The sequence below is a fragment of the Mesorhizobium sp. KACC 23794 genome (assembly GCF_052180275.1).
Classification (GTDB): domain Bacteria; phylum Pseudomonadota; class Alphaproteobacteria; order Rhizobiales; family Rhizobiaceae; genus Kumtagia.
The window spans coordinates 3,853,477-4,076,510 of sequence record NZ_CP197465.1 but is presented as its reverse complement, the minus strand read 5'-3'; the positions used below and the strand labels follow the sequence as shown (position 1 = coordinate 4,076,510).

218 protein-coding genes, 7 tRNA genes, 3 pseudogenes and 1 other annotated feature (2 of these 229 only partly in view) are annotated in these 223,034 nt (G+C 62.4%); of the genes and pseudogenes, 126 read left to right on the top strand and 102 right to left on the bottom strand.

Annotated elements, in window-relative coordinates:
• The 8 genes from ACSBOB_RS20015 to ACSBOB_RS19980 all read right to left on the bottom strand — a co-directional run.
• Nucleotides 1-26: the 5' end (the start) of a hypothetical protein gene (locus ACSBOB_RS20015; RefSeq protein ID WP_442577834.1), read on the bottom strand. It extends 559 nt beyond the left edge of the window; only the first 26 of its 585 coding nucleotides appear in the window; its start codon is at nt 24-26; its stop codon lies beyond the left edge, outside the window.
• Between the two features lie 100 nt (nt 27-126).
• The gene (locus ACSBOB_RS20010) at nt 127-366 is read right to left on the bottom strand and encodes a Ref family recombination enhancement nuclease (protein WP_442583779.1); all 240 of its coding nucleotides are present in this window, start codon (nt 364-366) and stop codon (nt 127-129) included.
• 53 nt (nt 367-419) lie between these two features.
• Nucleotides 420-1,319: a DUF4238 domain-containing protein gene (locus tag ACSBOB_RS20005; protein WP_442577833.1), complete on the bottom strand. Its 900-nt coding sequence runs from the start codon at nt 1,317-1,319 to the stop codon at nt 420-422.
• 19 nt (nt 1,320-1,338) lie between these two features.
• Nucleotides 1,339-1,869 carry a hypothetical protein gene (locus ACSBOB_RS20000; protein WP_442577832.1) on the bottom strand — a complete coding sequence of 177 codons (531 nt, stop codon included), beginning with the start codon at nt 1,867-1,869 and terminating at the stop codon, nt 1,339-1,341.
• 95 nt (nt 1,870-1,964) lie between these two features.
• Nucleotides 1,965-2,198 (bottom strand): hypothetical protein, encoded by a 234-nt coding sequence (locus ACSBOB_RS19995; RefSeq protein ID WP_442577831.1) that lies wholly within the window; start codon nt 2,196-2,198, stop codon nt 1,965-1,967.
• A 242-nt stretch (nt 2,199-2,440) separates the two neighbouring features.
• On the bottom strand, nt 2,441-3,049 hold the full coding sequence (locus tag ACSBOB_RS19990) for a hypothetical protein (protein ID WP_442577830.1): 609 nt from the start codon (nt 3,047-3,049) through the stop codon (nt 2,441-2,443).
• A gap of 273 nt (nt 3,050-3,322) precedes the next feature.
• A complete protein-coding gene (locus ACSBOB_RS19985; protein WP_442577829.1) occupies nt 3,323-4,300 on the bottom strand; it encodes a hypothetical protein in 978 nt (325 codons plus the stop codon).
• A complete protein-coding gene (locus ACSBOB_RS19980) occupies nt 4,297-5,265 on the bottom strand; it encodes a DNA-methyltransferase (protein ID WP_442577828.1) in 969 nt (322 codons plus the stop codon). The genes ACSBOB_RS19985 and ACSBOB_RS19980 overlap by 4 nt, the downstream gene beginning before the upstream one ends.
• Nucleotides 5,266-5,444: 179 nt before the next feature.
• Here ACSBOB_RS19980 and ACSBOB_RS19975 point away from each other — a divergent pair, with 179 nt between their 5' ends.
• Together ACSBOB_RS19975 and ACSBOB_RS19970 are read left to right on the top strand one after the other, a co-directional pair.
• On the top strand, nt 5,445-6,179 hold the full coding sequence (locus tag ACSBOB_RS19975) for an N-6 DNA methylase (RefSeq protein ID WP_442577827.1): 735 nt from the start codon (nt 5,445-5,447) through the stop codon (nt 6,177-6,179).
• Between the two features lie 115 nt (nt 6,180-6,294).
• The gene (locus ACSBOB_RS19970; protein ID WP_442577826.1) at nt 6,295-6,525 is read left to right on the top strand and encodes a hypothetical protein; all 231 of its coding nucleotides are present in this window, start codon (nt 6,295-6,297) and stop codon (nt 6,523-6,525) included.
• Here the strand turns inward: ACSBOB_RS19970 and ACSBOB_RS19965 are convergent.
• Nucleotides 6,522-6,899: a hypothetical protein gene (locus ACSBOB_RS19965; RefSeq protein WP_442577825.1), complete on the bottom strand. Its 378-nt coding sequence runs from the start codon at nt 6,897-6,899 to the stop codon at nt 6,522-6,524. The genes ACSBOB_RS19970 and ACSBOB_RS19965 overlap by 4 nt on opposite strands.
• Before the next feature lie 152 nt (nt 6,900-7,051).
• Here ACSBOB_RS19965 and ACSBOB_RS19960 point away from each other — a divergent pair, with 152 nt between their 5' ends.
• Nucleotides 7,052-7,423: a hypothetical protein gene (locus ACSBOB_RS19960; protein ID WP_442577824.1), complete on the top strand. Its 372-nt coding sequence runs from the start codon at nt 7,052-7,054 to the stop codon at nt 7,421-7,423.
• Nucleotides 7,424-7,732: 309 nt separating this feature from the next.
• Here the strand turns inward: ACSBOB_RS19960 and ACSBOB_RS19955 are convergent, their stop codons facing one another.
• Both ACSBOB_RS19955 and ACSBOB_RS19950 read right to left on the bottom strand, forming a co-directional pair.
• Nucleotides 7,733-8,353: an HNH endonuclease gene (locus tag ACSBOB_RS19955; protein ID WP_442577823.1), complete on the bottom strand. Its 621-nt coding sequence runs from the start codon at nt 8,351-8,353 to the stop codon at nt 7,733-7,735.
• Nucleotides 8,354-8,674: 321 nt separating this feature from the next.
• Nucleotides 8,675-9,745 carry a hypothetical protein gene (locus tag ACSBOB_RS19950; protein WP_442577822.1) on the bottom strand — a complete coding sequence of 357 codons (1,071 nt, stop codon included), beginning with the start codon at nt 9,743-9,745 and terminating at the stop codon, nt 8,675-8,677.
• Nucleotides 9,746-10,132: 387 nt separating this feature from the next.
• Between ACSBOB_RS19950 and ACSBOB_RS19945 the strand changes: the two genes are divergently transcribed.
• Nucleotides 10,133-11,395: a L,D-transpeptidase family protein gene (locus tag ACSBOB_RS19945; protein ID WP_442577821.1), complete on the top strand. Its 1,263-nt coding sequence runs from the start codon at nt 10,133-10,135 to the stop codon at nt 11,393-11,395.
• A gap of 138 nt (nt 11,396-11,533) precedes the next feature.
• On the opposite strand, the gene hspQ is transcribed toward ACSBOB_RS19945, so the two are convergent.
• Nucleotides 11,534-11,857 (bottom strand): heat shock protein HspQ, encoded by a 324-nt coding sequence (gene hspQ / locus ACSBOB_RS19940; protein WP_442583778.1) that lies wholly within the window; start codon nt 11,855-11,857, stop codon nt 11,534-11,536.
• A gap of 123 nt (nt 11,858-11,980) precedes the next feature.
• On the opposite strand from hspQ, the gene ACSBOB_RS19935 reads away from it, so the two are divergent.
• A complete protein-coding gene (locus ACSBOB_RS19935) occupies nt 11,981-12,949 on the top strand; it encodes an AEC family transporter (protein WP_442577820.1) in 969 nt (322 codons plus the stop codon).
• On the opposite strand, the gene ACSBOB_RS19930 is transcribed toward ACSBOB_RS19935, so the two are convergent.
• The gene (locus ACSBOB_RS19930; protein ID WP_442577819.1) at nt 12,920-14,134 is read right to left on the bottom strand and encodes a UbiH/UbiF family hydroxylase; all 1,215 of its coding nucleotides are present in this window, start codon (nt 14,132-14,134) and stop codon (nt 12,920-12,922) included. The two genes, ACSBOB_RS19935 and ACSBOB_RS19930, sit on opposite strands and share 30 nt — an antisense overlap.
• Nucleotides 14,135-14,219: 85 nt before the next feature.
• Between ACSBOB_RS19930 and ACSBOB_RS19925 the strand changes: the two genes are divergently transcribed.
• The 13 genes from ACSBOB_RS19925 (at nt 14,220) to ACSBOB_RS19865 (ending at nt 27,357) form a co-directional block, all read left to right on the top strand.
• Nucleotides 14,220-15,113, top strand: a complete 894-nt coding sequence (locus tag ACSBOB_RS19925) for a DUF2182 domain-containing protein (protein ID WP_442577818.1) — start codon at nt 14,220-14,222, stop codon at nt 15,111-15,113.
• A 17-nt stretch (nt 15,114-15,130) separates the two neighbouring features.
• Nucleotides 15,131-15,745 (top strand): DUF1326 domain-containing protein, encoded by a 615-nt coding sequence (locus ACSBOB_RS19920; protein ID WP_442577817.1) that lies wholly within the window; start codon nt 15,131-15,133, stop codon nt 15,743-15,745.
• Entirely contained in the window at nt 15,742-16,536 is a 795-nt protein-coding gene (pcsA, locus tag ACSBOB_RS19915) for a phosphatidylcholine synthase (protein ID WP_442577816.1), read from the top strand. Before ACSBOB_RS19920 ends, pcsA begins: the two co-directional genes overlap by 4 nt.
• 102 nt (nt 16,537-16,638) lie before the next feature.
• On the top strand, nt 16,639-17,616 hold the full coding sequence (locus tag ACSBOB_RS19910) for a quinone oxidoreductase family protein (RefSeq protein WP_442577815.1): 978 nt from the start codon (nt 16,639-16,641) through the stop codon (nt 17,614-17,616).
• Between the two features lie 107 nt (nt 17,617-17,723).
• Nucleotides 17,724-19,295, top strand: a complete 1,572-nt coding sequence (locus ACSBOB_RS19905; protein WP_442577814.1) for an ABC transporter ATP-binding protein — start codon at nt 17,724-17,726, stop codon at nt 19,293-19,295.
• On the top strand, nt 19,295-20,410 hold the full coding sequence (locus ACSBOB_RS19900) for an ABC transporter permease (protein WP_442577813.1): 1,116 nt from the start codon (nt 19,295-19,297) through the stop codon (nt 20,408-20,410). Before ACSBOB_RS19905 ends, ACSBOB_RS19900 begins: the two co-directional genes overlap by 1 nt.
• A 2-nt stretch (nt 20,411-20,412) precedes the next feature.
• Nucleotides 20,413-21,333, top strand: coding sequence for an ABC transporter permease (locus ACSBOB_RS19895; RefSeq protein WP_442577812.1), 921 nt, complete (start codon nt 20,413-20,415; stop codon nt 21,331-21,333).
• A 72-nt stretch (nt 21,334-21,405) separates the two neighbouring features.
• Nucleotides 21,406-22,476 (top strand): BMP family ABC transporter substrate-binding protein, encoded by a 1,071-nt coding sequence (locus ACSBOB_RS19890; protein WP_442577811.1) that lies wholly within the window; start codon nt 21,406-21,408, stop codon nt 22,474-22,476.
• Between the two features lie 203 nt (nt 22,477-22,679).
• The gene (locus tag ACSBOB_RS19885) at nt 22,680-23,420 is read left to right on the top strand and encodes an ATP-binding cassette domain-containing protein (RefSeq protein WP_442577810.1); all 741 of its coding nucleotides are present in this window, start codon (nt 22,680-22,682) and stop codon (nt 23,418-23,420) included.
• Between the two features lie 13 nt (nt 23,421-23,433).
• A complete protein-coding gene (locus tag ACSBOB_RS19880; protein WP_442583777.1) occupies nt 23,434-24,513 on the top strand; it encodes an ABC transporter permease in 1,080 nt (359 codons plus the stop codon).
• Nucleotides 24,514-24,573: 60 nt separating this feature from the next.
• Complete coding sequence (locus ACSBOB_RS19875; RefSeq protein ID WP_442577809.1) at nt 24,574-25,578, top strand: substrate-binding domain-containing protein; 1,005 nt, start codon at nt 24,574-24,576, stop codon at nt 25,576-25,578.
• Nucleotides 25,579-25,696: 118 nt separating this feature from the next.
• Nucleotides 25,697-26,701 (top strand): substrate-binding domain-containing protein, encoded by a 1,005-nt coding sequence (locus tag ACSBOB_RS19870; protein WP_442577808.1) that lies wholly within the window; start codon nt 25,697-25,699, stop codon nt 26,699-26,701.
• Between the two features lie 212 nt (nt 26,702-26,913).
• The gene (locus ACSBOB_RS19865) at nt 26,914-27,357 is read left to right on the top strand and encodes a hypothetical protein (protein ID WP_442577807.1); all 444 of its coding nucleotides are present in this window, start codon (nt 26,914-26,916) and stop codon (nt 27,355-27,357) included.
• 104 nt (nt 27,358-27,461) lie between these two features.
• Here ACSBOB_RS19865 and ACSBOB_RS19860 read toward each other — a convergent pair whose 3' ends face one another.
• On the bottom strand, nt 27,462-28,607 hold the full coding sequence (locus ACSBOB_RS19860; protein ID WP_442577806.1) for a Gfo/Idh/MocA family protein: 1,146 nt from the start codon (nt 28,605-28,607) through the stop codon (nt 27,462-27,464).
• Nucleotides 28,608-28,773: 166 nt separating this feature from the next.
• On the opposite strand from ACSBOB_RS19860, the gene ACSBOB_RS19855 reads away from it, so the two are divergent.
• The gene (locus ACSBOB_RS19855) at nt 28,774-29,406 is read left to right on the top strand and encodes a glutathione S-transferase family protein (RefSeq protein ID WP_442577805.1); all 633 of its coding nucleotides are present in this window, start codon (nt 28,774-28,776) and stop codon (nt 29,404-29,406) included.
• A 12-nt stretch (nt 29,407-29,418) separates the two neighbouring features.
• On the opposite strand, the gene rimO is transcribed toward ACSBOB_RS19855, so the two are convergent.
• The 4 genes from rimO to ACSBOB_RS19835 all read right to left on the bottom strand — a co-directional run bounded on the left by rimO (nt 29,419) and on the right by ACSBOB_RS19835 (nt 33,798).
• Complete coding sequence (gene rimO, locus ACSBOB_RS19850) at nt 29,419-30,735, bottom strand: 30S ribosomal protein S12 methylthiotransferase RimO (RefSeq protein WP_442577804.1); 1,317 nt, start codon at nt 30,733-30,735, stop codon at nt 29,419-29,421.
• Nucleotides 30,736-30,935: 200 nt separating this feature from the next.
• Nucleotides 30,936-31,631 carry a TerC family protein gene (locus ACSBOB_RS19845; RefSeq protein WP_442577803.1) on the bottom strand — a complete coding sequence of 232 codons (696 nt, stop codon included), beginning with the start codon at nt 31,629-31,631 and terminating at the stop codon, nt 30,936-30,938.
• Between the two features lie 277 nt (nt 31,632-31,908).
• Nucleotides 31,909-32,376: a MucR family transcriptional regulator gene (locus ACSBOB_RS19840; protein ID WP_442577802.1), complete on the bottom strand. Its 468-nt coding sequence runs from the start codon at nt 32,374-32,376 to the stop codon at nt 31,909-31,911.
• A 474-nt stretch (nt 32,377-32,850) separates the two neighbouring features.
• Nucleotides 32,851-33,798 carry a phytanoyl-CoA dioxygenase family protein gene (locus ACSBOB_RS19835; protein WP_442577801.1) on the bottom strand — a complete coding sequence of 316 codons (948 nt, stop codon included), beginning with the start codon at nt 33,796-33,798 and terminating at the stop codon, nt 32,851-32,853.
• Nucleotides 33,799-33,929: 131 nt separating this feature from the next.
• Between ACSBOB_RS19835 and ACSBOB_RS19830 the strand changes: the two genes are divergently transcribed.
• A complete protein-coding gene (locus tag ACSBOB_RS19830; protein ID WP_442577800.1) occupies nt 33,930-34,826 on the top strand; it encodes a helix-turn-helix domain-containing protein in 897 nt (298 codons plus the stop codon).
• A 207-nt stretch (nt 34,827-35,033) separates the two neighbouring features.
• On the opposite strand, the gene ACSBOB_RS19825 is transcribed toward ACSBOB_RS19830, so the two are convergent.
• Both ACSBOB_RS19825 and ACSBOB_RS19820 read right to left on the bottom strand, forming a co-directional pair.
• Nucleotides 35,034-35,414: a hypothetical protein gene (locus ACSBOB_RS19825; protein WP_442577799.1), complete on the bottom strand. Its 381-nt coding sequence runs from the start codon at nt 35,412-35,414 to the stop codon at nt 35,034-35,036.
• Nucleotides 35,415-35,699: 285 nt separating this feature from the next.
• Nucleotides 35,700-35,864 carry an AbrB family transcriptional regulator gene (locus ACSBOB_RS19820; RefSeq protein ID WP_442577798.1) on the bottom strand — a complete coding sequence of 55 codons (165 nt, stop codon included), beginning with the start codon at nt 35,862-35,864 and terminating at the stop codon, nt 35,700-35,702.
• Nucleotides 35,865-36,298: 434 nt separating this feature from the next.
• Between ACSBOB_RS19820 and ACSBOB_RS19815 the strand changes: the two genes are divergently transcribed.
• The 3 genes from ACSBOB_RS19815 (at nt 36,299) to istB (ACSBOB_RS19805) (ending at nt 39,268) form a co-directional block, all read left to right on the top strand.
• Nucleotides 36,299-36,388 (top strand) — tRNA-Ser (locus tag ACSBOB_RS19815).
• Nucleotides 36,389-36,936: 548 nt separating this feature from the next.
• Nucleotides 36,937-38,466 (top strand): IS21 family transposase, encoded by a 1,530-nt coding sequence (gene istA, locus ACSBOB_RS19810; RefSeq protein ID WP_442583696.1) that lies wholly within the window; start codon nt 36,937-36,939, stop codon nt 38,464-38,466.
• Entirely contained in the window at nt 38,456-39,268 is an 813-nt protein-coding gene (gene istB / locus ACSBOB_RS19805) for an IS21-like element helper ATPase IstB (protein WP_442577702.1), read from the top strand. Before istA (ACSBOB_RS19810) ends, istB (ACSBOB_RS19805) begins: the two co-directional genes overlap by 11 nt.
• A 567-nt stretch (nt 39,269-39,835) precedes the next feature.
• Here istB (ACSBOB_RS19805) and ACSBOB_RS19800 read toward each other — a convergent pair.
• From ACSBOB_RS19800 to ACSBOB_RS19790, 3 genes are all read right to left on the bottom strand, one after another.
• Nucleotides 39,836-41,067, bottom strand: a protein-coding gene (locus ACSBOB_RS19800; protein ID WP_442577797.1) for an IS3 family transposase whose coding sequence is annotated in 2 segments (ribosomal slippage) — nt 39,836-40,779 and nt 40,779-41,067 — 1,233 coding nt in all. Because the reading frame shifts where the segments join, the coding sequence is not laid out codon by codon here.
• Nucleotides 40,670-40,786, bottom strand: a sequence feature (AL1L pseudoknot). Its footprint overlaps the gene before it by 117 nt.
• A 144-nt stretch (nt 41,068-41,211) precedes the next feature.
• Complete coding sequence (locus tag ACSBOB_RS19795; protein WP_442577796.1) at nt 41,212-41,613, bottom strand: hypothetical protein; 402 nt, start codon at nt 41,611-41,613, stop codon at nt 41,212-41,214.
• A gap of 40 nt (nt 41,614-41,653) precedes the next feature.
• Complete coding sequence (locus ACSBOB_RS19790; RefSeq protein ID WP_442577795.1) at nt 41,654-41,839, bottom strand: helix-turn-helix domain-containing protein; 186 nt, start codon at nt 41,837-41,839, stop codon at nt 41,654-41,656.
• Between the two features lie 208 nt (nt 41,840-42,047).
• Between ACSBOB_RS19790 and tnpA (ACSBOB_RS19785) the strand changes: the two genes are divergently transcribed.
• The 3 genes from tnpA (ACSBOB_RS19785) (at nt 42,048) to tnpC (ending at nt 44,472) form a co-directional block, all read left to right on the top strand.
• The gene (gene tnpA / locus ACSBOB_RS19785; protein ID WP_442577794.1) at nt 42,048-42,449 is read left to right on the top strand and encodes an IS66-like element accessory protein TnpA; all 402 of its coding nucleotides are present in this window, start codon (nt 42,048-42,050) and stop codon (nt 42,447-42,449) included.
• Nucleotides 42,446-42,793: an IS66 family insertion sequence element accessory protein TnpB gene (gene tnpB, locus ACSBOB_RS19780; protein ID WP_442577793.1), complete on the top strand. Its 348-nt coding sequence runs from the start codon at nt 42,446-42,448 to the stop codon at nt 42,791-42,793. Before tnpA (ACSBOB_RS19785) ends, tnpB begins: the two co-directional genes overlap by 4 nt.
• Nucleotides 42,794-42,885: 92 nt before the next feature.
• Entirely contained in the window at nt 42,886-44,472 is a 1,587-nt protein-coding gene (tnpC, locus tag ACSBOB_RS19775) for an IS66 family transposase (protein WP_442583776.1), read from the top strand.
• 9 nt (nt 44,473-44,481) lie between these two features.
• On the opposite strand, the gene ACSBOB_RS19770 is transcribed toward tnpC, so the two are convergent.
• Both ACSBOB_RS19770 and ACSBOB_RS19765 read right to left on the bottom strand, forming a co-directional pair.
• On the bottom strand, nt 44,482-45,219 hold the full coding sequence (locus ACSBOB_RS19770) for a hypothetical protein (RefSeq protein WP_442577792.1): 738 nt from the start codon (nt 45,217-45,219) through the stop codon (nt 44,482-44,484).
• 4 nt (nt 45,220-45,223) lie between these two features.
• Entirely contained in the window at nt 45,224-46,429 is a 1,206-nt protein-coding gene (locus tag ACSBOB_RS19765) for a tyrosine-type recombinase/integrase (protein WP_442577791.1), read from the bottom strand.
• 488 nt (nt 46,430-46,917) lie between these two features.
• On the opposite strand from ACSBOB_RS19765, the gene ACSBOB_RS19760 reads away from it, so the two are divergent.
• Nucleotides 46,918-47,088 carry a hypothetical protein gene (locus ACSBOB_RS19760; RefSeq protein WP_442583952.1) on the top strand — a complete coding sequence of 57 codons (171 nt, stop codon included), beginning with the start codon at nt 46,918-46,920 and terminating at the stop codon, nt 47,086-47,088.
• A 51-nt stretch (nt 47,089-47,139) separates the two neighbouring features.
• On the opposite strand, the gene ACSBOB_RS19755 is transcribed toward ACSBOB_RS19760, so the two are convergent.
• Complete coding sequence (locus tag ACSBOB_RS19755; RefSeq protein WP_442577790.1) at nt 47,140-48,828, bottom strand: arylsulfatase; 1,689 nt, start codon at nt 48,826-48,828, stop codon at nt 47,140-47,142.
• Between the two features lie 228 nt (nt 48,829-49,056).
• Here ACSBOB_RS19755 and ACSBOB_RS19750 point away from each other — a divergent pair, with 228 nt between their 5' ends.
• The 3 genes from ACSBOB_RS19750 to ACSBOB_RS19740 all read left to right on the top strand — a co-directional run bounded on the left by ACSBOB_RS19750 (nt 49,057) and on the right by ACSBOB_RS19740 (nt 52,054).
• The gene (locus tag ACSBOB_RS19750; RefSeq protein ID WP_442577789.1) at nt 49,057-50,940 is read left to right on the top strand and encodes a sensor histidine kinase; all 1,884 of its coding nucleotides are present in this window, start codon (nt 49,057-49,059) and stop codon (nt 50,938-50,940) included.
• 5 nt (nt 50,941-50,945) lie between these two features.
• Nucleotides 50,946-51,617 (top strand): response regulator transcription factor, encoded by a 672-nt coding sequence (locus ACSBOB_RS19745; RefSeq protein WP_442577788.1) that lies wholly within the window; start codon nt 50,946-50,948, stop codon nt 51,615-51,617.
• Nucleotides 51,618-51,727: 110 nt separating this feature from the next.
• Nucleotides 51,728-52,054, top strand: a complete 327-nt coding sequence (locus ACSBOB_RS19740; RefSeq protein WP_442583775.1) for a response regulator transcription factor — start codon at nt 51,728-51,730, stop codon at nt 52,052-52,054.
• A gap of 259 nt (nt 52,055-52,313) precedes the next feature.
• On the opposite strand, the gene ACSBOB_RS19735 is transcribed toward ACSBOB_RS19740, so the two are convergent.
• Nucleotides 52,314-53,168, bottom strand: a complete 855-nt coding sequence (locus ACSBOB_RS19735; protein WP_442577787.1) for a GGDEF domain-containing protein — start codon at nt 53,166-53,168, stop codon at nt 52,314-52,316.
• Nucleotides 53,169-53,219: 51 nt separating this feature from the next.
• On the bottom strand, nt 53,220-53,450 hold the full coding sequence (locus tag ACSBOB_RS19730; RefSeq protein ID WP_442577786.1) for a hypothetical protein: 231 nt from the start codon (nt 53,448-53,450) through the stop codon (nt 53,220-53,222).
• A 154-nt stretch (nt 53,451-53,604) separates the two neighbouring features.
• On the opposite strand from ACSBOB_RS19730, the gene ACSBOB_RS19725 reads away from it, so the two are divergent.
• On the top strand, nt 53,605-55,725 hold the full coding sequence (locus tag ACSBOB_RS19725) for a molybdopterin-containing oxidoreductase family protein (RefSeq protein WP_442577785.1): 2,121 nt from the start codon (nt 53,605-53,607) through the stop codon (nt 55,723-55,725).
• 89 nt (nt 55,726-55,814) lie between these two features.
• Complete coding sequence (locus tag ACSBOB_RS19720) at nt 55,815-56,750, top strand: metallophosphoesterase (protein ID WP_442577784.1); 936 nt, start codon at nt 55,815-55,817, stop codon at nt 56,748-56,750.
• Between the two features lie 45 nt (nt 56,751-56,795).
• Here the strand turns inward: ACSBOB_RS19720 and purN are convergent, their stop codons facing one another.
• Nucleotides 56,796-57,509 carry a phosphoribosylglycinamide formyltransferase gene (gene purN / locus ACSBOB_RS19715; RefSeq protein ID WP_442577783.1) on the bottom strand — a complete coding sequence of 238 codons (714 nt, stop codon included), beginning with the start codon at nt 57,507-57,509 and terminating at the stop codon, nt 56,796-56,798.
• Nucleotides 57,506-58,570 carry a phosphoribosylformylglycinamidine cyclo-ligase gene (gene purM, locus ACSBOB_RS19710; protein ID WP_442577782.1) on the bottom strand — a complete coding sequence of 355 codons (1,065 nt, stop codon included), beginning with the start codon at nt 58,568-58,570 and terminating at the stop codon, nt 57,506-57,508. Before purM ends, purN begins: the two co-directional genes overlap by 4 nt.
• 848 nt (nt 58,571-59,418) lie before the next feature.
• On the opposite strand from purM, the gene ACSBOB_RS19705 reads away from it, so the two are divergent.
• From ACSBOB_RS19705 to ACSBOB_RS19670, 8 genes are all read left to right on the top strand, one after another.
• Nucleotides 59,419-59,976: a CDP-alcohol phosphatidyltransferase family protein gene (locus ACSBOB_RS19705; RefSeq protein ID WP_442583774.1), complete on the top strand. Its 558-nt coding sequence runs from the start codon at nt 59,419-59,421 to the stop codon at nt 59,974-59,976.
• Nucleotides 59,948-61,135, top strand: coding sequence for an AI-2E family transporter (locus ACSBOB_RS19700; protein ID WP_442577781.1), 1,188 nt, complete (start codon nt 59,948-59,950; stop codon nt 61,133-61,135). Before ACSBOB_RS19705 ends, ACSBOB_RS19700 begins: the two co-directional genes overlap by 29 nt.
• Before the next feature lie 60 nt (nt 61,136-61,195).
• Nucleotides 61,196-61,888, top strand: coding sequence for a DnaA regulatory inactivator HdaA (gene hdaA, locus ACSBOB_RS19695; RefSeq protein WP_442577780.1), 693 nt, complete (start codon nt 61,196-61,198; stop codon nt 61,886-61,888).
• Nucleotides 61,889-62,281: 393 nt separating this feature from the next.
• Nucleotides 62,282-63,220 (top strand): substrate-binding domain-containing protein, encoded by a 939-nt coding sequence (locus ACSBOB_RS19690; protein ID WP_442577779.1) that lies wholly within the window; start codon nt 62,282-62,284, stop codon nt 63,218-63,220.
• Nucleotides 63,221-63,323: 103 nt separating this feature from the next.
• Complete coding sequence (locus ACSBOB_RS19685; RefSeq protein ID WP_442577778.1) at nt 63,324-64,856, top strand: sugar ABC transporter ATP-binding protein; 1,533 nt, start codon at nt 63,324-63,326, stop codon at nt 64,854-64,856.
• A 48-nt stretch (nt 64,857-64,904) separates the two neighbouring features.
• Nucleotides 64,905-65,933 carry an ABC transporter permease gene (locus ACSBOB_RS19680; RefSeq protein ID WP_442583773.1) on the top strand — a complete coding sequence of 343 codons (1,029 nt, stop codon included), beginning with the start codon at nt 64,905-64,907 and terminating at the stop codon, nt 65,931-65,933.
• Nucleotides 65,934-66,048: 115 nt separating this feature from the next.
• Nucleotides 66,049-67,038: an inositol 2-dehydrogenase gene (iolG, locus tag ACSBOB_RS19675; RefSeq protein ID WP_442577777.1), complete on the top strand. Its 990-nt coding sequence runs from the start codon at nt 66,049-66,051 to the stop codon at nt 67,036-67,038.
• 88 nt (nt 67,039-67,126) lie between these two features.
• Entirely contained in the window at nt 67,127-67,915 is a 789-nt protein-coding gene (locus ACSBOB_RS19670; RefSeq protein WP_442577776.1) for an SDR family oxidoreductase, read from the top strand.
• Between the two features lie 6 nt (nt 67,916-67,921).
• Here the strand turns inward: ACSBOB_RS19670 and ACSBOB_RS19665 are convergent, their stop codons facing one another.
• A complete protein-coding gene (locus tag ACSBOB_RS19665; RefSeq protein ID WP_442577775.1) occupies nt 67,922-69,031 on the bottom strand; it encodes a Gfo/Idh/MocA family protein in 1,110 nt (369 codons plus the stop codon).
• Nucleotides 69,032-69,169: 138 nt separating this feature from the next.
• On the opposite strand from ACSBOB_RS19665, the gene ACSBOB_RS19660 reads away from it, so the two are divergent.
• The 8 genes from ACSBOB_RS19660 to ACSBOB_RS19625 all read left to right on the top strand — a co-directional run bounded on the left by ACSBOB_RS19660 (nt 69,170) and on the right by ACSBOB_RS19625 (nt 76,617).
• Nucleotides 69,170-70,048: a MurR/RpiR family transcriptional regulator gene (locus ACSBOB_RS19660; RefSeq protein ID WP_442577774.1), complete on the top strand. Its 879-nt coding sequence runs from the start codon at nt 69,170-69,172 to the stop codon at nt 70,046-70,048.
• A 106-nt stretch (nt 70,049-70,154) separates the two neighbouring features.
• Nucleotides 70,155-72,089, top strand: coding sequence for a bifunctional 5-dehydro-2-deoxygluconokinase/5-dehydro-2-deoxyphosphogluconate aldolase (locus ACSBOB_RS19655; protein ID WP_442577773.1), 1,935 nt, complete (start codon nt 70,155-70,157; stop codon nt 72,087-72,089).
• Between the two features lie 35 nt (nt 72,090-72,124).
• A complete protein-coding gene (gene iolD / locus ACSBOB_RS19650) occupies nt 72,125-73,969 on the top strand; it encodes a 3D-(3,5/4)-trihydroxycyclohexane-1,2-dione acylhydrolase (decyclizing) (protein ID WP_442577772.1) in 1,845 nt (614 codons plus the stop codon).
• Nucleotides 73,970-73,978: 9 nt separating this feature from the next.
• Nucleotides 73,979-74,347 carry a hypothetical protein gene (locus ACSBOB_RS19645; RefSeq protein ID WP_442577771.1) on the top strand — a complete coding sequence of 123 codons (369 nt, stop codon included), beginning with the start codon at nt 73,979-73,981 and terminating at the stop codon, nt 74,345-74,347.
• Between the two features lie 52 nt (nt 74,348-74,399).
• Nucleotides 74,400-75,317: a myo-inosose-2 dehydratase gene (gene iolE / locus ACSBOB_RS19640; RefSeq protein ID WP_442577770.1), complete on the top strand. Its 918-nt coding sequence runs from the start codon at nt 74,400-74,402 to the stop codon at nt 75,315-75,317.
• 73 nt (nt 75,318-75,390) lie between these two features.
• Nucleotides 75,391-75,600 carry a DUF3329 domain-containing protein gene (locus tag ACSBOB_RS19635; RefSeq protein WP_442577769.1) on the top strand — a complete coding sequence of 70 codons (210 nt, stop codon included), beginning with the start codon at nt 75,391-75,393 and terminating at the stop codon, nt 75,598-75,600.
• A 5-nt stretch (nt 75,601-75,605) separates the two neighbouring features.
• Nucleotides 75,606-76,403, top strand: a complete 798-nt coding sequence (gene iolB / locus ACSBOB_RS19630; protein ID WP_442577768.1) for a 5-deoxy-glucuronate isomerase — start codon at nt 75,606-75,608, stop codon at nt 76,401-76,403.
• Nucleotides 76,404-76,540: 137 nt separating this feature from the next.
• Nucleotides 76,541-76,617 (top strand) — tRNA-Pro (locus ACSBOB_RS19625).
• Nucleotides 76,618-76,748: 131 nt separating this feature from the next.
• Here ACSBOB_RS19625 and ACSBOB_RS19620 read toward each other — a convergent pair.
• Entirely contained in the window at nt 76,749-77,792 is a 1,044-nt protein-coding gene (locus tag ACSBOB_RS19620) for a DUF4145 domain-containing protein (protein ID WP_442577767.1), read from the bottom strand.
• 366 nt (nt 77,793-78,158) lie between these two features.
• On the opposite strand from ACSBOB_RS19620, the gene ACSBOB_RS19615 reads away from it, so the two are divergent.
• The gene (locus ACSBOB_RS19615) at nt 78,159-79,001 is read left to right on the top strand and encodes a hypothetical protein (protein ID WP_442577766.1); all 843 of its coding nucleotides are present in this window, start codon (nt 78,159-78,161) and stop codon (nt 78,999-79,001) included.
• Nucleotides 79,002-79,031: 30 nt separating this feature from the next.
• Here ACSBOB_RS19615 and ACSBOB_RS19610 read toward each other — a convergent pair whose 3' ends face one another.
• The 13 genes from ACSBOB_RS19610 to ACSBOB_RS19550 form a co-directional block, all read right to left on the bottom strand.
• Nucleotides 79,032-79,388 (bottom strand): hypothetical protein, encoded by a 357-nt coding sequence (locus ACSBOB_RS19610; protein ID WP_442577765.1) that lies wholly within the window; start codon nt 79,386-79,388, stop codon nt 79,032-79,034.
• Nucleotides 79,389-79,390: 2 nt separating this feature from the next.
• A complete protein-coding gene (locus ACSBOB_RS19605) occupies nt 79,391-79,666 on the bottom strand; it encodes a hypothetical protein (RefSeq protein ID WP_442577764.1) in 276 nt (91 codons plus the stop codon).
• Nucleotides 79,667-79,775: 109 nt separating this feature from the next.
• On the bottom strand, nt 79,776-80,429 hold the full coding sequence (locus ACSBOB_RS19600; protein ID WP_442577763.1) for a hypothetical protein: 654 nt from the start codon (nt 80,427-80,429) through the stop codon (nt 79,776-79,778).
• A 3-nt stretch (nt 80,430-80,432) separates the two neighbouring features.
• The gene (locus tag ACSBOB_RS19595) at nt 80,433-80,714 is read right to left on the bottom strand and encodes a hypothetical protein (RefSeq protein ID WP_442577762.1); all 282 of its coding nucleotides are present in this window, start codon (nt 80,712-80,714) and stop codon (nt 80,433-80,435) included.
• Entirely contained in the window at nt 80,711-81,163 is a 453-nt protein-coding gene (locus ACSBOB_RS19590; RefSeq protein WP_442577761.1) for a hypothetical protein, read from the bottom strand. Before ACSBOB_RS19590 ends, ACSBOB_RS19595 begins: the two co-directional genes overlap by 4 nt.
• A gap of 364 nt (nt 81,164-81,527) precedes the next feature.
• Entirely contained in the window at nt 81,528-81,794 is a 267-nt protein-coding gene (locus ACSBOB_RS19585) for a hypothetical protein (RefSeq protein WP_442577760.1), read from the bottom strand.
• Nucleotides 81,791-81,991 carry a hypothetical protein gene (locus ACSBOB_RS19580; RefSeq protein WP_442577759.1) on the bottom strand — a complete coding sequence of 67 codons (201 nt, stop codon included), beginning with the start codon at nt 81,989-81,991 and terminating at the stop codon, nt 81,791-81,793. Before ACSBOB_RS19580 ends, ACSBOB_RS19585 begins: the two co-directional genes overlap by 4 nt.
• A 584-nt stretch (nt 81,992-82,575) precedes the next feature.
• Complete coding sequence (locus ACSBOB_RS19575; RefSeq protein ID WP_442577758.1) at nt 82,576-85,155, bottom strand: hypothetical protein; 2,580 nt, start codon at nt 85,153-85,155, stop codon at nt 82,576-82,578.
• Between the two features lie 665 nt (nt 85,156-85,820).
• Nucleotides 85,821-86,030 (bottom strand): helix-turn-helix domain-containing protein, encoded by a 210-nt coding sequence (locus ACSBOB_RS19570; RefSeq protein ID WP_442577757.1) that lies wholly within the window; start codon nt 86,028-86,030, stop codon nt 85,821-85,823.
• Nucleotides 86,031-86,120: 90 nt separating this feature from the next.
• The gene (locus tag ACSBOB_RS19565) at nt 86,121-86,786 is read right to left on the bottom strand and encodes a hypothetical protein (RefSeq protein WP_442577756.1); all 666 of its coding nucleotides are present in this window, start codon (nt 86,784-86,786) and stop codon (nt 86,121-86,123) included.
• Nucleotides 86,786-88,126 carry a tyrosine-type recombinase/integrase gene (locus ACSBOB_RS19560; RefSeq protein ID WP_442577755.1) on the bottom strand — a complete coding sequence of 447 codons (1,341 nt, stop codon included), beginning with the start codon at nt 88,124-88,126 and terminating at the stop codon, nt 86,786-86,788. Before ACSBOB_RS19560 ends, ACSBOB_RS19565 begins: the two co-directional genes overlap by 1 nt.
• 398 nt (nt 88,127-88,524) lie before the next feature.
• Entirely contained in the window at nt 88,525-89,769 is a 1,245-nt protein-coding gene (locus ACSBOB_RS19555; RefSeq protein ID WP_442577754.1) for a hypothetical protein, read from the bottom strand.
• Nucleotides 89,770-89,782: 13 nt separating this feature from the next.
• Nucleotides 89,783-90,577, bottom strand: a complete 795-nt coding sequence (locus ACSBOB_RS19550) for an ABC transporter permease (protein ID WP_442577753.1) — start codon at nt 90,575-90,577, stop codon at nt 89,783-89,785.
• A gap of 258 nt (nt 90,578-90,835) precedes the next feature.
• Between ACSBOB_RS19550 and ACSBOB_RS19545 the strand changes: the two genes are divergently transcribed.
• Together ACSBOB_RS19545 and ACSBOB_RS19540 are read left to right on the top strand one after the other, a co-directional pair.
• Nucleotides 90,836-91,141 carry an ETC complex I subunit gene (locus ACSBOB_RS19545; RefSeq protein WP_442577752.1) on the top strand — a complete coding sequence of 102 codons (306 nt, stop codon included), beginning with the start codon at nt 90,836-90,838 and terminating at the stop codon, nt 91,139-91,141.
• 59 nt (nt 91,142-91,200) lie between these two features.
• Nucleotides 91,201-91,277: transfer RNA gene (locus ACSBOB_RS19540), tRNA-Arg, on the top strand.
• 331 nt (nt 91,278-91,608) lie between these two features.
• On the opposite strand, the gene ACSBOB_RS19535 is transcribed toward ACSBOB_RS19540, so the two are convergent.
• From ACSBOB_RS19535 to ACSBOB_RS19520, 4 genes are all read right to left on the bottom strand, one after another.
• Nucleotides 91,609-91,824, bottom strand: a complete 216-nt coding sequence (locus ACSBOB_RS19535; RefSeq protein WP_442577751.1) for a hypothetical protein — start codon at nt 91,822-91,824, stop codon at nt 91,609-91,611.
• A gap of 122 nt (nt 91,825-91,946) precedes the next feature.
• Nucleotides 91,947-92,357, bottom strand: coding sequence for a hypothetical protein (locus ACSBOB_RS19530; protein WP_442577750.1), 411 nt, complete (start codon nt 92,355-92,357; stop codon nt 91,947-91,949).
• A gap of 124 nt (nt 92,358-92,481) precedes the next feature.
• Nucleotides 92,482-92,805: a hypothetical protein gene (locus tag ACSBOB_RS19525; protein WP_442577749.1), complete on the bottom strand. Its 324-nt coding sequence runs from the start codon at nt 92,803-92,805 to the stop codon at nt 92,482-92,484.
• A gap of 350 nt (nt 92,806-93,155) precedes the next feature.
• Nucleotides 93,156-93,476: a hypothetical protein gene (locus tag ACSBOB_RS19520; RefSeq protein WP_442577748.1), complete on the bottom strand. Its 321-nt coding sequence runs from the start codon at nt 93,474-93,476 to the stop codon at nt 93,156-93,158.
• 52 nt (nt 93,477-93,528) lie between these two features.
• On the opposite strand from ACSBOB_RS19520, the gene ACSBOB_RS19515 reads away from it, so the two are divergent.
• Nucleotides 93,529-94,572 (top strand): hypothetical protein, encoded by a 1,044-nt coding sequence (locus ACSBOB_RS19515; protein WP_442577747.1) that lies wholly within the window; start codon nt 93,529-93,531, stop codon nt 94,570-94,572.
• Nucleotides 94,573-94,898: 326 nt separating this feature from the next.
• Here the strand turns inward: ACSBOB_RS19515 and ACSBOB_RS19510 are convergent, their stop codons facing one another.
• A complete protein-coding gene (locus tag ACSBOB_RS19510) occupies nt 94,899-96,068 on the bottom strand; it encodes a cystathionine beta-lyase (RefSeq protein WP_442577746.1) in 1,170 nt (389 codons plus the stop codon).
• A gap of 387 nt (nt 96,069-96,455) precedes the next feature.
• Here ACSBOB_RS19510 and ACSBOB_RS19505 point away from each other — a divergent pair, with 387 nt between their 5' ends.
• The 5 genes from ACSBOB_RS19505 (at nt 96,456) to ACSBOB_RS19485 (ending at nt 101,612) form a co-directional block, all read left to right on the top strand.
• Nucleotides 96,456-97,484 carry an amino acid ABC transporter substrate-binding protein gene (locus ACSBOB_RS19505; RefSeq protein WP_442577745.1) on the top strand — a complete coding sequence of 343 codons (1,029 nt, stop codon included), beginning with the start codon at nt 96,456-96,458 and terminating at the stop codon, nt 97,482-97,484.
• 93 nt (nt 97,485-97,577) lie between these two features.
• Entirely contained in the window at nt 97,578-98,837 is a 1,260-nt protein-coding gene (locus tag ACSBOB_RS19500; RefSeq protein ID WP_442577744.1) for an amino acid ABC transporter permease, read from the top strand.
• Between the two features lie 3 nt (nt 98,838-98,840).
• Nucleotides 98,841-100,001: an amino acid ABC transporter permease gene (locus ACSBOB_RS19495; RefSeq protein WP_442577743.1), complete on the top strand. Its 1,161-nt coding sequence runs from the start codon at nt 98,841-98,843 to the stop codon at nt 99,999-100,001.
• Between the two features lie 36 nt (nt 100,002-100,037).
• Nucleotides 100,038-100,841, top strand: a complete 804-nt coding sequence (locus ACSBOB_RS19490; RefSeq protein ID WP_442577742.1) for an amino acid ABC transporter ATP-binding protein — start codon at nt 100,038-100,040, stop codon at nt 100,839-100,841.
• 102 nt (nt 100,842-100,943) lie between these two features.
• Entirely contained in the window at nt 100,944-101,612 is a 669-nt protein-coding gene (locus ACSBOB_RS19485) for a TIGR02117 family protein (protein WP_442577741.1), read from the top strand.
• 7 nt (nt 101,613-101,619) lie between these two features.
• Here ACSBOB_RS19485 and ACSBOB_RS19480 read toward each other — a convergent pair whose 3' ends face one another.
• From ACSBOB_RS19480 to ACSBOB_RS19470, 3 genes are all read right to left on the bottom strand, one after another.
• Nucleotides 101,620-102,828, bottom strand: coding sequence for an FAD-dependent monooxygenase (locus ACSBOB_RS19480; protein ID WP_442577740.1), 1,209 nt, complete (start codon nt 102,826-102,828; stop codon nt 101,620-101,622).
• Nucleotides 102,829-102,870: 42 nt separating this feature from the next.
• A complete protein-coding gene (locus ACSBOB_RS19475) occupies nt 102,871-103,116 on the bottom strand; it encodes a zinc-finger domain-containing protein (RefSeq protein WP_442577739.1) in 246 nt (81 codons plus the stop codon).
• A 108-nt stretch (nt 103,117-103,224) separates the two neighbouring features.
• Nucleotides 103,225-103,815, bottom strand: a complete 591-nt coding sequence (locus ACSBOB_RS19470; protein ID WP_442577738.1) for a hypothetical protein — start codon at nt 103,813-103,815, stop codon at nt 103,225-103,227.
• Between the two features lie 185 nt (nt 103,816-104,000).
• Between ACSBOB_RS19470 and tnpA (ACSBOB_RS19465) the strand changes: the two genes are divergently transcribed.
• The 3 genes from tnpA (ACSBOB_RS19465) (at nt 104,001) to ppx (ending at nt 108,389) form a co-directional block, all read left to right on the top strand.
• A complete protein-coding gene (gene tnpA, locus ACSBOB_RS19465; protein ID WP_442577639.1) occupies nt 104,001-104,429 on the top strand; it encodes an IS200/IS605 family transposase in 429 nt (142 codons plus the stop codon).
• A 227-nt stretch (nt 104,430-104,656) separates the two neighbouring features.
• Nucleotides 104,657-106,864, top strand: a complete 2,208-nt coding sequence (locus ACSBOB_RS19460; RefSeq protein ID WP_442577737.1) for an RNA degradosome polyphosphate kinase — start codon at nt 104,657-104,659, stop codon at nt 106,862-106,864.
• A 7-nt stretch (nt 106,865-106,871) separates the two neighbouring features.
• Complete coding sequence (ppx, locus tag ACSBOB_RS19455; protein ID WP_442577736.1) at nt 106,872-108,389, top strand: exopolyphosphatase; 1,518 nt, start codon at nt 106,872-106,874, stop codon at nt 108,387-108,389.
• A gap of 3 nt (nt 108,390-108,392) precedes the next feature.
• On the opposite strand, the gene ACSBOB_RS19450 is transcribed toward ppx, so the two are convergent.
• From ACSBOB_RS19450 to ACSBOB_RS19435, 4 genes are all read right to left on the bottom strand, one after another.
• On the bottom strand, nt 108,393-108,794 hold the full coding sequence (locus ACSBOB_RS19450) for a DoxX family protein (RefSeq protein ID WP_442577735.1): 402 nt from the start codon (nt 108,792-108,794) through the stop codon (nt 108,393-108,395).
• Nucleotides 108,795-108,999: 205 nt separating this feature from the next.
• A complete protein-coding gene (locus tag ACSBOB_RS19445; RefSeq protein WP_442577734.1) occupies nt 109,000-109,419 on the bottom strand; it encodes a DoxX family protein in 420 nt (139 codons plus the stop codon).
• A 500-nt stretch (nt 109,420-109,919) separates the two neighbouring features.
• Nucleotides 109,920-110,621 carry a retropepsin-like aspartic protease family protein gene (locus ACSBOB_RS19440; RefSeq protein WP_442577733.1) on the bottom strand — a complete coding sequence of 234 codons (702 nt, stop codon included), beginning with the start codon at nt 110,619-110,621 and terminating at the stop codon, nt 109,920-109,922.
• Between the two features lie 3 nt (nt 110,622-110,624).
• Complete coding sequence (locus tag ACSBOB_RS19435; protein ID WP_442577732.1) at nt 110,625-110,885, bottom strand: DUF1289 domain-containing protein; 261 nt, start codon at nt 110,883-110,885, stop codon at nt 110,625-110,627.
• Between the two features lie 95 nt (nt 110,886-110,980).
• Here ACSBOB_RS19435 and ACSBOB_RS19430 point away from each other — a divergent pair, with 95 nt between their 5' ends.
• The gene (locus tag ACSBOB_RS19430; protein ID WP_442577731.1) at nt 110,981-111,991 is read left to right on the top strand and encodes a nicotinate-nucleotide--dimethylbenzimidazole phosphoribosyltransferase; all 1,011 of its coding nucleotides are present in this window, start codon (nt 110,981-110,983) and stop codon (nt 111,989-111,991) included.
• Between the two features lie 3 nt (nt 111,992-111,994).
• Here the strand turns inward: ACSBOB_RS19430 and ACSBOB_RS19425 are convergent, their stop codons facing one another.
• Both ACSBOB_RS19425 and ACSBOB_RS19420 read right to left on the bottom strand, forming a co-directional pair.
• Complete coding sequence (locus ACSBOB_RS19425; protein ID WP_442577730.1) at nt 111,995-112,180, bottom strand: hypothetical protein; 186 nt, start codon at nt 112,178-112,180, stop codon at nt 111,995-111,997.
• A 104-nt stretch (nt 112,181-112,284) separates the two neighbouring features.
• Nucleotides 112,285-113,811 (bottom strand): sensor histidine kinase, encoded by a 1,527-nt coding sequence (locus ACSBOB_RS19420; protein WP_442577729.1) that lies wholly within the window; start codon nt 113,809-113,811, stop codon nt 112,285-112,287.
• A 76-nt stretch (nt 113,812-113,887) separates the two neighbouring features.
• Between ACSBOB_RS19420 and ACSBOB_RS19415 the strand changes: the two genes are divergently transcribed.
• On the top strand, nt 113,888-114,508 hold the full coding sequence (locus tag ACSBOB_RS19415) for a thermonuclease family protein (protein WP_442577728.1): 621 nt from the start codon (nt 113,888-113,890) through the stop codon (nt 114,506-114,508).
• Between the two features lie 154 nt (nt 114,509-114,662).
• On the opposite strand, the pseudogene ACSBOB_RS19410 reads toward ACSBOB_RS19415, so the two are convergent.
• Nucleotides 114,663-115,129, bottom strand: a pseudogene (locus ACSBOB_RS19410) (Lrp/AsnC family transcriptional regulator).
• Nucleotides 115,130-115,250: 121 nt separating this feature from the next.
• On the opposite strand from ACSBOB_RS19410, the gene ACSBOB_RS19405 reads away from it, so the two are divergent.
• From ACSBOB_RS19405 to ACSBOB_RS19390, 4 genes are all read left to right on the top strand, one after another.
• Complete coding sequence (locus ACSBOB_RS19405) at nt 115,251-116,246, top strand: nucleoside recognition domain-containing protein (protein ID WP_442577727.1); 996 nt, start codon at nt 115,251-115,253, stop codon at nt 116,244-116,246.
• 125 nt (nt 116,247-116,371) lie between these two features.
• Nucleotides 116,372-116,983, top strand: a complete 612-nt coding sequence (locus ACSBOB_RS19400; protein WP_442577726.1) for a glutathione S-transferase — start codon at nt 116,372-116,374, stop codon at nt 116,981-116,983.
• Nucleotides 116,970-117,599: a uracil-DNA glycosylase family protein gene (locus ACSBOB_RS19395; RefSeq protein WP_442577725.1), complete on the top strand. Its 630-nt coding sequence runs from the start codon at nt 116,970-116,972 to the stop codon at nt 117,597-117,599. The genes ACSBOB_RS19400 and ACSBOB_RS19395 overlap by 14 nt, the downstream gene beginning before the upstream one ends.
• Before the next feature lie 109 nt (nt 117,600-117,708).
• Nucleotides 117,709-118,200, top strand: coding sequence for an Lrp/AsnC family transcriptional regulator (locus ACSBOB_RS19390; protein WP_442577724.1), 492 nt, complete (start codon nt 117,709-117,711; stop codon nt 118,198-118,200).
• A gap of 28 nt (nt 118,201-118,228) precedes the next feature.
• On the opposite strand, the pseudogene ACSBOB_RS19385 reads toward ACSBOB_RS19390, so the two are convergent.
• The 13 genes and pseudogenes from ACSBOB_RS19385 to moaA all read right to left on the bottom strand — a co-directional run bounded on the left by ACSBOB_RS19385 (nt 118,229) and on the right by moaA (nt 128,818).
• Nucleotides 118,229-118,743: pseudogene (locus ACSBOB_RS19385) on the bottom strand (DUF3299 domain-containing protein).
• 391 nt (nt 118,744-119,134) lie between these two features.
• Nucleotides 119,135-119,763: pseudogene (locus ACSBOB_RS19380) on the bottom strand (DNA alkylation repair protein).
• Between the two features lie 80 nt (nt 119,764-119,843).
• Entirely contained in the window at nt 119,844-120,149 is a 306-nt protein-coding gene (locus ACSBOB_RS19375; RefSeq protein WP_442577723.1) for a hypothetical protein, read from the bottom strand.
• A complete protein-coding gene (locus ACSBOB_RS19370; protein ID WP_442577722.1) occupies nt 120,146-121,015 on the bottom strand; it encodes an NAD(P)-dependent oxidoreductase in 870 nt (289 codons plus the stop codon). Before ACSBOB_RS19370 ends, ACSBOB_RS19375 begins: the two co-directional genes overlap by 4 nt.
• Nucleotides 121,016-121,065: 50 nt before the next feature.
• Complete coding sequence (locus ACSBOB_RS19365) at nt 121,066-121,893, bottom strand: ABC transporter permease (RefSeq protein WP_442577721.1); 828 nt, start codon at nt 121,891-121,893, stop codon at nt 121,066-121,068.
• A complete protein-coding gene (locus ACSBOB_RS19360; protein ID WP_442577720.1) occupies nt 121,890-122,603 on the bottom strand; it encodes an ABC transporter permease in 714 nt (237 codons plus the stop codon). The genes ACSBOB_RS19365 and ACSBOB_RS19360 overlap by 4 nt, the downstream gene beginning before the upstream one ends.
• Nucleotides 122,604-122,683: 80 nt before the next feature.
• Entirely contained in the window at nt 122,684-123,472 is a 789-nt protein-coding gene (locus ACSBOB_RS19355) for an ABC transporter substrate-binding protein (protein WP_442577719.1), read from the bottom strand.
• Between the two features lie 153 nt (nt 123,473-123,625).
• On the bottom strand, nt 123,626-124,138 hold the full coding sequence (mobB, locus tag ACSBOB_RS19350; RefSeq protein ID WP_442577718.1) for a molybdopterin-guanine dinucleotide biosynthesis protein B: 513 nt from the start codon (nt 124,136-124,138) through the stop codon (nt 123,626-123,628).
• Complete coding sequence (gene mobA / locus ACSBOB_RS19345) at nt 124,135-124,770, bottom strand: molybdenum cofactor guanylyltransferase MobA (RefSeq protein WP_442577717.1); 636 nt, start codon at nt 124,768-124,770, stop codon at nt 124,135-124,137. The genes mobB and mobA overlap by 4 nt, the downstream gene beginning before the upstream one ends.
• A gap of 44 nt (nt 124,771-124,814) precedes the next feature.
• Complete coding sequence (locus tag ACSBOB_RS19340; protein WP_442577716.1) at nt 124,815-125,735, bottom strand: DMT family transporter; 921 nt, start codon at nt 125,733-125,735, stop codon at nt 124,815-124,817.
• Nucleotides 125,736-125,876: 141 nt separating this feature from the next.
• Nucleotides 125,877-126,233, bottom strand: coding sequence for a hypothetical protein (locus ACSBOB_RS19335; protein ID WP_442577715.1), 357 nt, complete (start codon nt 126,231-126,233; stop codon nt 125,877-125,879).
• Nucleotides 126,234-126,328: 95 nt separating this feature from the next.
• On the bottom strand, nt 126,329-127,681 hold the full coding sequence (locus tag ACSBOB_RS19330) for an adenylate/guanylate cyclase domain-containing protein (RefSeq protein ID WP_442577714.1): 1,353 nt from the start codon (nt 127,679-127,681) through the stop codon (nt 126,329-126,331).
• A 147-nt stretch (nt 127,682-127,828) separates the two neighbouring features.
• Nucleotides 127,829-128,818, bottom strand: coding sequence for a GTP 3',8-cyclase MoaA (gene moaA, locus ACSBOB_RS19325; RefSeq protein WP_442583772.1), 990 nt, complete (start codon nt 128,816-128,818; stop codon nt 127,829-127,831).
• Nucleotides 128,819-129,062: 244 nt separating this feature from the next.
• On the opposite strand from moaA, the gene ACSBOB_RS19320 reads away from it, so the two are divergent.
• Nucleotides 129,063-129,413, top strand: coding sequence for a gamma-butyrobetaine hydroxylase-like domain-containing protein (locus ACSBOB_RS19320; protein ID WP_442577713.1), 351 nt, complete (start codon nt 129,063-129,065; stop codon nt 129,411-129,413).
• 15 nt (nt 129,414-129,428) lie between these two features.
• A complete protein-coding gene (locus tag ACSBOB_RS19315) occupies nt 129,429-130,040 on the top strand; it encodes a pyridoxamine 5'-phosphate oxidase family protein (RefSeq protein ID WP_442577712.1) in 612 nt (203 codons plus the stop codon).
• Nucleotides 130,041-130,076: 36 nt separating this feature from the next.
• Here ACSBOB_RS19315 and ACSBOB_RS19310 read toward each other — a convergent pair whose 3' ends face one another.
• Nucleotides 130,077-130,529 (bottom strand): MarR family winged helix-turn-helix transcriptional regulator, encoded by a 453-nt coding sequence (locus ACSBOB_RS19310; RefSeq protein WP_442577711.1) that lies wholly within the window; start codon nt 130,527-130,529, stop codon nt 130,077-130,079.
• 47 nt (nt 130,530-130,576) lie between these two features.
• Between ACSBOB_RS19310 and ACSBOB_RS19305 the strand changes: the two genes are divergently transcribed.
• The 3 genes from ACSBOB_RS19305 (at nt 130,577) to ACSBOB_RS19295 (ending at nt 132,956) form a co-directional block, all read left to right on the top strand.
• The gene (locus tag ACSBOB_RS19305) at nt 130,577-131,485 is read left to right on the top strand and encodes an alpha/beta hydrolase (RefSeq protein ID WP_442577710.1); all 909 of its coding nucleotides are present in this window, start codon (nt 130,577-130,579) and stop codon (nt 131,483-131,485) included.
• A 263-nt stretch (nt 131,486-131,748) separates the two neighbouring features.
• Nucleotides 131,749-131,824 (top strand) — tRNA-Val (locus tag ACSBOB_RS19300).
• 100 nt (nt 131,825-131,924) lie between these two features.
• Entirely contained in the window at nt 131,925-132,956 is a 1,032-nt protein-coding gene (locus ACSBOB_RS19295) for an integrase (protein ID WP_442577709.1), read from the top strand.
• A gap of 137 nt (nt 132,957-133,093) precedes the next feature.
• Here ACSBOB_RS19295 and ACSBOB_RS19290 read toward each other — a convergent pair whose 3' ends face one another.
• Entirely contained in the window at nt 133,094-134,575 is a 1,482-nt protein-coding gene (locus tag ACSBOB_RS19290; RefSeq protein WP_442577708.1) for a hypothetical protein, read from the bottom strand.
• A 630-nt stretch (nt 134,576-135,205) separates the two neighbouring features.
• On the opposite strand from ACSBOB_RS19290, the gene ACSBOB_RS19285 reads away from it, so the two are divergent.
• The 5 genes from ACSBOB_RS19285 (at nt 135,206) to ACSBOB_RS19265 (ending at nt 139,215) form a co-directional block, all read left to right on the top strand.
• Nucleotides 135,206-135,556, top strand: a complete 351-nt coding sequence (locus tag ACSBOB_RS19285) for a hypothetical protein (RefSeq protein ID WP_442577707.1) — start codon at nt 135,206-135,208, stop codon at nt 135,554-135,556.
• Between the two features lie 14 nt (nt 135,557-135,570).
• Nucleotides 135,571-135,807, top strand: a complete 237-nt coding sequence (locus ACSBOB_RS19280; protein WP_442577706.1) for a hypothetical protein — start codon at nt 135,571-135,573, stop codon at nt 135,805-135,807.
• A 34-nt stretch (nt 135,808-135,841) separates the two neighbouring features.
• Nucleotides 135,842-136,186: a hypothetical protein gene (locus tag ACSBOB_RS19275; protein ID WP_442577705.1), complete on the top strand. Its 345-nt coding sequence runs from the start codon at nt 135,842-135,844 to the stop codon at nt 136,184-136,186.
• Nucleotides 136,187-136,326: 140 nt separating this feature from the next.
• Nucleotides 136,327-136,794, top strand: a complete 468-nt coding sequence (locus tag ACSBOB_RS19270) for a hypothetical protein (protein WP_442577704.1) — start codon at nt 136,327-136,329, stop codon at nt 136,792-136,794.
• A gap of 198 nt (nt 136,795-136,992) precedes the next feature.
• Nucleotides 136,993-139,215, top strand: coding sequence for a DNA-primase RepB domain-containing protein (locus ACSBOB_RS19265; protein WP_442577703.1), 2,223 nt, complete (start codon nt 136,993-136,995; stop codon nt 139,213-139,215).
• Nucleotides 139,216-139,264: 49 nt separating this feature from the next.
• Here ACSBOB_RS19265 and istB (ACSBOB_RS19260) read toward each other — a convergent pair whose 3' ends face one another.
• On the bottom strand, nt 139,265-140,077 hold the full coding sequence (gene istB, locus ACSBOB_RS19260; protein ID WP_442577702.1) for an IS21-like element helper ATPase IstB: 813 nt from the start codon (nt 140,075-140,077) through the stop codon (nt 139,265-139,267).
• The gene (gene istA / locus ACSBOB_RS19255) at nt 140,067-141,596 is read right to left on the bottom strand and encodes an IS21 family transposase (protein ID WP_442583696.1); all 1,530 of its coding nucleotides are present in this window, start codon (nt 141,594-141,596) and stop codon (nt 140,067-140,069) included. The genes istB (ACSBOB_RS19260) and istA (ACSBOB_RS19255) overlap by 11 nt, the downstream gene beginning before the upstream one ends.
• A gap of 61 nt (nt 141,597-141,657) precedes the next feature.
• Here istA (ACSBOB_RS19255) and ACSBOB_RS19250 point away from each other — a divergent pair, with 61 nt between their 5' ends.
• The gene (locus ACSBOB_RS19250) at nt 141,658-142,311 is read left to right on the top strand and encodes a hypothetical protein (RefSeq protein ID WP_442577701.1); all 654 of its coding nucleotides are present in this window, start codon (nt 141,658-141,660) and stop codon (nt 142,309-142,311) included.
• An 800-nt stretch (nt 142,312-143,111) separates the two neighbouring features.
• On the opposite strand, the gene ACSBOB_RS19245 is transcribed toward ACSBOB_RS19250, so the two are convergent.
• Nucleotides 143,112-143,279, bottom strand: a complete 168-nt coding sequence (locus tag ACSBOB_RS19245) for a hypothetical protein (protein WP_442577700.1) — start codon at nt 143,277-143,279, stop codon at nt 143,112-143,114.
• 235 nt (nt 143,280-143,514) lie between these two features.
• Here ACSBOB_RS19245 and ACSBOB_RS19240 point away from each other — a divergent pair, with 235 nt between their 5' ends.
• On the top strand, nt 143,515-144,015 hold the full coding sequence (locus ACSBOB_RS19240) for a hypothetical protein (protein WP_442577699.1): 501 nt from the start codon (nt 143,515-143,517) through the stop codon (nt 144,013-144,015).
• Between the two features lie 49 nt (nt 144,016-144,064).
• Here the strand turns inward: ACSBOB_RS19240 and ACSBOB_RS19235 are convergent, their stop codons facing one another.
• The 5 genes from ACSBOB_RS19235 to ACSBOB_RS19215 all read right to left on the bottom strand — a co-directional run bounded on the left by ACSBOB_RS19235 (nt 144,065) and on the right by ACSBOB_RS19215 (nt 149,550).
• The gene (locus tag ACSBOB_RS19235; RefSeq protein ID WP_442577698.1) at nt 144,065-145,939 is read right to left on the bottom strand and encodes a L,D-transpeptidase family protein; all 1,875 of its coding nucleotides are present in this window, start codon (nt 145,937-145,939) and stop codon (nt 144,065-144,067) included.
• 307 nt (nt 145,940-146,246) lie between these two features.
• Nucleotides 146,247-146,504, bottom strand: coding sequence for a hypothetical protein (locus ACSBOB_RS19230; RefSeq protein ID WP_442577697.1), 258 nt, complete (start codon nt 146,502-146,504; stop codon nt 146,247-146,249).
• Nucleotides 146,505-147,074: 570 nt separating this feature from the next.
• A tRNA-Asp gene (locus ACSBOB_RS19225) sits at nt 147,075-147,151 on the bottom strand.
• A 176-nt stretch (nt 147,152-147,327) separates the two neighbouring features.
• Entirely contained in the window at nt 147,328-148,584 is a 1,257-nt protein-coding gene (locus tag ACSBOB_RS19220) for a M23 family metallopeptidase (protein ID WP_442577696.1), read from the bottom strand.
• A gap of 486 nt (nt 148,585-149,070) precedes the next feature.
• Nucleotides 149,071-149,550: a peroxiredoxin gene (locus ACSBOB_RS19215; protein ID WP_442577695.1), complete on the bottom strand. Its 480-nt coding sequence runs from the start codon at nt 149,548-149,550 to the stop codon at nt 149,071-149,073.
• A 237-nt stretch (nt 149,551-149,787) separates the two neighbouring features.
• Between ACSBOB_RS19215 and ACSBOB_RS19210 the strand changes: the two genes are divergently transcribed.
• Together ACSBOB_RS19210 and ACSBOB_RS19205 are read left to right on the top strand one after the other, a co-directional pair.
• Nucleotides 149,788-153,069, top strand: coding sequence for a hypothetical protein (locus tag ACSBOB_RS19210; protein WP_442577694.1), 3,282 nt, complete (start codon nt 149,788-149,790; stop codon nt 153,067-153,069).
• A gap of 256 nt (nt 153,070-153,325) precedes the next feature.
• Complete coding sequence (locus ACSBOB_RS19205; RefSeq protein WP_442577693.1) at nt 153,326-153,772, top strand: hypothetical protein; 447 nt, start codon at nt 153,326-153,328, stop codon at nt 153,770-153,772.
• A 297-nt stretch (nt 153,773-154,069) separates the two neighbouring features.
• Here the strand turns inward: ACSBOB_RS19205 and tyrS are convergent, their stop codons facing one another.
• Nucleotides 154,070-155,323 (bottom strand): tyrosine--tRNA ligase, encoded by a 1,254-nt coding sequence (gene tyrS, locus ACSBOB_RS19200; protein ID WP_442577692.1) that lies wholly within the window; start codon nt 155,321-155,323, stop codon nt 154,070-154,072.
• Between the two features lie 99 nt (nt 155,324-155,422).
• Here tyrS and ACSBOB_RS19195 point away from each other — a divergent pair, with 99 nt between their 5' ends.
• A complete protein-coding gene (locus tag ACSBOB_RS19195; protein ID WP_442577691.1) occupies nt 155,423-156,553 on the top strand; it encodes an anhydro-N-acetylmuramic acid kinase in 1,131 nt (376 codons plus the stop codon).
• A gap of 159 nt (nt 156,554-156,712) precedes the next feature.
• A complete protein-coding gene (locus ACSBOB_RS19190; protein WP_442577690.1) occupies nt 156,713-158,077 on the top strand; it encodes an esterase-like activity of phytase family protein in 1,365 nt (454 codons plus the stop codon).
• Nucleotides 158,078-158,465: 388 nt separating this feature from the next.
• On the opposite strand, the gene ACSBOB_RS19185 is transcribed toward ACSBOB_RS19190, so the two are convergent.
• Nucleotides 158,466-159,140 carry an alpha/beta hydrolase gene (locus ACSBOB_RS19185; protein ID WP_442577689.1) on the bottom strand — a complete coding sequence of 225 codons (675 nt, stop codon included), beginning with the start codon at nt 159,138-159,140 and terminating at the stop codon, nt 158,466-158,468.
• 210 nt (nt 159,141-159,350) lie between these two features.
• Here ACSBOB_RS19185 and ACSBOB_RS19180 point away from each other — a divergent pair, with 210 nt between their 5' ends.
• From ACSBOB_RS19180 to rpoC, 22 genes are all read left to right on the top strand, one after another.
• Nucleotides 159,351-160,514, top strand: coding sequence for a cysteine desulfurase family protein (locus ACSBOB_RS19180; RefSeq protein ID WP_442583771.1), 1,164 nt, complete (start codon nt 159,351-159,353; stop codon nt 160,512-160,514).
• Between the two features lie 143 nt (nt 160,515-160,657).
• The gene (gene sufB / locus ACSBOB_RS19175) at nt 160,658-162,184 is read left to right on the top strand and encodes a Fe-S cluster assembly protein SufB (protein WP_442577688.1); all 1,527 of its coding nucleotides are present in this window, start codon (nt 160,658-160,660) and stop codon (nt 162,182-162,184) included.
• The gene (locus ACSBOB_RS19170) at nt 162,184-162,636 is read left to right on the top strand and encodes a nucleotidyltransferase domain-containing protein (RefSeq protein ID WP_442577687.1); all 453 of its coding nucleotides are present in this window, start codon (nt 162,184-162,186) and stop codon (nt 162,634-162,636) included. The genes sufB and ACSBOB_RS19170 overlap by 1 nt, the downstream gene beginning before the upstream one ends.
• The gene (locus ACSBOB_RS19165; RefSeq protein WP_442577686.1) at nt 162,633-163,046 is read left to right on the top strand and encodes a HEPN domain-containing protein; all 414 of its coding nucleotides are present in this window, start codon (nt 162,633-162,635) and stop codon (nt 163,044-163,046) included. The genes ACSBOB_RS19170 and ACSBOB_RS19165 overlap by 4 nt, the downstream gene beginning before the upstream one ends.
• Nucleotides 163,043-163,306, top strand: coding sequence for a hypothetical protein (locus ACSBOB_RS19160; RefSeq protein ID WP_442577685.1), 264 nt, complete (start codon nt 163,043-163,045; stop codon nt 163,304-163,306). Before ACSBOB_RS19165 ends, ACSBOB_RS19160 begins: the two co-directional genes overlap by 4 nt.
• 48 nt (nt 163,307-163,354) lie before the next feature.
• Nucleotides 163,355-163,645 carry a hypothetical protein gene (locus ACSBOB_RS19155; RefSeq protein WP_442577684.1) on the top strand — a complete coding sequence of 97 codons (291 nt, stop codon included), beginning with the start codon at nt 163,355-163,357 and terminating at the stop codon, nt 163,643-163,645.
• A complete protein-coding gene (gene sufC / locus ACSBOB_RS19150) occupies nt 163,638-164,393 on the top strand; it encodes a Fe-S cluster assembly ATPase SufC (protein WP_442577683.1) in 756 nt (251 codons plus the stop codon). Before ACSBOB_RS19155 ends, sufC begins: the two co-directional genes overlap by 8 nt.
• Before the next feature lie 9 nt (nt 164,394-164,402).
• Complete coding sequence (gene sufD / locus ACSBOB_RS19145) at nt 164,403-165,671, top strand: Fe-S cluster assembly protein SufD (protein ID WP_442577682.1); 1,269 nt, start codon at nt 164,403-164,405, stop codon at nt 165,669-165,671.
• Nucleotides 165,664-166,053 (top strand): VOC family protein, encoded by a 390-nt coding sequence (locus ACSBOB_RS19140; protein WP_442577681.1) that lies wholly within the window; start codon nt 165,664-165,666, stop codon nt 166,051-166,053. The genes sufD and ACSBOB_RS19140 overlap by 8 nt, the downstream gene beginning before the upstream one ends.
• The gene (locus tag ACSBOB_RS19135; RefSeq protein WP_442577680.1) at nt 166,046-167,287 is read left to right on the top strand and encodes a cysteine desulfurase; all 1,242 of its coding nucleotides are present in this window, start codon (nt 166,046-166,048) and stop codon (nt 167,285-167,287) included. Before ACSBOB_RS19140 ends, ACSBOB_RS19135 begins: the two co-directional genes overlap by 8 nt.
• Before the next feature lie 5 nt (nt 167,288-167,292).
• On the top strand, nt 167,293-167,697 hold the full coding sequence (locus tag ACSBOB_RS19130) for an SUF system Fe-S cluster assembly protein (RefSeq protein WP_442577679.1): 405 nt from the start codon (nt 167,293-167,295) through the stop codon (nt 167,695-167,697).
• Between the two features lie 312 nt (nt 167,698-168,009).
• Nucleotides 168,010-168,804, top strand: a complete 795-nt coding sequence (locus tag ACSBOB_RS19125; protein WP_442577678.1) for a hypothetical protein — start codon at nt 168,010-168,012, stop codon at nt 168,802-168,804.
• Nucleotides 168,805-168,831: 27 nt separating this feature from the next.
• Nucleotides 168,832-169,620 carry a hypothetical protein gene (locus ACSBOB_RS19120; protein ID WP_442577677.1) on the top strand — a complete coding sequence of 263 codons (789 nt, stop codon included), beginning with the start codon at nt 168,832-168,834 and terminating at the stop codon, nt 169,618-169,620.
• A 164-nt stretch (nt 169,621-169,784) separates the two neighbouring features.
• A tRNA-Trp gene (locus ACSBOB_RS19115) sits at nt 169,785-169,860 on the top strand.
• Between the two features lie 295 nt (nt 169,861-170,155).
• On the top strand, nt 170,156-170,359 hold the full coding sequence (secE, locus tag ACSBOB_RS19110) for a preprotein translocase subunit SecE (protein WP_396647924.1): 204 nt from the start codon (nt 170,156-170,158) through the stop codon (nt 170,357-170,359).
• 25 nt (nt 170,360-170,384) lie between these two features.
• Nucleotides 170,385-170,924, top strand: coding sequence for a transcription termination/antitermination protein NusG (nusG, locus tag ACSBOB_RS19105; RefSeq protein WP_442577676.1), 540 nt, complete (start codon nt 170,385-170,387; stop codon nt 170,922-170,924).
• 153 nt (nt 170,925-171,077) lie between these two features.
• Nucleotides 171,078-171,506 (top strand): 50S ribosomal protein L11, encoded by a 429-nt coding sequence (gene rplK, locus ACSBOB_RS19100; protein ID WP_396647925.1) that lies wholly within the window; start codon nt 171,078-171,080, stop codon nt 171,504-171,506.
• A gap of 4 nt (nt 171,507-171,510) precedes the next feature.
• Nucleotides 171,511-172,209, top strand: coding sequence for a 50S ribosomal protein L1 (gene rplA, locus ACSBOB_RS19095; protein ID WP_442577675.1), 699 nt, complete (start codon nt 171,511-171,513; stop codon nt 172,207-172,209).
• 382 nt (nt 172,210-172,591) lie between these two features.
• Entirely contained in the window at nt 172,592-173,110 is a 519-nt protein-coding gene (gene rplJ / locus ACSBOB_RS19090; RefSeq protein WP_442577674.1) for a 50S ribosomal protein L10, read from the top strand.
• A gap of 57 nt (nt 173,111-173,167) precedes the next feature.
• Nucleotides 173,168-173,545 carry a 50S ribosomal protein L7/L12 gene (rplL, locus tag ACSBOB_RS19085; protein ID WP_442577673.1) on the top strand — a complete coding sequence of 126 codons (378 nt, stop codon included), beginning with the start codon at nt 173,168-173,170 and terminating at the stop codon, nt 173,543-173,545.
• A gap of 201 nt (nt 173,546-173,746) precedes the next feature.
• Entirely contained in the window at nt 173,747-177,886 is a 4,140-nt protein-coding gene (gene rpoB, locus ACSBOB_RS19080; protein WP_442577672.1) for a DNA-directed RNA polymerase subunit beta, read from the top strand.
• 183 nt (nt 177,887-178,069) lie between these two features.
• Nucleotides 178,070-182,266, top strand: a complete 4,197-nt coding sequence (gene rpoC, locus ACSBOB_RS19075) for a DNA-directed RNA polymerase subunit beta' (protein ID WP_442577671.1) — start codon at nt 178,070-178,072, stop codon at nt 182,264-182,266.
• 146 nt (nt 182,267-182,412) lie between these two features.
• On the opposite strand, the gene ACSBOB_RS19070 is transcribed toward rpoC, so the two are convergent.
• The 3 genes from ACSBOB_RS19070 to ACSBOB_RS19060 form a co-directional block, all read right to left on the bottom strand.
• The gene (locus ACSBOB_RS19070; RefSeq protein WP_442577670.1) at nt 182,413-183,924 is read right to left on the bottom strand and encodes a hypothetical protein; all 1,512 of its coding nucleotides are present in this window, start codon (nt 183,922-183,924) and stop codon (nt 182,413-182,415) included.
• A 169-nt stretch (nt 183,925-184,093) separates the two neighbouring features.
• Nucleotides 184,094-185,257 carry a trans-sulfuration enzyme family protein gene (locus ACSBOB_RS19065; RefSeq protein WP_442577669.1) on the bottom strand — a complete coding sequence of 388 codons (1,164 nt, stop codon included), beginning with the start codon at nt 185,255-185,257 and terminating at the stop codon, nt 184,094-184,096.
• On the bottom strand, nt 185,254-186,672 hold the full coding sequence (locus tag ACSBOB_RS19060; RefSeq protein ID WP_442577668.1) for a pyridoxal-phosphate dependent enzyme: 1,419 nt from the start codon (nt 186,670-186,672) through the stop codon (nt 185,254-185,256). The genes ACSBOB_RS19065 and ACSBOB_RS19060 overlap by 4 nt, the downstream gene beginning before the upstream one ends.
• A gap of 405 nt (nt 186,673-187,077) precedes the next feature.
• Between ACSBOB_RS19060 and ACSBOB_RS19055 the strand changes: the two genes are divergently transcribed.
• The 4 genes from ACSBOB_RS19055 (at nt 187,078) to ACSBOB_RS19040 (ending at nt 189,032) form a co-directional block, all read left to right on the top strand.
• Entirely contained in the window at nt 187,078-187,251 is a 174-nt protein-coding gene (locus tag ACSBOB_RS19055) for a hypothetical protein (RefSeq protein ID WP_442577667.1), read from the top strand.
• Nucleotides 187,252-187,363: 112 nt separating this feature from the next.
• Nucleotides 187,364-187,693: a hypothetical protein gene (locus ACSBOB_RS19050; RefSeq protein WP_442577666.1), complete on the top strand. Its 330-nt coding sequence runs from the start codon at nt 187,364-187,366 to the stop codon at nt 187,691-187,693.
• 114 nt (nt 187,694-187,807) lie between these two features.
• Entirely contained in the window at nt 187,808-187,957 is a 150-nt protein-coding gene (locus ACSBOB_RS19045; RefSeq protein ID WP_442577665.1) for a hypothetical protein, read from the top strand.
• 100 nt (nt 187,958-188,057) lie between these two features.
• On the top strand, nt 188,058-189,032 hold the full coding sequence (locus ACSBOB_RS19040) for an LLM class flavin-dependent oxidoreductase (protein ID WP_442577664.1): 975 nt from the start codon (nt 188,058-188,060) through the stop codon (nt 189,030-189,032).
• Nucleotides 189,033-189,306: 274 nt separating this feature from the next.
• Here the strand turns inward: ACSBOB_RS19040 and ACSBOB_RS19035 are convergent, their stop codons facing one another.
• The 6 genes from ACSBOB_RS19035 to ACSBOB_RS19010 all read right to left on the bottom strand — a co-directional run bounded on the left by ACSBOB_RS19035 (nt 189,307) and on the right by ACSBOB_RS19010 (nt 195,926).
• Entirely contained in the window at nt 189,307-190,650 is a 1,344-nt protein-coding gene (locus ACSBOB_RS19035; RefSeq protein ID WP_442577663.1) for an FAD/NAD(P)-binding protein, read from the bottom strand.
• 490 nt (nt 190,651-191,140) lie between these two features.
• Nucleotides 191,141-191,590 carry an RrF2 family transcriptional regulator gene (locus tag ACSBOB_RS19030; RefSeq protein WP_442577662.1) on the bottom strand — a complete coding sequence of 150 codons (450 nt, stop codon included), beginning with the start codon at nt 191,588-191,590 and terminating at the stop codon, nt 191,141-191,143.
• 299 nt (nt 191,591-191,889) lie between these two features.
• A complete protein-coding gene (locus ACSBOB_RS19025; RefSeq protein WP_442577661.1) occupies nt 191,890-192,906 on the bottom strand; it encodes a sulfate/molybdate ABC transporter ATP-binding protein in 1,017 nt (338 codons plus the stop codon).
• Nucleotides 192,903-193,781, bottom strand: a complete 879-nt coding sequence (gene cysW / locus ACSBOB_RS19020) for a sulfate ABC transporter permease subunit CysW (protein WP_442577660.1) — start codon at nt 193,779-193,781, stop codon at nt 192,903-192,905. The genes ACSBOB_RS19025 and cysW overlap by 4 nt, the downstream gene beginning before the upstream one ends.
• A gap of 2 nt (nt 193,782-193,783) precedes the next feature.
• Complete coding sequence (gene cysT, locus ACSBOB_RS19015; protein WP_442577659.1) at nt 193,784-194,608, bottom strand: sulfate ABC transporter permease subunit CysT; 825 nt, start codon at nt 194,606-194,608, stop codon at nt 193,784-193,786.
• Between the two features lie 322 nt (nt 194,609-194,930).
• Nucleotides 194,931-195,926: a sulfate ABC transporter substrate-binding protein gene (locus ACSBOB_RS19010; protein WP_442577658.1), complete on the bottom strand. Its 996-nt coding sequence runs from the start codon at nt 195,924-195,926 to the stop codon at nt 194,931-194,933.
• A gap of 379 nt (nt 195,927-196,305) precedes the next feature.
• Here ACSBOB_RS19010 and ACSBOB_RS19005 point away from each other — a divergent pair, with 379 nt between their 5' ends.
• From ACSBOB_RS19005 to ACSBOB_RS18975, 7 genes are all read left to right on the top strand, one after another.
• On the top strand, nt 196,306-197,259 hold the full coding sequence (locus tag ACSBOB_RS19005) for a sulfonate ABC transporter substrate-binding protein (protein ID WP_442577657.1): 954 nt from the start codon (nt 196,306-196,308) through the stop codon (nt 197,257-197,259).
• A gap of 50 nt (nt 197,260-197,309) precedes the next feature.
• Complete coding sequence (locus tag ACSBOB_RS19000) at nt 197,310-198,272, top strand: aliphatic sulfonate ABC transporter substrate-binding protein (RefSeq protein ID WP_442577656.1); 963 nt, start codon at nt 197,310-197,312, stop codon at nt 198,270-198,272.
• 29 nt (nt 198,273-198,301) lie between these two features.
• The gene (gene ssuD / locus ACSBOB_RS18995; protein WP_442577655.1) at nt 198,302-199,489 is read left to right on the top strand and encodes an FMNH2-dependent alkanesulfonate monooxygenase; all 1,188 of its coding nucleotides are present in this window, start codon (nt 198,302-198,304) and stop codon (nt 199,487-199,489) included.
• Nucleotides 199,486-200,265, top strand: coding sequence for an aliphatic sulfonate ABC transporter permease SsuC (ssuC, locus tag ACSBOB_RS18990; protein ID WP_442577654.1), 780 nt, complete (start codon nt 199,486-199,488; stop codon nt 200,263-200,265). Before ssuD ends, ssuC begins: the two co-directional genes overlap by 4 nt.
• 12 nt (nt 200,266-200,277) lie before the next feature.
• Nucleotides 200,278-201,123 carry an ATP-binding cassette domain-containing protein gene (locus ACSBOB_RS18985; RefSeq protein ID WP_442577653.1) on the top strand — a complete coding sequence of 282 codons (846 nt, stop codon included), beginning with the start codon at nt 200,278-200,280 and terminating at the stop codon, nt 201,121-201,123.
• A gap of 318 nt (nt 201,124-201,441) precedes the next feature.
• Nucleotides 201,442-201,669, top strand: a complete 228-nt coding sequence (locus tag ACSBOB_RS18980; RefSeq protein WP_442577652.1) for a hypothetical protein — start codon at nt 201,442-201,444, stop codon at nt 201,667-201,669.
• 167 nt (nt 201,670-201,836) lie between these two features.
• Entirely contained in the window at nt 201,837-203,096 is a 1,260-nt protein-coding gene (locus ACSBOB_RS18975) for a tetratricopeptide repeat protein (protein WP_442577651.1), read from the top strand.
• Between the two features lie 86 nt (nt 203,097-203,182).
• Here the strand turns inward: ACSBOB_RS18975 and ACSBOB_RS18970 are convergent.
• Nucleotides 203,183-203,267 (bottom strand) — tRNA-Leu (locus tag ACSBOB_RS18970).
• A 364-nt stretch (nt 203,268-203,631) separates the two neighbouring features.
• On the opposite strand from ACSBOB_RS18970, the gene tig reads away from it, so the two are divergent.
• The 4 genes from tig (at nt 203,632) to alaS (ending at nt 209,929) form a co-directional block, all read left to right on the top strand.
• On the top strand, nt 203,632-205,116 hold the full coding sequence (gene tig, locus ACSBOB_RS18965) for a trigger factor (RefSeq protein ID WP_442583770.1): 1,485 nt from the start codon (nt 203,632-203,634) through the stop codon (nt 205,114-205,116).
• 169 nt (nt 205,117-205,285) lie between these two features.
• Nucleotides 205,286-205,804, top strand: a complete 519-nt coding sequence (locus tag ACSBOB_RS18960; RefSeq protein WP_442577650.1) for a hypothetical protein — start codon at nt 205,286-205,288, stop codon at nt 205,802-205,804.
• Between the two features lie 173 nt (nt 205,805-205,977).
• A complete protein-coding gene (recA, locus tag ACSBOB_RS18955) occupies nt 205,978-207,060 on the top strand; it encodes a recombinase RecA (RefSeq protein ID WP_442577649.1) in 1,083 nt (360 codons plus the stop codon).
• Between the two features lie 202 nt (nt 207,061-207,262).
• Nucleotides 207,263-209,929, top strand: coding sequence for an alanine--tRNA ligase (gene alaS, locus ACSBOB_RS18950; RefSeq protein ID WP_442577648.1), 2,667 nt, complete (start codon nt 207,263-207,265; stop codon nt 209,927-209,929).
• A 72-nt stretch (nt 209,930-210,001) separates the two neighbouring features.
• Here the strand turns inward: alaS and ACSBOB_RS18945 are convergent, their stop codons facing one another.
• The 3 genes from ACSBOB_RS18945 to ACSBOB_RS18935 all read right to left on the bottom strand — a co-directional run bounded on the left by ACSBOB_RS18945 (nt 210,002) and on the right by ACSBOB_RS18935 (nt 212,878).
• Nucleotides 210,002-210,370 (bottom strand): PRC-barrel domain-containing protein, encoded by a 369-nt coding sequence (locus ACSBOB_RS18945; protein WP_442577647.1) that lies wholly within the window; start codon nt 210,368-210,370, stop codon nt 210,002-210,004.
• Nucleotides 210,371-210,496: 126 nt separating this feature from the next.
• The gene (locus tag ACSBOB_RS18940) at nt 210,497-211,708 is read right to left on the bottom strand and encodes an NADP-dependent isocitrate dehydrogenase (protein ID WP_442577646.1); all 1,212 of its coding nucleotides are present in this window, start codon (nt 211,706-211,708) and stop codon (nt 210,497-210,499) included.
• A 105-nt stretch (nt 211,709-211,813) separates the two neighbouring features.
• On the bottom strand, nt 211,814-212,878 hold the full coding sequence (locus tag ACSBOB_RS18935) for an FUSC family protein (protein ID WP_442577645.1): 1,065 nt from the start codon (nt 212,876-212,878) through the stop codon (nt 211,814-211,816).
• A 122-nt stretch (nt 212,879-213,000) separates the two neighbouring features.
• On the opposite strand from ACSBOB_RS18935, the gene ACSBOB_RS18930 reads away from it, so the two are divergent.
• Together ACSBOB_RS18930 and murI are read left to right on the top strand one after the other, a co-directional pair.
• A complete protein-coding gene (locus tag ACSBOB_RS18930; RefSeq protein ID WP_442577644.1) occupies nt 213,001-213,867 on the top strand; it encodes an RNA methyltransferase in 867 nt (288 codons plus the stop codon).
• Nucleotides 213,860-214,660 (top strand): glutamate racemase, encoded by an 801-nt coding sequence (gene murI / locus ACSBOB_RS18925; protein WP_442577643.1) that lies wholly within the window; start codon nt 213,860-213,862, stop codon nt 214,658-214,660. The genes ACSBOB_RS18930 and murI overlap by 8 nt, the downstream gene beginning before the upstream one ends.
• On the opposite strand, the gene ACSBOB_RS18920 is transcribed toward murI, so the two are convergent.
• On the bottom strand, nt 214,650-215,474 hold the full coding sequence (locus ACSBOB_RS18920; RefSeq protein ID WP_442577642.1) for an FTR1 family iron permease: 825 nt from the start codon (nt 215,472-215,474) through the stop codon (nt 214,650-214,652). The two genes, murI and ACSBOB_RS18920, sit on opposite strands and share 11 nt — an antisense overlap.
• Nucleotides 215,475-215,479: 5 nt before the next feature.
• Complete coding sequence (locus ACSBOB_RS18915; RefSeq protein WP_442577641.1) at nt 215,480-215,830, bottom strand: cupredoxin domain-containing protein; 351 nt, start codon at nt 215,828-215,830, stop codon at nt 215,480-215,482.
• Between the two features lie 220 nt (nt 215,831-216,050).
• Here ACSBOB_RS18915 and ACSBOB_RS18910 point away from each other — a divergent pair, with 220 nt between their 5' ends.
• Entirely contained in the window at nt 216,051-216,239 is a 189-nt protein-coding gene (locus ACSBOB_RS18910) for a DUF3008 family protein (RefSeq protein WP_442577640.1), read from the top strand.
• A gap of 114 nt (nt 216,240-216,353) precedes the next feature.
• Here the strand turns inward: ACSBOB_RS18910 and tnpA (ACSBOB_RS18905) are convergent, their stop codons facing one another.
• Entirely contained in the window at nt 216,354-216,782 is a 429-nt protein-coding gene (gene tnpA / locus ACSBOB_RS18905) for an IS200/IS605 family transposase (protein ID WP_442577639.1), read from the bottom strand.
• 405 nt (nt 216,783-217,187) lie between these two features.
• Between tnpA (ACSBOB_RS18905) and ACSBOB_RS18900 the strand changes: the two genes are divergently transcribed.
• The 4 genes from ACSBOB_RS18900 to ACSBOB_RS18885 all read left to right on the top strand — a co-directional run bounded on the left by ACSBOB_RS18900 (nt 217,188) and on the right by ACSBOB_RS18885 (nt 221,617).
• Nucleotides 217,188-218,735: an alkaline phosphatase gene (locus ACSBOB_RS18900; RefSeq protein WP_442577638.1), complete on the top strand. Its 1,548-nt coding sequence runs from the start codon at nt 217,188-217,190 to the stop codon at nt 218,733-218,735.
• 353 nt (nt 218,736-219,088) lie between these two features.
• A complete protein-coding gene (rpsD, locus tag ACSBOB_RS18895) occupies nt 219,089-219,706 on the top strand; it encodes a 30S ribosomal protein S4 (RefSeq protein WP_442577637.1) in 618 nt (205 codons plus the stop codon).
• 227 nt (nt 219,707-219,933) lie between these two features.
• Entirely contained in the window at nt 219,934-220,773 is an 840-nt protein-coding gene (ttcA, locus tag ACSBOB_RS18890; protein WP_442583769.1) for a tRNA 2-thiocytidine(32) synthetase TtcA, read from the top strand.
• A gap of 16 nt (nt 220,774-220,789) precedes the next feature.
• Nucleotides 220,790-221,617: an inositol monophosphatase family protein gene (locus tag ACSBOB_RS18885; protein ID WP_442577636.1), complete on the top strand. Its 828-nt coding sequence runs from the start codon at nt 220,790-220,792 to the stop codon at nt 221,615-221,617.
• 176 nt (nt 221,618-221,793) lie between these two features.
• On the opposite strand, the gene ACSBOB_RS18880 is transcribed toward ACSBOB_RS18885, so the two are convergent.
• Nucleotides 221,794-223,034, bottom strand: the 3' portion of a protein-coding gene (locus ACSBOB_RS18880; protein WP_442577635.1) for a multidrug effflux MFS transporter. The gene runs 22 nt beyond the window's last position; 1,241 of the gene's 1,263 nt are visible here — the last part of the coding sequence; its start codon lies beyond the right edge, outside the window; the stop codon is at nt 221,794-221,796.

Here is a 223,034-nt window from a genome sequence, read left to right as displayed (position 1 = left end):
TTGGTGAATTGTGCGCCACCGCTCATTCGCTTCTCCTTTGGCAGCCCACTAGCTGCGTTGAGCGTCAGCCTATCGTGAAAGTGCCAGCATCGAAGGCCAGCAGCAAGGGGCCAGGAGGTCCGAGCTTCAGCCGAGCAACTCTCTAGTCCGCTCCAGCAGCTCCGCCTCAGTCCCGTACCGCACCTCAAACGATTTCTGACCTTTGTGGATGGCGTGACCATAGGGCAGGGGCGATTGAGCGGAGTGATGGGCGAAACACAGCGGAATCGCCTGAGAGTGGTCGGCACGCTGGCCCATGCCTTGACCGGCACGAGGATGATGGATTTCAGCGGGGGAGCAGCACCGTTCGCCGGTATCCGGGAACACCACCACGCAGCCAAGGGCGGCTAAGCGGGAGAGGTGGGCACGGTCGGCAGAATTCACGCTGCAATTTTAGCAGACTTCATTCGTCCTGACACGAACTGCATGTATTCGCGGGTGCCCATCAGCCGGCGAACCTTTGCCAAGTTCCGCCCGTCGACACCGTACACAAACTTGCGCCCTTGACCGATCACGGCATCATTGAACAACCGGATGACCTTCTCAGGCCGTTCTTTCTGGAGGCGATCGGCAAAGCCGGCGAACATAAAGCCTACGAACAACCTCTGGGGGCTAATCGCGATCGCGAAGTGGCCGTCGAACCGGCCTAAGCCATTGGTCATCACCACCGGATGATCAGACGTCATCAGCTTCTTGCGGCTGTCACCTATATCAAGCACACACCATTGAGCGCTCATGAAGAGCTTCGTCACGCTTTCCAACTGCATCATGTCCACCGCCAGGACAAGAGCGCTCCGTTCGAGGTTTGCCGCGCCGAGCGTGGTCATGTATTCCCCCAAAGTCGGCGGCAGGTCGGACCTGCGAAGAGCCTTATATTCGGCTTCCAGGTCAGGATCGGTGGCTAAGAGATTGCTGGTGTAGTGCTCCTTCATCAACCTGATTTCCTCAGGTGTCCGCATGACTACGGACATAAGGAAGCGTGCCCACGCCTGCCGCTCCGGGCCGGTCGGGATAACACCTCGCAGCAGCATGTCGCGAGCATCGGCGGCAGTCTTATCGACGGTGCCCATGAAAATCCGCTCGATGTTCTGCCGCGTCTCCGCTGTCGCGCCGGGTATGCTGTAGAGATCGTCCTCATAGCCGGTCGACTTGGTCCCGCGCCGCCGCGACCGGATTTCCCCGGTCGGCGGCACGTGCCCGTATTCCTCAAGCTTGTGGTCAGCCCCGAGCCAAGGCCGCAGGTAGAACTGCGGAATGTAATGGTGCCTGCGGTGAGACATGATCGCACGGGTGGCCGAACTAGAGGTTGAGGTCTTCCAAGGTCAGATTCAGCTTCGGACCCCGGGTGCGCTTCAGATCAGGGTCTTTCAGCTCTTCCAGCGTCACGAACCTTCCATCACGCTTGACGCACCACTGGCGGATCGAACTCAGCGAAACCACGCCCCCGTTCTTCTTGCTGAAGTGTTTCTTACGATTCTGGACTTTCTCCATCGCCGGCTGAAAAGGGCGACCCTTGCGCGGCGGAACCAGCTTCCCGTCCATGTAGAAACCGTCGGCGCGAATCTCGCCTTCGGCGTCCGGCTTGCCTTCGTTCTTGTCGGCCTCAGCGAGGAACAGGTACAGCTTCTCGCCGACCGGCAGCCGAATTCCCTCCTTGTAGTCGATCAGCTTGGCGCTGGAGGCCGCAGGGGCAGGGGCCTTCTGTAAGGGCGTCAGCGACCGAACTAATATCTGGGATTTAGTGTCGTCGGGGCTCCTTCTCAGTCCTTCGATCAGCCGCACCGCTTCGGCGGTTAGGCCCGCAAACTCAACGTAGCTCTCGGTTGTCATGGGTTTGCTCTCCAGGCGTTGTAATGCCCGACTCATATCAGAGAAAATCTAACATGCAAGTCATAGAACTAATAAAAGTTGTTAGCGCTAGGAGATCAGTGCAATTGGCGTGCGGACAGCTCCTGCCTCTCTTTCCACGCGAACACGATCGGATCGTCATCGCCGTAAATGAAGGCGAGACGGCGAATGTCCTCAGCACGCTCGCGGGCCTCATCGTGACCCTCATCGAATTCCGGCCAGCAATAGACAAAGAAGCCAGCCAACCAATTGGTCAGCGGCCACGCCAAACCGAGGGTCAGAATGTCCAGAAAGGTCGTAAGGAAACGCATCGTCGATAGATGGAGCGGGCTACTTGCCACCGCCAGCGGCAGAACGGGGCATATCGGGCGATTAAGCACGAAACCTTTTGCGGGTGCCGCCGTTGGTAGACGCTATGGGCCGTGTCAATCAGGCACGACGGTTACAGGGTGAACAGTAGGGTTTTCCTGATTTCTCTTACTGGCCAACGAAACGGCAGGCGAGCACATGTCCCGTCCGGCCCATAGCAACTCGCCTCAATCCCGGTACGACATCAGAGGGTGCCACCCTCCAGCAAGCCAGTGAAAAGCTCGTCACACCATTTCCGGCGTTGCTGGATTAGTTCGGCGTATCGCTCACATTTCCACGAGGCCAGGTCCGCGCAAATCTCTTCCAGCGACAAAACGTCATGAAGACCCCTTGCTTTGATGATTTCGCTCCGGGCTTCCGGCGACACGGAGCCCCAAATGAGGATTGCTCCCTCAGTCGCAACGCTTTGTTTTTTAACGAGAACCGTTTGATCAGCAGTTGGACGCGTGGCCTTCAGGAAAGCTTCAAATGCGGGCTTTCGGTGATGATCGAGTTGTGAAGAGTGGCCAAGAACGAAGTATTTAAAGTTATTGTATTCAATCTCGCATTTCATCTCACTTACATAAGTGTTGCCGGTCTTGCGATCTTTAAGAGTGAAATCGAGTGTATAGCTCTCACCATCTGGTGTTTTGATTGTTGGACGGCCGAGGTTTTCATATGGCGACCGCCCGTCGTTGGCCCAGAGTTTGACCACGTCCTCTGAGAAGATGCCGAAGACCCTTGAGAGGAACTTCTCACGCTCTCTGCCCCCTTGGTTCTCCGACTTAAAAATGGCGCGAAGGCGTTGAGGCATGTTTTGCTCTCGGTGGGCTCGGCCTGCCGTGTAGGCAACTATCGCACATTAGATATCCGACCTTCTCCGCAGCCACCAGTCAGACCTTCGAGCCGCCGTCGCCGCGCAAGAACGTTCCCGCCGACCGCCAGCCGCACGTCGCTCAGGAAGTTGCCAAGATCGGCGCCGTCACGAACGCCGCGGCTCCACCACCCCGCCGCCTTCTGGACAGCCCAGATCGGATAGTCCCGGCAGGCGTCCATCCAGACCTTGAGGGTGAGGGCAACTTGCTCCTCACTCGACCGGCTCCGGAACGGCAACTCGACCATCGCCACCTGTATCGCTTCTTTCAGCAGTAGGGGCTGGGAGTTGGCGGGTTTCATCGCCTGATCCAGAAGGCCCAAACACTGCGTCAAGTGCGTCCTCTCTATCTCGGTCAATGACGGTGCGGGGATCGACCGGAGCGGGCGCCCCTCCATGTCCTTCGGTGTCGATTCCAAACAGCTCAGCCACTGCGCGACGGCCAGCGGCAGCCACGACGTCGTAGCGTTTGCCGCCACCTTGTCCGGATGTTCCGCCAGCAGGTTGCGGGCCGCGTCCTTTGAGCCCGGAAACGCGACGGCAGTGGCTCCGCCAGGTCGCAGGCCAGTCGGACTTGAGACCACCACCGGCAGCGTTGCCGCTTGTCCAGTAGTCGCAGAAGTCGTCCCACTCGAACTTGACGCGGGCATCGTCCCATCGGAATTGCGCCTTTGCCCATTCACGCCAGCCGAGGTTGTAGTTTGGATTGTCCGCGAAAAACTGGACAAGGCGGATTCGAGGGTTTGCACGGGAAGGGGCTTTCGTTGGTTTGGACTCCGCTGAGAGAGAGATAGTGGTTGTTGAGTTAGTGTCTGTAATGGTTTGGCTGTTTTGACCAAAGCCTTTGGCTGATTCAGCCGAACCTATTGGTTGTTTCAGCCAAAGGTCCCAGCCGAGGTCGGTGACGCAGTACCACGTGGTGCGGGCGTACATGCCTTCGCTGTAATTGGCAGTTTGCACCAGACCGGCATCGACCAGCTTTTGCAGGGACGAGCGGAGGGTGCCTTCGCCGATGAAGGAGAACTCCTCCAGCCATTCGCGGCGGCTCATGTACATCCACGCCTTGCCGTCGCGCTGCCGGTCTGGCTTGCTTTTATTGTGGTTGCACCAGTAGCCGATCGCCTGAAACAGAATGGCCGGTTCAAGCCCGTACTTGTGGGCAATATCCACGTCGAAGGTCTGGAGGTTCATGCCGCAACGCTCACGTTGGACAGAAGCGTGTTGTCGTTTGCAATTCTTGCCCGCGCCAGCTCCGCGTAGGTCGGATTGAGCTCAATTAGGACGGCATCCCTGCCGAACTTGTCGGCGACCAGGCCAGTTGTCCCGGCGCCGCCGAATGGGTCCAGCACCGTGCCTCCGGCCGGACAGCCTGCGAGAATGCAGGGCTCAATCAGATCTGCTGGAAATGTTGCAAAGTGGGTGCCGCGATAGGGCTTGGACGCCACAGTCCACACATCGCGCTTGTTGGCGCCTGCGATGTTCCCGAGAGGATCGAGGCGAGGTTTCCGCTCTCCACAGGAGCTGCCAAAGTTTTCGGATTTCACCAGTCCAGAGGCATCACCCCTTGGCTTCCGGCTGGCGCCGAAGGTGGTGTGCGTCTTGGCGGCGAGGGGTGTCCGAATGGCGTCGGCGTCATAATGGTAGCGCGGGCTTTTGCTGAACAAGAAGATGTATTCATGGCTCTTGGTTGGCCGGTCCGAGACGCTTTCCGGCATCGGGTTCGGCTTGTTCCAGATAATATCACTACGGAGAATCCAACCGTCCGCCTGCAGGGCGAAGGCAACTCGCCACGGGATGCCGAGGAGATTTTTGTAAGGGAGCCCCGTCGATCGCTTCGCGTGGACCGGCATGTGGTCGTTGCGGCTCTGCTTCGGCCATCTCTCCGGGTCTCGGCTTCCACAACCACCGCCAGCATAGGTATCACCGAGGTTTAGCCAGAGAGTGCCATCGTCGCGTAGTACGCGCTTCACTTCGGCAAAGACCTCCACCATGGCGGCGACGAAGTCTCCCGGATCGCTTTCGAGGCCAACTTGGCCGGGGACCCCGTAGTCGCGCAAGCCAAAGTACGGCGGGCTGGTTACGCAGGTATTGATTGAGTTTGGGGCTAATTCTGAGAGACGTTGCCGGCAATCGCCGACCAAGATTGAAACTGACACATACCGAACTTCCGATTATTTGACGCCGAACCGTTAAATCGTCTGGGCGGCGCGGTTCGGTGCGGACCGCCCATGAATCATTCACGCACACCCCGCTGTATACGTCCAATACTTTCTTATAGTCCGTAAAGCCCCGTTGTAATACTTCGGGAGTTGGTTCGCAGGGCCTATACTGCGGCATGGCCCGGCCCGACCTCATCAAGACCATTACCGACCCGCTCGACCGCATCGCCGGTCGCGGACACGGCTTTTCGAAGGTGTATGACGACTACCTTTCCCTCTGCTGTCACGCGCTGGCAAAGCAGGAGCGGGAGTATATGGAGATCACCAAGCGCTACCCGAACGATCGGAAAGTTGGCGAGCGCGAAGCCGACCTTTTCGCGGAGGCCTTTGCCGCTTGGCAGATGGCGTTGAAGGACGAGTACCGGGACTATCTCGGCGAGATTTATGAGAGCCGGGTGTCGCTTGGTGAAAACGGCCAGTTCTTCACCCAGGAATCATTATGCGAACTGCTGGCGGCGATGACCACAAAAAAGCTCGAAGACGGGCAGCGAGTTTATGACCCAGCCTGCGGGAGCGGTCGCACCCTTCTGGCGGCGACCAGGCGCAACCGGCTCGCATCCTTCCATGGCGTCGACCTCGATCTGCGTTGTGTGAAGATGACCGCCCTTAACATGCTTTGCCGGAATGTGAACGGCGAGGTGGTGTGGGGAAATGCCCTGACCTTAAAGGCTTACGGCGGCTACGAATATCACCGGACGCCCACTGGCGGCGTGCTGGAGTGGTTTGGCGAGAACCGCGCACAGCAGCTTATCGTTCAAGGCCTGACAGAGAAGATCGAGCAGCCAAAGAAGGCGCCAGAACCGGAACCCGAAGCCCCCCAGGAGTCCGAGCAATTTTCGCTCTCGCTGTGATCCAGCCCCTGCAACCCCAAATTCTGAAAAGACATCTTGGGTTCAACCGCAGGCCGATTCACCCCGGAGTCGCCATCTGCCAAGATGGGGATTCATGCCAGTTTGTGGGGACAGGATGGTCATCGAGTTTTACCGAAAGAACGCCACGGCGCCGCAGGACTATGACGTCTACGTCGACGAACTTGGCAGGATCACCGGCCAAATAATTACGAAGAACCGCGTTTTAAGGGTGGTTGTGCATATGATTGGCAACAATTGGAATACGTTTCACGCGGAAGCCATTTTGACGATCCTCCTGCCCTATAAGCTGGCAACCGTGGCGTTTTACGATTTTCCGGACGACTAGCGCTCGATCGCCTTGCGGTAGGGGGTCAGCTTCTCCTTCCGCACGTCCCCGACATCACCCTTGTCGAGAATATCCTCCCAACCAGCCTTTACGCCGCCCTTGCCGGGCCACTCATCACCGGTCTTGGGATGCCTATAGGTAAATCGTGCCACCCTTTTGCGGCCCTCTGACAGACCGGCGGGCAGGCGTGGACCGGACGTGGGGGCACCAAGCTTTGCCAACTCGGCTTCAACCTCTTTCCGCTTTGCGTCCAGTTCCGAGCGCAGCTCCTGCTTGCGGGCTTCGACCTTTTCCGCGCGCAGCTTTGTCGCCTCATCAATGAGGGAGGAAAGGTCGTCGAGCGAATAATCTGACAGGTCGAGTGGTTTTGGCATCGAAGCCTCCAAAAGCGATTTGCGACGTATAGCGGGATTCGCCGCCTTCGCGATAGTGCTGAGCCTTTAGGCAATATCTAAAGTATACGTTAAAATGTATTTACAACTGTAAATAGTAGGAGCAATATACCCCTATAAAGAAAGTCAAACCCATGAAATCCGACCACATTTACACCTGCAAAGGCAAGCAGCGCGCCGTATTCGTTTCTGCCTACGGTGAAACCATCGCCTTTAACGTCGAGCGTGCTCCCGCTGGCACCTTCCTCGAAATGACCGATGACGCCGCCGATGTTGTCCGTTCCGGCAAAGCCCAATGGCACCGCGTCAACACGCTTGGTGGCTTGCTGACTGGGGCGACCGCCATCCGCCTCTCCGTTGGCGAAAGCCCCGATGGCTTTACCCGCCTTGCCATCGCTACCGCGAAAGACCCAATGGACGGCGTCACGGGATCGCTCACGCGCATGAACGCCCAGCTCGACACTGCCAACCGCGACCTGCGCGCCTGCGTGGCGCTGGCGGCTTAAGGGGAGGGGTGACGATGTACGAAACTCCCTACGGCGACAGGTACCAAGTCAAGCACGGCGACCGTTGCGTAACTGTCTTGGCGTTCAGTCGGAAAAACGCACGGCTATCCGGAAGCAGGAAACTCGGCGTGGGTCCGGGACAGGTTTGGGTCTCCGAGAGCCCACAAGCTGAGGCGATACAGAAGTCCGCCGACGAGCATTTTGATCGGCACGAGGACTGACCCATGCAGGCGCAGCTCTCCTTTTGCCGACCTAATCGTCCCGAAGGAGACTGCGCCAGCATGAACGGCTTGCGGGCAGCTAGAACGGTTACCCAGCAGCCAACATCTGCCTATGAATAATGCGATGGCAGTTTGCGCAAACGGCCATCAAGTGGGATGTCTTGCTCCGGTGTCCCGGCTTCATCTTCGCAACGGGAGTATCGGAGTGGTGAACCTCGATACAAGCGTCACCGAACGGTCCCAGTGTTTCAGGATCTAGCCCGCACACCTGACAGATGAGTTTACCGCCGTTCGCGACGCGGAATCGGCTCTTGAAGTCCCTGACTAACGCCGAGCTTCTCTCCTTTTCGAAATGGAGGCGCAGGACCGCCGTGCCCTCTTGAACCGAGTCGTCGTCCGCATCCTCATACCATTCTGCTTTAGGTACGATTCGGTAACCGGCGCGCTGGATGACCTTGAAACAGATTGTCCGACTTCCTCCCTTGAAATACTCGGGGATTGCCGGTTGTCGGATGACCTCCTCAAGCGCTAGCCCAAACACCGCTTTAGGCGGGAGACGTTCTCCAGAGGGCAAAAGTACGTCGTAATCGGTGGAGCGGCCAAACGCGTGCGTCTTGCCGTCACGCAGCGCTGAAACTGCCCGGTGAATCATGTCGGCTTTAACTTGGTACAGCGTGTACGCGGGAAGTCCGCGCTCTTGCCTTGGCATCGTCCCACCCAAAGAAGTGCAAAGGAAAGGATATTACGCGCCCGTGGCTATCGCCACCCCCACCCTCCCACCCTATAGGGTGCGATGTCGGAGCACCGGGGAGCGTGCCAGACCTTTCTGCACCGTCGAGCCACGTGTCTCGCCGACATGCCCCGTTAGCCCGGATACGAGGCCTGCGTGCCCGCAGCGTGCCCACGCATCGGATTAACTAGCGGAAACAAAACTCTAGGCGATCGGGGGAACGATACGATCGCCTATCGGATGTGAAGGGGCGGCCCGGCGTCGAGACTGGGCCACCTAGCACGCCAAGAACGGACTCTCTCAAGGTATATTCACGTCAAGGTCGATGATGGCGCGCGACCCGAAGCGAATCTGCTTTGCCGGGACCTCTTTCGTGACTTCCTTGCTTGTCACGGCGTCATAGGTCTTCCCGTTCGCTTCCACCGTGATCTCGTAGACCTTGTCGGTGCCGACCAACTTGCCACCGCTCGATGGAACGCGATTGCGGTTTGGAAACAGCAATTCCTTCAATCTGCTGTCGTAGGGACGCGGGCGAATGATTCCGGCTGTCGCTGGCAGTGGCGTGGCCGGCTTGTCGACCTCGCTTATGTTAACTTTCGCCATCGCAACCGGCTGCTTGCTGCGCACCAGCACAGCGACCCATGCTTGCGTCTCGTCCAGTTTCGGCGCCTCTACGTCCTCGCGAATCTGACTGCGAAATCCGAGCGCCACGAGGATGCGGTTGACGCCTACACTGCCTCCCGCGAGAATCATCGCAGTTATCGCCGAAGTGAACCAAGTGCTCCGCGATGCCTCGCCGACAGCCTGCGGATTATAAGCGTCGAACAGTTTCGCCATCAGGTCGAGATCAAAGTTGCGCACTACCATCAGCGCTCCAGCGAACATGATCGGCGTACGCCAAGCTTTTCCGACGAAGAATTCCTGAAAAAGCCGCCAGTTAAATAGCAGCGCGAAAGCACTCTCGAGAAGGAGGGCGAGCACGAACGCCGTCACTAGGATGGTGAAGGACTTGTTGAGAGAATCCGGCGGAATTTCCGGCGTGGTGCCAAGCGAAACCAGATACTCCGTGTCCTTGCCGTCCGGACAGCTTTTGTCGGTCGCTACTGCGCCGCCAACCTTGAGCGTTACTTTCGCGGGTGCCATTCCGGCCGGCGCGGTGTAGAGTGCATGAGTGATGCCGTTCGACGCGATAGTCTCTATATTTTTCTTGTCCGTCGGCACAACTACCTGAATGCAACTGCCGGATTCTATGATTGTCGCTTGCCCCGGCTCTACGTAGACATCCTTGGTGGTCTCCTGTGCGTCGACGGCACCGATTCCGATTGAGACGATGGCAAGCGAGAGTATAAGCCGTTTGAAAAAAGAACCCATAGATTTCCTCCTCCAATATAGTTGGCTGAGAATAGCAGTTATTTCTTTCAAGGCGAGGCCGTTTCGCAACCTTTCTGTGAATTTGTCGGCTCTCAGCAGTGGTCGTGTGCGGGTGCGGGGCCTTACCAGCCAATCGCGCTGGCCCGTGTTCCACGGCAAAGCGATCGACGCCCGGTGATGATGCCTCGACCTTGGTCACGTTGCCGCCATATTCGGATGAAATTCCAAAGCTCCGGGTACTGCCGTGAGAGGCAGTCATCACGCGGAATTGCGTCGCGATCACCGGAATTGAGGTGACGCCCGGTCATGGTTGGTCAATTGTTAAGATTGGCCGATTTAGTCTCCGGACGCATGAGGTCCGTGGTCGAAAGCAGGAAATAGTCCGGAATGTCAAACACCCCCAGCCGTCGCTCGTTTCTTACCGGCACTGCAGCCGTTGCAGCATCCCTCTTCGCGGGCAGCGCCTTTGCCGAGGACGCGGACGCTGTTGGCAACGTTCTGAAATCGTCGCGCCGCGGCAACTGGGACGATGAATTCGACGCAAAGGCGACGGCCGGCGCCAAGGTCACGTCGCGCACCCCGATCTTCAGCCAGCAGACGGTTTCCTACATCGAAGCGGCGATCGGCCAGTATCAGGGCATCGTTTCGGCCGGCGGCTGGCCGGTGGTTCCCGCCAACAAGAAGCTCAAGCTCGGCGTTGCCGATTCGGATGTCGAGGTGTTGCGCAAGCGCCTGATGGTGTCGGGCGACCTTTCACCCAATGCCGGCATCTCGCCCTCGTTCGACACCTATGTCGACGCCGCGGTCAAGCGCTTCCAGGCGCGCCACGGCCTGCCGGCGGATGGCGTCATGGGTCAGTACAGCTTCAAGGCGATGAACGTCTCGGCGCAGGTCCGGCTCGGCCAGCTCGAGACCAACCTTGTGCGCCTCCGCTCGATGTCCGGCTTCCTCGGCGACCGCTACGTGATGGTCAATGTTCCGGCCGCGCAGATCGAGGCGGTCGAGGGCGACCGCGTCGTGTCACGCCACACCGCGATCGTCGGCAAGATCGACCGCCAGACGCCGATCCTCAATTCCAAGATCAACGAGATCATCGTCAATCCTTACTGGAACGCGCCGGAATCGATCGTCCGCAAGGACATCATCCCGCTGATGCGCAAGAATCCGAAATATCTGGTCGAGAACCATATCCGCATGTTCGGGCCGAACGGGGAGATCGACCCGACGACCATCGACTGGTCGACGGAGGACGCGGCAAAATTCCGCTTCCGCCAGGATCCGGGCGCGATCAACGCCATGGCCTCGGTGAAGATCAACTTCCCGAGCCCCGAAAACGTCTACATGCACGACACGCCGTCGCAGGGCCTGTTCAACAAGCTGATGCGCTTCGATTCTTCGGGCTGCGTGCGCGTCCAGAACGTGCGCGACCTCGTGGTGTGGATTCTGCGCGACACGCCCGGCTGGACTCGGCAGCATCTCGAGGCGACGATCAAGGCCGGTGAAAACACGCCGGTCCAGGTGGTCAATCCGGTGCCGGTGTATTTCACCTACATCTCCGCCTGGTCGACCGGCGAGGGCGTCGTCCACCTGCGCGACGACATTTATGCGCGCGACGGCGTTGAGGAACTGCAGATCACGTCGGCGCTGTAAGCAGATATTCGGGCAGAAACCAAGGCCGCCTGAAATGGCGGCCTTTTTCGTGTCCGACCGAAGGCAGCTCAGCTATCGAATCGGATGAGTCGAAGATGCTCTTTCGAGCAACTGAAGGTGAACCGCCCCACAGCCCGCTCAGTGTTTCAGGCTGTCCCGCGGATAATAGCGCCCGTCTGCCGATTTCCGGAACATCTCGTGCACCTGCGGATGGCGGACCGGTTCTCCGGACTGGTCTTCGAGCAGGTTCTGCTCGGAGACGTAGGCGATATATTCGGTGTCGGAATTTTCCGCGAGCAGATGGTAGAACGGCTGGTCCTTGCGGGGACGCACCTCCGCGGGAATCGCCTGGTACCACTCTTCGCTGTTGTTGAATTCCGGATCGATGTCGAAGATGACGCCGCGGAATGGGAAATGCCGGTGGCGCACCACCTGGCCGATTCCGAATTTTGCCGCCTTCATATTGATCATGGTAAGCACCTTGCGTCCTTATTTGGCGCAACCGGCCGGCAATTTCAATCCGTCAGCTTGACGCCTTGCCGAACAACGGGTTAGCGCCGCCTCACCGCCAACCGCGCGAGAGTCATGTACGACGTCATCGGCCTCGTCATCCCGTTCTTCGGGCTCATCTTCATCGGGTTCTTCGTCGCACGGCTGACGCGGCAGCCGCTGGAGGCGCTCGGCTGGATGAATATGTTCATCCTCTACGTTGCGCTGCCGGCGCTGTTCTTCCAGCTGCTGGCCAAGACGCCGATCGAGCAACTGACCGCCTGGGGCTTTATCTTTGGGGCCGTCTTCTCGACCTACGTCATCTTCTCCTTGATGTTCGTCGGCTCGATGCTGGCGTCACGTGGCGACATCGGCCAGTCGATGCTGCGCGGCCTCGCTGCCGCCTACGGCAATATCGGCTTCATGGGGCCGGGCATCGCCCTGCTCGCGCTCGGCGAGGAAGCGGCGGTGCCCGTAGCGCTGATCTTCTGCTTCGAGAACATCATGCATTTCGCCGTGGCGCCGATGATGATGGCGTTGGCCGGGGGGAGGGGCGAGCCGCCTATGCGGCTTGCGCTCGGTGTGGTCCGCAAGATCGTGCTGCATCCCTTCATTATTGCGACGGCAGTCGGCGTCGCGGCTGCGGCGTTCGAATTTCGTCCGCCCATGCCGATAGAGCGCCTGCTGGATTATCTGGCGCGCGCCGCAGCACCTTGCGCCTTGTTCGCCATGGGCGTGACGCTGGCGCTGCGCCCGTTGCGGCGGATGCCTATGGAACTTGCGCCGATCGCCATCCTGAAGCTCACGGTGCATCCGGCGCTCTGCTACGTGGTACTGAGTTGGATCGGCGACTATCCGCACGGCTGGATCTACACCGCCGTGCTGCTCGCCTCGCTGCCAACCGCCACCAACGTCTTCGTCATTGCACAGCAATATGGCATCTGGGTCGAGCGCGCCTCGGCAAGCGTGTTGATCACCACCTGCCTGTCGGTGTTTTCGGTGACGGCGCTGCTCTACCTGATCACCACCGGCGCGCTACCGCCGGACCTGTTCCCGAACCGTTGAGAAGAATGACGAAAAGCCGCTGCCCGGCCTCAACCCTTCGCGCATGAACAGAGCGCGCAGCGGAGCGAATGCGCCAAGCGCGCCGAGCCCCGCGCTCCGCGCAAGCTGCGCCGGCAGGAGATCGGACAGCAGCGAGCGATTGAGCAGGCTGACCGCGCCGGTGCGGGCCAGAATGTCGGGCCGGCGTTTTGTATCATAGGCCGCCATGGCTTTGACGTTTCCTGGGTCGTCGCGATTATTTGACGCGATTTCAACAAGTTGATGGATATCTCTCACGCCTAGGTTTAACCCTTGGGCGCCGATCGGCGGAAACATGTGCGCGGCCTCGCCGACAAGCGCGATGCGGTTTTTCGCGAATGCCGCCGGCAGGCTGGCCGACAGCGGATAGATCTGGCAGGTCGAATCGACCGTCACCTTGCCGAGCATGGATTGCATGCGCTTTTCGACAATGCGGGAAAGTTCTTCAACCGGCAGGCTCGCCAGCCGCTCGGCCTCTTTCGGCGGCATGACCCAGACGAGGCTCGACCGGTCGCCCGGAAGCGGAACCTGCGTGAACGGGCCGTTCTCGGTGTGGAATTCGGTGGACGTGAAGGCGTGGCCGCGTGTGTGGGCGAAACTCAGCACCAGCGCCGATTGCGGATAGGTTTTTGTCGAGACTCGGATGCCCGCCGCGGCGCGGGCCGGCGAGTTGCGACCGTCGGCGGCGACAGCGAGCTTCGCGGCAACCGCTGAACCGTCGATGAGCCGCGCGGCAACCTGCGCTTCGTCAATATCCCATCTCTCAACCAGCGATTCGTGCCAGCGGATATCCGGCGACTGCCGCACGGCCGACTCCAGAGCGCGGTTCAGCACCTGGTTCGGGATGTTCAGTCCGAAGTGTGGCTCGCCGATCTCCCCGGCATGGAAGGTGACAACCGGACTGCGCACCAGCCGGCGCGTGCCGTCGACGATCCGCATGATGCGCAGCGGTGCCGCCTGGGGTTCGATCTCGGAGAGCACCCCGACGCTGTCGAGAACGGCCAGCGCCGGCGCCATCAGCGCCGTCGTCCGCCCGTCGGCCCGGTTTGCTGCGGGACCGGCCAATGCCACCGAAAACCCGGTGCGTGAAAAGGCCAGCGCGGCGAGCATGCCCGCCGGCCCGGTTCCCGCCACGATGACATCGGTGCTTTCGCTGTTTGCTGCCATGCGTCCGCTACCCGGTTGCAACCGCCTATTGGTATATGGTCCGGTGCGGTTCGGATCAACGCGGCGGTTTGGCCACAGGCAGGTTATGAGCAGCGACGGTTTTGATTTTCCGGCTCTCGATCGCAGCGGACGCGCGGCGGGACGCCTGTCGGCGAAGCCGGCGCCTGCCGTCTGGATCGTGCTTGCCGTGGCGATCGGGCTGGTGTGGACGGGGCTGGCTACACTCGCCTTGCGCGGGGTCGAGACGCGGCCGCCGGGCGAAAGTCTTGCCGGCGACGGGTTGCTGGGCGGGTTAGCGTCGTTGCCACTGCCGGCGTTCATGGATTATTTCGTTGCCCTTTGCCTCAATCCGGTCACGGCGGCCGGATCGACGCCCGGCCAGTTCCTCCTCGCGACTGCGATGTGGTTCCTGATGGCCGTGGCGATGATGCTGCCCTCGGCGGCGCCGATGGTGAAGACCTATTGCGAGATCGCCGACACGGCCGCCGCGAAAGGCGAGTCTGCGGTTCACCCGCTCGTGCTGGTCGCCGGTTACCTCTCCGTCTGGCTGGCGGCGGCGGTCGGTTTTGCCCTGCTCGACCTGGTGTTTCGCTCGGTGTTTTCCGCCGCGCCATTCGCCTCGGCATCGCCATGGATAGCGGCCGCGCTGCTCACCATCGCCGGCCTCTACCAGTTCAGCGCGCTGAAGGAAGCCTGCCTGAAAAAATGCCGGATGCCTTTCCCGATCCTGTTCTCCCGCTGGAGCACGAGGCCCGCCGCGATCTTCCGGCTTGGCGTCGACGAAGGCGTCTGGTGCTTCGGTTGCTGCTGGGCGCTGATGCTGGTGATGTTTGCCGTTGGCACCATGAACCTGTTCTGGATGGTGCTGCTGGCGCTGTTTGCCGTTGTGGAAAAGCAGATGCCGGGTCGGCTGGTCGGCAGGCTGGCCGGAACGATCCTGCTTGTATGGGCCGGCGCGCTGCTGTTTACTGGCGCGTGAGAATCCAGGGGAGCGAGATGGCGGAGCCGAGCTGGGCGATGAAAGGAGAGTTGGTACTCTCCTGCAATTGCACCGTTTTCTGCCCTTGCGTGCTGTCGCTGGGGTCGCACCCGCCGACGGAAGGCTATTGCCAGACCTGGGCGGGATTCCGTATCGATGCCGGCCATTTCGGCGAGGTCGACCTGTCCGGCCTGAACCTCGGCCTGATCATGGAAATCCCCGGTTATATGAGCCGGGGTAACTGGACCGCCGGCCTGTTCGTCGACAAGCGCGCCTCGATCTACGCGCAGAAGGCATTCGCGAAAATCTTCTCCGGCAAGGCGGGCGGCACCACGTCGCTGCTGTCTATCCTCGTCGGAAAGTTCCTTGGCGTCGAGCAGGCGCCGATCACCTACGAGACGCAGGACCGCACGCGAATCTTCCAAATCCCCAAGATCATCGACGGTGTGGTTACGCCGGTGCCGGGCAAAGAGCGCGGCAAGGATACGGTCATCACCAATTCAGAATACTGGATCGCGCCGGAGATCATCGTCGCCAAGGCGGAAAAAAGCCGGATGCGCGCTTTCGGCCGCAACTGGAATTTTGCCGGACGCTCTGCCGAGATCTGCAAGCTGGATTGGCACGGACCGTGACCGGCAAACCGCTTTCCCAGCGCATTCCCAAGCCGAAGAAGAAGGTGACGTGGCCGCAGGCGCGGGCGTTTTCCGTTCATCTGCTGACCGCGTCCGGCTCGTTCCTGGCTTTCCTGTCGCTGGTCGCCGCCAGCGAGGAACGCTGGACGGCGATGTTCTGGTGGCTGGGGCTGGCGCTGTTCGTCGACGGCATAGACGGGCCGATCGCGCGCAAGCTGGAGGTCAAGGAAATCCTGCCGACCTGGTCGGGCGAACTGCTCGACAACATCATCGACTACGTGACCTACGTGCTTATCCCGGCCTTCGCGCTTTACCAGCGCGGGCTGATGGGTGAGGGGCTTTCGTTCCTGTCGGCCGCCATCATCGTGGTGTCGAGCGCGATCTACTACGCCGACACCGGCATGAAGACGAAAGAGAATTTCTTCAAGGGTTTTCCGGTCGTCTGGAACATGGTTGTGTTCACGCTTTTCGTCATCGAGCCCGGCGAGTGGATTTCCTTCGCCGTGGTGGTAGTCGCCGGCATCACCACCTTCGTGCCGGTCTATTTCATCCACCCTGTGCGCGTGGTTCGGCTGCGGCCGATCAATCTCGGCGTGACGCTTTTGTGGTGCGCCTTCGGCGCGCTGGCGCTTGCAGAGGCCGCGCTTGCCGCCTGGTACAACAAGATCGGGTTGCTGACGGAAAATGTCAGCTTCTTCACCAAGGTCGGCATATCGGTCAGCGGCATCTATCTTTTCTGCATCGGCATCGTCATGCAGTTCTTTCCCAACCTCGGGGCGAAGAAGGGATAAGGCAGGGGACAGTTTACTTTTTGCCCCTCGCAACTATCTTGAATGGCGATGCCCCTGGGGGCAAAAAGTAAACTGTCCCCGGCACTTACCTCCGGAGTTCCGATGTCCAAAGCAGTCCGCATACACGCCCATGGCGGCCCCGAAGTCCTGACTTATGAGGATGCCGATCCCGGCAAGCCCGGTCCGGGGCAGGTGATTGTCGCCCATAAGGCAATCGGACTGAATTTCATCGACGTCTATTATCGCACCGGCCTCTATCCGCCGCCCAACGGCCTTCCACTCACGCCCGGCGGCGAGGCGGCGGGCGTAGTCAAGGAGATCGGCGAGGGTGTCCAAGGATTGAAGGTCGGCGATCGCGTCGCCTACACCACGCCTCTCGGCGCCTACGCCGAAGAGCGCGTGATCGCCGCCGACCGGTTGGTGAAAGTGCCGGAAGGCGTCAGTGACGAGCAGGCGGCAGCGGCGATGCTGAAGGGCCTGACGGCAGAATATCTTCTGCGCCGGACCTTTGCGGTGAAGCCGGGCGACACGATCCTGTTCCATGCGGCGGCCGGCGGCGTCGGCCTGATCGCCGGCCAGTGGGCAAAACATCTCGGCGCGACCGTCATCGGCACGGCGGGCTCCGCCGACAAGGTGGCGCTGGCGAAAAAGCACGGCTACGACCACGTGATCGACTATCGCGACAGCGACTTTGTCGCGGCGGTGAAGGACATCACCGGCGGAAAACTCTGTGACGTGGTCTATGACTCGGTCGGCAAGGATACGTTTCCCGGCTCGCTCGATTGCCTGAAGCCGCGCGGCATGTTCGTCAGTTTTGGCCAGTCCTCCGGCCCGATCCCGCCGTTCGCCATGAGCATCCTGTCGCAGAAAGGCTCGCTCTACGCGACACGGCCGACGCTGTTCACCTACATCGCCAAGCGCGAAGAGCTGGAAGCGGCGGCTGCGGCGCTGTTCGGCGTTATTGCGGACGGCACGGTCGAGATCGTCGTCAATCAGCGCCACAAGCTTGCCGACGCCGCGCGCGCCCATGCCGATCTGGAGGCCCGCAAGACCACCGGCACGACCGTGCTGATCCCCTGATTTTCTTGAAGCACTTTCAAGAGCCGTACGCTTTGCGTTCGCGCCGCGTCCGTCCTACGATGGTCTCGGGAACATAAAACACAGCTGGCAAACAGACTGGGGGCACCGTGAGTGCACAAAACGGCGGGCAAGCCGCGCCTCTGCTTGAGGTGCGTGGCCTCACAAAGATATTCGGCGCGCTGAAAGCGTGCGACCATGTGGACCTGACGGTCGGCAAGGGCGAGATCCATTCGCTGCTCGGCGAAAACGGCGCGGGCAAATCGACCCTGGTGAAAATGCTGTTCGGCTCGCTGGAGCCCAATGCCGGCGAAATCCGCTGGCAGGGCCAGCCGGTGCGCATCGCCAGCCCGAGCGCCGCAAGAAAACTCGGCATCGGCATGGTATTCCAGCATTTTTCACTGTTCGACGCGCTGACCGCGGCCGAGAATATTGCGCTGTCGCTCGAAGGCGACACGCCGATCTCGACCATTGCGGCGAAGGCGCAAGCGCTGTCGCATGCCTACGGCCTGCCGCTCGATCCGTATTCGCTGGTCGGCGATCTTTCGGTCGGCGAGCGCCAGCGCATCGAGATCATCCGCTGCCTGTTGCAGACGCCGCAACTGATCATCCTCGACGAGCCGACCTCGGTGCTGACGCCGCAGGAGGCCGACAAGCTGTTCGAGACGCTCGACCGGCTGCGCGCCGAGGGAAAATCGATCCTCTACATCTCGCATCGCCTCGAAGAGGTGAAGCGTATGTGCGACGCGGCGACCGTGCTGCGGCACGGCAAGGTGGTCGGCCATTGTGATCCACGCAAGGAGACCGCATCGTCACTGGCTCGCATGATGGTCGGCAACGAGGTGCAGGCTGTCGTGCGTCAGCCGGTGGCAGGGATGGACAAGGCCGCGGCGCTTCTGGAGATTCGGAACCTGGCTCGTACGCCGGCAACGCCGTTCTCGATCCCGCTGCGCGGCATCAGCCTGAGCGTGCGCGCCGGCGAGGTGATCGGCATCGCCGGTGTTGCCGGCAACGGGCAGGGCGAGTTCTTCGAAGCGGTCTCCGGCGAGGCGATGCAGGCGGATGCCGGCACGATCCGCATTCGCGGCAAGGATGCCGGGCGCCTGTCGATCACCGGCCGTCGCCTGCTCGGCGCAGCCTTCGTGCCGGAGGAACGGCTCGGACATGGCGCGGCGCCGCGCATGAAGCTTTCCGAAAACCTGCTGTTGTCGCGTTACGCGACCGACCATAAGGCCTTCGTCGGGGCTGGCGGCATGGTCAAGACATCAGCGGTCGATGCGGCCGCGCAGCGCATCATCGAGGTCATGGACGTGCGCAAGAGCGCCCGCGACCCCGAGGCCGCAGCACTTTCGGGCGGCAATCTGCAGAAATTCATCATTGGCCGCGAGTTGGACCGCCGGCCCTCGGTAATGGTCGTCAACCAGCCGACCTGGGGCGTCGATGCGGGCGCGGCGGCAAAGATCCGTCAGTCGCTGATCGAACTGGCGCGCTCCGGTTCGGCCGTGCTGGTGATCAGCCAGGATCTCGACGAGTTGTTCGAGATTTCCGATGCCATCGCGGTGATGCACAATGGCGCATTGTCGAGGCCGCTGCCGATCGCCGAAGCGACGTTCGAGAAGATCGGCCTGCTGATGGGCGGGGCCGAACCCGGCCATGCCGCCGTTGGGATGGAGACAGCCTGATGCGCGTCGAACTCGTCAAAAGGCCGCAGCAGTCGGCGCTGTTTTCGGCGCTGTCGCCCTTCATCGCGCTGGCGCTGACGCTGATCTTCGGCGCGATCCTGTTTTCGCTGCTCGGCAAGAACCCGATCGACGCGCTCTATTATTATTTTGTCGACCCGCTGCGCGAGACATGGTCGCTGGAGGCGCTGACGGTGAAGGCCGCGCCGCTGATCCTCATCGCCGTCGGACTGTCGATCTGCTACCTCTCCAACAACTGGAACATCGGCGCCGAGGGCCAGTTCGTCATCGGCGGCATCGTCGGCTCGATCCTGCCGGTCATGGTGCCGGAGTTCCAGGGGCCACTGCTTTTGCCGCTGATGCTGATCATGGGCATGATCGGCGGCGCGCTATACGGGGCGATACCGGCGCTGCTGAAGACGCGCTTCAACACCAACGAAATTCTGACCAGCCTGATGCTGGTCTACATCGCCCAGCTTTTCCTCGACTGGCTGGTGCGGGGCTGGTGGCGTGATCCAAAGGGCAACAATTTTCCGCGCTCCATTACCTTCAGCGACGACGCCGTTCTGCCAAAACTGTTGCCGAACGGCGACTCGGCCAATCTCGGCATCGTCTTCGCGCTGGTCGCGGCGGTGCTTGCCTGGATACTGGTTACTCGCACGTTGAAGGGTTTTGAGATCCGCGTACTCGGCGGCAGCCCGCGGGCAGGGCGCTACGCGGGTTTCAGTTCCTCGAAGATGGTGTTCTTCGCCTTCATGGTTTCCGGAGCGCTGGCGGGACTGGCCGGCATCTCGGAGGTCTCCGGCGCGATCGGCTATCTGCAGCCGACCATCTCGCCCGGTTATGGATTCACCGCCATCATCGTCGCCTTCCTCGGCCGGCTTAATCCGCTTGGCATCATCGCTTCCGGCCTGATCCTCGGCCTCACCTATCTCGGCGGCGAGGCGGCGCAGATCTCGCTCGGCCTCTCCGACAAGGTGGTCCGCGTCTTCCAGGGCATGCTGCTGTTCTTCGTGCTCGGCTGCGACACGCTCATCCATTATCGCGTGCGTTTTGTCGGCTTCGCAGCGCCGAAGCCGGTCGAGACGCCTGCTCTCAAAGCGGTCGAAGGAGCCTGACCATGGGCATCGCTGAAAGCATCCTTCTCACCATCGCCACGGCCGCCACGCCGCTGCTGATCGCCGCACTCGGCGAACTGGTGGTCGAGCGCTCTGGCGTGCTCAATCTCGGCGTCGAGGGCATGATGGTGATGGGCGCGGCCTGCGGTTTCGTCGCCGCCGCGCTGACTGGCTCGCCATGGATCGGCGTGCTCGGCGGCATAGCGGCCGGCGCGGTTTTCTCGCTGCTGTTCGCCTTCCTGACGCTCTCCATCGCCACCAACCAGGTGGCGACGGGCCTGTCGCTGACGCTGCTCGGCCTCGGCCTGTCCGGCATGATCGGCGAGAATTTCGTCGGTTCGGCCGGAGAGCGGCTGCCCAGCCTCTACATCCCGGTCCTGTCCGACATTCCGCTGATCGGGAAGCTGGTGTTCGGGCAGGATCCGATCTTCTACATGTCGATCGCGCTGACGGCGGGCGTCATCTGGTTCCTGTTCCGGACGCGCACCGGGCTGACGCTGCGCTCCATCGGTGACAACCATGGTTCGGCGCACGCGCTCGGCATCCCGGTCATCCGCTACCGCTACCTCGCGGTGATCTTCGGCGGCGCCTGTGCGGGGCTCGCCGGTGCGCATCTGTCGCTGGTCTATACGCCGCAATGGGTGGAGAACATGACGGCCGGCCGCGGCTGGATCGCGCTGGCGCTGGTCGTGTTCGCGTCGTGGCGGCCGCTGCGCGTGCTGGCCGGCGCCTACCTGTTCGGCGCGGTGACGATCGGCCAGTTGCATGCGCAGGCGCTGGGCCTCGGCATACCTTCTCAACTGCTTTCTGCGCTGCCCTATCTGGCAACGGTCATCGTTCTCGTACTAATTTCGCGCAATCGACGGCTTACGATGATGAACACGCCGGCTTCGCTTGGCCGCGCCTTCGTGCCTGACAGATAGGGTAGGGAATTGTAGAAGAACCATAAGGGCAGAAGCCCGCCATTGCTCCAAACCACAGAGGATCGGACGGAAATGAAAAAGATCGTATTCGGACTGGCTGCGGCGCTGGCGCTCAGCGTCGCCATGCCGGCCATGGCGCAGGACAAGATCAAGGCCTGCTTCCTTTATGTCGGCTCCAAGACCGATGGCGGCTGGACGCAGGCGCACGAGTTGGGCCGCCAGTTGGTCGAGAAGGAACTCGGCGACAAGGTCGAGACCGCCTTCCTCGAAAACGTGCCGGAAGGCCCGGACGCCGAGCGCGCCATCGAGCGTTTCGCCCGCTCCAAATGCGCCATCATCTTCACCACCTCCTTCGGTTTCATGGACCAGACGGTGGCGGTGGCTGAGAAATTCCCGGACGTGAAGTTCGAGCATGCGACCGGCTACAAGACCGCGCCGAACCTCACCACCTACAATTCGCGCTTCTATGAGGGCCGCTACATCATCGGCCAGATCGCCGCGAAGATGTCGAAGACCGGCACCGCCGGCTACATCGCCTCGTTCCCGATCCCCGAGGTCGTGCAGGGCATCAATTCCTTCATCCTCGGCGCGCAGTCGGTCAATCCGGACTTCAAGCTGAAGGTGGTGTGGGTCAACTCCTGGTTCGACGCCGGCAAGGAAGCCGACGCCGCCAAGGCGCTGATCGACCAGGGCGTCGACATCATCACGCAGCACACCGACTCGACCGGCCCGATGCAGGTCGCTGAAGAGCGTGGCATCCATGCCTTCGGCCAGGCCTTCGACCAGATCAAGGCCGGCCCCAAGTCGCAGCTCACCGCGATCGAGGACACCTGGGGTCCCTATTACGTGAAGCAGATCAAGGCGGTTCTGGACGGCACGTGGAAGGGCGGCCAGTCGAGCTGGGACGGCCTGAAGGACGGCATCCTGACCATGGCGCCCTACACCAACATGCCTGACGACGTGAAGAAGATGGCCGAGGAGACCCAGGCCAAGATCGAATCCGGCGAGTTGAAGCCGTTCACCGGCCCGATCACCAAGCAGGACGGCACCGAGTGGCTGAAGGCCGGCGAGAGCGCCGACGACGGCACGCTGCTCGGCCTGAATTTCTACGTGAAGGGCGTCGACGACAAGCTGCCGCAATAAGCGGGCCGACGCCACGAAATGCGAGGGGCGTCCGGGCAACCGGGCGCCCCTTTCTTATCTCCAAAGGCCTGCAACGCGCGGGCAAACACATTTATGCGCGCGACAAGAATCCCCGTGGTGACGCGGGAAAATATCTCTGCTAGCCTGCTCTGGTCCGACCAGTGATAACTTAGAAAAAGACTGGAGGACGGGAGGAGACGTGAATGTCGCTGCTCGAAATTCGCGGCGTGGGCAAGAGCTTTGGGGCCATCCGTGCCCTGTCGGATGTCAGCCTGTCGGTGGAAGAAGGCGAAGTGGTCGGCCTGATGGGCGACAACGGCGCCGGAAAATCCACCATGGTCAAGTTGATCGCCGGGAATTTCCCGCCCAGCGAAGGCGAGATCGTCGTCGGCGGCAAGGTCTGTCATTTCCACAAGCCGATCGAGGCCCGCTCCGAAGGCATCGAAGTGGTCTACCAGGACCTTGCGCTGGCCGACAATCTGACGGCCGCGCAGAACGTCTTCCTGGGACGCGAGGTCAAGAAGGGGGTCTGGCCGTTCCGCATCCTCGACAAGCAGGCGATGGTGGATCGCGCGGGGCAACTGTTCGCGGAACTGAAATCCGAAACCCGCCCGCGCGACCTCGTCAAGAAGATGTCCGGCGGCCAGCGGCAGGCAGTGGCCATCGCCCGGACCCGACTCTCCAACGCAAAGCTCGTGCTGATGGACGAGCCGACGGCCGCCATCTCGGTGCGGCAGGTGGCGGAAGTCCTCGAACTCATCCGCCGCCAGAAGGCGCGTGGCGTCTCGGTCATGCTGATCAGCCACCGCATGCCGGACGTGTTCGAGGTCTGCGACCGCATCATCGTGCTCAGGCGCGGAACCAAGGTCGCCGACAAGAAGACCGCCGATACTTCGCCCGAAGAGATCACCGGCCTCATCACGGGAGCGATTCGTGACGCCTAGCCAGAGCGAAGCCATGGGGCAGGGCCATGCCTCGATCGCCGACGTCGTCGGCATCCGGGAGCGGACGCTTTACCAGAGCCTGATGGCCAGCCAGGCGTTCTGGGTCGCGGTCGCGCTGTTCGTGCTCTTCGTGTTCATGACGTGGCTGGAGCCCAGCTTCGGAACGTCGGAGAACATCACCAACATCACCCGCAATTTTTCGCCGATCGCCATTATGGGGCTCGGCATGACCGTCGTGCTGATCACCGGCGGCATCGATCTTTCGGTCGGTTCGGTGATGGGGCTGGTGGCGATCGTCGCCGGCGTCCTGCTGTCGTGGGAACAGAGCTGGTACGTCGCCTTCGCCGGCGGACTGCTGGCGGGCCTTGCCTGCGGCGCCTTCAACGGCTTCTTCGTCGCCTATGTCGGCATGCCATCCTTCGTGGTGACGCTGGGGATGCTGTCGATCGCGCGGTCGCTGGCCGTGGTGCTGTCCGGCAACCAGATGATCTACAAGTTCGGGCCGGATGCACCGATCGTCAAGGCGATCGGCCAGGCCAAATGGCCGTTGCGGGCGCCGGCCGGCTGGGCGCCGCACTGGATGCCGGAGTTCTCCTCGCATTTCTGGGTGATGGTGGTTCTTGCGCTGGTCGTCGGCTTCGTCTTTATCTTCACGGCCTGGGCGCGGCATCTGTTCGCCATTGGCGGCAACGAGAACGCGGCGCGCATGACCGGCGTTCCGGTCGACCGCATCAAGTTCCAGGCCTACGTCTTCTGCGCTTTCACCGCCTCGATCGCGTCGCTGCTGCTGCTCGGCTACAGCGGCTCCGCCATCAACGCGATGGGCACCGGCTACGAACTGCGCGTCATCGCCGGCACCGTGATCGGCGGCGCCAGCCTGATGGGCGGCTACGGCACGGCGTTCGGCGCGGTGATCGGGGCGGCGTTCCTGGAGGTCATCCGCAACGCGCTGCTGATGGCCGGTATCGATTCCAACTGGCAGGGCGCTTTCGTCGGCGCCTTCATCATTCTCGCGGTGCTTCTTGGCATGCAGACGTCCGGAAGGTCGCTGCGCACCATGCTGGAGGGCATGGCCGTCTGGAAGCGCCGTTAGAATCCGGCGGCCGCAAGCCGCCGGAGGATAATGGACGTCAAAAACAAAGTGGAGGAACTCGTGAAAAGATACATTTTGACGGCCGCCGTGGCGTTTTCCGCGCTGATGGCGAGCCAGAGCTATGCCCAGCAGAAATATACTTTCGCGCTCGTGCCCAAGAACATGAACAATCCATTCTTCGACCAGGCGCTCGCCGGCTGCAAGAAGGCGGAAGCTGAAGCCAACGGCGCGTTCGAATGCCTGTACATCGGCCCCGGTGAGCATGGCGGCGGTGAGGAGCAGGTGCAGATCGTGCAGGATCTGGTCGCCAAGAAGGTCGACGGCATCGCCGTGTCGCCGTCCAACGCAGCGGCCATGGCAGTCGCGCTGCAGGCAGCCAAGGAAGCCGGCATTCCGGTGCTGACGTGGGATTCCGACCTGCTCCCTGAGAACAAGGACCTGCGCGCCGCCTATGTCGGCACGCATAATTACGAGATCGGCGTCAACATCGCCAAGATCGTGCAGACGATCAAGCCGAAGGGCGGCACGATCTGCATCCAGTCGGGTGGTGCGGCGGCGGCCAACCACAATGAGCGCATGCAGGGCATTCGCGACACGCTTGCCGGCAAGGAATCGGCGGCTTCGCCCGGCGATCCCCTGACCGGCCAGAACGGCTGGACGGAAGCCGAGGGCTGCCCGCTCTACACCAATGACGACTTCCCGCTCGCCGTGCAGCAGTTCCAGGACTACATGGCCAAGAACCCGAGCGTCGACGCGTTCACGCCGACCGGCGGCTTCCCGCAATTCGTTCCGGACGCTAACCGCGCGGCGGTCGAACCCTTCAAGGACAAGATCGCCAAGAAGGAACTGGCGTTGGTCGTCGCCGATACGCTGCCGATCCAGATGGACCAGATGAAGGAAGGCCTGTCGCTGGGCCAGGTCGGCCAGCGGCCGTTCGAAATGGGCTACAAGTCCATGCTGTTCCTGAAGGACATGAAGGACGGCAAGCCGGCTCCGGCCGATCCGACCTATACCGGCCTCGACGTCTGCACGCCGGAGACTGCCGACACCTGCATCGCCAAGTAAGCGCATGATTATCCGGGGCGGGCGAGGGGAGATCCTTCGCCCGTTTCCGCGAGAGATTCCGCCGGGGCTGACACGGCGGGGGGTATCGATCCGTCAGTAGTCTCGGGAGGAGTTTGAAGTGAAGAAGTACATCGTGACGGCCGCCGTGGCGCTTTCGGCGCTGATGGCGGGGCAGGCGTTTGCCCAGGAGAAATTCGTGTTCGCGCTGGTGCCGAAGAACATGAACAACCCGTTCTACGACCAGGCGCTGGCCGGCTGCAAGAAAGCGGAGGAGGAATCCAAGGGCGCGTTCGAGTGCCTGTATATCGGTCCCGGCGAGCACGGCGGCGGCGAGGAGCAGACGCAAATCGTGCAGGATCTCGTCGCCAAGAAGGTCGACGCCATCGGCGTGTCGCCGTCCAACGCAGCGGCGATCACCGTAGCCCTGCAAGCGGCGAAAGACGCCGGCATTCCGGTCATCACCTGGGATTCCGACGTGCTTCCCGAGAACAAGGATCTGCGGGTCGCCTATATCGGCACGCACAATTACGAGATCGGCACCAACCTGGCCAAGATCATCCAGACGATCAAGCCCAAGGGCGGCACGATCTGCATCCAGTCCGGCGGCGCCGCGGCGGCCAACCACAATGAGCGCATGAAGGGTATTCGCGACGTGCTGCGCGGCAAGGAAGCAGCCGAGTCGCCCGGAGAGGCGCTGGCAGGCGAGAACGGCTGGACGGAAGCCGCGGGCTGTCCGCTCTATACCAATGACGACTTCCCGCTGTCGGTCCAGCAGTTCCAGGACATGATGGGCAAGATGCCCGATCTCGACGCCTTCACCGCGACCGGCGGCTTCCCGCAATTCGTGCCGGACGCCAACCGCGCCGCCGTTGCTCCGTTCAAGGACAAGATCGCCTCGAAGTCGCTTGCGCTGGTGATCGCCGATACCTTGCCGGTGCAGATCGACCAGATGAAGGAAGGCCTGTCGCTCGGCCAGGTCGGCCAGCGGCCGTTCGAGATGGGCTACAAGGTGATGATGGCGTTCAAGGACATGAAGGACGGCAAGCCGGCCCCGGCCGACCCGACCTATACCGGCCTCGATGTCTGCACGCCGGAGAACGTCGATACCTGCATCGCCAAGTAAGCGAGTTCGGCAGAAATTGGGCCGGGCGAGGGCAACCTCGCCCGGCTTTTTCTTGGGCAATATCAATTGGCGTCTGATTTTGACCGCCGCTTTGATCGGACGTCGCCGGCACTTCTACTCTGGTCTGCGATGCCGGCGGAGAATTGAATAGGAAATAATTCCTTGATTCCCCTCCGCCGCTTTGCTATCATACGCGCCCAACGGAGGCTGGAATGGATCGCGCCGAATATGGGAATGCGCAGGAGACGCTGAGGGGCATCGTTGCGATGCTGCTCGGGCTGGCTTTTCTGGCCGAGCGCCTCTGCGTTGTGCCGTTTCCGGTTCGCGCCTTCGTCCTGTCGCTGCTGCGGCCAGCCGGGGCTGTCGCGCGGGCGTTTGTCATCGAACAGGTCGCCGGCGCACATGTCGTGTCAATGGCGGCGGTCGGCGGGTGGGATGACGACGGTTGCGCCGAGGCTTTGCGGCTCGCCCGCTGCTTCCGCGCGCTGGCGTCCATCTTCGGCCGCCTGCAGCGTTCTGCCGGGCGGAGGCTGTTTCGCGGCGTACCGAACGGTCGCTGTACGCAACGCGCGCCGGCAGTGGCGCGGCGGGGCCATTTTATAAAGACGCGGCGCAGAATGGCTTTCGGCGGAGCGGAACAGATCGATACGTCATGATCGCCGGACCGGCGACGCGCTCCAGGCTCCAGCTTGTTGAGAATTAGAACGCCAACCGCCAGGTGCGCTTGGCGGCGCGGGCGTTCGTGTAAGCCGGCAACAGCCTACCCAGGCACTGGCTCCCATTGCCGGGTCTCCGCTGACCGCAGTACCGCATCGACAACCGCATCCGTCTTCAGCGCCGCCGCGAAGTCCGGCACCAGCGTCTCGCCCGTTTCCACGCCTTTCAGGAAATCCGCGACCTGGTGGATGAAGGTGTGTTCGTAGCCAATCTGCAGGCCGGGCACCCACCATGCCTTCATGTAGGGATGGTCGCCGTCGGTGACGTGGATGGAGCGCCAGCCCCGCAGCGCACCCTTGTCGCCATGGTCGAAAAGCTGCAGCCGATGCAGGTCATGCAGATCCCAGGCGATGGAGCCGTGCTCGCCATTGATCTCCAGCGTGAACAGCGCCTTGTGCCCGCGCGCATAGCGGGTGGCTTCGAATGTCGCGAGCGAGCCGTTGTCGAAGCGCGCCAGGAAGGCGCTGGCGTCATCGATGGTCACCGGTTCCGATTTTCCGGTTGCCGTATGGGCGCGCTGCTTGATGAAGGTCTCTGTTATGCCGCTGACCTCGGCAATCGACCCGTTCAGCCACTGGGCCGCGTCGATGCAATGCGCCAACAGGTCGCCGGTGACGCCGCTGCCGGCGATCGCCTTGTCCAGCCGCCACGTTCCCGCGCCGCCTTGCGGCACGTCCTGCGAGATCGTCCAGTCCTGCAGGAATTTCGAGCGGTAGTGGAAGACGCGGCCGAGAAACCCCTCGTCGATCAACTGCTTGGCAAGCGCAATCGCCGGCACGCGCCGGTAATTGTACCACACCATGTTGGCGACGCCGGCGCGCCGGACGGCGTCCGCCATCAGTCGCGATTCAGCGATGGTACGACCGAGCGGCTTTTCGCAAGCCACCATCTTGCCGGCCTCGGCGGCCGCGATCGCGATCTCGGCATGCGTGTCGTTGGGGGTGGCGATGTCGATCACGTCGATGTCGTCGCGGGCAACGAGCTTGCGCCAGTCGGTCTCATAGGACGCAAAGCCCCATTGTTGGGCGAAGCGCCTGGCTTTGCCGGCATGGCGGGAACAGACCGCGGCCAGCTCGATGCCTATGGAATTGTCGAAGAACTTCGCCACCTGCCCGAAAGCATTGGCATGCGTGCGCCCCATGAAGCCGGTGCCCACCAGCCCGATACGCAATCTACGACCCTTGTTCATGCAGACCCTCCTCCCGTGGTGCGCAACCTAGCATGCGCCGTTCCACACGGAAGGCCTTGGGTGGGGAACGATCGTCAAGTCATGCCGTTGCGCGCGCATGCTGACACCCAGGTGTCAGGAGAGGGTCGATAGGATGCTGGGGTCAGATCAAGGATCGGAGAGAGAGATGTTGAAATTCTATCATGCGCCGTGGTCGCGCGCGTCGGGCGTTTTGTGGCTGCTGGAGGAGCTTGGTGCCGACTACGAACTTGTCCATATCGACATCCGTGCCGAGGGCGGTGTGCCGGAGGAATACCGGAAAATCCAGCCGAACAAGAAGGTTCCGGCGATTGAGCATGACGGCACGGTAATCACCGAGCGCGCCGCGATCACCACCTACCTTGCGGATGCGTTTCCGGACGCAGGACTGGCCCCGCCGATCGGCGACCCGATGCGCGGGCCTTACCTGACCACACTGGTCTACTGCGACGCCGTCTTCGACCCGTGCATCGCGGGCAGGGCGCATGGCCTGTCCTACCAGAGCAACGATTATTCGTTCGGCCTGTTCGACGACATGGTCGCCTATGTGGAGCGGCGCCTGATCGAACACGACTTCGCCGCCGGCGGCCGCTTCACCGCTGCCGACATCCAGCTGGCATCCGGTATCGGTTACACGATGGATCAGCTGAAGAAGTTGCCGGAAAAGCCGGCCTTCAGGGCTTATCTTGACCGTGCCAAGGACCGGCCGGCCTATCGGCGAGCGCAAGCCAGGGACTATGAGTTGGCGAAGACCGTGCCTGCCTGGGAAGGCAAAGTATGAACCGGACGGAATTCAGACGGCCTGCCCATAGAGGTCATAGGCGTCGGCGCGGTCGATCTTGACGGTGACGATGTCACCGGGACGCAGCGGGCGCCGTGACGAAACATGCACGGCGCCGTCTATCTCCGGCGCATCGTATTTCGTCCGGCCCTTGCCTGCGGTGCCGTTGGCCTCGTCGATCAGGACGGGCAGGCGCTTGCCGACCTTCTTCTGGAGTTGGGTTGCGGAAATCTTCTGCTGGCGCTGCATGAAGCGGTGCCAGCGGCTTTCCTTGACCTCCTGCGGCACCTGCTCGAGCCCGAGATCGTTGGAGCGCGCGCCGTTGACCGGCTCGTATTTGAAGCAGCCGGCGCGGTCGATCTTCGCTTCGTCCAGCCAGTCGAGCAGAATCTCGAAATCCTCCTCGGTCTCGCCGGGAAAGCCGACGATGAAGGTCGAGCGGATCGACAGATCGGGGCAGACATCGCGCCAGCCGCGGATGCGCTCCAGCGTCTTCTCGCCATGGGCGGGCCGGCGCATGTTCTTCAGCACCGCGGGTGAGGCGTGCTGGAATGGAATGTCGAGATAGGGAAGAATCTTTCCATCCGCCATCAGCGGGATGACGTCGGCGACATGCGGATAGGGATAGACGTAGTGCATGCGGATCCACATGCCGAGATCGCCGAGTTCGTTGGCGAGATCGTAGAATTTCGCGCGCACATCGCGGTCCTGGAAGCGGCTCGATTCGTATTTCACGTCGACGCCATAGGCGCTGGTGTCCTGTGAGATCACCATCACTTCCTTGACGCCGGCCTTGGCCAGTTTTTCGGCCTCGCGCAGAACGTCCGCTGCCGGGCGCGAGACAAGGTCGCCGCGCAGCGCCGGGATGATGCAGAAGGTGCAGCGATTGTTGCAGCCTTCGGAAATCTTCAGATAGGCGTAGTGGCGAGGCGTCAGCTTGATGCCTTGCGGCGGCAGCAGGTCGAACAGCGGGTCGTGCTGCGGCGGCGCAGCTTCGTGGACAGCTGCCATCACGCTTTCGTAGGCCTGTGGGCCGGTGATCGCTAGCACGTTCGGGTGTTTTTCCCGGATCAGTTCGGGCGTGGCGCCCATGCAGCCGGTGACAATGACCTTGCCGTTTTCCTTCATCGCCGTGCCGATCGCGCTCAGCGACTCATCGCGAGCGGAATCGAGGAAACCGCAGGTGTTGACGACTACGAGGTCGGCGCCGTCGTGCTTGCGGGATATCTCGTAGCCCTCGGCGCGCAGCCGCGTAAGAATGCGCTCGGAATCGACGAGCGCCTTCGGGCAGCCGAGGCTGACAAAACTCACACGGAGTGCGGTGGACATTTTTTCTTCCGGTCTTCTCGAAAGGCGGCGACCTATCACACTGCGGACAGAAATGTAACTGCCTCGCTGCGAAGGCGAAATGGCGCAGCCTTTGCGTCGGGGCGCCGTGATCCCGTGCCGAAGCCCGCCTGAGCCTGTCTTCCGTTCGGATCGGACGCTTCAGCTAGCGATGCTGGGCCGGTTCGGAACCGAAAACCGCGTCAGTGAGCGACGTCGCCGTGCGATCCGAACCATTCGCTCAGGAACCCGAACTGCTCCGGAAACTGGTCCACGGCGCCATCCAGCAGCATCTTGACGGCCACGTAGAGAATGATGATCAGGCCGATATAGGCGATCCACCGATAGCGGTGCAGCAGCCGCGCCACGAAGCTGGCGGCGAAACCCATGAGGGCGATCGACAGCGCCAGCCCGATGACGAGCACCGTCGGATGCTCCATCGCTGCGCCGGCGACGGCCAGCACGTTGTCGAGCGACATGGAGACGTCGGCGATGACGATCTGCCAGGCCGCCTGCGCAAAGGTCTTGCGCGGGCCGTTGCCCCCGATCGAACCGTCCTTGTTGTAGTCCGAATTGGCGAGCGCTTCGGTCGCTTCGTGCTCTTCCTGGTGACTGACGCGCAGTTCGCGCCACATCTTCCAGCACACCCACAGCAGCAGCAGGCCACCTGCGATCAGCAGCATTGGCCCGATCGCCAGCAACCATTGCGTGATGAGGGCGAAGCCGATGCGCAGCACGGTGGCCGCGCCTATGCCGACGAGGATGGCCTTCTTGCGCTGGTCGGCGGGCAGGCCGGCGGCGGCAAGCCCGATCACGATGGCATTGTCTCCCGCGAGCACCAGGTCGATCGCGATGACCTGCAACAGTGCTGTGAAACCCGCCGCGGTGAAAATTTCCATGGGAAAAGGCGCCCTTCAGAATGCTTCGTCGCCGTGTCCGCCTATCGGCCACACGCGGTTGCGTCAAGCACGGACAAGCGCCGGGGCATCGAAATCGGCGCATAGCAAATCGTTACCCGAGATAGCCGACCGAGGCCGGCTATCGGGTATCGCAGGCGTTCTTCCACCCGTCGGTTGGCCGGCGGATCCCGGCGTTAGCCGACCTCCCAACGGAGTCTGAGACGCAGTCGATCCGGGTTTTCCGTGGCCACGCCTCGGCTTGCGTCAAGGCCTCGGTTCAGGCCTTGTCCTTGGTCGTTCGCTTGCGGCGCGGTGTTTCCGGCTCGACCGGCGGGGCCGCTTCTTCTTCCTGCCCTTTTCGGCCAAGCCCCATGGTCTTTGCCAATGCCGACCGCGTGGCGGCATAGTTGGGGGCAACCATCGGATAATCTGCCGGCAGATTCCACTTGGCGCGATATTGTTCCGGCGAGATGCCGTACTGCGTGCTCAGGTGCCGCTTGAGCGACTTGAATTTGCGGCCATCCTCCAGCGAGATGATATAGTCCGGCGTAATCGATTTCTTCACGGGCACGGCGGGGACAAGAGGTGCGGCCTCCACGGGGGGCTTGCCTTCCAGTCTTTCCAGCGAGGCGTGTACGTTCTTGACGAGATCGGCAAGGTTTGCCATCGGCACGCTGTTTTTCGATACATAGGCCGACACGATTGACGCGGTCAGCTCCAGTCTTGAGGTTGGATCGTCGCTCATGTTCTTTCTCCTATTGCCCGAGTGTCTTTGTCACAAAATTCAAGAGAATCAAGTCTATTTCAATGACAAATTAGCATAGATGCCTTTTCAAGGCGATAAAGCCGGGTCGTGAACGATGATTGGCCATTGAAGTTCCATGAAACGGGCAATCATGGAAAAATATGGGCCTCATACATTCTTGTTCTTTGGTTCGGTGGAAACTGGAGTGCGCGTGCGAAAACTGGCGGTTTAGGTGTTCGCCGCGGTGCTTTCTGGTCTATGCGCGCTCCTTGCTGTTTCATTTCCGTCAAATGACTGGCGCGCCGACCGGGAATGGACTGGGTCGCGTGCCAACAGGCCTACGCTGCGATGGAGACAAGGCGTCGCCAGTCTTCAACCCCGAGAGGCGATTTTCGTCCATCTTGGAAATGCCGATCGGGTTGTCGGAGAGCGCGGCCCGACAATCCAGCCGGGCGCTTGCCGTAGGCTGGCCCTTCAGCGGTTCCAGCTCTCGAGACCGAGCAGCCTCTTCCCGAGATCGGTCAGAACCGCCGTGCTGGCGTTGTTCTTCTCCCAGTCGCGGGGATCGCCAGGATAGGAAGCGCGCCTGGGTGCCTCCAGTTCACGCCACGAATGGATGCGGGCTTCGCGTTCGACCAAGTCTTCCTCGTCGGCGGGGAACATGGAGATGTATTGCGCCATGCGAACCCGGTCCTTCGAATGGTTCGGGCGGACGCCATGCGCCAGCAGCGTGTTGAAGATCAGCAGGTCGCCGGGATTCATCTCGATGTTGGTGATCTTCAGCCCGGCGAGATCCGGATGGTGCGGATCGCGATCCTCCGGCTGGGTCTTCACCCAGGCTTCGAAATCGTGGAACAGTTCCGGAATGCACTGGAATCCGCCGATGTCGCCGTCCTGGCGCACCAGCGACAGCACGCCCTGCACGCCGATCGGCAGCGGACGCTTCGAGGTGTCGCTGTCCCAGTGAATGAAACCGTTCGGATTGCCGGGATTCTTCTTCGGCGGGTTGAGATTGGCGCGGTCGATGGCCACCCACAGGTCCTCGCGGTCCCATATGTCGACGAAGGCGTCATAGACGCGCTGCATCTGCCGGTTGTCCCAGAGGTACTGGTGATTGTATATCTCCACCATGCCGGCGCCGTTCAGCTCCTTCATGATGTGGTCGCGCCTCTGCGGCGCATACCAGGTCGACGGGTCTTTCGGATCCTTCTCGTCGAATTCCCAGAGAAGGTCGACCAGGCGCTGCACATTCTCCCGCGGCACCGCGTTGCGGACGATCACATAACCCCTGGTGATCCAGTGCTGCCAGTCGTCCTGGCTGAGCACCCGCAGCGGAAGATGCTTGTCGATATCCTTGAGCTGCGTCGTCAGCTTCCGGGATGTCGGATGATTGTCCAGCTTCAGATTGGTTGCATGGGCCATTTCTCTCTCCCCGACCTCTCGGCGCATCACCGGTGAATTTGGGATGAGACTAACGCTCCTCAGCCGGCCATGTTGTAGGAAGAAGGCATTTTCTGATACTATCCTGGCGTCAGTGTCCCGTTTCTTGCGTCATGAAACCCTTTCTTGAACGTCTCCGTCCCGAACCGGGAGCGTCCTGGGCGATGCTCGACCGAAGGCTGGATGCCGGGATTCCGTTCCAGTGGCACCATCATCCGGAATACGAACTGACACTGACCTTGAACTCGCGGGGCGAACGTTTCATCGGCGATCATATCGGGTCCTACGGCGACGGCGACCTCGTGCTGGTGGGGCCGAACCTGCCGCATACTTGGCGTTCCGGTTCCAGGCTCGACGAGGCGAAGCCGCACAGGGCACTGGTGATGTGGTTCCTGCCCGGCTGGGCCGAAGTGCTGAGCGCGTCCTTTGTCGAACTTCACGGCATCCGGGGAATGCTCGAGCGCGGGGCAGGCGGGCTCGCCTTCTCGCCGGCGGCGGCACAGTCGGCCCGCCCGCTGATAGAGGCCTTGTTCGCAGCACCCGGCGACGAGAGGCTGCTTGCGCTCTTTCGCGTGCTCAACATGCTGTCCAGGGATAATACGGCCGCACCGCTCGCCAGTCGCGCTCTGGTGCCTTCGGCCGATCCCGACAGGGGACGCATCGATCGGGTGCTCGACCATATCCATTTGAACTACGCCGGCGACTTGTCGGTCGACGTGCTCGCCGATGTCGCCGCGCTCAGTCCGTCCGGTCTGCACCGCCTGTTCCGGCGCCACATGGGCATGGCCGTTTCCGACTATCTGATCCGGATGCGGATCGGCGAGGCCTGCGCCCTGCTGACGGCGACGCAAAAGCCGATCGCCCACATCGCCGGCGAGGTCGGATATCGCACGCTCGCCAATTTCAACCGGCAGTTCCTGTCGCTGAAGACGCTCACCCCGCGCGCCTACCGGACCCGTTTCGGCGCGCAGGCGCGGACGGATCGGTCGGGAACGGCCGCCGGCTATTGAACGGGCGGGAACGACAGGCCTTGGCGCAGGCTCAGGCAACAAAAAAGGCCGGGGAACCCGACCTTCTCTGGACATCCACTTGCCTGCCGGTACATCCATGGTCAGGCCGCGAACAATTCGTGTATAGGTTTGCCGCATGACAAGCGGATGAACGCCGCCGGCTAAAAGCCGTTAAAATCCGGCGGGAAATCAGCCGCGATCCCTTTGTCAGAGACAGACGACCCGTATCCTGCCATCGGTCGCCGCCTCGTTGCGGCAATGGACGTTTCGCGGAAGCTCCGCTGGAAGCCGGGGTATCAACCCGCCTGGCTTTCGACGCGGCGCGGCGCGGACCACCGGTGCGGGTTTCTCGGTTTCCGGCGGCGGCGGGGCTGGCGGAAACTCCATCAGCCTGCTGGGCGGCAGCACATCCGTCTTGCGGTATTCGATGCGCGGCACCATCCCGCCCGGAACCATCTCGGAGGTGTATTCGGGCACGATCGACCCATCATACATGCGTGCACACCCCGACACTGCCAAAAAAGCGGCAAATGACAGGGTGATGCGGGGGGCAACCTTCAGAATATTCAATGAGACGGGATAGTCCAAGCCTGTTCTTCCGATCGAAACCGCATTCCATCTACAGCTTAGGGCAAAGCACGTTCGGACGAAACCATCCACATACCTTTGCGGCACGTCTGGTGAACAAAGAATAAGCCACGCCGCAAAAACTTGTGAACGGCCAGGCGAGGATGGGTGCGGCGCCCTTGGCCGAAGGGGTGAGCGACGGGGCTTGGTCACGGGAATGGCCGACCGCTAAAGCTTTTTCTTCCCGGCGGCAAGCGAGATTGTCGGTGAGGCAGGGGAAAGCGGCCTGAAGGCGTTTTTTGCGCGCTATTTGGCGGCTACGAAGCGCCGGAAGGCGAGGGCGGCGCCGACCACCACCATGAGAATCCGCGCCACGTGGTGGCAGACCATGAAGGCGGTCTCGATCTGCAGGACCAGTGCGATCAGGCTCATTTCGGCAAGGCCGCCGGGCGCCCGGCCGGCTTCAGCCACGCGCCATATTCTGGCGACGTCACCGTGGCGGTGTAGGTTTCGTGGAGTTTCTTGAAAGCTTCGGGACCGCAGGACCGGTTCGCGGATTGATTGCGGGCTTATCGAGGGGGCGCCACCATGAGATCGCGTCATGAGCCAAGATCCCGGCGGCGATGAGGTCGAGGTCGTCCGGGTGCAGGCTGCGGCTACGCCTTTGGGTCCGCAGCGCTGCGATGCCACTTGGGTGGCCAGGGGTGCCAAGCCAGGAAGCAAAGATCTTCGCCCGTCCAGCGTGGCCCATCGGAAGGAAGGGTGGTAGCCACGGTTGACTTGGTGCTGGACGTGGCTTTACAGGAAAACAAGCGACAACCGGTCTGAATTCCCTCGGCGCCGTTTCGGCGTCAAGAGCAGGCAAGTCCGGTTCGACAAGGCTCCTGTGTGATTGAAATCACCATGGAGGGATGGCCGAGCGGTTTAAGGCACCGGTCTTGAAAACCGGCGTGGGCGCAAGTTCACCGTGGGTTCGAATCCCACTCCCTCCGCCATGACTGTTTATTAGCATATTGGAATTACTTGATATTTATGATGCAAAGGCTCGCTTCGCCCCAGCGCCAGCCCCAGCGGACTGAAACTGTTGTCGATTTTTTCCAATGAGGATCGATTTCGGTAGGCTCGGTGAAAATAGTGGCTTGGTTTCGGGTTCGAGTCCCTCGTGGCCCACCATCCAGTCTGCAGTTTTGGGGCAGTTTTCCGGCGTCTCAGAATATCGTCGACATTTCCGTGGGTTAGCGTTGGTCTTCCGCAAACGTTTGGAAGAGAGACGCCGATTTCGCCTACAACCGGCGCAATTCGCGGTAAGCGTCTCTGTCGGGGCGTTTTCACTTCCAAACGTTTGGATTTGTGATGGTGGGTGCATCATACCGATGCGGGCGCGTTGCACGTCAGAATTGGAGGAGAGCTTCCTGCTCGCGCCAAGAGATGGGCATGTTGATTGCCTTTGAGAACTGACCCGGCAGCGCAGGATATTTCCATCGAGAATTGACCCATGTTTGAACCACCCCTGCATGACAGTGGGGGCATTGGAGTGATCGACATGGCGTTATTGAGCGTAATCCGACGCTGGCATTTTCGAGAGAATCTATCGATCCGTGAGATTGGCCGTAGGACTGGCCTGTCGCGGAACACCATCCGCAAATATCTACGCTCTGATGGCGTGGAGCCTCAGTTCAAGGTTCCGGAGCGGCCGAGCAAGCTTGACCCGTTTGCCGACCGTTTGTCGGCCTGGCTGAGGGCGGAAGCAAAGAAGAACCGCAAACAGAAGCGGACCGTCAAGCAGTTCCATTCCGATCTGGTGAGCCTTGGCTATGAGGGGTCTTACGGTCGTGTTGCTGCTTTCGCCCGGGAGTGGAAGGCAAATCTTCAGAGGGAATTGCAGACGACAGGACGAGGGACATTCGTGCCGCTGGCGTTCGAGCCTGGAGAGGCGTTCCAGTTCGATTGGTCCGAGGATTGGGCCATCATCGGCAACGAGCGCACCAAGCTGCAGGTGGCGCATACGAAGCTCAGCTACTCCAGGGCCTTCATCGTTCGAGCCTATCTGCTGCAGACGCACGAGATGCTGTTCGACGCCCACAATCATGCCTTCCGTGTCTTTGGCGGCGTTCCCCGGCGCGGCATCTACGACAACATGCGCACGGCGATCGACAAGGTCGGGCGCGGCAAGGAGCGCGACGTCAACGTCCGCTTCATGGCGATGGCCAGCCACTACCTGTTCGAACCCGAGTTCTGCAATCCAGCGTCAGGCTGGGAGAAGGGGCAGGTCGAGAAGAACGTCCAGGATGCGCGTCATCGCCTGTGGCAACCCATTCCGCGCTTTGCCTCGCTCGAAGCCCTGAACGACTGGCTGGAGCTTCGATGCAAGGAGTTTTGGCAGAAGACCCCGCATGGAAAGATGCGCGGCACCATTGCCGATATCTGGGCAGAGGAATCCCAGGCCCTCATGCCGACATCACGTCTCTTCGACGGGTTTGTCGAATACACCAAACGGGTCTCCCCGACCTGTCTCGTGCATTTAGAGCGCAACCGCTACAGCGTTCCGGCATCCTTTGCCAATCGGCCTGTCAGCGTTCGGATCTATCCGGATCGCATCGTTGTTGCCGCGGAGGGTTTGATCCTCTGTGAGCATCGCCGCATCATCGATCGCTCGCATGATCGGCCGGGTCAGACGATCTATGACTGGCGCCACTATCTGGCTGTTGTTCAGCGCAAACCAGGCGCGCTGCGCAACGGAGCACCGTTTGCTGAACTCCCCGATGCGTTCAGGAATTTGCAACAACACTTGCTCAAGAAGCCAGGCGGCGATCGCGAGATGGTCGACATCCTGGCGCTCGTCTTGCAACACGACGAGCAGGCCGTGCTATGTGCCGTGGAGATGGCGTTGGAAGCCGGCGTTCCAACCAAAACCCATGTGCTGAATCTGCTCCATCGTCTGATCGACGGCAAATCGCTCACACCCCCGACCATCAGTGCTCCTCAGGCCCTAACGCTCACCAATGAGCCGAAGGCAAACGTCGAGCGCTACGATGCCTTGAGGAAGGCCGCAGAGGTGCGCCATGCGTCATAACCCTGCCAGCGGCGCAATAGTCATCATGCTTCGAAGCCTGAAGATGCACGGCATGGCGCAAGCTGTCGGCGAACTCACCGAACAGGGGGCGCCCGCATTTGAAGCCGCCATTCCGATCCTGTCGCAACTGCTGAAGGCCGAAACGGCGGAACGGGAGGTCAGGTCCACAGCCTATCAGCTCAAGACGGCGCGCTTTCCAGCCTATCGCGATCTCAATGGCTTTGACTTCGCCAGCAGTGAGATAAACGAGGCCCTGGTGCGTCAGCTTCATCGTGGCGAGTTCATCGATGACGCCAACAATGTTGTCCTCGTCGGCGGCCCAGGCACAGGCAAAACCCATATTGCGACCGCGCTTGGCGTGCAGGCCATCGAGCATCATCACAAACGGGTTCGCTTCTTCTCGACTGTCGAGTTGGTCAATGCGCTCGAACAGGAAAAGGCACAGGGACGATCAGGCCAGATCGCCAATCGCCTCGTGCATTCCGATCTCGTTATCCTGGATGAGCTCGGCTATCTGCCGTTCAGCGCATCAGGTGGCGCATTGCTCTTCCATCTGCTGAGCAAGCTCTACGAACGCACCAGCGTGATCATCACCACAAACCTCAGCTTCAGCGAGTGGGCGACCGTTTTTGGCGATGCCAAGATGACAACCGCGCTTCTCGACCGGCTGACCCATCACTGCCACATCCTGGAGACCGGGAACGACAGCTTCCGGTTCAAGAACAGCTCTGCCCAAGAGCCGAAAAGAGCAAAGGAGAAAGCTAGAACCTTGACCGTCCCCGCAGAACCAAAACATACATGAAGGGCGGGTCACTTCTCGGTGAAAATGCCGGGTCAGTTCTCAGTGAAAATCAACAAACTTGTCAGGGACCATCACACTTCATGGGGCCCGCCGAACCCATCGGCGGAGAATGGGCAGGCAGTTGCGCTGGAAAGACCCTCAAGCAGTTGAGGGCTGACGGTCAGGCGTTCGACCTCCACTAATCTGGGTAAGTAGCGACTTCCTATGCAGCCGACCGACTAGCCTCGCAGGTACCCAGCTTCGGGCTCGAGGCGGCAAGAAATCGGACCATTTTCTCCTCACCTCGTCAGGCATCAGCTATGCTGGCTCTCGAGGAGTGTGGGGTGCGGAAATGAGTCCGCAGCAGATTCCGCTTAAACTGACGGCCGCAAGATTCGCCCGCGCAGTCAGGATTTTCGTGACATCTGACGTCGGACGCCGGGCAAGGCTGCTGCTTTTTTCCCTTTTGGTCCTCTTTTGTGCCATCAGCGGGCTGAATGTCGTCAACAGCTATGTCGGCCGATATTTCATGACCACAATTGCCGAGAGTGAACCGCGCCGGGTTTGCCGGAGGCCGTTTGGTTTGAGTCACGCCGCCATGGCTGGTTTGTCCAGCATGGCGTAGTAGCGTGCCTCGGCTTCGGCCGGCGGGATGTTGCCGATGGGCTCCAGCAGCCGGCGATTGTTGAACCAGTCCACCCATTCCAGCGTCGCGAACTCGACGACCTCGAAGGAGCGCCACGGCCCGCGCCGGTGAATGACCTCGGCCTTGTAGAGTCCGTTGATCGTCTCGGCCAGCGCGTTGTCATAGGAATCGCCGACGCTGCCGACCGATGGCTCGACACCGGCCTCGGCCAGGCGCTCGGTGTATTTGATCGACACGTATTGGCTGCCCCTGTCGCTGTGGTGAACCAGGCCGCCGCCATGGAGCGGACGCCGGTCATGAAGCGCCTGCTCCAGAGCATCGAGGACGAAGCCGGCATGCGCCGATCGGCTCGCCCGCCAGCCGACGATCCGGCGGGCATAGGCGTCGATGACGAAGGCTACTACGTAGACGAAGCCGGCCCAGGTCGCGACATAGGTGAAGTCGGAGACCCACAGCCTGTTCGGCGCCTGCGCGTGGAACTGGCGATTGACCTGATCCAGCGGACAGGGCGCGATCCTGTCGCTGATCGTCGTCTTCACCGGCTTGCCGCGGATCGCCCCTTCGAGGCCCATTTCCCGCATCAGCCGCGAGACGGCGCAGCGGGCGACGTCGAAGCCTTCCCGCCTGAGCTGCCGCCAGACCTTGCGCACGCCGTAGACGCGGAAGTTCTCCTCGAACACGCGCCGCACCTCGATCTTGAGTTCCTCATCCCGCTTCGCCCGCGCCGACAGCCGGGAGGGATCGCGCCGCTTGGCGACATGGTCGTGGTAGGTCGACGGGGCGATCGGCAGCACCTTGCAGATCGGCTCGACCCCATGCGCCTCGCGGTGATCGTCGATGAACGCGATCATGGCTTGAACCGGCGGTCGAGCTCCGCCATCGCAAAATAAGCGCTCGCCTTGCGCAGGATCTCGTTGGCCTGACGCAGCTCCCGGTTCTCCCGCTCCAGAGCCTTCAGCTTCTCGGCGACCTCGGTGGGAAGGCCGGCGCGCACGCCGCTGTCCACCTCAGCCTTCTTCACCCATCCATTGAGCGACTGCGCCGTGCAGCCGATCTTTGCCGCGATCGAGGACACCGCTGCCCAGCGTGATGAATGCTCGCTTTCGTGGTCCAAAACCATGCGCACCGCGCGGGCGCGCACTTCGGGAGAAAACCTGTTCGTCGTCTTGCTCATGATGGCTCCACCTTCTCAAGGTTTGGAGCCTCCGGCAAACCCGGCGCGGTTCACTTCGCGCGCGGCATGACGGCTTACCTTCTGAATTATGATGAAGAATGTGGTTCGGTGAATCGTTTTGAGTGTGAAGAGTGACACTCTTGGTCACTTGGTCACTCGATAGCGCCGAGCGAAGTCGGCGAGCTGTTCGCGCGAGACATTGCGACACATCACACTTGAACACTCCGGGCAAAGCGCACGTATGATTGCCGAACCGTTCGTTTCATGTCGGACAAGCTCCACCTCGTCGAACGCTGGGGCGCGACTATCCTTGCATCCGAGGCAGAAGACATGTCCCGGCTTGCATGGCTTGCGCCTAGCCGCGGATCTCGCTTGCATGAAGTCGATCAGGTCGCGGCCAGGAATGAAACCATTGACGGTTTTGAGGCCCTGCCTCCATACCCAAACGTCGATTGTCTGCTTTCGGCCGCCGACGGCCTTCGCGGCTTGCTCCCTGCTGTAGTACCGGTTCTTCTTCACCAGCCGGCTCGATAATTTCTTAGGCATAGCGTTTCTCCCTTGGGGCGGCGCGCGCCCGTTGGATTGCTCAGTTGTCCGAGCTGCTTGGAAGATTGGCGAGAAATGCCTCGAGGTCTTCGCGTAAAATGAGCGTGCGGCTGCCGAGCTTCCGCACCTTCAGCCTTTCTGCTTTGATCTCGAGATAGAGCGTTGAGCGGCCAACGCCGATCAGCTGTGCGGCTTCATCGACGTTAAAGGCGGCCTTGGCTTCCATCGTCTTCCCTTGCGTTTACCCGGACGTGGGCGAACGCAAAAGGAATTAACCGCCCGGAATTCGGCGGCCTAATTCGGCAATTCGACGGGTTTCATTTTTTCGCTGAATTTCGTCACGCGTTTTTTGCGTTGTATCCCTGCGGTGAGAGCCGCCTTGTAGGCTGAGGGCGAACGTCGGAAGTCCTAGGGGTAATCCTAGGAGTAGCCCTATGACGATGCCGCGGGTGGAGGTGATCACGTCGGTTGAGAGGCGCCGGCGGTGGTCACGTGAGGAGAAGGAACGCCTGGTCGCGGCGTCGTTCGAGCCCGACGTGACGGTGTCGGAAGTTGCACGATCGGCGGGCATTCACGTCAGCCAGCTCTTTCGATGGCGCAAGGACCTGTGCGATCGGGTCGATGCCGGTTCATCGCAATTGGTCCCGGTCGAGATCGCTCCTGCTGTTGCGCTGCCAGCCGTTGAGGCGCCGGCGCCATCGGCGTCTCCCGGCCGACGTCGCCGCAAGAGCGGCATCATCGAGATCGAACTTGGCGGCGGGCGTTGCGTCCGCGTCGATCGCGACGTGGATGTCGAGGCGCTACGGCGCGTGCTGGACGCGCTCGGGTCGCGATGATCCCGGTTCCGAACGGCGTGCGGGTGTGGCTGGCGACCGGCCACACCGACATGCGGAAGGGCTTTCCGGGCCTGGCCCTGGTGGTGCAGGAGACGCTGAAGCGCGATCCGCACAACGGTCACCTGTTCGTCTTCCGCGGCCGCCGCGGCGATCTGATCAAGGTTCTGTGGCACGACGGCCAGGGCGCCTGCCTGTTCTCAAAGAAGCTCGAGCGCGGCCGCTTCATCTGGCCGTCACCGGCCGACGGTGTGATCACCATCACGCCGGCACAGCTCGGCTATCTGCTCGAAGGCATCGACTGGCGCATGCCGCAGAGGACCTGGCGGCCGACGGCGACCGGCTGACGATTTGGCCTTGCACATGGTGGTGGATGTGATTCCATCGCCCTGTGCCCGCTGCTGAAACGCTCCCTTCCGACCTCGCCGCCGCCCACGCGATGATCCTCGCGGAGCGCGCCGCACGCGTCGAGGCCGAAGCGCTTGCCGCCCGCGCGGCAGCGGTCAGTTCTGGGACGGAGGCGCTGATTGGGTGGCTGAAGCTGGAGATCGAGAAGCTCAGGCGCGAACTCTATGGCAGCCGTTCGGAGCGCAAGGCCAGGCTGCTCGAGCAGATGGAGTTGCAGCTCGAGGATCTGGAGGCGGATGCAACCGAGGACGAGTTGGCGGCGGAGCAGGCAGCCCTCCAGTCACAGACGGTTCGTACGTTTGAGCGCCGGCGCCCATCGCGCAAACCGTTCCCGGAGCATCTGCCGCGCGAACGCGTCATTATCGCCGCACCCGAGAGCTGCCCCTGCTGCGGCTCGACCAAGCTGTCGAAGCTGGGCGAGGACCTCACCGAGACGCTGGAGGTGATCCCGCGCCAGTGGAAGGTCATCCAGACGGTGCGCGAGAAGTTCTCCTGCCGGCAGTGCGAGGCGATCAGCCAGCCGCCGGCGCCGTTCCATGTCACGCCGCGCGGCTTTGCCGGGCCGAACCTGCTTGCCATGGTGCTGTTCGAGAAGTTCGGCCAACACCAGCCTCTCAACCGGCAGAGCGAACGTTACGCCCGCGAAGGCGTCGAGCTGAGCCTGTCGACGCTGGCCGATCAGGTCGGCACATGCGCGGCGGTGCTGCGTCCGCTGCATTCGCTAATCGAGGAGCATGTGCTCTCGGCAGAGCGGCTTCACGGCGACGACACCACGGTGCCAATCCTGGCGAAGGGCAAGACCGACACCGGCCGGGCTTGGGTCTATGTCCGCGACGATCGCCCCTTCGGCGGCGCCGCGCCGTCGGCGGCACTGTTCTACGCCTCGCGCGACCGGTCCGGCGAGCATCCCGAGCGACACCTGAAGCAGTTCGCCGGCATTCTGCAGGCCGATGCCTATGCCGGCTACAACGGACTTTACCTCCCCGACCGGAAGCCCGGTCCGGTGAAGGAGGCGCTCTGTTGGAGCCATGCGCGGCGCAAGTTCTTCGTGCTCGCCGACATCGCCGCCAATACCCGTCGGGGAAAGACCGCGCCGCCGATCTCGCCGATCGCCTTCGAGGCCGTCAAACGCATCGATCTCCTGTTCGACATCGAGCGCGACATCAATGGTCTTGCCGCAGCCGAACGCCTTGCCGTGCGCCAGGAGCGGAGCGCGCCGCGCGTCGCTCAGCTGAAAGAATGGATGCGCGGCGAACGGGCCAAACTCTCGCGCCATGCGCCCGCCGCCCAGGCGATCGACTACATGCTCAAGCGCTGGGCAGGCTTCACGCGCTTCCTCAATGACGGGCATATCTGCCTGACGAACAATGCGGCCGAACGGGCGCTGCGCGGCCTGGCTCTCGGCAGGAAGTCCTGGCTCTTCGCCGGCTCCCAGCGCGGCGCCGATCGCGCTGCCGTCATCTACACGCTGATCGTAACCGCCCGCCTCAATGACGTCGACCCGCAGGCCTGGCTCGCCGACGTGCTCGCCCGCATCGCCGATACGCCGCAGGGCCGGCTGAGCGATCTCCTGCCGTGGAACTGGTGCCGATCCACCGTCATGGCGAAAGCAGCCTGACCGCGGCCCTCACCGGACGCTTACTTTGCGGTCCGGATCACGGGGTCCGCGCGGCCCTGTGTTTGAAGGGAGGTCTTTTATAAATGGGAGAGCTTTGACACGGTCTCGGGACGCACTGGGATATGCGATCCTGAATATTGCGACGAACTCGGCCTTGCTAAGCGGGAGTTCGTCGCTTGGCCAATCGGCGAGAATTTTCTGAAGTAGTCGCTCGGCTTTCGGTACCGAGAATTCATTTCGACGCGGGACGACCGTATCGCCACCTTGACTGGGTGGGCCTGACTCCGGTGTCTTGGGCTTCCAATGGACCAATACAAATTGTGTGTCGATAGCTAGGTCCGACCAACGCTCATCTCGACCCTCGACGCTGGCGCCCCATTCGTCATCGTCGCCCACGAGCGAGAGATAGTAGCGTCCTCCTACGTCGAAGAGTCTGATATCTAAGGTTATCTCCTCCCACCAGACAGAGTCGGGTATAGGCTGTCGCTTCTCAGTTCTATCACCTTTCTTGCCCAAGACGACCGCTCGGCCGCCATCGTTTGCCCGCTTCTGGAGTGTAGTTAGCAACGCTTTGGAGGCTTCCTCAATCCGTTTGTCATGATCGGCCGCAGGCACCCGGTCGCCGCGAAAAGCTATCCACTCGACTGCCGCGCCGACGCCGAGCCAAACGTTGTCGAGGAGGTCCTCCTCAGCGATAGCACCCTCGTACCAGTCGACTTCACCTTCGACTTTCTCAAGATCGCCCATGTCGTCAGACCTCTCGGTGATCGATTCCGCACCAATCTGCCCAAGCCTGCATCAGTTCACGACGGCGTTCCAGTGCATCGCCGCGACGATAAGCGCGCTCGGTGGAATCTCCGACAATATGTGCGAGTGCTGCTTCAGCTGTCTCGCGTGGAAAGGGCGTCTCTTCCGCTGCCCAATCTCGAAACGATGAGCGGAAGCCATGAACGGTGACGTCTTGAACCTTCATCCGCCTGAGAAGCATCTCCATCGCCATACTCGACAGCGGTTTGTTGTTGCGGCCGGGGAAAAGGAGCGATGAATCGCCTACACGCAGCGGTCCCATCGTATCGAGAATGGCGAGTGCTGGAGATGATAGCGGCACTCTGTGGTCGCGGCCGGCTTTCATGCGGGTTCCTGGGACGATCCAGATTTCCTTGGCACGATCGATCTCATTCCAGCGACATCCCAGCACCTCCCCGGTCCGCGAGGCCGTCAGGATTAGAAACTCGAGCGCGAGTGCTGCAGTCGCTTCTCGCGTCCGAAGGGTCTGGACAAATTTAGGGACACTTGCGTACGGCATGGCGGCGTGATGACCGCGCTGCAGCTTTTGCCGCTTGGGAAGTGAGTGCTTCAAGTTTCCTTTCCACGCGGCGGGGTTCTCGCCGGTGCGTAGGCCTTCGGCCTTCGCGGCATCCAAGATCACCTCGATGCGACCACGAATTCGGGATGCCGTTTCGTTCTTGGTGAGCCAGATCGGCTTGAGCACTCCGAGAACATCCTCCCGCAAAACTTCATTCAACGGCTTTTGTCGAAGCGAACTCGCATAGGTTGCTATCGTCGTCGTCCATTGGTCGGCGTGTTTGGCATTTCGCCAGCTTGAACGATGGGCGGCAATGTAGCGGTAGGCAAATTCGCCAAACGTCATCGTTTGTTCCTCTGCGGCCCCAGACTTCCGGTCGCGACGAACCTCGATCGGATCCAGTCCGTCCACGAGTTGCGAGCGACAATCGGCAGCGTGCGTCCGTGCTTCCGCCAGCGAAACGGCATTGGGGCCGGCGGCTGAACCGAGCCCCATTTCACGCTGCTTCCCTTCACGACGGAAAATGAAAAGCCACTTTCGCGAGCCGGTTTCCGACACAACCAGATAGAGTCCCCCGCCATCGGAATGGCGGCCAGGAGCCGCCTCGGTAGCCACGCTGCGAGCCGAAAGCTTGTGAAGGGTGTTGCCCAAAGTCGCAGTCTCCGACGAACACTAGCCCCAGCACTAGCCCCAGCAACAATGCCGGATTGCGGTGGACAGCGCCAGACAGGAGAGAACGAAATGGGCGCTATTTCGTTGAATTATGGAGTGGTCGATCGTCAGCCTTGGATGTCGCTGGACATCTATACCAACCAGTTCGTCGGACACTCCCTCCGCCACTCGACTCAACGGCAAAACTCTTCGTCTCGGAGCGACGCACCCGGGACGGAGCAGAATTCCGGCTTTTCTCAACAAACCTGCGAACCACGCCATGCGCCCAACTGCGAATTTCGTACTCTCGCCGGGGATTCTCCAAAGCTGGGGACATGGCAAATTTAGTACCCAGGTTGCTGGTGGAAGGAATTCAAGGCCTTGATGAATATCGGGAACGGCTCGGTCGGACCTCCCCTTCGAAAGTGGGTAGCATACTGAGAGTTCTGCAAATTCGCTGAGAGCGGGGCGGCCGTCGCGGGCTGGCGATGGTCAACGTCACCTGCTTGCGTGGAGGGAACGCCGGCCATGACCGAAACTGTGAAGGTAAGGCGGCCAAGGTTACCGTCAAAGACATTCTGCTTTCGAACCCGCTTCGGTCGCGCGAAGTGATCCCCGCGGTGATGCAAGAGGTGCTCGGGGCCTACACCTGCGACTGAGAAGAGCAAGCGGACTCCCCGAGGGTGGGGCGCCCGCCTGCCGTCGGATGATTAGTTGCCTGGCTTGTTCTTGATCGCCTTGTCGATCTGCCGCTTGACAGCCTCAAGGTTGAAGGATGCCGGATCCTGCATTGGCGGATAGTCGATCGCCGTGAGGGCCAGTTTAGCCACCTCTTGCTGAACGCTGACAAATCGCCAGAATTCACGAGCATAGAAGTCGTTCATATACCCGCCGCCAAGGTCGTTGAGGCTTTGTCCGCCAATGGATGGCGTCCGCTCGAACGGATCCTGACGGATATTGACCATGGTGGGCATGTCGGTCGTCACCTTCCCGCCAGGCCAGCCCTGCGGCTGCTGATAGAACTGGTATTTGAAATTGTCGATGCGAATGGCCCCCAGCTCAGGGCCGCCGAAATAGAAGAATTCATGGCGTGCGGACGGTCCTTTGCCCTCAAGCAAGTCCAGCTGGTTGTAGCCGTCGAGGTGGTTCTTGTAGGTCGCGTCACCCAGCGTCACGCCCTTCAGAAGCTGGTCGGTGACGTCGGGATTGCCGGCAGCCGCCACGAGCGTAGGGAACCAGTCCAGTGCCGAGAAGATACCGTTCTCGATCGTGCCCGGCTTGACCTTGCCTGGCCAACGGATGATTGCCGGTGCGCGAAAACCGCCTTCCATCACCGTACCCTTGGTGCCCTTGAACGGGGTCATGCCGCCATCGGGCCAGGTAAAGACCTCAGCGCCATTGTCCGTGGTGAAGATGATGATGGTATTGTCGGCCTCGCCCGCATCCTCCACGCATTTCATGATCGCGCCGACGCTGTCGTCCAGCTGCGCCATGCCGGCCTCTTCGAGGCCATAGTTGGTCTCGCTGTTCATGAGGGCCTGGTACTTGGGCGACAGGAACGTCCAGACGTGCATGCGCGTCGTGTTGTGCCAGACGAAGAAAGGCTTTCCGTCGGTTTTGGCCTTGTCCATGAAGTCGCACGACGCCTTGACCAGCACTTCGTCGAACGTTCCCATTTCATATTTGGCCTTGGGCGTTATGTCGTGCATGTTCGGCACATTGGACATGTCGGGATAGGGCGCCAGCGGACCCTCGTCCACGATCCTCTGCTTGCCGATCTTGCCCCAGCGCGGCTGGACTGTCGCGTCGTCCGTGTCCGTTGCGAAGGAATGAACGAGGTTACGCGGGCCGACCTTGTCGCGGTACGACTGGTCATTCGGAAACGAATACCAGTAGGGATCCGACATCGCGTCGAGATGGTACAGGTAGCCGAAGAATTCATCGAATCCATGCAGGGTTGGCAGAAACTTGTTCAGATCGCCGAGATGGTTCTTGCCGAACTGCCCGGTGGCGTAACCCTGGGTTTTGAGGGCTGCGGCGATGGTTGCGGCCTGAGCCGGCATGCCGACATCAGCGCCGGCCTGGCCGACGGTCGTCAAGCCCGTGCGCAGCGGTATCTCACCGGTAATGAAACTCGCCCGACCGGCGGTGCAGCTCGCTTCCGCGTAGTAGTCGGTAAACCTCATGCCTTCCGAGGCAAGCCGATCGAGGTTCGGCGTCTTACCGGACATGATGCCCTGGTGATAGGCGCCGATGTTGAACCAGCCAACATCATCACCCATGATGACCAGGATATTGGGCTTTTGCGCATCCTGGGCCCGTGCCGGGCCAAGCGGACCCCAAAGAACCGTCGCGGCAGTCAAGGTCGCAAGGCCGTATCTAAGGATCTTGAAACTCATCTTCAGTTCCTCCTGCTGGGATAAAATCTCCCCAACCGTCATGATTGAAACGATTTTTCGAGCCTGCGCGGCATCCCCGACCAGTCGTCGCGCCCAGGCTGACGCAACGGTAGTCGCGGCCAAGTCTTGGTGATATTGTCCTTTGGGGAAGATGATCAGGCGCGAAGGGCTTGATGCGGCCCGATCTATTTTCCGGCTAAAAGCTTTGGCGTGCGAGGGATATCCGCCATGCTGCGCGATCCGTACATCTGGTCGCGCCGACGCGTGCAGAACGCGGTCGGGTTCCTTATTGCTATTTTCGTCGCGATCCTTCTGGAGGGCAGCTTTGCGGCTGCCGAAACCGCCGGCCGGTCCCCCCGGGTGCTCATCCTGTATCCCTACGACGAGCGGCTGCCGGCCACGTCAATCGCCGGAGAGACTGCCAGGCGCCGGCTGCTGGAGGCGAATTCCGGCAAGATCGACCTTTTCTCGGAATTCCTGGACCTCTCGAGGTTTCCCGAAGACGTCCACACGGACCGCGTGGCTCGGTATATGGCCGAGAAATATTCTGATCATCGCCCGGACGTGGTGATCGCGCTCGGCGAACCGTCGACCCGCTTCATGGTGGCTCACCGCGAAGCGATAGCGCCCCATGCAAAGATCGTGTTCTGTGGCTTCGGGCGCGATAGTGCTGCGAAACTCAACCTGCCGGCCGATGTCGTCGGGGCATTCAGCGATTTCGACATATCCAAAACGCTCGAGCTTGCCCGCGCGCTCCAGCCTCGTGCGACGCATCTTTTCATCATCGGCGGCTCGGCGAATTTCGACCGTTCATGGCTTGCCAGTGCCCGAACCGATCTGGCCGCCGCGGCGAAAGACTACGACACCACCTATCTGCAAGGTCTCTCGATCGACGAATTCATGGAGCGCACCTCCCGTTTGCCTGCCGACAGCATCGTCCTTTTCCTGACCGTCTTCGCCGACAGCACGGGCCGTAACTTCCTTCCGAAGGACGCTGTCGGACTTGTGGCAGCCAAAGCCAGCGCGCCGGTCTACGGACCATATGACACCTATATCGGTCACGGCGTTGTCGGCGGGAACGCAGCTACCTTCGAGTCGATGGGGAGCGCGGTTGCCGGGCTGACCTTGGATGCGCTCGCGGGAAAGCCGATCATCGATGTCGACGTGCCGCACACTTTCTTTGCGGACGCGAGGCAGTTGAAGCGCTGGGGTCTTTCTGAAAGCGCGCTTCCTCCGGGAACCGCCTTGAGCTTCAAGGAGCCGAGCATATGGCAAGAATACTGGCCGCTGATTACCGGCGTTTTGGTTGTCGTCGCGCTGCAGGCCATGATCATCGCAGGGCTGCTCTTCGAGCGGCGCCGGCGTCGCGCCGCCGAAAGCGAATCCGGGTTGCGACTGCTTGAACTGGTGCATCTCAACCAGTCCGCGACCGCCGGCGCGCTTTCGGCATCCATCGCTCATGAACTCAACCAGCCGCTGGGCGCCATTCTCAGCAACGCCGAGGCGGCAGAGGCCATACTTCAAGGAGATGCACCGGACCTGAAACTTATCCAGCAAATTCTGGCCGACATCAGGGACGACGACCAGCGAGCGGGAGACATCATCCGCCGCCTTCGCGGCCTGCTCAAGAAAAGGAATGCGATCGATTGGCAGGAATTCGACCTCAACGAGGTCGTCGACAGCGCCATCACGATCCTGCACGCCGAGGCCGCGAAGAAACGAGTGGCGGTCAGTGCCGAGCAATCGAAGCGCAGGCTGCGGGTCCGAGCCGACATGGTTCATCTCCAGCAAGTCGTGCTGAACCTCGCAACCAACGCGATGGACGCAATGGTCGACGCCGCCACCACCGACCGGAAGTTGATCCTGCATACCACGTTGTACGGCGATACGAAGGTCGAGATGTCGATTTCGGATACGGGCCGTGGTATTCCGAAAGAGCGCCTCGACAACATTTTTGACGCGTTCTACACCACCAAACCCAACGGTACCGGCCTCGGACTCTCCATCGCCCGCGCGATCGTGGAAACCTATGGCGGAAAGATATGGGCGGACAATCGAGCTGGCGGAGGCGCCGTGTTCCGTATCGTCCTGCCGCTTGTCCAGCCAATCTGAGCGCCATGGAAGCGTGCATCCACATCATCGACGACGACAAATCGTTTCGAACGGCGCTCGGTCGCATCGTTGAAGCGTCCGGCTACCGCGCAAGCTGCTACGAATCGGGAGAGGAATTCCTTGCACGCCTGCCCAAATCCGAGGCCGGCTGCATCCTGCTCGACCTGCGGATGCCCGGTCTTAGCGGGACGGAGCTTCAGGCCAGGCTCGTTCAGGCGGCGCCGCTGCTGCCCGTCGTCTTTCTGACGGGCCAGGGAACCATCGCGGCCGGTGTCCAGGCGATGAAGGCCGGCGCCGATGATTTTCTCGAGAAACCCGTCTCGGCCGAGACCTTGCGGGACGCGATCGACCACGCGCTCGCCCAGAACGGGAAGCGGCGGGCCGAGCGCGAACGGATCCAGTGGCTGCGGGCCAAGGTGTCGAATCTCACGCCCCGCGAAGTCCATGTTTTTAATCTTGTCGTGCGCGGCAAGCGAAACAAGCAGGTTGCGTATGACCTGAACACTTCCGAGCGAACGATCAAGGCGCACCGGCACAGCATCATGGAAAAATTGAACGTGACCTCGCTGGCCGAGATGGTGTCCATCGCCGAGAGGCTGGAACGCCTTGAACCGGCCGGCGCGGTCGTGGATCCAAACCCGACTTCTTCCCCAAAGGCCAATATCCGCCACCGTTGACGCGACCCACAATCCCGAAATTGTGAAATCGGACGGTCGTCAGGCTCGTCGAGGAGCGGAATTTGCAAAGCCCGGCACGAACAGTGGCTGTCGTGGAAGATGATCCGAGCATGCGCAGGAGCATAGAGCGGTTGCTGAACGCGCACGGTTACCAGACCCAGGGATACGCATCGGCGGAAACTTTTCTGGCGGGAGGAGTGACCAGCAAGATCGGCTGCCTGGTGCTCGACATTCATCTGGGCGACATGTCCGGAATCCTGCTGCGGCGGCGATTGTCCAGCGCCGGTTCAGCCTTGCCGGTTATCTTCATCACCGCGGTCGACGACGAAGCTGTTGAGGCGGAAGCCCTTGAAGCCGGGTGCCTCGCCTATTTGCACAAGCCATTCGCAGCGAAACTTCTGCTATCCGCTGTCGGCCAGGCCATGTCGGGGCCATAGGAGATCGAAGAACGTGTATCGCTCCCGTCACATCAAGGGATAATCGGCCCACGAGGCAACAACCTTCCCACAAGGCCAATGTCGGCAGGAATCCGGCTTGGATTCCGCCTTCAGCAGTACATCCAGCCAGTCGGCCAAGGCATGCGCGCGTCGGGAGAGACGCCGGCGGGCGGATACGCAATCGTCGCCAAATGCCGCACTGAAGCTTCCGCGGAACGCCATTTGAAAATGCAGGTCACGCTCGGCCGGATGGCCGAGTTCATCCGACCTGCCGGATGCAATCGCGCCCTTCTCTTTTTGCCTGGTAGAGCGCGCGGTCGGCCCGATCGATCAACGCCAGAAGGCTCTCGTCCTTGCAGGCGACTGCGATGCCGAAGCTCGCCGTCGGGCTGAATTCGTCCGAAACGAGACCGGGCGCCATTTCCTTGAATGCGGACCGGGCGGCCTCGGCCAGAAGATGTGCGGCAGTGGTCTGTCCCGGCGGGAGCAGTACCGCAAATTCCTCGCCGCCCAGGCGGGCGACGATCGCATCGCGAGGAGCTTTGTCCTTGAGGATTTCGGAGAAGGTTCGGATGACCCTGTCGCCGCTGCTGTGCCCGAAGCGATCGTTGATCGACTTGAAGTGATCGAGGTCGCTCAGGATGATCGTGACCTGTGCGTCCGCCGTTTGCCGCGCCAGCGCATCGAGCGCGCGTGTTTCAAAACCGCGGCGATTGAACAATCCCGACAACGCATCGGTCTGCGCTTCCGACTTGATGCCGTCCATGACGTCGACGGAGATGATCGCGAAAATCGCCACCGCCAGCGTCGAGCAGATGAGAGCATCCGAGATCGAGATAATCAGCCAATAGGCTCCTTCGATCTGGTCGGTCGGGATGCCGGGAACCTGGAAAACCAGGAGACGAAGGAGGAAACCCGAACATGCAATGGCGACAAGCCCGAAAAGCAATTGCTCGACCGGGGTACGATGAGGAAGCTTTGCAACGTCGAGCAGCATCAGGAGGCAGACTGCGGCGAGCCCCAGATTGAGGATCGCAGCCCGTGCCGGCAGGCTTGGTTCCATGACCTGATAGAAATAGAGAGCTGCCAGCGAAATCGCGCCGATGGCGAACAAGAGGCCATACCGGGGCCGCTGTCCGAGCCGGCTGGACAGCGCAATGGACAACTACATCGTGGCCAACAGGATCAACGCGTTGGACAGCAGCCGCAGCAGGGGAGCTTCCTGAGCAAAGGCAAAGTAGAGGATGCCAAAGCAAACAATTCTGATCGCATATGAGAGAGCGAAGATCGCGATGTAGGTGAGGTGGGGTTGATGATACCAAAGCGTGAGCAAGGACACGCAAAATATTGCTGACATTGCAGGATTCAGCAGCCCGACGACATGCTCATGGCTCATGCCTGAACGATCACGATTCTCTGCTCCAGCCGCCTCTGGCAAGACTCGAGATTACGGGAAGCCAGTAAATTCCAAGTGAACTTCGCCAGCCCATTTCAGCCTGACGGCGTAACTGGCCCTACACCCGTGCCGCAAAACCCGCTAGGTTCCAGCCATGAACCAGCACGCCAGCATCGCGCAAGCCAAACTCCGCATCGGCCATTCGGCCTGTCCGCACGACTGTCCGTCGACCTGTGCGCTCGACGTCGAGTTGCTCGACGACCGCACGATCGGCCGCATCCACGGTGCGAAGGCCAACACCTACACGGCCGGCATCGTATGCGCCAAGGTGGCGCGTTACGCCGATCGCGTGCACCATCCGGACCGGCTCAAAACGCCGCTTGTGCGCGCCGGCGCCAAGGGGGAGGGCGGCTGGAAGGAATCGAGCTGGGAAGCCGCGCTGGACCTGGTCGCCGAAAAATTCATGGCGGCGGAAGAAAAATACGGCAGCGAGACGGTGTGGCCGTATTTTTATGCCGGCACGATGGGGCTGGTGCAGCGCGACGGCATCAATCGGCTGCGGCACGCGAAGAAATATTCGGGATTTTTCGGCTCGATCTGCACCAATCTCGCCTGGACCGGCTGGATGATGGGCGCCGGGAAGCTGGCCGGACCCGATCCGCGCGAGATGGCGAAGTCGGATTGCGTGGTGATCTGGGGCACCAACGCGGTGGTCACGCAGGTCAATGTGATGACGCACGCAGTGCGCGCCCGCAAGGAGCGCGGCGCCAAGATCGTCGTCATCGACATCTACGACAACGCGACGATGAAGCAGGCGGACATGGGGCTGGTGCTGAAGCCTGGCACCGATGGGTCGCTGGCCTGCGCGGTCATGCACATCCTGTTCCGGGAAGGCATGGCCGACCGCGATTATCTGGAAAAATACACCGACGATCCGAAGGGTTTTGAAGCGCATCTGGCCGACAAGACGCCGGAATGGGCCGCTGCCATCACCGGCCTTTCCGTCGCCGAGATCGAGGCTTTCGCCCGCCTCGTCGGCACGACCAAGCGGACATTCTTCCGCCTCGGCTACGGCTTCTCGCGCCAGCGCAACGGTGCGGTCAACATGCATGCGGCGCTGTCGGTCGCGGCGGTGACCGGCTGCTGGCAGTATGAGGGCGGCGGCGCTTTCCATTCCAATTCGGGCATCTTGAAGCTCAACACCGAACTGGTCGAAGGCGTGCGGCTGCGCGATCCCGGCATCCGCCATCTCGACCAGTCGCGCATCGGTCCGGTTCTCACCGGCGCGCCGGACGCGCTGTTCGGCGGGCCGCCAGTGACGGCGATGCTCATCCAGAACACCAATCCGGCCAATGTCGCGCCCGAGCAGCGGCTGGTGAAGCAGGGCTTTCTGCGCGACGATCTTTTCACCTGCGTGCATGAGCAGTTCATGACCGATACGGCGAAACTCGCCGATATCGTGCTGCCGGCAACGATGTTTCTGGAGCATGACGACATCTACAAGGGCGGCGGCAACCAGCACATCACGCTCGGCCCGAAGCTGATCGACCCGCCGGAAGGGCCTCGCACCAACCATTTCGTCATCGAGGAACTGGCGAAGCGGCTCGGCGTCGCCGACCGTCCCGGCTTCGGCATGACCGAGCGCCAGCACATCGACATCATGCTGGACAAGAAGGGTCTTGGAACCTTTGACACCTTCAAGGAACAGCGCTGGGCCGATCTGCAGCCGGAATTCGACCAGGCGCATTTCATCACCGGTTTCGGCCATGCCGACGGCAAGTACCGGTTTCGGCCGGACTGGACGGGGCAGGCGGCTTCCAACCGTCCCCCGAAAAGCATGGGCATCTTCGGCCCGCACCAGCGCCTGCCGGAATTCCCGGACCATGTCGACCTGATCGAGGTGGCGGACGACGAGCATCCCTTCCGGCTGGCGACCTCGCCGGCGCGCAACTTCTTGAATTCCAGCTTCACCGAGACGCCGGTGTCCATCGCCAGGGAAATCCGGCCGCAACTGCTGATCCACCCTGAGGACGCCACGGCGCTTGGCCTCGACGAGGGTTCGCGCGTCGAGGTCGGCAACCGGCGCGGCGAGGTCGTGCTGCACGCAAAACTCTTCGACGGCGTCCGGCGCGGCGTGGTCATCGCCGAGGGCGTGTGGCCGAACAGCGCGCATGAGCGCGGCGAGGGCATAAACGTGCTGACCGGCGCCGATGCGCCGGCGCCTTATGGCGGCGCGGCGGTGCATGACAACAAGGTGTGGGTGCGGGCGGCCTGACTTTCGGAAAGTTCCGGGCGGGCGTCACAGCCACGTTAAGCGGCGATGCTACGGGGCGGCTCCCAAGGTTCTTGACCCGGAGCATACCCATGATCACACGACGCAACCTCCTTAAGACGAGCGCCGCCGCCTCGCTTCTCGCCCCCTTCGCCGGCTTTTCGGTGAATGCCGCGCTGGCCCAGTCCGGCCCGCTGTTCAGCTTCGGCATCGTCGCCGATCCGCAATACGCACCGGTGGTGCCGAACCTGAATTCGAATCGCTATTACGCCAACAGCTTGTGGAAACTTTCCGAGGCGATCACGGCCTTCAACAAGGAAGACCTGCGCTTCGTCGCAACGCTCGGCGACATCATCGACCGGCACTGGGAAAGCTACTCCCATATCCTGCCGCTTTACGACAAGCTGAAGCACGAGCGCTTCTTCGTGCTCGGCAACCACGACTATGACGTCGCGGCCGAGTACCTGATCTCGGTGGTGCGCACTGCCGGCATGCAGAAGGCTTATTACGACTTCGCCGGCGGCGGTTACCGCTTCATCGTCATCGACGGCAACGACGTCAGCGTGTTCGCGCCGCCGAAGGACGATCCGCGCCGCGAGATCGCCGCGCAGCGTCTTGCCGACCTGAAGGCCAGGAATGCCATCAATGCCCAGTCGTGGAACGGTTCGCTGAGCGACGAGCAGTTCGCCTGGCTGGAGACGACCATCAAGGCGGCGGCAGCGGCCGGCGAGAAGGTCATCGTCATGGGCCACTATCCGGTCTATCCCGTCAACGAGCACAACATGTGGGATTCCGAGCGGATCGTCGAACTGCTGACCGCCTCGCCGAACGTCGTTGCCTATTTCAACGGCCACAACCACGCCGGCAATTTCGGCGAGACCGGCGGAAAATACTTCGTCAACTTCAAGGGCATGGTCGATACCCCGGCCGAGACCGCCTATTCGGTGGTGGAGGTCTATGACGAGCGTATCGAAATCCGCGGTTTTGGCCGCGAGGGAAACCGGACGCTGAACATCCAGTCGGCGTGATCCAGAAACGGGAATGGGCGCGCGCAAAATGCGCGCCCTTCGATCTTACGGCGTGACGCGCGCCAGACGTTCGAGGTCGTATTCGACGAGCAGGGGTTCGGGTGCGAAGACAGTGCCGGAGCGGTTGGCGTTGGCGTCCTCGAACCCTGAGTAGGCGACCGCGTTGCCCTCCATGCGGACCTTGCCTTCGGCGACGAGCCTGAGCGCCAGCGGATAGAGCCGGTGCTCGGCTTTCAACACCCGCGCCGCGAGCTTGTCCTCGGTGTCGCCGACCAGCACAGGGACCGCCGCCTGCGCGATGATCGGGCCGTCATCCATCTGCGGCGTAACGAAATGCACGGTGCAGCCATGAATGCGTACGCCGGCGTCGAGCGCGCGCCTGTGGGTGTCGAGGCCCTTGAACAGCGGCAGCAGGGCAGGGTGGATGTTGATCATCCGTCCGCGCCATTCGGCGACGAACGTGTCCGTCAGCAGCCGCATGTAGCCGGCGAGACAGACGATCTCGGTGCCGAACACATGCAGCGTGGCGTCGATCGCCTGGTCGTGCGCATCCTTGCTGTCGAAGTCGGACCGGGGAAGCACTTTCGTCACGATGCCGGCGGCGTCGGCATAGGCCAGGCCGGGCGCATCCGGCTTGTCGGAGATGACGCCGACGATCTCGGCAGGGAAATCCTGCTCCTTCGCCGCGGTGATCAGCGCGGCCATGTTGGAGCCGCGCCCGGAAATCAGGATCGAAACGCGCTTCCTGGCGGCGATCATAGGGCAAGCCTCCCGCGATAGATCACGCCTGCGTCGCGGCGGGGTACGATGCGGCCGATGGGCGTCACCGTCTCGCCGGCCTCCTGCAGGACGGCGGCGACCTGCGCGGCCTGGCCGGCGGCCACCACCGCGATCATGCCGATGCCGCAATTGAAGGTGCGCATCATTTCTTCCGGGGTCACGCCGCCGGTCTTGGCAAGCCAGGCGAAGACGGGGGGTACGTCGATCGCCTCGAGGTCGAGTTCTGCGGAAAAGTCTTTCGGCAGCACGCGCGGAATGTTGTCCGGAAAGCCGCCGCCGGTGATGTGCGCCAGCGCCTTGATGCCGTGGGTGCCGCGGATCGCCTTGAGCAGCGGCTTCACATAGATGCGGGTCGGCTCCAGCAGCGCTTCGCCAAGCGTCAATCCGTCGGCAAAGGGGGCGGGATCGTCCCAGCCGAGGCCGGACAGTTCGACGATTTTTCGCGTCAGCGAGAAGCCGTTGGAATGCAGGCCTGACGAGGCGAGGCCGAGGATGACGTCGCCCTCGACGATGTCGTCGGTCGGCAGCAACTGTCCGCGCTCGGCCGCGCCCACGGCAAAGCCGGCGAGGTCGTAGTCGTTGCCATGATACATGCCCGGCATTTCGGCGGTCTCGCCGCCGATCAGCGCGCAACCGGCCATGCGACAGCCGTCGGCGATGCCGCCGACGATCGCCACGCCCTGCTCGGGATCGAGTTTTCCCGTTGCGAAATAGTCGAGGAAGAACAGCGGCTCGGCCCCCTGCACGACGATGTCGTTGACGCACATGGCGACGAGGTCGATGCCGATCGTGCCGTGCCGGCCCGAATCGATGGCGATCTTGAGTTTGGTGCCGACGCCGTCATTGGCGGCGACCAGCACGGGGTCGGAGAAGCCGGCGGCCTTCAGGTCGAACAGACCGCCAAAGCCGCCGATTTCTCCATCGGCGCCGGCGCGTCGCGTCGCGCGCACCAGCGGCTTGATGCGCTCCACCATCTGGTTGCCGGCGTCGATGTCGACGCCCGCCTGCGCATAGGTGAGCCCGTTCTTCTGCCCGCTCATCGCTTCGTTCCCTTGCATAGGCGGCTCTTCGCATGATCCTACCCGGCCTGCAAGAAGAGCGCGACGGAGGAGCCGATGCGACCGGCGCCTGTTGGGGAAAGGCACCGGCGACAGTTTCCGTTTATCCCCTTGTACCAACCCGTCCCGCGCCGAGCCCTTCCGGGGATAAAAGGAAACTGTCCCCCGCATGCAACCTTCCCCGCCGCCACGCTGCGAAAAATCGCCCTGGCCATTGAGGAGTCGGGAAGACGGGCGGCCGTTCGATCGCCAATCTAGGTATAAACATGCGACCTTGCGGCCGCCCGTCCGGCGCATGCTTTTGCCATCCCGTTCCGCTACGTAAACCATCGCCTTACGGCTTGCACCTGCGATGTCGTTTCGTACTGGCAGACATACTCCAGGTTGTGTATGTGGGAACTCTTGGGACAGCCCCCGGCCTTCGCGGCCACGTTAGCCGCTCTCTCCAGGACGCCGGTCCCTCCCCGCAAATCACCGTCATGACCGGCGTTCCCGTGGGAGGAACTGCAGGCGAGTATGGGGCAGGTTTTGGAGAGGGGGACAAAAATCGTGTCCACCGGCATATTGCGGGCGGGCTGCCGATCGGCGATCCAAACGGAAACAAGGGCTTGGCGGCTCCGCCCACCTTCCGGCCGGGAAAATTTCGCGGCGGCGGTGAAATTCCATTCCCCTTTTTAGCGCGGCCGGATCGCCTCTTCCGGTATCGCCGGAATCCCGGCCGGCGAACGGAGGCGCCCGTCAGCCGCGCATCGGTGGCACAACCGGCCTTGCGGTGCGCGCCGGCCTCGACCATCTATCGCACTACAAGAACACGCCCGGAGGAAATGGCGCTGACCGTCCCCAATCTGATCACGATCATGCGTTTCCTGCTGGTGCCGGGTGTGGTCTACGCGCTGCTGTCCGGCCGCATGGACTGGGCGCTTGCCGGTTTCGTCGTCGCCGGCGTTTCCGATGGCGTCGATGGCTTCATCGCGCGGCATTTCGACCAACGGACCGAACTCGGCGCCTATCTCGACCCGATGGCGGACAAGCTGCTGCTGGTCAGCGTCTTCATCGTGCTCGGCATCATGGGCAACCTGCCGCTGTGGCTGGTGATCGCCGCCGTGACGCGCGATGCGCTGATCGTCACCGCCGTGCTTTTGTCGTCGGTGATGGCGCGGCCGGTCGAGATGAAGCCGCTGATGGTGTCCAAGGTCAACACCACCTTCCAGATCGTTCTGGCCATATCCATTCTGGGGGAACTGGCCTTCAGCACCGACTTCGGCTGGTTCACTGACGCTCTCGTCTATCTCTGCGGGCTCTTGACCATCGCTTCCGCCGCGGCCTATCTCGTCTCCTGGCTGAGGCACATGAACGGTTATGGCGAAAGCAAGACTGCGCACCGCTGAGGTCACCATCGCAGAAATGCCGGGTGGAGAGACGCCCGGCGCAGCGTTCCGCCGCCAAGCGCGGTTCTGGCTGATTGCCGCGCTTTTTGTCGCCTTCTTCCTCTATCTGTTCAGCGAGATACTGCTGCCCTTCGTGGCGGGCATGGTGCTTGCCTATTTCCTCGACCCGGTCGCCGACCGGCTGCAGCGGTTCGGCCTGTCGCGCCTCATGGCGACGATCCTGATCCTTTTCACCTTCATCGTCGTGCTGGCGATCGGATTGGTCATCCTGATTCCGCTGCTGGCGAAGCAACTGTCGGATTTCATCGCCAAGCTGCCGGAATATCTCAGCCACCTTCAGGCGCTGATCACCAGCTTCGATCCGCAGTGGATCGAGAAGCGATTCGGCGTCAACGCGACCGACCTGCGCGACGGGCTGAACTCGCTGCTGTCTTCCGGCGTCGGTTTCGTGACGGCTATCTTCACCTCGATCTGGAGTTCGGGTGTAGCCCTTTTCAGCGTCGCCAGCCTGTTCATCGTGACGCCGGTCGTGGCGTTCTACATGCTGCTCGACTGGGATCGCATGATCGCCAAGGTGGACGGCTGGGTTCCCCGCGACCACGTCCATACGGTCCGCCAGATCGCAGCCGACATCAACGTCGCGACGGCCGGCTTCGTTCGCGGGCAGGGCACGCTGTGCCTTGTGCTGGGCATCATTTATGCCGCCGGCCTGACGATCACCGGACTGAATTTCGGCATCCTGATCGGACTTTTTGCGGGCCTGATCAGTTTTATCCCCTATGTGGGATCGCTGGTCGGCCTGGTTCTCGCAATCGGCGTCGCGTTCGTGCAGTTCTGGCCGGACTGGCTCATGGTCGTCGCTGTCGCCTGCGTGTTCTTCACCGGCCAGTTCATCGAGGGCAACATCTTGCAGCCGAGGCTGGTGGGAAAAAGCGTCGGACTGCACCCTGTCTGGCTGATGTTCGCCCTGTTCGCCTTCGGTGCGCTGTTCGGCTTCGTCGGGCTGCTGATCGCGGTGCCGGCCGCCGCGGCGATTGCCGTTCTGGTGCGCTTCGCCATCTCGCGTTATCTCGCTTCGCCGCTCTATGTCGGCCATTCGCAGGACGCGGATGCTGCGGTGGAGCGGCAGACCATCGACGTGATCGCCAAGGTGGATTGACCTTGCCGGCAACACGTCTCCCGAGCCGCGATCGACGCGCCCCGGCAGGGGCCTGAAACCATGCCTGCCTCGGATGTTCCCCGGCAACTGCCGCTCGACCTCGGCCATGCCCCGGGCCTTTCCCGCGACGACCTCGTCGTTTCCGCCGCCAACCGGGACGCAGTCGCGCTCATCGAGCGCTGGCCGGACTGGCCGTCGCCGGTGGTGATCCTCGCCGGCCCGCCGGGCTCGGGCAAGTCGCATCTGGCTTCCATCTGGCGGGAACGCGCCCATGCGCCCGTGCTGATGGCCTCCGACATCGCCACCGCGACCCCCGGTTTGTCCGGGGTCGAAATCCTTGTCGAGGACGCGGATTCGCCGCAGCTCGACCAGACCGGGCTCTTCCATCTCATCAACACAGTGCGCGCCGGAGGCGGGCATACGCTGCTTACTGCGCGGCGTTTCCCGTCGGCATGGGGCGTGACGCTGCCCGATCTCGCCTCGCGGCTGAAGGCGGCGACGACCGTGGAGATCCATGAACCGGACGATCTGCTGCTGGCAGGCGTCATCACAAAACTCTTCGCCGACCGGCAGGTGGAGGTCGAGGCGAATGTCATACAGTTCCTGGTCCGGCGGATCGAGCGCTCGCTTTCGGCGGCGATCGATGTCGTCGGCCGGCTCGACCGCACCGCGCTGGAGCGCAAGTCGAGGATCACGCGGGCCATGGCCGCCGAACTGACGGCCGAGATCGAGCAGAAGCGCGTCGAATTTTAACGGCCGTATACCAAGCCCCGTCGCCGGATGGCGAACTCCAGCTTGCGAGCATTTTCCGAGCATGATGGCTGCGGCGCGGCAGCGCCACCGCGCGCCAACAAGTCATTTCAGCTTTGTCCCGGAAACAACCCGACCGCTCGAAGCGGGGCGTTTGGCTCCGGCGTCTGCCAACCGCATAATCGCCCTTGACGCGCAGCCAAATTTTGGAATAAATATTTCAAAATTGTATTGTACGGCGTGAACGTTCCGAAATTGTTGGAATGTCGGGAGGAGCCCGAAGCGTTGGAACCAACCGCGTCCGCGGTTCGGCGAGTGAAACGAGCCTCCGGCACCGCCGGGGCTTCCGGGTAGCAACAGGGTGCTCCGGACACCCTTTTCGTGGAGGAGACCACAATGAAAAAGCTGCTTCTGGGCGCCGCGATCGCAGCGCTCATGTCGGGTTCGGCCTTCGCCGGCGACATCGGCGTGTCGATGGCGAATTCCGACACCTTCCTGACGGTGCTGCGCAAGGGCATCGAGAAGTCGGCCGGCGACGCCAGCCAGCCGGTGCAGATCGAGATCGCCGACGACGACGTGAACAAGCAACTGTCGCAGGTGCAGAACTTCATCGCCGCCAAGGTCGACGCGGTGATCGTGAACCCTGTCGACACTTCGGCCACCGCGCCGATGACCAAGCTCGCCAATGACGCCGGCATCCCGATCGTCTACGTCAACCGCCAGCCGATCGACGTCGAGGCGCTGGGCGCCAAGGGAGCCTTCGTCGGCTCCAACGAGGTCGATTCCGGCACGCTCGAGACCAAGGAAGTCTGCCGCATCCTCAAGGAAGCCGGCAAGACCGAGGCCGGCATCCTTATCATGGTCGGCGACCTCGCCAACCAGGCCGCCGTGCAGCGCACCAAGGACATCCACGACGTCAACGCCGGCAGCGAGTGCGGCGTAAAACTCAACGTCATCGACGAACAGACCGCCGGCTGGGATCCGGTCAAGGCGCAGGACCTGATGACCAACTGGATCGCCGCTGGCCACAAGCCGGATGCCGTGATCTCCAACAACGACAACATGGCCATCGGCGCAGTCAACGCCATGAAGGCGGCGGGATGGGACATGAAGGACGTGATCGTCGCCGGTGTCGACGCCACGCAGGAAGCGCTCGCCTACATGAAAGCCGGCGATCTCGACGTGACCGTGTTCCAGAACGCGGCCGCACAGGGCGGTGGCGCGGTGGAGACGGCGATGAAGCTCGCCAAGGGCGAAGCGGTGACGTCTCCGGTCTGGGTGCCGTTCGAACTCGTGACCCCGGCCAACATGGACCAGTACACCGCCAAGAACTGATCGTCGGACAGTGTTTGGAGCGCCGCCGAATGGCGGCGGCGCTTCCTCTCGTGATAAAAGCAGCGAAGCGGCTTGTGAACCGGGTCTGGGAGGACTGAGCGGCATGCATAGCCCTGCGACTATGGCCCCTGTGGCCGCGCCTCCGCCGGATGCCGGCTACATCCTCGAAGTCGACAATGTGCGCAAGGAGTTTCCGGGCGTGCTGGCGCTCGACAATGTCCAACTTCGGCTGCGGCGCGGCAGCGTGCATGCGCTGATGGGTGAGAACGGCGCCGGCAAGTCGACGCTGATGAAGATCGTCGCCGGCATCTATACGCCCGACTCCGGCAATTTCCGCCTGCGCGGCGAGGAGATACGGCTGAAGGGGCCGCTCGACGCGCTGGAGCACGGGATCGCCATGATCCATCAGGAACTGAACCTGATGGCGCCGATGACGGTGGCGGAGAATATCTGGATCCGCCGCGAGCCGAAGACGCGGCTGGGGTTCATCGACCATGGCGAGATGCACCGCAAGACCGCCGACCTGTTCAAAAGGCTGAATATCCACATCGACCCCGACGTGAAGGTCGGCACATTGAGCGTCGCCAACAGGCAGATGGTCGAGATCGCCAAGGCGGTCTCCTACGAATCCGACGTGCTGATCATGGACGAGCCGACCTCGGCGCTGACCGAGCGCGAGGTCGATCATCTGTTCACGATCATCCGCAGCCTGAAGGCCGAAGGCAAAGGCATCATCTACATCACCCACAAGATGAACGAGCTGTTCGAGATCGCCGACGAGGTTTCCGTATTCCGCGACGGCAAGTACATCGCCACCAAGGCTTCGAGCGCGGTGACGCGCGACGAGATCATCCGCATGATGGTCGGCCGCGAGATCACGCAGATGTTCCCGAAGGAGACCGTGCCGATCGGCGAGGTGGTGCTGTCGGTCAAGGATCTGTGCCTCAACCGCATATTCCACGACGTTTCCTTCGAGGTGCGGTCCGGCGAAATCCTCGGCATCGCCGGGCTGGTCGGCTCCGGGCGCTCCAACATCGCGGAAGCGATCTTCGGCGTGACGCCGGCCAGCAGCGGCACGATCGAACTGTTCGGCAGGGAGGTCAAGGTCGACAGTCCGGCGACCGCGATGAGCCACGGCATGGCGTTCCTTACGGAGGACCGCAAGGATACGGGCTGCTTCCTGCTGCTCGACATCCAGCAAAACACGCAGATCGCCGTGCTGCAGTCGGGCTATGTGAAGAACGGCTTTGTGCAGCAGAAGCGGCTAAGCCGCGATTCGCTGGCGATGAGCGACGCGCTGCGCGTCAAGACGCCTGACATGTCCGAGCCGATCATCAACCTGTCGGGCGGCAACCAGCAGAAGGTGCTGATCGGCCGCTGGCTGCTGACCAGGCCGAAGATCCTGATCCTCGACGAGCCGACGCGCGGCATCGACGTTGGGGCCAAGGCGGAAATCCACCGGCTGATCTCGAGACTGGCTGGCGAGGGGGTGGCGGTCATCATGATCTCGTCGGAGATGCCGGAAGTGCTGGGGATGAGCGACCGCATCATGGTGATCCATGAGGGGCGGGTGACCGGTTTCCTGAACCGCGACGAAGCCAATCAGGTGAAGATCATGGAACTGGCGTCGCACTGACGGCGCCCAAGACGCTGCAAAGGTGGAAGCATCATGTCGACAAGCGAGATGACGGCACAGGTCAGCAGGATCGGAAGCAAGAAACGCCTGCCGCCCGAGATATCGATCCTGGGCGTGCTGATCGGCATCGCGCTGGTCTTCGAGATCCTCGGCTGGATCATCGTCGGAGACAGTTTTCTTGCCAACAAGCAGCGGCTGTCGATCATCATCCTGCAGGTGTCGGTGATCGGCATCATCGCCGTCGGGGTCACCCAGGTGATCATCACCAGCGGCGTCGACCTGTCGTCGGGATCGATCGTCGGCCTGGTGGCGATGGTGGCGGCATCCCTGGCGCAGACCTCCACCAATGCGCGCGCCGTCTATCCGGCGCTGACTGACATCCTGCCCATCTGGCCGGTTCTCGCCGGCCTCGCCGTTGGTCTGGCGGCGGGCGCGACAAACGGCGTCATCATAGCGATGAGCGGTATTCCACCGTTCATAGCCACACTGGGAATGATGGTCTCGGCGCGCGGCCTCGCCAAATGGTACACGAACGGCCAGCCGGTGGCGCTTCTCAACGACAGTTTCACCTGGCTGGGCAAGAGTTTCGACATTGGCGGCTTCCCGCTGCCGCTGCCGGTGATCATCTTCCTGCTGGTGGCCATCATCTTCCACATCGCGCTCGGCTATACCCGGTACGGGAAATTCACCTACGCGATCGGCGCCAACCCGCAGGCGGCGCGGGTGTCCGGCATCAACATCGGCAACCATCTGATCAAGGTCTACGCGATCGCCGGCCTGCTCTCGGGGCTGGCGGGCGTCGTCACCGCGGCGCGCGCGCAATCCGGCCAACCGAACATGGGCATCGCCTATGAGCTGGACGCCATCGCCGCGGCGGTGATCGGCGGCACCTCGCTGTCGGGCGGCGTCGGCCGCATCTCCGGCACGGTGATCGGCACGATCATCCTCGGGGTCATGACTTCCGGTTTCACCTTCCTGAAGGTCGGCGCCTACTATCAGGAGATCGTCAAGGGCCTGATCATCGTGGCGGCTGTTATCATCGACCAGCAGCGCCAGAACAGGCGCAAGAAGGCTTGACGCCGGTCCTATGGCTTGGCCATCCCTGCTCGGCAAATGACGGGCAGGGCGACGGGGCCAGAGGTTTACAATCATCGTCCGGACCATCCGGACTCAACTGCAACGAGGATCGAAGATGACAGTTCGTTTTGGCTTGCTCGGCGCCGGCCGTATCGGAAAAGTCCACGCAAGGGCCATCGGCTCCAATCCGTCCGCCGAACTGGTGGCCGTCGCCGACGCCGTCGAGAAAGCGGCGAAGGACATCGCCGACGCCTATGGCTGCGCGATCCGCAGCATCGACGAGATGGAGAAGGCGGACGACATCGACGCCGTGGTGATCTGCACGCCGACCGACACCCATGCCGACCTGATCGAGCGTTTCGCCAGGGCCGGCAAGGCGATCTTCTGCGAGAAGCCGATCCATCTCGACGTTGTACGGGTAGAGCAGTGCCTGGCCGTGGTGGAGAAGACCGGCGCGACGCTGATGGTCGGTTTCAACCGGCGCTTCGATCCGCATTTCGCCGCGGTTCGCAAGGCGATCGACGACGGCGCTATCGGCAAGGTCGAGCAGGTGGTCATCACCTCGCGCGATCCCGGCCCGCCGCCGTTGGACTACATCGGCCGTTCCGGTGGCATCTTTCGCGATATGACCATCCACGATTTCGACATGGCGCGTTTCCTGCTCGGCGAGGAGCCTGTGAAGGTGTTGGCGACTGCCTCGGTTCTTGTCGACAAGGAGATCGGCGAGGCCGGCGATTTCGACAGCGTCAGCGTCATCCTGACGACCGCCAGCGGAAAGCAATGCGTCATCACCAATTCGCGCCGCGCCACCTATGGCTACGACCAGCGCATCGAGGTGCATGGCTCGGAGGGCATGGTCGCGGCGGAGAACCAGCGGCCGGTGTCGATCGAACTCGCCAACGGCAAGGGCTATACGAGGCCGCCCCTGCACGACTTCTTCATGACCCGCTATATCGACGCCTACGCCATCGAGATCGCAAGCTTCATCGAGGCAGCAAGCAAGGGCAAGGCGGCCTCGCCGAGCGGCCAGGATGGGCTGCTGGCGCTGAAACTCGCCGATGCGGCGCTGAAGTCGGCAAAAGAAGGCAAGGCCGTCCAGCTCTGAAGGCTGGCGGATTAGGCAAGAAGGTTCGACAAGCCGCGCCTGCCGCATGAGGGCAGGGCGGTTTCGCTATTTGATGGGAGAGATCGATATGGATGAGGGACGCAACAGCGGCACACGCGCCATCGTGACGGGCGGTGCGCAAGGGGTCGGCTTCGCCGTGGCGAATCGGCTGGTGGACGAGGGGTGCCGGGCCGTGGCGCTGGTCGGGCGTTCGAAGGAAAAGGGCAAGGTGGCGGTCGAGGCGCTGAAGAAAAAGGGCGCCGACGCGGTCTTCATCAGCGCCGACCTGTCGGACGCCGCCGCCAGCGGCCATGTCGTGGCGGAAGCGCTCGGGCATTTCGGCAGCCTCAACGCGCTGGTCAACGCCGCCGCTACCTCGGCGCGGGGCTCGCTGATCGATACGACGCCCGAACTCTTCGACCAGATTTTCCACACCAATGTGCGCGGGCCGTTCTTCCTGATGCAGAGGTTGGTGCGCCATCTGCTGGAAGCCGAGAAGCCGGGCTCGATCGTCAACGTGCTGTCGATGTCGGCGCATGCCGGCCAGTCGTTCCTGGCACCCTATTCGTCGAGCAAGGGTGCGCTGGCGGTGCTCACCAAGAACGCCGCCAACGCTTATCGCAAGAACCGCATCCGCGTGAACGCGGTGCTGCCGGGCTGGATGGACACGCCCGGCGAGGCCATTGTCCAGCAGAAATGGCACGACGCGCCGGCCGACTGGCTGGAGAAAGCGGAAGCCGGAACGCCGATGGGGCAGCTTGCCAAGCCCGACCAGCTTGCCGGCTTGATCGCCTACATGATCAGCCCGCAGTCCGGCATAATGACCGGCTCGCTGGTGGATTACGACCAGAATGTCGCGGGGGTTGTGGGGGAGTAACGCGGTTCACCGCACCTCCACCCACGAGGACAGTTCGAACGACCGCGCCATCGCATGCACGGTCCGCTCGATCTCCAGTCCCTCGTCAAAATCGACGATATGTGCCGGCTTGCCTTCCAGCTTCGAGATCAGTTCGCGGCATTCGATGATCTTGAGGTCGTTGAAGCCGAGTCCGTGGCCGGGCGCGGGAATGAAGCGGTCGTAGGGCTTGTGGTGCGGCGCGATCAGGATGGTGCGATAGCCCTGCTCGGTGGCCCGGTCGGAGGTCACATAGAGCTGGAGTTCGTTGAAGCGTTCCTGGTCGAAAACGATCGAACCCTTCGACCCGAAGATTTGCACGGCAATGCGCCCCTTGCGGCCCCAGGCCGAGCGGTTGACCAGCAGCGTGCCGGCGATGCCGTTTTCCAGTCGCATCAGCACGCTGGCGATGTCGTAGGTCTCGACGGCGCGGCGTCCGCCTCCGGCGACGGCGCGGTCGGCATAGGGTTTGGTCATGTCGCACATGACGCGCGACACGCGTCCGAACAGTTTTGAGACCAGCGACAGCGGATGCACGGCGAAATCGTCGAGCGCGCCGTATCCCGACGCCGCCTCGTGCTTCCAGAAGAACAGGGCTTCCGGATCGGCCATGAAATCCTCGTCCATCTCGATGCGGACGAGGTTGACGTCGCCGATGATCTTTTCGTCGAGCAACTGCCGGATGTGCCGGAAGGCCGGGCTCTGGATGTAGTTGTAGCCGAGCACGGCGACCTTGCCGGCCTCGCGCGCTGCCTGCGTCATGGCTTCGGATTCGGCGAAGGCAGGCGCCATCGGCTTTTCGCACCAGACATGCTTGCCGGCCTTCAGCGCGGCGATCGCCATGTCCGGATGGAACTGGTTGGGCGAGGTGACCGATACGATGTCGACCTCGGGATCGTTCACCACGGAGCGCCAGTCGCCCGACGCTTTTGCAAATCCGAACTCGCGGCCCTTCTTTTTAGCCAGCTCATCATTTGCCTCGCCGAGATGGACGAGCTTTATTTCCGGCACGTCACCGAATACGGTGCCGACCGAATTCCACGCCAGCGCGTGGCATTTGCCCATGAAGCCCGTGCCGATCAGTCCGACGCCAATCATTCCTTGTTCTCCAACCTTGTTTGCCGGCCCCAACGGCGATTTTGTACGAATTAGTCGATTTTTGATTGAAATGGAACGGCTGCTTCATTTTATTGTGCAAAGCGTGCCATGGCGGCACCATCTGGAGAAAGCAGGCGCATGAGCGATGTGGAGCAGACGGTCGAGGAGGAGGCGCCGCGCGACTACGACACGTTGCGCGCGCTGATCCTCGAACGCCGGCAGTCGCTGCCGAAGCGCATCGCCCAGGTTGCCGCCTATTCGCTCGACAATCCCGACGAAATCGCCTTCGGCACGGCGGCCAGCATCGCCGCATCGGCGGGTGTGCAGCCCTCGACGCTCATCCGCTTTGCCCAGCATCTGGGCTTCGCCGGCTTCACCAGCCTGCAATCGGTGTTCCGCGAAAGGTTGCGCGAGCGCAATTCGTCCTACGAGGAGCGGCTGAGCGGCCTGCGCGCCGAGGGCAGCAAGGGCGCCGGCAGCCGCACCATACTGGACGGATTCCTCAGCGCGTCGGAAAGCTCGCTCGCCACGATGGCGCGTACGCTCGACCAGACGGTGCTGGACAATGCCATCGCCATGCTGGCCGACGCCGAGACCATCTACATCCTGGCGCGCCGCCGCTCCTATCCGGTGGCCAGCTACATCGCCTACGCGCTGGGCAAGCTGAAGGTCCGCAGCCAGATCGTCGAATCGCCGTCCGGCCTCAATCCCGAGGTGATTTCCTTCGCGACCGTGCGCGATGCGGCGCTGGCGATCAGCTTTTCGCCCTATGCGCCGGCGACGATCGAGGAAGCGCGGCTGCTGTCGGAACAGGGCGTGCCGATGGTCGCCATAACCGACAGCGCCTTCTCGCCGCTGGCGCAGTTCGCCGACGTCTGGTTCGAAGTTGCCGAGGCCGATTACGGAGGATTCCGCTCGCTCTCCGCGACCATGGCCCTTTCCATGGCGCTGTCTGTCGGGGTGGCGGAGAAGCGGCGGTCGCTGTCGCGGCGCGGAAAGAAAGGCAGTCCTCAATAGGGAATGAATATTCCATATTGACTAATACATAGAATTATCATTTCATTGAGGCATCGTAACGCGCAGGGCCGGCGGGTGGCGCGTCTTTCGACGATGGGAGGCGATCATGGCGAATCCGCCGGACGGAAATACGGCTGAACTCGATGTCATAACCATGGGCCGCGCGTCCGTGGATCTCTATGGGCAGCAGATCGGCTCTCGCCTGGAAGACATAACCTCCTTCGCCAAATCGGTTGGCGGCTGCCCCGCCAACATCGCCATCGGCACCGCGCGGCTCGGCCTGCGTTCGGCGCTGCTGACGCGGGTCGGCGACGAGCAGATGGGCCGCTTCATCCGCGAGCAGATGCGCCGCGAGGGCGTGTCGGTCGACGGGCTGGTCACCGACAAGGAGCGGCTGACGGCACTGGTGCTTCTGGCGGTGGAGGAGGAAGGCGTCTCGCCGATGATCTTCGTCCGCACCGACTGCGCCGACATGGCGCTGAATCCGGACGACGTCGACGAAGCCTTCGTCGCGTCGGCGCGCGCTGTGGTGGTCACCGGCACGCATTTCTCCCGTCCCAACACCGAGGCGGCGCAGCGCAAGGCGATAAAAATCGCCAAGGCGCATGGCCGCAAGGTGGTGTTCGATATCGACTATCGGCCGAACCTCTGGGGCCTTGCCGGCCATGCGGCCGGTTTCGAGCGTTATGTGAAGTCCGACCGGGTTTCGAGCCAGCTCAAATCCGTGCTGCCGGATTGCGACCTGATCGTCGGCACCGAAGAAGAGATCATGATCGCTTCCGGCGCCGACGATCCGCTGAGCGCGCTGAAGGCGATCCGCGCCGTATCGCAGGCGACGATCGTGCTGAAGCGCGGCGCCATGGGCTGCATCGTCTATGACGGTCCGATCAGCGACGATCTTGAGGACGGCATCGTCGGCAAGGGGTTCCCGATCGAGGTGTTCAACGTGCTCGGGGCCGGCGACGCCTTCATGTCCGGCCTGTTGCGCGGCTGGCTGGGCGGCGAGAGTCTCGAGACGGCGGCGACCTGGGCAAATGCCTGCGGCGCCTTCGCGGTGTCGAGGCTGCTTTGTTCGCCGGAATACCCGACCTGGGCGGAGCTGACCTATTTCCTCTATCACGGCAGTCCGCACCGCGCGCTGCGCAAGGACGAGACGATCAACACTATCCACTGGGCGACGACGCGCCGCCGCGAAATCCCGTCGCTGATGGCGCTGGCGATCGACCACCGCGTCCAACTCGAAGAGGCTGCCGCCGCGGCCGGCGTAGACGCCAAGAAGATCGGGCAATTCAAGGTTCTGGCCGTCAAGGCGGCGGCACGCGTCGCCAATGGGCGTGACGGCTACGGCATGCTGATCGACGAGAAGCATGGCCGCGACGCCATGTTCGAGTTCGCGCGGCATCCCTTCGCCTGGCTCGGCCGCCCGGTCGAGCTGCCGGGGTCGCGGCCGCTGCGCTTCGAGTTCAGCCAGGATATCGGCTCGCAACTGGTGGAATGGCCGGTCGAGCACTGCATCAAATGCCTGTGCTTCTATCATCCCGACGATCCGGCGGCGCTAAAACTGGAACAGCAGGAAAAACTGCGCACCTTGTTCGAGGCGGCGCGCAAGGTGGGGCGCGAACTGCTGGTTGAGATCATCGCCGGCAAGCACGGCCCGCTCGCCGAGGACACGGTTCCACGCGCCCTGGAAGAGCTTTATGCGCTAGGCATCAAGCCGGACTGGTGGAAGCTGGAGCCGCAGAGTTCCGCTGCCGCGTGGCGGCGCATCGGCGCTGTCATCGAAAGCAACGATCCGCTTTGCCGCGGCGTGGTGCTGCTCGGGCTCGAAGCGCCGGAGAACGAGCTTGTCCAGGCGTTTCGCGCCACCGTCGAGGCGCCGGTGGTGAAAGGCTTTGCCGTCGGCCGTACCATCTTCATGGAGCCGGCGGAGCGCTGGTTCGCGGGCAAGATCGGCGACGAGGAAGCGATTGCCGAGATGGCCGGGCGTTTCGAGCGGCTGACCTCGGCGTGGCTTGCGGAGCGCAGCCGCAAGGCGGCATAATCCGCAAAAAATCCGGCACGGTTCGGGAGGAACGAATGACCAAGACCATCCGCCTGACCATGGCGCAGGCGCTGACGCGCTTTATGACCCGCCAGATGACCGAGATCGACGGCCGAAAAGTGCCGATCTTCGGGGGTGTCTGGGCGATCTTCGGACATGGCAATGTGGCCGGCGTCGGCGAGGCGCTCTACCAGGTCCGCGACGAACTCCCGACCTATCGCGCGCACAACGAGCAGGGCATGGCGCATGCGGCGATCGCCTTCGCCAAGGCGAGTTTCCGCCGCCGCTTCATGGCCGCGACCTCGTCGATCGGGCCGGGCGCCACCAACATGGTGACGGCGGCCGCCCTCGCGCATGTCAACCGCATCCCGCTGCTGCTGCTTCCCGGCGACGTCTTCGCCAACCGCGCGCCCGACCCGGTGCTGCAACAGGTGGAGGACTGGGCCGACGGCACCGTCTCCGCCAACGATTGTTTTCGGCCGGTCAGCCGCTATTTCGACCGCATCACCCGGCCGGAGCAGATCATGTCCGCGCTCAACCGCGCCATGCAGGTTCTGACCGATCCCGCCGAATGCGGACCGGTTACGCTCAGCCTCTGCCAGGACGTGCAGGCTGAAGCCTTTGATTATCCGGAAAGTTTCTTCGAGGAACGTCTGTGGATCCCGCGCCGCCCGCGGCCGGATGAGCACGAATTCGAGGCCGCCGTCTCGGCGCTGAAGAAAGCCGAGAAACCGGTGATCATAGCCGGCGGCGGCGTGCTGTATTCGGAGGCGACGGGAACGCTGAAGGCTTTTGCCGAGAAGCACGGCATCCCGGTGATGGAGACCAATGCTGGCAAGTCGAGCCTGCCGCACGACCACCCGCTCAATATGGGCTCTGTGGGTGTGACCGGTTCGTCGGCGTCCAACCTGCTTGCGGAGCAGGCTGATGTGGTGCTGGCGGTCGGCTCGCGCCTGCAGGATTTTACCACCGGCTCCTGGGCGCTGTTCAAGGCGGACGGCGTAAAGATCATCGGACTGAACGCGCAGCCCTTCGATGCAGGCAAACATCGCGCGCTGCCTCTGGTCGCCGACGCCAAAGCCGGGCTGGAGGCGCTGGAATCCAGCCTCGGCGGCTGGAAATCGCCCGATGCCTGGGTGGCGACGGCGAAGGCCGCCAAGACCGACTGGCTGAAGGCGGCGAAAGCGGTCACCGACCCGACCAATGCGCTGCCGTCGGACGCACATGTCATCGGCGCAGTGCATCGCGCGCGCGGCTCCAAGGCGACGCTGGTCTGCGCGTCGGGCGGGCTGCCCGGCGAATTGCACAAGCTATGGCCGGCCGGCGCACCGGGCAGCTATCACATGGAATACGGTTTTTCGACCATGGGCTACGAGATCGCCGGCGGGCTAGGGGTGAAACTTGCCAAGCCGGACGACGACGTCATCGTCATGCTCGGCGACGGCAGCTACATGATGATGAATTCCGAGATCGCCACCTCGGTGATGATCGGCCAGAAACTGACCATCGTCGTGCTCGACAATCGTGGCTTCGGTTGCATCAACCGGCTGCAGATGGCGACCGGCGGGGCGAACTTCAACAATCTGCTCAAGGACGCGAAACACGAGATTCTGCCGGAGATCGATTTTGCGGCACACGCCGCCTCGATGGGCGCGGTGGCGCGCAAGGTCGCGTCGATCGCCGAACTGGAGCGCGCGCTGAAGGAGGCCGAGGCAGACACGAAAACCTCGGTGATCGTCATCGACACCGATCCGCTGATCTCGACGGATGCCGGCGGCCACTGGTGGGATGTCGCGGTGCCGGAGGTTTCCGTGCGGCCGAGCGTCAACAAGGCGCGCAAGGACTATGAGGAAGCGTTGAAGCAGCGCGTGAGCGTATGAAGATACCGAATGTCAGATAGCGCTTTCACCGCTGTAGACGTCAGCAAGATCGTCGAGGATCAATTCGCGACCATGCCCGTGAATACGGCTGAGAGGATTAGAAGAAATCTGGTCGAACCTTACCTCTCGGAACGTCCTTGGTCATACGGCCCTGAACTGTTCCAGTGTTGGATCGTCGTGGTCGATGACAAGAGAAGCAGCGGCACCGGCATCGCGTTTTGCAGGGAGGGCGTTGGGACGCCGGAGTTGAAGTGGATATTGCTCTGGGCCGTCCCGGACAGTGGCTATGAGCATTTGGGCCAGGATTCGAGCTGGTTTGCGTCGCTGGAGGCGGCGTTTAGTGACTCGTTCATGTCAACGGACCCTGACGATAACTAGATAGAGGCGCCCGTATGAGATCGGGAGCGCTTGGGAAATCGGAGCAAGAACATTGAAAGCCAAACTGGGCATGTCCCCCATCGCGTGGTGGAACGACGACCTCGTGGAACTCAGTGACGACGTGTCGCTGGAGGAGTGTCTTCGCCAGTCGCGCTCGGCGGGTTTTACCGGCATGGAGAAGGGCAGGCGCTTTCCCGAAGACCCGGAAATCATGCTGCCGATCCTGAAACAGGCGGACGTGACGCTCTGCGGCGGCTGGTTCTCCGGCACGCTGGTCAACGAGGAGCTTGCGGCCAACAAGGACCGCATCCAGCCGATGATCGACCTGTTCAAGGCGGTGAACGCGCCCTGCATCGTCTATGGCGAGGTCGGCCGCTCGATCCAGGGCGACCGCTCGAAACCGTTGGCGGGCAAGGCCGTGCTGTCCGACGATGAGATGAAGGCCTATGCGAAGCGTATGACCGAGTTCGGCGAATGGTGCGCCGGGCAGGGCATGCCGCTTTCTTATCACCACCACATGGCGGCGGTCGTCCAGTTCGAGCACGAGCTCGACGCCTTCATGAGTTTTTCGGGCGAGGGGATCCCGCTACTGCTTGACGCCGGGCACCTGGCCTTTGCCGGCGGCGACGTGCTGCGCGCCATCGACAGGCACCACAAGCGCATCAGCCACGTGCATGTGAAGGACATCCGCCAGCCGGTGATCGACGGGCTCGACTGGTCGAAGCAGTCGTTCCTCGATGCGGTGGCGCTGGGCGCCTTCACCGTACCCGGCGATGGCTCGCTGGATTTCGGCGCCATCGTCCAGAAATTCGCCGACTACGGTTATGAGGGCTGGTTCGTTGTCGAGGCCGAGCAGGACCCGCGAAAAAACCCGCCGCTGAGAATGGCACAGGTTGGCCACAAGGAATTGATGCGGGTAATGTCGGCGGCCGGCTACACGGTGGAAACACAGGGTTTTGCGGCCGCCTGAGCGTGGTATGAGGGAGGCGCGCGGTTGCATGCAGCCGCCGGAAGGTAAGCAGAACCCAACGGATACCACCCTCATGGCCAACGACCGAGATCACCCCTGGCTCCGCCCGCTCTGGCGTCGCGTCGCCATCGTCGCGCTGTGCGCGATCTGGTCGGGCATCGAGTTCTACAGCGGCCAGGCGTTCTGGGGCACACTTGCCGGCGGCATGGCGGTCTACGCAGCCTGGATGTATCTGTGGACGTATCCGAAGCCGCAGGAGCCGCAGGAACAGCAAAAGGAATGACGGAAATGTCGAAGCTTCTGGTCAAGCGCAAAGCCGGTGACGGGCTGGTCGCAAAGATCACGCCCGAAGGCGCCGGCTGGGGTTACGTCGGCTTCGAGCTTCACCGGCTGAAGCCGGGCCAGACGGCATCGGCACCGACGGGGTCGCAGGAAGCCTGCCTGGTCTTCGTGACGGGAAAAGGCGAGGCTGTGGCCGACGGCGAGGATTTCGGCGTACTCGGCGGGCGCATGTCGCCGTTCGAGGGAAAACCCTGGTCGCTCTACGTCCCGCAGGATTCGCAATGGTCCGTCACCGCCGAGACCGACCTCGAACTCGCCGTCTGCCTGGCGCCGGGACTGGGCAAGGGCCTGCCGGCGCGGGTGATCGGCCCCGACGACGTCAAACAGGAAGTGCGCGGCAAGGGCACCAACACCCGCTACGTCACCAACATCCTGCCGGAGGGCGAGCCCGCCGATTCGCTGCTGGTGGTCGAGGTGATCACGCCGGGCGGCCATACGTCGAGCTATCCGCCGCATAAGCACGACCAGGACAATCTGCCGGCGGAATCCTATCTCGAAGAGACCTACTACCACCGCCTCAATCCGCCCCAGGGGTTCGGGTTCCAGCGCGTCTATACCGATGATCGCTCAGTCGACGAGACGATGGCGGTGGAGGACGGCGACATCGTCATGGTGCCCAGGGGTTATCACCCCTGTGCAGCCTGCCACGGCTACGACCTCTATTATCTCAACGTCATGGCCGGGCCGAAGCGGACGTGGAAATTCCACAACGCGCCCGAGCACGAATGGCTGATGAAGACATAGGCTCCCGTCGCTTTCCGGACGGGCGAGGGTGACGGGGCTTCATCGGCCGGCGGGCTGCGCGCCTGGTCGAAATCAAATGGATATGGACCGAAGTCCGAACTTGCTTTGCGGCCGGGTCCACCCTAAAGGGAGCCGACCGGAGTGTAGCGCAGCCTGGTAGCGCACCTGATTTGGGATCAGGGGGTCGCAGGTTCGAATCCTGCCACTCCGACCAAAAACCCAAGAAAATCAATTGGTTATGAATGGGTCGCAGACAGGGCGCGACCCTTCGAATTTCGTGTCCGTACGATGTCCGCCGGAAGGGCCGATTCGCGGAGAGGGATCGGGGCGGCATCCGTGCCGGTCTTAGCTGGTGCGCCCTTTTCGCGGTGGTGTCGATTTACGAATTTCCTCAGCGGCCCCGGAAAGCACGAATGCCCTGTGCAGGAAATTTTCAATAATATCTACGATCTGCCCAAGGCGTTCCGATGTAGGATTATAACCGCGATGAGCAGATGCGTTGCCAGCGTCAGCCATCGCGTCCAGGGTTTCCTTCTCCTGCGAAGTGATGAACCCCCCTGCCACCAGCCCAGCTAGTTTCGCCTCAAACCCGCCCTTGGGATCGTCCTGAAGCAGCAGATACCCGGCACGGTCGAGAAGCGTGCGGGCACCGATCGAAGCGAGCACCCTCGTGCCAAAATTGAGAGCGGCATAGAGTTCTTCCAAAACGTCCCTGAGAACATCATCTGCAATGCCGTCCGCCCATTTTGGCTTCGCCCGAACCGTCGGCGGCGGAAAAGATTTTTCCTGCACACCCGGCCGCATCACTTCTCTCCCGTACTCGTCACGATCGATGTAATCCCATTCGGAAAACCAGAATCGATGACGGAAGGATAGACCATCGCATCCGCAACATTGCAGGACTTCGCATGTGTCCCTCCAGGATGTTGCGCCATCGCTCCCGTCAACGACATATTCCGCGCGGACCCAAGAATTCTTAAGGCCATGACATTTGTTGCAGTGCGCCTTCTCAACTCGATCGACCTTCGGCGCGCTCTGAGTTGGTGCGTTTTCGTCAGCCGCTACTTCCTTCGGTGCGGGCATAAGTTTCGACCAACCCTTGGCAGTGATAGATAGGCAGTGGTCGGGAATGAAGGCAATTAGCCCATCACTCCCGGCGCGGGAGATCAGGTCATCAACGCGGCCACCATCGATGGTTCCTATTATTGCCGTTAAATCCTCTTCGTCTGGCAGCTCAACGACGCCAAGCTGGTCATCACCCAAATGCGCCGCAGCCCACGCCAAGAGATTCATCATCTGTCGCTCGATGGGTGGAAGTTGCTGCTTGACCATCTCATCGAGATTGACCGAGTTGATCTCCGCCCATTCCGCGTTGGTCCTCTCGGACATCAGCCTAGTGGCGTGACTTAGGCGAGCGACGGCCTTCTTATCCCCACTGGGAAGGCGAGACTCGAGCATGGCCAACGCCGAACCTGTGATCTGAAATTTACCACATTTTCGGCATTCGACCCTTCGATAGTCGCCACCGGATGGCTGCTCAAGATTTGCGGGGGTTTTGCAGATAGGACAGGACATTTGTTCCTCTGCTGGTGCATAAACGACGGCAGGGATTAACCAACCTCCTATCACTGTCAATGTGCTACGAGCGTAATGCCTACGCCGCATCTGAGCGGCAGGGACGCTCCGGAGAAGTTGCCTGTGAACAAGGCACCGCCCTAGTTAGTTGGCAGCGGCAAATTGTCGTATAGATGCCGCATGACCAGCAATCAGCCGTATATCCCCTTCTCACAGCGCACCGGCCTCGAGCCGATCCCTCCGCAGCTAAAGCTGCGCCAAGTCTCTGACGAGTTGCGCCGACTGTTAGACTACTACTTAGGCCTTGAAATCGACCGAGCGCCTCGCTCGGGAATGTACAGTCAAAATATCGGCGTCCCTTGGAGACGGGTCGCAATGGACTTTCACGTCGTTTTCCTCAACAAAGATGCTGCCACCTTCGAAGCGGAGACAGATAATTTCCGGCGCACGATAAGGGTCTTTATCCAGCAGGAAAAGATCGGAAAACTGTTTAATCTCGTAGAATTCTTCATCCGCCATCCATTTTCTAGTAGGGAATTGAAGACCGATCTCGCAGGTGCATTCGTCACTGCTCGCGCAGCTTACCGCATCATAGACGGACTTGTCGTCGCCATCGGAACAGACGAACAAGCGGTGGCGTTCGCCGGTGCAATTGCGGACACAGAGGCGAACAGCGCGGGTGCAGCGCGAGCGCATCTCGTTGCGGCAGGTTCAGCGCTACGCAATTCCGATTGGGCAGGATGTATCAGGGAGAGTATCCACGCGGTCGAAGCAACCGCACTTCGGCTTGCTCCCGGCACAGCCACACTAGGACCGGCACTCACAGCGCTCGAAAAGCAGGGGCACGTCCACGGTGGTTTGAAGGCCGCTTTCGGCGCGCTCTATGGATATTCGAGCGACGAGAAGGGTATCCGCCACTCTCTTGTGTTCAAGGACGAAGCACAGGTCGATGAGACGGACGCATTGTTCATGCTGGGGGCTTGCGCGTCTTTCGTCTCGTACCTGCTGGCGCGAACCAAGTGACGGTAATGGCGGGGTTCGCCCGCCGGGTACTCAATGCTTCGTCTCGTCGGCGTCGGTATCGACAATCTCACCAGCGGCGCGGGCGATGATCCCACTGATCGCGCTGGTGAACCGTTCCGCATCGCCGCTCGTGATCTCGTGCTGGATGGGACCGCCCTCTGCGCCGGTCAACGCGACGTTCTGAGCGGGCTTGCCGTAGGCGCGGTTCAAGATTTCGACGGCGGCGGCCAATTGGATGCTCTCGTTCTTGGAACGTGTCATCAAATGCACCAAGCGCTTCATCGCAGCGTCTGCGTGCTGTCGCGCCGCGACCCTACCGTCAATGCCGAGCGCATCGGTTGATCCAGCGGGTCTGCCCACAGGGCGTCCAGTCGGTTTCTTCGCCATAGTCAAAACTCCTTCGGTTGATGATTCTTGCTCTTCACGATGGCGATGTACCGGGCGCAGGCATCGACCTCGCCACGCAGAACGCCGTCAGCAATCGCGCATTGCGCCTTGTCCAGCATGTCGTCTTCGATGCTGGTGCGCAGCGCTTGCATCTCGGGATGCTTCTGCATGAAGGCGTGCAGCGTCGGTCTGCTGACCTTGAGCAGGACCGCGGCCTCGCTGAGGATCGCGCCGGACTTATGCAGCGCCTTGCTGACTCTCTGTGGTGATAGTTTCATGACGGGTTCCTTTCGGTAGCGGAAAAGAGCCGGGAGAGGCCGAGGAACAACCCCTCCCGGCAACACGCCGTCCCACAACAGGAGAGAAGAGGACGGCGGTAACGTACGTCTACGCGGCAGGCGGTTCGACGCCCAATTGCGTTGCCGCCCTGACCGCTTCGGCGTGACCGTCCTGAAGCATCCGGCGAAGCTCGAAAGCACGGAAGAACGCCTTCTCGTCTTCGATCCGCTGGAGGTGACGTGCTTCCGCCTCAGCCAGGCTCGCGAGTTCCGCCTTGCGGCCTTCGGCGTTGTCGGCGTGGAAATCGATCTTGCGCTGAAGATCGCGGCGCTTGCGGTCGGCTTCCGCCTGTGCTGCCGCCGCCTGCCGCGCATCGAGTTTGCGCAACCATCCGCGAATATGGGTCGCTTGCACGATCGCGTCCGCATCGTCGGACGTGACATTCGCGGGTTTCAGGTTGCCGAATCCAAGGACGCGCCAGCGTCCATCGGGAGGGTTGCCGGTTTGAAAGTAACGCTTTTGCGCGGCGAGTGCTTCCGCATTGGATGGTGCCCGCGCCGGTTTGTTGCGGCGTAAGGCAACGTCTATCGATGCCAGTCGCTTCTCGGCATGCTCCCGCCCTTGGCCACCGTTCATGGTGCGTGACCGCTCGTTCTCAAACAGCGGCCACTCCGGGCAGGCCTCCGGATCAGGCCAAAGGATGGCGGGGTCGAAGATAAGCGTGAGGTCGATCGTCTCGCGGGTGGCGGTCATCGTGTCCATTGATCAATCCTCCGCCTTCGGCAAGCGGTAACCGTGGCTCTGCGCCCGGTTCACCAGCTGCGCCCGGTCGTCACCAGCAGAAGGCAGCTTGTATGCGGCGAGACCCTTGGGAGGCGCTGCTGTGCTGACAGCGGCGTTGCCTCGTTGGGCAGGCGCGATGTTGGCGAAGAGAGGCGCAATGGCCTTCTTGATCTCGTTCTCGATGTTCGCCCGCAGACCGTCCAAAGACGGATCATCCGGAAGAACGCTTTCGATGACTCTGGACGTTTGGATTGGCAGTTTCATTGCATGCTCCATTGGCTAGGAATTAATTCCCCTGTGGTCGGCAGGGGCGTGGTCATGGGAGGGGCGCGGTGCCCGAGCGACAAGCGCGGTTGTCGGCGTGGCGGATCGGACAGGTGATGTTCCGGCAGGGGTTTCACATAGGCGCAGCGACCGTCGATCGAACCGTAAGAGACGACCTGTCCCCACCCGTCGAGTTCGATGAGCAGTTCGCCATCTCGGGAGATTAGCGCGGTGATCACCCTCGCTTTGCGGTTGCCAACGGCGACATCCCGCGCGCGCTTTGGGTCGGGGTGGGAGAGAATGAAGCTGTCTCGGATCGCGTGGTCGATGTATCCGTCCTTCTCGGTGCGATATTCGACATCGCAATAAACGGCGCCGTCATCGTACCCGGGCCACGTTTGACTATGTATTCGCCACTTTGCTAGTTTAACTATCATCATCCCAAGCATTGTCTTGCATCCTCTGCACCAATATTGCCCTTCTCCGAGGTTCCGACAATTTCGTCCCACAGGTGCCGAAAGATATACAAGCGAAATTTTCGACGTTGTTTAAGGGACGGAAAGTATTGAAGGTCGGCGTCGAAAGTCGCCCAAAATTAGAGAATCAAGAGCAATGGGATGCGCAATAAAAATCGAGTGCATGCAATGCGGACGATGACGGGACGTAAACTGCGGCGCACGCCCGTTTATCTTCGTCCGTGAGCGTGCTCGGCGCATTCGACGTGCCCGAGGGCGGGCGACGCGGAAAACGCGCTGTACGGCAAAGAAAAACCCCGGCACGATGGCCGGGGTCAGATACGCTGTTGCGGATCGATCAGACCCCGCGCAAGGACTCGTTGGCGCAGGAGGCGTCCCGATCGGTGGTGAGGCAATAGAAGCGCGTCTTCGCTGTCGCCGGGTTCATCCCAACCGCAGCGCAGGCGGCGAGGAAGGTGGCGCGATCTTGCTTCGGATCGGCCCAGAAGATTTTGCGGGCCTGAGCGAAAGCGCCGTCTTGCACGCTCGCCACAGGAACGGGTTTCGTTGCCTTCGCCTTGCGCTTCGTCTCGGTGGCGGGCTTCGTCTCGGTGGCGGGCGTCATTGTGCGACACCCCGTCCGATGGCAGGCACGTCGGTCATCGTGGCGACGATCTCGCTGGGCAGGATGACGCTCACGTTGAAGATGTTGGCATCGTCGGGCGTTTCGAAGATAAGCGTCTTCGTGCCGTCGCCGTCCGCGATCTCGATCAGTTCAAGGCGCTGGTTGCGCAGGCGGGCGAGCAGTTCGTCGTATGTCATGATTTCATCTCCGTGCAGCGGCATCATCGCCGCCCGAAGACGTTCTCGACTTTGGTTCGCGCTGGCACCGTGCATTCTCGTCTAAGTTATCGGACATCGTGCGGACACAACTATCGATAGCGGCGGCGTCAGTTCGAAAATCCAACGTGGTAGGGGCGCAGGTCGTCTGTCTTGCAATCAGATATAGGCGCGGCGGGCTGGGATTCGATGCTGACCACAAGGGTGCCGCCTGCTGATGCGATCTTCGAAACGAACCTGCTAAAATGATGCGAAACCCCCTAAAAAACCCCCTTATTCTCGTCAAAAAACTCAACGACATCAATCAATTAACGAATTGGGGATTTTAACATTTAGGGATGATAATATTCGTTCTTTTCAACACAAGATAGAGGACGGCAGATGGGCGGCGTTGCTTTCGCCTCCACTGTGGTCATCTTGGCCTTGCTTATTTGTTCGTTCGCTCGAACTCCCTAAACTGAAATCCTTAAATACCTAAGCGATTGAAAATATTGCACAAAATCGCCAAATTACGAGGTTCTCGCGTCTATTTATGGGGTTTTTCCGAACCCCATAAAGGGCGAACTTCAATCGGTATCGGCAAGATTGATGTAAGTTGTTGGACGACCGCGTTTCAGTGACGGAACTTTATTCTCAATCAGATAGCCGTCTTCTTCTAAAAAGCGTCTCAGCGCTTTTGAAACTCGCTCATCAGATTTTTGGGTTGGATGATTCTTGAAGGTTTTCTGATTCTTCATCTTGTCGCGTAATTTGTTAAGCGGCACGCCTCCGTTCTTGCGCCAATCCTTGTCCGCTTTGAGCAAGTCGATCAGTGCCGCCCTTGTGCACAGCCATTCGTCATCTACCTTGTCGCCTATCTCACCGGTGTCGAAGTCGGACAGGATATGCGCGAAACATTGCAGCACATAACCGAATGACCATTGATACTGCTCGACCGTTATTTCTGGTATAAAGGGATTCTCGAGAACGGCGAGCGTGCCGGCAATTCGTTTTGCTATGACTGCCACGCGATTGAGCGAGACATAAGGTTTCGGAGTATGACCGTTCTGCGCGCTTTTGACGATGATCTCGGCCTGCTGTTCAAGCGCCCATACAAGATCTTCCACTCCATGGGCGAACCCAATTTCGGTCAACAGCGGGAGGGCGGCATTGGGATCGTATTCGTAGGCAGCGTCTAGATTGTCTGCATCCAGCAGCAAATTCTTCAAGCGATCCCGAAGCCAGTCAGGCAAGTCCCGCACGATCTCTCGATCCGGGACCATACTGCCAGCGGCTCCGTTGTGTCGAATGACCAGCGTGCGAGCCAGGAAACCGTCCAGTGCATCGCCGTCACGCAATTGGAACTTGTCAACAGGCAACGTCCAAAAGGTACTCTGACTGATGTTGTTGACCGGCGTTTCGCCAGATTTGTTTGCCTCTCTGGAATGCGGTGCCGAGAAAAATGCATCGTGCCGGTTGAAGTCGTGTAGATTGTTGTAGCTGTCGCGCAATCCGTAGTCTGTATTGCTGCGGGGATTTGCCATCGAATTGAGCATCTGACCGCATTCATCCACGATCCAGACACCAGCGGGACAGGCTATAAACTTATTCATCACCCCTTGAATGGATGACGCTCCGTTGCCGTCACTCATCCGCTTAGGAACCTCCTTCGTCGGGGTGTTCTGATAGGCAGCGTCATATGCTGCTCGGACAAAACCCCGCCACGGAGTGATCGACTGCCCCTTGCCGGCACCGGATGGGGCCGCGAGAATGATGTTTAGTGCTGTTCCAGTCCTCAGTTTACCGCCGAGTTTGTACCGACGACCGATGATGCCGGACAACGTCGCCAGCGTTGCAGGGATCGCGAATCTAAGAAACGGCACCTTGCTTGCGCGCATAGCCGCCTCAACGTAGTGGCCGACCATGCCGGGAGGCGCAGTCAACGCCCTCTTGTAGTGATCTGGAATCTGCCAAAAGTGATCCAGCATGAATGCGCTGGTGATCGAGCGACCGCCAAGCTGAGTGTGCTGATCCAGAAGCCTGTCCAAATCTTCCGCTGATACCTGCATCCGCTCTTCCTCTGTTTTCTCGAATGCCTCCCGCAGTTGCCGACCGTGTTCGAGGAGGGGTTGTCTATCGCGAAGCTTAGGGGTGTTTTTTGGCCGGACACGCGCCAGCACAGTACCGAAGTTGCGAGCTGCCTTGTGCGCCCGCGTCTCGCCATTCGTCGTCGGCGGCGCGTTCAGCACCAATGGCGATCCCATGATGATGCGCCGGACCTGCTCAACGCTGCCGCTGACCTCGTCCAGGGTGCCGACGACCGCAATGAACGTGTCCGACCACTCGCCGGGGAGGTGTCCTTGCTGAGCGTCAAACCGCGGGGAGAAGCTGTTCTGCTTCTGCCTCGCCCTATACAGCACCTCTTCGTCCCTCAGATCGAGGCGCCTCCCGCCATCCGTCGTATCGGTCAGCGCGCCCCCGGAAGCGGCCTCTCTTTGTGGCATGCTAGCGGCGATTTCGTCCGCCAAGTCTTGCTGATCCGTGATCGTGTCGCGTCTAAAGACCTCGCCGGTCATCGGATCGTGATACTCGACGACATCGCCGGTCATCGTGAAGAAGCGCTTGTTGTGATATACTTCTAACTGCAAGGGAGTCGATTTTTTGCCATCGAATGGCAGTTTCCCCTTGGCTATGATGTGGATGCCTTTGCCGGACGGCGACCGCTCGACATAGGAGGTCGTGTTCTTGTGAATCTGCCGTTCAAGTGCCTGCCGGCGTTCGCGGAACTGCGGCGGCACCTTTTCAATGTCATCGATGTCGATACCGAAGTACGGGTCATCCGCGGTGAAGACAAACCCAATACCAGCGATGCCCTTCACTGTGGCGGCAACGTGCACCGCTTCATCGAACGTCCCCCACGTCGCCGGATCATTAACCTCGGCATTCTCATATGGCCGGTTCGGATTGAACGGCGGCTTGGTGATCTTGCCTTCACGCTCAACGGCACGCCAAACCACCCATTGGTCGCGCCGCCGCAGTTCGATTGGGATGCTATCGAAGCGCGACGGCACCCCTCGGGGCGGAGTGACGGTCAGGTCGCTGGGATTTAGGGTGTCCATGTGTTTACGTCTTTCGTTGTTGGGGACGTAGATTTCATTTTCCTGCATCCTTCCTGACCCTCGCGAAGCCGCCGCCTCGCGAGGGTTCTTTTTTCACTTTGCCATCTCGACCAGTTCAATACGGCGACTGCATCCACATGACTTGGTGTTGCCGTTTCGAAGTACGTACCCGACAGCCACAGTGCTGTTTCCGCAGTCGCATCGGCAGCGCCAATAGATTTCGCCGCGGTTCAGGCTTCGACGCCCTGAATCTTCAACAACGGTCAGTCGCCCAAACTTCAGACCGATCATTTCAACTTTCTTTGGCATCTGCATATCCTCGTCCGCGTCTCGATACTGTTCTCGAACATGCATGTCGCTAAGCGCGTAGAGATGCCAAGCGCGAAAAGGGGTGCCGATCACTTCATTGGGTGAACAGCACCCGCGCAATCGGCTCCATGCGGTGAACGATCGTTTTTGCGCTCGGGCCTGGGCCCTCGCACCGGCTCGAAACGCCCAATATTTCCGGGCAAAACTCGCCGCACAGCGACGTTGCGCCCCTGCGATGTAGGCGAGGGCGTCGCGGCGGAAACGCCTTTCACGCGCCCGTAAATCACGCCCTCTGATGTCCCATCATTGGGTCGCCGTCGCTATCCGTTTGAATTGATTGGATGGTCCGCGACTAGCGGGCAGTCATGTCCGCGTTACGTCCGCGAAAGGGCAGGGGACTACGGTCAGCGGCCCCGTCTTGTCGGGTTCGGATGCCGCTCGTGCTTTTCGATCCAGCGGGCGACGGATTCGCGTTTAAAGAAAACGCGCTTGCCGAACTTCGTGCTCGGCAGCCCGTCCGGCTGGTTTTGATAGCGGATGATGGTGCGGGGGTTCAGCCCCATTTCCCGGGCAAGTTCATCCCGGGTCAGATATCCATCGAGAAGGGCGGTCATGGCGGCGTTCCGTGCGCGTTGCTTGATGCACCGAACGTAATTCGCGACAGTTGGTGGCGCGTGGGGCAAAGGGGGGTAATAGGGGGAAATTCAATTACCCGTTCTCATCGCCTCGAACTCTTTGGTCCACTTCTCGATCCAATAGCGGAGATAGTCGTTGGTGGGTGTGTACCCGATCGCCGTGTCTCTCGCCATTTCCTCTGCGAGCCAAGTTTCCGCTTTGCTAGGATACCATTTGACATCCGTAGGGTCTGGCGAACCCTCATGTTCGCATTTCGCGAAGAATCTCTTTTTGATCCTGTCGAGCTGAGCCTTGGGTTTCCGCCCCCTGTTCGCCCTCGCCTTCGGCACCCCTGTGGTCGGTTCCGCGCTTTCAGGTATCTGGTGGTTCAGCCACCAGAGGTTCGGCTCCTGCGGAAGGTCGACAAGCAGCGCGGCGCGCAACTTCTCGCCCATCCCCAGCGGCACATAGACCTGTGCCTCGTGCCATTCCCCAAGGTGTTGCGACCAACTCGTCCGCCGCAGCGTTCCCGTTAGCAGGGCGCGGATATCGACGCTGCTCTCAAGATTGAACAACGCCAGCCATTCGTCCGATTCCGCTCGCCGTACCTCGATCGCGAGAAGATTCTCGCGCATAAATCTGTCAAGTCGACGCCGCAACGTCGCATCGTCAATTTCTGCCGCCACCGGGCCGAGTTCGTCGGCGATCGGGACGAGCAGGTTTTCAGGGGTAGGGCCGTGCGAAAACGAGAACATCACGCGCTACCCGTTGTCGGATCAGCAGAAGGTTTGCCGCTGAGAATCGCGCCTGCGGATTCGCCCGCCTTCCGCAGCGACTTTGTGTTGATATGCGCATACCGCTCGGTCGTGGCGGAATTGGCGTGACCGAGCAGTTTCCCGATGATCGGCAGGGAATGACCCTCTGACACCAGCACCGACGCATAGGTGTGCCGCAGATCGTGGATGCGGAAGTTGGTGATCTCCGCCGCCTTCAAAATCTCGGCCCATGCCTTCTTGATCTCGGTCAGGTATGCGCTGCCCGCCTGACCGGGGAACACATAGTCGCCAGCGCCGCTTTCCCGATTCTCGGCATCAGCGCGGATCGAGGTGAGCAACTCAATGGCGTGACTGCTGAGGTTGACCACATGCTTTTTGTTCTGCTTGGTCGTGCTCGCGGGTTTCGTCCAGACGCCTTTTTTCAGGTCGAACTGCTCCCACCGTACGCCCTCCTTGTCGTAGCGCTTGCCGTTCGCAATTAGACTGGTGCCAAGCAGTTCACCGGATCGCGCGCCCGTCAGCATCAGCAGTCGGATGACGTTCGCCGATTGAAGCGCCCGAGCGTCAACATAGGTGCCGCCGTCCTTGCGGGTGCGGATCGGGTAGGCGTCGAGCGCGGACCACAGGCGAGCAAGTTCGTCATCGTCCAGGTATCGCTCGACGTTCGTTTCGCTGTTCTTCTGGATGTGCTTCGTGGGGTCGTGCTGCACCCAAATGCCGTTGACCTCCTGTCGGGGGAAGGGCCATTCCCATTGGTGAACGGCCTCGCTCAGCATCTTGGACAGTACGGCGACAACGCGGTTCGCCTTGACCTTCTTGCCGGTCTTGGTGATCTTTTCGTGCAGTTTTTTGACCTGCTTCCGTTCCAACGCAACGATCATCGTGCTGCCAAGTTCGGGGCGAATCTCGTTGTTGATCATCGCTGTGTAGTCGCGGATCGTCGGCGGGCGCTTGCTCGGCAGGTAGTCGGTGAGGAAGCGGTCGCACATGTCGGCGACGGTCTTGGCATTGAGTTTGGCGGCGGCCTCGGCCTTGCGTTCTTCCTCCCGCTCGCCCAAAGGATCGCCGCCAACGTCGATCTCGCGCTTGAGTTTCTTCGCCTGTTCCCGGGCGACGGTCGTTTTCCACTCAGCGACCGACCCGATGGTGATCCGCCGTTCTGCGCCTATCTTGGTGCGATAGTTGAGGATGAACGACTTCGCGCCCTTGGCCGTCACCCGAATCCCAAACCCCTTGACCTCGGCATCGTATGTGATCGCCATGCCTTTCGAGGGGAGGGGCAACTGCTTGATAAGCGCGTCCGTAAGTTCAATCGCCATGGTCGTGTCCGCCCTGTGTCCGTAAAAATAACGATCACATACGTCCACGCAATGTCAACGTCTGTCACTGATCTTGGATGGATTGTCGCAATGAAATCAAGAAGATGCTGATGAAATTTGCGTATTCCAGAGGGATTTCAAGGCGTTGCGAAGAGGCGCAAAAACTATTTTGGGATCAGGGGGTCGCAGGTTCGAATCCTGCCACTCCGACCATTTTAATCTCTTGAAGCAGCGCCACTTGGCAACCGGCACGCTTGCGCGGTCGGCGTTCCCCGATCTTGGCGCTCAATGGGCTTTTTGCGCGCGTCGTGCGCGATTCGCGGCAAGCTATTGCGCAAAAAACAGCCGTGCGCCGGGCAAGTATCGCATCCGTCCCAAGGGTCGGGAGAGGGTCCGCTTCAGGCCTTCTCGTACAAAGTCACGATCCGGCGCTGTTGGGGAGACAGCTTGTCGATGTCGCCTGGCCGGCGCTTTGCCAGGCGCTGCGCGGCACGCGCGGCCTGTTTTGCATATCCGGCATTCTTCGGCTCGATGAGGCATGCACGGCGCGCATGGCGATCGGCCAGCGTCAGCGCTCCGTTGGCCATGAAGATCATGCTCAAGGCATAATGCGACTTCGCGAAATCCGGATGGGCGCGGATCAGCTGCCGATGCAGGTCGATCGCCAGATCAATGCGGCCGAGTTCCCGCAGGCAAAGTGCCAGCGTCCACCGATATTCGGTGTGGTCGGCATAGAGGCTGCAAGCGGTGGAAAGGTGTCCGACTGCCGATTCGGCGTATCCCAGCTGAAGATAAGCGTTTCCGGTCATGTACTGCGCGAAATCGGAAGCGGGATTGAGCGCCGTCGCCCTGGCGCCCGCCTCGGCGGCTTTTGCCCAGTCCCGTCCGGAATGAGCCACGAAGAGCTCGTAATAGGCCTGCGCAAATCCTTCGATCTCGCAGCCGAATCCGTCCTCGATCATCGGCGGCGGCGGCTGGTTGTCGAGGAAGGCCCGCAGCAGCGGCTTCAATCGGTTGCGGTCGCCGAGATGGCTGCCGGGGCTGCCGCCGACGAAATTCAGCGACCGGCGGAAGTAATTGGGAAGGCCGTTCGCAAGGGCCAGGCAGTACATGTCGAGCGGATCGTTTTCGCCCGCGAAAGCATAGATGGGCTCGGACGCCTGCGCGATGAACCGGTGGATGGTGCGGAACGGCGTTTTTGCATCCGGCCCGAGAAGCCTTTCGCTGCGGCTGGCCGGCAGGCGGATCGTCGTTTCGGCGCCGAAGGCGAGCACGCGGGCGCCGAGCAGGCTGCCATACAGCACCGCCCCGTGGCCGCCCATGCCCTGGCCGACGGCATAGATCTCCGTGGCGCCGAGCCGGCGGGCCCACAGTTTCATGTTCATGATGGTCGTGGGCAGGTCGGACCCCAGGCCGGGAATGCCGTTCTGATACCACTCGTTGACGCCATTGTTGACGAAAAGGCGATTCGCCCTGGCTTCGAGACCAGGCCGCCAGAAGTGAAAGGATCGCTGCGGCGCGTTCGCATCGCTGAAGAAGATGACGAGCTTTGTCGATCCGGCAAGCGGAACGAAGCGGAAATGCAGCCCCTGGTCCTCGGTCGGCGGAGATTGCGTGGCGCGCTGGTTGTGGCTGGAATCCATTCGGTCGGTCTGTTCAGGCCATGATGCGGTGACGATAGGCCCGCTCGAGCAGCAGGCCGGTGACGAGGAAGAGCGATCCGACGACGAAGATGTACGATTTGTCCAGCATCGGATCGTAGGTCAGGTACACCGCAGTGCGCACCCACTCCACGCAATGCAGGACCGGATTCCACTTGATCACCTCCCGCATGGCGGCTGGCATCAGGTTCGGCACGTAGAACACGCCGGACAGCAGCAGCAGCGGAAACCGGAAAATGCCCCACAGACGCTCGTAGGTCGCAAATAGCGATGCCGCCACGGCGTTGAAGGTCGCCACCCCGAAACTCAGGAAGCAGAGCGCGCCGACGGCTTCCGCGAACCTCGGGTAATTTATGATGATCTTGTCTTCGCTGACGATCGCGAGGAGGCTGTAGAAGATCGTCCAGACGATGAACATGACGATCGTCTCGAGCACGGTTCGCGCGACGATGACATCCACCGGCTTCACGGGCGGATAGGCCAGCAACGCCTTGTTGCCGGATATCGCGCCCAATCCGCGGGAGGCTATCGCCGAGAACATCCGAAACGTCAGAATTCCCGAGAGGATGAACAGCAGCAGATTCTGGCCGAACGGTATCCGGTGCTCGATGAACGACCGGACCGATATCACGAAGACGACATAAGCCATCGGCTCGATGAAGATCCAGATGAAGCCGAACCTGTTGCGGCCGAAACGGGTCCTCGTCTCGCGAATGATCATCGCGACGACCACCCTGGCGGCGATGCCGAGCTGGCTTGCGAAGCTTGGTCTACGAACGTCACTGGCCATCGCTGTTTCCGCAGTCACATTGCCGACGGCGCTTAGACCACATCGTGGTGCATCGCGCCAGCCGCCTCTAAAGCAGCAACCGGCGTCGAAAATGCGGCCATCCGGGTCCCGGTTCGAAGCGGGAGACCGGCGGGCGCCTCCGGCGGCGGCACGAAGTGCGCAAAAAGCCGCTCAAAAGCCAGATGCCGCAGTCACACATCTTTACTGCTTTGCAGGATATGAGCTACGGCAATCCGGATGGAACTTTGAGGAAGCCCTATGTCAGCGCGCATCTACAGCCCCGCCAAGACGGCGATGCAGTCCGGCAAGGCCAAGACGGGATACTGGGTCCTCGATTTCGACCCGGAGAAGCCGCGCAAGATCGACCCGCTGATGGGCTACACCACATCTTCCGACATGAGGAGCCAGGTGCGGCTCACCTTCGAAACGAAGGAAGAGGCGATCGCCTACGCCGAGAAGCACGGCATAGCGTTTCGCGTGCAGGAACCGAAAGAGGCCAAGCGCCGGCAGATTTCCTATGCGGAGAATTTCCGCTATGACCGCAAGACGCCCTGGACGCATTGACCGCGCGGATCGTCTCCGGACGGCCCAAATGCGACAGGCGGCCTGAGAGTCGTCTCTTTGGTCCCGTAGCTCAGCTGGATAGAGCACCGGCCTTCTAAGCCGATGGTCGCAGGTTCGAATCCTGCCGGGATCGCCACTAACTACCTGAATCAAATGGTTATTTTCCGTCCGCTCAATTCGCGGGGGGCGGTTCTGCGGCGTGTCAAAATTCAGGCTCAGCAGATGCTCGCTTCTCTCTGTCCCTCCGGGGAAGCGCGACAGCCGCAGGATCTCAGCAGGAGCTTCACTCAATCAAGATGTCTGCCTCTTTCGCGGCCTCGGCGAAGGCCTGAAATGCCGCCCTGCCAGCTAGAAAACCGGTGCCGCTGGCCCTAGGCTGCCATGATGGATACTGCGAAGGTACTGCTGATCGTCATTGTGCCACTGCTGATCGCGATAGCTGTGCTCTACAGCCTGTCGCTGTGGTTCTAGAGGTCCTGTGCCCGAAGGAAATTTTCGGCGCGCTCGTGCGTGGCTGAGTAGGGGTGCGGCTGCATGCCGAACACGGCATCGCCCTGCGCATTGGGCACCACATAGCCGGGACCGTAGTAGCCGCGATCACCGGATTCCAGGACGAGCCCCTTCGCTGCCAATCCGCGGCGGGCGGACTCTACCCACGTCTCGACAGGTTTGGTCTTAGCCATGCCGATCCCCTCGGCACGTGCGAAGGTTCCGTCGTTTGCGCGGTTGCCGGTGCGTTGGCAAGGGCACAAACAACAAGCCCGGCCACGTCTCCGCACCCAGGCTAAACCGTGTGAACAGTGGGCTACTTCTGACGAACCAACAGCCCGCAGGCAGCGGCTCGGCTCGTCGGCGTCACATGTGCGTAGCAAAAGTCCAGAGTGTTGGAGTCTACCACGATACCGTTAAACGTCCCGTCCTCGTCCGCGATAACGAAGCGCTTGCCATCGCCCGATATCGCCCCGACCATTTTTTCCACCACCTTGCCTGCCGTGTGGGTGCCCCAGAAAGTCTTTCCATCCTGCCCGTCAAACTGGAAGACGAACTGCGTCGTGTCTTTGTGAAGCGCACCGTCGCCGCCCTCGATTGGCTTGGTGCCGTCCGGAGTGTACTTGCTGTCCCCATCGATCAGATCATCGCCCGTCGACGGCAACCATGTGCCTTTCATATCAATGGTTTCCTGCGCACTGGCAGTTCCGCTGACAGCCAACAGCATTAGAAGCCCACCAATTTTACAAAGATGTCTCATTCTCAGATACTCCTGCTGTGCAGTCTCGACTACCAATGGCTTTGCCCGGTTCGACGGTCGCGCACGGAAAGTCTGCGGAATTGTTCCGCGTTCAATACGGACTGAGAATCATCAAGCCGCACAACTGGTACCATCTTTCGGGGTCACGATGGCGTTCGCGCACTTGGATCGCTGCCCGGCCACCGAAGCAGCCGGGCAGCGCAAGCGACAACTTGGCGGTTGCGTCAGTGCAGCACCGGCCTCCGCTCCTCCTCGCCCTCGACAGGCGTCCTCGCGCTGTCGCCGATCGCTTGGAAGAGCACGCGGTTGTCTCGTCCAGGATGACGTTCGCCTGATTCACGCCGCGCCTGTCGCCGAGCAGGAAGCCGAACGAGAAGGCCAGGGCGAGGCCGACGGCGAACACGAGGTAGGTCATGACGCTGCCGACCCATCAGTCGGGACATTCCGAACCGGATGGCAATGCCGAGCGAGACAAGGCCCGGATTGCGAAGCCGTTCCAGCGTTGGCAAGTGTTTCCAACATGTTTGAGGGAAGGGGCTCGACCCGATCCGGTTCGGCCCATGGACGGTCTGGTTGTCCAGCTTCCGTAGCTGCGACAGATTCCGTCGCAGCCAGCAGCGATTTTATCGCGGCGACGGCGGCCGCCGGTGGGAGGCGGCCGAGTGGCTCGACGTATCGATGGTGTTTGCCATCTTGATCGAGATCGCCGCCGGCCGTCGGTTCAATGGCGCGGGAGCGCTGCGCGTCGGCCCCGCCTGCCGCCCGTCATTCGGCAGTCGATATCACGCTCGCCACGATCCCGCTGTTCGACGTCATGCACAGCCACGGGGCCCTGTCCGGGCCGACGCCGACCTTCACCTGTGAATTCTGTTCGGAATAGATCTTTTCAAGCACCGCGAGCTGAGTGCTCTTGGTCGTGCGGCCGACTTCCTTGACGCAAGCATCCTCCGCGACTTTCGGCACGGCGGCGTCCATCCGGTTGTCGGCCGAACTGGAGGCCATGCTTACGCCCGTGTCCTCATTGGACTGGCAGCCGGCGAGCGCCAGCAGGAGAAGGCCGACCGCAAGCCGGTGAATGTTGATCATTTGTTGTTCTCTTCCCCCGCCACTCTGAATCGGGGCGACAATAAGGCAGGCGATGGAGGCCGTCGAGGGAGTGCGCGGTATAGAAACGGGGAAACTGCTCCGGCAAGCGTGTCAGCCCGTCCATGGTTCCGCGCGCCTTCGCTGTTTTGCATACCGGGCGAGCGGCAACCGCCTTCAGCGCCGGAACTGGCCCGTCTTGTTCATACGTTGCGTTGTGCGGTGCCGGCAAATGTTGCGGAAGCGCCCGGTTTCTGACAGGTTCGAGTCGGATGTGTCGGTACCGCCGGGGATGTGCATGGAACAGTCGTTGATGGTGTCGCCCGCGCAGCGCAAGCGGGACGTTGAGAGCATTTCCAGCTTCGTGGCGCAGTCAATCGACGATGCGCACCTTGTCGAAGGGCCGTTCCTGCATCTCGAGTTCGACAGGGTCTTTCCGGACGACGTCTACGCTCAGATGCTGGCGCTGATGCCGCAGGCGTCGGACTATCGGCCGATGCACGGCCGCAGCAAGAGACGCAACCAGGACGGCCTTCCCACGCGCGTCAAGATCGACCTGTTCCCGGAATACATCCGCCATCTACCGCCGGAAAAGCGCGCCATCTGGAACGCCGTCGGTCAGGCGCTGCGGTCCGACAAGGTTTTGGAGGCGCTGAAGCGACGCATGGCTCCGGCCCTGGAGAAGCGCCATGGCGCCGGATTCGATCGGGTCGGCATGTTTCCCATCCCGGTGCTGACGCGGGATATCCCGGGCTACTCCATCCCGCCACATACCGACACACACTGGAAGGGCATCACGGTTCAGTTCTATTTGCCCAGCGACGACAGCCACACCAATATCGGGACCGTGTTCCACAGCGTTCTGCCGGACGGCAAGCGTGAGCGAAGCACGCAGATGCGCTTTGCCCGAAACTGCGGCTACGCCTTCGCCGTCGACACGGATACCTGGCATTCGGCCGACAAGGTTCCCCCGGACGTCAAGACGCGCGATTCGATCCTGCTCACTTATTTTGTCGACCACGGTCCGCTGCGCATCCTGCGCAATCGCGGCAAGCGCCTTGGCAACTTCGTGCTCAACGAGTTGCGTCAGTACGTGTAGTACTGGAGAAAAGGTTGCCGGCGGCGCGTCGAGGCCGCAGTTCCCGCGCCGCCGCCACAATCATCGCAAGGTGACGCCGCCTAGCGTTCCGGGCCGACCATCTTCGGCTGGCGTCCGTCGATCAGCGGTCCTCGACGTCGGGAGCGTGACGGACGCCAGCGGCCTTGCGTGCCTGCCTCGCCTTCGCGGCCGGCGGCCGGATAATATGGAATACCGGTAGCATAGGGTTAGCCAGCATCGGCCTCATCATGCGCTGATGCAGGCCAACAAACTCACGCCGCGACAGGCCGTTGCCCGGCGGGAATGCCTCTGCCGGGCCGCGCGCGTCAAGCCGCCGCCGCTGCAAGGCCCCGCTCGAGATCCGCCTTCAGGTCGGCGACATCCTCGAGGCCGACCTGCAAGCGCAGCAGCGCTCCTTCGTAGGCGCTCCTGGCGATGACGCGGTCGCCGATGAGGGGAGCCACGGCGAGGCTTTCGAAGCCGCCCCAGGAGTAGCCGAGCCCGAATATCCGCAAGGCGTCGAGGAAGGCATATCCGCGCGCCGCTCCGCCGCCGTCGAGCACGATCGAAAAAATGCCGCTGGCGCCGGAAAAATCGCGCTTCCAGATTGCGTGGCCGGGATTGCTCTCCAGCCCGGGATGCAGCACCCGCGCCACGCCGGGCTGGTTTTCGAGCCAGCGCGCCAGTTCCAGGGCGCTCTGCTGATGCCGCTCCAGCCGCACACCCATGGTGCGCAGGCCGCGCAACACCTGATAGACGTCGTCGGGACCGCAACAGCAGCCGAGCGTGAAGAACGTCTCCTGAAGCTTGCTCCAGCAGGCTTCGTTGGCCGACACGGTGCCTGCAAGCACGTCGGAGTGGCCGGCCGGATATTTGGTGGCGGCGTGGATCGAGATGTCCACGCCATGGTCGAGCGGCCGGAAAAACAGCGGCGTCGCCCAGGTGTTGTCCATCATCACGATGGCGCCGCGCGCCTTCGCCACGCGTGCGATCGCCGGGATGTCCTGAATCTCGAAGGTGTTGGAAGCCGGCGATTCGGTGAACACGACCCTGGTGTTCGGCTTCATCGCGGTATCGATCCCGGCGCCGATGAGGGGATCGTAATAGTCCACCTCGACACCAAGGCGCCGCAGCATCGTGTCGGCGAAATGCCGGGTCGGATGGTAGACCGAATCGGTGATCAGGATGTGGTCGCCGCTGGACAGGAAGGCGAGCAGCGGCACGGTGACCGCCGCCAGTCCCGACGGGACGACGATGGTTCCGGCCGACCCTTCCAGCGCATCCACGGCGGCCGCGAGGGCGTCCGTGGTCGGCGTGCCGCGTGTGCCGTACGTGTATTTCTGGGCGCGCGCGACCATCGTCGCCGTATCGGGGTAGAGCACGGTCGAGGCATGCACCACCGGCGGATTGACGAAGCCGAAGAAATCGCGCGGGTCGTTTCCGGCGTGTGCCAGGCGCGTGTTGGCGCCCATCTGGCTATAGTCTCGGCTGGCCATTTCGTCTCCGCTCTCGTCTGTGCGAAGAGCCTTAGAGTGCGCCGCGTTATGCTGCAACAAGCCGGCTTTGTCAGGGGGCGGAAGAGATTGCGCCAGAGGCGGCCGGCCGCCGCATGCGCGGATAATGTATTGCCGGTCGACCGCCATTCCCGGCAAAGCCGTCTCGTCCAGCCGCCTGCGGCAACATCCTGATTCCAAACTTATGTACTCGCGGTCATTCCGCTTGACCTCGCGGGAATAATCGCCTTCGATACAGGTCTTAATGGGGAATACGGCGCGCGTATCATCAACGATACCGCGTTTCGGGAAATGGGCCCGAACGGGAAACGCCGCCTCATAGGGGAAATTCGGGAAGCGATCCCGTTAAAACAGAAAGGGCTTTTGTCGATGAAAAATACATTGAAAGTCATTCTCGGCGCGGCTGCGCTTGGAATGGCGGTTTCTGCCGCGTCCGCCGGTACGTTGGAGGATGTCAAGGCCAAGGGCTTCGTGCAGTGCGGCGTCAACACCGGCCTCGCGGGCTTCTCGGCGCCGAACGACAAGGGCGAGTGGACCGGCCTCGACGTCGATTTCTGCCGCGCCGTCGCCGCTGCCGTCTTCGGCGATGGCACGAAGATCAAGTTCACCGGCCTTTCCGCCAAGGACCGCTTCACCGCGCTGCAGTCGGGCGAGATCGACATCCTGTCGCGCAACACGACCTGGACGATCAACCGCGACACCGCGCTCGGCCTGAACTTCGGCGGCGTCACCTATTACGACGGCCAGGGTTTCATGATCAACGCCAAGAAGCTTCCGGGCGTCAACTCGGCGCTGCAGCTTTCCGGCGCGTCGGTCTGCGTGCAGTCCGGCACCACGACCGAACTCAACCTCGCCGACTACTTCAAGGCGAACAACCTCGAATACAATCCGGTGGTCTTCGAGAAATTCGAGGAAGCCAATGCGGCTTATGACGCGGGCCGCTGCGACGCCTACACCACCGACCAGTCCGGCCTCTATGCGGTGCGTCTGCAGATGTCGGCTCCCGACGACCACGTCGTGCTGCCTGAGATCATCTCCAAGGAGCCGCTCGGACCGGCCGTCCGACAGGGCGACGACAAGTGGTTCGACATCGTCAAGTGGACCTATTACGCGCTGCTGAATGCCGAGGAAGCCGGCATCACCCAGGCCAATGTCGAGGAGATGAAGAACTCGACGAACCCGGACATCCGCCGCCTGCTCGGCGTCGAAGCCGAGACCAAGATCGGCACCGATCTTGGTCTGGACAATGCCTGGGTGGCCAACATCATCAAGGCCACCGGCAATTATGGCGAGATCTTCGAGCGCAATGTCGGCGCCGGCAGCCCGCTGAAGATCGCGCGCGGCGTCAACGCGTTGTGGACCAAGGGCGGCCTGCAATACGGCATGCCGATCCGCTGATCGACCCGACGGGGCCGGAGGATCAACCTCCGGCCCTTTTCGGTCCGAGACCGAATCCGGTCCGGGCCTGACAGCCGTAGGAAGGGGAACCCTGTGGCGACACACGCTATCGTCAGCGGGGGGCAGCCCGCCAAGGCTTCGCCCCTCTACGATCCGAAAGTCAGAAGCTTCGTCTTCCAGGTCGTGCTGGTGCTGCTTCTGGTGGCCGGCATCTGGTGGATCGTCGACAACACGATCGAGAACATCCGGCGTTCAAACATATCGACGGGTTTCGCCTTTCTGCGCGGCCGCGCCGGTTTCGACATTTCCGACCGTCTGATCGAATATACGTCCGACTCGACCTTCTTCAGGGCTCTGGTCGTCGGCATCCTGAATACACTCAAAGTCGCGGCTGCCGGCATTGTCTTCGCAACGATTGTCGGCTTCTTGGTCGGTATCGGCCGGCTGTCGAACAACTGGCTGATCCGTAAGGTCTGTACGGTTTATGTCGAGATCTTCCGCAACATCCCGCCGCTTCTGGTCATCCTGTTCTGGTATCAGGGTGTGCTGGCTCTGCTGCCGTTGGTGCGTGACAGCTATTCGCTGCCGTTCGACTCGTTCCTGAATGTGCGCGGCTTCTTCTTGCCCGCCGTAGTCTGGGAAGGGGCGTTCCTGCCCGGTTTGAGTTGGGACGGGTTTCTGCCTCAAATCGACTGGTCGCCGGTACTCGCAGGCAGGCTATGGCTCATCGACATCGCCGTCCTGCTGGCGATCGCGATGGTATGGTTTGTGGTGCGTCGCGCCCGCCAGCGCCAGGCAGCGACGGGTCAGCAGTTCCCGGTGTTTTGGACCTCGCTGGTGCTGCTCGTCGGGTTGCCCGTGCTCGCCTTCTTCGCGGCGGGCATGCCAGCCACTCTGGAATTCCCGCAGAAGGGCGCCTTCAACCTCACGGGCGGCACCAATATCAAGCCGGAATTCCTGTCTCTTCTTCTGGCCCTGTCCTTCTACACGGCCTCGTTCATCGCCGAGATCGTCCGGGCGGGGATTTTGGGCGTGCCGAAAGGACAGACCGAGGCCTACTCCGCGCTCGGCCTGCGGCCCGCCAAGGGCCTTCGCCTCGTGGTCATCCCGCAGGCGCTGCGCATCATCATTCCGCCGCTCACCAGCCAGTATCTCAACCTGACCAAGAATTCGACGCTCGGCGTGGCGATCGGCTATCCCGAACTTTACTCGGTTGGCGGCACCATCCTGAACCAGACCGGACAGGCGATCGAGGTCGTGGTGATCTTCATGATCGTTTATCTGTCGATCAGCCTTGTCACCTCCGCCTTCATGAACTGGTTCAACACCAAGATGGCCCTGAAGGAGAGATAGACCATGCAGGAACATGATCTCTCCTGGGTAAGGACGGAAATGACGCTGGCGCAGGCCGCGCCGTCCAGTCAGGTCGGCGCGGGCGCCTGGATGCGCAACAACCTGTTTTCAACGCCCGTCAATTCCGCGATTACGGTGGTTGCCGCCCTGGCGATTGCATGGGTGCTGCCGCAGATCCTGAACTGGCTGTTCTTCAGCGCCGTCTGGAGCGGCGCCGACCGAACCGCCTGCCTGACGACGGAACAGGGCGGGCAGCTTGCGGTCGGCTGGTCTGGCGCCTGCTGGCCGTTCGTGACGAGCCGCTTCGGCTTTTTCATGTTCGGCCGCTATCCGGTCGACGAGCGCTGGCGCGTCATCCTTTGCGGCATCCTCTTCATCATTCTGCTGGCGCCTCTGCTCATTCCACGCGCGCCCTACAAGCGGCTTAACGCCATCCTGTTTTTCGCCGTGTTTCCATTCGTCGCCTTCTTCCTGCTGGTGGGCGGCTTCTTCGGATTGCCCTATATCGAGACGCCGTTGTGGGGCGGCCTCATGGTCACGCTGGTGATCTCCTATGTGGGCATCGTCACGTCTTTGCCTCTGGGAATATTTCTGGCGCTCGGACGACGGTCCAAAATGCCCATCGTCAAGCTGCTGTCGGTCGTGTTCATCGAAACGGTGCGTGGTGTGCCGCTGGTCGCGGTGCTGTTCATGGCGAGCTTCATGCTGCCCTTGTTCGTGCCGCCGGGGATGACCTTCGACAAGCTGCTGCGCGCACTGATCGGCGTGGCGCTGTTCTCGTCGGCCTACATGGCGGAAACGATACGCGGCGGCCTTCAGGCTATCCCGAAAGGCCAATATGAAGGCGCGGACTCGCTCGGTCTCGGCTTCTGGCAGAAGATGGGGCTGATCGTCATGCCTCAGGCGCTGAAACTGGTCATTCCGGGCATCGTCAACAACTTCATCGGTCTATTCAAGGACACCACGCTGGTCCTGATCATCTCGCTGTTCGACCTGCTCGGCGTCGTGAAGCAGAGTATATCCGGCGATCCGACCTGGGCGACGCCGCAGACCGCCAAGACGGGCTACGTCTTCGCCGCCGCGATCTTCTGGATTTTCTGCTTCAGCATGTCGCGCTATTCGCAATATATGGAACGCCGGCTCGACACCGGGCACCGCAAATAGCCGCGGAAAACGAGCCTCGCTTAAAGGGAACCATCGATGGTCATTGAAAACGCAGTCAGCGCCGAAGAAATCAAGGTCGATGTCAAGAAGATGCACGTCTCCGACACAGACGTCGCCATCGAGATCGCGGCCATGCACAAATGGTATGGCGAGTTCCATGTGCTGAAGGACATCAACCTCAAGGTGATGCGCGGCGAGCGCATCGTCATCTGCGGCCCGTCGGGCTCCGGCAAGTCGACGATGATCCGCTGCATCAACCGGCTGGAGGAACACCAGAAGGGCAAGATCGTCGTCGACGGCAAGGAATTGACCAACGACCTGAAGAAGATCGACGAGGTGCGCCGCGAGGTCGGCATGGTGTTCCAGCACTTCAACCTGTTCCCGCATCTGACCATTCTGGAAAACTGCACGCTGGCGCCGATCTGGGTGCGAAAGATCCCGAAAAAGCAGGCGGAGGAAGCCGCGATGCACTTCCTGCGCCGCGTGAAGATCCCCGAGCAGGCCAATAAATATCCTGGGCAATTGTCCGGCGGCCAGCAGCAGCGCGTTGCCATTGCCCGCTCGCTCTGCATGAACCCGCGCATCATGCTGTTCGATGAGCCGACCTCGGCGCTCGATCCGGAAATGATCAAGGAAGTGCTGGAGACCATGGTCGGCCTCGCCGAGGAAGGCATGACCATGCTGTGCGTCACCCACGAGATGGGCTTTGCCCGCAAGGTGGCGAACCGGGTGATCTTCATGGACCAGGGCCAGATCGTCGAGCAGAACACGCCCGCCGAGTTCTTCGACCATCCCCGGCATGAGCGCACGAAACTGTTCCTCAGCCAGATCCTGCACTGAGGCAAAGCGTCGATCGGTCTGCCTTGAGCCCGGCGCATTTGCCGGGCTTTTCTTTTCCAGGATTTGAGTCCGGCTCTGCACGAAGGCCCGTAAAGCTTTGACATGAAGAGACTTTTTCGCGCCTGCGCAGCGTTCGTCCTGCTGGCCGTGCTGGCGGTCGCGCTGGGGACCGTGATCCCGCGCCCGCTGCTGTCTTCGGCATCGGACGGCGCGGCGAAGACGCGGCGGATTCTGGTCCTGTCCAATCCGATCCATACCGACATCGCCATTCCCGTCGATGGCAAGGTGCTGGAGGCGTTCGGCTTTCTGATGCCGGACGGGTTGCCGATCGCCGACCCGAACGTCGCCTACCTGGTCTTCGGCCGTGGCAGCCGCGAGTTCTACATCGCCACGCCGACCTGGGACCAGTTGAAGCCCATGCCGCTGCTGAAGGGGCTGACGCTCGACCGGGCGGCCATGCATGTCAGCCTGGCAGGCCCGATCGGCGAGCCGAACCCGGTGGTGAGCGGTTTCGATGTCAGCGAGGCGGAGTTTTCCGCGCTGCTGACGTTTATCCGCGACAGTTTTCAGGACGATGCGCGCGGGCCAACGGTCATCGCGGGGGCGGAATACGGCCGCTACGACCGCTTCTACGAGGCGGACGGCACGTTCACGGCACTTGTCGGCTGCAACACATGGACCGCACGCGGCCTGCGCGAGGCCGGCATCACCACGGGATTGTGGAACCCGCTGCCGCTCACGCTGAAGTGGTCGCTCGACCTCTACAATTGAATCCGTTCTATTCTAGCGAGCCGGCGTCATGGCCGTAGAGCCAGTCCATGTCGGCGGCGAGGCTTTCGGCCGGGCGCGCGGCGAGCACGATGTCGCGCGCCCAGGCGACCGGTCCGGCGGCATGCCAGACGAAGCGGTTGAAGGCACCACGCCGGACGACTTTTTCGATGCGCTCATGCCGGCTCTTTTCCCAGGCCGCCAGGGAGACCGACGGGCTGGAACCGGATGAAAACGCCGACGCCAGCGTATCCGCGTCTTCGATTGCCATGGCGGCTCCCTGCGCGGCGAAGGGTGTCATCGCATGCGCCGCGTCGCCGATCAGCACCAGTCCGTCGCGGCTCCAGGATTGGCGATGGTCGGCCGTATGGATGGGCCATGCGGTCCAGGCGCCCGCGTCCTCGGCCAGCGCGGCGAGCCGCGAGGCTGTCCTGCCCAGCATATTGCGCAAGGGCGCGGGGTCGATTGCGACCTGCCAATCCTTGCCGGCAACCCGGCCTGGCGTGAAAGCCACGAGGTTGAACTCCGAGCCACCGCGCAGCGGATAGGCGACGAGATGAAAGCCCGGATGCAGGAACGCATTGACCGTCAGGTCCGTAAAAAGGTTATGGATCAACGGGTTATCGGCGTTAATCGTCCGCCGCCACGCAACGAGTTTTGCGGAGCGGGTTGGCGAACCCGGCGAAACGGCGTTCAGCAGCGTCGACCACACGCCGTCGGCGCCGACGAGCAGGGCGCCTTCATGCGTTCGTTTCACCCCGTCGGCCTCGACCGTGACGGTTGTCGCGCCCGATCGCGTCGATTGAAAGTCGCCGACGACGGAGCCGATGGCGAGCGAGATCCGTCCTCTTCGGTTCGCCGCCGCCAGCAGGGCGCCTTGCAGGTCGGCGCGGTGGACGACGAGGTAGGGCGCGCCCCAGCGCTTCTCGGCCGCGTCGCCGAGCGGGACGCGGGCGAGTTCGCGCAGGTCCTTCGCGCTGCGCAGCACGATGGCCGGCGGGCGAACCGCAAAACCCTCCAGATGGCCGAGCACGCCGAGGCGACCGAGGATGCGGGTGGCGTTGGGCGAAAGCTGAAGCCCGGCGCCGACCTCCCGCAACTGTGCGGAGCGCTCGAACAATTGCACGGAAAAGCCGCGCGCCGCAAAGGCGAGTGTTGCGGTCAGCCCGGCGATGCCGGCGCCGGCGATCAGGATTTTGGAAGGCCGGGCAGGAGCCATAGCAGTCCGACTTGGCCGGACCTGGAGCGTGCCGCGCTCCGCTCAGGCCGCCTGGCTGAAATAGGTGCAGCCTTCCGGCCGCGTCTCGGTCGCCTTCAGCGCATGGTCGTAGCGGTAGAGCGTCGAGCAATAGGGGCAGACCTTCTCGTCGTCGGCGCCCATGTCCAAAAAGACATGCGGATGGTCGAAGGGCGGGTTGGCGCCGACGCACATGAATTCCTTCACGCCGATCTCGATCGCCGCATGCCCGGCATCGTTCTGGAAATGGGGAATCGCGCCGCCAGCCATTTTTCGTCTCCTGATCGCTTTGCCGCGTCTTAGCAGGGGCGAGGGTTTTCGCCAACAGCGGCCATACGTAGCCATTTTCCCTCTAAAACCCTCTCATTAATGGCTATTCTAGAAAACGCCATGCAGGTTGAATTTCTTCAATATCTGGCCGTCTTCCGATTTGTCCATCATAGGTGAGCATTCCGGCACTCCGCCTGCTAAAGCCAAATCCAACCTGTATGATGCGGCGTATCCAGCATCAGTTTCCTCATCCTTGACGGCGGGAATGGCGTGAATGCAGGCTTGAAATCGAAGCATTTGACGCCAACGGGTGGCCCATTGCGGCCCAGCGCGATCTTCCACAACGAACAGCCCGTCGCATGTCGTTTCCAGGCATTCTATAAGACGGTCGAACCTGCCGGCGATATAGGAGGCAATGAACCATTTCGCGTCCTCTCGCCTGCTGACTGAAATTTCCTCAACTATTCGAGCGATATCCGAATGTAGTGACGTGCAGTCGGCAATCTGCTGCGGCTGCATCGTCTCGCAGGGCCGAAGCTTGTCTCCGAATCCAGCGTTCGCGAATAGTCTGGCTGCGTCCGGATGGGGCTTAGCGCCACCGGCAAACGCTGTCGTTGCACAGATAATCAAGAAGCCAACACAAAGGCTGATCAACTGCGTCAGCCAACTTCCGACCGGCGTCAACCCAGGAACTCGCATGGAATTTATGCTCTCCCGCGAAATTGCTATCCCTCCACGCTCGCCGTAGTTGCAACGACTGTCAAACCGCAAACCGCATAGAGGGCGGATCACAGGGCATTTTTTTAGAGTCCCCGATAGGGGATCAGGAAACCCCACGCCTTTAGGCGGCTGGGATTGAGTCGCATCCTGTGTAGATTGGCTTTATGGAAGCGTACAAGCGTGGCAGCCACACAGCTTGGGACTGTAAGTATCATCTGGTGTGGGTGACGAAGTACCGCTACGCGGTGCTTGGCGGTGATGTCGGCAACCGCTGCCGAGAATTGCTACGGGAGACTGCGCGAGCGCACGAGATGGTCATTCACGCCGGGTCGATCAACCGTGACCATGTGCATATGCTGTTGTCGATCCCGCCGCGCCTGTCTGTATCGCGCGCCGTGCAGCACCTGAAAGGGCGCAGTTCGCACAAGTTGCTGAGTGAGTTCGGGATATTGCACAAGCGCTACTGGGGTCAGCATCTGTGGGCGCGGGGCTATTGGGTGACGACGAGCGGCAACGTCACGGACGAGATGTGGATGGAGTACATTAAGAACCAGATGCCACCCGAGCCCGATGACGAGTTCAACGTGACGTGAGTGAATGCCGCGTCCGCCGACGGCGGACCGATCCGGCTTTGAGCCGTAACCCGAAGCCACCGCCTCTTAGGCGGTGGAGCATTCACGGCATCGAAGATTGCCGAAACGATCGTCTGTCCGTGCGGTACGGAAAGGGTAACCGGTTCTGAAATCAAACTGTCACATTCCCCTGTCAGGAGGTAGACTGCCGCGTCGAATGCGGGCGACAGCCGGGGATTTTTGCTGCCATGAACGAACTGAGACCATTGCAGGCGGAATTTGCGGCGGCGGAGACGGTCGCTGCCGAGATGGCGGCGGGCAATCCCGACCGTTTCGTCAACCGCGAATTCTCCTGGTTGCAGTTCAATCGCCGCGTGCTGGAGGAATCGCAGAACGTCCGCCATCCGCTGCTGGAGCGCGTGCGCTTCCTGTCGATCTCGGCCGCCAACCTCGACGAGTTCTTCATGGTGCGCGTCGCCGGGCTGGCCGGGCAGGTGCGCGAGGGCATCGCGTTGCGCAGCCCTGACGGGCGCACGCCGGAACAGCAGCTGGAGCAGCTTTTGCACGAGGTCGGCCGCCTGCAGGAGGACCAGCAGGAGAGTTTTGCCGCGCTGAAGACGCTGTTGCAGGAAAAGGGCATCGAGACGGTCACCGCCGATGCCTTGACCGAGGACGAAAAGGTCTGGCTGGAGGACCATTTCCAGCAGCAGATCTTTCCGGTGATGACGCCGCTGTCGATCGACCCGGCGCATCCGTTCCCGTTCATCCCCAATCTCGGTTTCTCGATCGCGCTGAAACTGAGGCACCGCAAGGACGGCGAGGAGATGAACGCGCTGCTGAGGCTACCGGTGGCGCTGAAGCGCTACATCAGGCTGCCCGACCAGCCGAAGCGCGTGCGCTTCATCCCGATCGAGGAGGCGGTCGGCGTCTATATCGGCCGGCTTTTCCCCGGCTATGAGCTGAAAGGCTCGGGCACGTTCCGGCTGATCCGAGACAGCGATATCGAGGTCGAGGAAGAGTCGGAGGATCTGGTCCGCCTGTTCGAAACGGCGCTGAAGCGGCGCCGCCGCGGCTCGGTGATCCGCATCGAGTTCGACGGCCGGATGCCGGCGGAACTGCGCGATTTCGTCGCCGGCGAACTCGGCGTCTCGTCGAGCCGCATTAGCGTCATCCACGGGCCGCTGGCGCTCAACCAGATTTCGGAGATCGTGGCGGTCGCCCGCGACGATCTGAAGTTCGTGCCCTTCAACCCGCGTTTTCCCGAGCGCGTGCGCGACCATCGCGGCGATTGTTTCGCCGCGATCCGCGAGAAGGACATGATCGTCCACCACCCCTACGAATCTTTCGACGTGGTGGTGCAGTTCCTGCGCCAGGCGGCGGCCGACCCCGACGTAGTGGCGATCAAGCAGACGCTCTACCGCACCTCCAACGACAGCCCGATCGTGCGCGCGCTGGTCGACGCGGCGGAAGCCGGAAAATCGGTGACGGCGCTGGTGGAGCTCAAGGCGCGTTTCGACGAGGAAGCCAACATCCGCTGGTCGCGCGACCTGGAGCGCGCCGGCGTGCAGGTGGTGTTCGGTTTCCTGGAATTGAAGACCCACGCAAAAATGTCGTCGGTGGTGCGCCGCGAGGACGGCAAGCTGCGCAACTACGTGCATCTCGGCACCGGCAACTACCACCCGATCACCGCGCGCATCTACACCGACCTGTCGTTCTTCACGACCGACCCGGGCATAGCCCACGACGTCGCGCAGATCTTCAACTACATCACGGGGTATGCCGAGCCGGCCGAGGAGATGAGGATCGGCATGTCGCCGCAGACGCTGCGCCCGCGCATCCTCAAGCACATCGCCGACGAGATCGGCCACGCCCGCGAGGGGCGCCCGGCGCGCATCTGGATGAAGATGAACTCGCTGGTCGACCCCACGATAATCGACGCGCTCTACGAGGCGAGCCGCAACGGCGTCGAGATCGACCTTGTCATCCGCGGCATATGCTGCCTGCGGCCGCAGGTGCCCGGCCTTTCCGACAACATCCGCGTCAAGTCGATCGTCGGGCGTTTCCTCGAGCACAGCCGCATCTTCTGCTTCGGCAACGGCCACGGCCTGCCGTCCGACGAGGCGGTCATCTATATCGGTTCGGCCGACATGATGCCGCGCAATCTCGACCGCCGCGTCGAGACGCTGGTGCCGATCACCAATCCGACTGTGCATGAACAGGTGCTGGGCCAGATCATGCTCGGCAACATAATGGACAACCAGCAGAGCTTTGAGGTACTGGCTGACGGCACCTCGCGGCGCATCGTGCCGGACGAGGGCGAGGAACCGTTCAACGCCCAGGAATATTTCATGACCAATCCCAGCCTGTCCGGGCGCGGCGTTGCGCTGAAGAGCAGCGCTCCCAAGCAGATCGCGCAGTTCAAGCGCCGCAAGAAGTCCGCAGCAGCCGCGACCTAGGCCCCGGATGCTGTCGAACTCCCAGGGTCGGCTGCAGGATCGCAGCCCGATCTCGATCATCGATATCGGTTCGAACTCGATCCGCCTCGTCGTCTACGAAGGCATCGCGCGCGCGCCGACCGTCCTGTTCAACGAAAAGATGCTGGCCGGCCTCGGCCGCGGCATCGTGTCGACCGGTAAGCTCGATCCCGAGGGCGTCACCCGCGCGGTCGACGAGTTCGGGCGTTTTCGCGCGCTGTCCGATCAGGCCGGTGCGAAGGAGCTTTATGTGATCGCCACGGCGGCGGCGCGCGAAGCCGTGAACGGTCCGGACTTCATCCATCGCGCCGAGCAGATTCTCGGCACCGAGATCCGCGTGCTTTCCGGCCGCGAGGAGGCCTATTATTCGGCGCTCGGTGTCATTTCCGGCTTTCACCCGGCCGACGGCATTGCCGGCGACCTTGGCGGCGGCAGCCTCGAACTGGTCGACGTGAACGGCGAGAACATCGGCGACGGCATCACCTTGCCGCTCGGCGGTCTCAGGCTGCAGGACATGGCGAAGAACTCGCTGGCGACGGCTGCGAAGATCGCCCGTGACGAGCTGGCGCGGGCGAAACTGCTGAAGGGCGGCGAGGGCCGGGCCTTCTACGCGGTCGGCGGCACCTGGCGAAACCTCGCCCGCCTGCACATGAATGTCACCAACTATCCGCTCGCGGTGATGCACCACTACGAACTCGGCATCGAAAGCTCGCTGCCCTTCCTGCGCCAGGTGGCGCGCGGGGAGACCGACAAGATCAAGGGCATCGACGGCGTGTCGAAGAGCCGCCGCTCGCTGCTGCCTTACGGCGCCGCGGTGTTGCTGGAGATCATCGCGGCGATGAAGCCGTCGAAGGTCGTCGTCTCGGCGCTCGGCGTGCGCGAGGGCTTCCTCTATTCGCTGCTGTCGCCGCAGGAGCAACGGACCGACCCGCTGATCTCCGCCGCCGAGGAACTGGCGTTGCTGCGCGCCCGCTCGGTGATGCATGCGCGCGAACTGGCGGACTGGACGGGTTATTCCTTCGGCGTCTTCGGCATCGACGAGACCGAGGAAGAGGTGCGCTACCGCCGCGCCGCCTGCCTGCTGGCCGACATCGGCTGGCGCGCGCATCCGGAATATCGCGGCACCCAGTCGCTCAACATCATCGCCCACGCCTCCTTCATCGGCGTCGACCATCCCGGCCGGGCCTTCCTGGCTTTGACCAATTATTTTCGCCATCAGGGCGTGTTCAACGACGCCGGCGTCGCCGAGATCGCCGCGCTCGCCACGCCGCGCTATCTGGAGCGGGCGCGGCTGCTCGGCGCGATGATGCGTGTCGTCTACCTGCTGTCGGCGTCGATGCCCGGCGTCATCCCGACGCTGAAATGGGAGCGGCGGCCGAATGACGGCTTGGCGCTGGTCGTACCGAAGGCTTTTGGGCGGCTGGCCGGCGAGCGGCCCGCCGGCCGGCTGGCGCAGCTGGCGCGGGTGACCAGCCGCAAGCTGGAACTTGTGATCGGCGAGGAATAAGACTCAGGCCCGCGCGCCGTCTATCGAGAAGCGGCCGGGGCCTGCAAGCGCCAGCGCGAGAAACCCGCCGGCAAGCCCGATGTCCTTGAGCAGCGCCTGCATGTGCAGGAAGGCGATGGCCGGATCGTCGACGCCCTGGCCGGCATGGCCGAGCACGCCGGCGGCGACGCAGAACAGCGCGAGCAGGATCGCGACGATGCGTGTGCGGAAACCGGCGACGATGCAGATGCCGGCGATCAGTTCGAAAAAGCCGCTGCCCCAGGCGACCAGCGTCGGCGCCGGCATTCCGAGGCCGGCGAAATAGCCGGCAGTGCCTGCTATGTTCGAGAGTTTCATGATGCCGTTCGGGATGAAGACGATGGCAAGCAGGAAACGGGCGATGAGCGCTGCGGCGTCGATGGGCATGATGGGCTCCGGCAATCGCCGGAGTGTGCGCCACGACCGGCGAAGTGTCACCGGGGAAATTTTGGCTGACCCAGACGCGCGCCCGGATTGTGCAGGAAAGGGATAGGGGGACAGTCCGTTCGGTTCCGGGTCCCGCCGTCACGCAGACATGACGACCGTCGGAATCAAGCAGACTGTCCCCGCATTTTGACAATGCGATACGGCGTTATCCGCGGCGGGCGTCGAGTGACAGCGCGCCGGGGCCGAAGGCGGAGAGCACCAGCAGGCCGCCGGTGATCGACAGGTTCTTCAGGAACATCAGCATCTGGATCTGGTCGGCGAAATTGGTGTGGGCGACCAGCGAGGCGGCGATGGTGAAGACCGCGAGGGCGATGGCCGCGATGCGCGTCTTGAAGCCGACGAGGATGGCGAGGCCGCCGAAGAATTCGAGCAGGCCGACGACGACCGCGGCCACCATCGGCAGCGGCAGGCCGATGCTGCCGAACCAGCCGGCGGTGCCGGAAATGTCGGTCAGCTTGCCGAAGCCGGCGAAGAGGAACAGGATCGAGAGCAGCAGTCGGGCGGCGAGGACGACGGCGGAGCCGCCGGCTGGGTAGGCGCGGGTCAGGGAATCGTTGACGGACATGATGTTTCTCCAGGGAGGGGTTTGAAGTCGCGGCGAAGATAGCCCAAGCCCGTCGTTCACCAAAGATGGCTATCGTTCGACACATCGTTCACTTATCGAGCAATCTGGCAGGCTCTGTCTGCGCTCTGCGTAGGCGTCGACGCCGCCTTGTCTTCGAACCGTCCTTGCCACCGGGCGTCATCGCTGGAGGCGGTCGGAGACGGTGGCCGGATACATCGTCGACAGACGAAAGGGTCGTCCACCCCATCATGCCTCGGACTCGAAACCATGAAGCCGATTCGGAAGAGGCTGCGCCTGTACGACGGAGAGCCAGATGAGTGAACGCGATAGGGGGACGGGGAGAAGGTGGCAGGCCGCAAAGTCGCCGCTTCTCCCTTCTTCCCGTCCTTACGGGGAGAAGGTGCCGGCAGGCGGGTCCAGCGCCAACGGTCAAGCTTCGGCCCGTTGGTATAAACCACAGCCAGATTATCCAATCGCGGGCGAGCAGCGGATCGTAGCGCTCAATCGCGCAAGGTGAGCCGGTCGCCGCGCATGTCGAAGCCCGACAGGGTCGAGATGAAGTTCATGCCGAGCAGGCTCTGGCCGAGCGTGCCTTCGGCGGCCACCAGGATCGGCTGGTTGCGGCGTATGATGCTGCCGACGGTGATTTCGCGTGCCCGCGTCCTCGCCGCGTTGGTGGTGCCGTTGGCGGTGGCGACGGGAATCGAATAGGCGAGCGAATTCACGTCGATGCCGGCGCGGCGGGCATCGTCCACGGTCAGGACGGTGCTGGTGGCGCCGGTGTCGACCAGAAAATCGACCGGCGCGCCCTCGACCGTGCCGCGCACCTCGAAATGGCCGTTCTCACGCTTTTCCATCATCACCGTGGCGCGTCCGTCGCCGTCGACGCTGGACAGCGGGCTGCCCGGCACTAGTCCGGCGGTGACGCGCGAAGCCACGTCCTGCAACTCGTAGCGGTACTGGTAGCCGGCGACGAACACGAGCGCGATCGCCAGCCAGGCGGCCGCGGCGCGCAAGCCGCCGCTCAGGTTGCGGCGCGACGCCAGCAGACCGGCGGCGAGCACCGTGATGATCGCCCCGCCATAGACCAGCCGGGCAAAGCTGTTGCTGTCCAGCCCCAGAATGGAGCCGCTGGAATGGGTGACCAGCAGCACCGCAAGCCCGATGCCGACGATGATGATGCCGATGAAATAGCGGTTCATCCGTCACTCCGCCATGCCGCGCTCGCGCGCCATTCGCGTGCGGCGGGTCTCGCGGCGCGGCCGGCGCTCCACCGTCTCCAGCCTGGCCGGCAGCAGCGCCATCACGCCGCGCCGCTCGTCGTTGGTCATGCCGATCCACCCGGCGATCTCGTCGCGCGTGCGGCCGCAGCCGAAGCAATAGCCCGTCTTCATGTCGATCGAGCAGACGAGGATGCAGGGCGATTCGATCACGGTCTGAAGATTTCCGTTTGGTCTCCTGCACATGGGACAGGCGGACAAGCAATGCAAGGGCGCGATTGTGCCACGTGGCGGGACCGTCTATGCCCCCGGCAACGACGACCGACTGTGGTGGACGCGACATGGAATCAGCACTCCCCTTCGACGACATCCGCGCCCTGATGCGGCAGTTGCCTGCCGGCGACGAGGGGCTGGCCGAGCGCGTGCGCTTCGACTTCCTGTCACGGTCGCGCCGCTTCGGATCGCCGGGCCGGCTGGAGGAGATCGCGGTGTGGCTGGCGCGCTGGACGGGACGCGCCCCGGCGGTACGCCGGCCGCTGGTCGCGGTGTTCGCCGGCAACCATGGCGTGACAGTGCACGGCGTGTCGCCGCGCCCGGTCGAGGAGACGGCGCGGCTGGTCGAACTCTGCGCCGCGGGCGGCGCGGCGATCAATGGCGTCTGCCTGGCCAACGATGTCGGGCTGAAGGTTTTCGACCTCGCGCTGCATTTGCCGACCGGCGACATTTCCGCCGAGGCGGCGCTCGACGAGCGCGGCTGCGCGGCGACCATGGCGTTCGGCATGGAGGCGGTGGCCGGCGGCACGGACCTGCTCTGCATCGGCGATCTCGGCGTCGGCAATTCGACGGTGGCCGCGGCATTGCTTGCCGCCCTGTTCGGCGGTTCGGGCGCCGATTGGGTTGGGCAGGGCTCCGGCGCCGATGCCGCGATGATGGCGCGCAAGGCGGAAATCGTCGACCGGGCGCTGGCCCTGCATCGCGGGCATCTCAGCGATCCGCTGGAAACGCTGCGGCGGCTGGGCGGGCGTGAATTCGCGGCGATTGCCGGAGCGATCCTCGCGGCGCGCATGGAGCGCGTGCCGGTCATCCTCGACGGCGGCGCGGCGATTGCCGCCGCGGCGCTCCTTCACCAACTCGACGCGAGCGCGACGGCCCATTGCCTCGTGGCGCAGCGGCCGGTGGATGCCGGGCTGGCGCGCGCGGTCGAAAGGCTCGGGCTGAAACCCATCCTCGACCTCGGCATATCGGGCGGCGAAGGGACGGCCGGCGCGCTTGCGGCTGGCGTCGTCAAGGCCGCCGCCCAGGTGGCCACGACCTTCGCGGAAATGCGCTCCGCCGCTTCCGGCCGCGCCTGACCGCTACTGCACCTGCCCGGTCAGCAGCGTCGTCCACAGATGAAAATTGGACGGCAGGTCGCAGAAGCCGGCATCATAGCGGCGCGGCGTGCATTCCGGCTCGAACCGCTTTCCCGACGGCGGCGCGCTCTGGCAGGCCGACAGCAGGACCAGCGCCAGCATCGCTGAGGTCGGCACGAGCAGTCGCATGGTCGGCACTCCGATTCTTCGGTCCACGACAAATCTAGAGCATCGGCACGGAAATTTCAGCATGCTTGTCAGGGGCCTGTGCGGCCAGCAATGGGGCAAATCCGCTACCGCCGCCGCCCGGCAGCCGCGGCGCCTTGCGTCGGCATGGCGGGCAGAGCCTCCATCACGCGCGACGCAGGGAACACGACGACCACCTCGGTGCCTTCGCGCAGTTTTGAGCGGATGTCGAAGCTGCCGCCATGCAGTTGCGTCAGTCCCTGCACGATCGGCAGGCCGAGGCCGGTTCCCTGTTCGGCGCTCTTGATGGCGATCGAGCCCTGGCCGAAGGCCGAGAGCACGACGGGAATCTCGTCCTCGGCGATGCCGGGGCCGTTGTCCTTCACCGACAGATATTGCCCACCGCCCGCCGTCCAGCCGACCCGCACGCGGATCTCGCCGCCGGTCGAGGTGAATTTCACCGCGTTGGAGAGCAGGTTCAACGTGATCTGCCGCACCGCGCGCTCGTCGGCAAACAGCCGCGGCATCGATTTTTCGAACTCCTCGACGATGCGGATGTCCTTGCCGCGCGCCCTCAGCGTCATCATGTGGCAGCAGTCCTCGACCACCAGCGCCAGCGACAGCGCCTCCTCGTTGAGCTGGTAGCGGCCGGCCTCGATGCGCGACAGGTCGAGGATCTCGTTGATCAGCGTCAAGAGGTGCTGGCCCGACGAATGGATGTCGTGGGCATAGTCCTTGTAGGTGACATTGTTCATCGGCCCCAACACCTCGCTGCCCATCACCTCGGAGAAACCGAGGATGGCGTTGAGCGGCGTGCGCAGCTCATGGCTCATGGAGGCGAGGAAGCGCGATTTGGCGAGGTTGGCTTCTTCGGCGCGGTGGCGCGCCTCGTCCGACATCGCCTTCGCCGTCTCCAGCTCGGCGATCAGCGCGTCCTTCTCGGTGCGGAAGGAGAGCAGCATCAGCGACGACCGGTAGATGTGGCCCGAAATATACGAGAAGAACGGCAGCGCCAGCACCAGCAAGCCAGCCATCAGGGCCTCGACCGGCTGCGTCAGTTTTGCGCCGACGGCCGCGTAGAGCAGCACCGGCAGCGCGAAGGTGGCGACCAGCGCGCCACGCAGCGACGCCGCGATCAGCGCGGACGCCGCGACCGCCAGCAGAAGCAGCACGGCTTTCACCACCGGGAACTGCGCGGCGCTGCACTGGTCGCATTGCAGCGCCGCCAGATAGGCCCAGCCCAGCCCTGAGACGAAATGGCCGGCCAGGAAGGCGCGCTTCGTCCAGCCGACGTCGATGTCGTCGGTCGGCCGGCGGTCGACGCGCTTCGCCACAAACGCCAGCACGGCGTAGCAAGCCACCGTGATCAGAGCCCAGATCGCGATCGACAGGTTCATGCCGGCCAGCATGCCGCCGATGGCGATGATCAGCACCAGCAGCGGCACCGCGACGGCGCCGGACAGGGTCGAGCTGGCATGCAGCTTCAGGAGTTCGCGGTCGAAGCCGATATTGCCCGGCTGCTGGGCCAGCCGATCGCGTATCCTGCGGACGGCTCTCGCCACGTCGCTGTTGCGATGCGGTTTGCGGCGGTCCACAATGATCTTGTCTGCCGTGTTGGTGTGCTGCGACGGCATTCCGGTTCGGGTTTCGCGCGCTGGATTTTCCTAGTCGCCCAAGTTAGTCGGGAATGATTAAGAGACTGTTTGCCATATGAGCCGGATGTGGCGCGCGCCGCCCGCACGGGCGCGTCCGCCGGCCCGGCCGCGCGGCTTCCTGCGCCGGGCGTTCGATCTCTTCCTCGCCGTCGTCATCCTTGGCCTGCTGGCGCTGCTGGCCGTAAGGCTCGACCGGGCCGCGACCTTGCGCATGGCGGGCGCGGCGGTCGTCAACGACGGCGACACCCTCACCATCGCCGGCGAAAGGATCAGGCTGCGCGGTATCGACGCGCCGGAATATGCGCAGACCTGTCTGCGCGGCGGCGCGAAATACGCTTGCGGCCGCGAGGCGCGCAAAGCCTTGCGCCAGCTGATCGGCGCAAAACCCGTCGCCTGTTCGGGCTGGCAGCGCGACCGCTACGGCCGCCTGCTCGGCGACTGCACCGCCGGCCCCACCGATCTCAACCGGTCGCTGGTGGAGGAGGGCTGGGCCGTCGCCTTCGGCGGCTACGAGGCCGAGGAGACATCCGCCCGAAAGGCCGGCAAGGGCTTGTGGGCCGGCGAATTCGACCGCCCGCGCCAATGGCGCGACACTCATGGCAGCATGGCCGAGGACGACCACGGCCGGCTCAACGGGCTGTCGACCTGGCTGCGCATGATTTTCGGGTTGGGCTGAAGCCCTCCGAGCAGCGGCATGGAGGGTCAAGATCAATGCGGGTAGCATGATTTGCGTCAAGTGGAGGCAACCAGCTCCGCTGCCCCTAGCCGATCTCCAGCCAGCGCTGATGACCGCAGCCATTGCGATAGATAGTCCGCCCACGACGCGAGCATCAGCCGGCCTGAGCCGAGAGCGGAATTGCCGTCGTTTCCTTTCCGGTCCGGATGACGAACATCGTGTAGTAGCGCGCGATGTTGGTGCGGTCGTTGAACAGGCGCTCGCACAGCGCGTCGAGCTCCGCCATGTCGCTCAGGCGCAGCATCAGGACCACGTCGGTCTGGCCGGAGACGCTGTAGGCCTGCACCACCGCCTGTTCCCGGGCCGCGAGGTCGAGAAACTGCCGCGTCGGTTGTTCGCCATGGCGTTCCAGCTCGACCGTGACGATCGCCTTCAGCCCCTTGCCCGCCTTGGCGGGATCGAGGATCGCAACGACGCGGTCGATGGTGCCCGCTGCTTTCAGCCGCTGGATGCGGCGCAGGCAGCTTGAAGTGAAAGCCCGACCGTCTCGGCCAATTCGGCATTGGTTCGCGAGGCATCCTCCTGCAGGAGATCGAGAAGTTTTCTGTCGATCCGGTCCATCCGCGCCTCCGCATTTTTAGTGCGACAATATGCAATATTATTGCACGGAACCGCAAGATTTTGACGCCGAATGCGGACGCGATCGCGCTAAGCCATTGTCGGAAGCCCTGGAGATAAGGCCATGACAGTAACGGCGCTGATGTATCGAAAAACCCGCGAAACGCTTGGAATCTATTGGGAACTGGTCCGCATCATCGTTCCGATCACGCTGCTCACCCAGGCGCTGGTGGAGTTCGGCGTGATCCGCGCGCTCTCCCCGCTGCTGGAGCCGCTCATGCAACTCTACGGTCTGCCGCCGGAACTCGCCTTCGCCTTGCTGATGGGATTGCTGGTCGGGCTCTGGGGCGCGGTGGTGACGCTTTTCACGCTCGTGCCCGTCTCGATGCTGACCGTCGCCGACATGACGGTCTTTTCGGCGCTCCTGCTGGTCGCTCATGCCATTCCCATCGAACAGCGCATCATCCAGAAGGCCGGCCCCGGCTTCATGATCACCGCCGCGGTCCGCATCGCCGGCGGGCTGCTCTTCGCGGCGATCCTGCACCAGGTCTTTGCCGCCACCGGCTGGCTGTCGGCGCCGCTGGAGCCGGCCTGGATGCCGATGAGCCAGAGCGCCGGCTGGCTCGATTTCGCCATCGGGCTGGTGAACAGCCTCGTCGCCATGCTGGTCGTCCTGCTGGCGCTGAGCTGGACGATGGAGATTTTGAAGATATCCGGCATCATGGGCTGGCTGAACAAGGGCATTGCCCCCTTGTTCTGGCTTGCCGGCATCCGCTCCAGCACAGTGCCGTTCGCGGCGGTCGGCCTGTTCCTCGGCATCTCCTATGGCGGCGGGCTGCTCATCCGCGAGGCGCGCTCGACGGCGGTCGAACCGCGCCAGGTCTTCCTGGCTTGCGTCTTCATGGGTTTCGCCCATTCGATCATCGAGGACACTTTGCTCGTCGTAGCACTTGGCGCCGATCTCACCTCCGTCTTTGCGGCCCGCCTTGTCTTCGCCGTGCTGGCTACCGCGCTGATTGCCCGGGCGATCGGCTCCACGTCGGAGCGCGTGTTCTTCAAGGCGTTCTTCCATGGCCGGCGTCCCGAAGGGCTGGCGCCGGAACCGGCGCCGGGAGCTTGACGGCAGGCAGGCGGGTCGGACAGGCGCTGCCCGCCTGATGGTCCAGACTCCCTGGTTCGGAAAACAACGCTTGACCCGACCTTCCACCCCTTATCCAATCCCGCGGAGGAACCAGGGACACAAGCATGAAACTCTTCGACGGCGGCCGCGCGCCGAACCCGCGCCGGGTACGCATCTTCCTCGCCGAAAAGGGCATCGAGGTGCCGCTGGTCCCCGTCGACATGGGCGCGATGGACCACAAGGGCGCGGAGGTCACGGCGAAAAACCCGCTGCAGCGCCTGCCGGTGCTGGAACTCGACGACGGCACCGTGCTGACCGAATCGGTTGCGATCTGCCGCTATTTCGAGGAACTGCATCCGGAGCCGGCTTTGTTCGGGCGCGGCGCGCTCGGCAAGGCGGTGGTCGAGATGTGGCAGCGGCGGATCGAATTCAACCTGTTCAATGCCGTGGCCCAGGCCTTTCGCCACACGCATCCGGCGATGAAGGAATGGGAGGTGCCGCAGGTGCCGGAATGGGGTGAGGCAAACCGGTCGCGCGCCGTAGACTTCATGCGCATCCTCGACGAGCATCTCGCCACACACGAATTCGCCGCCGGCGACGCTTTCAGTATCGCCGACATCACCGGCCTGATCGCGCTGGATTTCATGAAGCCGGCGCGCATCGCCATCCCCGAGGATTGCGGCGCGGTGCTGCGCTGGCACCAGGCGCTGAGGGCGAGGCCGAGTGCTTCAGCCTGATCGCGCCACCGAGCTTGGACGGCTTGCAGCGCGCATCCGCGCCTGCCGCATCTGCGTCGAGAGACCGATCGGGCGGCCGCTGCCGCACGAACCGCGCCCGGTGGTGGTGCCGTCCGCGACTGCGAAGATTCTCATCGCCGGCCAGGCGCCGGGCACCAAGGTCCACCTCAGCGGAAAACCCTTCTCGGATGCATCCGGCGACCGGCTGCGCGACTGGCTGGGCGTGTCCGGCGAGATTTTCTACGACGCGGAAAGGATCGCCATCGCTGGGATGGGCTTCTGCTTCCCAGGCCAGGACTCCAACGGCAGCGACCTGCCGCCGCGCCGCGAATGCGCGCCGGCCTGGCGGGCGCCCCTTATGGCGCTGATGCCGCAGGTCGAACTCGTCGTGGCCATCGGGCTGTACGCGCAAGCCTGGCATATTGGCGGGCGAGGGCGGTCGCTGACCGACACAGTGATGGACTGGCGCGGCATTCTCGAGGGATCGAGCGGGCCGAAGATTATTCCGCTGCCGCACCCTTCCTGGAGAAACACCGGCTGGATCCGGAAAAACCCCTGGTTCGAAACGGATTTGCTGCCGCGCCTGAAGACGGAAATCGCCGGCCGTCTTGCCTGACTTCCGCGCAAGTGCATGCTCCGGAAACCGCGTCGTCGGTGAAAATCTTGCTTGTACGGCGTTCCCGTAATGTTAAGTTCACGGGAATATTTTTCTCCCGGAGCCTGACATGGACCGCCTAGACCGGAAAATCCTTCGCCTGTTGCAGGAGGACGCGACACTTGCCGTCGCCGATATCGCCAAGAAGGTGGGCCTGTCGACGACGCCGTGCTGGCGGCGCATCCAGAAGCTGGAGGAAGAGGGCGTCATCCGCCGTCGTGTCGCCATCCTCGATCCGGAAAAGATCAACGCCCGGGTCACCGTCTTCGTGTCGATCCGCACCAATTCGCACAGCCACGAATGGCTCCGGCGGTTTTCCGAAGTCATCCAGGAATTCCCGGAGGTCATCGAGTTCTACCGGATGAGCGGCGACATCGACTACCTGCTGCGCGTCGTCGTGCCGGACATCGGTGCCTACGATGCCTTCTACAAGCGGCTGATCGCCAAGATCGAGATCCGCGACGTGTCGTCGTCCTTTGCGATGGAGCAGATCAAATACACAACCGAACTGCCGCTGGACTACATGCAGCTGGACAAGGAATCGGGCTCCAACGCGGCTTGAAGCCGGCCTGCCAATAGCCAGCCCGATTTCATTCGGTGATGGACCGCCAGGGATTCGATTGCCGGACTGGAGGAAGGGCGGCGCCGTCGGTCTTCGCCACCTGGGCTCGGCCAATGCGATAGCCGGACTCTACGACCACCACGCCGTCCAGGATGAACAACTGCGTCTTTTCCAGTTCGAGCCGCATCGTGCCGGATATTTCGACCGGCTCATAGACGGCGCTTGCCCGATAGGGTTTTTCGGGAAACACATGGACGATCTGGTTGGGCGGCGGCGGCGCCATGTGGCTGCAGGCGCCGGCCATGGCACAAGCAGGAATTCGTAGACGAGGTCGCCCTCGCGATCGACCGGCAGCAGATACCCTGCAAGCTCGACCGCCTGGCCTTCCAGCCCGGCGGACAGCGCCTCGCCCGCCCGGTTGCCCTCGGCGCCGGCGTCAGCCGTTGCTCCGCCCGCCGGTGGGCTGGGCCGCAACTCCTGCCAGCCGATTCTGAGCGGCTGCGTCGCCGCCGACGCCACGCCGGTCCACAGCGCGACGATCATTGCCATCGTCAATTTAAAAGAACTGCTCATCGCCGTACTCGAATGCGGGCCGATTAGAGCGGCAGGAGGCATCGGGGTCAACCGAAACGGCGGGTTATCAGGCAGGTCCCCTTTGGCGGCGTATGAGGGTCATCGGAACGCATGCCGTTTGCTCCGGATTCAAGTCCAAAGGGCGCGAAGAGCAGTGCAAACCGCACTTTTCGGGCCGGCCGTGAAGCGCACCGGCGGCTTCAGCAACTGACATTCCTCCGAAGCTGTTGAGAACAAGCGATCTTCCGGACTTCACGCAAAGTCCGCCACGCCGCCGGTGGGGCCTAACCCTTTAATCGTAAAGGCATGACCAGCGGAACGAGCGGCCGCAATGTCAGCAGGCACGCCGTTGGGAGTTCGGTCAAACGGCAGGCTTCGTCCGGGCGTTGATCCGCGCGATCGTCTTGTCCGCAGTCAGTTCGCGCACCGCGTCCTTGCCGATCCAGCGGGCCGTCTTGTCCGGGGATGCCGCGAGCTTTTCGGCGAGTGCAAGTGCCTGACCGTGCAGCACAATCGAGCGCTTGCCGATGGTCCGCAATGCCCAGTTCACGGCCTTCCTGACGAAGTTTCGGCTGTCCGTCGAATGCCGTTCTATCAGAGGCAGGTAGTCTGCAAAAGTCGCGTCCGGCTCCTTCTTGCGGTGGACCGTCGCCCAGCACATCATGGCGAATGCCGTACGGCGTACGAACTCCCGTTCGTCCTCCGCGAATTCCGCGATCAGCTGCCGCCAGCAGTCTGTGTCGGCGAACAGGTCGGACACGCCGTCGACGATGTCCCAGGAATCGAAGGCGCCGCCCAAGCCCTTGCATTGTCTGCGGTAAATCGTTTCGGATCGGCGGTCACCGAGGCGATGAACTGCGCCTCGACGATGCCGCTGTCCCAAAGCGCGAAGGCGCGCTCGTGGTTGCGTTTTATGCGCTTGGCGATGTCCCTTTGCACGCCGTGGGAAATCCCCAGCGCCCGATCGATCCTGATTCCGTAACGCAGCATGCCCTTTCGGTTTTCTTCCGAACCGAGCACGCGCAAATGCGCGATGATCTCGGACGCTGACCACTCTGGCGTGGGTTCCTTCAATTGATCGTAATCCCGGAGCCTGGCCGTTGAGCCTCGGTCTCAGCCCAATTACAAAGATCTTCATGCAGCGCGCTGGTTTCCTTCACCATTTCTTCGCCCCATGCGGGGCTAAGGAACGAGATGGTCTTGGCGTTCCGGCCGTCGATCTGGTAGTAGCGCATGAGCAACAGCATGGCTTCTCCCATGCCATAGCCTAGATCCCTGCACCTGTAGACGAAGATTTCGGCGCGCACTCGCCGACTGAGAAGGCGAAGTTGGATCCGCTTGGCGGTGGTCAACACAAGAGCGCGAACGGTCTTCATTTTTCCAGCCGCGCCAGCAGCGACGAGGTGTCCCAGCGCTTGCCGCCCATCCCTTGGATTTCCTTGTAGAATTGGTCGACGAGCGCGGTGACCGGCAGCTTCGCGCCATTGCGGTCGGCCTCCTCCAGGCAGATGCCGAGATCCTTGCGCATCCAGTCGACGGCGAAGCCGAAATCGTATTTGCCGGCGTTCATGGTCTTGTGGCGGTTCTCCATCTGCCACGAGCCGGCCGCGCCCTTGGAGATCACCTCGACCACCTTCTCGATGTCGAGCCCGGCCTGCCTGCCGAAATGCAACCCCTCGGCCAGCCCCTGCACCAGCCCGGCAATGCATATCTGGTTGATCATCTTGGTCAATTGCCCGGCGCCGGACGATCCCATCAGGCCGACCATCCTGGCGTAGGCGTCGATCACCGGCTTGGCCCGGTCGAAATCTGCCTGCTCGCCGCCGACCATGACGGTCAGCACGCCGTTTTCCGCGCCTGCCTGGCCGCCCGAAACCGGCGCGTCGAGGAAGGCGAAACCACCGGCAGACGCCTTCTCGGCGAGTTCGCGCGCCACCTCGGCGGAGGCCGTGGTGTTGTCGATGAACACCGCGCCCTTCTTCATCGCCTGGAACGCACCGTCGGCACCGGTCGTCACCGCGCGCAGATCGTCGTCATTGCCGACGCAGGAGAAGACGAAATCCTTGCCTTCCGCGGCTTCGCGCGGGGTTTTCGCAAATTTGCCGCCATGCTCGGCAACCCATTTTTCGGCTCGTGCGGCAGTCCGGTTGTAGACCGTAACGTCGTGACCGCTCTTGTTCTTGAGGTGGCCGGCCATGGGGTAGCCCATGACGCCAAGACCGAGGAATGCGACAGACGCCATGGTGCGATCCTTCTCGAACGCTATGCCGGATTGACGATGCTTATGCGCGGTCAGCGCTTCAGGTGTCGTGTAATGACACGCTCGATCCAGTCAATACCGTTGCGCAGGGTTTCGACCAGAGCCAGATAGACGATGGCGGCCCAGATATAGGCCTGGAAATCGAAGCTGCGCGAATAGGCGAGGCGGGTCACGCCCATGAGGTCGGCTACCGTAATCAGGGCGACCACGGCCGAGCCCTTGACCATGAGGATGACCTCGTTGCCATAGGGGCGAAGCGCCACGATGAGGGCCTGCGGCAGGACGATCTTCCACAGCGTCTGGAGATTGTGCAGGCCGAGCGAGGCCGCACCTTCCCATTGCCCGCGCGGGACGCTTCTGATCGCACCACGAAGGATTTCAGCCTGATAGGCGGCAGTGTTCAGGGAGAAGGCGAGGATCGCGCAATACCAGGCCTCGCGGAAGAAATACCAGAGGCCCACCGCCTCCAGTTGCGGCTTGAACGAACCTACGCCGTAGTAAATCAGGAAAGTCTGAGCCAGCAGCGGCGTGCCCCGGAAGAAATAGACATACCCGTAGGCCAGTGCGGACAGACTGTTGTTTCGCGACATCCGGGCATAAGCGATGGGTATCGACAGGATGGCGCCGAGCACGATCGATATGGCGACAAGCGAGAGTGTCACCTTCAGGCCGGAAAGATAGGTCGGAATGTATTTTTCGAACCATGCCGCATTCCACGAGCCGATCAGATAGCCGACCAGACCGAGGCCGGCCAATATCCACAGGCCGACAAGGGCGTAGCCGATGATGCGATCCCGCGGCCAGCCGCGTGGCAGGCGAGGCGGGGCAAGTTCGATGGCTGTGCCGCCGGCGATCGTCATCGTGCGGCCTCATGCTGGCCGACGGCCCGTTCGATCTTGTTGATTCCGAACGACGAAACGATCGTCAGGGCGAGATAGAGCAAGGCGGCGAAGCTGTAGAAAAGGAAGGGCTCGCGCTCGACCCGCGCCGCGACGCCTGTCCAGCGCAATATGTCGTTGAGGCCGATCGCCGACACCAGAGCGGTCTCCTTGAGCAGGATCAGCCAGAGATTGGCGAGACCGGGCAGGGCGATGCGGATCAGTTGTGGCATGATGACGAGGCGCATTGTCTGGCCTCTGGTCAGTCCGATGGCATAGCCACCTTCATATTGCCCATGCGGAATGGCTCTGAAGGCGGAAAGGAAGACCTCGCTGACATAGGCAGAGAAGACGACACCGAGCGCCACCATGCCGGAAATGAAGCTGTTGACATCAATGGTCGCGCCGGGGTCGACCGTGCGCACCATCATCTGAAGGCCGATCTGGGCACCGTAATAGACCAGGAAAAGCGTCACCAGTTCCGGCAGTCCGCGGAAGATCGTCGTGTAAATGTTGCCGGCAAGCCGAAGCGAAGGCTCGCTCGACTGTTTTGCCAAAGAAACCAAGAAACCGACCAGAAAGCCGAGCGGCAAGGTCGCCAAGGCCAGCGAAACGGTGATGAAGACGCCATAGGCGATTTCGTCGAGCCATCCTTCCGAGCCCCAACTGAGCAGAGTCCAGATGCTCTTCATGAGGTCAGCAAACTCCCTTCATCACCCGTTCTCACGATGGAAGTGCCGGCGGCGGCTGGCGCCGCCGGCCCGGATGATGATCAGGAAGCGCCGCCGTAGACGTCGAAGGTGAAGTACTTGTCGTTGATCGCCTTGTATTTGCCGTTGGCGCGGATGGCGTCGATGGCGGCATTGAACTTGTTGACCAGATCGGTCTCGCCCTTGCGCACCGCGATGCCGGCGCCGGGGCCATGGATCTCGGGAACTGGCGTGATCGCGCCGACCAGCTTGCAGCAGGCGCCGTCCGGCGTCTTCAGCCAGCCTTCGAGCACGCTGATATCGTCGTTGGCGGCGTCCAGGCGGCCGTTGGCGAGGTCGAGGAGGAACTCCTGGCTCGACGGATAACCCTTGATCGTCGAGTCCGTGTAGGTCTTCTCGGAGTAATTGTAATGGGTGGTCGAGGTGGCGACGCCGATGGTCTTCCCGGCGAGGTCTTCCTTGGTCACGCCCTTGATGCTCGTGTCCTTCGGCGCGACGATGGCCGGCGGCGTGTTGTAATATTTGTGGGTGAAGTCGACCTTCTCGGCGCGTTCCGGCGTGATCGACATGGACGCGATGATGGCGTCGAACTTGCCGGCCTGCAGCGCCGGGATAATGCCATCCCAGTCCTGGGTGACGAATTCGCACTTCGCCTTCATCTCCTCGCAGAGGGCATTGGCGATGTCGATGTCGAACCCTTCCAGCTTGCCGTCGGCGGTCAGGTTGTTAAAGGGCGGATAAGCGCCCTCGGTGCCGATCTTGAGCGTCAATTCCTGGGCGCTTGCAGCGCCGAGCGATGCCGCGAGCGCGGCCGCCGATATCGCGAAGGCGATACGTCTTGTGATACGCATAACGTTCCTCTCTGTTATTGGCCGGTCCCGTCCATTGGGGCCGGGCCGTTTGCAGCGCGGTGCACGCGCCCGCATTCGTTAATATTCCCACTGTTTTCGTTGAAAAAGCAATCGCAAAACCGTCGTATCCGCCGCCAAAGCGGCGACGCGGCGTCAGGAGCGGGCAAGACCGGTCGTCGTCTCGACGAAGTCGGCAATGCCGCCGATATCGTCGAGGTCGAACACCGGCAGTCCGCCGCCGTCCGCCGGATGGTCGGCGGCGATGCCGACGATATTCGGATCGTCCGGCGCGAGCGGCGCCGTGTTCCTGGCATCGAGACGCCGGGCCTCGATCTTGCGGTGGTTTTCGCGCTTGTAGCCCTCGACCAGCACGAGGTCGCAAGGCGACATCCGCTCCAGGATCGACCCAAGTACGGGCTCGGCCGCGTCGCGCAGCTCATGCATCAGCGCCCAGCGCACGCCGGAAACGATGGCGACCTCCGTTGCACCGGCAGCGCGATGGCGAAAGCTGTCGGTGCCTTCATGATCTATGTCGAAGGCGTGGTGGGCATGCTTGACCGTCGACACGTTCCAGCCGCGCCGGGTGAGCTCGGTGACCAGCCGCTCGGTCAGCGTGGTCTTGCCGGAATTCTTCCAGCCGGTGATGCCGAAGACATTTTTCGTCATGGTTCGACCATCTGTGCGATCCGAACTGCCTCCGCAAGGTCCGCAGGCGTGTTGACGTTGAAGAACGGATCGAAGGTCTGGCCGTCGCGCTCGAAAAGCGGGAACGCCGTATCGATGGGGTCGTGCAGGTCGATGAACGTATTGACCCTGCCGGTTCCGGATTCGGCGAGGAAGCGCTGGAGATCGTCCCGCAGCGCGGTCGGCCACAGCGCGAAGACCGGGTGTCGACGGCCGTTGCTGGCGGCGACGCCGATGCTTGCCGGCGACGAAGCCGATGCCGCCACCAGGCGGCCGGCGAGGTCCGTCGGGAAGAACGGCGTATCGCCGGCGATCGTGAGCAGGCGGCCGCAGCCCTGCTCGGCAGCCCATTGCATGCCGGTCAGGATGCCTGCCAGCGGGCCGGCGAACCCCGGCACGGTATCGGGAAGGATGGGCAAGCCGAAAGCCGCGAAGCGGGCCGGATCGCCGTTGGCGCTGATGGCCAGCGGCCGGATCGGGCCGAGTCGCGCGACGATCCTCGAAAGAAGGGTCGAGCCGCCGAGCGGCCGCAGGCTCTTGTCGCCGCCGCCCATCCGGCTGGAGCGGCCTCCGCAAAGGATGATGCCAGCAATGTCGGCGGAACCGGTCGTCATCACCGCGCGGTAACCTGAATGTCGCGCGCCGGCAAGGCCAAGCCTTACAGCCCTTCGGGCGTCATGCCCGGCGACGTGCTGCGCGCCACTGGAAGGCGTTTGCCGACCACCTGTTCGCGATAGAGCATGTAGACGCCTGACGCCACGATGATCGCCGAGCCGACGATCATTGCCGCGTCCGGCACGTCGCCGAAAACGAGATAGCCAAGCAGCAGCGCCCACAGCAGCGCCGTGTAGCGGAACGGCGCGATGAAGGAAATGTCGCCGGTGCGCATGGAAAGGATGATGAACTGGTAGCCGACGATCAGAAGACCGGCGGCCGCGATCATCGCGCCGAGCTCCCAGCCGTTCATCGGTGTCCAGCCGCCGAGAGGCTGCGTCAGCGCGGCGCCGGCAATGGTGACCATTACCGCCGTCATGACCGAGACGAGGGGCGTGGGTATCTCGGGCGGCACGGCCCTTGTCGCGAAATCGCGGACCGTGCCGCAAAGCACGCTGCCCAGCGCGGCCACGGAATAAATGCTGAAACCCTCGAAGCCCGGACGGATGATGATCAGGACGCCGACGAAACCGGCGCCGATCGACAGCCATCGCCGCCAGCCGACGGGTTCGGCGAGAAACAGCGCCGCGCCCATGGTGACGACCAGCGGCAGTGCCTGGAGGATCGCGGAAATATTGCCGAGGGGCAGGTGCGCCAGCGCGATGAGGAAGAAAACGGTCGCTCCGAGTTCGCAGGCCGAGCGCAGGATCACCAGGGGATGCAGCAGCCGCCGCGGCGACCGGAGCGCGCCCTGGCGCCAGGCAAGCGCCGCGATCAGGATGCTGGCGAAGAAGCCGCGCACCAGCATCACCTGGCCGATGTTCATCTCGGTCGAGGCCAGCTTGACGAGCGTATCGTTGATGGTGAATCCGACCATGGACACCATCATGAAAAGCGCGCCGGTATGATTGTGGGAGAGGGCCAAGGAGCGCCCGTTCAGGTTGCGGTGACTGCCGGCTTACCCACTCGGCGTGGCGGCCGCAATATCAATGCGCTGGTCCAGTCCGGCTTGCGCACTGGCAAAGCGGGCACGCCGTGCCTGGCCTCTCCTGCGGGGCGAGCGATGTCACTTGGGCGTCAGGATTTCCGTGCCGCCGCCGTTCTGGCCATAGATCGTCCATAGGCCCTGCATGGAGCCGTCGGCCATGACCTTGTAGACCACCAGGCCGTAGGATTTGCCGAGCGCATAGAAGGCGGCGAACGCATCCTTGTTGCGCATGCAGATGCCTTGCGATGTCGAGCCGCCGGTACTCCACTTGATCGCGCAGGTCGTATCGCCGGCCAATTTGATCTCGGCCTCGCCCTTGTAAGGAGAACCGTCGAAATTGGTGCCCTCGACCGAATATGTGCCGCCAATGGACTGGGCGGAGGCGGGCAGGGCGAAGCCACAGGCAAGTACCGAGACGAGCAACATTCCGCGCATGATTTTCCCCAAAGTGCCGGATCGGCATTCCGTCGAGACTATGCCGGAAGTCGCGACGCGTAAATCGTGATGAAGGCCGGGGCCGGGCGGCAGATTCACGCGGGCAGGGTCCATATGCCGATCGGCCCCTCCCGGCCGCGCACCGATAGCGGTCCTTGCTCGGTAAGGCCGCTGGCAGCTTCCGTGTCACCGGCCGCCAGTACCCGCTTCACCAGCGCGTCGCCGATGCAGGCCGAGGCGCCGAGTTCCCTGCACATGGTCTGCAGGCGGCTGGCGACGTTGCAGGTGTCGCCGATGACGGCGAAAGACAGGTTGCGCTCGCTGCCGATCGCGCCGATCACCACCGGCCCATACTGGCAGCCGATGCGGGCGTCGACGGGATCGAGGCCGCCGGCGCGGCGCTCGACGTTCCATCTGTCCAGCGCCTCGCGCATGGCGCGGACGCAGTGCAAGGCGCGGACCGCGTCGTCATCGGCAGGACGCGGAAGCCCGAAGGTCGCCATGATGCAGTCGCCGATATAGTTATCGACGGTACCGCCGTTGTCGAACACGACCTGCTCCATGCGGCCATGGAACTGGCGCAGCATGTTGAAGACCTCTTCGGCCTTGTGATCCTCCGCATAGTTGGTGAAGCCGACGATGTCGCCGAAGAGCACGGCGACTTCCTGGCGGCGGACCGGGCCGAACGGCTCGTCGATCGAGGCCAGAGCGTCGACGACGTTGGGCGAGAAATGCCGGGCGAGATTGAACCGCGCTCGCTCCGCCTTGGTATAGTCCTCGGCGAGGCGGCGGGTGCGCGCCACCACGGAGGCGATGATGCCGGCAATGATCAGGATCACCGCTATGTTGGTCGCCTGGTCGACCACGTCGACATAGTTCGGGTTGAGGTAGAGCCGCAGCCGCTCGCCGACGCCGATGCCCTCCATCGGCGTCGGCGCTACGATAGTGCCGGGGATGGTGATGACCCACAGCACCGCAGCCGCCCAGCAGATCGCAGCGGCCGTGCCCAGCCATGCGGCGAGGCGCGGCGACAGTGTCAGGGCGCCGAGGCAGACGAAGATCAGCAAATATTTGAAGCCTGCCTCGCGCAAGGTCATGGCGTGCGGCAACGCCTGGTCGTGGAACGGGTTCGGCGCGATCACCACGACGGTCAGGATGACGATGTTCAACGTGCCGAGCACAAAACCCAGCCAGACCGGCCGCATGCCGCGCAGGATCAGCGCGTAGTTCAACAGGTTGATCAGGAAGAAGAACACCAGCGTCGAGATCGAATAGCTGAACGCAGCGTCCCATTTCTCGAGCGCCACGAACAGGATGGCGACGCCGAGCAAGGTGCCGGAGGTGACCCAGAACTGCCAGCGCGCACCCTGGCGCTCGGCGCGCGTCAGCAACGACGCCAGCCGTTCGCGACGCCGTTGTGCTAGGTCGTTGTTGTCGAGCGTCGTCATGGGCGAGGAACCGCAATGGTGGGCCGCAATCCGGCGTGGCGCGGTTCAGTTCAACCTGTGCTGAATCGCGATACAACCTGATCTGGAGGCTGCGGCTAACGCCGTCGCCCCGCTCAAGTCCAGTCAAAACTTGTGATGAGCCGGCTATCAGCCGCCGGTGACGCTCATGTGGCGCGAAACGGCGGGACGGCGGGTGCGGCGGTCGATGACGAAGTCGTGGCCTTTCGGCTTGCGGCCGATGGCTTCGTCGATCGCATCAGAGACGCGCTCGTTGCCTTCCGAGATGCGCAGCGGCGTGCGCAGGTCGGCGGCGTCTTCCTGGCCGAGGCACATATAGAGCGTCCCGGTGCAGGTGAGGCGGACCCGATTGCAGCTCTCGCAGAAATTGTGGGTCATCGGCGTGATGAAGCCCAGCCGTCCGCCGGTCTCGGCGACCTCGACATAGCGAGCGGGGCCGCCGGTCTTGAACGGTATGTCGGTCAGCGTGAACTGCTTTTCCAGATTGGCGCGCAGCAGCGACAGCGGCAAATACTGGTCGGTGCGGTCGCCATCGATCTCGCCCATCGGCATGGTTTCGATGACGGTCAGGTCCATGCCCCGGCCATGCGCGAAGCGCAGCAGGTCGGAAATCTCGAATTCGTTGAAGTTTTTCAGGGCGACGGCGTTGAGCTTTACATGAATGCCGGCCGCCTGCGCGGCATCGATGCCGGCCATCACCCGGTCGAGACTGCCCCAGCGGGTGATTTGCCGGAATTTTTGCGGGTCGAGCGTATCGACCGAGACATTGATGCGCTTCACGCCGCAATCGGCGAGTTCGGCGGCGAAACGCGACAGTTGTGAGCCGTTGGTGGTGAGCGTCAGTTCTTCCAGCGCCCCGCTGTCGAGATGGCGCGAAATCTGGCGCACCAGATGCATGATGTTCTTGCGCACCAGCGGTTCGCCGCCGGTGAGGCGCAGCTTCTTCACGCCCTTCTCGATGAAGACGGTGGTCAGCCGGTCAAGCTCTTCGAGAGACAAAAGGTCCTTCTTCGGCAGGAAGGTCATGTCCTCCGCCATGCAGTAGGTGCAGCGGAAGTCGCAGCGGTCGGTGACCGAGACGCGCAGATAGGTGATCGCCCGCCCGAACGGGTCGACCATGTCGGCATTCTTCGTCGGCGAATGAAACAAAGCTCTTTCCTTGCCTGCCCCTGATGTCGGCCTTTCGGCGCTTTCATTCAAGGGCCCCATGACGCCTGGGTACCATTTTGGGGATTTGTGGCGCAATGCATACCTTCGTGTGTGCGGCATCAGGCCATGGTGCGCAGAGGCGATGCAGGAGCGCACGACTTTCGCTCCGAAACAATTCGGCGTACCGGTGACGCCGAAAGCCGAGGGGAAGACAATGACCGCTCCAACCGAACTCCGCGTCTCAAAAGACCGGAAGATGCTCACGGTGACGTTTCCCAGCCATCGGCCGTTCGAACTGCCGGCGGAACTGCTGCGTGTGCTGTCTCCTTCGGCAGAAGTGCAGGGCCATTCGCCCGAGCAGCGTGTCACGGTGCCGGGGAAACGCAACGTCGCGATCCTCAAGATCGAGCCGGTCGGCAATTATGCGGTGCGCATCACCTTCGACGATCTCCACGATACGGGCATCTTCACCTGGCAGTATTTGCATACGCTCGGCCACGAGAAGGACGACCGCTGGCAGGGGTATCTGGACGAACTGGCCGAAAAGCGCCTGTCTCGCGACTAGAACCGGGAGCAATCAATGTCGATCATACTGAGCGTCGAGGAACTGGAGGCGCTCTACGGCAAGCCCGGAGAGGCATCGCTGGTCAAGGAACTGGATCGGCTGATTCCCGAATATGCAGCTTTGATCGAGGCTTCCCCGTTCGTGGCGCTGGCGACCGCCGGGCCGGAGGGGCTGGATTGCAGTCCACGTGGCGACGTCGCCGGCTTCGTGCGCATCAGGGACGACAAGACACTGCTGATGCCGGATCGGCACGGCAACAACCGGGCCGATTCGCTGAAGAACATCATCCGTGACGGCAGGGTAGGGCTGCTGTTCCTGATTCCGGGTTCAGGCACGACACTGCGTGTCAATGGCCGCGCCGAGGTCAGCATCGATGCGGAGCTTTGCGCCAGTTTTACGATGGAGGGGAAACCGGCACGTTCGGTCATCGTGATCGGCATCGAAAAGGTCTATTTTCAGTGTGCACGCGCGATCCGCCGCTCCGACCTGTGGAACCCGGAAAAGCATGTCGACGAATCAACGCTTCCTACGCCGGGGCGGATTCTGCAGAAGACCAGCGCGGCCAGGATCGACGCCGAAACCTACGATCGCGAATGGCCGGAGCGGGCCAGGAAGACGATGTGGTAGGAACGGTATCGACGTCGCAGCCCGCTCTGCCAGCCTTCAGTCGATCTTCAGCACTTCCGCGATGCGCCGCATATGGTCGCCGACGAAGTCGCATTCGCTGGGCGAGGCCGTCGCCATCGCCTTCTCGATCAGCGCCATATGCACCTTCAGCGCCTGCATCAGCAGTGTCTCGCCGTCCGGCGTGAGCGACAGCCGCAGGATGCGCCTGTCCTTCGCATCGCCCTCGCGGCGCAGCAGCCCGCGCTTTTCGAGCTGAGGCAGCAGCATGGTGATGTTCGAGCGCCCGACCAGGAGTTTTCGGGCGAGGTCGTGCTGCGAGATGCCCGGATGCCGGTAGAGGTTCATCAGTACGTCGAGCTGCGCCGGCTTCAGGTCGAGCGGCAGCAGCGCTGCGCCCAGTGCACGCTCCACCGCATGGCAGGCGCGGGCGACGGCGACCCAGTTGCGGAAACGCGGATTATCCCAGGGCAGTTCTTGATTATTGTTCATTCTTGAACTAATATGTTCACGCTTGAACTAATGGATGGTCTCCGATTATGGCATCTTTGGGTTGGAAGGTCACCCGCGCGCTGTTTGCCGTCGGCGAACGGGTCGCGCCCAGTGTTGCGGGCCGCGCCGCGTTCGAGCTTTTTTCGCGCACGCCCAGTCCGCGCGCCCAAACCGAGGGCGAACGCAAGGCGGTCTCGCGCGCGGCGGATTTCATGCGCACCGCCCGCCATCACACGCTTACCGTGGGGGCCGATTGCGTGGCGGTCCACGAGTTCCGGCCGGACGCCGGTTCGGGCGAGGCGGGGAGGGTTCTGGTCGTGCATGGCTGGCGCTCGCGCACCGAATATATGAAGACGATCATCGAGGGGCTCCGCGTCGCCGGGTTCCGGGTGTTCGCGGTCGACCTTCCGGGCCACGGCCAGTCGACGGGCCGGCGCCTGACCATCATGAAAGCCGTGGATACATTGGCGAGCGCGGGGCAATGGTTCGGTCCGTTCGACCTGCTGCTCGGTCATTCGTTCGGCGGCGCGGCGGCGGTCGACGCTGTCTCCGCCGCGCAGAAAAGTGCGACGCCGCTTGCCGCGCGTCTCGCGCTGATCGCCGCGCCCAACTCCATGTCGGACATCCTCCACGGCTTCAGCGAGGAGATCGGCATCGGCAGGCGTTCACGTGACAATATGGTCGCGCGCATCGAAAGGCTGGCCGGGCGAAGCCTGGAGGATTTTACCGGCTCCCGCCAACTGCCGCGGCTGCGCACACCCGTCCTGGTGGTGCACGCGCACGACGACAGGGAAGTACCGGCCGGCGATGCGAGAGCGCTTGCCGAAGCAGGCAGTCACGTCGACCTGCACTGGGCGCCGGGCCTTGGCCACCGGCGCATCCTCTCCGACGCCGGCGTGGTGTCGCGCGTCGTCTCCTTCGCGAAGGCGGCCATGCCCTTGGCCAAGGCAGGCTGAACGTCCCTTATGGGGCGACCGCGAGGCCAGTTCGCCTCGATCGCATTCGTCCTTCGTTGTCCATGATGGTCGCTTGCCGGCGGGCGGCGGCGGATTTGACAGCCGCCGACCTGGTGGTCATCGGAGCAAGGAACTTCAAGGCCACGGCACGCCAAACCGCCGCCTCTCGATCTCGTCACCGCTCACCTTTCATCCGAGGCGGCACAAGCGCGACTGCACTCTTGCGCGGCAAGGATGAAACGCATAAACACCCGCCACGCGTCGGGCGATTAGCTCAGTTGGTAGAGCGCTTCGTTTACACCGAAGATGTCGGCGGTTCGAGCCCGTCATCGCCCACCACGTAACCCCTTGATTTTCCTAATGGAAGCAAGGGGGAGTTTTTCCGAGAGACCCTTGAATTGGCTGCTGGTCACACTCTGGTCACAGCAAAGGGTCCGTCATGGCTTCTATCCGCAAACACCGCGACAAATATCAGGTCCAAATCAGAAGGCAGGGTTATCCCGCTCTCTCCAAATCCTTCAACAAGCTATCAGACGCCAAAGAATGGGCTCGCCTGATGGAGACGAAGGCAGACAGGAAAGAGCTTGGCCCCGACAGGAAGGTTCTCGCAACGCTCACGCTGGCCAGCTTGGTTCAGCGCTATCGGGACGAGATCCTGCCTAGAAACAAAGGGGGACAGGTCGAGACGATAATGCTCGATGCCTTCCTTCGTCACCCCATTTGCAAGAAGACGCTAGCCGACCTCTCCACGTCCGACTTCACAGGCTATCGGGATGACCGAATGTCAGATGGCGAAGGGGAAAAAGCGATTACGGCCAAGTCGGTCAAGCGGCTCCTATCACCAATCCAGCACATGTTCTCTGTCGCAATGGAGGAATGGGGCGTGCCGCTCAAGGAAAACCCCCTGGCGAACTTTAAGCTCCGGGTAGTCGACAACAAACGCCAGAGACGGCTCTTGGAGGGCGAGCGGGACAAGCTCCTACAGGCAGGCAAAAAGACCCAAAACCCACTCGTGATGCTGATTGTCCGCCTTGCCCTAGAGACGGCCATGAGACGCGGGGAAATCCTCGCCCTACGGTGGCGGGACATCGACCTAGAACGACGCTCAGTGACCATCCGTGAGGCGAAGAACGGGCATTCCCGAACAATCCCCCTGACATCGGCTGCTATCATCGTCATAGGGGAGGCTAAGGGCCGGACGACGGAAAATAAGATAGCCGAAAACGCTCTTGTCTTCCCGATGGCACCAAACGCTTTGCTCCTAAGCTGGAATAGGCTGGTCGGAAGGGCCAAGCTTGACGACCTTCATTTTCATGACCTCCGACACGAGGCGATTTCCCGGCTTTTCGAGCTTGGTCTAACCGTCCCTGAGGTTGCTTCGATCAGCGGGCATCGGACACTTGGGCAATTGATGAGGTATGCCCATGCAAACCATTCGTCTATCAGGGCGAAATTGATCGCTGCTGAGTAAGACGCTGAGACAATGGATAAAGGGTGCGGCCCCCGCGTGTGTTGCACCCTAGAACTTAAGTCATTGATTTGGAACGTTTCATTACAAAATTGTGACATTCCTACTTATATGTACAGTTTATACCTCCTTTCGATATTCTATACCTGAGCGTTCGTACTGATCTTCCATCGCAGGTAAAAGCGAAGAAATGGATCGGTAAGGAATAGATCAAGATTCTCTGCATCCCAATCAATTGCCCTTTGGCTTTTATTCTCTCGTTCATCTATTTCTGTCAAGTACTTCAATGCATTCGATACTTCGATCTTCTGAGGAACCTTATCCGACAGGATGCTATTCAAATTCGATCGAATAAGATCATAAGAGATTCGCTCTTTCGGGCCTGTGTTCGCAACCGCAAGCAATATAGCCTCGTAGATATCCACTGTTCCTCCGGCATATAGCGGTCGGGGAATCCGTTCTGTGCGAGATTGTGGTCCCTTCGCCAACTTCTCGTAGGTCGGAAGCCCCGCATCCTCAGCTACCTCATTGAAAATTGCTTTAATATCAATATTATATAAACTCTTATGAAGCACTTGAGTGTCTTTTATATTTTCGTCAAAACAAATACTCCAGCAAAATCTCTGCATTAATAATGGGCTACCTTGAGATTCTATGGCGAGCTTCTCAATAACGGTTGGCCCAACATCAACATTCAACGCATGGAACCCAGTCATTCCAATCTGGGATAGATCGTCCGTCGACCACACAGGCACCGTCACGTGTTTGAAACGACCAGTTATTTCCGCCTCCGCCTTAATGGCTTCGAATGCTCTATGCGGGGTCGATAAGAGAATGACCTTTAGTCCGCGATAAACCGCGCCCTTTAACGAGCGTATTATAGATATTCGTACCTCATCATCTATGTAGTGAAAGTCGTCGATCACCAATATGATCCTTTTATCGAGAAGAGCTTCAATCGCCTGATGCATATTGTCGGGAAGATACTTGTACGTCTTCTCAATCTGCCGCAACCTTGACCCGTTGATAGTAACTGACAGTGTCAGATTGTTACCGGGTATACCCGCTGACGCGCCTCCGGTAGCCGAAGCACCTGCTTGATCCCCAGTTGCGCTCTTTTCAGTAAGCTCGGTAGCGAGGCGCAACTCAGTGCATACCTTCGTCCAAAGATCAGCCTCCTTCTTAACTTGACCGCCATCGATCCAAACATATTCCATGTCACTCAACACGCGGGTGCAGAGAACCGTCTTGCCGCACTTAGTTGGTCCTGTGAGCGCAACGATGGTCGTCGGGAGAGCAATCGCACGGTTCAGGTTCGACTCGATATTGAGGTGCGCGCGATCTACGTAAGTGATTGTGGGCTGACCTCCCGGTGAAAAGACATCATCAAGCTTCGCAAACCCGAACAGCCTCGGAATCATTTTCATCGCCATTAAACGCCCCAAATCGTTGCTGCTGCCAATTGGCGTATATCCGCACAGGATTCCACTTGCCGCCGATGTTACCAGCGCGGCGTCCTTCCTACCGCATTTTTTGCCCGACCCCCAAGGAATGTGCAATTCGTTTTGTCTAAAAGGGATCGATTGCAAGAAGCAGTTTGGAGGCGAGATGGACACCCGCATAGTGGCTGGCTTGATCGTTGCGGCGGGTGTGGTTCTGGCGGCCGCAATCTACGTCTATTTCAGCCCCTATCATTCCTGTATTCGTGCCGGGTTTAACCCCGTTACCTGTGTCGGTCGGTGATCGTGGCAACCACCCCTAAAATATTCCACTAGCCACCAAAGATGAGGTGCGCCGATATCATAGCGTCCGGTAATAGTCAATATGTGTCAAGAAAAATATTATCAAGCAAATTCAATTGTTTAGGTAGAAAGTGGATATCAGAGGTTGAGATTTCTCTTGACTTTTTTGTCAAAATATGTTAAACTAGGGTGTAGGGTTTGTGAATTCGAATGGCGTCATTCGTGATCTTCAAGAAGGGTGAACGCCCTTAGGTTTTCATACGTTCCGTTCCAAATTGACATTGATCTACTAGCGCGGGGGAGGCCCTCAGAAGCTCTTCTGCATCTCCCATTCAGCCGATAGGCGAGCCTCGTAGGGGACAGCGTTTCAGTTTGTCCTGGGGTTTGGCTGAACCGATTCTGTTGTCTCGACCAGGAGGCTGATCGTCGGCCCTATCATCAATCAAGCAGTACCGCCTTGGGAGTGATTTCCTAAGGCAAAAATCAAATCAACACGTATAGGATAAATAATTGAACCAAGTTACAAATCAAGTTTCTATCGCAGAAGACATTAAAGAGATCGCCACCCATGAAGTCGTTATAGTCGGAGGCGACACATACCAGTGGACATTAATCAAGGTTGTTGAGCCTAAGGCACCGAAGAGAGCGAAATATATCAAGCTAAATCGGGACAAACATCGCTTTTACACACTCGAATTTATCGAGATGGAAAAGCCGTCCAGATTGTCCGGGGTCTACACGACGAAAGAAATGGCGTTCTCGGCTCTCCGGGACTGGGCCAAGGCCGAAGGTCTTTATCTCTCGATCCAACATATCTCGACTTCCGGCAAGGTCCGTGACGTCAACCCTGAAGCCGTCTGAGAGGGAGGGGAGCAATGTCGTTCAAGTTTCAGATGATCGATAAAGCGCTTCTCGGTTCGTCATTTGACAAGATGGGCAAGCCCGAAAAGCAGCTAGCCAGGACGAGGGCAAAGGAGTTCGCCCAAGCGGTAGCGTCGGACAAGAGCCTTTCGAGCGATTTCAAACGGCTGGCAGCATATCAACTCCTTGAGGAACTCGGTACGCTTCCGGTTGGCTCAGCAATCAGGGGAACAATCGGGGAGGCCGAATGACACGAAGCGTCTGCGAACGCACTGGAGGTGCTGAATGAAGGCACGACCTATCCATATCGACAAGACCGGGGTCGTCCGTGTCCCCCTCGCTCGGGATGGCAAAGACGAAGCCGTCATCGATCTCGAGGCTTACAACGAACTCATGACCTTGGGAGTATATCAGAATTGGCAACTTCGTGGGGGCAACGTCGGAGCCCGTGGGCCGAGAGGATTGAAGGTCTTGATCGGGCGCGTCCTGACGAATGCCAGACCGGGACAGCGTGTCGTCTATCGAGACGGCAACCCACTTAACCTCCGTCGTGGCAATCTAGACCTGTCCGACGGTGCCTTCTCGATCAATCACGACAGGGCACAACTCGGCTTGGGCTTGGGTCAGTGAGGCTCTTCGAGCCGATCAACATAGGTGGTTGATTTCGAGCGATTTTTGCCGGGGGTGGTATCATCGTGCCATCCTCGGCGATTTCGATTTCTTGCCCAAAGATTACATAATAAAATCAATATATTACAGGAGCAAATTTCATGAATTCAACCAGTCTGGAACCGACATTTTCACCCACGTCACGGCAACGTCAGAGAACGGAGGCAGAAGCGGTCAAATTGCTGGATCGCAGTACCGATCTGCCACCCCTCAGGCGGGTCAAACTCGTCAAACGCATTCGTGGCGCAAGGCAGCCGTTACGAGAGGCAAAGCGGGTCATCTCGGAAATCCTTATCGGCTCCGTCGATGATCGCATCGACTTCTCGGACGTGCAGGAACTGAGGGTCAAACTGCTTCGTCGTGATATCTCCCTCGATCCCTCTCAGGTGGAGAAACTTCGGGAACTTGATCGTATGGCGGCGAAAGGATGTTCGAAGGCGGACTTCGAGAGGGTGGCAACCGCCTTGCTGCTCTACGTCAGCGCATTGCCGAAGTCATGCCGGGAACAGGAGCGGGATTTTTATCGCAGTGGACCACTGAGCGGCAACGAACCCGGGGTCGCAGCATGATCGAGATGACTAGCACGCAGTGGGTGGCAAACGAGACGTTGTACGGAATTGACCATCGTGACGGGGCGTATGTCGTCGTGTGCGACGGGAGGGCATACCGGACCTATGGCAGTTGGAATGAACTCCTAGCGGCGAGCAAGCGGTTCCCAATACCGGCGGATATCCTGAAGGCCCTTTCGGTGGCGGATCGTCACAGGAATGCGGAAACTCCAAGATTCAAAGAACGAGGGGCAGGGCATTGGTTGGAACCGGGCGGGGCTGACGATGACGTATGATGGAGGAACGTTGCAGGTTGATCTTTCGGAGGCCACACGTTTCCTGAACCTGCTTGATCCCGACGCGACACGGTTCACGTTCCAAACATTCGATGACGACAAGTCCCGAAAGGATGCTCAACTCGGAAAGATATTGAACGGCAGCATTGACGAGCTTGTTGGCCAGCTTTCGGACCTCAATCGTCGGGGTGCTGGCGTCTCCGTGGCCGTCAACAGAACCGATCTGAAAGGACGCCAAAAGGATAACGTCATCGGGGTGAGGGCGATCTGGCAGGAGGACGACAACGATTGGCAAGGCGAATTCCCGCTTGAGCCGTCAATCGTGGTCGAGACCAGCCCGCGACGGTTCCATCGATATTGGCTGATTGAGGATGGCGACGGATTCGAGGAAATCTTTCCGCTTGTGATGGCGAGGATGGTTTCAGAGTTCGGTTCGGACCCCAGCGCGACCGACATAAACCGTGCCATGCGTTTGCCGGGATTTCTGCACCGGAAGGCGGAGCCTCACCGGGTCAAGATAACAGCGGGGAATGGAAAGCGGTATTCAGCACAGGAGATCGTCAACGCATTCCCGCCGGTTGACGACGATTATTATCCTGAGCCTGAAACGATCGGAGATAACGAGTTCGATGCTGAGCGGATAGGATCGGCCTTGGCTGTGCTACCCCCGGAGGATCGACTCGACTGGTTCCGTTATGGCGGTGCCATCCATGACGCCAGCAACGGTAGCGATGAAGGCTTCCAGATTTGGGACGAGTGGTCGCAGCAGACAACAGCCGGGAACTATGACGCCAAGGAACAGAGGCGGTGCTGGACTAAGGACTTCCCCAAACGCCAGGGGCGGAGGACGACCCTTGCTACGATCTTCTACGATGCCAGGCAGCGTGGATGGATCGAATATCGCCTCCGGAAGGGGGCTCCGGTTTCACGCGAAAATCTGGCCGGGGGTTTCGACCTAGATCCTCTCTTTCAAGACGGACTGTCTCCGTTGGCTGATCGGACGATAGTGGCTGTAAGGAAGCGATTCCTTGAATATGGGCACGACCCTTCGGTCGCACATTGGGGAGGCCTGCGGGACATCGCCAGGGTGTATGAACTCATGGCAACCGGACATTGCCCGCAGAAGCTCTTTATTTCCTCGCTCCCGCCGGGGATGGGAAAAACGACAGTCGCCATTGAAGCGACAAAGGCACTCTGGGCCGATGAGCGATTCAAGGGGCAGGGCGTCGTCTACTTCCTGTCTCGCTTGGAGGAGATCAAAACGCTGGTTGCCTTGATGGGCCTCGATAAGGACGACTTCGCAACCCTAACGTCGGACGAAACAGTAAACGCTTTGGGGAATCCAGTCCCGGAAAAGGCGAGGGTCCTCTTCACGACGCAACAGAGGCTGGAGGCGTATGCCAAAGATGGGGCGGCTTTCGCAGAAATGAGGGGACTTCGGTACAACGGGAAGACCAGAGCCATAAGGGTGTGGGATGAGGCCATTCTTCCGTCGATGACACTGACACTCGACAAGGACGGGCTCTTTCGTCTCCTTCGAGACCTCAGGCGCGCGGACAAAGGGCTGGCTGATCTAGTCGAAGAATTCGCCATTTCGCTGCGGGGGGCAAAAGGCTCGACAGTGGAGATGCCCGACATAGACCGGCACAGTCACGGCCTTGAAGACTTTCGAGCGATCTTCGACTCCCCGTCCGACAAGGATACGGCTGAAGCCCTTTGGTATCTCTCAGGCCGGATTGTCAGGATCAGGAGGGACAATCTCAGTGGGGCGACGAGTCTTGACTATGAGGACATCCTTCCCCCTGACATCGCACCGATGCTGATACTTGATGCCTCGGGAGGACTCAGGAGGACATACGGTTTCTGGAAAGAACACAGGCAGGGGCTTGAACCTCTCCGGTCCCCTCAAAAATCTTACGCTGGTCTGACTATCCATCATTGGGACAAGGGCTCTGGCAAGAGCGCTCATGGTCTGCCGAAGACGGTACGGGAGATTGCTTCGGCGGTTGCCTCGACGATTGACCAGATTCCAGAGAATGAGGGCGTCTTGGTCATTCACCACAAGGCGAGGCCGCGAGACCTCGATATCGTGGTGGAGATCAGAAACAGGCTTAGGAGGAGAGACAGGGTAAGATTCTGCTGTTGATTTTCACTGAGAACTGACCCGGCATTTTCACCGAGAAGTGACCCGCCCTTCATGTATGTTTTGGTTCTGCGGGGACGGTCAAGGTTCTAGCTTTCTCCTTTGCTCTTTTCGGCTCTTGGGCAGAGCTGTTCTTGAACCGGAAGCTGTCGTTCCCGGTCTCCAGGATGTGGCAGTGATGGGTCAGCCGGTCGAGAAGCGCGGTTGTCATCTTGGCATCGCCAAAAACGGTCGCCCACTCGCTGAAGCTGAGGTTTGTGGTGATGATCACGCTGGTGCGTTCGTAGAGCTTGCTCAGCAGATGGAAGAGCAATGCGCCACCTGATGCGCTGAACGGCAGATAGCCGAGCTCATCCAGGATAACGAGATCGGAATGCACGAGGCGATTGGCGATCTGGCCTGATCGTCCCTGTGCCTTTTCCTGTTCGAGCGCATTGACCAACTCGACAGTCGAGAAGAAGCGAACCCGTTTGTGATGATGCTCGATGGCCTGCACGCCAAGCGCGGTCGCAATATGGGTTTTGCCTGTGCCTGGGCCGCCGACGAGGACAACATTGTTGGCGTCATCGATGAACTCGCCACGATGAAGCTGACGCACCAGGGCCTCGTTTATCTCACTGCTGGCGAAGTCAAAGCCATTGAGATCGCGATAGGCTGGAAAGCGCGCCGTCTTGAGCTGATAGGCTGTGGACCTGACCTCCCGTTCCGCCGTTTCGGCCTTCAGCAGTTGCGACAGGATCGGAATGGCGGCTTCAAATGCGGGCGCCCCCTGTTCGGTGAGTTCGCCGACAGCTTGCGCCATGCCGTGCATCTTCAGGCTTCGAAGCATGATGACTATTGCGCCGCTGGCAGGGTTATGACGCATGGCGCACCTCTGCGGCCTTCCTCAAGGCATCGTAGCGCTCGACGTTTGCCTTCGGCTCATTGGTGAGCGTTAGGGCCTGAGGAGCACTGATGGTCGGGGGTGTGAGCGATTTGCCGTCGATCAGACGATGGAGCAGATTCAGCACATGGGTTTTGGTTGGAACGCCGGCTTCCAACGCCATCTCCACGGCACATAGCACGGCCTGCTCGTCGTGTTGCAAGACGAGCGCCAGGATGTCGACCATCTCGCGATCGCCGCCTGGCTTCTTGAGCAAGTGTTGTTGCAAATTCCTGAACGCATCGGGGAGTTCAGCAAACGGTGCTCCGTTGCGCAGCGCGCCTGGTTTGCGCTGAACAACAGCCAGATAGTGGCGCCAGTCATAGATCGTCTGACCCGGCCGATCATGCGAGCGATCGATGATGCGGCGATGCTCACAGAGGATCAAACCCTCCGCGGCAACAACGATGCGATCCGGATAGATCCGAACGCTGACAGGCCGATTGGCAAAGGATGCCGGAACGCTGTAGCGGTTGCGCTCTAAATGCACGAGACAGGTCGGGGAGACCCGTTTGGTGTATTCGACAAACCCGTCGAAGAGACGTGATGTCGGCATGAGGGCCTGGGATTCCTCTGCCCAGATATCGGCAATGGTGCCGCGCATCTTTCCATGCGGGGTCTTCTGCCAAAACTCCTTGCATCGAAGCTCCAGCCAGTCGTTCAGGGCTTCGAGCGAGGCAAAGCGCGGAATGGGTTGCCACAGGCGATGACGCGCATCCTGGACGTTCTTCTCGACCTGCCCCTTCTCCCAGCCTGACGCTGGATTGCAGAACTCGGGTTCGAACAGGTAGTGGCTGGCCATCGCCATGAAGCGGACGTTGACGTCGCGCTCCTTGCCGCGCCCGACCTTGTCGATCGCCGTGCGCATGTTGTCGTAGATGCCGCGCCGGGGAACGCCGCCAAAGACACGGAAGGCATGATTGTGGGCGTCGAACAGCATCTCGTGCGTCTGCAGCAGATAGGCTCGAACGATGAAGGCCCTGGAGTAGCTGAGCTTCGTATGCGCCACCTGCAGCTTGGTGCGCTCGTTGCCGATGATGGCCCAATCCTCGGACCAATCGAACTGGAACGCCTCTCCAGGCTCGAACGCCAGCGGCACGAATGTCCCTCGTCCTGTCGTCTGCAATTCCCTCTGAAGATTTGCCTTCCACTCCCGGGCGAAAGCAGCAACACGACCGTAAGACCCCTCATAGCCAAGGCTCACCAGATCGGAATGGAACTGCTTGACGGTCCGCTTCTGTTTGCGGTTCTTCTTTGCTTCCGCCCTCAGCCAGGCCGACAAACGGTCGGCAAACGGGTCAAGCTTGCTCGGCCGCTCCGGAACCTTGAACTGAGGCTCCACGCCATCAGAGCGTAGATATTTGCGGATGGTGTTCCGCGACAGGCCAGTCCTACGGCCAATCTCACGGATCGATAGATTCTCTCGAAAATGCCAGCGTCGGATTACGCTCAATAACGCCATGTCGATCACTCCAATGCCCCCACTGTCATGCAGGGGTGGTTCAAACATGGGTCAATTCTCGATGGAAATATCCTGCGCTGCCGGGTCAGTTCTCAAAGGCAATCAACAATTCTGCAATTGGGGGAGACACACGGCGACAAACGAGTTCGCTGATGTGAGACACGTCATCCTAGCAGGCGTGCTACAATACAATGTCGCTCAGTACGAGGCCGCCGGGAGGGCTGCCAAGAAAGCCACGGTCGAGGACGAATTTTCCGACCAAGAATTTTATGAGACTCGGATCGGCGAGGTCTCTCATCACATCTTCCAAGCGGCTTGTCGGGGATACGTGAGGAAGACCATAAACGGGACGTGTCCCGAAGGCTGTCACCTATACGCTGTCTTTTCGACACATCCGAAGACGGGGCTTCCGAAGGGTCAGTTGTCGGTGATCTTTCCGGAAGCGACCGTTGTTGAATGGCAAGCGGTGGACAAGGAGCCGACAGGCAAGGTCAAGGAAGCCATCGAATATATATCCGACTATCTGACTAGGTATCCCGGGAAAGAACTCCCTGCCTCTGACGTGATGGACAAGACTGGTATCGACCGGAGAAATTGGGGCGGCAGGGTTGCCAACCATTCGACCTTTGAACCAGCCTTGGCCGCTCTCAGGGTTGGCTACCTCAAAGGGAGAGGAAGCAAGTTCTGGAAACTTGATTGGCCTCCAGTGGAGTGAGCCGGACATAAGATTTGTACGAGAAGAAAGTATACTCAATAATACCCATGAATGTCATACAAAGTCTATATAGGAAATCCTTTATGGATATTGTATGACAATTCTACTATATCTCCTTTCTCTTCGTACATCATCTCGTTGGCGAAGTCTTTCGTGTGAAAACTAGGAATTTCTTCGTAAATTTTCTGAGGTGCAATACATTTATGGATACCCCGGGGGCGTCCCCCTGCTACCCCCCAAGAGTACCCCCGGGGGCGTCCTCGTCATGATTTTGTGCCCCGTTGAGGCCGACAAGCCATGTGACACAAGGGTTTGGGCGGGGAAATCTGGTCACACTCTGGTCACAACGGGGGCTGAGACCGGATGGATTTCAATGTCTGTCCCCGTAGCTCTCCGCTTCGCTTGAATGCGAGTCCCGAAGCTGCTATATCTAGAGAAGCAGTTGATTTCTCTGGTCTTTTTGGAAGGGGCGATTAGCTAGGCGAAGCCGTCCAAGGCAACTTAGGAGCGTAAGCTCCGGCTTGAAGTTGCCGTCCAGTTGGTAGAGCGCTTCGTTTACACCGAAGATGTCGGCGGTTCGAGCCCGTCATCGCCCACCATATTTTCCGAATGTCATCAATGATGTGGCGCGCGGCTGGTGAAGGCCAGAGGGTGATCGCAGACCGGTTGTGGTCTGGCTGCCGTCCCGACGATCCCGATGCCAGGCGCCTCATCTGCTCTCTGGAGCCAAATTTCGTCGTGCGAGACGATGCGCGGTTTTGCAGCGGCGCGCCTTTGTCGGGAGGGTTGGCTCGTCCTCGTCAGTTGAAGTTTGCGCCTGCCGGCAGCGCTATGCCGTAGCAGTGGCCGGCGTCTTCGGCGCGCGGAGTGCACTGGGCTTGAAATTTCTGGCCCGACGATTCGCTCTGGCATGCGGACAGACCGATCACGATCGCCAGCAGGCCGCTCAGCGTAACAAGTGCGCGCATTTGATGCCCCCGCAAAAGCAAAACACATGCGGCGTTCCTCGATTCGCCGACACTCAAAGACTATCCACCGCAACACGCGGGCCTGCAAGACCCGCAATATCGGATGCTTAACCGGTTATGCCATTCGGCAACACTGCAAGGGTAATCCGGCAATCGAAGCCGGCTCTTGATTGCCGTTCGCCACCGGTCTTTGATGCGGCCGGAGCCTGGAGAGAGCCAGGGCAGGGGGCGGGCATTGTCGACTTTCGTTCATGTGCTGAAGCGGTTGCTTCTGGCGACCTGCGGCTATCTCGTCGCCCTGATCGTCGGGCTGGTCGCAGCCGCCATCATCTACGGGTTGGCGTCGACCCTTCCCGGTGCGCCCGACCATTTCGCGGTCATGTCGCTCGGCGCGTTCTTCATGCTGATGGCGCCGCCGATCGGCGTGTTCGTGCTCGCCGTCGCCTTCGCGGCGACCGTCACGCAGACGCTGCTGACCGCGCTGGTCTCGGAACTGTTCGCCCTGCGCGCCGCCTGGGTCCACATGCTGTTCGGCGCAATCGTGTCGGCCAGCGGTTTCACGCTGATCAGCGATAGTCTCGAAGACCTGACGACGCGAAGCCTCCATGCCGAGGTGGCGATATTCGCCGCCAGCGGCCTGATTGGCGGCCTGGTCTACTGGCTGATCGCCGGCCGCGCCGCAGGGTTCAGGCGACCGCCGCCGCCCTGGCCGCCGGAAGCCGGTTTCCCGCAATAGCAAAAGCATGCTGGACGGCGGTTTTTTGCGCCACCGCCGCGGCAACGTCTCAGCTTCCCGGGGCCCGCGCCGCCTCGGTCGCGTCGAGCGCCAGCCTGAGCTTCGAGTCGCGATCGTAGACGTCGCCGAAATATTCGACCTTGCCATCCATCGTCGGCCAGGCGGTGAAATAGGCGATGTAGACCGGAATCTTGGCCGTCACCTTTTCGGTCGAGTGGCCGAGCTTGAGCTTCTGCGCGACATGGTCGACGGATGTGCCGAGCACGGCTGCCGCCATGCCGCGCGGATCCTGCAGGCGGATGCAGCCATGGCTGAAGGCACGCGAGTCGCGCTGGAAGAGGTTCTTCACCGGCGTGTCGTGCATGTAGATCGCATGTTCGTTCGGGAACAGGATCTTCAACTCACCCAATGCATTGGCCTCGCTGGGCGTCTGGCGGATACCGTAGGGCACCTTGGCTCCATACTGTCCCCAGTCGACCGCCGATGACGGGATCCGTTTTCCCTTGGCATCCGTCACCTCGTAGCCGGCGCGGTCGAGATAGCCAGGGTCGCGGCGCAGGCGCGGCAGCATCTCGTTGACGATGATCGACTGCGGCACCCCCCAATAGGGGTTGTAGTCGACCTGCTCGATCTCGTCGTAGAAGAAGCTGGTCTGGGTAGCCGGCGCGCCGATGACGACGCGCATGTTCAGCTTTTCGGCGTCGCCGTCGATATAGCTCGCGGTGAAGGCCGGCTGGTTGACGAAGACGCGGGGACTGCCGAGTTCGGAAGGCAGCCAGCGAAGCTGTTCCAAAGCGATCCGCACCTTCTCGATGCGATCCGCCTTCGACGTGCCGGCAAGGGCGCTGACGGTGCGCGGGCCGACGACGCCGTCCGATTTCAGGCCCGCGCGCTGCTGCACGGCCTTGATCACCGGAACGAGCTCATCCGAATAGACTTCGCTTCCCCCCAGCCGCCACAAGGTCTCGCCGTATTCGCCCCCCAACTCGTCGTCGAGATCGCGGGCGACGAGGCCGATCAGCTTCGGCAATTCCGGGCTCGATTCGCCGGGTTTGAGCAAAAGCCTGGCGTCGACACGCACCTCATTGTCGGCGCCGCTGGCTTCCAGCGATTCGAGCTCCACGCGAAGCGCCTGGTATTCGGGGTGCTGGGGATGCCGGGTCTCCAGGTAGGTGCGGATCTCGGACATATGCGACAAGCTGTTCAAGGCGCCCACGAGGTCGAGCGGCTTGGCGGGGAAGTCGTAATAGCCGGAGATGCGGTTCGGATCGACCCGACCCATCGTGGCGTCGCGGACATAACGCAGGACGCGTGCCGACAGCGCCATCTCGAAGCGGATCAGGTCGCGCTGCCGCGCCTGCGGATCGAGCCCGGACGCATCCGAAGGCGGAACCGCGACCAGGTAGTCGGCAGGATCCAGGCCGTAGCTGCCCGCCTCGCCGAGCACGCGGAGCGCTTCGGTGGCGCGTGCATTGGGGGCGGCCTGGTCGACCCAGACAAAATTGCGGTTGCCGGCGTAGTAGCCGGTCAGCGCGGCGGCAATCTCCTTCTCTGCGAACAGCTCGAAATCGTCGAGGCCGCCAACCGCGTCATCGAAGCTTATGGCTCCCGTCGCAGGCTGGTAGCCGATCGGCATGGCGACGCGCGTCAGCGGCGAGAAATCGACCCGCACCAGCCGGTCGGCCTTGTAGGTGTTGTAGCCAGGGCCGGTTATCTTCGGGGCCGCGGCAGCCTGCTGCCTAGGTTGCTTCGCCCGCTTCACGGGGGGCGGAGGCGGGAAGTCAGAAGGTCGCGTCTTCTTGAGGCCGCCGCCGAACAGCGTTTCGAGCAGCGTCTGGGCCTGGGCATCGGGGACGCCGGCCGAAAGGGCCAGGGCCAGGGCCGCAAGCGATACGATCGACATCCAGGCCGGCTTCGACGTCATCGCGTCCCCCAAAAATTCTCGTTGCGCCGACGGCGCAAATATCGACGCCCGCTGCCTGTCGTCATCCAGCCTGATGGCGGATGTCGGGCGAACTATAACCAGTCTGCCCGACACAGTTAAGTTTTTATGAAAGCGGCACCTGCGTCGGACGATGCCTGCGGCGTTTCGCGGCAGCGCTGCTTGCCAGCGGATTGGCACCGGAACCGCCTGCGGCTTTCCAGCCGCGAGTGGTCCGGTCCGTTCGATGGTTCGGAGCGACCTTGTCTTCGTCGCCGCGTGCCGGGAGACCGGCAGGTCGCCAAAGCGGTCAGATCACCACGAAGTCGGCATGGGTCAGGGAAAGACCTGCCGACAAGGTGGCGAAATGGATGGCCGCCGCCGCCCCGCCATTGCCATCCGCATCGTAACAGAGCTCGCCGGTATCCGTCTCGTAGATGATCCGGTCGTTCGAATCACCTGCGGCTCCTAAGTTGCTGGCCCGCAAATCCGTGCCTGCCGGCGCAGGACCTGATGTTCCGAGAATGAGTTGCGCCGGGAATGGGCGCGCTTTGGTGATGGGGCTCATGTAACGTTGCGCAGCCATCCGAGAACTTGGAAATAGTGTTGAATACGGGCGGCGCGGCCTTTCGGCGTATCTGCCAGAGACGGCATACCTTGGATCGAAAGGAAATTCTGGTGGAAGCAGAACCCTCTGATCGAAAGGAACGATGCTTGGTTCTGCGAAAAATTTTCGTGTTGCCGTCGAACTAACTATTCGGTTACATGAATTTCTGAGCCTTGGCAGGGGGCATCGTGACCGACCCGAAAGTACGGACCGGATTGGAGTTGAATCGACTCTTCTATGAGGGGCGAGGCGACGAGTTCATCGAGATGTTCACCGACTATGTCGGACAGCGAAGAATCGTCGTCGGCGAAGAGGCCGTCATCAGATTGCTTGATATGGTCCGAACCATCCGACCGGAAAATCCTGGAACGAAACGCTCTGAGAGGTAGCGCGTCGCCGTTCGAACGGCACGAATTCCTCGGTCGCGGGTTCGATCCCGTGTCGCGGCATAGAGTATGGGAATTGAACCCATGCGTCACAATAAAAACGGAACATTAGATTAATGCAACGCCCTAAGGCATTGAAAACTAATGGCGCGAGTGACGGGGCTCGAACCCGCGACCTCCGGCGTGACAGGCCGGCACTCTAACCAACTGAGCTACACCCGCGCATCCAACGTCGGGCAAACCCGCGTTGTGGGCGTCCGATTAAGGGGTTCGCCGGAGAGTGTCAAGCGCGATAGAGCGAGCTTGTGCGATTTGCCCGACCTTTCGCCGGCCAAGCGTAAGATCGCTTTCGCCGCCCTGTGGAAAAGGCCGGATCGACCGGCTGCGGGAGGCTCGCTTCAAAGCAACTGGCTGAGTTTCTTGCCGATCTTGATGAAGCGCAGCGGGTCGACGGCCTGGCCGTCGCGCCTGACTTCGTAATGCAGATGCGGCCCGGTCGAACGCCCGCTGCTGCCGGTCAGCCCGACGACATCGCCCAGTTCCACCTTCTGGCCTTCCTTGACCTCGATACGGCTGAGATGGGCGAAACGGGTGGCGATGCCGTTGCCGTGGTCGATCTCCACCATCCGCCCATAGCCGCCGTTCCATCCTGCGATGGTCACCGTGCCCGGGGCGGTGGCGGTGGCGGCCGATCCCACCGGCGCGCGAAAATCCATGCCGGAATGCAGCGCCGGGGTCCCGAGGATCGGATCCTGGCGGACGCCGAACGTGCTGGAGATCGAAAGCCCCGGCGCCGGGTTGGCGATCGGCAGGCTCTTGGCCTGCTGCTTCACCTTGTCGAGCAGGTCGAGCGCGACGTCGAGTTCCTTGACCTTGGTGTCGAAAGCCTGGGCGTTGTCGATGGCGATCAGCGGGCCGCCCATGGCGGTCTTGCCGAAATCGGCGTCCACGGGCAGGCCAGCCTCTTCGAGGACATCCGAAATCTGGTCGGCGGTCTGGTAGGCGTCGTCGGCGAGCGTTGAGATCTTGGTGATCTGCTCGCTCTCGATGCTGCGTAGCGACTGGTTGATCGAAACGAACAGTTTGTCCGCCCGGTCTGCCGACGATTCGGACGGATCGTTGCCGTCGCGCGTCGACCATAGCGAGAATGGCGCGGCGTTTGCGGCGCCGGCATAGGCGAGGGCAGGGAGGCCGATGGCGGCATCGGCGCGCTCGTCCGGCCGTTCTTCGGGCGCGGGCGCAGAGTCGGACGTGGCGTCGGCATTCGCTTTTTCGAGGATGGGGCCGAGACGGCCGTGACGCTCGCTCAGTTTCGACTGCCGGGCCAGCAATTCGCCGACCTTCGTTTCCATGAGCTGCTGGTCGAGCAACTGGCGGCTGGTGATGCGGTCGACCTGCGCCCGCAGCGCCGAGATGCGGTCCTCGTAGGCGTGCTGCATGCGGGCCTGGCGGGCCACCGCAGCGCCGATCAGGTCGTCGCGGAAGACGAGATACGAGGTTGCGGCGAAATAACCCAGGGTGACCGCCGCGACGACCGAACCGGCCAGCGCCGCGATCCATGGACGAACCGTGAAATGACTGACCGAATTGCCTCGCGCGATGATGACGGTATGCGGTTCGCGACGCTTGCCGAAAACAGTTGATTGAGCCGTCATCTCGCGCCGAACTCCGCTTTGACACCCGTACAAGCGATGGCTGCATTACACATCGTTAGGGTTAACAAAGGCTTGCGGGCGACGCCGCTTGATTAATGATGAGCGCCCAACCGGACGGAATCGCGCCGGTCGTGAGGGGTGTGGCGATCCATCTCCGGTTGCCTTGCTCGGGAAACCGGAGAACACGGGTTCCACAAATGTCTCCTATGGAGATGCTGCATAGATTCCGAGCCTGGAGAGCATTCCGGCTGGCCATAGAAAAACCCGCCATTGCGGCGGGTTTCTTCTCGTCTTCAGAAATACAGGGACGAACTTATCTCATGAAGAACCAGAGAAGGATGATGATCGGTATCGGAACGCCCAGAAGCCACAGGACGATACTGCGCATAGTGTTTTCTCCCGCAATCGTTGTTCCTTTCCTAGAATGCGGAACATCGAAAAGGGTTCCTGACGGTCTTCTTCCCAGGAGGTTATTTGCCTCCCGAATCAGGATGGCGCCCTCAGGTCGCGCACGGCCTGCAGCACTTCGGCGGCGTGGCCGCGTACCCGGACCTTGCGCCAGGCGCGGACTATGCGGCCGTCGGCGCCGATGAGATAGGTGGTGCGCTCCACGCCCATGTATTTGCGGCCGTACAGGCTCTTCTCCACCCAGACGCCATAGGCGTTGGCGGCTGTCAGTTCCTCGTCGGAGACGAGGTCGATGGACAGCGCGTGCTTGGAGGCGAACTTGGCGTGCTTGTTCGGATTGTCGGGCGACACGCCGATGACGGTCGCGCCGGCGGCCTCGAACTCGGCCTTCAGCGCCGAGAAGTCGATGGCTTCGGCGGTGCAGGCCGTGGTGTCGTCCTTCGGATAGAAATAGAGAACCACCGGCCGGCCGCGCAGGTCGGCGAGATGGAACGTCCCGCCGCCGCCGCGTGGCAACGACACATCCGGAGCCATGTCGCCCGCTGCCAGTTCAGCCATATGGATGCCCTTCTTTGCAATTATGTGTATGAAGTGGGCTTATAATCCGGCGGCGGGATTCGTCCATGCCGGTATCGCAATCTGGAAGCCGATCCGGTTCACCCACGCCAGGAACCCATCAAGAGCCGCGCGTTGAATCACGAGCAGCCCAAGCATCACAAGATCCGGTTTCGGCGGCACGAAATCACCAATCTTTCCGCGCTGCCTTCCGCGCATGGGCAGCAATCGCACTGGCGCATGGAACGCACCCGACGTGGGGCGCTCCGCGCCTGCATCTTCGCAGCGGCCGGCGTTGGATGCCTCCTGCTCCTTTGCGTTGCGGCGGTCGCCTTTCTGGTCAACTCGGACTGGGGCACGGAGACGCTGCGGGTGCAGGCGGAACGGACCGTCCAGGCGATCGCGGGCGAACAGGCCAGCGCGGCGGTCGGCCCGGCTCGCATCGCGTTCGGCGCCCGGCATCCGGTCGGCCTGCAACTGGCCAATATCAATCTGAAGAACGCCGAAAGCCTGACGACCATAGCCGATGTCGGGACGGTCGACTTCGGCATAAGGCTGCTGCCGCTGCTGACGGGAAACCTGCAACTGGGCAGCGCGTCGATATCGGACGCCACCATCACCGCCTCGGCGATGCCGGCGGCGAAGGCCGACTGGACGAGCGCCCTGCGCGACGCGCGTGGGCTGATCGAGCCCGACCTTGTCGTCGCCGCCGTGTTCCAGCCGATCCATGCGGCCTTCGACGCGATCGATTCGGGAATGCTGTCCGAGCTTGGACTGCACAACATCCGCGTGATCCTGCCGGAGGGCGAAAGGCTGCGCGCCGTCAGGATCGTCGACGGCACGCTGGACCGCATTTCCGACGGCACATTGCAGATCTCGATCGAGGCGGATGTCGACGGCAGGCGCGTCGTGCTTGCCGGTACGGCAACGCGGGAGGCGGCATCGAGGCGCATCAGCAGTCTCGACCTGTCGATCGTCAGCGAGGCGTTGCCCGAGGTCATCGGCGACGGCCAGCCGGAAAGCGCGGGGCGCCTGGGCGCGGCGACCCTCTCGGTCACGGGAAGCGAACAAGCCGCGGGGCAGGGCCAGCAGTTGAAGCTGTCGGGCGTGATCGAGAAGTCGCAGGTCGACTTCGGCGCCCGCGGCGTGTTCACCGGCAACATGCAGGTCGACGCAACGCTCGCCACCGGCACGGGCAAGGTCGAGATCGACCGGCTGCTCGTCCAGACCGGCCGCAATTCGCTTGAATTCAACGGAGCCTTCGGACCTCGACCGCCGACAGGAAAGGCCGGCGACACGCCGGTCTATCGCTACGAACTGGTGAGCACGAAGACGGTGGTGCAGCCGTCCGATTCGCCGGAACCCGCGCTGGATTTCCAGGCGCAGGTCGAAGGCACGCTCGATCCCGCGACGCGCATCGTTTCCGCCGACCGGATCGTCGTCAAGAGCGGCGAGGGCGAGGCGCTGGGCACCGCCAAGGTGGAACTGGCGAAGGGTCTGGCTCCTGGCGTGGCGCTCGCCTTTTCTGTCCGTGACATGCAGGTCGCCGACGCAAAGCAATTGTGGCCCTGGTTCGCGGCGAACAAGGCGCGCGACTGGGTCCTCGACCATCTGTTCGGCGGCAAGCTGCATGAGGCGTCGATCGAGTTCCGCGTGCTGCCCGGACGTCTGGGCAATGGGGTGCCGCTATCGGCCGAGGAGATCGGGGGGCGTTTCGCGGTTGAGGACACGCGCTTCGACACGTTCGGAAAACTGCCGCCCATCCGCGACGCCAACGGCGTGGTCGAGGTTCGCGGTTATGATGTGGACGTGACACTCTCGTCCGGCACGGTCTACTTGCCGAGCGGCCAGTCGGTGGCGGGCAAGAACGGCACGCTTGCGTTCAGAAAATCCAATCGCCCGCCGGTCATCGGCAAACTCGACATAGACATCGAGGGCGAGGCAAGCGCCGTTGCCGAATTCGCGTCGCTCGATCCGATCAACGCCATGCGCTTCCTGCCGCTGGAGCCGGGCGACCTGTCGGGCCAGGTGTCGGGCCATGTGATCGCCGATATCCCGCTCCAGAAAGGGGTCGATCCGAAAAGCCTCCAGTGGATCGTCGATCTCGACTATCGGGACCTGTCGATCGCCAAGCCTTTTTCCGGCCAGACGCTGATCGACGCCGACGGCAAGCTGACGGTGGAACCGACGCAGGCGACCATGTCGGCCAAGGGCCTGTTGAACGGCATACCGGCGACCCTCGCGATGGTCGAGCCGCTGCGGCCGGAGGGGCCGCAGCGCGACAGGAGAATCGAACTCACGCTCGACGATGCGGCGCGCAGGAAACTGGCGCCCGGTCTCGATTCGCTGATCTCGGGACCGGTGAAGGTTCAGGTCGACGATGACGGAGACGTCCGCAACATCGCCGCCGACCTGACCAATGCCAAGCTGGACATCCCCTGGGCAGGATGGAGCAAGGGTGCCGGCGTCGCGGCGGCGGCCGAGTTCGCGATGCTGACCACGGACAAGAACACCAGGCTTTCCGGCTTCGAACTGACCGGCAACTCCTTCTCGATCGTCGGCGACATGACGCTGAGCGGTGGGCAACTGGCCTCGGCGCGGCTCGACAAGGTGCGTCTCAACCGCGACGACGAGGTCAAGGTGGCGATCGACCGGTCCGGCAAGGGTTACAAGATCGGCATCACCGGAAGCGGCTTCGATGCCCGGCCGGTCATCAAGAGTTTTCTATCCGATTCCAACGGCAAGGGAGGCGCGGGCAGCCGTTCCAGTTTTTCACTGGATGTCGACGTCGCCCGGGTGACCGGCTTCAATGGCGAGATGCTGTCCGGCGTCAAGCTCGAAGCCGATGGCTCGCGGGTCTCGGTTACCGCTGCGTCCGGTTCCGGCGGCGCCGTCACTTTCTCCAGTGGCGGCGACGGCAGCAGCAAGCAACTGCGAATGCAGGCGGCGGACGCCGGGGCGATCCTGCGCTTCCTCGACCTCTACAAGAACATGCGAGGCGGCACGATCAAGGTGGCGCTTGCCGGCAGCGGCGACGGCGGCATGTCGGGCCAGGTCGACGCCCGCAACTTCTCGGTCGTCAACGAGCCGAGGCTGGCGTCGATCCTGTCGACCCCGCCGGCCGGCAGCGACCGCAGCCTCAACGATGCCGTTCGCAAGGAGATCGACGTATCCAGCGTCTCCTTCGAGCGCGGCTACGCGCAGATCGCAAGGGGCGAGGGCTATCTCAAGCTTGCGAACGGCGTGGTGCGTGGCCCGCAGATCGGCGCGACCTTCCAGGGCACGCTCTACGATCAACGCGGCAGGATGGACATGACCGGCACCTTCATGCCGGCCTATGGCTTGAATCGCATCTTCGGCGAATTGCCGCTGATCGGCGATCTTCTCGGCAACGGGCGCGACCGCGGCCTGATCGGCGTGACTTTCAAGCTCGACGGCGACGCCAAGTCGCCACGCCTTCAGGTCAACCCGCTGTCGGTCATGGCGCCAGGTATTTTCAGGCAGATTTTCGAGTTCAATTGAACCGGCCCAGGCAGGTTCGGCCGGCTGCGCCCGCGGATCAGCGATGGTCCTTCCGGATAGCACAAATCGCCGCCGTGGCGTAAACCCGGCAGCCGATCCACTTATACGGACGGCATTTGAATTTGACCGCCGCCGGTATCGGGCATTGCCGGTCTTCCACACTGACACGATGCGATGCTGGAGGCGGAGGAGATAGGAAAAATTTCCTTGCTCATTTCCACCTCTCTGCTATTGTGTGCCTCGAACGGAGGCTGGAATGGACCGCGCGGAACGCGAAAATGAGCAGGAGACGCTGAAGGGCATCGCAGCGGTGCTGCTCAAGCTGGCTGTTCTGGCCGAGTTCCTTTGCGTCCTGCCGCTCCCGCTTCGCGTGCTGGTGTTGGCGCTCTTGCGGCCGGCCGAGGCCGTTGCACGGGCGTTTGCTATCGAGCAGAGCGGCGGCGCGCTTGCCTTGCCCCCGACTGTGGTCCGCGGAGCGGATGGCGATGGCTGCGCCGAGGCTTTGCATCTTGCCCGCTGCTTGCGCGCGCTGGCCATCGTCTTCTGCGGTCTGCAGAATCTTTTCGCCGGGCGGCGGCCGTTTCGCGGCGGGACGAACCGGCGTCTTGCGCAAAGCGCGCCGGCGATGGCGTGGCGGGATCAGGCAATGAGGGCGCGGCACGCAATGGCCTCTCCTGGGGCGGGGCGCATCGATACGTCGTGACCGACGAACTGCATGCCGGGTTGACTTGTTGAGGATTCGAACGCCATCCGCCTGGTGCGCTTGGCGGCAGAGGTGTTGGTATTCCGATGCCAATGGTAAGGAGGGCTAACCGCCGTTGGAATTATAAGGCCGACGAGCCTGTTGAAACAAGCCGAGCCGCCTCTGAACGCCTCCGCGTCGGGAAGTTTCACGCCGCACCCGAAGCATAATAATCCTGTCCGCAATATGCGAAAGCAGCCGCTCGCATATCATCGGCCCATATCCGTACCAAAAGCCGGCATTGTCCGGCCGGCAATGTTACGCAGGCCGCACCAGCACGTGTTTCTTCTTGCCGACCGACAGCTTTGCCACGCCGTCGGACGTTACATCGGCAGAAGTCACAGAGCGGCGCTCGTCCTGGACCGGCTGGTCGTTGAGACGCACCGCTCCGCCCTGCACGTGACGGCGCGCCTCGCCGTTTGAAGCGGCGAGCCCGGCCTTGACCAGCAGGGCGAGCAGACCGATGCCCGCCTGAAGCTCCGATCCGGAGACCTCGATGGTCGGCAGCGTGTCGGCCAGCGCACCTTCCTCGAAGGTTTTGCGCGCCGTCTCGGCAGCCTGCTCGGCGGCGTCGCGGCCATGCACGATCGCGGTCGCCTCGGTGGCGAGCACCTTCTTCGCTTCATTGATCTCGTTGCCGCCGAGCGCTGCAAGCCTTGCGATCTCGTCGAGCGGCAGGCGGGTGAAGATCTTCAGGAAACGCTCGACGTCGGCGTCCTCGGTGTTGCGCCAGTATTGCCAGAAATCGTAGGGCGAGAAGAGGTCGCCGTTGAGCCACACGGCGCCCTTGGCCGACTTGCCCATTTTTGCGCCGGAAGACGTGGTGAGCAGCGGCGTGGTCAGCGCGAAAAGCTGCTGGCCGCCCATGCGGTGGCTCAAATCGACGCCGTTGATGATGTTGCCCCACTGGTCGGAGCCGCCCATCTGCAGCCGGCAGTCGTAGCGGCGGCTGAGTTCGACGAAGTCGTAGCCCTGCAGGATCATGTAGTTGAATTCAAGGAAGGACAGCGACTGCTCGCGGTCGAGGCGCAGCTTCACGCTGTCGAAGGTCAGCATCCGGTTGACCGAGAAATGCCGGCCGACATCGCGCAGGAACTCGACATAGTTGAGTTTCAAGAGCCAGTCGGCGTTGTTGACCATGATCGCGTCGTTCGGGCCGTCGCCGAAGCGCAGGATGCGCGAGAAGATTTTCTTGATGCCCTCGATGTTCTCATTGATCTTTTCCGCCGTCAGCAGGCCGCGCTGCTCGTCGCGAAAGGACGGGTCACCGATCATCGAGGTGCCACCGCCCATCAGGGCGATCGGGCGGTGCCCGGTCTCCTGCATCCAGTAGAGCATGGTTGCGGAAATCAGATTGCCGATATGCAGGCTGGTCGCGGTCGCGTCGTAGCCGACATAGGCGGTCACGGTCTCTTTCAGGAACAATTCGTCCAGCGCGGCCTCGTCGGAGACCTGGTGGATAAAACCGCGCTCGGAGAGGATGCGCAGGAAATCGGATTTGAAGGCGGGCATGACGGCGTTCCGGAAGACGATACGGGAGGACCGCGCATGGCGCGCGCGGCTGCGGGCCTTTAGCATCGGCGGGCTGGGAATCACAAGGACGGCATCGAAATGAGCCTTATTGCAGCGATCGGCCTGATGAGCGGCACGTCGATGGACGGCATCGACCTCGCCATGCTGCGCAGCGACGGCGAGAATCTTGTCGAGCGTGGGCCGTCCTTGTTCGTGCCCTACGACGCTGCGTTTCGCCGGCGCATCGAAGCGGGGCTGGAGGACGCGAAGGCGATTGTGCGCCGTGACGAGCGGCCGGGCGATCTGGCTGCTTTGGAGCGCGACATCACCGGCCGGCATGCTGACGCAGTCGCTCTCTTTCTCCGCAACGGGGCGAAAGACTGGGGCACGCCGGAAATCATCGGATTTCATGGCCAGACGGTGCTGCACCGGCCCTATTTGGGCCTGACCGTGCAGATCGGCGACGGGCTGTTGCTGTCGGCGCGCACCGGCATTCCCGTCGTCTACGACATGCGTGCCAACGACATGCTGTTCGGCGGGCAGGGGGCGCCTTTGGTGCCGGCCTATCACGCGGCGCTAGCGCGCTCGCTGCCGCCGGGATTTTCCGGCCGCTACCCCGTCGTCTTTGTCAATATCGGCGGCATTTCCAACATCACCTATGTGCCCGCCGAGGGCGATCCCATCGCCTTCGACACCGGTCCCGGCAACACGCTGATCGACCAGTGGGTTTCACGCGAGGGCGGCGTGCCTTACGATGCCGGCGGAGCGATCGCCAGCGAGGGGGGCGTCGTTGGGTATGTTGTGGATGCGTATCTTGATGCACCGTTCTTCAACAAGCCAGGACCCAAGTCGCTTGACCGCAACGATTTCACGCTGGAGAAGGCGAGGGGTCTCGAACTGGCCGACGGCGCGCGCACGCTGGCCGCCGTCTCCGCCGAAGCGATCCTGAAAAGCGCCGAGCACATGCCGGAAAAGCCGAAACTGTGGATCATCTGCGGCGGCGGGCGCAAGAACCCACATATCGTGGGCGATATGCGCAAAGGTGCCGGGCCAGCTGGCGCCGAGGTGGTGCTGGCGGAAGATGTCGGGCTGGACGGCGACGCCACGGAGGCGGAAGCGTGGGCCTATCTGGCCGTGCGTTCGCTGAAGGGACTTCCGCTCACATTCCCGACCACCACCGGATGCCGCGAAGCGGTCAGTGGCGGTGTGCTTGCGGACGGGAACGCCTGACGCAATCATCGAGGCCAAAGCTGTAATCTCGTGCTGCTCTGCGTTCCCCTCGAAGCGTGACCGGGGAACGTCATCGAAGTTTCATCCAAGCTTCAATCGCCCGACACGTGGCGGCCATAGCGCTGGCGGTGTTTCATCCTCCAGCCAGGTTTCATCACCATGCGACGCTCCCTACTCGCGGCTGCCGCCGCCATCGCCCTGACCGGCACGGCAACCCTTGCCATCGCCCAGGAAAAGCAGTTCGACGCAAAACTCGCCGGCCAGGCCATCCTGCCCGCCAACACCATCATCAAGGCACCTGAGAACGCGCCTGAGCATCTTCAGACCGTCGGAAAATTCTCGACGCCGGACCGCAAGCGCGCCGCCGCACTCGGCAGCGTGCCGGCCAAGGACGGCGTCCGCCTGACCGGCCTGTCGCTGCCCTTCGACGGTCAGGCCGTGCAGGGCCTGTCCGGCATCAAGACCATCGGCGACGGCACCTACTGGACCATCTCCGACAACGGTCTTGGCAACAAGCTGAACTCGACCGATGCGGCGCTGATGATCCACCGTATCAAGCCGGACTGGAGCACCGGGGCCGTCGAGCGCCTGGAAACCATCTTCCTGACCGACCCGGACAAGAAGGCGCCGTTCCCGATCGTGCTGGAAGGCAGCGACACCCGCTTCCTGACCGGCGGCGACTTCGACGTGGAATCGGTGCAGCCGGTGGCCGACGGTTTCTGGATCGGCGAGGAATTCGGGCCTTACCTGATCAAGGTCGACCTGCAGGGCAAGCTCCTCGACGTGATCGACACGGTCGTCGACGGCAAGCCGGTTCTGTCGCCCGACAATCCGAAAGTGACGCTGCAGGCGAACCCGGCCGCGCCGACGCCGAAATTCAACGTGAAGCGTTCGGGCGGCTATGAAGGCCTCGCCCAGGCGCCGGACGGCTCGAAGCTCTACGCCTTGCTCGAAGGCCCGCTCTATGGCGACGACGGCAAGGTCGAGCAGGCCAACGGCCGGACTGCTCTGCGTGTGATCGAATTCGACGTCGCGTCGAAGTCGTGGACCGGCCGTAGCTGGCTTTATCCGCTCGCGGAGGGTGGTGAGGCCATCGGCGACTTCAACATGATCGACGCCACGACGGCGCTGGTGATTGAGCGGGATAACGGCGCGGGCGTTGCGGATAAAGCCTGCGTGGACGCCAAGAACCCGACGCCGGATTGCTTCGCCACCCCTGCCAAACTGAAGCGCATCTACAAGATCGAGATGAACGACGCCAATGTCGGCGGTTCGGTCCGCAAGATCGGTTACATCGACCTGATGAAGGTGCCTGATCCCGACAACAGGAAGCGCCAGGGCGGCGGCGAGGGGTTCTACGACATGCCTTTCGTCACCATCGAGAATGTCGACGTGGTCGATGGCACGCATATCATCGTCGGCAACGACAACAACTTGCCGTTCTCGGCCGGGCGCGCGCTCGACAAGGCCGACGACAATGAGCTCGTTCTGCTCGAGGTCGGCGAGTTCCTGAAGGCGAAGTAAGACTTGAATGCGGGCGGCCCGGCGTCGGCAGGGCCGCCTCCGCCCCTCTGTAGCGCGGGACATCGTACCGTCGTTGCAATTCCCGTCATGGCCGGCTCTGCATGACTTTGGCCGTCAATCCGCTCGGCTCCGCGAACGGCGGCACGCCTCGCCCCGGCAGGCTGGGCGGCTGGGCCAAGGTCATACCGGACTATCTCACGGGGCTTGCCGCGCTGTCGCGTCGAAACACGGCCCAACACCGTTGCTGAACTCACGCGCCGCCATGCCGTCGGCGGACGGCTGCCCGCATTAAAGAAATCGGCGCGGGTATTCTGGTGGAGTTGGAACCTGTCTCGGCCCCAATCAGGGCGGCGCTTGCAGCCCGCCCCACCGGGTTCCGGAACCTGTTTCAGCGCAGCCGCTTCGGGCGCGGATCGGCCAGTTGGCCGGCGAGGCGCTTGTCCAGATAGTCGGCGCATTCGTCCAGCAGGATCTGCGGGTCGTTGGAGAAGAAGTGATTGGCGCCGGGCAGCGTCTTCTGGGTGATGGTGATGCCTTTTTGCGCATGCAGCTTGTCGACCAGACCCTGCACGTCCTTCGGCGGCGCCACCTTGTCGGAATCGCCATGGATGATCAGGCCCGACGACGGGCAAGGCGCCAGGAACGAGAAGTCATAGGTGTTGGGCTGCGGCGCGACCGAGATGAAGCCTTCGATCTCCGGACGGCGCATCAGCAACTGCATGCCGATCCAGGCGCCGAACGAATAGCCGGCGACCCAGCAGCTTTTCGAATCGGGATGCAGCGACTGGATCCAGTCGAGCGCGGCGGCGGCATCGGACAGTTCGCCCATGCCGTGGTCGAATTCGCCCTGGCTGCGGCCGATGCTGCGGAAATTGAAGCGCAGCGTGGTGAAATTGCGCTTCTGGAACATATAGAACAGGTCGTAGACGATCTTGTTGTTCATCGTCCCGCCGAACTGCGGATGCGGATGCAGCACGATGGCGATCGGCGCGCTTTTCTCGGTGGACGGCTGGTAACGACCTTCCAGACGGCCTGCCGGACCGGCAAAAATCACCTCGGGCATTGTTTACTCCACATCTTCGATTTATGGGCCGCCCGTCGGTCACAATCCCGGCTTCGGCCTTGACGCGTCGGATGCGTCTACCTACAAGCTAGTTTAGAACTGTTCAAAAGTGACGAACGAGCAATTTTCTCGGGTAGATAGGATGTCTTGCATCGCAAGTTCAAGGAAATTGCGATGCCATGCGATCTTTCCGACGGAACCCGTGTGAAGATGGCCGAGCCGCGTGCCTATCTCGACTACAATGCCAGCGCGCCGCTGCTTCCCGCGGCGCGGGCGGCGATGCTTGCCGCCCTGGACATGACGGGCAACGCCTCGTCAGTGCATGGCGAGGGCCGCGCCGCGCGGCGGCTGGTCGAGGAAGCGCGCGCCGATGTCGCCGCGCTGGCGGGCGGCAGGCCGGAGCATGTGGTCTTCACGTCGGGCGCAACCGAGGCCGCGACGACCTTGCTGACGCCGGACTGGCGCATGGGCCGCAGTCCTTTGCGCATGTCGCGGCTCTATGTGTCGGCGGCCGATCATCCGTGCATCCTCTCCGGCGGACGGTTTCCCGCCGAGCAGGTCAGCCGTATCGGCGTCGACGGCGACGGCATTCTTGATCTTGCCGCGCTGGAAACGGCGTTGGCTGCGCACGACAAAAGCGACGGTCTGCCGCTGGTGGCGGTGCATGCGGCGAACAACGAGACAGGCGTGCTGCAGCCGGTTGGCAGGATTTCCGACCTTGTGAAGGCTGCCGGTGGCGTTCTGGTCGTCGATGCGGTGCAGGCGGCAGGACGTATTCCGCTCGACATTACAGGGTCTTGCGGGGATTTCCTGATTCTGTCAGCGCACAAGATCGGCGGCCCGAAGGGCGTCGGCGCTTTCGTCGGCAAGGCCGATTTGATGATGCCTGTGCCGCTGGTCACCGGCGGCGGGCAGGAGAAGGGATTTCGGGCCGGCACGGAAAATCTGTCGGGCATTGCCGGTTTCGGTGCAGCGGCACGCCATGCAGCGTCCGCGCTGGCGGGCAACGAGGCGGTGCGGGCGAAGCGTAGTGTGATTGAAGCAGCCATTCTGCGGGCTGCTCCGGATGCAAAGATATTCGGGGCTGACGTCGAGCGGCTGGCCAACACGGTTTTCTTCGCCGTGCCCGGCGTCAAGGCCGAGACGGCGCAGATCGCCTTCGATCTTGCGGGCATCGCGGTGTCGGCCGGATCGGCCTGTTCGTCGGGCAAGGTCGGGCCGAGCCATGTGCTGAAGGCGATGGGCGTTTCGCAGCCGGAAGGCGGGTTGCGCGTGTCGATCGGCGAGGCAACCAGCGAGGCCGAGATCGAGCGCTTTGCAGCCGTGCTTGCACGATTGGCCGCGCGCCGCGGCGGAGAAATCCGCGCTGCATGAACCGGTCGGCGCGCTGGCCTTCCGGCCCGCGGCCTTTGGCCCGTGAATGCGGCGCAAGGCGCACTATATAGAGGCTACGCCGCCTGGCGGTGCCATAGTTTGAAAACGGTCGGGCCTTTAACCCGGCATGGATGGAGAACGCGATGCCTGCTGTGCAGGAAACGATCGAGCAGGTCCGCAAGATCGATGTCGATCAATACAAATACGGTTTTGAATCGATCATCGAGATGGACAAGGCCCCAAAGGGCCTGTCCGAGGACATCATCCGGTTCATCTCGGCCAAGAAGGGCGAGCCGGAGTGGATGCTCGAATGGCGCCTCGGCGCCTATCGCCGCTGGCTGACGCTGGACGAGCCAACCTGGGCGCGCGTCCACTATCCGAAGATCGATTTCCAGGATCTCTATTATTACGCGGCGCCGAAGAGCCAGTCCGGCCCGCGTTCGCTCGACGAGGTCGATCCGGAACTGCTGAAGGTCTACGAAAAGCTCGGCATCCCGCTGAAGGAGCAGGAGATTCTGGCCGGTGTCCAGAAAGCGCCGGCTGCCGACGAGGATGACGACGGCGTCGCCAACGACAATGTCTATAAATCCGGCCGCGTCGCGGTCGACGCGGTGTTCGATTCGGTTTCCGTCGTCACCACCTTCAAGGAAGAGCTTGCGCGGGCGGGCGTCATCTTCTGCTCGATGTCGGAGGCGATCCGCGAGCATCCGGAACTGGTGCAGAAATATCTTGGAACGGTCGTTCCGACATCCGACAATTATTACGCGACGCTGAACTCAGCTGTGTTCACCGACGGCTCCTTCGTGTTCGTGCCGAAGGGCGTGCGCTGCCCGATGGAACTCTCGACCTATTTCCGCATCAACGAGAAGAACACCGGCCAGTTCGAACGCACACTGATCATCGCCGAGGAGGGGGCTTACGTCTCCTATCTCGAAGGCTGCACCGCGCCGCAGCGCGACGAGAACCAGCTTCACGCCGCCGTGGTCGAATTGGTGGCGCTGGATGACGCCGAGATCAAGTATTCGACCGTCCAGAACTGGTATCCCGGCGACGCCGAGGGCAAGGGCGGCATCTATAATTTCGTCACTAAGCGCGGCGACTGCCGCGGCGACCGTTCGAAGATCTCGTGGACGCAGGTGGAGACCGGATCGGCGATCACCTGGAAATATCCGAGCTGCATCCTGCGCGGCGACGATTCCCACGGCGAGTTCTATTCGATCGCCGTATCGAACGGTTATCAGCAGGTCGATAGCGGTACCAAGATGATCCATCTCGGCAAGAACACGACGAGCCGCATCATCTCCAAGGGCATCGCCGCCGGCTTCTCGCAGAACACCTATCGCGGCCAGGTCTCGGCGCACCGCAAGGCGACCGACGCACGCAATTTCACCAACTGCGACTCCCTGCTCATCGGCAACAATTGCGGCGCGCATACGGTGCCATACATCGAGGCGAAAAACGCCAGCGCCCAGTTCGAGCACGAGGCGACGACATCGAAGATATCCGACGACCAGAAGTTCTACGTGATGCAGCGCGGTATTCCCGAGGAGGAGGCGATCGCGCTGATCGTCAACGGTTTCGTCAAGGATGTCATTCAGCAACTGCCGATGGAGTTCGCGGTCGAGGCGCAGAAGCTGATCGGGATTTCGCTGGAGGGGAGCGTGGGGTGATGGCTGTTGCCGCACACCATACGAGCGAGGTCGAGGAAAGCCTGACCGGGATACTCGGCCAGCGCGTCGGCAATGTCTGGGTGACACCGGACGGTCGTATTGTGCCGCCGAACTATGGGTCGCACGACAACGAGGCCGATGCGCTGGCGGAGCTTGTCGACAGGCTGGTCGCGGCTCTCGACCCGCAAATGATCTGGCTTTTCGGTAGCCGGGCTCGTGGCGATGCGAGACAAGACAGCGACTTCGATTTGTTGGTGGTTGCCAAGCGCCACGGCGCATTCGGTTCGGATGATTATGAGAAGGTCTATGCGCCTGTCTCGGGAAGCGAAATCGGCGCTGATGTCGTGCCATGCGGACATGAGGATTTTTTCGAAGCGCTGGAACTGCGGACGTCGTTTGTGTCCCGCATCGTCGCGGAAGGGCGTCTCGTCTATGGTGAGTTGAAGCCATGACCGGCGAAGATCACCGCAGACGACGCATATTCTCGTTCATGACGCTGGCACGCGAAGAACTCAATGCGGCAGCGGTGCTACCGAAAGTCAACGAGCGTCAGGCCGCATATTTTCAGCAACAAGCGGTAGAGAAATTACTCCGTGCGGTGTTGGAGGCGGAGGACGTATTGACTGGCCCGACGCACAACATAGGCGATTTGGCCGGGCGTCTGCCGGACGGACACTTGCTCGAAGCAAAGTTTGTCCGCTTCGACGGTCTGAGTGTTGCCGCCACGCGATACCGCTATCCGGGCGGATCTGGTCGACTGGCAAGCCCTACGGCGGGTGAGGTTGCGCGGCTCCAGGCCGACATACAGGCATTGGCGGAGGAGGTAGGCGTTTTTCTCAACGGGAAGGGGTATGAGGCGTGAGCCAGCCCGTCAAATCTGCCCTTCTTCCGATTGTTCTGATTGCGCCCTACGCCATCACTCTGTTTTTGGCGATCGTCGGCGGTTTCGTGGCCTTGGTCGGAGCCATAGGACGCGTTGAGGATTTGCTGCGCATCGGGGGGGCGGTTTCAGCATTCGGCGCTTTGGCTTTCTTCATCCTGCTGCTTTCGCCATGGGCCAACTTGGCCGGCTTGCTGATCCGCGGTAGCTCGGACGACGGTCGGCGGGAACGCGGAAAATGACGACAACCCCTGGCATCGAAATGCGCCTGGAACTCGTGGAGTGATGGCATGACCACGGAACTGCCATCCCATATCTGGTTCGTCCGCTCCAACGGCGGATCGGGCTCCTATCCGGTCAGGCCAGAGGGCTGGCGTGTGGTGTGGGTTTTCGTCGGCGGCGTGGTGATTTCAGCCTTTGTCGCCTTGCTTCTGGCGGCGGCGGGGCCGACCTGGCTGTGGGCGCTGGCTTTCCTCGCCGGCATGGCCGCCTCGGCCTGGTACTTCATCGCCACGGCGCGCAAACATACCGACTGTTCAATACGTTATACCGACTATCTGAAAGAACAAAAAAATGCTTGAGATCAAGAACCTGCACGCCCGTATCGCCTCGACCGGCACGGAGATCATCCGCGGCCTGAACCTGACGGTGAAAGCCGGCGAGGTGGCGGCGATCATGGGGCCGAACGGGTCGGGCAAATCGACGCTGTCCTACGTGCTGGCCGGCCGCGACGACTATGAGGTCACCGAGGGCGAGGTGCTCTACAACGGCCAGTCGATCCTGGAGATGGATCCGGCCGAGCGCGCCGCGTCCGGCATTTTCCTCGCCTTCCAGTATCCGATGGAGATTCCCGGCGTCGCCACGATGGAATTCCTGAAGGTGGCGCTCAACGCCCAGCGCAAGGCGCGCGGCGAGGAACCGCTCAAAATCCCGGAATTCTTGAAGCGCGTGAAGGAGGCGGCCGGCTCGCTGGAGATGGATATGGCGATGCTGAAGCGGCCGCTGAATGTCGGCTTTTCCGGCGGCGAGAAGAAGCGGGCCGAGATATTGCAGATGAAGCTGCTCCAGCCGAAATTCTGCGTGCTTGACGAGACGGATTCCGGCCTCGACATCGACGCGCTGCGCATCGTCGCCGACGGCGTCAATTCGTTGCGCGCGCCCGACCGTGCCTTCCTGGTCATCACCCATTACCAGCGGCTGCTGGATTACATCGTGCCGGACACGGTGCATGTGCTTTATCGCGGCCAGGTGATCAAATCGGGCGACAAGACGCTGGCGCACGAGCTGGAAGCCAACGGCTATGCGGGCATCATCGAAGAGGCGGCATAGGTGTCCGTCATGAACATGCATGTAACCCCAGCACGCACGCAGGCCGAGACGGCCCTGGTCGAGGCGTTCGGCGAGCGCGTGTCGGAATTGGCCGGCGACGGCGCGGTCATGGTGAAGCGTGACGAGGCGATCGAGGCGATCAAGGACGGCTTGCCGACCCGCCGCGTCGAGGCCTGGCACTATACCGACCTGCGCCGCCTGCTCGCCGTCGTTCCTGCCTTCGATCCGACCGCTAATGCCAAGACCTTGCCGCCGGTGGTGCAGGGATCGACGGTGTTGCCGATCCTGAATGGCATGGTCCACGGCAAGGCCCCGGTTGTCGACGGCGTGACCTTCCAGCCTCTGTCCGAAAAGCTGACCGACGGCAGCTTTGCCCGCGCGCTCGGGGCGCGCGACCGGGATGACGCGATTGGCGCCCTGAACACCGCATTCGTCAGCGACGGATGGTTCATCGACATCGCTGCGGACACGGATGTTGCCACCCCGATCGAATTGCAGAACGTCCAGGCTGGCGGCCAGACGCATGTGCGCATGCCGGTCCGCGTCGGTGCGGGCGCCAAAGCGACGATCGTCGAGCGTCAATCGGGCAGCGGTGCGGCTCTTTCCACTTCGGTCGCCAATCTGCTTGTCGGCGACAATGCCGAAATCCTCTGGCTGATCGTCCAGGACCAGCCGGTGACGGCCACGCATCTCGCGCAGTTCAACGCCGAACTCGGCAGGAACAGCAAGCTGACGCTGTTCATCATGAACACCGGCGGCAGGCTGGTGAGGCAGGAAGTGCTCGTCAAGGCGGCGGGCGAGGGCGCCGATTTCCAGCTTCGCGGCGTCAATCTGCTCGCCAGCGACGCGCATACCGACCTCACCATGGTGCTCGATCATACCGCGCGGAACACCGGCTCGCGCGAACTGATCCGCAATGTGGTGACCGGCAAGGCGCGCGGCGTCTTCCAGGGCCGCATCAACGTGCATCAACTGGCGCAGAAGACCGACGCCAAGATGGCCTGCAACACGCTGCTTCTGTCCGACGACGCCGAGTTCTCGGCCAAGCCGGAACTGGAGATCTTCGCCGACGACGTGCAGTGCGGCCATGGCGCGACGGTCACCGAGATCGACCACAACCACCTTTTCTACCTGATGGCGCGCGGCATCGACGAGAAGACCGCCAACGGCCTGCTGGTCAAGGCGTTCGTCGCCTCGGTCATCGAAAGTCTCGACAACGAGACGATCGTCGATGCGCTGGAAGCGCGGCTCGACACATGGTTCGAGGCCAATGGCTAGGCTGCCGACATCGCTCGACCATTGCGTCATCCACGTCTCCGACTGGGAGCGGGCGCGAAAGTTCTACGTCGATGTGATCGGCTGTGAGGCGGTGCCGCGCCAGGCCGGCTACATGTTCAGGCTGGCCGACCGGCAACTCAACTGCCATGGCAAAGGTGTCACCGCCGATCCGGTGGCAAAACTGCCGGTGCAGCCGGGCAACAGCGACCTGTGTTTCCGCTGGAACGGACCGATCGCCGGCGCAGTTGACCACCTGAGCGTGCAGGGGATCGAGATCGAACTTGGCCCGGTCGCCCGTTTCGGCGCGCAAGGCGACGGCACCAGCGTCTATTTCCGCGATCCCGACGGGTCGCTGATGGAGTTCATAAGCTATCATGGATGACAGGGTCAGCCGCCCCACTTACGACGTAGAGGCGATCCGCCGCGACTTCCCGATTCTTGCACGAGAAGTCTACGGCAAGCCGCTGGTCTATCTCGACAATGGCGCCTCGGCGCAGAAGCCGCAGCTGGTGCTCGACACGATCCAGCACGCCTACGCCAACGAATACGCCAACGTGCATCGCGGCCTGCATTTTTTGTCGAACGCCGCGACTGACGCCTATGAAAAGGCGCGCGAAACCGTCCGCCGCTTCCTGAACGCTGGCAGCACGGAAGAAATCGTCTTCACCTCCAACACCACGGCCGCCATAAACACGGTTGCCTACGGTTGGGGCATGCCCAACATCGGCGAGGGCGACGAGATCGTCGTGTCGATCATGGAGCACCACTCCAACATCGTGCCCTGGCATTTCATCCGCGAGCGGCAGGGCGCGAAGCTGGTCTGGGTGCCGGTCGACGATCTCGGCGAACTGCATCTGGAGGATTTCGAGAAGTCGCTGACCGAGCGCACGAAACTGGTCGCCATCACCCATATGTCGAATGCGCTGGGCACGATCACGCCGATCAAGGAGATCGTTGAGATCGCCCATGCGCGCGGCATTCCGGTGCTGGTCGACGGCAGCCAGGCGGCTGTGCACATGACAGTCGACGTGCGCGACCTCGACTGCGATTTCTATGTCTTCACCGGCCACAAGGTCTACGGCCCGTCGGGCATCGGCGTGCTCTACGGCAAGAAGGCGATGCTGGACTCGATGCGGCCCTTCCAGGGCGGCGGCGAAATGATTTTCGACGTCACCGAGGACGAGGTCACCTACAACGACCCGCCGCACCGTTTCGAGGCGGGCACGCCGCCGATCGTCCAGGCGATCGGCCTGGGTGCGGCGCTCGACTACATGGATTCGGTCGGGCGCGAGCGCATCGCCGCCCACGAGGCCGACCTGAAGGCCTACGCGCATGAGCGGCTGCGCTCGATCAACTCGCTGCGAATCTTCGGCGACGCGCCCAACAAAGGCGCCATCGTTTCCTTCGAGCTGCAAGGCATCCACGCGCACGACGTGTCGATGGTGATCGACCGGCAGGGCGTCGCCGTGCGCGCCGGCACGCATTGCGCCCAGCCGCTGTTGAAACGCTTCGGCGTCACCTCCACATGCAGGGCATCATTCGGCATGTACAATACGCGCCAGGAGGTGGACATTCTGGCGGAAGCGCTCGAAAAAGCGCGAAAGTTCTTCGGGTGACGACCATGGAAGACGCTGCAACTTCGATCCCTGCCGATGCCGAGCCGCAGACCGTGGCCGACGTTCCCGCCAGCGGCGCGGCCTCCGCCATTCCGGCGGAGGAACTGGCGCGCATCACCGACGATATCGTCTCGGCGCTGAAGACCGTCTATGACCCCGAGATTCCGGCCGACATCTACGAACTCGGCCTGGTCTACAAGATCGACATCGAGGACGACCGCTCGGTCAAGATCGACATGACGCTGACCGCCCCCGGCTGCCCGGTCGCCGGCGAGATGCCGGGCTGGGTGCAGGACGCGGTGAGCGCTGTGGAAGGCGTGTCCGGCGTCGACGTCAACATGGTGTTCGATCCACCCTGGACGCCCGACCGCATGTCGGAAGAGGCGCAGGTCGCGGTGGGGTGGTATTAAGTCGATTAACCCATCGGCTTGACCTGTAAGCTGCGCTGGTGCTCGGGGCGGAGTGAGAATCGGATCATCGCCGGGCGTTGCGGTTTGGATACGGCGGAGGCCTGTCGGTAGCCCCGACCGACGGGGCCTATTGCGCGGGATCGCACCTCAATTAGGATAGGCCCGATCGAGGGTTTCGGGTTGGCAAAGGGACGTCATTTCACCGGTTGGGCATATGGGCTGCTGGGACTGGTCCCGGCGCTGGCCGCGATCTTGCACGCACATGCCGCGTTTGCCGCCGGTTCCGTCGCCCAGACAAACGAAGACCCGCCCATGCGGTTCGCCGTCGTCCGCAGCAATGCCTCCGGCTGCGAGCCGACCTGCCCGGAATGGATATCGGCGGAAGGCGCCATCGTCGCCGCCACGCCGGCGCAGTTCAATAAACTCCTGAAGACCCTGGGCGGGCGCAGGCTGCCCGTGATTGTCAGTTCGCCCGGCGGTGACGTCGACGCGGCGCTCGCGCTCGGACGGACGATCCGCAAGAACCGGCTGGATGTCGCCGTCGGCCTGACGCGCTTCGAGGGCTGCGAGCCAGCCGCGAAGGATTGCAAGCTGAACGACGGCAAGGGTGCGCCGTATGTCGGCGGCGCCTTCGCCAGTGGCGCCTACTGCGCCTCGGCCTGTCCGCTGATGCTGGCAGGCGGGATTCGGCGGGTGGTCGGCCAGTGGGCCTATCTCGGGGTCCACCAGATCACGACCACCTTTTACCGGACGAAGGTGCTGTACCGAACGAAATACAAGGTCGTGAAAGGCAAGAAGAAGATCATCGAAAAGAAGGTGGTCAGCCGCAAGAACGCCGGCAGCTACAAGACGTACGAGATGAACAAGGCTCTGGAAAAGAGGCTGGCGGCGTATTTCAAGGAGATGGGGGTAGGGCCCAATCTGCTTGTCACGATCAAGAACACACCGGCAAGCACGCTTCGGCAGATCGTCGCCTACAACATGCTGCAGATGAACCTGATCACCAGCCTCGACGGCGCCGAACTGCTGACTTCGGCGGATGTCTGCAAGACGGTTCCGGCGGCAGCTAATTGCCGTGTCGTCACGGTCTCGGACCTCGAGGGATAGAAACTGCGACGTTCGTTACGATTTCCGATGCCGGCGAGATTTTTCGGCAGCCATCTTGCGTTGAGGGCCATCCTGGCGATGCCGGCGCTGTGCGTTGCGCTCACGTCGAGCCTGCTGGCAGCCGACTCGGCGGCGCAGCAGCCCTGGCCCATGCGATTCGCGGTCGTGCGGACGAACGATACCGCCTGCGAGCCGACCTGCCCGGAATGGATTTCGGCGGAAGGTGCGGTCGGCGCCAAGACGCCGGCGCTTCTGAAAGCCACGCTGAAGACACTGGGCGGCCGCAAATTGCCGATAATCCTGTTCTCGTCCGGCGGGAACCGCGATGCCGCGATGGAATTGGGGCGGATCATCCGGCGCGGCGGGCTGGATGTCGCGGTTGGCAGAACCATGTTCACGGGCTGCCGTCCGGACGAAAAGGACTGCAGGGCGAACGACGGGAAGGGCGCGGATTTTTTCGGACAAGCGCTTTCGCGAGGACATTGCGCGGCAGAGTGCACGTTGGTGCTCGCTGGCGGCGTCGAACGCATCGTTCCGGATCAAGCCATCTTCCATGTCCGTCTCACGGACCCGAAGATGAGCAAGGCGGCGGAACGCAAACTATTGGCGTATCTGAAGGAGATGGGCGTCGGCCCAAGCCTGCTCGACGCGCTGAAGACCCCGCCGGACAGCAATCTCGACATGGCGCCGTTGAAGGCGTCCGGACTGATAACGGGCACCAGGGCCGTCGAGAGCATAACCGGCAGCGCCATATGCAAGACATTCCCGGCGCCGGACAATTGTCGTGTTTTCACGACGATGGATCTGGAGAATTAGGGATTGCTAAAATTCAAGAATGATGAGCGGCCGGACCCATCGGGTTTGCAGCCCGGTTCCCGAGCGCCGAGCGGCCTGCGTCTCGAGGCTTGGTGGCGACGGTGACGAGTCGCTCGAAACCGCACTTGAGTTCTCCTCCGCTTTGTGAAATAGCAGCGCGCAATAGGGGTATAGCTCAGTTGGTAGAGCGGCGGTCTCCAAAACCGCAGGTCGCAGGTTCGAGCCCTGCTGCCCCTGCCACTTCTGGCGCCATAGGGGCGCTGTGTAAGCCATAGCCTGACCGCGGGACGATTGGATGGTTCCGGGCAAGGTGTTTGGAGGTAAGACCGGTTCGGCCCTTGCAAGTGTCGGGATTCGGTTTTATGTAGTGACGACAGACACGCGGCGCGTGGAGCTGGACATCCGGCTTTGCGCGTCATAATTGCATGGTTGAAACGCCTCCAGACGATTCGGTCGCGTTTCGATTTCTTGCAGCGGCAATCCCGGCCAACGGGACGGAATGGGGCTCTTCGGAGCCTGCGGAACAGAGCGGCAGATGGCATCGAAGACCACCAATCCTTTTACCTTCCTCCAGCAGGTAAGGTCCGAGACGGCGAAAGTGACGTGGCCGTCGCGGCGCGAGACGTTGATCTCGACCGTCATGGTCGTGGTTTTCGCCGTCATAGCGATGATCTTCTTCTTTGCCGCCGACCAGCTGATGGCCCTTGGCATCGACCTGATCCTCGGCCTCGGCCGCTGATACCGGCGTTTACGGAGAACTGCTGATGACGGCGCGCTGGTACATCGTCCATGCCTATTCGAACTTCGAGAAGAAGGTCGCGGAGGATATCGAGAACAAGGCCAAGCAGAAGGGCCTGAGCGAGAAGATCGAGCAGATCGTCGTTCCGACCGAGAAGGTCGTGGAAGTGCGCCGCGGCAAGAAGGTCGATGCCGAGCGGAAATTCTTTCCGGGCTACGTGCTGATGAAGGCCGAGCTCAACGACGCGGTGATCAGTCTCGTCAAGAACACGCCGCGCGTCACCGGTTTCCTCGGCGAGGACAAGCATACGGCCAAGCCGATGCACATCACCGACAAGGAGGCCGAGCGCATCCTGCATCAGGTCCAGGAGGGTGTCGAGCGGCCAAAGCCGTCGGTCACCTTCGAGATCGGAGAGGCGGTGCGAGTGTCGGATGGTCCGTTCGCCTCGTTCAACGGTTTCGTCCAGGAAGTCGACATGGAGCGGGCGCGACTCAAGGTGGAAGTTTCGATCTTCGGGCGCGCCGTGCCCGTCGATCTCGAATTCGGTCAGGTCGAGAAGGGCTGATCCGGAAGTTCCGGCCCTTCGGGCGCCGGAGCGGCGACGGCGGGATCGTTGTCGTCATGCGGTGGGAGGGAGAGCGGCTTTAGCCGGCCGTGGCTTCCGGACCACCAGACTGCAACCGCCGGGCATCCGGCATGAAACAAAGGCAGTAGAGAGATGGCTAAGAAAGTAGCGGGCCAGCTCAAGCTCCAGGTCAAGGCAGGATCGGCAACGCCGTCTCCGCCCATCGGTCCGGCGCTTGGTCAGCGTGGCATCAACATCATGGAATTCTGCAAGGCGTTCAACGCGCAGACGCAGGAGATGGAGAAGGGATCGCCGGTTCCGGTCGTGATCACCTACTACGTCGACAAGTCCTTCACCTTCGTCATGAAGACGGCTCCGGTGAGCTACTTCCTGAAGAAGGCGGCGAACCTCTCGTCGGGCTCGAAGGAGCCGGGCAAGACCAAGGTCGGCCAGATCAGCCGCGACAAGGTGCGCGAAATCGCCGCCGCCAAGATGAAGGATCTGAACGCCAACGACGTCGAGGCCGCCATGCGCATGGTTGAAGGCTCCGCCCGTTCGATGGGCCTGGAAGTGGTGGGCTAAGACGATGGCAAAGCTTGCAAAGCGCGTAGAAAAGTCCCGCGAGGGCGTCGATCCGAACAAGTCGTACTCGCTCGGCGAGGCGATCAAGATGCTGAAGGACCGCTCGAAGGTCAAGTTCGACGAGACCATCGAAGTCGCCCTCAACCTCGGCGTCGACCCGCGCCATGCCGACCAGATGGTTCGCGGCGTGGTCAACCTGCCGAACGGCACGGGCCGCACGGTCCGCGTCGCCGTCTTCGCCAGGGGCGCCAAGGCCGACGAAGCCAAGGCTGCCGGCGCCGACATCGTTGGCGCGGAGGATCTGGTCGAGATTGTCCAGAAGGGCACGATCGACTTCGATCGCTGCATCGCCACGCCGGACATGATGCCGCTGGTCGGCCGTCTCGGCAAGGTGCTCGGCCCGCGCGGCATGATGCCGAACCCGAAGGTCGGCACGGTGACCATGGACGTCGCGGCCGCGGTCAAGGCCTCCAAGGGCGGCGCCGTCGAGTTCCGCGTCGAGAAGGCCGGCATCATCCACGCCGGCGTCGGCAAGGTCTCGTTTGAGATCAATGCGCTGGAGGAGAACGTTCGCGCGCTGGCCGATGCCGTCAACAAGGCGAAGCCGACCGGCGCCAAGGGCATCTACATGAGGAAGATGTCGGTGAGCTCCACCATGGGCCCCGGCCTCAAGGTCGATCTGGCGAGCCTCAGCGCAGTCTGATGATCCGATTGAAGGCCGGCTGCGAGAGCGCGGGCCTTCCAACGAATTCCGGGCCAGACCATCGGCCCGGGCTGCGGAAGCAGACGAACGCTTCCGGACTATCCTGTCCGAGATTGCAGGCGGTCCAGGTTTGTCCTGGTCCTTAATTCGCATGGGCCTGCATGAGACGGGTGAAAACCGGACAAAGGGGTGTCGCAGCCCCGATGAAGGGTTTGAACCGTGTTTGCCTTTTGTCCGCACGCCGGCCGTCGAGACGGTCGTCGTAACGAAAGGGGACAGGATCCTCGAACGTCGTTCGGGTGATCCGTATGGATGACCCGGGCGGCAAAAGGCAACCCGATCTTCGTTCCGGCAACGGACGGAGGTCAACTGGAGATAGGCAGTGGACAGAGCGGAAAAACGCGAACTCGTCACGGGCCTGAACGACGCCTTCAAGGGCGCCGGTTCAGTGGTCGTGGCCCACTATGCCGGTATCACCGTCGCGCAGATGAACGATCTTCGCTCGAAGATGCGTACTGCCGGCGGCACCGTCAAAGTCGCGAAGAACCGTCTCGCCCGCATCGCTCTTCAGGGTACGGAATCCGAAAGCATCATCGATCTGTTCAAGGGACAGACGCTGATCGCCTATTCGGAGGATCCGATTGCGGCGCCCAAGGTCGCCTCCGATTTCGCCAAGGGGAATGACAAGCTGGTCATTCTCGGAGGCGCGATGGGATCGACCGCGCTCAACGCCGACGGGGTGAAGGCTTTGGCCACGCTCCCGTCGCTCGACGAGCTGCGCGGCAAGCTGGTGGGGCTCATCGTCGCCCCGGCAACCCGGATCGCCCAGATCGTCAATGCGCCGGCAGCATCCGTTGCCCGCGTTATCGGCGCTTATGCCCGGAAGGACGAGGCGGCGTGAGGCCGTTCCTCGCTATCCTCATCAACACGTGTTCAAACTTCTTGAAGGAAAATCAAAATGGCTGATCTCGCCAAAATCGTAGACGACCTTTCGAGCCTGACGGTCCTCGAGGCTGCCGAGCTTTCGAAGCTGCTGGAAGAGAAGTGGGGCGTTTCCGCTGCCGCTCCGGTGGCTGCCGCCGCCGCTGTCGGTGGTGGCGCTGCTGCCGCTCCGGTCGAAGAGAAGACCGAGTTCGACGTCGTCCTCGTGGACGCCGGCGCGCAGAAGATCAACGTCATCAAGGAAGTGCGTGCGATCACCGCCCTCGGCCTCAAGGAAGCCAAGGATCTGGTCGAAGCTGCTCCGAAGCCGGTCAAGGAAGGCGTCAACAAGGCCGACGCCGACAAGTTCAAGGCCCAGCTGGAAGCAGCCGGCGCCAAGGTCGAGCTGAAGTAAGTACTGCGGCTGCCGGCGGACGGAAATCCGTCCGCCGGTCCCCGCGTATTGGGGGATGTTTCGAAAACCTCTTTCCTGAAGGCCGCGTGACGGCTTTCAGGAAACGGGTTTTCTCCCGTTTTAGGACTGACCCTGGCCTGCCGGGGTCCTTACATGCAAGGCGTGCCGGTTGGACGCGCCCCAAGCGAGCAAGGAGCGACGATGGCCCAGACCGCGACATTCAATGGCCGCAGACGCGTACGCAAGTTCTTCGGGAACATCCCGGAGGTTGCCGAGATGCCGAACCTCATCGAGGTGCAGAAGGCATCCTACGACCAGTTCCTGATGGTGGACGAGCCCAAGGGCGGCCGTCCGGATGAGGGTCTGCAGGCTGTTTTCAAGTCGGTCTTCCCGATTTCCGATTTTTCCGGTTCCTCGATGCTCGAATTCGTCAAGTACGAGTTCGAAGGCCCGAAGTTCGACGTCGATGAATGCCGTCAGCGCGACCTGACCTTTGCGGCGCCGCTGAAGGTGACGCTGCGCCTCATCGTGTTCGATATCGACGAGGATACTGGCGCCAAGTCCATCAAGGACATCAAGGAGCAGGACGTGTACATGGGCGACATGCCGCTCATGACGCTGAACGGCACCTTCATCATCAACGGCACCGAGCGCGTCATCGTCTCGCAGATGCACCGCTCTCCGGGCGTCTTCTTCGACCATGACAAGGGCAAGTCGCACTCGTCGGGCAAGCTGCTGTTCGCCGCGCGCGTCATCCCGTACCGCGGCTCGTGGCTCGACATCGAGTTCGATTCCAAGGATGTCGTGCACGCCCGCATCGACCGCCGCCGCAAGCTGCCGGCAACGAGCCTGCTGATGGCGCTCGGCATGGACGGCGAGGAGATCCTGTCGACCTTCTACAACAAGATCACCTATCGCCGCTCGGGCGACCATTGGCGCATCCCGTACAATGTCGACCGCTTCCGCGGCCTGAAGGCGGTCAACGACCTGGTCGACGCCGATACCGGCGAAGTCGTGGTCGAGGCCGGCAAGAAGATCACCGCGCGCCAGGCCAAGCAGCTGGCCGACAAGGGCCTGAAGGCGATCAAGGCGACCGACGAGGATATCGTCGGCAGCTACCTCGCCGAGGACATCGTCAACTACCAGACCGGCGAGATCTACCTCGAGGCTGGCGACGAGATCGACGAGAAGACGCTGAAGGTGCTGCTGTCGACCGGCGAGGACGAGTTCGCGATCCTCGACATCGACCACATCAACATCGGCGGCTACATCCGCAACACGCTGGCCGTCGACAAGAACGAGAGCCGCCAGGACGCGCTGTTCGACATCTACCGAGTCATGCGCCCGGGCGAGCCGCCGACGATCGACACGGCGGAAGCCATGTTCAACTCGCTGTTCTTCGACAGCGACCGCTACGACCTGTCGGCCGTTGGCCGCGTCAAGATGAACATGCGCCTCGACCTCAAGGCCGAGGACACCGTGCGCGTGCTGCGCAAGGAGGACATCATCGCGGTCGTCCGCACGCTGGTCGAACTGCGCGACGGCAAGGGCGAGATCGACGACATCGACAATCTCGGCAACCGCCGGGTGCGTTCGGTTGGCGAGCTCATGGAGAACCAGTACCGCGTCGGCCTGCTGCGCATGGAGCGCGCGATCAAGGAGCGCATGTCGTCGATCGAGATCGACACCGTCATGCCGCAGGACCTGATCAACGCCAAGCCGGCGGCCGCCGCCGTGCGCGAGTTCTTCGGCTCCTCGCAGCTGTCGCAGTTCATGGACCAGACCAACCCGCTGTCGGAGATCACCCACAAGCGCCGCCTGTCGGCGCTTGGACCGGGCGGCCTGACCCGTGAGCGCGCCGGCTTCGAAGTGCGCGACGTTCACGTCACCCACTACGGCCGTATCTGCCCGATCGAGACGCCGGAAGGCCCGAACATCGGCCTGATCAACTCGCTCGCCACCTTCGCCCGCGTCAACAAGTACGGTTTCATCGAAAGCCCGTACCGCAAGATCATCGACGGCAAGGTGTCCTACGACGTCGTCTACCTGTCGGCGATGGAGGAGGCCAAGCACTATGTTGCGCAGGCCAACGCCCAGCTCGACAAGAACGGCTCGTTCACGGAAGAATTCGTCATCTGCCGGCATGCCGGCGAGGTGATGATGACGCCGCGCGAGAACGTCGACCTGATGGACGTGTCGCCGAAGCAGATGGTGTCGGTCGCAGCCGCGCTCATCCCGTTCCTGGAAAACGACGACGCCAACCGCGCCCTGATGGGCTCGAACATGCAGCGTCAGGCCGTGCCGCTGGTGCGCGCCGAGGCTCCGTTCGTCGGCACCGGCATGGAGCCGATCGTGGCCCGCGACTCCGGCGCCGCGATCGCTGCCCGCCGCACCGGCATCGTCGACCAGGTGGACGCGACCCGTATCGTCATCCGCGCCACCGAGGACCTGCTTCCGGGCAAGTCCGGCGTCGACATCTACCGTCTGATGAAGTTCCAGCGCTCGAACCAGAACACCTGCATCAACCAGCGTCCGCTGGTGCGCATGGGCGACCGGATCGAGAAGGGCGACATCATCGCCGACGGTCCGTCGACCGATCTCGGCGATCTGGCGCTCGGCCGCAACGTGCTCGTCGCGTTCATGCCGTGGAACGGCTACAACTACGAGGATTCGATCCTTCTCTCCGAGAAGATCGTCTCGGACGACGTCTTCACCTCGATCCACATCGAGGAATTCGAGGTCATGGCCCGCGACACCAAGCTCGGGCCGGAAGAGATCACGCGCGACATTCCGAACGTTTCGGAAGAGGCCCTGAAGAACCTCGACGAAGCCGGCATCGTCTATATCGGCGCGGAAGTGCAGCCGGGAGACATCCTGGTCGGCAAGATCACGCCGAAGGGTGAAAGCCCGATGACGCCGGAAGAGAAGCTTCTGCGCGCCATCTTCGGCGAGAAGGCGTCCGACGTCCGCGATACCTCCATGCGTATGCCTCCGGGCACCTACGGCACGGTGGTCGAGGTCCGCGTGTTCAACCGCCACGGCGTCGAGAAAGACGAACGCGCCATGGCGATCGAGCGCGAGGAGATCGAACGCCTCGCCAAGGACCGCGACGACGAGCAGGCGATCCTCGACCGCAACGTCTATTCGCGCCTTTCCGACATGATCGTCGGCCGCGAAGCGGTGCAGGGACCGAAGGGCTTCAAGAAGGGCACCACCCTTACGAGGGAGCTGCTGGTCGAGTATCCGCGGTCGCAGTGGTGGCAGTTCGCCTCGGAAGACGAGGCGTTGCAGCGCGAGATCGAGGCGCTGCGCGGCCAGTACGACGATTCCAAGAAGGCGCTCGAGCAGCGCTTCATGGACAAGGTCGAGAAGGTGCAGCGCGGCGACGAGATGCCTCCTGGCGTCATGAAGATGGTCAAGGTCTTCGTGGCGGTAAAGCGCAAGATGCAGCCCGGCGACAAGATGGCCGGCCGCCACGGCAACAAGGGCGTGGTCAGCCGCATCGTCCCGGTCGAGGACATGCCGTTCCTCGAGGACGGCACCCATGCCGACATCGTGCTCAACCCGCTCGGCGTGCCGAGCCGCATGAATGTCGGGCAGATCCTCGAGACGCATCTCGGCTGGGCCTGCGCCGGCATGGGCAAGAAGATCGGCGATCTGGTCGAGGCGTACAAGGCGGGTGGCAAGATCCAGCCGCTGCGCGACACGATCGAGTCGATCATCCCCGACAATGACCGCAACGAGCCGGTGCGGCGCTTCGACGACGAGTCGATCGTGCGGCTGGGCGAGCAGATGAAGCGCGGCGTCTCGATCGCGACGCCGGTCTTCGACGGCGCGCACGAGGCCCACATCAACGAGATGCTCGAACAGGCCGGCCTGCACTCCAGCGGCCAGTCGCAGCTCTATGACGGGCGCACGGGCGAGCCGTTCGATCGCAAGGTGACGATGGGCTACATCTACATGCTCAAGCTGCACCACCTCGTGGACGACAAGATCCACGCGCGCTCGATCGGTCCGTACTCGCTGGTCACCCAGCAGCCGCTGGGCGGCAAGGCGCAGTTCGGCGGCCAGCGCTTCGGCGAGATGGAGGTCTGGGCGCTCGAAGCCTACGGCGCCGCCTACACGCTGCAGGAGATGCTGACGGTGAAGTCGGACGACGTGGCCGGCCGCACCAAGGTCTACGAGGCGATCGTCCGTGGCGACGACAGCTTCGAGGCCGGCATCCCGGAGAGCTTCAACGTGCTCGTCAAGGAGATGCGGTCGCTCGGCCTGAATGTCGAACTGGAGAATACGGCGGTCGAAGACATGCCGGTGCCGCGCATGCGCGACGCGGCCGAGTAGAGAACGGCTTTCGCCGCGGAGCCCTCAGGGTTCCGCGGCGGCGCCGAAAAGACGGCCGGAGGCCCGGCCGCGAAGGATTGTCCGATTGCGCGCGCGTGGCGGCGGCGTTCGAGCGGATCGAAAGAGGGCGCAACCCGCCCGAGCGAATTTTAAAGGGATCTCGGTCCCGAGAAGGAGAACGGCATGAACCAAGAGGTCATGAATCTCTTCAACAACAACGTCCCGGCCCAGGTGTTCGATTCCATCCGGATATCGCTCGCCAGCCCGGACAAGATCCTGTCCTGGTCGTTCGGCGAGATCAAGAAGCCGGAGACCATCAACTACCGCACGTTCAAGCCCGAGCGTGACGGCCTGTTCTGCGCGCGCATCTTCGGCCCGATCAAGGACTACGAGTGCCTGTGCGGCAAGTACAAGCGCATGAAATACAAGGGCGTCATCTGCGAGAAGTGCGGCGTGGAAGTCACGCTGTCGCGCGTCCGCCGCGAGCGCATGGGCCATATCGAGCTGGCCGCGCCGGTCGCCCACATCTGGTTCCTGAAGTCGCTTCCGTCGCGCATCGGCACGCTGCTCGACATGACGCTGAAGGACATCGAGCGCGTCCTGTATTTCGAGAACTACATTGTCACCGAGCCTGGCCTCACCGCCCTGAAGGAGCACCAGCTCCTTTCGGAAGAGGACTACATGATCGCCGTCGACGAATATGGCGAGGATTCGTTCACTGCCATGATCGGCGCCGAGGCGATCCATGCGCTGCTGGCCGAGATGAAGCTCGACTCCATCGCCGGCGAGCTGCGCACCGAGCTTGCCTCGACGACCTCGGAACTGAAGCAGAAGAAGCTGCTGAAGCGCCTCAAGGTGGTCGAGAACTTCCTGGAGTCCGGCAACCGTCCGGAGTGGATGATCATGAAGGTCATCCCGGTCATCCCGCCGGACCTGCGCCCGCTGGTGCCGCTCGATGGCGGCCGCTTCGCCACCTCGGACCTGAACGACCTCTACCGCCGCGTCATCAACCGCAACAACCGTTTGAAGCGGCTGATCGAATTGCGCGCGCCGGGCATCATCATCCGCAACGAGAAGCGCATGCTTCAGGAAGCGGTGGACGCGCTGTTCGACAACGGCCGCCGCGGCCGTGTCATCACCGGTGCCAACAAGCGTCCGCTGAAGTCGCTCTCCGACATGCTGAAGGGCAAGCAGGGCCGGTTCCGCCAGAACCTGCTCGGCAAGCGCGTCGACTATTCCGGCCGCTCGGTCATCGTGACCGGTCCGGAACTGAAGTTGCACCAGTGCGGCCTGCCGAAGAAGATGGCGCTCGAACTGTTCAAGCCGTTCATCTACGCCCGCCTCGACGCCAAGGGTTATTCCTCGACCGTCAAGCAGGCCAAGAAGCTGGTCGAGAAGGAAAAGCCGGAAGTCTGGGATATCCTCGACGAGGTCATCCGCGAGCATCCGGTTCTGCTGAACCGCGCGCCGACGCTGCACCGCCTGGGCATCCAGGCGTTCGAGCCGACCCTGATCGAAGGCAAGGCGATCCAGCTTCACCCGCTGGTCTGCACGGCCTTCAACGCCGACTTCGACGGCGACCAGATGGCGGTTCACGTGCCGCTGTCGCTGGAAGCTCAGCTCGAAGCCCGCGTGCTGATGATGTCGACGAACAACATCCTGCACCCGGCTTCCGGCGCGCCGATCATCGTGCCGTCGCAGGACATGGTTCTCGGTCTCTACTATCTATCGATCGTCAACCAGAACGAGCCGGGCGAAGGCATGGTGTTTGCCGACATGGGCGAACTCCAGCACGCGCTCGACACCAAGGCGGTGACGCTGCACGCCAAGATCAAGGGCCGCTTCAAGTCCGTCGACAAGGACGGGAAGGTCGTGTCGAAGATCTATGACACGACGCCCGGCCGTATGATCATCGGCGAGCTTCTGCCGAAGAACGTCAACGTGCCTTACGAGACCGCCAACCAGGAGATGACCAAGAAGAACATCTCCAAGATGATCGACACCGTCTACCGCCACTGCGGCCAGAAGGAGACGGTCATTTTCTGCGACCGCATCATGCAGCTCGGCTTCGGCCACGCCTGCCGTGCGGGCATCTCGTTCGGCAAGGACGACATGGTCATTCCGGACACCAAGGCGGGCGAAGTCGCCCGGACCGAGGCGCTCGCCAAGGAATACGAGCAGCAGTACAATGACGGCCTGATCACCCAGGGCGAGAAGTACAACAAGGTTGTCGACGCCTGGGCGAAGTGCTCGGAGCGAGTCGCCGACCAGATGATGGCGCGCATCAAGGCCGTCGAGTTCCTGGACAGCGGCCGTCAGAAGCCGATGAACTCGATCTACATGATGTCGCACTCCGGCGCCCGCGGGTCTCCGACCCAGATGCGTCAGCTTGCCGGCATGCGCGGCCTCATGGCCAAGCCGTCGGGCGAGATCATCGAGACGCCGATCATCTCGAACTTCAAGGAGGGCCTGACCGTTCTCGAATACTTCAACTCGACCCACGGCGCCCGCAAGGGCCTCGCGGACACCGCGTTGAAGACCGCGAACTCTGGCTACCTGACACGCCGTCTCGTCGACGTGGCGCAGGACTGCATCGTCAACGCTGTGGATTGCGGCACCGACAAGGGCCTCACCATGCAACCGATCGTCGACGCCGGCCAGGTCGTCGCGACGCTCGGCCAGCGTGTTCTCGGCCGCACGGCGCTCGACGACATCAACCATCCGGTCTCCGGCGATCTGATCGTCAAGGCCGGCACGCTGATGGACGAGCGGGACGTCGAGGCGATCGAGAAGGCCGCGATCCAGTCGATCCGTATCCGTTCGGCACTGACCTGCGAGGTCAAGGTCGGCGTGTGCGCGGTCTGCTACGGACGCGACCTGGCGCGCGGAACCCCGGTCAACCAGGGCGAAGCGGTCGGCGTCATCGCCGCGCAGTCGATCGGCGAGCCGGGCACCCAGCTTACCATGCGCACCTTCCACATGGGCGGCACGGCGCAGGTGGTCGACAGCTCCTTCATCGAAGCCTCGTACGAAGGCACGGTGCAGATCCGCAACCGCAACGTGGTGCGTAACTCCGATGGCCAGCTGATGGCCATGGGCCGCAACATGGCGGTGCTGATCATGGACGAGGCCGGCAAGGAACGTGCCACGCACCGCATCACCTACGGCTCGCGTCTGTTCGTGGACGAGGGCGACAAGGTGAAGCGCGGCCAGCGTGTCGCCGAGTGGGATCCTTACACCCGCCCGGTGCTGACCGAAATCGAGGGCCGCGTGCAGTACGAGGATCTGGTCGACGGCATTTCCGTGCAGGAAACGGCCGACGAGTCGACCGGCATCACCAAGCGCGAGGTCATCGACTGGCGGTCGACGCCGCGCGGCTCGGACTTGAAGCCGGCCATCAGCATCCTCGACTCCAAGGGCAAGGTGGGCAAGCTGTCGAAGGGCGGCGACTCCCGCTTCCTGCTCTCGGTCGAGGCCATCCTGTCGGTGGAACCCGGCTCGATGGTGCGGCCCGGCGACGTGCTGGCGCGTATCCCGATGGAATCGGCCAAGACCAAGGACATCACCGGCGGTCTGCCGCGTGTGGCCGAGCTGTTCGAGGCGCGCCGTCCGAAGGATCATGCCATCATCGCCGAGATCGACGGCACGATCCGCTTCGGACGCGACTACAAGAACAAGCGCCGGATCATCATCGAGCCGCATGATTCGACGCTGGAGCCGGTCGAGTACCTGATCCCGAAGGGCAAGCCGTTCCATCTCCAGGACGGCGACGCCATCGAGAAGGGCGACTACGTGATGGACGGCAACCCCGCGCCGCACGACATCCTGGCGATCAAGGGCGTGGAGGCGCTTGCCTCCTACCTCGTCAACGAGATCCAGGAAGTCTACCGGTTGCAGGGCGTGTCGATCAACGACAAGCACATCGAGGTGATCGTCCGCCAGATGCTCCAGAAGATCGAGATCACCGCACAGGGCGACTCGACCTACATCCCGGGCGACCATGTCGACTCGATCGAACTGGACGAGATCAACGAGCGGTTGATCGAGGAAGGCAAGAAGCCCGCGGAAGGCCAACCGGTGCTGCTCGGCATCACCAAGGCCTCGCTGCAGACGCCGTCCTTCATCTCGGCGGCCTCCTTCCAGGAGACCACCCGCGTGCTGACCGAGGCGGCCGTCGCCGGCAAGGTCGACACGCTGCAGGGCCTGAAGGAAAACGTCATCGTCGGCCGGCTAATCCCGGCCGGCACCGGCGGCACGATGAGCCAGATCCGGCGCATCGCCACCTCGCGCGACGAACTCATCCTCGACGAGCGCCGCAAGGCCTCGGGCGCGGAAGTCGCAACGCCGATGTTGACGGAAATGACCAACGCCGCCGAGTAAGCGCGGCGTAGTTATCGAAACGGAAAGGCCGTCGGGGCGACCCGGCGGCCTTTTTCAGTTTCAGGATTCTCCAAGTCGATAGCAGGTACTGGATCGCTACCGATACGCGATGCCGGAAGACGAATTTCCGGCTAGCGGCAAAATCATCAATACCTCCGACCGTCGTGCGCCTCGACGGTGCGTTGAGCCATTGCCTGGGCAAGCGGATTGTCGGCTATAGGTTCTCGGCCGGCGAAATGTTTGCCGACGACCGCGAAGTCTTGCCAGAGCGGACCGAACGGCTTGCCGCTGTCGCGCAGGACGAGCGCCACGCTTGCGCATTGCGAGGCCCAAAAAGCCCGCCGCTTCTCGATATAGGCGAGTGCTGCCTTATGCCGCTGCTTGGCGCCGCGCAGTCGGTCGAGCCGCTCGTCGCAATCCGGGCCGGCTTCGAACCAGGTGTCCGTCAACTCCGTATCGTCGAGGCGGCTCGCAGCGTCCGCCAGGGTCAGCGGCATGAGCGATGGGCTTTCCAAAAGCTCGTCCAGCAGGGCCTCCGGTTCGGTCGAATCTGGCCGCAATGCCGCAATTCCAAGGGCCTCCAGCGCGTGGACGAAGCCGAACGTCGCCGCGGCGCCCTTTTCGTGGCTGACGGCCAGGGCGATCGCCAGGCGCCGTTGGATAAGTGCCAGGGACACCGGCACGATCACAAGGCCCATTCCTTTGGCGATCCCGTCAAACTCGCGCTTCGAAAAATCATTGAGCACCATTGCGTCGGCCAGGCCCGAATGGGTCTTGACCATGAAGCTGACCATCACGTGGCTCTTGCCCCGGCGCATCAGCGCGAGCAGCGACTGGGCGCCCGCGCCGTCGCATATCGAGGCGGTGCATTTGACCAGTTGCAGTTGCTCGCGCGCGACCGGCGCGGATGCCTTTGGCCGCAAGGCAGCGATGGCGGCATCGACTGCCGGGTGCATTGGAGCCGGCACCAGTCCCCGGATCAGCACCAGGCGCTCCACCAGGCGGCTCGGTACCGGCGCATTGCGGGCGCTGGCGATCAGTCCCTCGGCAGCTATGCGCACGAGGTCGGGATCGGGATCGAGCAGGCATCCCAGCAGAATGGTCCGCGCTGTATCCTCCACCCGCCCACTCAAGGCATGCACGAGGTCGCAACGCACAGACTTCGGCATATAGCGGATCAAGGCGGCGAAATACGTCTGCGCAACGTCCTCATCCAGCCCCGCCAGGTCCGCGGCAGCGTCCGAAAGGCGTTGGACAGGCACATCCGATTGGCTGACGGCCTCGACGTTGACCAGCAGGGCCGTTCGCAGCGCGTCGCCCGGATCGACCTCCGCCTCGCCGAATATCTGGAACAACGTCATGATCGCGTGCCCCGGCAGATCGCCGGCTTCCGCGGCAGCCTCGACGACTGCAAGTCCTTCCTCCAACTCCCCGCGTGCATCCCGATCGCCACCATTGGCGGCGATGCGTATCTCGGTCAGGAGGTTTTGCAGGTCGGTGGCGCGGACGAACGCTTCCTGGCCGTCGCTTTCACCCGCATAGTCATCGACCAAGCCGGCGATGTAGGTCTGGATTTCCTCGGCAAGCGACGCATCCTGCGCGCCATGTCCCTCCAGCGCGGACAACAATTGCTGCAGCATATCCGGATCGATCGACATAGGCCCAAAGTTCGGGGCGTGCCGCTTTCCCGGTGCGCGCTTTTTGGCTTTTCTGGCCATCTCGGATCGTCTCCAGATTCGTCGCCATGATACGGCGCGAACGGAGGATTTAAACCGGAGTATCGAAAAGCGCTGTGCACAAACAGCGCATTGCGCGAGGCAAGTAGCCCTACGCTTTCAGCGCCTGCTCCAGATCGGCGATCAGGTCGTCGCCATCCTCGATGCCGGCCGACAGCCGCACCAGCGAATCCGAAATGCCGATTGCGGCGCGCTGTTCGGCCGGGATCGAGCCGTGGGTCATCAGGGCAGGGTGCTCTATCAGGCTTTCGACGCCACCAAGGCTTTCGGCCAGCGTGAACAACTGCGTGTGCTCGAGGAAACGCTTGGTGTCTGCCAGGTCGCGGTCGAATTCCACCGAGATCATGCCGCCGAATGCAAACATCTGCCTTTTGGCGATCTCGTGCTGGGGATGGCTTTCTAGGCCCGGATAGATGACGCGGCGCACGTCCTTTCGCGCTTCCAGCCAGTTCGCGATCTTCAAGCCGTTCGCCGAATGCCGCTCCAGGCGCAGCGCCAGCGTCTTCAGGCCGCGCAGCGCCAGAAAACTGTCGAACGGCCCGGAGATCGCGCCGACCGCGTTCTGGAGGAATTTCAGCCGGTCGGCGAGGTCGCGGTTGTCGCCGACCACCGCCACGCCACCGACCATGTCGGAATGGCCGTTCAGATATTTCGTGGTCGAGTGCACGACGATGTCGATGCCGAGTTCAAGGGGCCGCTGGATATAGGGGCTGCAGAACGTGTTGTCGGCGGCCGAGAGCAGGTTGTGCCGCCTCGCCAGCGCAGCCACGCCTTCGAGATCGACGATCTTCAGCAGCGGGTTGGTCGGGGTCTCGCACCACAGCAGCTTCGTCTCGGGCCGGATCGCCGCCTCGACCGCCTTGAGATCGGTGAAGTCGGCAAACGTGACCTGAAGGCCGGCGGAGCGTTTGCGTACCCGTTCGAGAAGGCGAAACGTGCCGCCATAGATGTCGTCCGTCGCGACGATATGGGCGCCGCTGTCGAGCAGTTCGAACACGGTCGCGATCGCCGCGAGGCCGGATGCGAAGGCGAACGCCGCCGTGCCGCTTTCAAGGTCCGCGACAGCGCGCTCGAAGGCGAAGCGTGTCGGGTTCTGGCTGCGGGCGTATTCAAAGCCCTTGTGGACGCCGGGGCTCTGCTGGCCATAGGTCGAGGTTGCGTAGATCGGTACCATCACCGCGCCGGTGGTCGGATCGTGGCTTTGGCCGCCATGGATGGTGCGGGTCGAGAAGGCCAGGCGGTTCTTGACAGTCATCGGTTGCGCCTCAGATGGTTGATCAGGTCGACCCGAGTGATCAGGCCAAAAAATTCGTCGCCGTCGAAGACGATGGCGACCTCGTTGCGCTCGAACACCGGCAGCAGCGCATCCAGCGTCTGGGTGGTCTGCAGTGTATGCAGGTCGGCGGTCATGGCGGAGCGCACCGGCGCATTGAAGCGGTCCCAGCGGCCGTCATACGGGCCTTCCAGCACGGCAAGAATGTCGCTTTCATCTATGATTCCAATCAGTTTTCCGTTCTCGAGCACCGGAAGCTGCGAGACATCGCCGCGGCGCATGCGGCCATAGGCCGTCAGCAGCGTGTCCTCCGGCCCGACAAGCACGGTGCCGCCTTCGCGGTGCGAGCGGGCGACGAGGTCGCGCAGGTCGCCATGCTGCTCGCGCTCGGCAAGTCCTTGTTCGGCCAGCCAGAAGTCGTCGAAGACTTTCGACAGGTACTTGTTGCCGCTGTCGCAGACGAAGGTAACCACGCGCTTCGCCACGGTCTGCTCGCGGCAATAGCGCAGCGCCGCCGACAGCAGCGTGCCCGACGATGAGCCGGCAAGGATGCCCTCGCGTGATAGAAGGTCGCGCACGGCCAGCATGCTCTGCTTGTCGGTAACCGAATAGGCCTTCTTCACGAAGGACAGGTCGGCATTGGGCGGAATGAAATCCTCGCCGATGCCTTCGACGGTCCAGCTTCCGGCCTCCTCCATCTTGCCCGTCTTCACATAGGGGGCCAGCACCGAGCCCACCGGGTCGGCCAGCACCATCTCGGTCTTCGGCGAGACCTTCGCGAAATAGCGGCCGAGGCCCGTCAGCGTGCCGCCGGAGCCGACGCCGACGACCACCGCATCGACATCCTCGCCAAGCTGGCTCCAGATTTCCGGCCCGGTGGTCGTCTCATGCGCCAGCGGATTGGCCGGATTGGCGAACTGGTTGACGTAGAAGGCGCCCGGGATTCCGGCTGCGATCTTCTCGGCCATGTCCTGGTAATATTCCGGATGGCCCTTGCCGACGTCGGAGCGCGTCATCCGAACCTCGGCACCAAGCGCCCGCAAATGCTGGATCTTTTCACGCGACATCTTGTCGGGAACGACGAGGATGATGTGATAGCCTTTTGGGATTCCGACCTGCGCCAGACCTAGGCCGGTGTTGCCGGCCGTGGCCTCGACGATGGTGCCGCCCGGGATGAGGCGGCCGTACCGTTCCGCATCGGCGATCATCGACAGGGCGATGCGGTCCTTGATCGAACCGCCGGGATTCTGGCTTTCCAGCTTGATGAACAGCCGGCATTTGCCGGTGTCGAAGCGCGTCAGTTCGACCACCGGCGTTTCACCGATCAGATCCAGCACCGACCGGTAAGGCGGCCGCAGCCGGCTTCTGTCGTTGCGCTTTCCGGTGTGGTCGTTCATCGTCAAACCTCCCTGATCCGTCCTGCGCTTCACGGCTAGATGTAGCAGCAAACTGGCAAGCCCGGCATCCTGTTGCGGGCACGTTCTCTTCTCACGGCGAATGGGCGTCCTCGAAGCAAAATTCCTCCATTTAGAAGCCGTTCTGCAGAATCAGTTTGCGTGTTTTGCGTCTGTGGCTGGCCGAATGGGATTCGGATCGCGAGGTCCGGATGCTGATTTTGCGCCGCCTGCGCTTCGGTTGATGGGGGCGCCGGGCCGGAGGGAGCCTCTAAGTCATTGTGCGGATTCGATTTTCTACAAAATTAGTAGACATTGTTGACATCCTGAAATGTCGAGTCATACTTCGTTACGCAAGTGCCGTTCTGCCAACCAACCATCCCGCTGTCGCCTGATGAGGAGTTGACGATGACACAGACGACCGAAAACACCACCCGGTCTCTCCTGGACCGTCTGCGTGCTGCCTTGAATCCTCTGGCGGCGGAAAGACCTGCCGATGCAGCGGCAAGGACCGGCGACGACGATCGCCGTGTGCGCGACGAGAGCTTCTATTGGGGCTTTTGCATGAACGGCCATTGGTAAGGCCGTTCACCACTTTTCTGGGCAACAACCTTTTGCGCGCGGGGGCGTTATACACCACCGGAAGGTCGTGTCTTCCAGGTGGTTTTGCAAAAAATCGAGCGAGGAGAATACCATGACACGAGTTCTTCCCCCCTTGCATGAAGGACATGCCCCTATCTTCCTGCATCAGGCATTTCAGGAAGCGCTTGATGCCTATGAGGAATGGGGCCTCAACCGCGACGAACCCGCGGTGGAATTCGAGGGCAGGCCGATCCTGATAAGCTCCGTGTTCGGCCGCATGCGCACGTGCACGGATCTCATCCCGTCGCGGACCCTCGGCGCTGTCAGGGAGGTGCTGGGCAAACGCGCGGCCGACCTCTCCGACGACGCCGTCTATGCCGAGGCTGCGTTCCTCATGCGGGCGCTCTGCGTGGAGCGTCTGCGCGATGAGGCGCATGTTTGAAAGATCGTTCTGTTTCGACGTTGTTTCCGAGCATGAAAATGCCTGAATCGGCGAAAAATCGGAATAGACAAATTCTACCAATTTCATAGACTAACAATGAAAGAGGAGGCTGCCATGGCGAATATAGATCATCTCGGCGGAAACCGGACTGCACCACGCGCGGCGTCGCCGCGTAACGGCTCCCTTGCTTCCCTGGCGGCTCATACCGTTTTCATTGCGGCGATCGCCTTCGCCGCGGCCCTGGTGCTGGGCCTCATCCCCTGAGGCCAGCCTGCACCCCGTTTCATGAACCTTTGAAGGGTCGGTTCACAGTTCTTCAGTGTGTCGTGCGTCGCCAAGACGTTGAAATGACGGAGGAACTTTTATGCATATCGAATTCACGCATGTTCCCGGACCGTCTCTCGCCGCCGTCGGCGAGGTGGCTACGCCGTTCTTCTTCGATCTTCGCGAGAGCGAGCAGATGCTGGCGGCAATCGAGAATGCCGGCTTCGATCGTATCGTGGTCGATGACGCGGGTGGTCTTCTGACCAACATGGACCTTGCCGCGCAGGCGATGCGCCGCACCGGCGCGCTGGATATTTCGCTGACGCATTGGGCCGGCGCGATCGAACCGGCGGTTGCGGCCCGGCAGCTGGCGGCGATCGATTCCATCGGCGGAGGTCGCCTGTCGATCCGCGTTATGACCGCGACGCAAGGCGACGGCGAGCCTGCCAGCCATGTCGAGACCCTGCAACGAACCGACGAATATCTGGTGCTGCTGAAGCGTCTCTGGACGAACGACAGACCGATCGACCACGAGGGTCCAGCTTATAGTGTCCGTAACGGCTTCGTCGCGCCCAAGGGACCACGCGGCGCGGAAATCCCGTTGCGGATGAATGGCTTGTCGGGAACGACCTTTCGGGTTGCCGGCCGCCACGCTGACGTTTTCGAGCTGCCTTTCGCGACGCCCGACCACATCCGCCACATCGTAGAGCGGGTTCGCCAGGCGGCCCTGGAATGCGGTAGGGCTGGGCAGCCGAAGTTTGCGCTGCCGCTGCGCTTCGACCGGTTCTCCCGGCGGCAAAACGCCGACAGCGCGGGTGATCTGGGTTCCGCGATCCGCGCCGGCTCCCCGGAACGCATCGCGCTGGCGCTTCTGCCCTATGTTTCCCTGGGTGTCCGCGAGTTCATGATCGGCGGCCTGAACGATCGCGGAGCGGTCGCGGATTTCGGCGAGCACGTCATCCCGATCATCCGCAATTCCGCCGCGCGGCGCGACGGCCGGGAAACGGCATGGCCGCAGCCGGCCGATGCGCCTCCGGCATGGACTGCAAGCGAGTCGAAAGCCGCAAGGCATTGATTTTCAAATATTGTCGGCTCGATTGTTCGGGACGGAGGCTACGGTTGGGCAGCGCGTTCGGAATTGCGTGAAGTCCTGAAAATCATAGGATTTCAGCAGCTTGTCGCGCCGGCCGAACGAAAGCCGCGTGGCGGGCTCCACGTGAGTGCCCGAAAACCCGTCGAACCACCGCTTTTTGATGGTGCGGCGTTGCCGGCAGGCTCCGATTCAGCTGCGGCGTTCACGGCCTTTGAAGTTTCGTGACCAACTCGTCGCTTAGCCCCCGACAAGTCCTCTACCCGCCCACCAGCACCTTGGCCAGCCGGGCGCATTGGGCGCGGATGTCGGGGATCGCTTCGATCTCGAAGAATGTGCCGCGGGTCAGCGGGCCGACCGCGAAGAGTTTGGTGGACGCCGCGCCGGTCTCGCCGATGACGGCGCAATTTTCGGTGACGTCGAGACCGAGCCGCAAGGGGTCGGGACGGGCGAGCCCGCGCTCGATGAGGTCGAGCACCACGGCGATCGATCCCGCCGACACGTCCTTGGCGATGCCGGTGCAGTCGTAGACGCGGTCGACCGCAACCGTCTCGGCGGTTTGCGAATGGCGGCGAACCAGTCCGACCGCGATCCGGCCGTCGTCCCTGGCCATGCTGTCGACCCTGGCGGCGACCAGCCGGATGCGGCCGGCCTCGACGGCTTTCTTCAGACGTTCATGGATCGGCGGCGCCGTGCGGTGGCGGTGGATGTCCCACCAGGCTTTCGTGTGCTCGACGAAGCGGCGTTTTGCCGAGGCCGGCCAGCTTTGCCAGATGCGCTGGTTGAAGGGGCGCAGCCCGTCCAGCACATCACGCCAGTCGCCGCCGGCGGCCTGGGTCTGGCGGATCAGGTCGCGCAGCCAGCCGACGAAATAGGACAGGTCGGTGCCGAGCGGAATGTCGGCGACGTCGAGCCGGATCGGCTTGCCCTTGCGGTGGGTGGACGGCATCAGGCCGCGCCGCGACACGGCGACGATCTCGCCGCGATGGCCGCGATGCTCCAGCGTCAGCCAGGCGTCGATCATGCTGAGCCCGGTGCCGAGGATCATGACCCGCGCGTCGGCGTCGAGCGGCGTGTCGGCCGGCGAACCGATGCGAATTGCGAGCGGATGCTCGGGGGAAGGCTCCTCGTCGTGACCGACCGCCAACACGACGGCATGGCAGGCGAGGCTGGTGCCGTTGGCGAGTTTCACGTCGACGCCGGACGCGGTCGGCGATACGCCGAGGCAGGTTTCATGCAGGAGCCGCAAACGGCCCGTTTCGCGTTCGCGCTTAAGATTGTCCTGGAGCAGTTCTTCGAGGTAGCGCCCGTAGACGGCGCGCGGCAGGTAGACGGCAGGATTGCCGTCGGTGACGATGCCCGTCGCCTGCGCCCATCGCCAGAAATGCTCGGGATCGTCGGCATAACCGCTCATGCCCATTGCGCTGACGTTGAGCACATGGTCGGGCAGGGCGGTCGAATAGGCGCGGCCGCGGCCAAAGGCCGACGCTTTTTCGATCAGGGTGATGCGCAGGTCGGGGTTTTGCGATTTGAGGAGATGCGCGGCGATCAACACGCCGCTGGCGCCGCCGCCGATGATGGCAATCGAGGCGCGGGCGGTCATGCTCGGACCTCTTTGATACGTTGCAGGGAGTTATTGGCGAGCCTGCACTCGTGCTTATCCGAAAAATCGCTTGCGACGTTTGGGTCCAAAACTCTCAGGGTGCTAAGGGAGAATTCTGCAAAGCTTCTGATTTCATTGCCGGTGAGACATAGATTCCCGACACTCTCCGCTCCCTTCGGTCGCTCACGAGGTCGAGAATGACAGACTTCATGATCTGCTTCCGCCAATCGCCAACTTTGGAGAGGGGCCAAAACGCAAATGATGTCGTCATTCCCGACCTCGTGAGCGAAGCGGAGCGGAGCGGAGAGTGTCGGGAATCCATGCCTCGCCGGTGGGGAAATTAAAGTCCGGGCAGGCTCAAACCTCCTCAAGCCACCTATACGAGTCTGATGACCGTTTAGGGGGAGAGATACCCGGCAGGGCAGCGACAGGCCGCGCCGACGATTACGGTCGAAAGCCTCCAGTCCGGCTGATCGCGGAGAAAAGCCGCTCAGGCGTGATACTTCAACAGCGCCGCGACGTCGTCGTTGGCCGCGTCGCGCATCTCGGCAAGGCTGCGGTTGTCGAGCACCGAGGCGATGGCGTGGCGGACTTCCAGCATCATGTGGCGGACCTGGCAGGTCGCCTCGTCGCAATCCTCGCAGCGCTGGTATTGCGTGTGGCTGGCGCAGGGGATGGGCGCGAGCGGGCCGTCCAGCACGCGTACGACGTGGCCGATCTTGATCTCCGCCGGCGACCGCGACAGGCGGTAGCCGCCGTCCTTGCCCTTGCGGCTCTGCACGAAGCCGGCATTGCGCAACTCGCCCAAAATGGCATCCAGAAATTTCTTCGGGATGTTGTTCGTCGTGGCGATGTCGTTGACGAATGCAAGCTGGCCTTCGGGCATCTGCGACAAGTGGATCAGGGCCTTCAGCCCATACTTGCCTTTTTTCGTGAGCATTTTCGAAAACTGTCTTTGCGTTGCCTGAGATAAAAACCGATCGTCCCGGATACCCGATCGATGGACTGCGTCCGATACGGATAAATTCCAGTGAATCTATAAACAAGTGCAAATGCGTTGATTTTTCGTCATTTTCGCGGCTTGCGGTGCAAATTTGGCACTGGGGAAGGTAACTTTCCGGCAAAGTCTGTCTCATTGGCGTGAGCGTGAGGAAGACAAGCGATGCTTAAAGTCTATAGAAAAGATAGGATATAGGGAAGCCATGGTCCGCCGAATGTCACGTCTTCGGTAGGGATCGTTCAGGCGGCAAAAACCTTCATCCGAACGATTTGCAGAAAACCCTCGTCGCCGGCGCGCACGACGGTTTCGGGTGGCACGTCGAGTTCCACCGTCTCGCCGCCGGTTGTGCGGGCGACAAGCCGCCGGCCATCGGGGCGATCCACGACACGCAGCACCGTGGCCGGAATGCCGCTTTCGCGCGACCAGTCGAGGTCGCCCGGACGCGCATAGACCTCCGCCGAACCATCGGGGCAACCGGCGGCGTCCAGCGTGATGCCGCCGATCGAAGCGACGCCGTTTTTCACGCTGCCTGAAAGCCGGTTGGTATCGCCGAGGAATTTCATGACGAAGGCGGAGGACGGGTTGCGGCAGACCTCTTCCGGCGTTCCCTGCTGGATTATCTTTCCCTCGTTGAGGATGACGACACGGTCGGCGAGGTCGAGCGCTTCTTCCTGGTCGTGGGTGACGAAGATGGTGGTGATCCCGAGTTCGCCGTGGATTTCGCGCAGCCAGCGGCGCAGATCGCGCCGCACATTGGCGTCGAGCGCGCCGAACGGTTCGTCGAGCAGGAGAACCTTTGGATCGACGGCAAGGGCACGGGCCAAGGCTACCCGCTGACGCTGGCCGCCGGAAATCTGGGTTGGAAAACGCTCGCCGAGGCCATCCAGCCTGACCAGCCTGAGCAGGTCGGCGACCCGCGCGGAAACTTCGGCGGGCGAACGGCGCACCTTAGAGACCTTCATGCCGAAGGCGATGTTTTCGGCGACCGTCATGTGCGGGAACAGCGCATAATGCTGGAAGACGAAACCGACGCCGCGATCGCGCACCGGAATGTCTGTGGCGTCCTGGTCGCCGAAATAGATGTGCCCGCCATCGGCGTATTCGAGGCCGGCCACCATGCGCAGGATGGTGGTCTTGCCGGAACCGGAAGGGCCGAGCAGGGCCAGCAGCTCACCGCTCTCGATGTCGAGCGACACGCCGTGCACGGCGCGGAACGTGTCGAATGTCTTCACGACCTTGTCGAGGCGGATCTTCATGCGGATTTTCCAGTGGGCGCGGCGAGCGCCGGGCGGTGGGCGCGGCCGGCGCCCTGGCGTTCCAAAAGGACCTTGGCGACGATGGTGACAAGCGCGAGCACGGTGAGGATCGAGGCGGCGGCGAAGGCGCCGGCGGTCTGGTAGTCGTGGTAGAGCAACTCGATGTGCAGCGGCAGCGTGTTGGTCTGGCCGCGAATGTTGCCCGACACGACCGAGACGGCGCCGAACTCGCCCATGACGCGGGCATTGCACAGCACCACGCCGTAGAGCAGAGCCCAGCGGATGTTGGGCAGCGTGACCGAGAAGAAGGTGCGCCAGCCCGACGCGCCGAGCGAGGTCGCGGCTTCCTCCAGGTCGCGGCCCTGCGCCTGCATCAGCGGCACAAGCTCGCGCACCACGAAGGGCGCGGTGACGAACATCGAGGCCAGCACAATGCCGGGCAGCGCGAACAGGATTTTTATGTCGTATGTTTGCAGCAAGGGGCCTAGCAGACCTTGCAGGCCATAGACGAACAGATAGGCCACGCCGGCGACGATGGGCGAGATCGAGAACGGAATCTCGATCACCACCAGCAGGAATCGGCGGCCCGGAAAGTCGAATTTGGTGATCGCCCAGGCCGCGGCTATGCCGAAGGCGGTGTTGATCGGCACGGCGATCAGCGCGGTGACCACGGTGAGCATGATGGCGTGGCGGGTGTCCGGATGGGCGATGGTCTTTGCAAACCCGTCGAGGCCGAGCGAAGCGGCCTGCGCGAAGATGACGATGAGCGGCGCCAGGATGAGCAGCGCGCCGACGACAAGCACGAAGCCGATCAGCGTGCGGCGCACGGCCAAACTGTCGCCGACGCGGGGAGGGCGTTTTTTTGCCGGCTGCATGGTCAGTTCCTCACCGTGTAGCGCAGGGCGCGGGCCTGCAGCAGGTTGGTGAAGGCCAGCATGAGGAAGGCGGTGATCAGCAGCACCGAGGCGATTGCCGCGGCGGCCTGGTAGTCATATTCCTCCAGCCGGATGAAGGCGAGGAGCGCGGTGATCTCGGTAGACATCGGCTGGTTGCCGGCGATGAAGATGATGGCGCCGAACTCGCCCAGGCTGCGGGCGAAGGACAGCGACAGGCCGGCGAGCAGGGCCGGCATCAGCAGCGGCAGGATCACCCTGAGAAAGATCGCGCGGTCGGAGCCGCCGAGCGTCTGGGCTGCTTCCTCCAGCGTCGGGTCCAAGTCTTCCAGCACCGGCTGCACGGTGCGCACGATGAAGGGCAGGCTGGTGAAGGACATGGCGACCATGATGCCGAGCGGCGTGTAGGCGACCTTTATGCCAGCCTCGGCCAGCACTGAGCCGAACCAGCCGTTTGGCGCGAACAGGGTGGTGAGCGCGATGCCGGCGACCGCCGTGGGCAGCGCGAACGGTAGGTCGACGATGGCGTCTACCAGCCGCTTGCCAGGGAAGGAATAGCGCACCAGCACCCAGGCGAGCGCCAGGCCGAAGACGAGGTTGAAAGCGGTGGCGGCAAGCGCCGACAGCACGGTGACGCGGTAGCTGGCGACGGCGCGCGCCGAGGACACGATGCGCCAGTAGTCCTCCGGGCCGAGGCTGGCGGCCTTGAAGACAAGCGCGCCGAGCGGCAGCACGACGATGAGGCCGACATAGAACAGGGTTATGCCGAGGGACAGCGGCAGGCCGGGGAGTATGCGGCGGCGGGTCATGCGCGGACGCCGGTTGGTCGCGAGACGCGGTTGAGACGCCGGCGCCGCCCATCATCCGCCTGCCGGCACCTTCTCCCCGTGAAGGACGGGGAGAAGGACGATGTCGCCACGGCGTGCTCCAATCGCCAAAGTTGCAAGTTGGCGAAGCCGGCGCGGCCGGCGTCTCTCTCCCCGTCCTTCACGGGGAGAGATGCCCGGCAGGGCAGTGAGGGGCGGCGCGAACGCTGAAATTCCACAGATTGGCTCGGAAAAATGGTGTTAAAAACGAAAACCGGCGGGTCCAAAAGACCCGCCGGCCATCAAGCCGAAACGACGCTTCAGGTCAACGCTCGCCGTAGATCTGGTCGAGCAGGCCGCCGGCGGCGAAATGCTCCTTCTGGACCGCAGGCCAGCCACCGAACACGTCCTCGACGGTGACCAGGCGCACGTTCGGGAACTTGTCCTTGAATTCGGCCGCGACCGCCTCGTCGTTGATACGGTTGCCGTTTTCGGCGGCGATCTTCTGGCCCTCGGGCGTGTAGAGGAAGTCGAGATAGGCTTTCGCCAGATCGCGCGAGCCGTGCTTGTCGACCACCTTATCGACGATCGCCACCGGGAATTCCGCCAGCAGGCTGACGGACGGCGCGACCTGCTCGAACTTGTCCTCGCCGAACTCTTTCCGGATGCCGGTGGTTTCTGATTCGAAGGTGATCAGCACGTCGCCGATCTCGCGCTCGACGAAGGTGGTGGTGGCGGCGCGGCCGCCGGTGTCGAACACCGGCACATTGTCGAAGAGTTTTGTGACGAATGCCTTCACCTTCTCCTCGTCGCCCTTGAAGGCTTCCTTGGCGTAGGCGGTGGCGGCGAGATAGGTGTAGCGGGCGTTGCCGGAGGTTTTTGGATTAGGGAAGATCACCTTCACGTCGTCGCGGACGAGGTCGTTCCAGTCCTTGATGCCCTTCGGATTGCCGGCGCGCACCAGGAAGGACGGCAGCGAATAGAAGGGCGAGGCCTTGTTGGCGAATTCGCTTTGCCAGTCGTCGGAGACAAAACCGTTCTTCACCAGGAAGTCGATGTCGGTGACCTGGTTGAAGGTGACGACGTCGGCCTCGAGGCCTTCGACGATGGCGCGCGCCTGCTTCGAGGTGCCGGCATGCGACTGGTCGATGGTGACGTCCTTGCCGGTGTCGGCCTTGTATTTCGGGATGAAGGCGGCGTTGACGTCCTCGAACAATTCGCGCGCCACGTCGTAGGAGGCGTTGAGGAGCTTGTCCTGAGCGTTTGCCGGGCCGATGCCGAGGGCGGCGAGGGCGGCGCCGATGAGCAGCAGGCGTTTCATGAATGGTCTCCCCAAGGGTGTTGTCTGATGGTCGCCAAGATACCGGCCCGCTGCTCGCGATGAGAGAGACGGCGCACCTCGCCTCGATCAGAGAATAGAAAATGCATCCTTGGATAGTATTGGCATGGGAAAATATTACCTGTTGCTCGGCATTCGACCCCACGAGGACGCAACGTTTCCCGACAGGCGCGCGCACTGCGGGGATGGTGCCCTCACCCTTTCCAGCCTATCCGCGCGGCGGAAGGGCAGGCGGGCGCAAAATACTTCTCTGCCACAATCCAATTTCGAAATATTTTACCTCTATAGAATTGATGGATTTACCTAGCATGGCCTCATTCAATCGGGCGGGCGGTTTGCGCCGTCCCAGACGGAGGGGTCAATGTTCTCAATCACACGGCGCGTTTTTTCGGCCGGCCTGCTGGCCGCGGCGGTCCTGGGCGGAGGTGCTGCGCAAGCCGCCGACTTGAAGGAACTCAAGATCGGCTACCAGAAGACCGGCCTACCGGTCATCGCCCGCCAGCAGCAACTGATCGAGAAGGCGCTGGAGCCGCAAGGCATCACCGTGTCGTGGGTGGAATTCACCGCCGGCCCGCCGCTGGTGGAGGCGCTGAATGTCGGCGCGATCAATGTCGGCTGGACCGGCGATGCGCCGCCGATCTTCGGCCAGTCGGCCGGCTCGGCGATCGTCTATGTCGCCGCACTTCCCGGCAATGTCGGCGGCGAGGCGATCGTCGCAAAGGCTGAATCCGGCATCAAGTCGGTGGCCGATCTGAAGGGCAAGAAGGTCGCGGTCGGCAAGGGCACCAGCGCCCACAATCTGCTGATCGCTGCACTTGAGAAGAACGGCCTCGCCTTCGACCAGATCGAGCCGGTCTATCTGGCGCCGGCCGATGCGGCCGCGGCCTTCGCCAGCGACAAGGTCGACGCCTGGTCGATCTGGGATCCGTTCCTGGCCATCGCCGAGACCCGCTACACGCCGACCGTTCTGGTGCGCTCGCCCGAGGTGCTGAAGGTCAACACCTATTTCCTCTCCAACCGCGACTTCGCCAAGGAGAACCCGGCGGCCGTCACGACGACGATCGGCGCGCTGAAGGTCGCGGCGGAATGGGCCGACGCCAACCGCGACAAGGTGGCCGCTGCGCTGCACGAGGTGACCGGCGTGCCTCTGGAGGCCCAGACGCTGGCTGCCAACCGCGCCGAGTTCGGCATCTTCCCGATCACCGACGAGATCATCGCCAATCAGCAGGCGACGGCCGACCGCTTCTACAAGCTTAAACTGATCCCCAACGCCATCAAGATCGCCGACGCGGTTTGGACGCCGCCGGGCAACTGATCGGTTTCGACGCAGACGTCCTGGCAAATCCTTCTCGAAAGGCGAAGACCATGCTCAACAGACGCTTCCTGCTTTCCGGTTTTCTCGGCGCGGCGCTGCTGGCGCCCTGCCTGTCGCTCGCTCCCGCCAAGGCCGCCGGTGCGCCAAAAGAGTTCCGCATCGGCTACCAGAAGAGCAGCAGCCTGCTGGTCGCCGCCCGCCAGCAGAAGGTTTTCGAGACCAGGCTGAAGGCGCTCGGCGTCGAAGAGATCAAGTGGGTGGAGTTCCAGTTCGGCCCGCCGCTGCTGGAGGCGCTGGGCGCCGGCGCCGTGGATTTCGGCGTCACCGGCGATACGCCGCCGATCCTGGCGCAATCGGCCGGGGCGCAACTGGTCTATGCGGCAAGCTCGCCCGCCGTGCAGAACGCCATCCTGGTGCCAAAGGATTCGCCGATCCAATCGGTGGCCGATCTCAAGGGCAAGAAGGTCGCGTTCGGAAAAGGCTCCAGCTCGCATAACTTCACCGTGCAGGCGCTGAAGCAGGCGGGGCTCGCCTATTCCGACATCGTGCCGGCGTTCCTGGCGCCGGCCGACGCGGTGGCGGCTTTCACGACGGGCAGCGTCGACGCCTGGGCGGTCTGGGATCCGTATTTCGCCATCGCCGAAGCCAAGCATAATGCGCGGCCGCTGGTGACCACTGCCGACGGACTGGACAGCAATTCCTTCTACCTCGCCAGCAAGGCATTTTCGGAAGAACATCCCGACGTGTTGAAAGCCGCCGTCGAGGAATTGTCCGGCGTCGCCCGCTGGGCGGCCGAGCACAAGGACGAGCTTGCGGCCATCTCCTCGGAGGCGACCGGCATCGACCTTGCCGCACAGAAGGCGGCGATCGACCGCTACCGGATCGAGGTGGGTCCGCTCTCCGACGCGGTGGTGGCGCAGCAGCAGGCGATCGCCGACACGTTTTTTGACCTCAAGCTGATCCCCAACAAGGTCGATGTCCGCGATATCGTCTGGACCGCACCGACAAACTGAGCGGCCCGCTGCAAGCCAAGGAAGCCAGCATGACTCTTTCCACCGTATCGCCGGCCAATACGAATCCGAACCGCCCGCTCGACTTCTTCTGGTTCATCCCGACACATGGCGACGGCAGCTATCTCGGCTCCGAGAAGCAGCAGCGCCCGCCGGAGTTCGGTTACTTCAAGGAAATCGCGCAGGCCGTTGACCGGCTTGGCTTTCCCGGCGTGCTTCTGCCGACGGGGCAGAACTGCGAGGATTCCTGGATCACCGCGACCGGGCTCGCCACCTATACCGAGCGGCTGAAATTCCTGGTGGCGTTGAGGCCGGGCGTCGTGTCGCCGGCCTTCGCCGCGCGCCAGACGGCCGCGCTTGACCGGCTGAGCGATGGGCGGCTGCTGCTCAACGTGGTGGTCGGCGGCAATCCAGTCGAGCTTGCCGGCGACGGCGTGTTCACCCCGCATGACGAGCGCTACGCGCAGGCAGATGAGTTCCTAAAAGTCTGGCGCGGCCTGCTGTCGGGCGAACAGGTCGACTTCAACGGCAAATATTATCGCGTCGAAGGCGGACGGCTCGACATCTTGCCGGTGCAGAAACCGGTTCCGCCGGTATTCTTCGGCGGTTCGTCCGATGCCGGGCAGGATCTGGCGGCCGAGCAGGTCGACAAATACCTGACCTGGGGCGAGCCGGTTCATTCGGTCGCCGAGAAGCTGGCGCGCGCCAAGGCCAAGGCGGCAGTGAAGGGACGCAAGCTGAGTTTCGGCATCCGGCTCCACTTCATCGTGCGCGAAACCGAGGACGAGGCGTGGGCGGCGGCGGAAAAGCTCATCAGCCATGTCACCGACGCGCAGATCGAGAATGCGCAGGCGCGCTTCCTGAAGGAGATGGATTCGGTCGGCCAGCGGCGCATGGCCGAGTTGCATGGCGGCAGGCGGGATCGGCTGGTGGTCGCCCCCAATCTGTGGGCCGGCGTCGGACTGGTGCGCGGCGGCGCGGGCACGGCGCTGGTCGGCACGCCGGCACAGGTGGCGGAGCGCATCCGCGAGTACCAGGCGGTCGGCATCGACACGGTCATCGGCTCCGGCTACCCGCATCTGGAGGAAGCCTACCGCGTCGCCGAACTGCTGTTCCCCGAACTCGGGCTCGGCACGGCGCGCCGCCAGGTGGGCAACCGCATCGCCAATGAATTCGCGGTCGGCCATCACGGCGCCCGCCGGCTGCAGGCCTCTTCATGAACCGGACCCTTGGTAGGATAGGGCAAAGCGGACTCGGCTGGTTGTTGCCGATCGTCATCGTCGTGGTCTGGGAACTGGCGTCGCGCACCGGCTTCATCGCCGGCAACGTGCTTCCCGCGCCGTCGGCCGTGGCGGAGGCGTTCTGGCGCCTGCTCGTCTCTGGTGAATTGATCCAAAACATCGCGGTCAGCACCGCCCGCGCGCTGGCCGGTTTTGCGGTCGGCGGCTCGATCGGCTTCGTGCTCGGGCTGGCCAACGGCGTCTCGGCGCTGTCGCGCGGGCTCACCGACACGACGTTGCAGATGATCCGCAACATCCCGCATCTGGCGCTGATCCCGCTGGTCATCCTGTGGTTCGGCATCGACGAGGAAGCAAAACTCTTCCTGGTGGCGCTGGGCGTGTTCTTCCCGATCTATGTGAACACGCTGCTCGGCATCCAGAGCGTCGACCCGCAACTGGTCGAGATGGGCCGCATCTACGGCATGACCCGCTTCCAGCTGTTTTCGCGCGTCATCCTGCCCGGCGCGCTGCCGGCGATCTTCGTCGGACTGCGTTATGCACTGGGCATCATGTGGCTGACGCTGATCGTCGCCGAAACCATCTCGGCGTCGTCGGGCCTCGGCTACATGGCGATGCAGGCGCGCGAGTTCCTGCTGATCGACGTCGTCGTGTTGTCCATCCTGATCTACGCGCTGCTCGGCAAGCTGGCCGACAGTTTTGCCCGCCTGCTGGAACGGCTTTCGCTGCAATGGCATCCGGCCTTCCAGACCGCATGAGGATTTTTTCGCATGACCGCTGCCACCATCGCCGCCCGAAAAGCCTTTGAGGCAGCCCCGGTGGCGCGGCTCGTGCCTTCGCCGGCTCCGCCCACCGCGTTCTCATTCCGCAATGTCGGGAAAAAGTTCGGCGACAAGGTCGTGCTCGACGGCATCGACCTCGAAGTGAAGGCCGGGCAGTTCCTGGCGATCATCGGCAAGAGCGGCTGCGGCAAGTCGACCTTGCTGCGGCTGCTGGCCGGTCTCGACAAGGCCACCTCCGGCACGCTCGACCATGGCGGCGGTAAGACCGACTTTGGCCATACGCGCATCATGTTCCAGGAGCCACGGCTGCTGCCCTGGGCGCGCGTCGCCGATAATGTCGCGGTCGGCCTCACCGGCATCGCCAAGGGCTTGGAAGCGCGGGGCAGGGCGCTGGAGATCCTGGGCGAGGTGGGCCTCGCGGACCGCGCCGGCGAGTGGCCTTCGGTATTGTCGGGCGGCCAGCGGCAGCGCGTGGCGCTGGCCCGCGCGCTGGTTGGGCAGCCAAAGATCCTGGCGCTGGACGAACCGCTCGGCGCGCTCGACGCGCTGACCCGCATCGAGATGCAGCAATTGCTGGAGCGTATCTGGCTAAAGCAGAAATTCACCGCCGTGCTGGTCACCCACGACGTTGCCGAGGCCGTGGCGATGGCCGACCGCGTCGTGGTGATCGACCATGGCCGCATCGCGCTCGACCTCGACGTGGCCGTGCCGCGTCCGCGCCGCCACGGCTCACCGGAACTGGCGAGGCTCGAAGGCCGCATCTTCGACCAGCTTTTCGGCAATGACGGACGGGGCGATGCAGCCGCGGCGGCCGGTGGCGGCCATCTGGGTTGAGGTTTTCGCATAGCTGGAGGCTAACTCGACCTGTAGCGTTAAATAAATTGGGGGCGCCGTTGCGCTTCAGGCAAGGGTACGGCAAACTGCATTGCCAGCTTTGCGGAGTGTAACTGCCTGTCAATGTTGCGGGGAATGCTTGCGCAGGCGCGCGCTGTGCGACTCATTGCTGTATTAGCCACTTTGTCGGTTATCAGCTATGTTGCGGTCGCGCAGGAGCGGCGTGCGCTAACCGAGAGTGAGGTGGATGCTGTCAAAGCCGGTGTAACTGCTGTGCTGAGGGACCCTACGAGCGCTATATTCGGGGAGATCGACGCCGTGCACGAAGTCACCGGCGAGGGAGGCAGCTTCGACCTGAACCACGTCGTGTGTGGCACTATTAACGCCAAGAATGGGTTTGGCGGCTATGTTGGGACCGCGCCCTTCATTGGCTTCTTGGCAATTTCGCGCGACAAGCCACCTCGTTTCAAATTGTCAGATCTCGGCAGCCCGGACAACTACTATACGATCACCAAGCGCTGTCGGGAACACGGCGTTTGGCCATGACCACCGTCAACACAATGATCTGACGCTACTGTCCTACGTCTGCCCGTCAAATCAATGTGATCGCACCTTTCTTTGCGTGACGCAAAACGTTAGCCTCAAACCACAGGCGACCCGGCGCCTTGGGGCAAGCAGTTCGGGAGACGATGGGGCAGAACAGGACATCTCGGATGTCGCCGGGCCATACGGGTTCGGGCGGCGAATACCAGCTGCTGAATGGCTGGAAGGACATTGCCGCGTTCTTCGGCAAGGACGAACGCACGGTCAAGCGCTGGGAAAAGCTGCGCGGCATGCCGGTGCAGCGGATGCCCGGCACGAAGGGGACCGTCTTCGCCGACCGCCATGCGCTGGCTGCCTGGCTCAACATGCGCGGAACGCAGCCGGGACTCGACGTCAGGGTTTTGCCGCGCGTGCATTCTGGCCTGAACGGCGCGCGGCCGTCCGGCGAGGTCCACGAACCCTCCATGGCCGCACGGGACCTTTATCTCGAAGGAACCTATCTCTGGCAGAAGCGGACACGGGCAAGCCTGACCGAGGCGGTCGCCGTTCTGGAAAAGGCCGTTGGCCTCGACCCGGACTACGCGCAGGCGCATACCGCATTGGCTGTCGCTCACAAGCTGGCCGGAGAATATGGCGCGACCACGCAGAAGCTGGGTTATATCCGCGCATTGGATGCGGTGGAGCGGGCGATCGCGCTCGATCCGGCGCTCGACCAGGCCCAGACCGCCCTGGCCAACATCGAGTTCTTCTGGCTGCTGCAATATGACCGCGCCCTGCGGCGCTTCGAACATGCGCGCCGCCTCAACCCGAATTCGGCGCTGACGCGCCACTGGTTTGCCGAGGCCCTGCTCTTCGCCGGATATCCGCGCGAGGCGCTTGCCGAGATCGACCAGGCCCAGCACCTCGACCCGCAGTCGCGCTCGATCATATCGGCCAAGGCCTACATCCTGTTCGCGCTCGGCCAGATGGACACGTCCGAGCAGATGCTGCTGAAACTGGCGTCGAACGAGCCGGACTACCAGATGGCCTACAAGGGCCTTGCCTATCTCTGCCTCGCCCGAGGCGACGGCGCGCGCTATCTGGAGTTTTTGGGCCGGCTGGAAAGCCTGCATCCGAGCAAGGCGGCGCGAGAGATCATTGAGGCCGGACGCAAGGGATTGTCCGCTGGCGCCAGGACCGGGATGGCGGAAGCCATGCTGTCGGCGGCGAGACGGCATGCCGAGACCGGCGAAGTGCCCGCCTATAGCCTCGCGCATCTCTTCGCCCTCAACAACGACGCCTCCGGCGCCGCCGCGCACCTGCAGCTGGCGCTCGAGCGCTACGAAGGCGACGTCTTCGATTTCATCATCGACCCGGCATTCAGGCAGGTGCGCACCACACCGCAGTTCCTCAAGAGGGTCACCCAGATCGGCCTGCCGCTGGTCGCGTGAGGAGACTGCGGCGAATCCGGGCTGTGCCGTGAGCCGGAAGGGAGCTTCAAGGCATCGATCCGGAGATATCGGCGCGCGCTGGATAGTGGTGCGGATGAAGGGACTCGAACCCCCACGCCTTTCGGCACTGGAACCTAAATCCAGGGCGTCTACCAGTTCCGCCACATCCGCGCAGACTGCAATTCCCATGGCACGCACGTTCTGTCAACGATGCCGTCCCCAACCTTTCCGCGCCGTCAGCGCCGCACCATCGTGCGAAACTCGCGAAGAGAGTTGAAAAAGCCACACTCCTGTGACAAAAGGCGTCACAAAAGTGACGGGATGTGACGGTCCGCTTCGGATAAACGCGGTAAGGCGCAGGAAGAACAAGAGCTTACCGCTATTTCTGGAGCGCAGGTGAGAGCATCTCTTCCTGGATTCCGCAAGGAACCGGGATATCGTTTCTCCACACGCCAGATTGCCGCGCGGCATGCAAGGATCAGGGATACGAACGGCTGAAGCCGCTCTACCCTTTCGAGATGACAAAGGTTTTATGATGCAGGTTACCGAGACACTGAATTCCGGCCTGAAGCGCGAGATCACCGTCAAGGTGCCCGCCGGCGACATGGAATCGAAGCTGGTCGCGCGGCTGGAGACGGCGCGCGGCAAGGCGCGCATCAACGGTTTCCGCCCCGGCAAGGTGCCGCTCCAGCATCTGCGCAAGATGTACGGCAAGTCGTTCATGGCCGAGGTCGTCAACGAGATCCTGTCCGACACGCCGCGCAGCATCGTCGCCGAGCGCGGCGAGAAGGCCGCCATGCAGCCCGAGGTCACCATGACCGAGGACGAGAAGGAAGCCGAGAAGATCCTGTCCGGCGGCGCCGACTTCGAGTTCAAGCTGGCCTACGAGATCATCCCGGCCTTCGACATCCAGGATTTCACCGGCATCGCGGTGACCCGCCCGGTCTACGACGTGCCGGAGGACGAGATCGACGAGCAGGTCAAGCGTGTCGCCGAATCGGCGCGCAGCTACGAGACCAAGGACGGCGCGGCCGCCGAGGGCGATCGCGTCACCATCGACTATGTCGGCAAGATCGACGGCGAGGCATTTGCGGGCGGCGCCGGCAACGGCCAGCCGCTGGTGCTCGGCTCCAAGGAGTTCATCCCCGGCTTCGAGGACCAACTGGTCGGCGCCAAGGCTGGCGACGAGAAGCAGGTCACCGTGACCTTCCCCGAGAACTACCAGGCCGCGAACCTCGCCGGCAAGGAAGCGACCTTCGACGTCACCGTCAAGGAAGTCGCGGCACCCGGTGCGCTTGAAGTAAACGACGAGACCGCGAAAAGCCTCGGGCTCGAATCGCTTGAGCGCCTGCGCGAGATCGTGAAGGGCCAGATCGAGAACCAGTTCGGCTCGATGACCCGCCAGAAGGTGAAGCGCCAGTTGCTCGACCAGCTCGACGCCTCCTATTCTTTCGAGGCGCCGTCGAAACTGGTCGAGGCCGAGTTCAACAACATCTGGACGCAGGTCAACCGCGACCTCGAAGCCGCCGGCCGGACGTTCGCCGACGAGGAGACCACCGAGGAAGCCGCCCGCGCCGATTATATGAAGCTCGCCGAACGCCGCGTACGGCTCGGCCTCGTGCTGGCCGAGATCGGCGAGAAGGCTGCCGTGCAGGTCTCCGACGAGGAACTGCAGCGCGCGCTGTTCGAGTTCGTCCGCCGCTTCCCCGGCGATCAGCAGCAGGGCATCTTCGACTATTACCGCAACAACGCCGCGGCGCTGACGACCTTGCGCGCGCCGATCTTCGAGGAGAAGGTGGTCGACCACCTGCTCGGCCAGATTTCGGTGACCGACCAGAAGGTCAGCAAGGAAGAGCTGATGGCCGAGGACGAGGACGCCGAGACGGCGGCCAAGCCGACCGGCAAGGCCAGGAAGGCGGCGGCGAAGAAGGCGGAAGCCGCCGGCGATGCCGAGGCGGATGAGCCGAAGAAGAAGGCTCCGGCCAAGAAGAAGGCCGCCAAGGACGCCGACGCGGAATAGATTTTTCCTTCGCCACGAGATGGAAGCCGCCTTCGGGCGGCTTTTTTCTTGGTCGTAAAGCGAGCGGAAAGCGGCCGTCCGGAATTTGAGACACGGCGGCTCTTGCGTTGGCGTGGCTTCCCGCCGAAAACTTGCCCGCGGATTTGTCGGGGGCGGGCTGCGCGATTCCATGAAACGAAAGCACTCTTCAGGCATCGCGGCGGCCACCGTCCTGGCGGCCCTCGTCTACGCGGGCATGGCCAACGCCCAGCAGGCCGGGCGCTGGAAGGTATCCGCGGGGCGGGACGCTGCGACCGCGACGCTCTACAGCCTCAACACGCTGACCGCCGGCACGCGCACGATCGACTATCATCCGGCCCTGGTGGTGTCCTGCGAGACGCGGCGCTTTCCGGTTTGGCGGCAGGCGGTGGTGGTGCGCCAGACGATCGCCGGCGACGGGGGGGTCGGCGTCTCGATCCGCCTCGACAATGGCGGCGCCTTCAAGGAGCAGTGGGCGCTGGCGCAGAAGAGCCGAGCGCTGCAGACAGACGGCGACGAGCAGGTCGCCAGGCTGTCGCGCGCGCGGCGCCTGCATCTGACCTGGCGCTTCGGCGTGTTCTCAGGCAGCGGCGAGGCGGTGTTCGATCTCGCCGGAATCAGGGAGACGCTGGCGCAGCTTGCCCAGGCCTGCGGCACCGAGGTTCCCTAGGCGGAATCGGCGCGCACATCCGCCCGGGTGAGGCGGAACAGAATTCGAACATTTTTGGAAAGAATCGTAAAAACAATGGGTTGCCCCCTCTTGCCAAAATAGAACAAAAGAGGTACAAACAATCCGGGATATCGGACCAGCCGGCCTTCATAGACGACCAAGGGGTATGTATCATGGCGCAGAACACATTGCGGCTTGTTGAGGACAGATCTGTGGACAAGACAAAGGCTCTGGATGCGGCGCTGTCGCAGATCGAGCGGGCATTCGGCAAGGGCTCGATCATGCGTCTCGGCGCCAACGAGAAGGTCGTCGAGATCGGCACGATCTCGACCGGCTCGCTCGGGCTCGACATCGCGCTCGGCGTCGGCGGGCTGCCGCGCGGACGTGTCATCGAGATCTATGGCCCGGAAAGCTCCGGCAAGACGACGATGGCGCTGCACACTGTTGCTGAAGCCCAGAAGAAGGGCGGCATCTGCGCCTTCGTCGATGCGGAGCACGCGCTCGACCCGGTCTATGCGCGCAAGCTCGGCGTCGACCTGGAGAACCTTCTGATCTCGCAGCCGGACACCGGCGAGCAGGCGCTGGAGATCTGCGACACGCTGGTGCGTTCCGGGGCGATCGATGTGCTGGTGGTCGATTCGGTTGCCGCGCTCACGCCCCGCGCCGAAATCGAGGGCGAGATGGGCGACGCGTTGCCCGGCGCGCAGGCGCGGCTGATGAGCCAGGCGCTGCGCAAGCTGACCGCCACCATCTCGCGTTCGAACACGATGGTGATCTTCATCAACCAGATCCGCATGAAGATCGGCGTGATGTTCGGTTCGCCCGAGACGACGACCGGCGGCAATGCGCTGAAGTTCTATGCCTCGGTGCGCCTCGACATCCGCCGCATCGGCGCGGTCAAGGATCGCGACGAGGTCGTCGGCAACCAGACCCGCGTCAAGGTTGTGAAGAACAAGCTGGCGCCGCCCTTCAAGCAGGTCGAGTTCGACATCATGTATGGCGAGGGCGTGTCCAAGACCGGCGAGCTTGTCGATCTCGGCGTCAAGGCCGGCGTCGTCGAGAAGTCGGGCGCCTGGTTCTCCTACAATTCGCAGCGCCTCGGCCAGGGCCGCGAGAACGCGAAGATCTTCCTGCGCGACAATCCGGATACGGCGCGCGAGATCGAGACAGTGATTCGCCAGAATGCGGGCCTGATTTCCGAGAAGCTGCTGGAGAGCGGTCGGGATGGAGATATGGACGACGCCGCCGAGATGTGAGCCGCCACCTGTTCGTGGATGATGGAGCGCCGCCGGCAAAAATTGCCGGCGGTTTCGTTTTTGAGGCTCGCCTTCGATATCCGTTTTGGCGCAAGGCTTTCCACGCTTTTTCAGGCCGCGCGGTGTTGTGGACAGGCTTTGGCGCTGCCGCTAAAAGGCCATGTCCAATTCCCCGCCGCGCGGGACTTCAGAAGGCAGTGACATGAGTGGCGTCAACGAGATCCGGTCGACCTTCCTCGACTATTTCAGGAAGAACGGTCACGAGGTCGTCGCCTCCAGCCCCCTGGTGCCGCGCAACGACCCGACATTGATGTTCACCAATGCCGGCATGGTTCAATTCAAGAACGTCTTCACCGGCCTGGAGAAGCGTCCTTACGTCCGCGCCACCACCTCGCAGAAAAGCGTGCGCGCCGGCGGCAAGCACAACGACCTCGACAATGTCGGCTACACCGCCCGCCATCTCACCTTCTTCGAGATGCTCGGCAATTTTTCCTTCGGCGACTACTTCAAGGAACGCGCCATCGAGCTTGCCTGGAACCTGATCACCCGGGATTTCGGCCTGCCGAAGGACAAGCTGCTGGTCACCGTCTATCACACGGACGACCAGGCGGCCGATCTGTGGAAGAAGATCGCCGGTTTCTCCGACGATCGCATCATCCGCATCCCGACATCGGACAATTTCTGGGCGATGGGCGACACCGGCCCGTGCGGCCCGTGCTCGGAGATCTTCATCGACCGTGGCGAGCACATCTGGGGCGGCCCGCCCGGCAGCCCCGAGGAGGACGGGGACCGCTTCCTCGAGTTCTGGAATCTTGTCTTCATGCAATATGAGCAGGTCACCAAGGAGCAGCGCATCGACCTGCCTCGGCCGTCCATCGACACCGGCATGGGCCTCGAACGCATGGCCTCGATCCTGCAAGGCGTAGATAGCGTCTTCGAGACCGATCTGTTCCGCACCCTCATCGACGCCACCGCGTCGGTGCTGGGGCGCGGGCCGGGCAAGGACGATGTCGCCTCGTTCCGCGTCATCTCCGACCATTTGCGGTCATCCTGCTTCTTGATCGCCGATGGGGTTCTGCCGTCCAACGAGGGCAGGGGCTATGTGCTGCGCCGCATCATGCGGCGCGCCATGCGCCACGGCCAGTTGCTCGGTGCGAGCGAGCCGTTGATGTGGAAGCTGGTTCCGGCGCTGTTGCGCGAGATGGGCGCCGCCTACCCCGAACTGGTGCGCGGCGAGGCGCTGATCACCGAAACGCTGAAGCTGGAGGAAACCCGTTTCCGCAAGACGCTGGTGCGCGGCATCGGGCTGCTCGAAGACGCGACGGCCACGCTCGGCCCGGGCGACATGCTCGACGGCGAGACCGCCTTCAAGCTCTACGACACCTACGGCTTCCCGCTGGATCTGACCCAGGACGCGCTGCGCCAGCGCAACATCTCCGTCAATCTCGCCGGCTTTCAGGATGCAATGGAACGGCAGAAGGCCGAAGCCCGCAAGAGCTGGACCGGATCGGGCGAGGCGGCGACGGAAACCGTGTGGTTCGCCGTGCGCGAAAAGACCGGTGCCACCGAGTTTCTGGGGTACGACACCGAGCAGGCCGAGGGCGTCGTTGCCGCGCTGGTCAAGGATGGCGTCTCCATCGACAGCGCCGCGCAGGGAGAGACGGTCGGGCTCGTCGTCAACCAGACACCGTTCTATGGCGAATCCGGTGGCCAGATGGGCGACACCGGTACGATTTCGGGCGATGGTTTCCGCTTCGAGGTGACCGACACCTTGAAGAAGGGCGACGGCCTGTTCGTGCATTTCGGCACGGTTGCCGAAGGTTCCGTCAAGGTCGGCGCGGCAGCCGAACTCAAGGTCGACCATGCGCGCCGGTTGCGGCTGCGCTCCAACCATTCGGCGACGCACCTGATCCACGAGGCGCTGCGCGAGGTGCTGGGCACCCACGTCGCGCAAAAAGGCTCGCTGGTCGCGCCCGAGCGGCTGCGCTTCGACATTTCGCACAACAAGCCGATTTCGCCCGAGGAACTCGAGCAGGTCGAGGCGATGGCCAACGAGATCGTCGTGCAGAACGCGCCGGTGACGACCCGGCTGATGAGCGTCGACGATGCGATCGCCGAAGGCGCGATGGCGCTGTTCGGCGAGAAATACGGCGACGAGGTGCGGGTCGTCTCGATGGGCACCGGCCTGCATGGCGCCAGGTCGAACCGCCCTTATTCGGTCGAACTGTGCGGCGGCACCCATGTCGGCGCCACGGGCGATATCGGCCTCGTGCGCATTCTTTCCGACAGCGCCGTCGCCGCCGGCGTGCGGCGCATCGAGGCGCTGACCGGCGAAGCCGCACGCAAACATCTCGACGAACAGGACCGCAGGTTGAAGACAATCGCCTCGACGCTCAAGGTCTCGCCGGCCGAAGCGCTTTCGCGCGTGGAGGCGCTGGTCGACGAGCGCAAGAAGCTGGAGCGGGACCTGACGGAAGCCCGCAAGAAACTGGCGCTGGGCGGTGGCGGCAGCGCGGACGGTGGCGCGGAGGTGGAAACCGTCGCCGGCGTCGGCTTCCTCGGCAAATCGGTGACCGGCGTCTCGCCGAAGGATTTGAAGCCGCTGGCCGATTCCGGCAAGAAATCGGTCGGTTCCGGCGTGGTAGTCTTTGTCGGTGCGGGCGACGACGGCAAGGCCAGCGTCGTGGTCGCCGTCACCGACGATCTGACGAAGCGCTTCAGCGCCGTCGATCTGGTGCGCGTCGCATCGGCGGCGCTCGGCGGGCAGGGCGGCGGCGGCCGTCCCGACATGGCTCAGGCCGGCGGTCCGGATGCAACGAAATCGGCGGAAGCGATCGCGGCGGTGAGGGCGGCCATGCAGGCCGCCTGATTCGTGCCGCGCCGCGCGCGGCGGCCTACACCGGTACGAGCGTGCGTCGGCCAGGATCGGCCGGCGGCCGGGTCAGTCGCTGAATACCTCGTATTTCCTGATCGTCTCGGCATCGGCGTTCAGGACCAGCGTCCCGCTATCCTGAAGAACCAGGGCGTCCAACGGGACGACCATGTCCTTGTCGTCGTCCCTCAGGCCAGATCCGTCGACAACGTCGACCGCGACTGCCGTAGCCCTGTGCTTGGTCGACCCCAGGACTTCCTCGATCTCTCCGATCTTGTTTCCCCTTGTGTCGATGACGGTCATCTCTTCGATGGCATCGGCGGTGAGGTTGAAGGGGTGCACCACGACCTCGTCGTCAACATCGACCAATTTTGTCTTGGCATGGGCCAGGGCGGTATCGCCGATGATCAGCGCGGCGGCCAAGATGAGAAAACGCATGGTGCGGTCATCCTTGATGGGTTTTCGAGAAAGACGCGCCGGGATCGAACGTGACGCGCCGAGACGTCTTTGAAAGGAGACCTGCGACCATCATTCTTGCTGGTCGCAGCTCTTCCGTAATGGCCGTCAGGCCATCGCCTTCTGCAGATTCTCGTCGACCTTGTCCAAAAAGCCGGTGGTCGAGAGCCAGGGCTGGTCCGGGCCGATCAGCAGCGACAGGTCCTTGGTCATGAAGCCGCTCTCGACCGTCTGGATGCAGACCTTTTCCAGCGTGTCGGCGAACTTCTTGAGCTCGGCGTTGTCGTCGAGTTTTGCGCGGTGCGCCAGGCCGCGCGTCCAGGCGAAGATCGAGGCGATCGAGTTGGTCGAAGTCTCCTCGCCCTTCTGGTGCTGGCGATAGTGGCGGGTGACGGTGCCGTGCGCGGCCTCGGCCTCGACCGTCTTGCCGTCCGGCGTCATCAGCACCGAGGTCATCAGGCCGAGCGAGCCGAACCCTTGCGCCACCGTGTCCGACTGCACGTCGCCGTCATAGTTCTTGCAGGCCCAGACATAGCCGCCCGACCATTTCAAGCTGGAGGCCACCATGTCGTCGATCAGGCGGTGCTCGTACCACAGCTTCTTCGCCTTGAACTCGGCCTCGAACTCCTGCTCGTAGACCTCCTGGAAGATGTCCTTGAAGCGGCCGTCATAGGCTTTCAGGATGGTGTTCTTGGTCGACAGGTAGACCGGATAGTTGCGCAGCAGGCCGTAGTTCAGCGAGGCGCGCGCGAATTCGCGGATCGATTCGTCGAGGTTGTACATGGCCATGGCCACGCCGGAGCCCGGCGCGTCGAACACCTCATGCTCGATCGTCTGGCCGTCCTCGCCGACGAATTTGATCGTCAGCTTGCCTTTGCCGGGGAAGCGGAAGTCGGTGGCCCGATACTGGTCGCCGAAGGCATGGCGGCCGACGATGATCGGCTTGGTCCAGCCGGGAACCAAGCGCGGCACGTTCTTCATGATGATCGGCTCGCGGAAGATGGTGCCGCCGAGGATGTTGCGGATCGTGCCGTTGGGCGACTTCCACATCTTCTTCAGCTTGAATTCCTCGACGCGCTGCTCGTCGGGCGTGATCGTCGCGCATTTGACGCCGACGCCGTATTTCTTGATGGCGTTGGCCGAATCGATGGTGATCTGGTCGTTGGTGGCGTCGCGGCTTTCGATGCCGAGATCGTAATATTCGAGGTCGATGTCGAGATACGGGTGGATCAGCTTGTCCTTGATGAACTGCCAGATGATGCGGGTCATCTCGTCGCCGTCGAGTTCGACGACAGGGTTGGCCACCTTGATCTTCGCCATTGAAAAAGCCTTGCTGTTGGGAGCGGAAGCGGCCGTCGCCCGTATGGCTGAGGCCTGGGAATTCGGTTCGTATATCAAAGCATGATCAAGCGCGGCAACTTCAATTCACGACCGCCGCGCCCGGTTCTGGAAGATTACGAAGACCGCATAAAGCGTGGCGATGCCGGCCAGCACGCCGGCCAGCCTCTCCAGTGCCGGGCGTTCTTCGATGGACCAGCCCTGATCCTGGACGAACACCATCAGGAAGGCGACGGTGAACTGCACGGCGGCGTAGCGCAGGCCCGGCGCCACGGCCTGCACGACGGTGCCGGCTCCGACGCCGGCGGCCAGCGCGATCTGGCACAGGAGCGGCTTCGCCTCGATGAGCGGGAACAGCGCAAGCGCCACGCCGCCGGCCAGCAGGCAGCCGGCGAAACGCTGCGCCATGCGCTGCACGACGAGGGCGTGCGGGTCGCCCCTTGCCGTGTCGAGCGGGACGATCATGACGGCGACCGTCGTCACCATGCCCTGGGCCAGCGGGCCGATGTGCCACAGGCCGACCGCCAGCGACAGGAAGAGCATCGCGACGGCTCCCTGCAAGGCGTGAAGTGCTGCGTCGCGGCTGTCGATGGGGGCGTCGGACAGGCGTCCGACCATCGGAACGGCGAGGTCGCGCCAGCCCTTGCCGCGGTTCAGCGCGACCCTGACGAGGCTGATATCCATCAGGCCGACGACGAGGATGCAGCCGGCGGTGCCGACGGCGACATTGGCCACCCGCTCCAGCGCGAATGCGCCGAGATGTCCCTGCGGGTTCACCGCCTCGCAGGCCACCATCACGAAGGTCACCAGCGCCAGCACCCATGCGTAGCTGTGCCGGAAGACCAGCGCCGAATAGAGACACCCCCAGGTCGCAAGACCCGTGACGACGACGAAGAGGACGAGATGCGGCGCGATCAGCGGCCCCAGCACCACGGCGATGGCCGCGCCGCAGATCGTGCCCGCCATGCGCAGCAGGCCGCGGTAGAACGACGCGCCGAAGCTCTCCTGCATCACCATGACGGCGCTGATCGCCGCCCACCACGTGTCCTCGAGGCCAAGCGCGTGGGCCGCCCAGACGGCAAACGCCACCGACAGCACCGGCCGCGCCGCGATCATCGCCAAGGAGGCCGTCTGCCCGATCGCCCGTTGCATTGGTCCTGTGTCGGATAAGGCAGGGAAGCCCGCATTTCGAACGAGGCGTTCGCCAAGCTTCATTTCCTCGGCCAACTATGGCAGGGACACACAAAGTTCGCAAATCTGATCGACCAGACATCATGGCATCCAGCGACCAAACCCGGACCCCGGCCACCGGCCCGGTGATCGTCCTCGTCGCCCCGCAGATGGGCGAGAATATCGGCATGGTGGCGCGCGCCATGGCGAATTTCGGCCTGGCCGAGCTGCGGCTGGTGTCGCCGCGTGACGGCTGGCCGAACGACAAGGCGACGGCCGCCGCCAGCCGCGCCACGCATGTCGTGGAGGCGGCCCGCGTCTTCGGCGATCTGCGCACTGCCATCGCCGACCTCAATTTCGTCTTCGCCACGACGGCGCGTGAGCGCGACGGGTTCAAGCCGGTCCGCGGGCCGGTGGAGGCGGCGCGGCTTCTGCGCGGCCAGGAGGCGTCGGGCGTGCGCACCGGCATCCTGTTCGGGCGCGAAAAATTCGGGCTCGACAATGACGAGATCAGCCTGGCCGACGAGATCGTCACCTTTCCGGTGGATCCCGCCTATGCGTCGCTCAACGTGGCGCAGGCTGTCCTGCTGATGGCATACGAATGGCGCAAGGCCGGGCTCGATCGCGAGACCGACATTCCCTTCACGGGGCCGCAGACCGAGCTGGCGCCCAAGGAGGAACTGCACGGCCTGCTTGGCCATCTTGAAGCTGCGCTCGACACCCGCGGCTATTTCCGGCCGCCGGCCAAGAAGGCGAAAATGGTCGACAAGGTGCGGGCGGTGCTGACGCGCCCGGCCTTTACGATCGGAGAGATCAAGGTGCTGCGCGGCATCGTCGCCTCGCTCGACTATTTTTCGCCGAAGGAGCCGCGCGGCGCCGGCTATCCGCAGCGCAAGGCGGAGGTCGACCGGCTGGCGCATCCGGGGCGCCGGGCGGAAGAGACGGACGCCGGGGAGGGAAGCGATGGCTGAGCGCCCGGTATTGATGTTCGATTCCGGCATAGGCGGGCTCACCGTGCTGCGCGAGGCGCGCGTGCTGATGCCGGACCGCAGCTTCGTCTACGTCGCCGACGACGCGGCCTTTCCCTACGGCGCCTGGGAAGAGCCGGCGCTGAAGGCGCATATCATCGGCCTGTTCGGCGGTCTGCTCGAACGTTTCGACCCCGAAATATCGGTGATCGCCTGCAACACCGCCTCGACGCTGGTGATCGACGCACTGCGCGAGGCGTTTCCCGGACACCCTTTCGTCGGCACCGTGCCGGCGATAAAACCCGCCGCCGAGCGCACGCGCTCCGGCCTGGTCTCGGTGCTGGCGACGCCGGGCACGGTGAAGCGGCAATATACGCGCGACCTGATCACCAACTGGGCGTCGAAATGCCATGTGCGGCTGGTCGGCAGCGACAGGCTGGCCGCACTCGCCGAGAACTATATGCGCGACGGTTTCGTCGACGAGGAGGCGGTGGGGGCGGAGATCGCGCCGTGCTTCATCGAGCGGGACGGAGGGCGCACCGACATCGTGGTGCTCGCCTGCACGCATTATCCGTTCCTGGTCAACCGGATGCGCAAGACCGCGCCGTGGCCGGTCGACTGGATCGATCCCGCCGAGGCGATTGCGAGAAGGGCGCTGTCATTGCTGCCTGAGATCGGGCAGGCGCCCGCTTCCGCCCCCGGCGAGCGGTTCGACATCGCGGTCTTCACCTCGGGCAATGCGGGTTTTGCCGAGCGCCGCCTGATGCAGGGATTTGGATTGGCCGTCACGCCGTAGCCGGCCGGACCTGCGACCGCTTGATCATCGCCGAACCGAAGACGATTGCCGCCACGGTCGCCGCGTAGGCGACGATCTGGATGCCTTCCGGGCGGGCGACATAACCGACCAGTATGTGCAGGAGGAAGCCGACCGCGGTTGTCTGCGGCAGGATTTCGGACGTGTTCCAGATGTCGTAGCCGAGCGCCGGCAGGTAGCCCGCCTGGACGAGGAAGGCGGCGGCTTGCGCGGCGAGACCGGCGGCGAGCAGGATGATGATGACGCCCGTCACCCGGAAAATGTGCTTTAGCGGCACGCGCAGCAGCCCGGCGTAGAACAGCCAGCCGACGAGCGCGGCGGCGGCGACGCCCAGCAGGCCGCCCTGCAGCATCTCGGCAACGCCGACTTCGCCGTCGATGGCGATGCCATAGAGGAAAAGCACGGTCTCCGAGCCTTCGCGCAGCACGGCCACGGCGCAGATGATGGCCAGCGCCGATAGCGGCTTGCCCCCGTCCTTCACGGCGCGTCCGATGGCGCGGCTTTGCCCGGCGAGTTCGGCGGCGTGTGCGCTCATCCAGATCTGGTGCCAGCCGAGCATGCCGACGGCGACCAGCAGCACCCCGGCGTTGAAGACTTCGGTGCCGTTGCCTTCAAAGAGATCGGCAAGGCCGTTGGCGAAAAAGGCGACGATCGCCGCGCCGAAAAGGCCGGCCGCGACGCCCGCCGCCACCCAGCCGCCGCGGCCGGCTATGCCCTTGCTCGCGGCAAGTACGATGGCGACGATCAGCGCCGCCTCGAGCGTCTCGCGGAAAACGATGACGAAAGTCGACAGCATGGCGCCTACTCCGCGAAGAGATTGCCGAGCGCGGTGTCCATGTGCCGCTCGCCGAAGAAGCCGTAGCTTCCGGCGGCCAGCGGGCCGACATGGAAAATCATCTGCTTGCCGCCGCCGATCACCTTCTCGACATGGAAATCGTTGCTCTCGAATTCTTCCGCCGTGGGATCGGCGTTGACGACCACCAGCGAAAATTTCTCGCCCGCCGGCACGGTCAGCGTCTGCGGCTTGAAGCGGTGATCCTGGATGGTCAGCGTGAACGATTTTTCGTCGGCCTGCGCCGCGGGCGTCAGCGTGGACATGGTGAGCAAGGCCACTGCCGGTACGGCAAGCAGCGGGAAGCGGCGGGCTGTCATTGGCGGGACCTTTTTCGAAACCGGATTTGCCTGTGCCGCGACCACGACGACGCCCCGCAAAATAGAAAGATGATACAGGATGTCAAGTAAAACTGGAGTTTGGAAATTCTCCAAATACAATAAATACAATATGTTAGCATGTGTATCGAGCTGTCGGGACTTGCGGAACCGGGATGTCGCACGGGCGTTAGGAAAGGATTTCCAGCCAGGAGATCGAGCCATGCCCGCCAAATCGAAAGCCCAGCAGAAAGCCGCCGGCGCAGCACTTTCCGCCAAGCGCGGCGACACCCGGAAAAGCGAACTCAAGGGTGCTTCGAAGGAGATGTACGAGTCCATGAGCGAAAAACAGCTCGAGGATTTTGCCGAGACGAAACGCAAGGGACTGCCCGAGAAGAAGTCCAAGGACTGATCGCATCATTGAAAGCCGGCTAATTTTTGTGAATGCTCCACCGCCTAAGAGGCGGTGGCTTCGGGTTACGGCTCAAAGCCGGATCGGTCCGCCGTCGGCGGACGCGGCATTCACTCACGTCACGTTGAACTCGTCATCGGGCTCGGGTGGCATCTGGTTCTTAATGTACTCCATCCACATCTCGTCCGTGACGTTGCCGCTCGTCGTCACCCAATAGCCCCGCGCCCACAGATGCTGACCCCAGTAGCGCTTGTGCAATATCCCGAACTCACTCAGCAACTTGTGCGAACTGCGCCCTTTCAGGTGCTGCACGGCGCGCGATACAGACAGGCGCGGCGGGATCGACAACAGCATATGCACATGGTCACGGTTGATCGACCCGGCGTGAATGACCATCTCGTGCGCTCGCGCAGTCTCCCGTAGCAATTCTCGGCAGCGGTTGCCGACATCACCGCCAAGCACCGCGTAGCGGTACTTCGTCACCCACACCAGATGATACTTACAGTCCCAAGCTGTGTGGCTGCCACGCTTGTACGCTTCCATAAAGCCAATCTACACAGGATGCGACTCAATCCCAGCCGCCTAAAGGCGTGGGGTTTCCTGATCCCCTATCGGGGACTCTAAAGCAAGCACAGGCCCCTGCGGCTCAGTCCTGCTCCTTGATCGGCGTTCGACGAATTGCAGCGGCCTGACCGGAGCTTTTCCAGATATCCTTTGCCGGCTGCCATTTTTTGACGTCGGAATGGCTTCATTGACCAGGCGGGGGGCGGCGCGGCTGAGGAAAACCCTGAATTTGCTTCAAACGCAGCAGGCTTTTTCGCGACATCGCTCGCTGGCGCGCCAAAAAGCCTTGCGGCGCCGTCGGTTTTTAGAGATTGATTGCAGTTGTTAGCAGGCTAACGTTTTGCCGCGCGGGTGGGGGAGCAACCATATCGTACGGAGGACGAAATGAGTTTGGTGTGGAAGCGATTTGCGACACCCGCTTTGGTCGCGCTTGCAGGCGTGATGGCTTGTGGCGCGGGATATGCCTTTGCCGAGGACGCGAAGCTCACGCAGGGCGACGATCCCTATTTCAAGCAGGCCGACACGGCGCTTGCCGAGATTCTCAAGCGCCAGAAGAACACCAATCAGGCGAAGAACGTTATCCTGGTCGTCGGCGACGGCATGGGTTTCTCCACCGTCACCGCGACGCGCATCTTTGAAGGCCAGCAGCGCGGCGTCGATGGCGAATCGAACGTGCTCGCCTGGGAGGCGTTCCCCCATCTGGCGGCGTCCAAGACCTATTCGGCCGACGCGCAGATCACCGATTCGGCGCCCAGCGCCGTCGCCATGACCACCGGCGTGAAGACCATCAACGATCTGATGGGCCTCGATCACACCGCAAAACTCGGTTCCTGCGAGGACCAGAAGACCAAGCAGGTGACCACGCTTTGGGAAATGGCCGAGACGCTGGGCATGTCGACCGGCGCCATCACCACGGCCCGCCTGACCCACGCCACGCCCGGTGCGACTTACGCCCATATCGCCGACCGCGACTGGGAATCGGATGCGCAGATGCCGCCCGAGGCGGTCGCCGCAGGCTGCGCCGATATCGCGCGGCAACTGGTGGAGATGAAATATGGCGACGGTCTTGAAGTCGCCATGGGCGGCGGCCGCGCCTATTTCATGCCGGCGGCAGCAAATGACGCCGAGTACGGGGACGCGGAGAAGAAAAAGGGCATGCGCAAGGACGGCAAGGACCTGACCAAGGCCTGGGTCGACCGCTACGGCGACAAGGGCGCCTATGTCTGGAACAAGGAGCAATTCTCGGCGATCGACCCGGCCAGGACCGATCACCTGCTTGGGTTGTTCGAGCCATCGCACATGCAATACGAGCACGACCGGCCGACCGACAAGGCAGGGGAACCCTCGCTCGCCGAAATGGCCGAAAAGTCGATCGACATTCTCTCAAAGAATCCCGAGGGCTATGTGCTGCTGGTCGAGGGCGGCCGCATCGACCACGCCAGCCACGAATCCAACGCATACCGCACTTTGTCGGACGGCGTGGCGATGAACGAGGCCGTCAAAGCGATACTACGCAAGGTAAATCTAGACGAGACGCTGATCGTCGTCACCGGCGACCACAGCCACACGCTGACCATTTCGGGTTATGCCAAGCGGGGGAACCCGATCCTCGGCATCTCGGTCGGCGTCGACGACGAACCGATCTACGGCAAGGACGGCAAGACCTACACGACCATCGGCTTCGCCAACGGCCCCGGCGCCTCCGAGAAGCCTGCAGAACGTCCGATGCTGACGTCGGAAGAGACGACGAAGCCGGATTTCAAACAGCCTTCGCTTGTGCCGCTCGGCAGCGAGACGCATGGCGGCGAGGATCTCGGCATCTACGCCATCGGCCCCTGGTCGCATCTGTTCCAGGGAACGGTGGAGGAGAATTATACCTTCCACGTCATGAACTACGCATCGAAGATCGGCGAGCGGCTGCAGAAGAAATAGGCTACGACCAAGCGCCTCCGGCGGCGTGGTTCGTTCCGCGCCGCCGCGAGCCGGCATGGCTCTGTCCGCCCAGCAGTCCGCGTATTGCGACTGTTTGTTGACAGCCGAGGTAATTTCGCCTATCGACCCGCCAGCGCCGGGCCAAAAGCCCGGTGTTGGTTTTTTGTGGCCGCGAGACCGGACGAAAAACCGCATACACTTTTTCTGGTCTCGCGACTGACGTGTCCCGTGGGTCTTTTCCGCAAAGCGTGCGTGGAAGATCCTGTCAGGTCTCGAAAAAGGAGGCCAGAGGAGGGCGCGTTTCCTTCACCCGGAGCATGGGCTTCGGGTGGTTTGTTTTGAAAGGGAATGCGATGAGCAAGCGCGAATCTGCGAAATACAAGATCGACCGCCGTCTTGGCGAAAACATCTGGGGCCGCCCGAAGTCCCCGGTCAACAAGCGTGAATACGGCCCCGGCCAGCACGGCCAGCGTCGCAAGGGCAAGCTTTCCGATTTCGGCCTGCAGCTGCGCGCCAAGCAGAAGCTGAAGGGTCACTATGGCGACGTATCGGAGAAGCAGTTCCGCAAGACCTATGAGGAAGCCGACCGCCGCCGTGGCGATACGTCGGAAAACCTGATCGGCCTGCTGGAATCGCGCCTCGACGCCGTCGTCTACCGCGCCAAATTTGTGCCGACGATCTTCGCCGCGCGCCAGTTCGTCAACCACGGCCACATCAACGTCAACGGCAAGCGCGTCAACATCGGCTCGTACCGCTGCAAGGCCGGCGACGTGATCGAGGTTCGCGAGAAGTCGAAGCAGCTGGTGCTGGTCCTCGAATCCGTGCAACTGGCCGAGCGCGATGTGCCGGACTACATCGAGGCCGACCACAACAAGATGACCGCAAAGTTCGCCCGCGTTCCCGGCCTTGCCGATGTGCCGTTCGCGGTGCAGATGGAGCCGAACCTGGTCGTCGAGTTCTACTCGCGCTGATCTGTCGGAATTCGCAGGCAGTTCACGAGCGGCGGGCCTCCCGCCGCTCGTTTTATTTTGTGCTGCAACATAATTGGTGTCGCCAAGGCTGTTTTGTCTTGCGCCCGCTGCTACGTCGGGAATATCGATGACCGGGCCGGTTCCTGATTTCACGCCGGCGACAGCGCGGAACCGGAAGACATCGCCGAATGGACCTCGATACAGTTGATCGGCCGGTCGTCGAGCCAATGGACGCCCCGGCCGCCAGTGAAGACCAGGCCGCCGGATGCCATCCGCTGTTCCGCGACGTGCCGTCCTCGGTCGAGTTCAACAAGCTCCGGAAACGACTGCTGCGCCAGGTGCGCGAGGCGATCGAGAATTTCGCCATGGTGCGGCCGGGCGACCGTTGGCTTGTCGCGCTGTCGGGCGGCAAGGATTCCTACGGACTGCTCGCCGTCCTGCTCGACCTCAAATGGCGTGGCCTGTTGCCGGTCGACCTGATCGCCTGCAATCTCGACCAGGGCCAGGCGAACTTTCCAAAACACATCCTGCCGGAATTCCTCGACCGCTACGGCATCCCGCACCGCATCGAATATCGCGACACTTATTCGATCGTCACCGACAAGATCGCCGAGGGCGCCACCTATTGCTCGCTGTGCTCGCGGCTCAGGCGCGGCCATCTCTACCGCGTCGCGCGGGAGGAGGGGTGTTCCTCGCTGGTGCTCGGCCACCATCGCGAGGACATCCTCGAGACCTTCTTCATGAACCTGTTCCACGGCGGCCGGCTTTCCGCCATGCCGCCAAAACTGCTCAACGACGAGGGCGACGTGATGGTGCTCAGGCCGCTGGCCTTCTGTGCCGAGGCCGATCTCGCCCGCTTCGCCGATGCCATGCGCTTTCCCATCATCCCTTGCGACCTCTGCGGCAGCCAGGACGGGCTGCAGCGCAACGCAATGAAGGCGATGATCGACGACATCGAGCGAAAGATGCCGGGCCGCAAGGAAACCATGATCCGCGCTCTTGCCAATGTCCGGCCGTCGCACCTGCTCGACCGCTCCCTCTTCGACTTCGCCGCCTTGACCCGATAACAGCGAGACATTTTCCATGCATTTTGACGACAAGACGGTCGATTGGCTGACCGCACTTCTGGCCGAGGCGGCGACGGTGGAGATCATGCCGCGCTGGCGCCGCCTCAGCGCCGAGGATATCCGCCAGAAGACGTCGGCCACCGACCTCGTGACGGAAGCCGACGTCAACGCCGAGCGCTTCATCACCGCGCGGCTGAGGGAGCGGTTTCCCGATGCGCTGGTGGTCGGCGAGGAGGCCCATGCGGCCGACGCCTCGGTGCTTGACGGACTTGGCGAGGCGGATCTAGCCTTCGTGCTCGACCCGGTCGACGGCACGCTGAACTTCGCCTCCGGCATGCCGCTGTTCGGCGTGATGCTGGCCGTCGTCGTCAAGGGCGAGACGGTCGCTGGCATCATCCATGACCCGGTCGGCAAGGATTTCATCATGGCGGTCAAGGGCGGCGGCGCCCATATCCGCCATGGCGACGGCCGGCTGGAGCCCTGCCGCGTCGCGCCGGCGCTGCCGGTGTCAGCGATGAACGGCGCTGTCTCCTGGCACTATACCAAGGAGCCCGAGCGCACGATGCTGGCGCGCAACCAGGCAAAATTCAACGCCCACTTCAACTTCCGCTGCGCTGCCCACGAATACCGCCTGCTGGCCACCGGCAACGGCCACTTCGTCGTCTACATGAAGCTGATGCCGTGGGACCATCTGCCGGGCACGCTGATCCACGCCGAGGCCGGCGGCTATTCGGCGCGGCTCGATGGCTCCGCCTACCTGCCGTCTCATGTCGGGGGCGGGCTTCTCGCCGCGCCCGACAAGGAGAGCTGGCAGGAAATCCGCCGCGCGCTCTGGGCGGATTAAATTAAAGGCCCGGTGCTGATTGGTGTGTCCTTCGAGGCTCGCCCCTCAAGGTTCGCGCCAATCTCTTCTATGCAGGCGGGTGCGAGTCCGCACGGCATTGAAGAACAGCAAATATCCTTCGCGGGCGAGACACGAAGGACGCACCGTCGACCCCGCTCAAACGCGGGGCGACGCCCTCAATGCCCTATCGCCTCCGGCTTCTTCGCGTCATGCTGCGCGCGAAAAAGCTTTCCGCGCTCGGCGATCAGCACCATGACGATGCCGAAGCCGGCGACGCCGCAGAAGCCCGCCGCCAGCGGCGTGGTCGTGCCGTCGAAGGACTGGCCGATGAAGGCGCCGACGAGGCCGCCGCCCAGCGTCTGGATGAACCCCTGCACCGACGACGCCGATCCCGCGATATGGCCGAGCGGCTCCATGGCGAGCGCGTTGAAGTTCGAGCCGATCCAGCCGAACTGGAACATTGCGGCCGCGAACAGCGCCACGAAGGCCACCAGCGGCACCTGGCCGAACAGCGACCAGACGAACCAGACGAGGCTGACGAGGAAGAAGCCGATCAGCGCCGCGTGCGACAGGCGACGCATGCCGAGCCGCATCACCAGCCTTGAATTGAGGAACGACGACACCGCCATCAGCCCGGCGACGCAGGCAAAGACGACCGGGAACCAGACGCCCAATTCATAGATGCCGATATAGACCTGCTGGGCGGAGTTGATGAAGCCGAACAGCGCACCGAACACGGTCATCGAGGCCAGCGTGTACCAGAGCGACACCCGCGTCGTCAGCACGATGCCGAAGGCCTGGCCAACCGACGACAGCGTGAACGGCCGGCGATCTTCGGGATGCATCGTCTCCGGCAGGCGCACCGCCGCCCAGATGGTGATCGCCAGAGCGATCGTGCCCATGCAGATGAAGATGAAGTGCCAGTTGGCGAACAGCATCATCAACTGGCCGATGCTCGGCGCCAACACCGGGATGATCATGAACACCATGAAGATCAGCGACATGATCTCGGCCATCTGGCGGCCGCCGAAGCGGTCGCGCACCATCGACACGGCGATGACGCGGGTGGAGGCCGCACCGATGCCCTGGATGAAGCGCAGCGCCAGCATAGTCTCGAAATTGGGTGAAAGCGCCGCCGCAAAGGCCGCGACGAGATAGACGGTCAGCCCGAACAGCAGCGGCCCCCGCCGGCCGAATCGGTCCGAGGCAGGCCCGTAGGCAAGCAGCGCGAAGGCCATGCCGGCGAAATAGGCGGTGATCACATATTGCCGGTGGTTCTCGTTCTCGACGCCCAGGCTGGCGCCGATCTGCTGGAGACCGGGCAGCATGATATCGATCGCCAGTGCGTTGAGCGCCATGAGGGCGGCGGCCAGAGCGATGAATTCCCAGCGCGGGAGCGGGAACGCGAGCTGCTTGC

Bases quoted from the DNA above. Each gene is read 5' to 3' on its own strand.
- ACSBOB_RS20005 (WP_442577833.1), bottom strand. From the start codon at position 1,319: ATGTCTCACCGCAGGCACCATTACATTCCGCAGTTCTACCTGCGGCCT.
- ACSBOB_RS20000 (WP_442577832.1), bottom strand. From the start codon at position 1,869: ATGACAACCGAGAGCTACGTTGAGTTTGCGGGCCTAACCGCCGAAGCG.
- ACSBOB_RS19995 (WP_442577831.1), bottom strand. From the start codon at position 2,198: ATGCGTTTCCTTACGACCTTTCTGGACATTCTGACCCTCGGTTTGGCG.
- ACSBOB_RS19990 (WP_442577830.1), bottom strand. From the start codon at position 3,049: ATGCCTCAACGCCTTCGCGCCATTTTTAAGTCGGAGAACCAAGGGGGC.
- ACSBOB_RS19985 (WP_442577829.1), bottom strand. From the start codon at position 4,300: ATGAACCTCCAGACCTTCGACGTGGATATTGCCCACAAGTACGGGCTT.
- ACSBOB_RS19975 (WP_442577827.1), top strand. From the start codon at position 5,445: ATGGCCCGGCCCGACCTCATCAAGACCATTACCGACCCGCTCGACCGC.
- ACSBOB_RS19970 (WP_442577826.1), top strand. From the start codon at position 6,295: ATGGTCATCGAGTTTTACCGAAAGAACGCCACGGCGCCGCAGGACTAT.
- ACSBOB_RS19965 (WP_442577825.1), bottom strand. From the start codon at position 6,899: ATGCCAAAACCACTCGACCTGTCAGATTATTCGCTCGACGACCTTTCC.
- ACSBOB_RS19960 (WP_442577824.1), top strand. From the start codon at position 7,052: ATGAAATCCGACCACATTTACACCTGCAAAGGCAAGCAGCGCGCCGTA.
- ACSBOB_RS19955 (WP_442577823.1), bottom strand. From the start codon at position 8,353: ATGCCAAGGCAAGAGCGCGGACTTCCCGCGTACACGCTGTACCAAGTT.
- ACSBOB_RS19950 (WP_442577822.1), bottom strand. From the start codon at position 9,745: ATGGGTTCTTTTTTCAAACGGCTTATACTCTCGCTTGCCATCGTCTCA.
- ACSBOB_RS19945 (WP_442577821.1), top strand. From the start codon at position 10,133: ATGTCAAACACCCCCAGCCGTCGCTCGTTTCTTACCGGCACTGCAGCC.
- hspQ (WP_442583778.1), bottom strand. From the start codon at position 11,857: ATGAAGGCGGCAAAATTCGGAATCGGCCAGGTGGTGCGCCACCGGCAT.
- ACSBOB_RS19935 (WP_442577820.1), top strand. From the start codon at position 11,981: ATGTACGACGTCATCGGCCTCGTCATCCCGTTCTTCGGGCTCATCTTC.
- ACSBOB_RS19930 (WP_442577819.1), bottom strand. From the start codon at position 14,134: ATGGCAGCAAACAGCGAAAGCACCGATGTCATCGTGGCGGGAACCGGG.
- ACSBOB_RS19925 (WP_442577818.1), top strand. From the start codon at position 14,220: ATGAGCAGCGACGGTTTTGATTTTCCGGCTCTCGATCGCAGCGGACGC.
- ACSBOB_RS19920 (WP_442577817.1), top strand. From the start codon at position 15,131: ATGGCGGAGCCGAGCTGGGCGATGAAAGGAGAGTTGGTACTCTCCTGC.
- ACSBOB_RS19910 (WP_442577815.1), top strand. From the start codon at position 16,639: ATGTCCAAAGCAGTCCGCATACACGCCCATGGCGGCCCCGAAGTCCTG.
- ACSBOB_RS19900 (WP_442577813.1), top strand. From the start codon at position 19,295: ATGCGCGTCGAACTCGTCAAAAGGCCGCAGCAGTCGGCGCTGTTTTCG.
- ACSBOB_RS19895 (WP_442577812.1), top strand. From the start codon at position 20,413: ATGGGCATCGCTGAAAGCATCCTTCTCACCATCGCCACGGCCGCCACG.
- ACSBOB_RS19890 (WP_442577811.1), top strand. From the start codon at position 21,406: ATGAAAAAGATCGTATTCGGACTGGCTGCGGCGCTGGCGCTCAGCGTC.
- ACSBOB_RS19885 (WP_442577810.1), top strand. From the start codon at position 22,680: ATGTCGCTGCTCGAAATTCGCGGCGTGGGCAAGAGCTTTGGGGCCATC.
- ACSBOB_RS19880 (WP_442583777.1), top strand. From the start codon at position 23,434: ATGGGGCAGGGCCATGCCTCGATCGCCGACGTCGTCGGCATCCGGGAG.
- ACSBOB_RS19865 (WP_442577807.1), top strand. From the start codon at position 26,914: ATGGATCGCGCCGAATATGGGAATGCGCAGGAGACGCTGAGGGGCATC.
- ACSBOB_RS19860 (WP_442577806.1), bottom strand. From the start codon at position 28,607: ATGAACAAGGGTCGTAGATTGCGTATCGGGCTGGTGGGCACCGGCTTC.
- ACSBOB_RS19855 (WP_442577805.1), top strand. From the start codon at position 28,774: ATGTTGAAATTCTATCATGCGCCGTGGTCGCGCGCGTCGGGCGTTTTG.
- rimO (WP_442577804.1), bottom strand. From the start codon at position 30,735: ATGTCCACCGCACTCCGTGTGAGTTTTGTCAGCCTCGGCTGCCCGAAG.
- ACSBOB_RS19845 (WP_442577803.1), bottom strand. From the start codon at position 31,631: ATGGAAATTTTCACCGCGGCGGGTTTCACAGCACTGTTGCAGGTCATC.
- ACSBOB_RS19840 (WP_442577802.1), bottom strand. From the start codon at position 32,376: ATGAGCGACGATCCAACCTCAAGACTGGAGCTGACCGCGTCAATCGTG.
- ACSBOB_RS19835 (WP_442577801.1), bottom strand. From the start codon at position 33,798: ATGGCCCATGCAACCAATCTGAAGCTGGACAATCATCCGACATCCCGG.
- ACSBOB_RS19830 (WP_442577800.1), top strand. From the start codon at position 33,930: ATGAAACCCTTTCTTGAACGTCTCCGTCCCGAACCGGGAGCGTCCTGG.
- istA (WP_442583696.1), top strand. From the start codon at position 36,937: ATGGCGTTATTGAGCGTAATCCGACGCTGGCATTTTCGAGAGAATCTA.
- istB (WP_442577702.1), top strand. From the start codon at position 38,456: ATGCGTCATAACCCTGCCAGCGGCGCAATAGTCATCATGCTTCGAAGC.
- ACSBOB_RS19795 (WP_442577796.1), bottom strand. From the start codon at position 41,613: ATGCCTAAGAAATTATCGAGCCGGCTGGTGAAGAAGAACCGGTACTAC.
- ACSBOB_RS19790 (WP_442577795.1), bottom strand. From the start codon at position 41,839: ATGGAAGCCAAGGCCGCCTTTAACGTCGATGAAGCCGCACAGCTGATC.
- tnpA (WP_442577794.1), top strand. From the start codon at position 42,048: ATGACGATGCCGCGGGTGGAGGTGATCACGTCGGTTGAGAGGCGCCGG.
- tnpB (WP_442577793.1), top strand. From the start codon at position 42,446: ATGATCCCGGTTCCGAACGGCGTGCGGGTGTGGCTGGCGACCGGCCAC.
- tnpC (WP_442583776.1), top strand. From the start codon at position 42,886: ATGATCCTCGCGGAGCGCGCCGCACGCGTCGAGGCCGAAGCGCTTGCC.
- ACSBOB_RS19770 (WP_442577792.1), bottom strand. From the start codon at position 45,219: ATGGGCGATCTTGAGAAAGTCGAAGGTGAAGTCGACTGGTACGAGGGT.
- ACSBOB_RS19760 (WP_442583952.1), top strand. From the start codon at position 46,918: ATGGTCAACGTCACCTGCTTGCGTGGAGGGAACGCCGGCCATGACCGA.
- ACSBOB_RS19755 (WP_442577790.1), bottom strand. From the start codon at position 48,828: ATGAGTTTCAAGATCCTTAGATACGGCCTTGCGACCTTGACTGCCGCG.
- ACSBOB_RS19750 (WP_442577789.1), top strand. From the start codon at position 49,057: ATGCTGCGCGATCCGTACATCTGGTCGCGCCGACGCGTGCAGAACGCG.
- ACSBOB_RS19745 (WP_442577788.1), top strand. From the start codon at position 50,946: ATGGAAGCGTGCATCCACATCATCGACGACGACAAATCGTTTCGAACG.
- ACSBOB_RS19740 (WP_442583775.1), top strand. From the start codon at position 51,728: ATGCGCAGGAGCATAGAGCGGTTGCTGAACGCGCACGGTTACCAGACC.
- ACSBOB_RS19730 (WP_442577786.1), bottom strand. From the start codon at position 53,450: ATGAGCCATGAGCATGTCGTCGGGCTGCTGAATCCTGCAATGTCAGCA.
- ACSBOB_RS19725 (WP_442577785.1), top strand. From the start codon at position 53,605: ATGAACCAGCACGCCAGCATCGCGCAAGCCAAACTCCGCATCGGCCAT.
- ACSBOB_RS19720 (WP_442577784.1), top strand. From the start codon at position 55,815: ATGATCACACGACGCAACCTCCTTAAGACGAGCGCCGCCGCCTCGCTT.
- purN (WP_442577783.1), bottom strand. From the start codon at position 57,509: ATGATCGCCGCCAGGAAGCGCGTTTCGATCCTGATTTCCGGGCGCGGC.
- purM (WP_442577782.1), bottom strand. From the start codon at position 58,570: ATGAGCGGGCAGAAGAACGGGCTCACCTATGCGCAGGCGGGCGTCGAC.
- ACSBOB_RS19700 (WP_442577781.1), top strand. From the start codon at position 59,948: ATGGCGAAAGCAAGACTGCGCACCGCTGAGGTCACCATCGCAGAAATG.
- hdaA (WP_442577780.1), top strand. From the start codon at position 61,196: ATGCCTGCCTCGGATGTTCCCCGGCAACTGCCGCTCGACCTCGGCCAT.
- ACSBOB_RS19690 (WP_442577779.1), top strand. From the start codon at position 62,282: ATGAAAAAGCTGCTTCTGGGCGCCGCGATCGCAGCGCTCATGTCGGGT.
- ACSBOB_RS19685 (WP_442577778.1), top strand. From the start codon at position 63,324: ATGCATAGCCCTGCGACTATGGCCCCTGTGGCCGCGCCTCCGCCGGAT.
- ACSBOB_RS19680 (WP_442583773.1), top strand. From the start codon at position 64,905: ATGACGGCACAGGTCAGCAGGATCGGAAGCAAGAAACGCCTGCCGCCC.
- iolG (WP_442577777.1), top strand. From the start codon at position 66,049: ATGACAGTTCGTTTTGGCTTGCTCGGCGCCGGCCGTATCGGAAAAGTC.
- ACSBOB_RS19670 (WP_442577776.1), top strand. From the start codon at position 67,127: ATGGATGAGGGACGCAACAGCGGCACACGCGCCATCGTGACGGGCGGT.
- ACSBOB_RS19665 (WP_442577775.1), bottom strand. From the start codon at position 69,031: ATGATTGGCGTCGGACTGATCGGCACGGGCTTCATGGGCAAATGCCAC.
- ACSBOB_RS19660 (WP_442577774.1), top strand. From the start codon at position 69,170: ATGAGCGATGTGGAGCAGACGGTCGAGGAGGAGGCGCCGCGCGACTAC.
- ACSBOB_RS19655 (WP_442577773.1), top strand. From the start codon at position 70,155: ATGGCGAATCCGCCGGACGGAAATACGGCTGAACTCGATGTCATAACC.
- iolD (WP_442577772.1), top strand. From the start codon at position 72,125: ATGACCAAGACCATCCGCCTGACCATGGCGCAGGCGCTGACGCGCTTT.
- ACSBOB_RS19645 (WP_442577771.1), top strand. From the start codon at position 73,979: ATGTCAGATAGCGCTTTCACCGCTGTAGACGTCAGCAAGATCGTCGAG.
- ACSBOB_RS19635 (WP_442577769.1), top strand. From the start codon at position 75,391: ATGGCCAACGACCGAGATCACCCCTGGCTCCGCCCGCTCTGGCGTCGC.
- iolB (WP_442577768.1), top strand. From the start codon at position 75,606: ATGTCGAAGCTTCTGGTCAAGCGCAAAGCCGGTGACGGGCTGGTCGCA.
- ACSBOB_RS19620 (WP_442577767.1), bottom strand. From the start codon at position 77,792: ATGTCCGAGAGGACCAACGCGGAATGGGCGGAGATCAACTCGGTCAAT.
- ACSBOB_RS19615 (WP_442577766.1), top strand. From the start codon at position 78,159: ATGACCAGCAATCAGCCGTATATCCCCTTCTCACAGCGCACCGGCCTC.
- ACSBOB_RS19610 (WP_442577765.1), bottom strand. From the start codon at position 79,388: ATGGCGAAGAAACCGACTGGACGCCCTGTGGGCAGACCCGCTGGATCA.
- ACSBOB_RS19605 (WP_442577764.1), bottom strand. From the start codon at position 79,666: ATGAAACTATCACCACAGAGAGTCAGCAAGGCGCTGCATAAGTCCGGC.
- ACSBOB_RS19600 (WP_442577763.1), bottom strand. From the start codon at position 80,429: ATGGACACGATGACCGCCACCCGCGAGACGATCGACCTCACGCTTATC.
- ACSBOB_RS19595 (WP_442577762.1), bottom strand. From the start codon at position 80,714: ATGAAACTGCCAATCCAAACGTCCAGAGTCATCGAAAGCGTTCTTCCG.
- ACSBOB_RS19590 (WP_442577761.1), bottom strand. From the start codon at position 81,163: ATGCTTGGGATGATGATAGTTAAACTAGCAAAGTGGCGAATACATAGT.
- ACSBOB_RS19585 (WP_442577760.1), bottom strand. From the start codon at position 81,794: ATGACGCCCGCCACCGAGACGAAGCCCGCCACCGAGACGAAGCGCAAG.
- ACSBOB_RS19580 (WP_442577759.1), bottom strand. From the start codon at position 81,991: ATGACATACGACGAACTGCTCGCCCGCCTGCGCAACCAGCGCCTTGAA.
- ACSBOB_RS19575 (WP_442577758.1), bottom strand. From the start codon at position 85,155: ATGCAGGAAAATGAAATCTACGTCCCCAACAACGAAAGACGTAAACAC.
- ACSBOB_RS19570 (WP_442577757.1), bottom strand. From the start codon at position 86,030: ATGACCGCCCTTCTCGATGGATATCTGACCCGGGATGAACTTGCCCGG.
- ACSBOB_RS19565 (WP_442577756.1), bottom strand. From the start codon at position 86,786: ATGTTCTCGTTTTCGCACGGCCCTACCCCTGAAAACCTGCTCGTCCCG.
- ACSBOB_RS19560 (WP_442577755.1), bottom strand. From the start codon at position 88,126: ATGGCGATTGAACTTACGGACGCGCTTATCAAGCAGTTGCCCCTCCCC.
- ACSBOB_RS19555 (WP_442577754.1), bottom strand. From the start codon at position 89,769: ATGGATTCCAGCCACAACCAGCGCGCCACGCAATCTCCGCCGACCGAG.
- ACSBOB_RS19550 (WP_442577753.1), bottom strand. From the start codon at position 90,577: ATGGCCAGTGACGTTCGTAGACCAAGCTTCGCAAGCCAGCTCGGCATC.
- ACSBOB_RS19545 (WP_442577752.1), top strand. From the start codon at position 90,836: ATGTCAGCGCGCATCTACAGCCCCGCCAAGACGGCGATGCAGTCCGGC.
- ACSBOB_RS19535 (WP_442577751.1), bottom strand. From the start codon at position 91,824: ATGGCTAAGACCAAACCTGTCGAGACGTGGGTAGAGTCCGCCCGCCGC.
- ACSBOB_RS19530 (WP_442577750.1), bottom strand. From the start codon at position 92,357: ATGCTGTTGGCTGTCAGCGGAACTGCCAGTGCGCAGGAAACCATTGAT.
- ACSBOB_RS19525 (WP_442577749.1), bottom strand. From the start codon at position 92,805: ATGACCTACCTCGTGTTCGCCGTCGGCCTCGCCCTGGCCTTCTCGTTC.
- ACSBOB_RS19520 (WP_442577748.1), bottom strand. From the start codon at position 93,476: ATGATCAACATTCACCGGCTTGCGGTCGGCCTTCTCCTGCTGGCGCTC.
- ACSBOB_RS19515 (WP_442577747.1), top strand. From the start codon at position 93,529: ATGGAGGCCGTCGAGGGAGTGCGCGGTATAGAAACGGGGAAACTGCTC.
- ACSBOB_RS19510 (WP_442577746.1), bottom strand. From the start codon at position 96,068: ATGGCCAGCCGAGACTATAGCCAGATGGGCGCCAACACGCGCCTGGCA.
- ACSBOB_RS19505 (WP_442577745.1), top strand. From the start codon at position 96,456: ATGAAAAATACATTGAAAGTCATTCTCGGCGCGGCTGCGCTTGGAATG.
- ACSBOB_RS19495 (WP_442577743.1), top strand. From the start codon at position 98,841: ATGCAGGAACATGATCTCTCCTGGGTAAGGACGGAAATGACGCTGGCG.
- ACSBOB_RS19490 (WP_442577742.1), top strand. From the start codon at position 100,038: ATGGTCATTGAAAACGCAGTCAGCGCCGAAGAAATCAAGGTCGATGTC.
- ACSBOB_RS19485 (WP_442577741.1), top strand. From the start codon at position 100,944: ATGAAGAGACTTTTTCGCGCCTGCGCAGCGTTCGTCCTGCTGGCCGTG.
- ACSBOB_RS19480 (WP_442577740.1), bottom strand. From the start codon at position 102,828: ATGGCTCCTGCCCGGCCTTCCAAAATCCTGATCGCCGGCGCCGGCATC.
- ACSBOB_RS19475 (WP_442577739.1), bottom strand. From the start codon at position 103,116: ATGGCTGGCGGCGCGATTCCCCATTTCCAGAACGATGCCGGGCATGCG.
- ACSBOB_RS19470 (WP_442577738.1), bottom strand. From the start codon at position 103,815: ATGCGAGTTCCTGGGTTGACGCCGGTCGGAAGTTGGCTGACGCAGTTG.
- tnpA (WP_442577639.1), top strand. From the start codon at position 104,001: ATGGAAGCGTACAAGCGTGGCAGCCACACAGCTTGGGACTGTAAGTAT.
- ACSBOB_RS19460 (WP_442577737.1), top strand. From the start codon at position 104,657: ATGAACGAACTGAGACCATTGCAGGCGGAATTTGCGGCGGCGGAGACG.
- ppx (WP_442577736.1), top strand. From the start codon at position 106,872: ATGCTGTCGAACTCCCAGGGTCGGCTGCAGGATCGCAGCCCGATCTCG.
- ACSBOB_RS19450 (WP_442577735.1), bottom strand. From the start codon at position 108,794: ATGCCCATCGACGCCGCAGCGCTCATCGCCCGTTTCCTGCTTGCCATC.
- ACSBOB_RS19445 (WP_442577734.1), bottom strand. From the start codon at position 109,419: ATGTCCGTCAACGATTCCCTGACCCGCGCCTACCCAGCCGGCGGCTCC.
- ACSBOB_RS19440 (WP_442577733.1), bottom strand. From the start codon at position 110,621: ATGAACCGCTATTTCATCGGCATCATCATCGTCGGCATCGGGCTTGCG.
- ACSBOB_RS19435 (WP_442577732.1), bottom strand. From the start codon at position 110,885: ATGTGCAGGAGACCAAACGGAAATCTTCAGACCGTGATCGAATCGCCC.
- ACSBOB_RS19430 (WP_442577731.1), top strand. From the start codon at position 110,981: ATGGAATCAGCACTCCCCTTCGACGACATCCGCGCCCTGATGCGGCAG.
- ACSBOB_RS19425 (WP_442577730.1), bottom strand. From the start codon at position 112,180: ATGCGACTGCTCGTGCCGACCTCAGCGATGCTGGCGCTGGTCCTGCTG.
- ACSBOB_RS19420 (WP_442577729.1), bottom strand. From the start codon at position 113,811: ATGCCGTCGCAGCACACCAACACGGCAGACAAGATCATTGTGGACCGC.
- ACSBOB_RS19415 (WP_442577728.1), top strand. From the start codon at position 113,888: ATGAGCCGGATGTGGCGCGCGCCGCCCGCACGGGCGCGTCCGCCGGCC.
- ACSBOB_RS19405 (WP_442577727.1), top strand. From the start codon at position 115,251: ATGACAGTAACGGCGCTGATGTATCGAAAAACCCGCGAAACGCTTGGA.
- ACSBOB_RS19400 (WP_442577726.1), top strand. From the start codon at position 116,372: ATGAAACTCTTCGACGGCGGCCGCGCGCCGAACCCGCGCCGGGTACGC.
- ACSBOB_RS19390 (WP_442577724.1), top strand. From the start codon at position 117,709: ATGGACCGCCTAGACCGGAAAATCCTTCGCCTGTTGCAGGAGGACGCG.
- ACSBOB_RS19375 (WP_442577723.1), bottom strand. From the start codon at position 120,149: ATGAAGACCGTTCGCGCTCTTGTGTTGACCACCGCCAAGCGGATCCAA.
- ACSBOB_RS19370 (WP_442577722.1), bottom strand. From the start codon at position 121,015: ATGGCGTCTGTCGCATTCCTCGGTCTTGGCGTCATGGGCTACCCCATG.
- ACSBOB_RS19365 (WP_442577721.1), bottom strand. From the start codon at position 121,893: ATGACGATCGCCGGCGGCACAGCCATCGAACTTGCCCCGCCTCGCCTG.
- ACSBOB_RS19360 (WP_442577720.1), bottom strand. From the start codon at position 122,603: ATGAAGAGCATCTGGACTCTGCTCAGTTGGGGCTCGGAAGGATGGCTC.
- ACSBOB_RS19355 (WP_442577719.1), bottom strand. From the start codon at position 123,472: ATGCGTATCACAAGACGTATCGCCTTCGCGATATCGGCGGCCGCGCTC.
- mobB (WP_442577718.1), bottom strand. From the start codon at position 124,138: ATGACGAAAAATGTCTTCGGCATCACCGGCTGGAAGAATTCCGGCAAG.
- mobA (WP_442577717.1), bottom strand. From the start codon at position 124,770: ATGACGACCGGTTCCGCCGACATTGCTGGCATCATCCTTTGCGGAGGC.
- ACSBOB_RS19335 (WP_442577715.1), bottom strand. From the start codon at position 126,233: ATGCGCGGAATGTTGCTCGTCTCGGTACTTGCCTGTGGCTTCGCCCTG.
- ACSBOB_RS19330 (WP_442577714.1), bottom strand. From the start codon at position 127,681: ATGACGACGCTCGACAACAACGACCTAGCACAACGGCGTCGCGAACGG.
- moaA (WP_442583772.1), bottom strand. From the start codon at position 128,818: ATGGTCGACCCGTTCGGGCGGGCGATCACCTATCTGCGCGTCTCGGTC.
- ACSBOB_RS19320 (WP_442577713.1), top strand. From the start codon at position 129,063: ATGACCGCTCCAACCGAACTCCGCGTCTCAAAAGACCGGAAGATGCTC.
- ACSBOB_RS19315 (WP_442577712.1), top strand. From the start codon at position 129,429: ATGTCGATCATACTGAGCGTCGAGGAACTGGAGGCGCTCTACGGCAAG.
- ACSBOB_RS19310 (WP_442577711.1), bottom strand. From the start codon at position 130,529: ATGAACAATAATCAAGAACTGCCCTGGGATAATCCGCGTTTCCGCAAC.
- ACSBOB_RS19305 (WP_442577710.1), top strand. From the start codon at position 130,577: ATGGCATCTTTGGGTTGGAAGGTCACCCGCGCGCTGTTTGCCGTCGGC.
- ACSBOB_RS19295 (WP_442577709.1), top strand. From the start codon at position 131,925: ATGGCTTCTATCCGCAAACACCGCGACAAATATCAGGTCCAAATCAGA.
- ACSBOB_RS19290 (WP_442577708.1), bottom strand. From the start codon at position 134,575: ATGCGGGTGTCCATCTCGCCTCCAAACTGCTTCTTGCAATCGATCCCT.
- ACSBOB_RS19280 (WP_442577706.1), top strand. From the start codon at position 135,571: ATGTCGTTCAAGTTTCAGATGATCGATAAAGCGCTTCTCGGTTCGTCA.
- ACSBOB_RS19275 (WP_442577705.1), top strand. From the start codon at position 135,842: ATGAAGGCACGACCTATCCATATCGACAAGACCGGGGTCGTCCGTGTC.
- ACSBOB_RS19270 (WP_442577704.1), top strand. From the start codon at position 136,327: ATGAATTCAACCAGTCTGGAACCGACATTTTCACCCACGTCACGGCAA.
- ACSBOB_RS19265 (WP_442577703.1), top strand. From the start codon at position 136,993: ATGCGGAAACTCCAAGATTCAAAGAACGAGGGGCAGGGCATTGGTTGG.
- istB (WP_442577702.1), bottom strand. From the start codon at position 140,077: ATGCGTCATAACCCTGCCAGCGGCGCAATAGTCATCATGCTTCGAAGC.
- istA (WP_442583696.1), bottom strand. From the start codon at position 141,596: ATGGCGTTATTGAGCGTAATCCGACGCTGGCATTTTCGAGAGAATCTA.
- ACSBOB_RS19250 (WP_442577701.1), top strand. From the start codon at position 141,658: ATGGAAATATCCTGCGCTGCCGGGTCAGTTCTCAAAGGCAATCAACAA.
- ACSBOB_RS19245 (WP_442577700.1), bottom strand. From the start codon at position 143,279: ATGCGCGCACTTGTTACGCTGAGCGGCCTGCTGGCGATCGTGATCGGT.
- ACSBOB_RS19235 (WP_442577698.1), bottom strand. From the start codon at position 145,939: ATGACGTCGAAGCCGGCCTGGATGTCGATCGTATCGCTTGCGGCCCTG.
- ACSBOB_RS19230 (WP_442577697.1), bottom strand. From the start codon at position 146,504: ATGAGCCCCATCACCAAAGCGCGCCCATTCCCGGCGCAACTCATTCTC.
- ACSBOB_RS19220 (WP_442577696.1), bottom strand. From the start codon at position 148,584: ATGACGGCTCAATCAACTGTTTTCGGCAAGCGTCGCGAACCGCATACC.
- ACSBOB_RS19215 (WP_442577695.1), bottom strand. From the start codon at position 149,550: ATGGCTGAACTGGCAGCGGGCGACATGGCTCCGGATGTGTCGTTGCCA.
- ACSBOB_RS19210 (WP_442577694.1), top strand. From the start codon at position 149,788: ATGGAACGCACCCGACGTGGGGCGCTCCGCGCCTGCATCTTCGCAGCG.
- ACSBOB_RS19205 (WP_442577693.1), top strand. From the start codon at position 153,326: ATGGACCGCGCGGAACGCGAAAATGAGCAGGAGACGCTGAAGGGCATC.
- tyrS (WP_442577692.1), bottom strand. From the start codon at position 155,323: ATGCCCGCCTTCAAATCCGATTTCCTGCGCATCCTCTCCGAGCGCGGT.
- ACSBOB_RS19195 (WP_442577691.1), top strand. From the start codon at position 155,423: ATGAGCCTTATTGCAGCGATCGGCCTGATGAGCGGCACGTCGATGGAC.
- ACSBOB_RS19190 (WP_442577690.1), top strand. From the start codon at position 156,713: ATGCGACGCTCCCTACTCGCGGCTGCCGCCGCCATCGCCCTGACCGGC.
- ACSBOB_RS19185 (WP_442577689.1), bottom strand. From the start codon at position 159,140: ATGCCCGAGGTGATTTTTGCCGGTCCGGCAGGCCGTCTGGAAGGTCGT.
- ACSBOB_RS19180 (WP_442583771.1), top strand. From the start codon at position 159,351: ATGGCCGAGCCGCGTGCCTATCTCGACTACAATGCCAGCGCGCCGCTG.
- sufB (WP_442577688.1), top strand. From the start codon at position 160,658: ATGCCTGCTGTGCAGGAAACGATCGAGCAGGTCCGCAAGATCGATGTC.
- ACSBOB_RS19170 (WP_442577687.1), top strand. From the start codon at position 162,184: ATGGCTGTTGCCGCACACCATACGAGCGAGGTCGAGGAAAGCCTGACC.
- ACSBOB_RS19165 (WP_442577686.1), top strand. From the start codon at position 162,633: ATGACCGGCGAAGATCACCGCAGACGACGCATATTCTCGTTCATGACG.
- ACSBOB_RS19155 (WP_442577684.1), top strand. From the start codon at position 163,355: ATGACCACGGAACTGCCATCCCATATCTGGTTCGTCCGCTCCAACGGC.
- sufC (WP_442577683.1), top strand. From the start codon at position 163,638: ATGCTTGAGATCAAGAACCTGCACGCCCGTATCGCCTCGACCGGCACG.
- sufD (WP_442577682.1), top strand. From the start codon at position 164,403: ATGAACATGCATGTAACCCCAGCACGCACGCAGGCCGAGACGGCCCTG.
- ACSBOB_RS19140 (WP_442577681.1), top strand. From the start codon at position 165,664: ATGGCTAGGCTGCCGACATCGCTCGACCATTGCGTCATCCACGTCTCC.
- ACSBOB_RS19135 (WP_442577680.1), top strand. From the start codon at position 166,046: ATGGATGACAGGGTCAGCCGCCCCACTTACGACGTAGAGGCGATCCGC.
- ACSBOB_RS19130 (WP_442577679.1), top strand. From the start codon at position 167,293: ATGGAAGACGCTGCAACTTCGATCCCTGCCGATGCCGAGCCGCAGACC.
- ACSBOB_RS19125 (WP_442577678.1), top strand. From the start codon at position 168,010: ATGCGGTTCGCCGTCGTCCGCAGCAATGCCTCCGGCTGCGAGCCGACC.
- ACSBOB_RS19120 (WP_442577677.1), top strand. From the start codon at position 168,832: ATGCCGGCGAGATTTTTCGGCAGCCATCTTGCGTTGAGGGCCATCCTG.
- secE (WP_396647924.1), top strand. From the start codon at position 170,156: ATGGCATCGAAGACCACCAATCCTTTTACCTTCCTCCAGCAGGTAAGG.
- nusG (WP_442577676.1), top strand. From the start codon at position 170,385: ATGACGGCGCGCTGGTACATCGTCCATGCCTATTCGAACTTCGAGAAG.
- rplK (WP_396647925.1), top strand. From the start codon at position 171,078: ATGGCTAAGAAAGTAGCGGGCCAGCTCAAGCTCCAGGTCAAGGCAGGA.
- rplA (WP_442577675.1), top strand. From the start codon at position 171,511: ATGGCAAAGCTTGCAAAGCGCGTAGAAAAGTCCCGCGAGGGCGTCGAT.
- rplL (WP_442577673.1), top strand. From the start codon at position 173,168: ATGGCTGATCTCGCCAAAATCGTAGACGACCTTTCGAGCCTGACGGTC.
- rpoB (WP_442577672.1), top strand. From the start codon at position 173,747: ATGGCCCAGACCGCGACATTCAATGGCCGCAGACGCGTACGCAAGTTC.
- rpoC (WP_442577671.1), top strand. From the start codon at position 178,070: ATGAACCAAGAGGTCATGAATCTCTTCAACAACAACGTCCCGGCCCAG.
- ACSBOB_RS19070 (WP_442577670.1), bottom strand. From the start codon at position 183,924: ATGTCGATCGATCCGGATATGCTGCAGCAATTGTTGTCCGCGCTGGAG.
- ACSBOB_RS19065 (WP_442577669.1), bottom strand. From the start codon at position 185,257: ATGACTGTCAAGAACCGCCTGGCCTTCTCGACCCGCACCATCCATGGC.
- ACSBOB_RS19060 (WP_442577668.1), bottom strand. From the start codon at position 186,672: ATGAACGACCACACCGGAAAGCGCAACGACAGAAGCCGGCTGCGGCCG.
- ACSBOB_RS19055 (WP_442577667.1), top strand. From the start codon at position 187,078: ATGACACAGACGACCGAAAACACCACCCGGTCTCTCCTGGACCGTCTG.
- ACSBOB_RS19050 (WP_442577666.1), top strand. From the start codon at position 187,364: ATGACACGAGTTCTTCCCCCCTTGCATGAAGGACATGCCCCTATCTTC.
- ACSBOB_RS19045 (WP_442577665.1), top strand. From the start codon at position 187,808: ATGGCGAATATAGATCATCTCGGCGGAAACCGGACTGCACCACGCGCG.
- ACSBOB_RS19040 (WP_442577664.1), top strand. From the start codon at position 188,058: ATGCATATCGAATTCACGCATGTTCCCGGACCGTCTCTCGCCGCCGTC.
- ACSBOB_RS19035 (WP_442577663.1), bottom strand. From the start codon at position 190,650: ATGACCGCCCGCGCCTCGATTGCCATCATCGGCGGCGGCGCCAGCGGC.
- ACSBOB_RS19030 (WP_442577662.1), bottom strand. From the start codon at position 191,590: ATGCTCACGAAAAAAGGCAAGTATGGGCTGAAGGCCCTGATCCACTTG.
- ACSBOB_RS19025 (WP_442577661.1), bottom strand. From the start codon at position 192,906: ATGAAGATCCGCCTCGACAAGGTCGTGAAGACATTCGACACGTTCCGC.
- cysW (WP_442577660.1), bottom strand. From the start codon at position 193,781: ATGCAGCCGGCAAAAAAACGCCCTCCCCGCGTCGGCGACAGTTTGGCC.
- cysT (WP_442577659.1), bottom strand. From the start codon at position 194,608: ATGACCCGCCGCCGCATACTCCCCGGCCTGCCGCTGTCCCTCGGCATA.
- ACSBOB_RS19010 (WP_442577658.1), bottom strand. From the start codon at position 195,926: ATGAAACGCCTGCTGCTCATCGGCGCCGCCCTCGCCGCCCTCGGCATC.
- ACSBOB_RS19005 (WP_442577657.1), top strand. From the start codon at position 196,306: ATGTTCTCAATCACACGGCGCGTTTTTTCGGCCGGCCTGCTGGCCGCG.
- ACSBOB_RS19000 (WP_442577656.1), top strand. From the start codon at position 197,310: ATGCTCAACAGACGCTTCCTGCTTTCCGGTTTTCTCGGCGCGGCGCTG.
- ssuD (WP_442577655.1), top strand. From the start codon at position 198,302: ATGACTCTTTCCACCGTATCGCCGGCCAATACGAATCCGAACCGCCCG.
- ssuC (WP_442577654.1), top strand. From the start codon at position 199,486: ATGAACCGGACCCTTGGTAGGATAGGGCAAAGCGGACTCGGCTGGTTG.
- ACSBOB_RS18985 (WP_442577653.1), top strand. From the start codon at position 200,278: ATGACCGCTGCCACCATCGCCGCCCGAAAAGCCTTTGAGGCAGCCCCG.
- ACSBOB_RS18975 (WP_442577651.1), top strand. From the start codon at position 201,837: ATGTCGCCGGGCCATACGGGTTCGGGCGGCGAATACCAGCTGCTGAAT.
- tig (WP_442583770.1), top strand. From the start codon at position 203,632: ATGCAGGTTACCGAGACACTGAATTCCGGCCTGAAGCGCGAGATCACC.
- ACSBOB_RS18960 (WP_442577650.1), top strand. From the start codon at position 205,286: ATGAAACGAAAGCACTCTTCAGGCATCGCGGCGGCCACCGTCCTGGCG.
- recA (WP_442577649.1), top strand. From the start codon at position 205,978: ATGGCGCAGAACACATTGCGGCTTGTTGAGGACAGATCTGTGGACAAG.
- alaS (WP_442577648.1), top strand. From the start codon at position 207,263: ATGAGTGGCGTCAACGAGATCCGGTCGACCTTCCTCGACTATTTCAGG.
- ACSBOB_RS18945 (WP_442577647.1), bottom strand. From the start codon at position 210,370: ATGCGTTTTCTCATCTTGGCCGCCGCGCTGATCATCGGCGATACCGCC.
- ACSBOB_RS18940 (WP_442577646.1), bottom strand. From the start codon at position 211,708: ATGGCGAAGATCAAGGTGGCCAACCCTGTCGTCGAACTCGACGGCGAC.
- ACSBOB_RS18935 (WP_442577645.1), bottom strand. From the start codon at position 212,878: ATGCAACGGGCGATCGGGCAGACGGCCTCCTTGGCGATGATCGCGGCG.
- ACSBOB_RS18930 (WP_442577644.1), top strand. From the start codon at position 213,001: ATGGCATCCAGCGACCAAACCCGGACCCCGGCCACCGGCCCGGTGATC.
- murI (WP_442577643.1), top strand. From the start codon at position 213,860: ATGGCTGAGCGCCCGGTATTGATGTTCGATTCCGGCATAGGCGGGCTC.
- ACSBOB_RS18920 (WP_442577642.1), bottom strand. From the start codon at position 215,474: ATGCTGTCGACTTTCGTCATCGTTTTCCGCGAGACGCTCGAGGCGGCG.
- ACSBOB_RS18915 (WP_442577641.1), bottom strand. From the start codon at position 215,830: ATGACAGCCCGCCGCTTCCCGCTGCTTGCCGTACCGGCAGTGGCCTTG.
- ACSBOB_RS18910 (WP_442577640.1), top strand. From the start codon at position 216,051: ATGCCCGCCAAATCGAAAGCCCAGCAGAAAGCCGCCGGCGCAGCACTT.
- tnpA (WP_442577639.1), bottom strand. From the start codon at position 216,782: ATGGAAGCGTACAAGCGTGGCAGCCACACAGCTTGGGACTGTAAGTAT.
- ACSBOB_RS18900 (WP_442577638.1), top strand. From the start codon at position 217,188: ATGAGTTTGGTGTGGAAGCGATTTGCGACACCCGCTTTGGTCGCGCTT.
- rpsD (WP_442577637.1), top strand. From the start codon at position 219,089: ATGAGCAAGCGCGAATCTGCGAAATACAAGATCGACCGCCGTCTTGGC.
- ttcA (WP_442583769.1), top strand. From the start codon at position 219,934: ATGGACGCCCCGGCCGCCAGTGAAGACCAGGCCGCCGGATGCCATCCG.
- ACSBOB_RS18885 (WP_442577636.1), top strand. From the start codon at position 220,790: ATGCATTTTGACGACAAGACGGTCGATTGGCTGACCGCACTTCTGGCC.